Origin of the sequence: Streptomyces sp. NPDC088197 (genome assembly GCF_044741185.1) — a bacterium.
GTDB lineage: Bacteria > Actinomycetota > Actinomycetes > Streptomycetales > Streptomycetaceae > Actinacidiphila.
The window spans coordinates 2,713-233,398 of record NZ_JBIUSD010000006.1; the positions used below are offsets into that span (position 1 = coordinate 2,713).

The 230,686-nt window shown below is 72.5% G+C and carries 151 protein-coding genes and 7 tRNA genes (1 of these 158 cut by a window edge); 104 read left to right on the top strand and 54 right to left on the bottom strand.

Translation table 11 applies throughout. The features are described from left to right. Nucleotides 1-353: 353 nt before the first annotated feature. Nucleotides 354-1,622, top strand: coding sequence for a hydroxymethylglutaryl-CoA reductase, degradative (locus ACIOC1_RS16595; protein ID WP_401854924.1), 1,269 nt, complete (start codon nucleotides 354-356; stop codon nucleotides 1,620-1,622). Further along, nucleotides 1,619-2,599 carry a hydroxymethylglutaryl-CoA lyase gene (locus ACIOC1_RS16600; protein WP_401854927.1) on the top strand — a complete coding sequence of 327 codons (981 nt, stop codon included), beginning with the start codon at nucleotides 1,619-1,621 and terminating at the stop codon, nucleotides 2,597-2,599. Before ACIOC1_RS16595 ends, ACIOC1_RS16600 begins: the two co-directional genes overlap by 4 nt. A gap of 45 nt (nucleotides 2,600-2,644) precedes the next feature. Here ACIOC1_RS16600 and ACIOC1_RS16605 read toward each other — a convergent pair whose 3' ends face one another. After that, nucleotides 2,645-3,502, bottom strand: a complete 858-nt coding sequence (locus ACIOC1_RS16605; protein WP_355332800.1) for a 3-hydroxybutyryl-CoA dehydrogenase — start codon at nucleotides 3,500-3,502, stop codon at nucleotides 2,645-2,647. 117 nt (nucleotides 3,503-3,619) lie between these two features. Continuing rightward, entirely contained in the window at nucleotides 3,620-6,358 is a 2,739-nt protein-coding gene (locus tag ACIOC1_RS16610) for a cellulose binding domain-containing protein (RefSeq protein WP_401854929.1), read from the bottom strand. Between the two features lie 259 nt (nucleotides 6,359-6,617). Between ACIOC1_RS16610 and ACIOC1_RS16615 the strand changes: the two genes are divergently transcribed. Next, entirely contained in the window at nucleotides 6,618-7,886 is a 1,269-nt protein-coding gene (locus ACIOC1_RS16615; protein WP_401855312.1) for a glycoside hydrolase family 10 protein, read from the top strand. Between the two features lie 150 nt (nucleotides 7,887-8,036). On the opposite strand, the gene ACIOC1_RS16620 is transcribed toward ACIOC1_RS16615, so the two are convergent. Beyond that, nucleotides 8,037-9,884, bottom strand: coding sequence for a helix-turn-helix domain-containing protein (locus ACIOC1_RS16620; protein ID WP_401854931.1), 1,848 nt, complete (start codon nucleotides 9,882-9,884; stop codon nucleotides 8,037-8,039). A gap of 238 nt (nucleotides 9,885-10,122) precedes the next feature. Between ACIOC1_RS16620 and dnaK the strand changes: the two genes are divergently transcribed. From dnaK to ACIOC1_RS16660, 8 genes are all read left to right on the top strand, one after another. Next, nucleotides 10,123-12,024 (top strand): molecular chaperone DnaK, encoded by a 1,902-nt coding sequence (dnaK, locus tag ACIOC1_RS16625; protein ID WP_391046389.1) that lies wholly within the window; start codon nucleotides 10,123-10,125, stop codon nucleotides 12,022-12,024. A 9-nt stretch (nucleotides 12,025-12,033) separates the two neighbouring features. Beyond that, the gene (locus ACIOC1_RS16630; protein ID WP_401854934.1) at nucleotides 12,034-12,699 is read left to right on the top strand and encodes a nucleotide exchange factor GrpE; all 666 of its coding nucleotides are present in this window, start codon (nucleotides 12,034-12,036) and stop codon (nucleotides 12,697-12,699) included. A gap of 7 nt (nucleotides 12,700-12,706) precedes the next feature. Then, nucleotides 12,707-13,684 (top strand): DnaJ C-terminal domain-containing protein, encoded by a 978-nt coding sequence (locus ACIOC1_RS16635; RefSeq protein WP_401854937.1) that lies wholly within the window; start codon nucleotides 12,707-12,709, stop codon nucleotides 13,682-13,684. Further along, the gene (locus ACIOC1_RS16640) at nucleotides 13,681-14,070 is read left to right on the top strand and encodes a chaperone modulator CbpM (protein ID WP_391160944.1); all 390 of its coding nucleotides are present in this window, start codon (nucleotides 13,681-13,683) and stop codon (nucleotides 14,068-14,070) included. Before ACIOC1_RS16635 ends, ACIOC1_RS16640 begins: the two co-directional genes overlap by 4 nt. Next, nucleotides 14,061-16,685, top strand: coding sequence for an ATP-dependent chaperone ClpB (gene clpB, locus ACIOC1_RS16645; protein WP_401854940.1), 2,625 nt, complete (start codon nucleotides 14,061-14,063; stop codon nucleotides 16,683-16,685). Before ACIOC1_RS16640 ends, clpB begins: the two co-directional genes overlap by 10 nt. Continuing rightward, nucleotides 16,685-17,212, top strand: coding sequence for a thioredoxin (trxA, locus tag ACIOC1_RS16650; protein ID WP_401854943.1), 528 nt, complete (start codon nucleotides 16,685-16,687; stop codon nucleotides 17,210-17,212). The genes clpB and trxA overlap by 1 nt, the downstream gene beginning before the upstream one ends. Beyond that, nucleotides 17,212-17,475 carry a UBP-type zinc finger domain-containing protein gene (locus ACIOC1_RS16655; protein ID WP_401306912.1) on the top strand — a complete coding sequence of 88 codons (264 nt, stop codon included), beginning with the start codon at nucleotides 17,212-17,214 and terminating at the stop codon, nucleotides 17,473-17,475. Before trxA ends, ACIOC1_RS16655 begins: the two co-directional genes overlap by 1 nt. A 105-nt stretch (nucleotides 17,476-17,580) precedes the next feature. After that, nucleotides 17,581-19,257: an FAD-dependent oxidoreductase gene (locus ACIOC1_RS16660; protein WP_401854945.1), complete on the top strand. Its 1,677-nt coding sequence runs from the start codon at nucleotides 17,581-17,583 to the stop codon at nucleotides 19,255-19,257. Between the two features lie 144 nt (nucleotides 19,258-19,401). Here the strand turns inward: ACIOC1_RS16660 and ACIOC1_RS16665 are convergent, their stop codons facing one another. Further along, on the bottom strand, nucleotides 19,402-21,423 hold the full coding sequence (locus tag ACIOC1_RS16665; protein ID WP_401854948.1) for a beta-galactosidase: 2,022 nt from the start codon (nucleotides 21,421-21,423) through the stop codon (nucleotides 19,402-19,404). Nucleotides 21,424-22,131: 708 nt separating this feature from the next. On the opposite strand from ACIOC1_RS16665, the gene ACIOC1_RS16670 reads away from it, so the two are divergent. The 10 genes from ACIOC1_RS16670 (at nucleotide 22,132) to ACIOC1_RS16715 (ending at nucleotide 37,352) form a co-directional block, all read left to right on the top strand. Further along, nucleotides 22,132-23,793, top strand: coding sequence for an ABC transporter substrate-binding protein (locus tag ACIOC1_RS16670; RefSeq protein WP_401854951.1), 1,662 nt, complete (start codon nucleotides 22,132-22,134; stop codon nucleotides 23,791-23,793). Between the two features lie 5 nt (nucleotides 23,794-23,798). After that, the gene (locus ACIOC1_RS16675) at nucleotides 23,799-24,842 is read left to right on the top strand and encodes an ABC transporter permease subunit (RefSeq protein ID WP_391161381.1); all 1,044 of its coding nucleotides are present in this window, start codon (nucleotides 23,799-23,801) and stop codon (nucleotides 24,840-24,842) included. Nucleotides 24,843-24,848: 6 nt separating this feature from the next. Beyond that, nucleotides 24,849-25,748 carry an ABC transporter permease gene (locus ACIOC1_RS16680; RefSeq protein ID WP_355332771.1) on the top strand — a complete coding sequence of 300 codons (900 nt, stop codon included), beginning with the start codon at nucleotides 24,849-24,851 and terminating at the stop codon, nucleotides 25,746-25,748. Further along, a complete protein-coding gene (locus ACIOC1_RS16685; RefSeq protein ID WP_401854954.1) occupies nucleotides 25,748-26,806 on the top strand; it encodes an ABC transporter ATP-binding protein in 1,059 nt (352 codons plus the stop codon). The genes ACIOC1_RS16680 and ACIOC1_RS16685 overlap by 1 nt, the downstream gene beginning before the upstream one ends. After that, nucleotides 26,803-27,936, top strand: a complete 1,134-nt coding sequence (locus ACIOC1_RS16690; RefSeq protein ID WP_401854956.1) for an ABC transporter ATP-binding protein — start codon at nucleotides 26,803-26,805, stop codon at nucleotides 27,934-27,936. Before ACIOC1_RS16685 ends, ACIOC1_RS16690 begins: the two co-directional genes overlap by 4 nt. After that, entirely contained in the window at nucleotides 27,936-28,976 is a 1,041-nt protein-coding gene (locus ACIOC1_RS16695) for a LacI family DNA-binding transcriptional regulator (protein WP_355332764.1), read from the top strand. Before ACIOC1_RS16690 ends, ACIOC1_RS16695 begins: the two co-directional genes overlap by 1 nt. Nucleotides 28,977-29,119: 143 nt before the next feature. Then, a complete protein-coding gene (locus ACIOC1_RS16700) occupies nucleotides 29,120-30,721 on the top strand; it encodes an FAD-dependent oxidoreductase (RefSeq protein WP_401306928.1) in 1,602 nt (533 codons plus the stop codon). After that, entirely contained in the window at nucleotides 30,718-32,922 is a 2,205-nt protein-coding gene (locus tag ACIOC1_RS16705; protein ID WP_401854960.1) for a glycoside hydrolase family 3 N-terminal domain-containing protein, read from the top strand. The genes ACIOC1_RS16700 and ACIOC1_RS16705 overlap by 4 nt, the downstream gene beginning before the upstream one ends. Nucleotides 32,923-33,239: 317 nt before the next feature. Further along, nucleotides 33,240-34,931: a right-handed parallel beta-helix repeat-containing protein gene (locus tag ACIOC1_RS16710; protein ID WP_401854962.1), complete on the top strand. Its 1,692-nt coding sequence runs from the start codon at nucleotides 33,240-33,242 to the stop codon at nucleotides 34,929-34,931. A gap of 138 nt (nucleotides 34,932-35,069) precedes the next feature. Further along, complete coding sequence (locus tag ACIOC1_RS16715) at nucleotides 35,070-37,352, top strand: FAD-dependent oxidoreductase (RefSeq protein WP_401854964.1); 2,283 nt, start codon at nucleotides 35,070-35,072, stop codon at nucleotides 37,350-37,352. 24 nt (nucleotides 37,353-37,376) lie between these two features. On the opposite strand, the gene ACIOC1_RS16720 is transcribed toward ACIOC1_RS16715, so the two are convergent. Continuing rightward, nucleotides 37,377-37,598: a hypothetical protein gene (locus ACIOC1_RS16720; protein WP_355332750.1), complete on the bottom strand. Its 222-nt coding sequence runs from the start codon at nucleotides 37,596-37,598 to the stop codon at nucleotides 37,377-37,379. A 167-nt stretch (nucleotides 37,599-37,765) separates the two neighbouring features. Beyond that, complete coding sequence (locus ACIOC1_RS16725; protein ID WP_401854966.1) at nucleotides 37,766-39,397, bottom strand: FAD-dependent monooxygenase; 1,632 nt, start codon at nucleotides 39,395-39,397, stop codon at nucleotides 37,766-37,768. A gap of 303 nt (nucleotides 39,398-39,700) precedes the next feature. On the opposite strand from ACIOC1_RS16725, the gene ACIOC1_RS16730 reads away from it, so the two are divergent. The 3 genes from ACIOC1_RS16730 (at nucleotide 39,701) to ccrA (ending at nucleotide 44,897) form a co-directional block, all read left to right on the top strand. Beyond that, nucleotides 39,701-40,462 carry an alpha/beta fold hydrolase gene (locus ACIOC1_RS16730; protein WP_391046433.1) on the top strand — a complete coding sequence of 254 codons (762 nt, stop codon included), beginning with the start codon at nucleotides 39,701-39,703 and terminating at the stop codon, nucleotides 40,460-40,462. A 252-nt stretch (nucleotides 40,463-40,714) separates the two neighbouring features. Next, on the top strand, nucleotides 40,715-43,528 hold the full coding sequence (locus ACIOC1_RS16735) for an AAA family ATPase (protein ID WP_401854967.1): 2,814 nt from the start codon (nucleotides 40,715-40,717) through the stop codon (nucleotides 43,526-43,528). Between the two features lie 28 nt (nucleotides 43,529-43,556). Then, nucleotides 43,557-44,897 carry a crotonyl-CoA carboxylase/reductase gene (ccrA, locus tag ACIOC1_RS16740; protein WP_355332739.1) on the top strand — a complete coding sequence of 447 codons (1,341 nt, stop codon included), beginning with the start codon at nucleotides 43,557-43,559 and terminating at the stop codon, nucleotides 44,895-44,897. Nucleotides 44,898-45,142: 245 nt separating this feature from the next. Here ccrA and ACIOC1_RS16745 read toward each other — a convergent pair whose 3' ends face one another. Continuing rightward, complete coding sequence (locus ACIOC1_RS16745; protein WP_401306948.1) at nucleotides 45,143-45,595, bottom strand: nuclear transport factor 2 family protein; 453 nt, start codon at nucleotides 45,593-45,595, stop codon at nucleotides 45,143-45,145. Nucleotides 45,596-45,765: 170 nt separating this feature from the next. After that, entirely contained in the window at nucleotides 45,766-46,956 is a 1,191-nt protein-coding gene (locus ACIOC1_RS16750) for a cytochrome P450 (RefSeq protein WP_401854970.1), read from the bottom strand. Between the two features lie 423 nt (nucleotides 46,957-47,379). Between ACIOC1_RS16750 and ACIOC1_RS16755 the strand changes: the two genes are divergently transcribed. From ACIOC1_RS16755 to ACIOC1_RS16805, 11 genes are all read left to right on the top strand, one after another. Next, nucleotides 47,380-62,832, top strand: a complete 15,453-nt coding sequence (locus ACIOC1_RS16755) for an SDR family NAD(P)-dependent oxidoreductase (protein WP_401854972.1) — start codon at nucleotides 47,380-47,382, stop codon at nucleotides 62,830-62,832. A 117-nt stretch (nucleotides 62,833-62,949) separates the two neighbouring features. Further along, nucleotides 62,950-79,950 (top strand): SDR family NAD(P)-dependent oxidoreductase, encoded by a 17,001-nt coding sequence (locus ACIOC1_RS16760; protein WP_401855315.1) that lies wholly within the window; start codon nucleotides 62,950-62,952, stop codon nucleotides 79,948-79,950. A gap of 21 nt (nucleotides 79,951-79,971) precedes the next feature. After that, complete coding sequence (locus tag ACIOC1_RS16765) at nucleotides 79,972-83,463, top strand: type I polyketide synthase (protein ID WP_401855318.1); 3,492 nt, start codon at nucleotides 79,972-79,974, stop codon at nucleotides 83,461-83,463. A gap of 57 nt (nucleotides 83,464-83,520) precedes the next feature. Continuing rightward, entirely contained in the window at nucleotides 83,521-88,587 is a 5,067-nt protein-coding gene (locus ACIOC1_RS16770; protein ID WP_401854974.1) for a type I polyketide synthase, read from the top strand. A gap of 61 nt (nucleotides 88,588-88,648) precedes the next feature. Continuing rightward, nucleotides 88,649-94,276: a type I polyketide synthase gene (locus tag ACIOC1_RS16775; RefSeq protein WP_401854977.1), complete on the top strand. Its 5,628-nt coding sequence runs from the start codon at nucleotides 88,649-88,651 to the stop codon at nucleotides 94,274-94,276. Nucleotides 94,277-94,336: 60 nt separating this feature from the next. Then, nucleotides 94,337-100,975: an SDR family NAD(P)-dependent oxidoreductase gene (locus ACIOC1_RS16780; RefSeq protein ID WP_401854980.1), complete on the top strand. Its 6,639-nt coding sequence runs from the start codon at nucleotides 94,337-94,339 to the stop codon at nucleotides 100,973-100,975. Nucleotides 100,976-101,275: 300 nt separating this feature from the next. Continuing rightward, nucleotides 101,276-105,388: a type I polyketide synthase gene (locus ACIOC1_RS16785; RefSeq protein WP_401855321.1), complete on the top strand. Its 4,113-nt coding sequence runs from the start codon at nucleotides 101,276-101,278 to the stop codon at nucleotides 105,386-105,388. 217 nt (nucleotides 105,389-105,605) lie between these two features. After that, a complete protein-coding gene (locus tag ACIOC1_RS16790; protein ID WP_401854982.1) occupies nucleotides 105,606-106,379 on the top strand; it encodes a thioesterase II family protein in 774 nt (257 codons plus the stop codon). Between the two features lie 187 nt (nucleotides 106,380-106,566). Then, nucleotides 106,567-108,030, top strand: coding sequence for an FAD-dependent oxidoreductase (locus tag ACIOC1_RS16795; RefSeq protein WP_401854985.1), 1,464 nt, complete (start codon nucleotides 106,567-106,569; stop codon nucleotides 108,028-108,030). 59 nt (nucleotides 108,031-108,089) lie between these two features. Continuing rightward, nucleotides 108,090-108,641, top strand: coding sequence for a transcriptional regulator (locus ACIOC1_RS16800; RefSeq protein WP_355332707.1), 552 nt, complete (start codon nucleotides 108,090-108,092; stop codon nucleotides 108,639-108,641). 10 nt (nucleotides 108,642-108,651) lie between these two features. Then, the gene (locus tag ACIOC1_RS16805) at nucleotides 108,652-110,244 is read left to right on the top strand and encodes a DHA2 family efflux MFS transporter permease subunit (RefSeq protein ID WP_391129175.1); all 1,593 of its coding nucleotides are present in this window, start codon (nucleotides 108,652-108,654) and stop codon (nucleotides 110,242-110,244) included. Nucleotides 110,245-110,363: 119 nt separating this feature from the next. Here ACIOC1_RS16805 and ACIOC1_RS16810 read toward each other — a convergent pair whose 3' ends face one another. After that, nucleotides 110,364-111,170, bottom strand: coding sequence for a M15 family metallopeptidase (locus ACIOC1_RS16810; RefSeq protein WP_401854989.1), 807 nt, complete (start codon nucleotides 111,168-111,170; stop codon nucleotides 110,364-110,366). Nucleotides 111,171-111,292: 122 nt separating this feature from the next. On the opposite strand from ACIOC1_RS16810, the gene ACIOC1_RS16815 reads away from it, so the two are divergent. Then, nucleotides 111,293-111,862: a dihydrofolate reductase family protein gene (locus tag ACIOC1_RS16815; RefSeq protein ID WP_355332699.1), complete on the top strand. Its 570-nt coding sequence runs from the start codon at nucleotides 111,293-111,295 to the stop codon at nucleotides 111,860-111,862. 34 nt (nucleotides 111,863-111,896) lie between these two features. Here the strand turns inward: ACIOC1_RS16815 and ACIOC1_RS16820 are convergent, their stop codons facing one another. The 8 genes from ACIOC1_RS16820 to ACIOC1_RS16855 all read right to left on the bottom strand — a co-directional run bounded on the left by ACIOC1_RS16820 (nucleotide 111,897) and on the right by ACIOC1_RS16855 (nucleotide 121,231). Next, nucleotides 111,897-112,478, bottom strand: coding sequence for a hypothetical protein (locus ACIOC1_RS16820; RefSeq protein WP_401854992.1), 582 nt, complete (start codon nucleotides 112,476-112,478; stop codon nucleotides 111,897-111,899). Next, nucleotides 112,475-113,341: a hypothetical protein gene (locus ACIOC1_RS16825; protein ID WP_355332693.1), complete on the bottom strand. Its 867-nt coding sequence runs from the start codon at nucleotides 113,339-113,341 to the stop codon at nucleotides 112,475-112,477. The genes ACIOC1_RS16820 and ACIOC1_RS16825 overlap by 4 nt, the downstream gene beginning before the upstream one ends. Then, the gene (locus ACIOC1_RS16830; protein WP_401854994.1) at nucleotides 113,338-114,945 is read right to left on the bottom strand and encodes an AMP-binding protein; all 1,608 of its coding nucleotides are present in this window, start codon (nucleotides 114,943-114,945) and stop codon (nucleotides 113,338-113,340) included. The genes ACIOC1_RS16825 and ACIOC1_RS16830 overlap by 4 nt, the downstream gene beginning before the upstream one ends. A gap of 11 nt (nucleotides 114,946-114,956) precedes the next feature. After that, nucleotides 114,957-115,316, bottom strand: coding sequence for a DoxX family protein (locus ACIOC1_RS16835; RefSeq protein WP_188280096.1), 360 nt, complete (start codon nucleotides 115,314-115,316; stop codon nucleotides 114,957-114,959). Nucleotides 115,317-115,517: 201 nt separating this feature from the next. Beyond that, the gene (locus tag ACIOC1_RS16840) at nucleotides 115,518-115,832 is read right to left on the bottom strand and encodes an acyl carrier protein (protein ID WP_188280097.1); all 315 of its coding nucleotides are present in this window, start codon (nucleotides 115,830-115,832) and stop codon (nucleotides 115,518-115,520) included. A 51-nt stretch (nucleotides 115,833-115,883) separates the two neighbouring features. Beyond that, on the bottom strand, nucleotides 115,884-117,611 hold the full coding sequence (locus ACIOC1_RS16845; protein WP_401854998.1) for an acyl-CoA dehydrogenase: 1,728 nt from the start codon (nucleotides 117,609-117,611) through the stop codon (nucleotides 115,884-115,886). Next, complete coding sequence (locus tag ACIOC1_RS16850; RefSeq protein ID WP_401855000.1) at nucleotides 117,608-119,488, bottom strand: acyl-CoA dehydrogenase family protein; 1,881 nt, start codon at nucleotides 119,486-119,488, stop codon at nucleotides 117,608-117,610. The genes ACIOC1_RS16845 and ACIOC1_RS16850 overlap by 4 nt, the downstream gene beginning before the upstream one ends. Before the next feature lie 3 nt (nucleotides 119,489-119,491). Continuing rightward, the gene (locus ACIOC1_RS16855) at nucleotides 119,492-121,231 is read right to left on the bottom strand and encodes a fatty acyl-AMP ligase (RefSeq protein WP_401855003.1); all 1,740 of its coding nucleotides are present in this window, start codon (nucleotides 121,229-121,231) and stop codon (nucleotides 119,492-119,494) included. A gap of 500 nt (nucleotides 121,232-121,731) precedes the next feature. Between ACIOC1_RS16855 and ACIOC1_RS16860 the strand changes: the two genes are divergently transcribed. From ACIOC1_RS16860 to ACIOC1_RS16870, 3 genes are all read left to right on the top strand, one after another. Beyond that, on the top strand, nucleotides 121,732-122,466 hold the full coding sequence (locus ACIOC1_RS16860; RefSeq protein WP_355332681.1) for a hypothetical protein: 735 nt from the start codon (nucleotides 121,732-121,734) through the stop codon (nucleotides 122,464-122,466). A 589-nt stretch (nucleotides 122,467-123,055) separates the two neighbouring features. Then, a complete protein-coding gene (locus ACIOC1_RS16865) occupies nucleotides 123,056-124,363 on the top strand; it encodes a methyltransferase (RefSeq protein ID WP_401855005.1) in 1,308 nt (435 codons plus the stop codon). A 43-nt stretch (nucleotides 124,364-124,406) separates the two neighbouring features. Further along, the gene (locus tag ACIOC1_RS16870; RefSeq protein ID WP_391046482.1) at nucleotides 124,407-124,550 is read left to right on the top strand and encodes a hypothetical protein; all 144 of its coding nucleotides are present in this window, start codon (nucleotides 124,407-124,409) and stop codon (nucleotides 124,548-124,550) included. 194 nt (nucleotides 124,551-124,744) lie between these two features. Here the strand turns inward: ACIOC1_RS16870 and ACIOC1_RS16875 are convergent, their stop codons facing one another. The 6 genes from ACIOC1_RS16875 to ACIOC1_RS16900 form a co-directional block, all read right to left on the bottom strand. Then, nucleotides 124,745-124,951 (bottom strand): hypothetical protein, encoded by a 207-nt coding sequence (locus ACIOC1_RS16875; RefSeq protein WP_401855008.1) that lies wholly within the window; start codon nucleotides 124,949-124,951, stop codon nucleotides 124,745-124,747. A gap of 189 nt (nucleotides 124,952-125,140) precedes the next feature. Then, the gene (locus tag ACIOC1_RS16880) at nucleotides 125,141-126,898 is read right to left on the bottom strand and encodes a thiamine pyrophosphate-dependent enzyme (RefSeq protein ID WP_355332673.1); all 1,758 of its coding nucleotides are present in this window, start codon (nucleotides 126,896-126,898) and stop codon (nucleotides 125,141-125,143) included. Nucleotides 126,899-127,016: 118 nt separating this feature from the next. Next, nucleotides 127,017-128,597 (bottom strand): FMN-binding glutamate synthase family protein, encoded by a 1,581-nt coding sequence (locus ACIOC1_RS16885; protein ID WP_401721382.1) that lies wholly within the window; start codon nucleotides 128,595-128,597, stop codon nucleotides 127,017-127,019. A gap of 105 nt (nucleotides 128,598-128,702) precedes the next feature. Next, nucleotides 128,703-129,839 (bottom strand): glutathione-independent formaldehyde dehydrogenase, encoded by a 1,137-nt coding sequence (locus tag ACIOC1_RS16890; RefSeq protein WP_401855010.1) that lies wholly within the window; start codon nucleotides 129,837-129,839, stop codon nucleotides 128,703-128,705. Between the two features lie 172 nt (nucleotides 129,840-130,011). Then, entirely contained in the window at nucleotides 130,012-130,719 is a 708-nt protein-coding gene (locus ACIOC1_RS16895; RefSeq protein WP_401855013.1) for an HAD family hydrolase, read from the bottom strand. A 45-nt stretch (nucleotides 130,720-130,764) separates the two neighbouring features. After that, nucleotides 130,765-131,271: a DUF6328 family protein gene (locus ACIOC1_RS16900; RefSeq protein ID WP_355332664.1), complete on the bottom strand. Its 507-nt coding sequence runs from the start codon at nucleotides 131,269-131,271 to the stop codon at nucleotides 130,765-130,767. A 147-nt stretch (nucleotides 131,272-131,418) separates the two neighbouring features. Between ACIOC1_RS16900 and ACIOC1_RS16905 the strand changes: the two genes are divergently transcribed. After that, the gene (locus ACIOC1_RS16905; RefSeq protein ID WP_401721391.1) at nucleotides 131,419-132,384 is read left to right on the top strand and encodes an LLM class F420-dependent oxidoreductase; all 966 of its coding nucleotides are present in this window, start codon (nucleotides 131,419-131,421) and stop codon (nucleotides 132,382-132,384) included. A 57-nt stretch (nucleotides 132,385-132,441) separates the two neighbouring features. Here the strand turns inward: ACIOC1_RS16905 and ACIOC1_RS16910 are convergent, their stop codons facing one another. Then, a complete protein-coding gene (locus tag ACIOC1_RS16910) occupies nucleotides 132,442-132,981 on the bottom strand; it encodes a GNAT family N-acetyltransferase (RefSeq protein WP_401855018.1) in 540 nt (179 codons plus the stop codon). A gap of 104 nt (nucleotides 132,982-133,085) precedes the next feature. On the opposite strand from ACIOC1_RS16910, the gene argC reads away from it, so the two are divergent. The 7 genes from argC to argH all read left to right on the top strand — a co-directional run bounded on the left by argC (nucleotide 133,086) and on the right by argH (nucleotide 140,977). Further along, nucleotides 133,086-134,114: an N-acetyl-gamma-glutamyl-phosphate reductase gene (argC, locus tag ACIOC1_RS16915; RefSeq protein ID WP_391046499.1), complete on the top strand. Its 1,029-nt coding sequence runs from the start codon at nucleotides 133,086-133,088 to the stop codon at nucleotides 134,112-134,114. Between the two features lie 174 nt (nucleotides 134,115-134,288). Then, a complete protein-coding gene (argJ, locus tag ACIOC1_RS16920) occupies nucleotides 134,289-135,449 on the top strand; it encodes a bifunctional glutamate N-acetyltransferase/amino-acid acetyltransferase ArgJ (protein ID WP_391160883.1) in 1,161 nt (386 codons plus the stop codon). Further along, a complete protein-coding gene (argB, locus tag ACIOC1_RS16925) occupies nucleotides 135,446-136,444 on the top strand; it encodes an acetylglutamate kinase (protein WP_391160881.1) in 999 nt (332 codons plus the stop codon). Before argJ ends, argB begins: the two co-directional genes overlap by 4 nt. Beyond that, nucleotides 136,441-137,646: an acetylornithine transaminase gene (locus tag ACIOC1_RS16930; protein ID WP_401855022.1), complete on the top strand. Its 1,206-nt coding sequence runs from the start codon at nucleotides 136,441-136,443 to the stop codon at nucleotides 137,644-137,646. Before argB ends, ACIOC1_RS16930 begins: the two co-directional genes overlap by 4 nt. Before the next feature lie 16 nt (nucleotides 137,647-137,662). Continuing rightward, nucleotides 137,663-138,196, top strand: coding sequence for an arginine repressor (locus tag ACIOC1_RS16935; RefSeq protein ID WP_188280110.1), 534 nt, complete (start codon nucleotides 137,663-137,665; stop codon nucleotides 138,194-138,196). A gap of 115 nt (nucleotides 138,197-138,311) precedes the next feature. Next, nucleotides 138,312-139,508 carry an argininosuccinate synthase gene (locus ACIOC1_RS16940; RefSeq protein WP_355332643.1) on the top strand — a complete coding sequence of 399 codons (1,197 nt, stop codon included), beginning with the start codon at nucleotides 138,312-138,314 and terminating at the stop codon, nucleotides 139,506-139,508. After that, on the top strand, nucleotides 139,505-140,977 hold the full coding sequence (gene argH / locus ACIOC1_RS16945; RefSeq protein WP_401855026.1) for an argininosuccinate lyase: 1,473 nt from the start codon (nucleotides 139,505-139,507) through the stop codon (nucleotides 140,975-140,977). The genes ACIOC1_RS16940 and argH overlap by 4 nt, the downstream gene beginning before the upstream one ends. A gap of 262 nt (nucleotides 140,978-141,239) precedes the next feature. Here the strand turns inward: argH and ACIOC1_RS16950 are convergent, their stop codons facing one another. Then, nucleotides 141,240-141,908 carry a lysophospholipid acyltransferase family protein gene (locus ACIOC1_RS16950; protein ID WP_355332639.1) on the bottom strand — a complete coding sequence of 223 codons (669 nt, stop codon included), beginning with the start codon at nucleotides 141,906-141,908 and terminating at the stop codon, nucleotides 141,240-141,242. Between the two features lie 259 nt (nucleotides 141,909-142,167). On the opposite strand from ACIOC1_RS16950, the gene ACIOC1_RS16955 reads away from it, so the two are divergent. From ACIOC1_RS16955 to ACIOC1_RS16965, 3 genes are all read left to right on the top strand, one after another. Then, entirely contained in the window at nucleotides 142,168-143,349 is a 1,182-nt protein-coding gene (locus tag ACIOC1_RS16955; RefSeq protein ID WP_401855029.1) for a glycerophosphodiester phosphodiesterase, read from the top strand. 134 nt (nucleotides 143,350-143,483) lie between these two features. Continuing rightward, nucleotides 143,484-144,065 (top strand): sigma-70 family RNA polymerase sigma factor, encoded by a 582-nt coding sequence (locus tag ACIOC1_RS16960; protein WP_391160874.1) that lies wholly within the window; start codon nucleotides 143,484-143,486, stop codon nucleotides 144,063-144,065. A gap of 205 nt (nucleotides 144,066-144,270) precedes the next feature. Then, on the top strand, nucleotides 144,271-144,777 hold the full coding sequence (locus ACIOC1_RS16965; protein WP_355332631.1) for a GNAT family N-acetyltransferase: 507 nt from the start codon (nucleotides 144,271-144,273) through the stop codon (nucleotides 144,775-144,777). A 29-nt stretch (nucleotides 144,778-144,806) separates the two neighbouring features. Here ACIOC1_RS16965 and ACIOC1_RS16970 read toward each other — a convergent pair whose 3' ends face one another. Beyond that, nucleotides 144,807-145,355: a hypothetical protein gene (locus ACIOC1_RS16970; protein WP_401855033.1), complete on the bottom strand. Its 549-nt coding sequence runs from the start codon at nucleotides 145,353-145,355 to the stop codon at nucleotides 144,807-144,809. After that, the gene (locus tag ACIOC1_RS16975) at nucleotides 145,348-145,716 is read right to left on the bottom strand and encodes a hypothetical protein (protein ID WP_401307017.1); all 369 of its coding nucleotides are present in this window, start codon (nucleotides 145,714-145,716) and stop codon (nucleotides 145,348-145,350) included. Before ACIOC1_RS16975 ends, ACIOC1_RS16970 begins: the two co-directional genes overlap by 8 nt. 437 nt (nucleotides 145,717-146,153) lie before the next feature. Here ACIOC1_RS16975 and ACIOC1_RS16980 point away from each other — a divergent pair, with 437 nt between their 5' ends. From ACIOC1_RS16980 to ACIOC1_RS16990, 3 genes are all read left to right on the top strand, one after another. Beyond that, nucleotides 146,154-147,230, top strand: coding sequence for a methionine ABC transporter ATP-binding protein (locus ACIOC1_RS16980; RefSeq protein WP_401855036.1), 1,077 nt, complete (start codon nucleotides 146,154-146,156; stop codon nucleotides 147,228-147,230). Continuing rightward, on the top strand, nucleotides 147,227-147,937 hold the full coding sequence (locus ACIOC1_RS16985; RefSeq protein ID WP_355332624.1) for a methionine ABC transporter permease: 711 nt from the start codon (nucleotides 147,227-147,229) through the stop codon (nucleotides 147,935-147,937). The genes ACIOC1_RS16980 and ACIOC1_RS16985 overlap by 4 nt, the downstream gene beginning before the upstream one ends. A gap of 106 nt (nucleotides 147,938-148,043) precedes the next feature. Then, a complete protein-coding gene (locus tag ACIOC1_RS16990; RefSeq protein WP_391126216.1) occupies nucleotides 148,044-148,895 on the top strand; it encodes a MetQ/NlpA family ABC transporter substrate-binding protein in 852 nt (283 codons plus the stop codon). A 41-nt stretch (nucleotides 148,896-148,936) separates the two neighbouring features. Here ACIOC1_RS16990 and ACIOC1_RS16995 read toward each other — a convergent pair whose 3' ends face one another. Further along, entirely contained in the window at nucleotides 148,937-149,722 is a 786-nt protein-coding gene (locus ACIOC1_RS16995; RefSeq protein ID WP_355332619.1) for a class I SAM-dependent methyltransferase, read from the bottom strand. Nucleotides 149,723-149,907: 185 nt separating this feature from the next. Between ACIOC1_RS16995 and ACIOC1_RS17000 the strand changes: the two genes are divergently transcribed. The 5 genes from ACIOC1_RS17000 to ACIOC1_RS17020 all read left to right on the top strand — a co-directional run bounded on the left by ACIOC1_RS17000 (nucleotide 149,908) and on the right by ACIOC1_RS17020 (nucleotide 158,195). After that, nucleotides 149,908-150,564 (top strand): GNAT family N-acetyltransferase, encoded by a 657-nt coding sequence (locus ACIOC1_RS17000; RefSeq protein ID WP_355332616.1) that lies wholly within the window; start codon nucleotides 149,908-149,910, stop codon nucleotides 150,562-150,564. Between the two features lie 169 nt (nucleotides 150,565-150,733). Beyond that, complete coding sequence (cbiE, locus tag ACIOC1_RS17005; RefSeq protein ID WP_401307028.1) at nucleotides 150,734-151,957, top strand: precorrin-6y C5,15-methyltransferase (decarboxylating) subunit CbiE; 1,224 nt, start codon at nucleotides 150,734-150,736, stop codon at nucleotides 151,955-151,957. Between the two features lie 293 nt (nucleotides 151,958-152,250). Next, entirely contained in the window at nucleotides 152,251-155,667 is a 3,417-nt protein-coding gene (gene cobT, locus ACIOC1_RS17010; RefSeq protein WP_401855041.1) for a nicotinate-nucleotide--dimethylbenzimidazole phosphoribosyltransferase, read from the top strand. 410 nt (nucleotides 155,668-156,077) lie between these two features. Next, nucleotides 156,078-157,319: a uroporphyrinogen-III C-methyltransferase gene (gene cobA, locus ACIOC1_RS17015; protein WP_355332608.1), complete on the top strand. Its 1,242-nt coding sequence runs from the start codon at nucleotides 156,078-156,080 to the stop codon at nucleotides 157,317-157,319. A gap of 54 nt (nucleotides 157,320-157,373) precedes the next feature. After that, nucleotides 157,374-158,195: a TrmH family RNA methyltransferase gene (locus tag ACIOC1_RS17020; protein WP_401855044.1), complete on the top strand. Its 822-nt coding sequence runs from the start codon at nucleotides 157,374-157,376 to the stop codon at nucleotides 158,193-158,195. Nucleotides 158,196-158,271: 76 nt separating this feature from the next. Here ACIOC1_RS17020 and ACIOC1_RS17025 read toward each other — a convergent pair whose 3' ends face one another. From ACIOC1_RS17025 to ACIOC1_RS17035, 3 genes are all read right to left on the bottom strand, one after another. Continuing rightward, nucleotides 158,272-159,417: an acyl-CoA dehydrogenase family protein gene (locus ACIOC1_RS17025; protein WP_401855046.1), complete on the bottom strand. Its 1,146-nt coding sequence runs from the start codon at nucleotides 159,415-159,417 to the stop codon at nucleotides 158,272-158,274. Beyond that, entirely contained in the window at nucleotides 159,414-160,619 is a 1,206-nt protein-coding gene (locus tag ACIOC1_RS17030; protein ID WP_391160858.1) for an acyl-CoA dehydrogenase family protein, read from the bottom strand. The genes ACIOC1_RS17025 and ACIOC1_RS17030 overlap by 4 nt, the downstream gene beginning before the upstream one ends. Before the next feature lie 455 nt (nucleotides 160,620-161,074). After that, nucleotides 161,075-162,415 (bottom strand): serine/threonine-protein kinase, encoded by a 1,341-nt coding sequence (locus tag ACIOC1_RS17035; protein ID WP_355332597.1) that lies wholly within the window; start codon nucleotides 162,413-162,415, stop codon nucleotides 161,075-161,077. Between the two features lie 241 nt (nucleotides 162,416-162,656). On the opposite strand from ACIOC1_RS17035, the gene ACIOC1_RS17040 reads away from it, so the two are divergent. Both ACIOC1_RS17040 and ACIOC1_RS17045 read left to right on the top strand, forming a co-directional pair. Next, nucleotides 162,657-162,890 (top strand): hypothetical protein, encoded by a 234-nt coding sequence (locus tag ACIOC1_RS17040; protein WP_188285447.1) that lies wholly within the window; start codon nucleotides 162,657-162,659, stop codon nucleotides 162,888-162,890. A gap of 354 nt (nucleotides 162,891-163,244) precedes the next feature. Beyond that, the gene (locus ACIOC1_RS17045) at nucleotides 163,245-163,448 is read left to right on the top strand and encodes a hypothetical protein (RefSeq protein WP_355332595.1); all 204 of its coding nucleotides are present in this window, start codon (nucleotides 163,245-163,247) and stop codon (nucleotides 163,446-163,448) included. A 277-nt stretch (nucleotides 163,449-163,725) separates the two neighbouring features. On the opposite strand, the gene ACIOC1_RS17050 is transcribed toward ACIOC1_RS17045, so the two are convergent. The 5 genes from ACIOC1_RS17050 to ACIOC1_RS17070 all read right to left on the bottom strand — a co-directional run bounded on the left by ACIOC1_RS17050 (nucleotide 163,726) and on the right by ACIOC1_RS17070 (nucleotide 164,194). Further along, nucleotides 163,726-163,797: transfer RNA gene (locus tag ACIOC1_RS17050), tRNA-Val, on the bottom strand. Nucleotides 163,798-163,835: 38 nt separating this feature from the next. Then, nucleotides 163,836-163,907 (bottom strand) — tRNA-Val (locus ACIOC1_RS17055). 32 nt (nucleotides 163,908-163,939) lie between these two features. Further along, nucleotides 163,940-164,011 (bottom strand) — tRNA-Val (locus ACIOC1_RS17060). 1 nt (nucleotide 164,012) lies between these two features. Further along, nucleotides 164,013-164,086, bottom strand: a tRNA-Cys gene (locus ACIOC1_RS17065). 35 nt (nucleotides 164,087-164,121) lie between these two features. Continuing rightward, nucleotides 164,122-164,194, bottom strand: a tRNA-Gly gene (locus tag ACIOC1_RS17070). A gap of 222 nt (nucleotides 164,195-164,416) precedes the next feature. On the opposite strand from ACIOC1_RS17070, the gene ACIOC1_RS17075 reads away from it, so the two are divergent. From ACIOC1_RS17075 to ACIOC1_RS17085, 3 genes are all read left to right on the top strand, one after another. After that, entirely contained in the window at nucleotides 164,417-165,496 is a 1,080-nt protein-coding gene (locus ACIOC1_RS17075; RefSeq protein ID WP_401855051.1) for a chorismate-binding protein, read from the top strand. Beyond that, complete coding sequence (locus tag ACIOC1_RS17080) at nucleotides 165,493-166,314, top strand: aminodeoxychorismate lyase (protein WP_355332590.1); 822 nt, start codon at nucleotides 165,493-165,495, stop codon at nucleotides 166,312-166,314. The genes ACIOC1_RS17075 and ACIOC1_RS17080 overlap by 4 nt, the downstream gene beginning before the upstream one ends. Nucleotides 166,315-166,408: 94 nt before the next feature. Next, nucleotides 166,409-167,254 carry a GNAT family N-acetyltransferase gene (locus tag ACIOC1_RS17085; protein WP_401855053.1) on the top strand — a complete coding sequence of 282 codons (846 nt, stop codon included), beginning with the start codon at nucleotides 166,409-166,411 and terminating at the stop codon, nucleotides 167,252-167,254. Nucleotides 167,255-167,347: 93 nt separating this feature from the next. On the opposite strand, the gene ACIOC1_RS17090 is transcribed toward ACIOC1_RS17085, so the two are convergent. Continuing rightward, a complete protein-coding gene (locus ACIOC1_RS17090; RefSeq protein ID WP_401855055.1) occupies nucleotides 167,348-167,938 on the bottom strand; it encodes a DsbA family protein in 591 nt (196 codons plus the stop codon). Nucleotides 167,939-168,105: 167 nt separating this feature from the next. On the opposite strand from ACIOC1_RS17090, the gene ACIOC1_RS17095 reads away from it, so the two are divergent. Further along, complete coding sequence (locus ACIOC1_RS17095) at nucleotides 168,106-168,555, top strand: hypothetical protein (protein WP_391046554.1); 450 nt, start codon at nucleotides 168,106-168,108, stop codon at nucleotides 168,553-168,555. A gap of 112 nt (nucleotides 168,556-168,667) precedes the next feature. Further along, complete coding sequence (locus tag ACIOC1_RS17100; protein ID WP_355332579.1) at nucleotides 168,668-168,904, top strand: hypothetical protein; 237 nt, start codon at nucleotides 168,668-168,670, stop codon at nucleotides 168,902-168,904. A gap of 65 nt (nucleotides 168,905-168,969) precedes the next feature. Here ACIOC1_RS17100 and ACIOC1_RS17105 read toward each other — a convergent pair whose 3' ends face one another. Further along, nucleotides 168,970-169,527: a CGNR zinc finger domain-containing protein gene (locus ACIOC1_RS17105; RefSeq protein ID WP_355332576.1), complete on the bottom strand. Its 558-nt coding sequence runs from the start codon at nucleotides 169,525-169,527 to the stop codon at nucleotides 168,970-168,972. A 303-nt stretch (nucleotides 169,528-169,830) separates the two neighbouring features. Further along, nucleotides 169,831-170,244, bottom strand: coding sequence for an SsgA family sporulation/cell division regulator (locus ACIOC1_RS17110; protein ID WP_003959770.1), 414 nt, complete (start codon nucleotides 170,242-170,244; stop codon nucleotides 169,831-169,833). 189 nt (nucleotides 170,245-170,433) lie between these two features. On the opposite strand from ACIOC1_RS17110, the gene ACIOC1_RS17115 reads away from it, so the two are divergent. The 4 genes from ACIOC1_RS17115 (at nucleotide 170,434) to ACIOC1_RS17130 (ending at nucleotide 171,675) form a co-directional block, all read left to right on the top strand. Beyond that, nucleotides 170,434-170,847 (top strand): TIGR02611 family protein, encoded by a 414-nt coding sequence (locus ACIOC1_RS17115; RefSeq protein WP_355332573.1) that lies wholly within the window; start codon nucleotides 170,434-170,436, stop codon nucleotides 170,845-170,847. Nucleotides 170,848-170,925: 78 nt separating this feature from the next. Continuing rightward, nucleotides 170,926-170,997: transfer RNA gene (locus ACIOC1_RS17120), tRNA-Val, on the top strand. Between the two features lie 97 nt (nucleotides 170,998-171,094). Beyond that, nucleotides 171,095-171,565, top strand: coding sequence for an SRPBCC family protein (locus tag ACIOC1_RS17125; protein ID WP_355332571.1), 471 nt, complete (start codon nucleotides 171,095-171,097; stop codon nucleotides 171,563-171,565). 38 nt (nucleotides 171,566-171,603) lie between these two features. After that, nucleotides 171,604-171,675 (top strand) — tRNA-Val (locus ACIOC1_RS17130). Between the two features lie 105 nt (nucleotides 171,676-171,780). Here ACIOC1_RS17130 and solA read toward each other — a convergent pair. Genes solA through ACIOC1_RS17150 form a run of 4 tightly spaced genes read right to left on the bottom strand, consistent with a single transcriptional unit; the run spans nucleotide 171,781 to nucleotide 175,582 of the window. Continuing rightward, the gene (solA, locus tag ACIOC1_RS17135; RefSeq protein ID WP_401855059.1) at nucleotides 171,781-172,917 is read right to left on the bottom strand and encodes an N-methyl-L-tryptophan oxidase; all 1,137 of its coding nucleotides are present in this window, start codon (nucleotides 172,915-172,917) and stop codon (nucleotides 171,781-171,783) included. A 28-nt stretch (nucleotides 172,918-172,945) separates the two neighbouring features. Continuing rightward, a complete protein-coding gene (locus tag ACIOC1_RS17140; RefSeq protein ID WP_401855324.1) occupies nucleotides 172,946-173,701 on the bottom strand; it encodes an amino acid ABC transporter ATP-binding protein in 756 nt (251 codons plus the stop codon). A 20-nt stretch (nucleotides 173,702-173,721) separates the two neighbouring features. Next, entirely contained in the window at nucleotides 173,722-174,705 is a 984-nt protein-coding gene (locus tag ACIOC1_RS17145) for an amino acid ABC transporter permease (protein ID WP_401855062.1), read from the bottom strand. Further along, a complete protein-coding gene (locus ACIOC1_RS17150; protein WP_401307061.1) occupies nucleotides 174,692-175,582 on the bottom strand; it encodes an ABC transporter substrate-binding protein in 891 nt (296 codons plus the stop codon). Before ACIOC1_RS17150 ends, ACIOC1_RS17145 begins: the two co-directional genes overlap by 14 nt. A gap of 363 nt (nucleotides 175,583-175,945) precedes the next feature. Here ACIOC1_RS17150 and ACIOC1_RS17155 point away from each other — a divergent pair, with 363 nt between their 5' ends. Beyond that, nucleotides 175,946-177,379 carry a hypothetical protein gene (locus tag ACIOC1_RS17155; RefSeq protein ID WP_401307064.1) on the top strand — a complete coding sequence of 478 codons (1,434 nt, stop codon included), beginning with the start codon at nucleotides 175,946-175,948 and terminating at the stop codon, nucleotides 177,377-177,379. 63 nt (nucleotides 177,380-177,442) lie between these two features. Here the strand turns inward: ACIOC1_RS17155 and ACIOC1_RS17160 are convergent, their stop codons facing one another. Both ACIOC1_RS17160 and ACIOC1_RS17165 read right to left on the bottom strand, forming a co-directional pair. Further along, nucleotides 177,443-178,921 (bottom strand): amidohydrolase, encoded by a 1,479-nt coding sequence (locus ACIOC1_RS17160; protein ID WP_401855065.1) that lies wholly within the window; start codon nucleotides 178,919-178,921, stop codon nucleotides 177,443-177,445. A gap of 104 nt (nucleotides 178,922-179,025) precedes the next feature. Next, complete coding sequence (locus ACIOC1_RS17165) at nucleotides 179,026-180,711, bottom strand: PucR family transcriptional regulator (RefSeq protein WP_401855068.1); 1,686 nt, start codon at nucleotides 180,709-180,711, stop codon at nucleotides 179,026-179,028. A gap of 185 nt (nucleotides 180,712-180,896) precedes the next feature. Between ACIOC1_RS17165 and ACIOC1_RS17170 the strand changes: the two genes are divergently transcribed. From ACIOC1_RS17170 to ACIOC1_RS17180, 3 genes are all read left to right on the top strand, one after another. Continuing rightward, nucleotides 180,897-182,084: a CaiB/BaiF CoA transferase family protein gene (locus ACIOC1_RS17170; RefSeq protein WP_401855070.1), complete on the top strand. Its 1,188-nt coding sequence runs from the start codon at nucleotides 180,897-180,899 to the stop codon at nucleotides 182,082-182,084. Between the two features lie 164 nt (nucleotides 182,085-182,248). Continuing rightward, entirely contained in the window at nucleotides 182,249-184,231 is a 1,983-nt protein-coding gene (thrS, locus tag ACIOC1_RS17175; RefSeq protein WP_391160829.1) for a threonine--tRNA ligase, read from the top strand. A 70-nt stretch (nucleotides 184,232-184,301) separates the two neighbouring features. Then, nucleotides 184,302-184,859 carry an HIT domain-containing protein gene (locus ACIOC1_RS17180; protein ID WP_188285222.1) on the top strand — a complete coding sequence of 186 codons (558 nt, stop codon included), beginning with the start codon at nucleotides 184,302-184,304 and terminating at the stop codon, nucleotides 184,857-184,859. Between the two features lie 80 nt (nucleotides 184,860-184,939). On the opposite strand, the gene ACIOC1_RS17185 is transcribed toward ACIOC1_RS17180, so the two are convergent. Next, the gene (locus ACIOC1_RS17185; RefSeq protein WP_355332546.1) at nucleotides 184,940-186,625 is read right to left on the bottom strand and encodes a hypothetical protein; all 1,686 of its coding nucleotides are present in this window, start codon (nucleotides 186,623-186,625) and stop codon (nucleotides 184,940-184,942) included. A 204-nt stretch (nucleotides 186,626-186,829) separates the two neighbouring features. Continuing rightward, on the bottom strand, nucleotides 186,830-189,064 hold the full coding sequence (locus tag ACIOC1_RS17190) for an elongation factor G-like protein EF-G2 (protein ID WP_391046583.1): 2,235 nt from the start codon (nucleotides 189,062-189,064) through the stop codon (nucleotides 186,830-186,832). A gap of 286 nt (nucleotides 189,065-189,350) precedes the next feature. On the opposite strand from ACIOC1_RS17190, the gene pgsA reads away from it, so the two are divergent. The 15 genes from pgsA to ACIOC1_RS17265 all read left to right on the top strand — a co-directional run bounded on the left by pgsA (nucleotide 189,351) and on the right by ACIOC1_RS17265 (nucleotide 204,974). Next, the gene (pgsA, locus tag ACIOC1_RS17195) at nucleotides 189,351-190,019 is read left to right on the top strand and encodes a phosphatidylinositol phosphate synthase (RefSeq protein ID WP_355332539.1); all 669 of its coding nucleotides are present in this window, start codon (nucleotides 189,351-189,353) and stop codon (nucleotides 190,017-190,019) included. Further along, on the top strand, nucleotides 190,016-191,164 hold the full coding sequence (locus ACIOC1_RS17200) for a phosphatidylinositol mannoside acyltransferase (protein WP_401855074.1): 1,149 nt from the start codon (nucleotides 190,016-190,018) through the stop codon (nucleotides 191,162-191,164). Before pgsA ends, ACIOC1_RS17200 begins: the two co-directional genes overlap by 4 nt. Further along, nucleotides 191,161-192,321 carry a glycosyltransferase family 4 protein gene (locus ACIOC1_RS17205; RefSeq protein ID WP_401855077.1) on the top strand — a complete coding sequence of 387 codons (1,161 nt, stop codon included), beginning with the start codon at nucleotides 191,161-191,163 and terminating at the stop codon, nucleotides 192,319-192,321. The genes ACIOC1_RS17200 and ACIOC1_RS17205 overlap by 4 nt, the downstream gene beginning before the upstream one ends. 2 nt (nucleotides 192,322-192,323) lie before the next feature. Continuing rightward, nucleotides 192,324-192,872 carry a hypothetical protein gene (locus ACIOC1_RS17210; RefSeq protein ID WP_355332532.1) on the top strand — a complete coding sequence of 183 codons (549 nt, stop codon included), beginning with the start codon at nucleotides 192,324-192,326 and terminating at the stop codon, nucleotides 192,870-192,872. Nucleotides 192,873-193,048: 176 nt separating this feature from the next. Then, a complete protein-coding gene (gene pdxS, locus ACIOC1_RS17215; protein ID WP_355332529.1) occupies nucleotides 193,049-193,957 on the top strand; it encodes a pyridoxal 5'-phosphate synthase lyase subunit PdxS in 909 nt (302 codons plus the stop codon). A 7-nt stretch (nucleotides 193,958-193,964) separates the two neighbouring features. Beyond that, complete coding sequence (gene pdxT / locus ACIOC1_RS17220) at nucleotides 193,965-194,558, top strand: pyridoxal 5'-phosphate synthase glutaminase subunit PdxT (protein ID WP_355332527.1); 594 nt, start codon at nucleotides 193,965-193,967, stop codon at nucleotides 194,556-194,558. A gap of 66 nt (nucleotides 194,559-194,624) precedes the next feature. Further along, nucleotides 194,625-195,377: a YebC/PmpR family DNA-binding transcriptional regulator gene (locus ACIOC1_RS17225; protein ID WP_401855081.1), complete on the top strand. Its 753-nt coding sequence runs from the start codon at nucleotides 194,625-194,627 to the stop codon at nucleotides 195,375-195,377. Nucleotides 195,378-195,552: 175 nt separating this feature from the next. Further along, entirely contained in the window at nucleotides 195,553-196,092 is a 540-nt protein-coding gene (gene ruvC, locus ACIOC1_RS17230) for a crossover junction endodeoxyribonuclease RuvC (protein ID WP_401855083.1), read from the top strand. Beyond that, a complete protein-coding gene (ruvA, locus tag ACIOC1_RS17235) occupies nucleotides 196,089-196,700 on the top strand; it encodes a Holliday junction branch migration protein RuvA (RefSeq protein WP_391046594.1) in 612 nt (203 codons plus the stop codon). Before ruvC ends, ruvA begins: the two co-directional genes overlap by 4 nt. 84 nt (nucleotides 196,701-196,784) lie before the next feature. Then, nucleotides 196,785-197,849, top strand: a complete 1,065-nt coding sequence (ruvB, locus tag ACIOC1_RS17240; RefSeq protein WP_355332520.1) for a Holliday junction branch migration DNA helicase RuvB — start codon at nucleotides 196,785-196,787, stop codon at nucleotides 197,847-197,849. A 163-nt stretch (nucleotides 197,850-198,012) separates the two neighbouring features. Next, nucleotides 198,013-198,486 (top strand): preprotein translocase subunit YajC, encoded by a 474-nt coding sequence (gene yajC, locus ACIOC1_RS17245; RefSeq protein WP_355332517.1) that lies wholly within the window; start codon nucleotides 198,013-198,015, stop codon nucleotides 198,484-198,486. 78 nt (nucleotides 198,487-198,564) lie between these two features. After that, entirely contained in the window at nucleotides 198,565-200,331 is a 1,767-nt protein-coding gene (secD, locus tag ACIOC1_RS17250; RefSeq protein ID WP_355332515.1) for a protein translocase subunit SecD, read from the top strand. Beyond that, nucleotides 200,331-201,533 (top strand): protein translocase subunit SecF, encoded by a 1,203-nt coding sequence (gene secF, locus ACIOC1_RS17255; RefSeq protein WP_401855087.1) that lies wholly within the window; start codon nucleotides 200,331-200,333, stop codon nucleotides 201,531-201,533. The genes secD and secF overlap by 1 nt, the downstream gene beginning before the upstream one ends. A gap of 169 nt (nucleotides 201,534-201,702) precedes the next feature. Further along, on the top strand, nucleotides 201,703-202,263 hold the full coding sequence (locus ACIOC1_RS17260) for an adenine phosphoribosyltransferase (protein WP_355332509.1): 561 nt from the start codon (nucleotides 201,703-201,705) through the stop codon (nucleotides 202,261-202,263). Nucleotides 202,264-202,643: 380 nt separating this feature from the next. Further along, nucleotides 202,644-204,974, top strand: coding sequence for a bifunctional (p)ppGpp synthetase/guanosine-3',5'-bis(diphosphate) 3'-pyrophosphohydrolase (locus tag ACIOC1_RS17265; protein ID WP_355333552.1), 2,331 nt, complete (start codon nucleotides 202,644-202,646; stop codon nucleotides 204,972-204,974). A gap of 102 nt (nucleotides 204,975-205,076) precedes the next feature. Here the strand turns inward: ACIOC1_RS17265 and ACIOC1_RS17270 are convergent, their stop codons facing one another. Continuing rightward, nucleotides 205,077-206,306, bottom strand: coding sequence for a DUF349 domain-containing protein (locus ACIOC1_RS17270; protein WP_188285205.1), 1,230 nt, complete (start codon nucleotides 206,304-206,306; stop codon nucleotides 205,077-205,079). Nucleotides 206,307-206,449: 143 nt separating this feature from the next. Beyond that, the gene (locus ACIOC1_RS17275) at nucleotides 206,450-207,304 is read right to left on the bottom strand and encodes a peptidylprolyl isomerase (protein ID WP_355332507.1); all 855 of its coding nucleotides are present in this window, start codon (nucleotides 207,302-207,304) and stop codon (nucleotides 206,450-206,452) included. A gap of 266 nt (nucleotides 207,305-207,570) precedes the next feature. Here ACIOC1_RS17275 and ACIOC1_RS17280 point away from each other — a divergent pair, with 266 nt between their 5' ends. From ACIOC1_RS17280 to ACIOC1_RS17290, 3 genes are all read left to right on the top strand, one after another. After that, complete coding sequence (locus tag ACIOC1_RS17280) at nucleotides 207,571-208,281, top strand: MBL fold metallo-hydrolase (protein WP_391046608.1); 711 nt, start codon at nucleotides 207,571-207,573, stop codon at nucleotides 208,279-208,281. 8 nt (nucleotides 208,282-208,289) lie between these two features. After that, on the top strand, nucleotides 208,290-209,564 hold the full coding sequence (gene hisS / locus ACIOC1_RS17285; RefSeq protein ID WP_401721480.1) for a histidine--tRNA ligase: 1,275 nt from the start codon (nucleotides 208,290-208,292) through the stop codon (nucleotides 209,562-209,564). Nucleotides 209,565-209,665: 101 nt separating this feature from the next. Beyond that, nucleotides 209,666-210,316, top strand: coding sequence for a vitamin K epoxide reductase family protein (locus tag ACIOC1_RS17290; protein ID WP_355332503.1), 651 nt, complete (start codon nucleotides 209,666-209,668; stop codon nucleotides 210,314-210,316). 25 nt (nucleotides 210,317-210,341) lie between these two features. Here the strand turns inward: ACIOC1_RS17290 and ACIOC1_RS17295 are convergent, their stop codons facing one another. From ACIOC1_RS17295 to ACIOC1_RS17305, 3 genes are read right to left on the bottom strand one after another with little or no spacing between them, the layout of a single operon-like run. Next, nucleotides 210,342-211,175 carry a 3-oxoacyl-ACP reductase gene (locus ACIOC1_RS17295; RefSeq protein WP_401855091.1) on the bottom strand — a complete coding sequence of 278 codons (834 nt, stop codon included), beginning with the start codon at nucleotides 211,173-211,175 and terminating at the stop codon, nucleotides 210,342-210,344. A 6-nt stretch (nucleotides 211,176-211,181) separates the two neighbouring features. Continuing rightward, nucleotides 211,182-212,543: an aldehyde dehydrogenase family protein gene (locus tag ACIOC1_RS17300; RefSeq protein WP_401855094.1), complete on the bottom strand. Its 1,362-nt coding sequence runs from the start codon at nucleotides 212,541-212,543 to the stop codon at nucleotides 211,182-211,184. 11 nt (nucleotides 212,544-212,554) lie between these two features. Further along, on the bottom strand, nucleotides 212,555-213,928 hold the full coding sequence (locus tag ACIOC1_RS17305; protein WP_355332496.1) for a glutamine synthetase family protein: 1,374 nt from the start codon (nucleotides 213,926-213,928) through the stop codon (nucleotides 212,555-212,557). An 84-nt stretch (nucleotides 213,929-214,012) separates the two neighbouring features. Between ACIOC1_RS17305 and ACIOC1_RS17310 the strand changes: the two genes are divergently transcribed. The 3 genes from ACIOC1_RS17310 to ACIOC1_RS17320 all read left to right on the top strand — a co-directional run bounded on the left by ACIOC1_RS17310 (nucleotide 214,013) and on the right by ACIOC1_RS17320 (nucleotide 216,972). Then, nucleotides 214,013-214,807: a FadR/GntR family transcriptional regulator gene (locus ACIOC1_RS17310; protein ID WP_401855326.1), complete on the top strand. Its 795-nt coding sequence runs from the start codon at nucleotides 214,013-214,015 to the stop codon at nucleotides 214,805-214,807. Between the two features lie 71 nt (nucleotides 214,808-214,878). Then, nucleotides 214,879-215,601, top strand: coding sequence for a gamma-glutamyl-gamma-aminobutyrate hydrolase family protein (locus tag ACIOC1_RS17315; protein ID WP_391046618.1), 723 nt, complete (start codon nucleotides 214,879-214,881; stop codon nucleotides 215,599-215,601). Between the two features lie 9 nt (nucleotides 215,602-215,610). Then, nucleotides 215,611-216,972 carry a replication-associated recombination protein A gene (locus ACIOC1_RS17320; RefSeq protein ID WP_355348717.1) on the top strand — a complete coding sequence of 454 codons (1,362 nt, stop codon included), beginning with the start codon at nucleotides 215,611-215,613 and terminating at the stop codon, nucleotides 216,970-216,972. Nucleotides 216,973-216,984: 12 nt separating this feature from the next. Here the strand turns inward: ACIOC1_RS17320 and ACIOC1_RS17325 are convergent, their stop codons facing one another. Further along, complete coding sequence (locus ACIOC1_RS17325) at nucleotides 216,985-217,704, bottom strand: DUF2470 domain-containing protein (RefSeq protein WP_401855329.1); 720 nt, start codon at nucleotides 217,702-217,704, stop codon at nucleotides 216,985-216,987. Between the two features lie 133 nt (nucleotides 217,705-217,837). Between ACIOC1_RS17325 and rpsD the strand changes: the two genes are divergently transcribed. Continuing rightward, nucleotides 217,838-218,452 (top strand): 30S ribosomal protein S4, encoded by a 615-nt coding sequence (gene rpsD, locus ACIOC1_RS17330; RefSeq protein WP_188285197.1) that lies wholly within the window; start codon nucleotides 217,838-217,840, stop codon nucleotides 218,450-218,452. 179 nt (nucleotides 218,453-218,631) lie between these two features. On the opposite strand, the gene ACIOC1_RS17335 is transcribed toward rpsD, so the two are convergent. Then, a complete protein-coding gene (locus tag ACIOC1_RS17335) occupies nucleotides 218,632-220,794 on the bottom strand; it encodes an ATP-binding protein (protein WP_401855098.1) in 2,163 nt (720 codons plus the stop codon). Nucleotides 220,795-221,073: 279 nt separating this feature from the next. Between ACIOC1_RS17335 and ACIOC1_RS17340 the strand changes: the two genes are divergently transcribed. From ACIOC1_RS17340 to aroB, 9 genes are all read left to right on the top strand, one after another. Further along, nucleotides 221,074-221,550, top strand: a complete 477-nt coding sequence (locus ACIOC1_RS17340) for a DUF948 domain-containing protein (protein WP_401855101.1) — start codon at nucleotides 221,074-221,076, stop codon at nucleotides 221,548-221,550. A gap of 6 nt (nucleotides 221,551-221,556) precedes the next feature. Continuing rightward, the gene (locus tag ACIOC1_RS17345; protein ID WP_188285194.1) at nucleotides 221,557-221,862 is read left to right on the top strand and encodes a DUF6167 family protein; all 306 of its coding nucleotides are present in this window, start codon (nucleotides 221,557-221,559) and stop codon (nucleotides 221,860-221,862) included. Beyond that, nucleotides 221,862-224,531, top strand: coding sequence for an alanine--tRNA ligase (gene alaS / locus ACIOC1_RS17350; protein ID WP_401855104.1), 2,670 nt, complete (start codon nucleotides 221,862-221,864; stop codon nucleotides 224,529-224,531). The genes ACIOC1_RS17345 and alaS overlap by 1 nt, the downstream gene beginning before the upstream one ends. A 44-nt stretch (nucleotides 224,532-224,575) precedes the next feature. After that, nucleotides 224,576-225,040 (top strand): Holliday junction resolvase RuvX, encoded by a 465-nt coding sequence (gene ruvX / locus ACIOC1_RS17355; RefSeq protein ID WP_355348851.1) that lies wholly within the window; start codon nucleotides 224,576-224,578, stop codon nucleotides 225,038-225,040. Between the two features lie 102 nt (nucleotides 225,041-225,142). After that, nucleotides 225,143-227,074 (top strand): endolytic transglycosylase MltG, encoded by a 1,932-nt coding sequence (gene mltG / locus ACIOC1_RS17360; protein WP_401855105.1) that lies wholly within the window; start codon nucleotides 225,143-225,145, stop codon nucleotides 227,072-227,074. A gap of 18 nt (nucleotides 227,075-227,092) precedes the next feature. After that, nucleotides 227,093-227,941 (top strand): shikimate dehydrogenase, encoded by an 849-nt coding sequence (locus tag ACIOC1_RS17365; RefSeq protein WP_401855109.1) that lies wholly within the window; start codon nucleotides 227,093-227,095, stop codon nucleotides 227,939-227,941. Nucleotides 227,942-228,077: 136 nt separating this feature from the next. Further along, nucleotides 228,078-229,262: a chorismate synthase gene (gene aroC / locus ACIOC1_RS17370; protein WP_355348737.1), complete on the top strand. Its 1,185-nt coding sequence runs from the start codon at nucleotides 228,078-228,080 to the stop codon at nucleotides 229,260-229,262. Further along, entirely contained in the window at nucleotides 229,259-229,774 is a 516-nt protein-coding gene (locus ACIOC1_RS17375; RefSeq protein ID WP_355348740.1) for a shikimate kinase, read from the top strand. Before aroC ends, ACIOC1_RS17375 begins: the two co-directional genes overlap by 4 nt. Beyond that, a protein-coding gene (aroB, locus tag ACIOC1_RS17380) for a 3-dehydroquinate synthase (RefSeq protein WP_355348743.1) crosses the window boundary here: on the top strand, nucleotides 229,771-230,686 show its 5' portion. Its footprint extends 191 nt past the window's final position; only the first 916 of its 1,107 coding nucleotides appear in the window; the start codon lies at nucleotides 229,771-229,773; its stop codon lies beyond the right edge, outside the window. The genes ACIOC1_RS17375 and aroB overlap by 4 nt, the downstream gene beginning before the upstream one ends.

Here is a 230,686-nt window from a genome sequence, read left to right on the forward strand (position 1 = left end):
CCGTACCGCCGTCCGCCGTACCGCCGTCCGCCGTACCGCCGTCCGCCGTACCGCCGTCCGCCGTACCGCCGTCCGCCGTACCGCCGTCCGCCGTACCGCCGTCCGCCGTACTCCGGTCCGCCCGCTCGGCTCCGCTCTCCACCGCGACCGCTCCCTCCGCGCGCCGCGCCGGCCTCTGCCGTCGGCCGCTGTGCGCTGCGCACACTCAGCGTGCCGTACAGCGTGCTGATGGTCCATAGCGGGGGGTTCCGCGCCGTCATTAGCGTGACCAGCACCCGAGGGACGCGCCCCCGCGCGTCCCTCGGCACCACCGCTCCCGCCCGTGACCGCTTCCGGAGGAAGGCCATGGCATCGTGACCAGCCGTCTGTCGGGTTTCAGGAATCTCTCCGTCGACCAGCGCCGTGCCCGCGCCGCCGAGGCCATGGAGGTGCCCCCCGCCCTGTTCGACGCGCTCTCGCCGGACCGGGGCCTCTCGCTCGACCAGGCCGACCACATGGTCGAGAACGTCGTCGGCGTCCTCGGCCTCCCGGTCGGCATCGCGACCAACTTCGTGGTGAACGGCCGCGACGTCCTCGTCCCCATGGCGACCGAGGAGCCCTCGGTCGTCGCGGCGGCCTCGAACCTCGCCCGGATGACCCGCGACCACGGGGGCTTCCGTACCTCGTCCAGCGTCCCGCTCATGCAGGCGCAGGTGCAGATCCTCGACGTCGCCGACCCGGCGGGCGCGCGGGTGCGGCTGCTGTCCGCGGCCGGGGAACTGATCGCGCTCGCCAACGAACAGGACCCCGCGCTGGTCCGGTTCGGCGGCGGGGCGCGCGAGATCTCCGTGCGGCTGGTGCCCAGCAGGCGGCAGACCTACGTCGTGCTGCACCTCGTGGTCGACGTGCGCGACGCCATGGGCGCGAACGCGGTCAACACCATGGCCGAGGCCATCGCCCCCCGCGCGGCCGAGATCGCCCGCGGGCGGACCCTCCTGCGCATCCTCACCAACAAGGCCGACCTGCGCCTCACCCGTGTCTCGGCGACCTTCGACGCGGGCCTGCTCGGCGGCCCCGACGTCGTGGAGAACATGCTGGACGCGGCCGAATTCGCCGTCGCCGACCCCTACCGCGCCGCCACCCACAACAAGGGCATCATGAACGGCGTCACCGCCGTCGTCCTGGCGACCGGCAACGACACCCGCGCGGTCGAGGCGGGCGCGCACTCCCACGCGGTCGGTCCTGACGGCCGCTACACCGCGATGTCGCGCTTCGAGAAGAACGCCGACGGCGACCTGGTCGGCACGCTGGAGCTGCCCATGCCGGTCGGACTGGTCGGCGGCGCCACCAAGGTGCACCCCGTGGCGCGGGCCAACGTCACACTGCTCGGGGTGGAGACGGCGAGCGAGCTGGCCGAGATCATCGTGGCCGTCGGCCTGGCCCAGAACGCCGCGGCGGTGCGGGCGTTGGCCACCGAGGGCATCCAGCGCGGCCACATGTCGCTGCACGCGCGCAATGTGGCCGTCACCGCGGGGGCCACCGCCGCCGAGATCGACACGGTCGTCGCGCGGATGGTCGCGGACAGGTCCGTACGCGCGGACGCCGCCGAGCGAATCCTGGCCGAACTGCGGGACCGGCCGTGACCCGGTCACCGGCCGCGCTCGGACTGCCCGTCGCCCACCGGTCGCCAGGACTGCCGGACCGGGTGACGGTCTACGAGGTCGGGGCCCGCGACGGGCTCCAGGCCGAGCAGGCGCGAGTGCCCACCGCGGCCAAGGTCCGGCTGATCCGCGACCTGACCGCCGCCGGGCTGCCCGTGGTCGAGGCGACCAGCTTCGTCTCCCCGCGCTGGATCCCGCAGTTGGCGGACGCCGCCGACGTGCTCACCGCGCTGCGGGAGGCGGGCGCGGACCTGAGCAGACACCCCGTCCTGGTGCCGAACGACCGCGGTCTTGACCGCGCCCTGGACGCCGGGGCGTCGGCCGTCGCGGTCTTCGTCAGCGCGACCGAGACCTTCGCGCGCCGCAATCTGGCGATGGGCCGCTCGGAGGCGGTCGAGGTCGCGGGAAAGGTGACCGAGCGGGCACTGGCGGCGGGCGTCCGGGTCCGCGGGTACGTCTCGATGGTCTTCGGCGATCCCTGGGAGGGGCCGGTCCGCCCGGAGCGGGTCGCGGAGGTCACCCGGGCCCTGGCCGACGCCGGGTGCCACGAGGTGAGCCTCGGCGACACCATCGGCGTCGGCACACCCGGCCATGTGGGCGCGGTCCTGGCAGCCGTCGCCGAAGCGGGTGTGGCCCGCGACCGGATCGCCCTGCACTTCCACGACACCTACGGCCAGGCCCTGGCCAACGTGCACGCGGGACTGCTCGCCGGGGTCACGACCTTCGACGCCTCGGTCGGCGGCATCGGCGGCTGCCCGTACGCGGGCTCCGCCACCGGCAACCTCGCGACGGAGGACCTGCTCTGGATGCTCACCGGTCTCGGCATCGAGACCGGGGTCGACCTGGACGCGGCGATGCGCGCGGGGCTCCGCGTCACCGCGCTCCTCGGCCGGCCGTCCCCGTCACGGGTCGTCCAGGCCCTGGACCGCGACTGGCCGGACGGGGACGGGGACCACTGAGGCGCGGGCGGTCAGCGCTGGCGGACGGTCAGTACGGGCAGGCGGTCAGTACTGGTAGAAACCCGCGCCCGTCTTGCGGCCGAGGCGGCCCGCGTCGACCATCCGCTGAAGGATCGGCGGCGCCGCGTACAGCGGCTCCTTGTACTCCGAGTACATCGAGTCGGCGATGGCGGCGACGGTGTCGAGGCCGATCAGGTCCGACAGCTTGAGCGGGCCCATCGGGTGCGCGCAGCCCAGCTCCATGCCGTTGTCGATGTCCTCGCGGGTCGCGATGCCCGACTCGAACATCCGGATCGCGGAGAGCAGATACGGCACCAGGAGCGCGTTGACGACGAAGCCGGAGCGGTCCTGGGCGCGGATGGCGTGCTTGCCGAGCACGTCGGTGACCAGCGCCTCGGTCCGCTTGAGGGTGTCACTGCCGGTGGTGAGCGCCGGGATCAGCTCGACCAGGCGCTGCACCGGGGCGGGGTTGAAGAAGTGGATGCCGATGACCTGGTCGGGCCGCGAGGTCGCCACGGCCAGCTTGACCAGCGGGATCGAGGAGGTGTTGGAGGCCAGGATCGCGTCCTGCCTGCTCACCACCTGGTCGAGCACCCGGAAGATGTCGATCTTGACCTGCTCGTTCTCCACCACGGCCTCGATGACCAGGTCGCGGTCGGCGAACTCGCCCAGGTCGGTGGTGAAGGTCAGCCGGCCCAGCGTCTCGTCGCGCTCAGCCTCGGTGATCTTGCCGCGCTCCGCGGCCTTGCCGAGCGAGTTCGTCAGCCGGGTGCGGCCCAGCTCCAGGGCCTCACCGGTGGTCTCCGCGACCCGGACGTCGAGCCCGGCCTTCGCGCACACCTCCGCGATGCCCGCCCCCATCTGGCCCGCGCCGACCACTCCGACGCGCTGGATGTCACTCACTCGTCAGCCCCTGCCGCTTCCGTGCACCGCTTCCGTGTACCGGACAGACGTTACCTGTGTCCGGTACGCGCGGGACCGGCCGGGTGCCGGTCCCGCGCGCAGCCGAAGGAGCCGGGGTCAGCCCACGGAGCAGGCGGAACCGTTGAGCGAGAAGGCGGCGGGGGAGGTGTTCGTCCCCGGCGCGCTACCGGTGAAGCCGAAGGTCGCGGAGCCGCCCGCGGGCAGCACCGCCGCGTAGCTCGGCGCCGTGACCGTCACGGCCGCGCCGCTTTGCGTGTAGTTCGCGCTCCACAGCGACGTGATGGTCTGGCCGCCGCCGAAGGACCAGGTCAGCTTCCAGTTCGAGATCGCCGCCGAGCCGTTGTTCTTGACCGTGACCGACGTCTGGAAGCCGCCGGGCCAGGAATTGGTGACGTCGTACGCCACCGAGCAGGCGCCGGAGCCGGGCGGGGTGGTGGGAGGCGTGGTGGGCGGGGTCGTCGGAGGTGTGGTCGGGGGAGTCGTGGGCGGGGTCGTCGGGGGAGTGGTCGGCGCAGTCGTACCGCCGGAGCCGTCCGAGGTGTCGCCATAGATGATGCCGCGGCCGTTGGTCGCGATGTAGACGCGGCCGTAGACCCGGGGGTCGCCGGTGATCGCGGTGTTGGTCACGCCGTACTGGTGGGCGTTGTCGTTGATCCGCACCCAGTTCGCGCCCGCGTCGGTGGAGCGGAAGATGCCGCGGACGCCGCCGATCTTCGCGCTGGTGTAGAGCGCCTGGTAGGCCGCGCCGGGGGCGGCCTTGCCGAAGCCGATGGTGTCGGCCTCCTGCACGTTGGCCAGCTTGGTGAAGCTCGCGCCGGAGTTGGTGGAGTGCCACAGGCCGTACGCGCCGCCCGTGCTGCCGCCCGCCACCCACACGTCGCCCTCGGCGCCGGGCAGCGCCTTGAGCTTGCCCGCCTCCGCGGGCAGCCCGGTGGCCGCCGTCGCGGCGAAGGTCGCTCCGCCGTCGGTGCTCACGTAGAACTTGCCGCCGTAGACGCCGTAGAACTTCTTCGGGTTGACCCGGTCGGAGCCGATGGCCGCGCCGGTCGGGATGCCGGTGGAGTCGGACCAGGAACCGCCGAAGCCGACCGAGTACTTGACGCCGGTACCGGACGGGGCCCACAGGAAGCGGCTGCCGTCGGCCGCCGCGGCGACCGTACCGCCGCCGCTGACCCCGGACGGGTCGGTGCCCGCGAACCAGTTGGCGCCGTTGTCGGTGGAGAAGGCGACATGCGCGCCGCTGTCCGCGTTGCCGACCCTGACCATGGTGTTGGCGTTGGTGGCCGCGAAGTCCAGGCTCGTGGTGGTGGTGAAGTTGGGCTGGGTGAACATCATCGGGGGCACGGCGGTGAGGTCGGTGTGCCGGAAGCCGCCGATGTCACCGAGCGCGCTGATCAGCGGCGCGCCGGTCGGCGGGCTGATCAGGTCCTGGACCGACGTCTCCTCCAGGCCCTTGGCGTTGGGCTTGACGGTGAACTTCGCCCCGGTGTCCCAGTTGGTGAGGTTGTCGGTGCCGTAGACGGTGGCCCCGGTGCCGTACCACATGCGGTTGGAGTTGAACGGGTCGATCTCCAGCGACTCGGTCATCCAGCCGAGCTTGGGGGTCTCCTCCGGCGGCGACGGGTTGGCGCCCCAGCTCAGCCACGGTGACGAGGAGACGTCCATGGTGTAGCGGTCGGCGCGGTTGGGGTAACTGGTGAAGTCCCAGGCCCGCGTCCAGGTCGCGCCGCTGTCGGTGCTGCGGAAGATCTGGGTGTCGGCCCACCACGAGCTGTAGCCGGTGACCATGATCGTGCCGGGGTGCTGCCGGTCGACGGTCATACCGCTGTAGCCGAAGTACGTGTCCGCGTCCGACATCGGGCTGATGTTGGTCCACGCGCCGGTCGCGGTCGCGTACCGCCACACCTGGCCCTTGGCTCCGTCGTACGGGCCGCCGGTGTCGCTGGTGGCGAGGTAGAGGTAGCCGTTCACCGCGTCCAGCACGCCCTTGTGCGCGATGTACCCGGTGGGCTGGCCCGCCAGCCGGGACCAGGTGGCGCCGCCGTCGGTCGAGCGGTAGACGGTGTTGGCCTTGTCGGCCACACCTACGTAGACGGTCTGCGTGGTGGAGCCCTTGGTGCCGGTGCGCGGGTCGAAGGTCACCCACACATCGCCCTGGTTGTCGCTCTGGTAGCCGCTGCTGTCGGACGGATCGGCCACGTAGTTCCCGACGTTGGGGAAGGCGGTGACCTTCGCCCAGGTGACACCGGAGTCGGTACTGCGCCACAGCCCGTTGCCGCTGGGCGCGGCGAAGTACAGGACGCTGTCCTTGTTGGGGTCGATGGCCAGCCGCTCGCCCATGCCGCGGCCGGGCATGTTGCCGCCGAGCTTGAACGGCAGCGCGGTCGCCGCCCAGGTCGCGCCGCGGTCGGAAGAGCGCAGGATGGCGCCGTTGTCGGGGTCCCAGGAGTTGGTGTACATGCCGACGGCCGCGTAGACCTTGTCGGGCGCCAGCGCGTCGGTGGCGAGGCTGACCACGCCGTTCCTGTTCCAGTCGGTCCAGCCCACCGAATCCAGCAGCGGCGTCCAGGACTTGGTGGCCTCGTTCCAGCGGTAGGCGCCGCCGATGTCGGTCCGCGCGTAGGCGAGGTTCTTCTCCGACTGGTTGAAGACGATGCCGGGCACGAAGCCGCCGCCGTCGATCCTGACGTTCTTCCAGGAGTACGTGTCCGCGACGGCGGCCGGTGCGGCGGTGGCCGGGGCCGCGGTGGCCGTGGCGGTGACCGCGGCGACCGCGGAGGCGCCGCCTATCAGGGACAGGGCCGCGACGAGCGCGGCGAGTGGTCTGCGGAGCATGGAAAGGCGTCCTCTCCGTACGGACGCGGGCCGCGCCGGGCCCGCGCGTGCGGGTGGTGGGGGGATGGACGGTGGCGCTATACATAGGAGGTGTGGGAGCGCTCCCATGATGTTAGCGCCCGCGCCGACGCCCGAGAAGGGGTCGTCAACGCTCCGTCCCGGCGGGGGCCGCGCGAGGGAGTGGACCGAACGGCGGGTTGCCCCGGCGCCGGAAGTCACCCATCATCGGCGGATCATGACGGATAATCAGGAGGCACGGATGGACCGGCTCACCCGCAGGACCTTCACTGTCGCGGCGGCGGGCGCGCTGGCCGCCGTCATCCCCGGCTCGGCGGCGCGGGCGGCCGAACCCTCCCGCGCCCCCCAGGGCGCACCGGGTCCCGCGGGTCACGGCGGACCCGGTGGTCACGGCCGCGACCTGCGCGGCATGTGGATCGCCTCGGTCGCCAACACCGACTGGCCCTCGGCCCCCGGACTCCCCGCCGACCAGCAACGTCAGGAACTGCTCGACCTGTTGGACACCGCGGTCGAACGGGGGCTCAACGCGGTGGTGTTCCAGGTCCGGCCGACCGCCGACGCCTTCTGGTCGTCGGCGTACGAACCCTGGTCGCGGTACCTGACGGGCACTCAGGGGCAGGACCCCGGCTGGGACCCGCTGGGCACCGCGGTGCGCGAGGCGCACCGCCGCGGCCTGGAACTGCACGCCTGGTTCAACCCGTACCGCGTCTCGATGGACACCGACGTCACCAAGCTCGCCCCCACCCACCCGGCCCGCCTCCACCCCGAGTGGATCGTGCCCTTCGGCGGCAAGCTCTACTACAACCCCGGACTGCCCGAGGTCCGACGTTTCGTGCAGGACGCGATGCTGGACGCCGTCCGCCGCTACCCCATCGACGCCGTCCACTGGGACGACTACTTCTACCCGTACCCGGTCGCCGGCCAGGTCTTCGACGACGACGCCGCCTACGCGCGGTACGGCGCCGGATTCCCCGACCGCGACGCCTGGCGGCGGGACAACACCGACCGCCTGGTGCGCGAGACCGCCGCCAGGATCAAGCGGATCCGGCCGAGCACCCAGTTCGGCATCAGCCCCTTCGGCGTCTGGCGCAACGCCGCCACCGACCCGCTCGGCTCGGCCACCACCGCGGGCGTCCAGACCTACGACGACCTGCACGCGGACACCCGCAAGTGGGTCAGGGAGCAGTGGATCGACTACATCGTTCCGCAGGTCTACTGGAACATCGGCTTTGCGGCGGCCGACTACGCCGCCCTCGTCCCCTGGTGGTCCGACGTCGTCCGTGGCACCAACGTGCGCCTCTACATCGGCGAGGCCCTGTACAAGGTCGGGGTCGCGGGCCAGCCCGACGCCTGGCAGGACCCGGCCGAATTGACCCGCCACCTCGACTTCTGCGCCCGCTACCCGCAGGTCCGCGGCAACATCTACTTCTCCGCCTCGCAGGTCGTCGCCGACCCCTTGGGCGCGATGAGCCTGGTCGCCGCCCGCTACCACCACCGCGGACGCCGCTGACGGCGGGCGGTCGGTCCTTCCTGCCCGGCCACGTCCGTGCCGCCTGGTGTCAGCCGCCCCACGGCAGAAGGCCGGCTCAGGCGATGCGGGGCCGCGCCGCAGCGCCGGTCCGGCTCACCAGGGCCGGACCACGGCGCCGGTTTCCGCGTCTCACGGCGAGGGTGCGAGCACATTGCGTATGCGGGTGGCGATGTGCAGGTTGAGGCGCGTCTCGACGTCACCGAGGTCGTGGCCGGTGATCTCGCAGATGCGCTGGAGGCGGTAGCGGACGGTGCTGCGGTGGATGTGGAGTGCCTCGGAGGTCGCGTCGTAGCTGCCGCCGCTCTCCAGATAGCGCGAGAGTGTCGTCACCAGCCCGGTGCGGTGGCGGGAGTCGTAGTCCAGCAGGCGTCCCAGCCATTCGCGGACGAATCGGTCGGCTTCCCGTTCGCCTTCGCCGGTGCCCAGCATGCGGCACAGGCCCAGCTCCTCGAAGCCGGTGCTGCCGTACGGGTCCTGGGAACCGCGGCGGACGGCGAGGGCGCGGACGGCCTCGTCGTAGGAGCGCGGCAGATCGGCGACGACCTCGCAGCGGCCGCCGATGCCGACGGCTCCGGCCCCGGTGCCGAGCTCCTCCGAGACGGCCCTGTACAGCGCGCCTTCCGGGGCACCCCGGTCTTCCCGGGGCTCCAGGACGACCGTGGCCGAGCCACGGGAGCCGACGAGTACGTTCAGGCGCAGCCGCCGGGCCGCCCGCGCCGCCGCGTCGCCGAGCGCGGCCCTGCCGACCGTCCCGGCCCACTCCAGTACGGCGACCCTGTACGGCCGGTGCAGGTCGTGGCCGAGGACCGCCGCCCGGGCGAAGTCGTCGTCGGTCGTCTCGCCCGAAATCAGCCGGTCGACCAGGCCGTGGCGCAGCAGGGGCTCCAGCTCGGCCAGCCTGCGCTCGTGCGAGAGCGCGGGGGCCAGCACCAAGGCGGCCTGTTCGAGCGCTGAGCAGTCCGTTTCCGTCGCCCGCCGGTCAGGATCGACCAGCGCGGCCACGCCGAGCACTTCCCCGGCCATTTCGATGGGGACGAGCAGCCGGTCCCCGTCGCGGACGGCGCCGGGACGGTGGCGCGCGTCACGGATCAGGGCCTCCCGGTCCCGGTGTCCCGGGGCCGGGCGCGGCCCACTCCCGGGCCGCCCGGAGGGTTCGCCCCCGCCGTGCCCCGCCCAGGCCCGCGCGTTGCCGAAGCGGTCCTCGGTGAGGACCGCGAATCCCGTATGGTCGCGCAGGGCCTCCAGGACTCCCGACTCACCGCTGCCCGAGGCAGCGGCCCGGGAGAGCGCGTGGTCAGCGGCGAGCCGTGCGGCCAGGGCGGAGACGCTCGCGCCGGGGCCGGCAGCCGGCGAGAGGCTCTCTGCCGGCGGCGGCCCTGCGATCCCCGGCCAATGGTGTGAGCGGGCCCCGACCGGCTCTCCCCGGCGCCGGCTGAGGCGTGCCAGGGCGATCCCGGTCTGCTGCGCGAGCAGATCCGTCAGCGCGGTTTCGTCGGTCGAGGGTGCGGTCGCGCCCCCGACGACGAGATAGCCGAGGCAGTCGTCCCCGTATCGCAGCGCGACGGCCCGCGCCCACCGTCCGTCCGCCCGGTGCAGATTCCGGCTGCGGCCGTCGAGAGCGTCGATCCGCCGGTCGAGCCGATCGGCGGCCACCATCTCCGCGGCTGCCTCGGCCGGGGCCCGGCCGTTCGGCTCCGCACCGGGCTCCCGCGCCACGGTGCTCCCCGGTCGGGCGTCGGCGGAGGCAGCCTCCGGGCGTGGAGGGCAGCGCCGCGCCGCACCATGGTGCACGGCGTACGCCGCTTCGGCGACGAAGGGACCGGCGGCGGCGATCGCCGCCATGGCACCCCACAGCACCTCTCGCTCGTCGTCGCCGTCGAGCATGACCGTCACCAGCCGTAGCAGCGCGTGACGCGCGGCCCCCGGCTGCGGCACGGGGTGAGGCGGGTCGGCGGTCGGAAACGGAAGAGCGTCCATCGCAGGTCCATTCGCGGCTCGAATCAGCCCCCTCTCAACGTACGCCGCTCGGCACGGGCCCTCACCTGCGAGCCGTCGCCGCCCCCCGTCCTCGGGGACCGGAAAGGCGGCGCGGATTGGTCACCCCGGGGCGAGGAAGTCCACCGCGTACTGCGTAAGGCTCGCAGACTGTGCGGGTCCGGCGCCGTGCGCCCGGCGGCCCGCCGGCCGGTTCCGCCTCGCGACGGAGGAGATTCTTATGGCGAAGGCAGTAGGCATCGACCTCGGTACCACCAACTCGGTCATCGCCGTCTGGGAGGGCGGTGAGCCCACCGTCGTCCCGAACGCGGAGGGGGCCAGGACGACCCCGTCGGTGGTCGCCTTCTCCGATGACGGCCAGCGGCTGGTCGGACAGCTCGCGCGCCGGCAGTCGATCCTCAACCCCAAAGGCACCATCACCTCCGCGAAGCGGTTCATCGGACGTCGCTACGACGAGATCTCCGACGAGGCCAAAGCGGTCTCCTTCGACGTGGTCGAGGGGCCCGGCGGGGTGGCCCGCTTCGAGGTGAGCGGCAAGCAGTACGCGCCGGAGGAGATCAGCGCGCAGGTGCTGCGCAAGCTCGCCGACGACGCCGGGAAGTCGCTCGGCGAGAAGGTGACGGAGGCGGTCATCACCGTACCGGCGTACTTCAACGACGCCCAGCGCCAGGCCACCAAGGACGCCGGGAAGATCGCCGGCCTCGAAGTCCTGCGGATCATCAACGAACCGACAGCCGCGGCGCTGGCCTACGGGCTGGACAAGCAGGGCCACGAGACGGTCATGGTCTTCGACCTCGGCGGCGGCACGTTCGACGTGAGCCTGCTGGACGTCGGCGACGGCGTCGTGGAGGTCCGCGCCACCGCGGGCGACTCCCATCTGGGCGGCGACGACTTCGACCGCCGACTGGTGGACCACTTGGCGGACGGCTTCCAGGCGTCCGAAGGCATCGACCTGCGTAAGGACCCGCAGGCATTGCAGCGCCTGTTCGAGGCGGCCGAGAAGGCGAAGACGGAGCTGAGTTCGGTCACCCAGACCCAGGTGAGCCTGCCCTTCATCACGGCGGACGCCTCCGGGCCGAAGCACCTCACCGAGACCGTCCGCCGCTCCACCTTCGAGCAGATCACCTCGGACCTGGTGGAGCGCTGCCTGGAACCGGTCAGGACGGCGATGAGCGACGCCAAGGTCACCGACAACGACATCGACGAGGTCATCCTCGTCGGCGGCTCGACCCGCATACCGGCCGTGCAGAACCTGGTCCGCCGGCTGACCGGCGGCAGGGACCCGAACATGAGCGTCAACCCCGACGAGGTGGTGGCGCTGGGCGCCGCCGTCCAGGCAGGCGTGCTCAAGGGCGAGGTCAAGGACGTCCTGCTCCTGGACGTCACCCCCCTGTCGCTGGGCGTCGAGACGGCCGGCGGTGTGATGACCAAGATCATCGACCGGAACACCACCATCCCCGCCCGCCGGTCCGAGACCTTCTCCACCGCCGAGGACAACCAGCCGGCCGTGGACATCGTCGTGCTTCAGGGCGAACGCGAACTGGCAGCCGACAACCGCGTGCTGGGCCGCTTCCGGCTGGAGAACCTGCGGCCGGCCCGGCGTGGGGAGACCCAGATCGAGGTCACCTTCGACATCGACGCCAACGGCATCCTCAAGGTCAGCGCCAAGGACCGGGACACCGGCGCCGAGCAGTCGATCACCATCAGCGAGGGCTCCAACCTCGACCCGTCCGAGGTCGAGCGGATGATCAACGAGGCCGAGAACAACCGCACCAGCGACCAGGCCCTGCGCGAGGCCATCGACGCCCGCAACGAGCTCGACGCCGCCGCCTACCAGGTGGAGCGCCGGCTGGACGACCTCGGCGACGCCGCACCGGAGCACGAGCGCGCCCGCGCCCAACTGCTCACCGACGAGGCGCGTACCGCCGTCAAGGAGGAGGCTCCGGCGGAACGGTCCCGGAGCCTGACCTCCGAACTCCAGCAGATCCACGCGGCGCTGGCCGCCCACGCCGCTGAACCGGGCGGAGCCGGGGGCGGCGGAGCCGAGCCCGGCCAGGGGCCCGGGGGCGACTCCCCGAGGGGCGACGACGACGTCATCGACGCCGAATTCGACAAGAGCTGAGGCGGCGACATGTCGGACCAGGAACAGACGCGTCCCGCCGAGGACCGCTCCCCGCCCGAGTCCGAGCCGACGTCGCCCGAGCCGACGCCGCCCGAGTCCGAGCGGACGCCGCCCGAGTCCGAGCGGACGCCGCCCGAGCCGACGTCGCCCGAGCCGACGTCGCCCGAGCGGAGTGCCGCACCGCGGACGCCCCCGCGGGCCCCGGAAGCCAGGGAGCGGGAGGCGGAATCCACGCGCCGCGGCCCCGGTGCGGAGGAGCTGGAGGACCGGTGGCGGCGAGCCCTCGCCGACCTCGACAATCTCCGCAAGCGCTACGCCCGTGAGCTTCCCCGGGAACGGGAGGCCGAGCGGGCCAAGGTGGCCGCGGCGTTCCTCCCGGTCGTCGACAACCTGGAACTGGCCCTCGCCCACGCGGGCGCCGACGACCGCGGCGCGATCGTCAGCGGAGTCCGGGCGGTACGCGACCAGGCCGTCGAGGTGCTGCGAAGCCTCGGCTACCCCCGCTACGAGGAGACCGGCGTCCCCTTCCACCCCGAGCAGCACGAGGTGGTGTCCGTGGTGGATGAACCCGACACACCTGCGGGCACCGTCGTCCAGGTGCTGCGGCCCGGTTACGGCGACCCCGGTCACCAGCTGCGGCCGGCCGCGGTAGCGGTCAGCCGCAAGCAGGAGTGAGGCCGCCATGGCAGAGGACTACTACGAGGTGCTCGGCGTCCCGCGCGGCGCCGACGCGGCCGAGATCCAGCAGGCGTTCCGTACCCTGGCTCGCCGCTACCACCCGGACGTCAACCGCGATCCGGCCGCCGAGGAGCGCTTCAAGCAGATCAACGAGGCGTACAGCGTGCTCTCCGACCCCGGCACCCGGTCGCGCTACGACCGTTTCGGCCCGGACTTCCGGCAGATCCCGGAGGACTACGACGAGCGCGTCGCGGCCGGCCAGGGCTTCGGCGGCGGAGCCGGCGCGTACCGCGGCAGTCCCTTCGCCGGCACCCGAGGCGACGGCCGGGCAGGCACCCGGACCTGGACCGAGTCCGACTTCGACGCCTCTGGCGTGGACTTCGAGGATCTCTTCGGAGGCGTGTTCGGCGGCCGGGCGCGCGGCGCCGGGCGGGGCAGCCCGATCCCCGGCGCGGACCAGGAGGCCGAACTCACCCTCAGCGTGGAGGAGGCGTACCGCGGCGGCCGACGGAAGATCACCCTCGGCGGGCCCGGCGGGGAGCGCAGTTACGACGTCACCATCCCGGCGGGCGTCGTCGACGGGCAGCGCATCCGGCTCGCGGGGGAGGGCGGCCGGGGCCGCGGCCCGGGTTCCGCCGGGGACCTCTATCTGGTGGTCCGTATCGCCCGCCATCCCCGCTACCGGCTCGTCGGGCACGACGTCCACGTCGATCTGCCGGTCACCGCCTGGGAGGCCGCGCTGGGGGCGACGGTGCCGGTCTCCGGTCCGGGCGGGACGGTCAAGGCGCATGTGCCGCCCGGTACCTCCACCGGCCGCCGGTTGCGGCTGCGCGGCGAGGGGATGCCACGCCCCAAAGGTTCCCCGGGCCACCTCTACGCCGAAATCCAGGTGATGGTGCCGCCCTCGCCCAGCCCGCGTGAACGTGAGTTGTTCGAGGAACTGGCCGCGGTCTCCTCCTTCGACCCGAGGAAGCAGACATGAGAGCCGAACACCGTTCTCCCGCCGAAGGCGCCGGACAGCCCGGCTCCAGGGCTGCCTATCCGCTGGTGCGCGTCCACCGGACCAGTACCACCCCTTATCAGCTCTCCATGGCCGCGGTGGCCGGCCGCAGTGGACTGCCGCCCGAACTCGTCAGGCGTTTCGTGGCTCTCGGTCTTGTCGACGCCGAGCGTGACGCCCGGGGCCGGCTGTGGTTCCGGGCGAGCGCGCCGTCGGCCCTCGCCCGAGTGCAGCGGCTGCGGGACGGACTGTGTCTCAACTACGCGGCCATCGGCGTCGTCCTGGACATGCTCGACCGCATCGAACGCCTGGAAACCGCACTGCGGCGCAGCGAACGAGCCGCCAAGGAGCCCACACCATGGACATGAATCGCCTCACCCAGAAATCCCAGGAAGCGCTCCAGGAAGCACAGAGCGCCGCGGTCCGTATGGGCCACACCGAGGTCGACGGGGAGCACCTGCTGCTGGCCCTGCTCGATCAGCGCGACGGCCTGACCACCCGTCTGCTGGCCGACGCCGGTGCCGACCCGGCCGCCCTGCGGGCCGCGGTCGAGGCCGATCTCGTCAAACGCCCCCGCACGACGGGGCCGGGCGCCGCCCCCGGCCAGGTGATGGTGACCCAGCGGCTGGCCCGGCTGCTCGACAGCGCCGAGCAGGAGGCCAAGCGGCTCAAGGACGAGTACGTCTCCACCGAGCACATGGTGCTGGCCCTGGTGGACGAAGGGGCGACCAGCGCGGCCGGTCGGCGACTCGGTGAACAGGGCGTCACCAAGGACTCCTTCCTCACCGCCCTCACCACGGTGCGCGGGAACCAACGGGTCACCTCCGCCACTCCTGAGGACGCCTACGAGGCCCTGGAGAAGTACGGGCGCGACCTCGTCGTGGAGGCCCGCACCGGCCGCCTCGACCCGGTGATCGGCCGGGACGCCGAGATCCGCCGGGTGATCCAGATCCTCAGCCGCAAGAGCAAGAACAACCCCGTCCTGATCGGCGAACCGGGTGTCGGCAAGACCGCCATCGTCGAGGGTCTGGCCCAGCGGATCGTGCGCGGCGACGTGCCGGAAGGGCTGCGGGACAAGACGGTGTTCTCGCTCGACATGGGGTCGCTGGTGGCCGGGGCGAAGTACCGCGGCGAGTTCGAGGAGCGCCTCAAGGCCGTTCTGTCGGAGGTCAAAGGCGCCGAGGGCCGGATTCTGCTGTTCGTGGACGAGCTGCACACCGTCGTCGGGGCCGGCGCCGCCGAGGGCGCGATGGACGCGGGCAACATGCTCAAGCCGATGCTGGCCCGCGGCGAGCTGCACATGATCGGGGCCACCACGCTGGACGAGTACCGCAAGCACATCGAGTCCGACGCCGCCCTGGAGCGCCGCTTCCAGACCGTCCAGGTGGACGAGCCGACCGTCGAGGACGCCATTTCCATCCTGCGCGGCATCCGCGAGCGCCTGGAGATCTTCCACGGCGTCAAGATCCAGGACAACGCCCTGGTCGCCGCGGCCACCCTCAGCCACCGCTACATCAGCGACCGCTTCCTCCCGGACAAGGCCATCGACCTGGTCGACGAGGCATGCGCCCGGCTGCGGACCGAGATCGACTCCATGCCCGCCGAACTCGACGAACTCACCCGGCGGGCGACCCGACTGGAGATCGAGGAGGCCGCGCTGGACCAGGAGACCGACCCGGCCAGCCGCGCCCGCCTGGAGGACCTGCGGCGCGAACTGGCCGACCTGCGCGGTGAGGCGGACGCCAAGCACGCCCAGTGGGAGGCCGAGCGCCAGGCCATCCGCAAGGTCCAGGAACTGCGCCAGGAATTGGAACGCGCCCGGCAGGAGGCCGAGCAGGCCGAACGCGCCTACGACCTCAACCGGGCCGCCCAGCTGCGCTACGGAACCGTCAGCGAACTGGAGCGCCGGCTGACCGCCGAGGAGGAACAGCTCGCCAACAAGCAGGGCGAGAGCCGACTGCTGCGCGAGGTGGTGACCGCCGAGGAGATCGCCGAGATCGTCTCGGCGTGGACCGGTATCCCCGTCACCCGCCTTCAGGAGGGCGAACGGCAGAAGCTGCTCAAGCTGGACGAGATCCTGCGCGAGCGGGTCGTGGGCCAGGACGAGGCCGTCCAGCTCGTCGCCGACGCGGTGATACGGGCCCGCTCCGGGGTGCGCGACCCGCGGCGGCCGATCGGCTCGTTCATCTTCCTCGGCCCGACCGGTGTCGGGAAGACCGAGCTGGCCAAGACGCTGGCCGCGGCGCTGTTCGACAGCGAGAGCAACATGATCCGCCTCGACATGAGCGAGTACCAGGAACGCCACACCGTCAGCCGCCTGGTCGGCGCGCCGCCCGGATACGTGGGTTACGAGGAGGGCGGCCAGCTCACCGAGGCGGTCCGCCGCAAGCCGTACTCCGTCGTCCTGTTCGACGAGATCGAGAAGGCGCACGCCGACGTCTTCAACACCTTGCTCCAGGTGCTGGACGACGGCCGGATCACTGACGCGCAGGGACGTACCGTCGACTTCCGCAACACCGTGATCATCATGACCTCCAACCTCGGGTCGCAGTACCTGCTCCAGGACGCCACCCAGGCCGGCGAGATCAAGCCCGAGGCGCGGGCGCTGGTGATGACCGAACTCAACGGTCATTTCCGCCCCGAGTTCCTCAACCGCGTCGACGACATCGTCCTCTTCCACCCGCTCGGCATCGCGCAGATCGAGCGCATCGTCGACCTGCTCCTCGACGAACTGCGCGACCGCCTCTCCGAGCAGCGCGTCACGCTCGTCCTCACCGAGCCGGCCCGCCACCTGATCGCGGCCGAGGGCTACGACCCGGTCTACGGAGCCAGGCCGCTGCGCCGCTTCATCTCGCACGAGGTCGAGACCAGGATCGGCCGCGCGTTGCTCAGCGGCGAGGCACGCGAAGGCGTGACCATCGTGGTCGACGCCGCGGGCGGCGAACTGACCGTCTCTCTCCAGGACCAGCCGCAGGAGGCGTGATGAGCACCTCTCAGGAAGGCCGCGACGACCGCCCGGCCCGTGACGGCACCACTGGCGCGCAGACCCGGGTACGGACCGTCGTCTGCGCCAACTGCGGCCGGACCAACCGCGTACCCGCCGCGGCGGGCGGCAGTCCGCGCTGCGGAAACTGCCGGGCGCCGCTGCCGTGGATCGCCGAAGCGGGCGACGCCGACTTCGGTGAGGTCGCCGAGCAGGCGAGCCTGCCCGTGCTGGTCGACCTGTGGGCCACCTGGTGCGGCCCCTGCCGGATGGTGAGCCCGGCCCTGGAACAGGTCGCCGAGGACCTCGCCGGCCGGATCAAGCTCGTGAAGGTCGACATCGACACGTCACCGGCCCTGGCCAGACGGTTCGAGGTCCAGGCCGTCCCCACCCTGCTGATCCTCGACCACGGCAGGCCCGTCGCCCGCCAGACCGGCGCCGCGCCCGCGAACGCGCTCCGCCAGTGGGTGAACGAGTCGCTGTCGACGTCCCCCGGACCGGCCGATCCCGCGACCAGGAGGCCGTGATGACCACTCTTCCCGACCCGCACCTGTCCATGGTCCGGCCCGTGACGCCCAGGACACCGCAGGGCTGCGAGGACTGCCTGCGCATGGGGACTCCGTGGGTGCACCTGCGCCTGTGCCTGACCTGCGGCCACGTCGGATGCTGCGACTCCTCGCCGATGCGGCACGCCCGTGCCCACGCGGCAGCCGACGGGCACCCGATCGTGCGGTCGTTCCAGCCCGGCGAGGACTGGCGGTGGTGTTTCGTCCACGAGTCGATGGTCTGAGCCGGGCGGGCTCCCACGGCGCCTCCGACACCGCGTCCGCCGCTGTTCCCCTCCTCTGCCGTACGCGTCCACCGCTGTTCCTGACGAAGGAAGCGAACCGCCGTGATGCCGCCCCTGACCCCGACCGCCGACGTTCACGACGCCTACCCGCGGCTGACGGACGACCAGATCGCGCTCCTGGACCCCGCCGGACAGGTGCGGCAGGTCAGGGAGGGGGAACACCTCTTCCGGGCGGGCGAACGCACTGAACAGTTCTTCGTCGTCCTCAGCGGCACGGTGGCCGTGGTCGAAGGCCAAGGCGACCAGGAGCACGTCGTCCAGGTGCACGGTCCGCACAGCTTCCTCGGCGAACTCGGCGTGCTGGAGGGCCAGACCGCCTTCGTCAGCGCGGTGGTGAGAACACCGGGCGAGGTCCTGGCGGTGGGCTCGGCGGCCCTGCGCGATCTGCTCAGCCGCGAACCCGCGCTCGGCGACGTGATCCTCCGCGCCTACCTGCTGCGCCGTACGATGCTGGCCGGCGCGGGCACGGGCTTCCGCATCATCGGCTCCGCCTTCTCCTCCGACACCCGGCGGCTGCTGGAGTTCGCCGCCCGCAACCGCCTCCCGCACCGCTGGTTCGATCTGGAGAAGGACACCGAGGCCGAGGCGCTGCTCACGCGCCTGGGGATCGCTCCGCAGGAGACCCCGATCGTCGTCTGGAACGACCACCGGGTGCTGCGCAATCCCTCCAACGCCGCGCTCGCCCGGGTCATCGGGCTGCGCGCCGGGACCGCCGCGAAGGCCGTCTGCGACCTGGTGGTGGTCGGTGCGGGACCCGGTGGCCTGGCCGCCGCGGTGTACGGCGCCTCCGAGGGACTCTCCACCGTCGTATTGGACGCCGTGGCGACCGGCGGCCAGGCCGGCACCTCCTCCCGGATCGAGAACTACCTCGGTTTCCCCGCCGGGATCTCCGGCATGGAGCTCGCCGAACGCGCCGTCGTACAGGCCAACCGGTTCGGCGCCCGGATCGACGTCCCCGCCGAGGCCACCGGCCTCGAACAGCGCGGCGGGAACAGCGTGGTGCGGCTCGCCGACGGCGGCACGGTCACCGCCGCCAACATCGTGGTGGCCACCGGCGCGCGCTACCGGCGGCTGACCGCCCCCGGCGTCGAGCGGTTCAGAGGACTCGGGGTGCACTACGCCGCCACCGTCTGGGAGGCACGGACCTGTCGTCTCGATCCGGTGGCCGTCGTCGGCGGCGGCAACTCCGCCGGTCAGGCGGCCCTGTTCATGGCACGCGAGTCGCCCGCCGTCCACCTTCTGGTCCGCGGCGACGACCTGGAACACAGCATGTCCCGCTACTTGATCGACCGGATCGAGCGGCACTCGCGGATTCATGTCCGGCCGCATACCGAAGTCCGGGAGGTGACCGGCGAGGACCGGGTCGAATCCCTCGTCGTCGAGGACAACCGCACCCGCGAGCAGCAGACGCTGGCGGTCCGCGCCCTGTTCGTGTTCATCGGCGCGCGCCCCGCCACGTCCTGGCTCGCCGACGCCGTCACCCTGGACCGGCGCGGCTTCATTCCTACCGGGCAGGACGTGGTCCACCTGGCAGCGGACCTCTGGAATCCCCTCGCCCGCGCCCCGCTCGCCCTGGAGACGGGTCTGCCGGGCGTCTTCGCCGTCGGCGACGTCCGCAGCGGCTCGGTCAAACGGGTCGCCTCCGCCGTCGGTGAGGGCGCCATGGCCGTCCGCCTGGCGCACGACCACCTCGGTGAGGTGGGGCCACCCGCTGTCCGCTGACCTCAGCCCATGCCCGCCGCGAGAGGGTGACACGGCATGCCGGGGCCTCGACCGCCGCGGACAGCTCGGACCTGACCCGCGGCACCTCGCGGCGACTCGCGGCACCTCGCGGCACCTCGCGGCACCTCGTGGCAAGGGGACACGTCAGCGAGGACCCGTACCGCCTTCCTCCACCACCGCCACCTCGCCCGCCGGAACGGCGACGACTCCCGGCACGCGGGCGCCGGACAGGAGGTCGGTCCCCGTGGCGGCCACATGCGCGGTCGCCTCGGTGTGGTTGACGACGAAGAGCCAGGACCGCTCCCCGGAAGGCCCGCTTCTGCGGATGACCTCCACGCCGTCGCCGGACCCCCGGGGCGCGGGCGCGCAACCGGCCTGCGCGGCCCACCGGGGAAGCAGGCGCAGGAGGGACGGGACGTCGGGGCGGGTGGCGAGATAGCGGACGTTTCCGCGGCGCAGGACCGCCGGGCCACCGGCCGCGGGTCCGTCGGTGAAGCGGCACTCCACCTCGGTCCCGGCGTCCGGGACGACCCGCTCGGCCCATACGTTCCCGGTCGAGCCGTCGTCCAGGGCGACGGTGGCTCCGGCCGTGAGCGGCAGGTACTCGTCCACGGTCAGGCCGAGCAGATCGCGGAGCGCTCCGGGGTACGGCCCGGGATGGACACGGTCGTCGGGGTCCACCACGCCGCTGAAGGGACCGACGACCAGGTGGCCGCCGCCTTCGACGTACGCCTCCAGGGCGCGCGCCGTCGAAGCGGACAGCGCGTACAGCGAGGGCACGAGCAGAAGCCGGTGCGCACCGGGGGCGGGAACGATGTCGCAGCCCGGACCGGCGGTCCACAGCGCGCGGTGCCAGGTGCGGAGCGCGTCGCCGCAAGTCAGGTCCGAGCTCGGCCGGTCGGGCAGCTCCAGGGCCCACATCGCCTCGTAGTCCAGGAGCAGCGCGACCGGGGCCTGCGGGCAGGTGCTCTCGGCGACATCGGCCAGACGCGACACGGCGTTGCCGAGGGCGCTGGCCTCCCGCCGGACCCGGGTGTCCTCGCCGCCGTGCGGGAGCATCGCCGAGTGCCATTTCTCCGGGCCGTACGCGGACTGCCGCCACTGGAAGAACAGCGTTCCGTCGGCGCCTCGGGCGAGGTGCGTCAGGGTGTTGCGGGCCATCTCGCCCGGGACTTTGGCGATGTTGCGGGGCTGCCACTGCACCCCGGAGGTGGAGTGCTCCATGAGCAGCCAGGGCCGCCCGCCGGCCAGCCCGCGGGTGAGGTCGGCGGCGAACGCGAGCTCGGCGGCGCGGTGCGGATCCTCGGACCCGAGGTAGTGGTCGTTGGAGACGATGTCGACCTCCCGCGCCCAGCGCCAGTAGTCGCTCCAACGCAGCGCGCTCGCCATGAAGTTGGTGGTGACCGGACGGCCGGGGGAGTGGGCGCGCACGATGTCGCGCTCGGCCCGGAAGCAGGCCAGGTGTTCGGCGTCGCTGAACCGGTAGAAGTCCAGCCACAGGGCGGGCGGGAGGCGGCTGGTGCTGGTGCGCGGCGGGGTCACCTGGCTCCAGTCGCTGTAGGTCATGCCCCAGACGCCGGTGCCCCAGCGGTCGTTGAGGGCGTCCAGGTCGTCGCCGTACGTGGTGCGCAGCCAGGTGCGGAACGCCGTCGCGGAGGTCTCGCACCAGCAGTGCGCGTTGCCGTTGGCGTACTCGTTGTTGACGTGCCACATCACTACCGCGGGATGGTCGCCGTAGCGCTCGGCGAGGCGGCGGGTGACGATCGCGGCGCGCTCCCGGTAGAGCGGTGACGACGGGCAGTACGCCTGCCGCGAGCCGGGCGCCAGCCGCCGTCCGTCGGCGGTCACGGGCAGCGACTCCGGGTGGGCGTGCGAGAACCACAGGGGCGGAGCGGCCGTCGGCGTGGCCAGGTCGACGGCGATGCCCGACGCGTGCAGCAGCTCGACGGCCTCGTCGAGGCCGGAGAAGTCGAAGGCGTCCCGCCGGGGCTCGATCCAGGACCAGGCGAAGACGCCGAGCGAGACCAGATTGACCCCCGCCTCGCGCATCAGGCGGACGTCGTCCTTCCACGTCGCCGCGTCCCACTGCTCGGGGTTGTAGTCGGCGCCGTATGCGGGGCGCGGAACACGGCCCCAGACGGAATGCTGCCGGTCGGGTCGCGACATGCGCGGGCTCCTGAATCCTGGAATACGAAAAGGGGTGGGGAATGCGAGGACGAGTGAGGACGAGAGAAACGACGAGAACGGGGACGAGAGCGGGGACGAGAGCGAGGATGCGTGACGGCGCGCGCGGGCTCGGTGGGCGAGCGGGGCCGGTGGAGGCACCGGTCCGGCCCCGCTCGGGTCAGGGGCGTACCGGGTGTCCCGTCCCTCAGCATTGAGCGGCGAATGCGCCCGGCGGCGAGCGGACGAGGCACTTGGAAGGGAATGCGAAAGGCGCCGGGGAAAGCGTCGTGAAAACGCGCGGCGCACGTCGCGTCCGGGCGCCGAACGCGAGTGAAAGCACGGCCGGCGCTGCCTGGCCATGACGTCAGGCGCCGGTGAAGTGCGTCGGCCGGTGCGCCAACTTAGAGCGATCACCCAGGGGTGTCAACGCCCGTCGGCGGTCATCCCCGGCGCGCCCGCCGGTCGTACGGGACGGTGGCCGGGAGAGCCCCGGGTGACGTCCCGGGGAGCCGGTCCGTCGTGTCCCAGGCGCTGTTGAGGTGGCTGGAAAATCTTCCCGTCACCGTCTTGACCCCTCCCGGCAACGTGCGTACGTTTCCGGATCATACGTAGAAGCAGAGGCCATGACAGCTCAGCCACTCGTGCTCATACGTATGTGCACCCCCTTTTGTGCGCTGTATCGCCACTCACGAGGAGCAGGAGTCAGCCATGCCCACCAGAAGAGCCTTTATCGCTCGCGCCGCCGGGGCGGCCCTCGCCATACCGCTGGGGGCGAGCGCTTGCAAGAGCGGTACGGCCGCCACGGGCGGTGCGGGCAAGGGCTCGGGCGCGCTGGTCTTCGGGAAGACCGACGGCGGGACGACCTTCATCCGCAACTACAACGTCTTCGGCCCCGCCATCCAGAAGTCGCCCAACGCCGAGATGATCTATGAGCCGTTGGCGCGGGTCGACTACAGCGACGGCGCGAAGGTCAAGCCCTGGCTGGCCAAGAGCCTGGAGTTCGACCCGACGGGCACCACGCTCACCGTGAAGCTGCGCGAGGACGTGACCTTCTCCGACGGCAAGCCCATGACCGCCGACGACGTGCTCTTCTCGCTGAACCTCCCGCTGAAGGACCCCAGTTTCAACCTCGGCGGCACCACGTACGACCGCGTCGCCAAGGTGGACTCCTCGACCGTCACGGTGCACTGGCCGCACGCCGCCTTCAGCGAGCTGAGCCAACTCGCCTCCATCCAGGTCCCGGTGGTGCCCGCGCACATCTGGCAGGGCAAGAACATCAAGAGCTGGTCCAACCCGGACCCGGTCGGCACCGGCCCCTTCACCCTGGACCGGTTCGCGCCCCAGCAGATCACCCTGCGCGCGCGGACCGACTACTGGGGCGGCCGGTTCGCCGTGAAGCAGATCAAGATCATTCCGACCAACGGAGACGCCCTGCGCGCGCAGTTGGTGCGCGGCGACGTGGACTGGGCGCTGGCGGCCTGGGGCAACGGCGAGCAGGAATACACCGCCAAGGATCCCCGGCACAACCTCTACCAGAAGTACGCGACCGGCGGCGCCTACTCCCTCTTCTACAACACCGCGAAGGCGCCCTTCGACAACGTCCACGTACGGCGGGCGCTGGCGATGACGATTCCCCGCAAGGACATCGTCACCACCCTGGAGCGCCCCGGCACCGAGGCGGGCCCGACAGGGCTGGTGGACCAGATCTACGGGGACGTCATCCTGCCCGAGTACCGGGGCAAGGTGCAGCAGGTCGACGCCGAGGCGGCCAAGAGGGAACTCGCCCTCAGCGGCTACGAGGTCAAGGGCGGCAAGCTCGTCAAGGACGGCGAGTCCTACGCTCCGAAGCTCTCGTTCAACCAGGACTTCGGGTGGGACCCCTACGCGAACATGATGGTCCGCGGTTGGCAGGAGCACCTGGGGATCAAGGTCAAGTCGGTCGGCGCGCCCGGCGCCAACCTCTACGAGCAGCAGCAGACCGGCGGGTTCGACCTCACCATCAGCACCTCGGGCGGAGCGGGCGTCGCCGGTGTCTACAGCGCCCTGAGCAGCCGGGCGTCGCGGCCGCTCGGGCAGACGGCCGCCACCAACTTCGGCCGGTGGAAGGACGCGCCGACCGACGCCGCGATCACCGACCTGCTGTCGTCGGCCGACCCGGCCGTCACCAAGAGCGCGGGCGAGAAGCTGCAACGGATCGTCGCCGAGCAGGTGCCGTACAGCCCGATCTACAACAGCTACTGGTTCGTCCTGATCAACGCCAAGCGCTGGAGCGGCTGGCCCACCCCCGAGCACTTCTCCTACGTGCCCTTCCCCGGCAACGGTCCCGACGCCACCCTCACCCTGCTCAACTTGAAGCAGGCCACCGCGTGACCGCGATCGCCGCCTCCGCCGTACCGGCGGCCGGCCGGTTCCGGATTCCGCGCCGCTGGGGATTCCTGCTGCGCCGACTGGGCTTCTACCTGGCCGCCACCTGGTCGGCGATCACCCTGAACTTCTTCCTGCCCCGGATGATGCCCGGCGATCCGTCGGCCGCGATCGTCGAGAAGCTCCAGACCGTCAGCGGTCAGCAGATGTCGCCGAGCGCCATGGAGTCCATCCAGAAGGTGTTCGGCAATCCGAACGCCGGTATCGGCCGCCAATACCTGGACTACCTCAGCCAGTTGGCGCACCTCGATCTGGGCGTCTCGATCAGCAACTACCCCACCCCGGTCACCAGCCTGCTCCGGCAGGGCCTGCCCTGGACGATGCTGCTGGTCGGCGTCACCACCGTGATCGCGTTCGTCCTGGGCACCGGCATCGGCGCGATGGCGGGCTGGAAGGCGGGCAGCCGGTTCGACACGATCGTCAGTCCGCTGACCACCTTCGTCTCGGCGGTGCCCTACTTCTGGATGGCGCTGATCGGCCTGTGGCTCTTCGCCTTCCAACTGGACTGGTTCCCGCTGGCCGGCGGATACGACGCCGACCTGACGATCGGCTTCTCGCCGTCGTTCGTCCTGAGCGTGCTGCACTACGGAGTGCTCCCGGCGGCGACCATCGTCTTCTCGGCCTTCGGCGGCTGGCTGCTGGGCATGCGCAACATGACCGTCACCACGGTCCGTGAGGACTACGTCCTGCTCGCCCAGGCCAAGGGCCTGTCCGGCCGCCGGGTGATGCTCCGCTACGCCGCCCGCAACGCGGTCCTGCCGAACTTCACCGGCTTCACCCTCGCACTCGGCCACGTCGTCGGCGGCGCCCTGCTCACCGAGGTCGTCTTCAACTACCCGGGCATCGGCTATCTGCTCTACACCTCTCTCCAACAGCGCGACTACCCGGTGATGCAGGGCGTGTTCTTCCTCATCACCCTCACCGTGCTGCTGGCCAATCTCCTGGCGGACTCCGTGTACGTGCTGCTCGACCCGCGCATCAGAGAAGGGGGGTGACCGGCCGTGCGTACCCTCTTCCTCCGCGGCTGGAAAGTCCGCATCGGCCTGGGCATCCTCGTCCTCTTCCTCCTGCTCGCCGTGTTCGGCCCCTGGCTGACGCACAGCCTGCTCGGCCTGGACCCGCGCGCCAACGACACCACCGCCATCTCCCGGTCGCCCGGCGGCGGACATCCGCTGGGCACCAACCAGTACGGGCAGGACATGCTCGCCCAGGTCGTGGCCGGTGCCCGCGGCTCGATGTACGTCGGCGTGCTCGGCGCGGTGGTCGGCACGGCGATCGCGATCTTGGTCGGCGTACCGGCCGGGTTCTACGGCGGCAAGATCGACGGCGCCCTGAACTTCCTGACGAATCTCTTCCTCGTCATGCCGACGCTGCCGCTCATCATGATCGTGGCCGGTTACCTCCAGGGCACAGGGCTCACCACGATCGCCCTGATCATCGGCTTCTTCGGCTGGTCGGGCGGCGCGCGCACGCTGCGCGCCCAGGCCATGAGCATCGCCAACCGCGACTTCGTACGCGCCATGCGGATGCTCGGCGAGCGCGGTCGCCGACTGGTCTTCGCCGAAGTGCTGCCGCATCTGACCGGCCTCATCGCGTCGATGTTCCTGCACGCGATGATCGGCGCCGTCATGGCCGAGGCGGGACTGGCCTTCCTCGGCATCTCCGACTCCTCGTCGATCAGTTGGGGGACGATGATCCAAGGAGCGCAGCAGCAGAGCGCGGTCCTGCGCGGCCTGTGGTGGTGGTTCGTGCCGCCCGGCCTGTGCATCGCCCTGATCGGCACCGCGGCGGCGCTGGTCAACTTCGGCATCGACGAACTGGCCAACCCCAAACTGCGCGTCGCCCGCCCGGTGTCCGCCCGGCGCACCAGGCAACTGGCGCGGACGGGAGGCGCGGCCTGATGACCGTCCACACAGAGCCGAAGCACCGGCCGCTGATCCCCGCGAGACAGACCGTCCTCGAAGTCCGCGGCCTGACCGTCGAATACGCCACCGGTGCCGATCCGGTGCGCGCCTGCTCCGACATCTCCTTCACCCTGCGCCGAGGGGAGATCCTCGGCGTCGCCGGAGAGTCCGGCTCGGGAAAATCCACGCTGATCACCGCCCTGACCCGGCTCCAGCGCCCGCCGGCCGTCACCACCGCGGGCGAGATCCTCTTCCACGGCAGGGACGGCGCGCCGCCGGTCGACCTCGCCGCGCTCGACGGCAAGCGGATGCGCCGCTACCGGTGGACGGCCCTGTCCATCGTGCTCCAGTCCGCGATGGACGCGCTGAACCCGGTGATGCGCATCGGCGCCCAGTTCGCCGACGTCCTGCGCGCCCACGACCGCGCGCTGAACAAGCGGGCCGCCTGGGCGCGGGCGGCCGAACTGCTCGGCCTGGTCGGCATCTCCGAGGACCGGATCCGCGACTACCCGCACCAGTTGTCCGGCGGAATGCGTCAGCGGGCCGCCATCGCCCTGGCCCTGGCCTGCGGGCCGGAGCTGGTGGTGATGGACGAGCCCACGACCGCCGTCGACGTGGTCATGCAGCGGCAGATCCTCGCCCAAGTGCTGCGCCTGCGCAAGGAATTGGGCTTCGCCGTCGTCTTCGTCACCCACGACCTGTCGCTGCTGCTGGAGCTGGCCGACCGTATCGCCGTGATGTACGCGGGCCGCATCGTCGAGGTGGGCGAGGCCGCGGCCATCTACGGGGCGCCCAAGCACCCCTACACCCAGGGGCTGCGCGACTCCTTCCCGCCGCTGCACGCCCCGCTGCGCGATCTGCACGGCATCCCCGGCACACCCTCCGACCTGCGCCGACTGCCGTCGGGCTGCCCGTTCCACCCGCGCTGCGCGCGGCGGACGGACGGGTGCGACGAGCGGCTGCCGCTGCTGCTGCCGGTGGGCCCCGGGCCGGGACACGAAGCGGCGTGCCTGCTCAACGAGACCGACGGCGACAACGGAGGCGAGACCCGATGAGCAAGCACATGACCGAGGCCGTGTCCGCTGCGGACGAAGAGGCCCGCACGCCCGACGCGGCGCACGAAGCGCCGCCGTATGTACTGGAGGCGCTGGACGTCTCCAAGCACTTCACCGCCCGCGGCGCGCTCGGCCGTACCTCCGTCGTCCGCGCGGTCGAGGACGCCACGGTCCGGCTGAAGCCCGGTCAGATCCTGGCGCTGGTGGGGGAGAGCGGCAGCGGGAAGACCACGCTCGCGCGGATGCTGGCCCGCTTCCACGAACCGACGCGGGGCGAGATCCTGCTGCGCGGCGAGCCGGTGAGCCGCAGCAGGCGGGGGCGGCGCGCCTACCACTCCGAGGTCCAGATGATCTTCCAGGACCCCTTCGGCTCCCTGAACCCGATGCACCGGGTCCGCTACAACCTCGACCGGGCGCTGCGGCTGCACCACCCGCACCTGTCCGCGGCCGAACGCGAGCAGCGGATGACGCTGCTGCTGGAGAAGGTCAGCCTCACCCCGGCCGCCGAATTCGCCGCGAAGTTCCCGCACGAGCTGTCCGGGGGCCAGCGCCAGCGCGTCGTCATCGCCCGCGCGCTCGCCGTGGAACCCAAGGTGCTGCTCGGGGACGAGCCGATCTCCATGCTCGACGTCTCCATCCGGCTGGAGATGCTCAATCTGCTCCAGCGGCTGCGCGCCGAGGACGGCCTGGCGCTGCTGTACATCACGCACGACATCGCCAGCGCCCGCTACCTGTGCGACGAGATCGCCGTGATGTACGCAGGGCAGATGGTGGAGTCGGGACCGAAGGAGGACGTCATCGCGTCCCCCCAGCACCCGTACACCAAGCTGCTCATCGAGTCCTCGCCCGACCCCGAGCGCGGTGTCGGCGACCGCGAGGCGTTCTTCGCGGGCGCCGACGAACTGGGCGAGCCGCCCAGCCTGATCGACCCGCCCGCGGGCTGCCGCTTCCACCCCCGCTGCCCGTTCGCGATGAAGGAGTGCGCCGAGCAGGCCCCACCGGTCACCGACCTGGGCGACGGCCACTGGGCGAAGTGCTGGCTGCACGCCAAGGGCCGGGCCGGGGTGATGGCCGACACGACACACGCCGCGGCGACCACCGCCCGGCGGGAAGCACTCCAGGGGGCGTGATGACAGGACAACGACGCGGCAGGGCGCCCAACCAGGCGGACGTGGCACGGCTCGCCGGAGTGTCCCAGTCGGCGGTGTCCCGGGTGATCAGCGGTGACGCGGCGACCGCGCGGATCTCGGAGGAGACCCGGCGGCGGGTCTTCGACGCCGTGAAGGAGTTGGGCTACGTCGCCAACCCCGCCGCCCGGGCGATGCGCAATCAGCGCAACAACCTGCTGGGCGTGCACACCTTCGAGCGGGTCTTCCCGCACGCGCGCGAGGACTTCTACTTCGAGTTCCTGCTCGGCATCGAGGAACGCGCGGAGGAGACCGGCTTCGACCTGGTGCTGTTCACCTCCACCGGAGCCGGCGGCGACGGCGAGCGCAAGATCTACCGGGGCGGCACGAACCGGCTGAATCTGGCCGACGGCAGCATCCTGCTCGGTGTGGCGACCGACCGCGGCGAGCTGGCCCGGCTCTGGTACGAGGGGTACACCTTCGTGCACATCGGCCGCCGCGAGGTGCCCGGCGCGGAGATCCCGCAGATCATCCCCGACTACCGGTCGGCCAGCGGACAGATCGTCGAGCGCCTCGCGGACCACGGCCACCGGCGGTTCGGCTACGTGCGCGACTGGCTGGAACTGGAACCGTACGCCGACCGCCGCACCGGCTACGCCGAGGCCATCGCGCGGCTCGGACTGACGGACACCTCCCCCGGCCACCTCGGCGCGGCCGACCTCGACCAGGCGTGGCTGGACGAGGTGGCGGACGGCGGCGCGACCGCCATCGTGGTGGAGAGCGTACGGCTCGCGGAATCGCTGCGTGACGGCCTCGCGAGCCGGGGCCGCAAGATCCCCGAGGACGTCTCGGTCGCCGTACTGGAAGGGGCTTCCGCGGACCTCGCCGGTCAGTGGGCCTCGCTGGAGATCCCCCGCAAGGAGATCGGCCGGATCGCCGTGGACCAGCTGCACGCGATGCTCGACGACCCCGGCAAGCGGGCCGAGAGCGTCCTCGTGCCGTGCCCGCTGGTCCCCGGCGCCACCATCGCGGCGGTGAGCTGACAGGAGCGGCCGCACAGCACGCATCTCACGACAGCGGGCGGCGTCCGTCGATCACGGCTGCCCTGAAGACACCCGGCACGACCACCGAGCCGGAACCGACCGTTCCGACCGGCAGAGACCGGTGACAAGGAGTTCTTGGGCACATGGCAGAGATACGAACAGAGATCCTCGTGGTCGGCGGTGGGCTGGGCGGCGTCGCGGCCGCGCTCACGGCGGCGCGGCTCGGCCGTACGGTGGTGCTCACCGAGCCCACCGACTGGCTCGGCGGGCAGCTCACCGCCCAGGCCGTGCCACCCGACGAGCACCCCTGGATCGAAGGCCCCGCCTGCCCACCCGGCTACGCCGACCTGCGCAGACGCGTGCGCGACTACTACCGCCGCAACTACCCGCTCACGCCCGGGGCGGCGCGGGACCCCCGACTCGATCCGGGTCTCGGCATCGTCAGCCGGATGTGTCACGAACCGCGGGTGGGCGCGGCCGTCATCGAGGAGATGCTGGCCCCCTGGCGGGCCTCCGGCGCGATCACCGTGCTGACCGGGTACGAGCCCGTCGCCGCGCACACCGAGGGCGACCGCGTCGAGGCGGTCACGCTGGCCGGACGGCACGACGACCGCCGGATCACCGTCCACGCCTCCTACGTCGCGGACGCCACCGAACTCGGCGACCTGCTGGAACTGGCCGGTGTGGAACACGTCATCGGCGCCGAGGGCCGCGACGAGACCGGCGAGCCCCACGCGCCCGACACCGCCGACCCCCTCGACCAGCAGGCCGTGTCCTGGTGCTTCGCCCTGGAACACCGGCCGGGCGAGGACCACGTCATCGACCGGCCCGACACCTACGACCACTGGCTCACCACCACCGCGCCCTTCTGGCCGGGACCGCAGCTCTCCCTCACCGACGTCGTTCCGATCACCCTCGAAGAGCGCACCTGGACGCTGATGGGCGCCGACCAGAGCGCGGGGGAGCACTTCGACCTGTGGCAGTTCCGGCGCGTCCTGGCCCGCGAGCAGTTCGCGCCCGGAGCCTTCGCCTCGGACCTCACCGTCGTCAACTGGCCCCAGATCGACTACTGGGAGGCGCCGCTGCTCGGTGTGAGCGCCGAGGCCCGGCAGGCGGCCCTCGCCGCCAGCCGCGACCTGTCGCTGTCCTTCCTGCACTGGCTCCAGACCGAGGCCCCGCGCCCCGACGGCGGCACCGGCTACCCCGGCCTGCGCCCGCGCCCCGATGTCACCGGCACCGCGGACGGCCTGGCCAAGACGCCGTACATCCGCGAATCCCGCCGTATCAAGGCGGAGTTCACCGTCCTCGAACAGCACGTCGGAGTCCAGGCGCGGCCCGAGGGCGCGGGCAGCGAGGTCTTCCACGACAGCGTCGGCCTCGGCAGCTACCGCATCGACCTGCACCCCTCCACCACCGGCCGGACCTACATCGACATCGACTCCTACCCGTTCCAGATCCCGCTGGGCGCGCTGATCCCGGTCCGGGTCGACAATCTGCTGCCCGCCAACAAGAACATCGGCACCACCCACATCACCAACGGCTGCTACCGCCTGCACCCTGTGGAGTGGGCCATCGGCGAGGCCGTCGGCGCTCTGGCCGGATTCTGCCTGGACCGGGCGCTGCCGCCGCGCAAGGTCCGGTCCGACCAGGCGCAACTGGCCGACTACCAAAGGCTGCTGAGCCGTACCCTCGGCATTTCGCTGGCCTGGCCCGAGGCGGTCAGGACCCGGACGGAGGACCGATGAACCAGGGAGAGCCCACGATGCCGAACCCGGCGCGCGCCGACGACCACGAGACCCGTATCGCCGACCTGCTCGGCCGGATGACCGTCGAGGAGAAGTTCGGACAGTTGCAGCAGCTCGCCTGGGCCTGGAACACCGGTCCCGGCGGGGGCAGTACCGGCGCGGTCGAGGCCGCGGCGCGCAAGGGCCTGCTCGGCTCGGTGCTCAACGTGGTCGGCGCCGCGAACAGCAACGCCGTTCAGCGCATCGCGGTGGAGGAGTCCCGGCTCGGCATTCCGCTGGTCTTCGGCCTGGACGTGATCCACGGATTCCACACCACGTTCCCCATTCCGCTGGCCCAGGCGGCGGCCTTCGACCCGGCCGTGACGCGGACCGACGGCGAGGTCTCGGCGGCCGAGGCCCGGTCCAACGGCGTCCACTGGACGTTCTCGCCGATGGTGGACGTCACCCACGAGCCCCGGTGGGGCAGGATCGCCGAGAGCCCCGGCGAGGACCCGTATCTGGCCGCGCGCTACGCGGTGGCCAAGGTGCGCGGGTACCAGGGGGACGACCTGTCCGCGCCGGACCGGGTGGCCGCCTGCGCCAAGCACTTCGTGGCGTACGGCGGCGCCGAGGGCGGGCGCGACTACAACACCGTGGACGTCTCCGAGCAGCGGCTGCGCAACCTCTACCTGCCGCCGTTCGAGGCCGCCGTCGCGGCGGGAGCGGCCACCGTCATGGCCGCCTTCAACACCGTCAGCGGCGTTCCCGCGCACGCCGACCCCCGTACGCTGACCGGCGTTCTGAAGGACGGCTGGGGGTTCGACGGGGTCGTGGTCAGCGACTGGACGGGGGTCCAGGAGCTGATCGCGCACGGCAGCGCGGCCGACGAGGCCGACGCCGGGCGGCTGGCGCTGTCGGCGGGTGTGGACCTGGAGATGGTGTCCACCACCTTCGTCGACCACGGCCCGGCCCTGCTGGAGCGCGGCGAGTTGAGCCAGGAGCGGCTGGACGACGCCGTGGCCCGCGTCCTGCGGCTGAAGCTGCGGCTCGGTCTGTTCGAGCGGCCGTACGTCGAGGAGTCCGCCGAGATCACCGCCCCGACCGCCGCCGCACGGGCCGCCGCCCGCGAGGTGGCGGGCCGCTGCGTGGTGCTGCTGAAGAACGACGGCGGAGCGCTGCCGCTGGACGGGACCGCCATCGGGACGCTCGCCGTCCTCGGCCCGTTCGCGGACAGCGGCGATCTGCTGGGCACGTGGGCGCTGCCCGGAGCGCCCGAGGCCGTCCCGGTCCTGCGGAGCCTGCGCGAAGCCCTGCCGCACGCGGTTGTCACCCACGCCCCCGGCGTTCCCGCGGACGGCTCCGACGTCTCCGGCCTTCCGGAGGCCGTCGCGACGGCCGCGGCCGCCGACGCCGTCGTCCTGGTGGTGGGTGAGCCCTCCGAGATCAGCGGAGAGGCGGCGGTCCGCAGCGACCTGGGACTTCCCGGCCGCCAGGAGGAGTTGATCAGGGCGGTCGCCGCGACGGGCACGCCGTGCGTGGTGGTGCTCGTGGGCGGGCGGCCGTTGACGATCGGGGACTGGGCGGACCAGGTGCAGGCGGTCGTCATGGCCTGGCACCCCGGCATCGAGGCGGGCCCGGCCATCGCCGACGTGCTCACCGGGGCTGTCGTCCCGGGCGGCAAGCTCCCCGTGACCTTTCCGCGGACGGTGGGCCAGGTCCCGCTGTACTACAACCACGAGCGCACCGGCCGCCCGTACGACCCGGCCGTGCCGGAGGAGAAGTACGTCTCGAAGTACCTCGACGTCCAGGACGGCCCGCGATTCCCCTTCGGCCACGGCCTGAGCTACACCGACTTCGCCCTCGACGAGCCGACGCTCAGCCGCGAGCGGATCACGGTGCGCGAACTCCTGGCGGGCGAGACGGTCGAGGTCACCGTCCGCGTCCGCAACACCGGCGAGCGCGAAGGGGAGGAGGTCGTCCAGCTCTACGTCCAGGACCCCGTGGCCGCCATCGCCCAGCCGGTCCGCCGCCTGCGGGGCTTCGACCGGGTCCGGTTGGCCGCGGGGGAGGAGCGGACGGTCCGCTTCACGCTCGGGGCCGACGACGTCGGCTTCTGGACGAACGACCCGGCCGGGGTCTTCACCGTGGAGCCGGGCGAGATCCACGTCCACACCGGCAACAGCTCGCGCACCCAAGCGCGCCGGACCTTCCGGATCACCTGACCAAAGCGATACCCGACCATCCCGATACCCGGCCTTCCGGCCCGCCTGACCATCGGGATACCTGACCAGAGCCTCCGCGCAGAGGCGTACCGCCCGCGCGGGCACATCATCTCGACCCACGGAAAGGAGCGCGCACGAGGTCCCGTGGAGCCGGATCCGGGGTCCGCGACGCCGTGAACGTCGCGGCCCGGAAGCGCACACGGACTGCCCGGCACCGCGCCGGTACACGCCGGACGCGGTTGGCCGAGGCATGCCCCCACCACGATTCATCGACTGCGTGCCTGTGCGTCGACATACGCACGCAGTGAGGGAGAACCATGAGAGCAAAGGCGCTCACACTCGCGATCGTACCTGTCGTCCTCGGCTGTCTGCCCGCCACAACGGTCGCGGCACACGCCGCGACGGCGACGTACTACGTCTCGCCGAGCGGCAGCGACAGCAACACCGGACTGTCACCCGCCCAGGCGTGGAAGACCGTCGCGAAGGTCAACGGCTCCACCTTCCCCCAGGGAAGCTCCGTCTCCTTCGAAGGCGGGCAGACCTTCACCGGCTGCCTGGTCTTCAACTCCGTCAACGTGCCCTCGTCGTCCGCGTCCACGCCGTTCGTGGTGAACTCCTACGGCACCGGGCAGGCCACCCTCACCTCGAACTGCACCGGCGACTACTCGGCGGCCGTGACGGCCGACAACGTCAGCGGCTTCCAGTTGACCGGACTGAAAGTGGTCAACGGCTCCACGACCGCGGCCGGCGTCCTGCTGGAGAACCAGAACGGCACGGCCGCCACCCAGGGGCTGGCGGTGTCCGGCTCCGACATCTCCGGATTCTCCACACCCGCCGGAAGCAGCAGCTCGTTCGGCGGGGAGATCATGATCCTCGGCTACGCGGTCAACGGGCACAGCGGGCCCCTGAACGACGTCCAGATCCGTCACAACAAGCTGCACGGCGCGAGCGTGACCTCACCGGACGGCCCCGGCATCTACGGCTGGGGCTCCGGGGAGAACATCACCGACGTCACGGTCGAGGGCAACACGGTCTACAACCTCGGCATGCCCGCGAAGGATACGGGTGCGGGCATCACCGGCAACGGCTGGGACGGCGCGGTGATCCAGCACAACGTGATCCACGACGTGGGCGCGAACGTGACCTCCTGCGGCGGCGCGAGCGGCATCGAGACGTACACCTCGAACAACGTCACCATCAGGTACAACGAGGTCTACAACGTGCAGCCGTACCCGGCGTTCACGGCCGGGTGCGACTGGGACGGCATCGACCTCGACGGCGGCACGACGAACTCGGTGGTCGAGTACAACTACACCCACCACAACGCCGGCAGCGGCCTGCTCGCCTACACCTCGACCGTCGACTCCAAGGTGTGGGGTCCCAACACCTACCGCTACAACATCTCCGAGAACGACGACTGGGCCAAGATCCAGGGCGGCCTGATGACCGTCGTGCCCAACGCGCCGAAGAACGCGCTGTCGGTCTACGGGAACACCTTCTTCACCAACGTCGCCCAGAGCACCAAGTCCACGGCCAGCGCCTGCTTCAACTTCGGCTACAGCGCGGGCACCTGGGCCGGCGGCTCACTGATCGCGGACAACATCTGCGACATGGGCAACAGGGACCAGTACGGTCACCCCGGCCAGTTCTACTACAACGCCTACGGCCAGACCGGCATGACCCTGTCGCACAACCTGTACTCCGCGGCCAGCTCCCCGGCCTGGCGCTGGGGCGGCACCACCTACAGCACCTTCGCCGCGTGGCAGGCCGCGGGAGTGGAGACCGGACCGGTCTTCGGCGACCCGCTGTTCACCTCGCCCGGCACCGGCGGCACCTGCGCCTGGACGCCGTCCTCCGGCGCGGGACCGCAGCCGTGCCCGCAGGCGTACACGCTCGCCTCCGGTTCCCCGGCCGCGGGTTCGGGAGTCGCCGTCTCCGGCAACGGGGGCGTGGACTACTACCAGAACGCCATCCCCGGCGCCCCCAACATCGGCGCCGACGCCGGTTAGCACCCTGCCCCCGCACCTGCCGGGGCGGCCCGTCGCACGCGATGAGCGGCGGGCCGCCCCGGCGCGGCGAAGTGACCATCGCACGGCCCGAACTGACGCCACCTCAACCAGCAGATTCCTAAGGAGCGCTGAAACGGCATGACCGCACCGCGCACTCTCCTCACCACCGAACCCGCCCGCGACAGCCGGGACTTCCGCACCGAGCGGCTCAGCGCCGACCTGGTGATCGTCGGCGGCGGAATGGCCGGTACGTGTGCGGCCGTGACCGCCGCGCGGGCCGGGGCGCGGGTCGTCCTGGTCCAGGACCGGCCCGTGCTGGGCGGCAACGCCTCCAGCGAGATACGGCTCTGGGTGCTGGGCGCCACCGCGCACATGTTCAACAACAACCGCTGGTCGCGCGAGGGCGGCGTGCTCGACGAGATCCTCGTGGAGAACATGTTCCGCAACCCCGAGGGCAACGCCGTGCTGTTCGACACCGTGCTGCTGGAGAAGGCGGTCGCCGAGCCGGGCATCACCCTCCTGCTGAACACGGCGGCGACGGCGGTGTCCAAGGACGGCGACCGGATCGCCTCGGTGAGCGCCTTCTGCGCCCAGAACTCCACGCGCTACGAGCTGACGGCCCCGGTGTTCTGCGACGCGTCGGGTGACGGCGTCCTCGGCTACCTGGCCGGCGCCGCCTACCGGATGGGCGCGGAGTCCACCGAGGAGTTCGGCGAACTGTTCGCGCCCGAGGAGTCGTACGGCGGCCTGCTCGGCCAGTCGATCTACTTCTACAGCAAGGACGTCGGACGGCCGGTGACCTTCGTGCCGCCCGGCTACGCGCTCGACGACATCACCGAGATCCCCCGCTGGCGCAGCTTCGACACCACGGTCCAGGGCTGCCGGCTGTGGTGGATCGAGTACGGCGGCCGTCTCGACACCGTGCACGACACGGAGGAGATCAAGTGGGAGCTCTGGAAGGTGGTCTACGGCGTCTGGAACCACCTGAAGAACTCCGGTGACTTCCCCGAGGCGAAGACCCTGACGCTGGAGTGGGCCGGGCTGATTCCCGGTAAGCGGGAGAGCCGCCGGTTCGAGGGCCTGTACATGCTCCGCCAGCAGGACATCGTCGACCAGCGCCCCCACGCCGACGCCGTCGCCTCCGGCGGATGGTCCCTCGACCTGCACCCGGCCGACGGCGTGTTCAGCGAGCACGCCGGGAGCAACCACCTGCACGCGCGCGGGGTCTACCAGGTGCCCTACCGCTGCCTGGTCAGCCGTGACGTGAGCAATCTGCTGCTGGCGGGCCGGATCATCAGCGTCTCGCACGTCGCGTTCGCCTCGACCAGGGTGATGGCCACCTGCGCCCAGATCGGACAGGCCGCCGGGATGGCCGCCGCCGTGTGCGCGCGTGACGGCGTACTCCCGGCGGAGCTGACGAAACCCGACCGGATGCCCGCCCTTCAGCGTGAACTCCTGCGTGCCGGGCAGCACATCCCCGACCTGCGGCTCGACGATCCGGACGACCTCGCCGGGCAGGCCGCGCTCACCGCGTCGAGCGAGCTGACCGTGGGGTCGCTCCCCGGCGACGGTCCCGCGGCGCCGCTCGACCACTCGCGCGCCCAACTGCTGCCGCTGGACGCGGGAAAGCTGCCGAGGATGACGCTGACCGTCGACGTGGCCGCGCCCACCACCTTGCGGGTGGAGCTCCGTACCGGCAACCGGCCGGAGGACTACACCCCCGATGTGGTGCTGGCCGCGCGGGAGTTCAGTCTCGATGCCGGCGCCGGGCAGCGGATCGAGGTCGACGTCGAGGCGACGGTCGACCGGCCGCGGTACGTCTTCCTGACGCTGATCCGCAACGACGACGTGTCGGTGCGGACCACCACCCGGCGCGTCACCGGCCTGCTCTCGGTCCGGCACACGGGCACCCAGGAGGCGGACGACGCCGTCGGCAAGCCGCGCGTGGAGTTCTGGACCCCCGAACGGCGCCCCGGCGGACACAACTTCGCCCTGACGATCGACCCTCCGCTCAGGGCGTGGAGCGTGGAGGGCGTCCGCAACGGCCACCACCGGCCCACGGCGCGGCCCAACGCGTGGGCCGCCGCGTACGAGGACCGCCGTCCCACTGTCCGCCTGCGCTGGCCGGAACCCCGACGCATCGGCCGGCTCCACCTGACCTTCGACACCGACGCCGACCACGCCATGGAGTCCGTCCTGTGGGACCACCAGGAGCGCGCGGTGCCGTTCTGCGTATGCGATTACGTCGTCCGCGCCGGGGACCGCGTGGTCGCAGAACGCGCCGACAACCACCAGACCCACAACGTCCTCACCTTCGACACCCCCCTCGAAACGGACGAGCTGTCCGTCGAGGTGGTGTCCACCCACGGCGCCGCCCCCGCCGCGCTCTTCGCCGTCCGCTGCTACGCGGCACCGTCGTGACGCCACCGCGGGGTGGACGACGTTCTACCGCGCGCGGTGCCGCAGGACGCGGAGCTGGGACATCAGCAGGCGGATCAGCGGCGTGCGGTTGCGGTGGCTGTTCTCGTAGCGCAGCACCGTTTCCAGTTCTTCGCGCTGGAGTGAGGGGACGATCCCCTCGATCGTGAGCTTGGGCAGATGTTTGTAGTCCGCGATCGGCAGTGCGCCGGTGGGCGGCGAGCCGGTCTCGTCATCGAATATGTCCAACGAAGTCACCTCTTGGGTCACGTATGCGCGTGCCCGGAGGAGGACCGGGGAAACGGGTGTTCGAGTGGGGATCGTCACAAGGGCGTCTCCTCGGCGTGCGCGGGACCTCGCCCGCCCGCCGTCCGGGGCCGCGCGGCCCCGGACGGCGGAGGCGCCGTCGCTCCCGGTCAGCGTGCGAGGGCGGCCAGCCGGTCCCGTACTCCGGACATGTCCCAGCCCTGGGAGCGGTGGGAGATGAAGCGGTCGGGCCGGAGCAGGCACAGGCCGGGGCCGGTGGCCGCGAACGCCTGGTGGCAGGCGCCGTGCCGGTCGCCGAGCAGCGACCGGTCGGGGTCGCCCTTCCCGCGGGTCCGGCTCACCGCGACGACGGTGCCGAAGTCCCCGAGCGCCTCGCGGCCCGCCCGCGTCACCTCCGCGATCCGCCGCTCGTCGTCCTCGTACCCGAGGAACACCAGCAGGGCGTGTTCGCTGCCGCGCAGCCGGTGCCGCAGCGTGGTGAAGCCCGTGCCGTCGTGGACGAACGCGTCGGGGGAGAGGTCGCCGGGGCCGGGGCCGCCCGCGCCGGACCTGCGGGCGCGGTCGACCTGCGGGCTGTGCTCGTAGTCGACGAAGAGCTCGGTGACGCCGAGGGCCAGCCGATGCCGTACGGGAGGGGTCCTGCTGATCAGCCGCAGTGCCTGCGCTCGCAGCGTACGGGCGACCGGGGCGTGCGTCGTGGCCACCTTCGTGGCGCGGGTCGTGGCGTGCAGCACCCGGTCCGCCACCGGACGGCGCTCCTGCTCATAGGAGTCCAGCAGCCCCGCGCCCGCCCGCCCCTGCACGACCAGCGCGAGCTTCCAGGCCAGATTGTGCGCGTCCTGGAGGCCGACGTTCATGCCCTGTCCGCCGACCGGGCTGTGGGTGTGCGCCGCGTCCCCCGCCAGCAGGATGCGCCCCTGCCGGTAGTGCTCGGCCAGCGACTCGCGCACCTCGAAACCGCTCAGCCAGTCCACACGGGAGATCGCGCTGCCGCCGTCGGCGCCGGAGAGCGGGGTGCGCTCGGCGAGCAGCCGGTTGAGCATGTCCTCGTCCGGTTCCGGCGCGTCGGAGCCGGACGGGACATCGGCGATGACACGCCAGTGGCCGGGCTTGGGGAGCGGAAGCAGGACGAGGATGCCGTGGCCGCCCAGCCAGGGATGCAGCCGGTCCTGGGGAAGGTCCCAGTCGGCCGCGACATCGGCGAGCAGGAAGGCGCGGTGCAGATCCCGGTGGTCGCCGGCGATCCCGGCCGTCCGCCGTACGGTGCTGTGCGCCCCGTCGCAGGCGATCAGCCAGTCGGCGCGAACCGTGCGCTCCGCGCCGTCGGGCATCCGCAGGGTCGCGGTGACGCCGTCCGCGTCCTGACGGCACGTGGTCAGTTCGGTGCCGCGCTCGGCGACCGCGCCCTGCCGCCGCGCGGCCGTCTCCAGTAAATCCGCCACCTCCGGCTGCGGGAGGGAGAGCGCGAAGGGGAACGGCGAGCGGATGCCGTCCAGTTCGAGCGGGATGACGTCGTCCGGGCCGGGATGGACGTCGATACGGCGCAGGATCCGGCCGCGGTCGACCGCCTCCTCGGCGATCCCGAGGTCGTCGAGCACCTCCAGGGTGCGGGCTCCCACCACCAACGCCCTGCTCTGCGTGTTCTCCTCGGTGGACCGCTCGATCAGCCGGACCCGCACACCGCGCCGGACCAGCTCCTCGGCGACCAACAGCCCGGTGGGCCCCGCACCGACCACCAGAACCTGGCAACTCGCGCCGCCGTCAACGGTGTTCGCTTCCATCGATCCTCCGCGAGACCTCATGCGTGTCCTGCCGACACGGCCTGGCCCTCGCCTACCCCGTCCCGCCCTCCGCCCGCGCGGCAAATTCGGCCGGGGCCCGACGCGCCACCGCCGCCGGGCGGGCAGCCGGTCGAGCGGTCCTCGCGGATTGCCGGTTTCGGCCACCCCTGCCTCGCCATTTTCCGTTCATAGGGGTGGCGCTCGCCGGATTAGGGGTTACTGGCGAGTGCGGAGCCGAACTAGTTTCGAAACCGCATGCATGGCACTCCTTGGGCACGTTGGGCGGATTTGTACGAATTGGAGATGTGTGTGAACCGCGAGGCATGGTTCAGCCGCTATCACCCAGCTCCGCCCGGAAGTGAACCCCGCAGACTCGTCTGTTTTCCGCACGCCGGAGGCTCGGCAAGTTTTTACCTCCCCGTTTCCAGCGCGCTGCAACCGGATGTCGAAGTCATCGGGGTGCAGTATCCGGGACGGCAGGAACGCAGGACCGAGCAACCGGTCCAGGACCTGCACGACCTGGCCGACCTGGCCGCCGAGGCGCTGGCCCCCATGGTCGACCGGAGGACCGCGTTCTTCGGCCACAGTATGGGCGCGGTCGTCGCCTACGAAGTGGCCCTGCGGCTGAAACGGAACCATGGGGTGGAGCCGACCCGGCTCTTCGTCTCCGGACGCCGCGCGCCCTCCGCCCACCGTCCGCTGCCCGATCCGGTCCACCGGCGGGACGACGCCGGCATCGTCGCCGAACTGCGCCGACTCGCCGGTACCCACGCCGATCTGCTCGCCGACGACGAGATCGTGCGCATGATCATGCCCGCGGTCCGCGGTGACTACCGGGCCATCGAGACCTACGCGCCGCGCCCGGCGCCGCCGCTGGAATGCCCGGTCACCGCGTTCGTCGGCGACCGCGACCCGCAGGTGGAGATCGCGGAAGCGGAGGCGTGGGCGGGGCACACCGCGGGCCCGTTCGACATCGAGGTCTTCCCCGGCGGCCACTTCTACCTGGTGGCCGAGGGGCCGGCGGTGATCGCCGGGTTACGCGACCGGCTCGGCGTGCCGGTGTGACCGATCCGGCGGTGACCGGGTTGGCGGTGACCGGGCCGGCCGTGGCCGGCCCGGATGCGGCCGAGTCGGAGATGGCCGACTTCTTCCGCTTCCTTAACGCGCCGGGGTTGCCCGATCTTCGGAAAGCCGCGATAGAGTCGAATCGGCTTTCGGATACGGTGGGAGTTGGCTGTTTGGGATAGATGAGGATCATCTGTGCCACGGGGTTCACACCCGCAGGCGCTTTGTTGCGTTCCCGGTGTCTTTTGGGTAATGCGAATTGAACGGTTTGAACGGGGGCTGTTCACTGTCGTGGAATTTATTCAGCGTGAAGCGCAGTTAGAGTTTTTGAGCAATTCCTTGCGGGATGTCATGTCCGGCAGCGGGAGAACGGTTCTGGTCGAGGGCGCGATCGCCTGCGGCAAGAGCCAGACCCTGGAATGGGTCATCGACGAGGCGACCAGGTCCGGGGTCACCCTGCTGTGCGCGGCGGGGTCGCCCGCCGAGGCCGGCACACCCCTGGGCGCCGTCTCCCAACTGATGGACGGCGTGCCGCCGTCGACCGCGCCACCGGTACCGCCCGACGGGGCCACCGACCAGGGAACCGGCCGGTTCGCCCGGCAACTCGCCGCGGCCGTGAAGGACATGGCCGAGCAGGCACCGGTGGTCATCGCCGTCGACGACCTCCAGCACGTCGACGCCGAGTCGCTGCGGTGTCTGCTCCAGCTCGCCCGGCTGACCCGGCGCGGACGTGTCCTGATGGTGCTCACCCAGCCGCTGCACGGCGGACCGCGGGACCCGCAGTTCGCCGTCGAGCTGCTGCGTCAGCCCGAGGTGCACCGGCTGCGGCTGCTGCCCCTGGACCAGGACGGTGTGGCCCAGATCCTCGCCGCGTATACCGATCTGCCCGCCGGAGCGGTCAACGCCGCGGAGCTGTACCGGCTGACCGGCGGCAATCCGCTGCTGCTGCGGGCGTGTCTCGAGGACTGCCACCGCGCGGTGGCCCACTGGCCGCCGGGCATCGCCCCGCCGCTCGCCGGGGAGCTGTTCGGACAGGCGCTGCTGACCTGCCTGCGCCGCGGAGGCGAGGACACCTGGGAGGTGGCCGCCGCCGTCGCGGTGCTGGGCGAGGCGGCCGACACCGAGTCCGTCGGGCGCGTCTCCGAGGCCACCTCCTGGAGCGTCGACGAGGCGTTGCAGGCACTGGAGTCCGCGGGCATCGTGGACGGCCCGCGCTTCCGCGACCCGGTGGCGCGGTCCGTGGTCCGCGACAGCCTGGACGCGGCCGAGAGCGGCCGGTTGCACCGCGAGGTCGCCGGTCTGCTCAGGGACCAGGGCGCCCGCCCCTCGGCGGTGGCCGCGCACCTGCTCGCGGGGGGCGAGGTGCCCGGCTCCTGGGGAGCGGCCGTACTGCGGGAGGCCGCGGAGGCCGCGCTGCACGAGGACGACGCCCCGCTCGCCATCGACTACCTGGAGCTGGCCTGCGCCGGGTGCGACGACGAGCGGGTGCGTACGGACATCAGGCTGCGGCTGGCCGCCGTGCTGTGGCGGATCAACCCCGCCGCGGCCGAGGCCAGGCACCTGCCGGAACTGGTCGCCTCCGCGGCCACCACCCGGCTGCCCGCGCACACCGCCGCCGGTCTCGCCGACCTGCTGATCAGCCACGGCCGCTTCGAGGAGGCCCGCGCCATCCTCGGCGGCCTCAAGGCGAGGGCGTCGTCCGGCCAGTGGGGCGCGGCGCAGGCAGCGCTCGGTCAACTGACACCCCTGGCCGGGCAGTGGTGCGGCGAGGGCGGCGACCCCGGGTTGCAGGACCACCCGATATCCGCGGACGCGGTGGCGCATCCGTCCCCCGACGGGTCGCTGCGCTGCCCGGTCCTGTCGCCCGACACCGGCGTGGAGACCTCGGCCGAACGCTTTCTGCGGGTGTCCCCGCTGATGGACGTGACGCTGACGCCGATCGTCAACGCCGTGGTGTCGCTGTACTTCGGCGACCGGCTGGAAGCCGCCGACGACGCCTGCCGCAGATTCCAGGAGGAGGCCGACCGGCGGCGGGCGCCGGGCTGGCGGGCGGTGTTCGCCGGCCTGCGGGCCGACATCGCGTTGCGCGGTGGGCGGCTGGAGGCCGCCGCGCAGTACGCGCAGGAGTCGCTGAACAGCGTCTCCGCCCACAACGGGAGCTTCTTCGTCGGCGGTCCGCTGGCCGTGCTGATCCTCACGCACACGGCCGCGGGCGACTACACGGCCGCGGCCCGGCGGCTCAACCAGCCGATTCCCGACGCGTTGCTCAAGAGCGTCTACGGTCTCGGATACCTGCGGGCACGCGGCCACTTCTACCTGGCCACCGGCCAACCCGAGGCCGCGCTCACCGACTTCAAGACCGCGGGCCGCTTCGCCGTCCGCTGGGGCGTCGACCGACCGGTGCTGCTGCCCTGGCGCACCGACGCCGCGCAGGCCCTGTGCCGTCTCGAACAGCCCGACCGCGCCGAGCGGTTGATCGTGGACCAGCTGCGGATGCCGGACGCGGTGCACCCGCGGGTGCGCGGCGTCACGCTGCGGCTGCGCGCGCAGAGCGTCGACCTCAAGCTCCGGCCGTCGCTGCTGGCCCGGGCGGTCGAGGACCTGCACCGGTCGGGCGACCGGCTCGAACTGGCCCGCACCGTGGGCGTGCTGGGCGAGACGTACCGCGAACTGGGAGAGACCACACGGTCGATCGCCGTCACCCGCCGGGCCCTGCACCTGGCCCGCGAGTGCGGCGCGGAACCGCTGTGCGCGGAGTCCGGGCAGCGGCTGCGGGAGGGCGAGCGGGAACGGGCCCAGGATCTCGCCCCGGCCGCCGCCGCGCTCGCCGAACCGGTCGCCGCCGACGCGCTGGGCGCGGAGGCCGAGGCGAAGCTCAGCGATTCCGAGAAGCGGGTCGCGGCCCTGGCGGCCTGCGGATACACCAACCGGGAGATCTCGGCGAAGCTGTTCGTGACGATCAGCACCGTCGAGCAGCACCTGACCCGGGTCTACCGCAAGCTCAACATCACCAGGCGGCACCAACTCCCGCTGGAAGTGCACATGCCGACCAACGAGATCGCCTGACCGCCGGGTCACAACGGGAGGACCGCTCATGCAGCAGATCATCGACGCCGTGCGCGCGGGTGCCGGAGCCGAGGACTTCCTCGCGCTCCCGGTGCCGGAGAGCTACCGCGGCGCGGCCGTGCTCCGCGAGGAGACCGACATGTTCGAGGGGCTGGAGACCCGCGAGAAGGACCCCGCCAAGTCCCTGCACACCATCGACGTCGCCACCCCGGAACCCGGCCCCGGTGAGGTGCTGATCGCCGTGATGGCCAGCGCGATCAACTACAACACGGTCTGGAGCGCGATCTTCGAACCGCTGCCCACGTTCACCTTCCTCGACCGGTACGCGCGCAGCAGCCCCGAGGCGGCGCGCCACGCGCAGCCGTACCACGTCCTCGGCTCCGACGTCGCCGGGGTGGTCCTGCGCACGGGGCCCGGTGTGCGCAACTGGAAGCCGGGTGACCGGGTGGTCGCGCACTGCCTGAGCGTGGAGCTGGAGTCGGCCGACGGGCACGACGACACGATGCTCGACCCCGAGCAGCGGATCTGGGGCTTCGAGACGAACTTCGGCGGCCTCGCGGAGCTGACGCTCGTCAAGTCCAACCAGTTGATGCCCAAACCCGCGCACCTGACGTGGGAGGAGGCCGCGTCGTCCGGGCTGGTCAACTCCACGGCCTACCGCCAGCTCGTCTCGCGCAACGGCGCCTCGCTCAAGCAGGGCGACGTGGTCCTGATCTGGGGCGCGGGCGGCGGCCTCGGCTCGTACGCCACCCAACTGGCCCTGAACGGCGGGGCGGTGCCGGTGTGCGTGGTCTCCGACCCGCGCAAGGCCGAGCTGGTGCGGGCCATGGGCGCGGAGCTGGTCATCGACCGGGCCGCGGAGGGCTACCGGTTCTGGAAGGACCCGCAGACGCCCGACCCGCGCGAGTGGAAGCGGTTCGGCGGCCGGATACGGGAGTTGACCGGCGGCGAGGACCCGGACATCGTGCTGGAGCACCCCGGCCGGGAGACCTTCGGCGCCAGTGTCTTCGTCACCCGCCGCGGCGGCACCGTCGTCACGTGCGCGTCCACCTCCGGATTCCGGCACGAGTACGACAACCGGTACCTGTGGATGTCGCTGAAGCGGATCGTCGGCTCGCACTTCGCCAACTACCGCGAGGCGTGGGAGGCCAACCGCCTCATCACCAAGGCGATGGTGCACCCGACGCTGTCCACGGTCTACCCGCTGGAGGCCACCGGGGAGGCGACCCGCGCCGTCCACCGCAACGAGCACAGCGGGAAGGTGGGCGTGCTGTGCCTGGCGCCCCAGGAGGGGCTCGGCGTGACCGACCCCGAGACACGTGAACGGCACCTGCCGGAGATCAACCGGTTCCGTACCCCGGTGGGCTGACAACGGCGGCGGGGGGGCCCCCCCCCGCGGGGGGGCCCCCCCGGGGGCCCCCCCCCCCCCGGGGGGGGGGGGGGGCGGCGCCCCACGGCGGGGGGCGGCTACCCCCCCCCCGTGACTGCTCACGCCCACCGGCGGGCGATCACCGGGGTGGGGGCCGGGGGGGGGGGGCGCGGGGGGGGGCGCCCCCCGGGGGGGGGGCCCCGCCACCGTGTCGCTCCGCCCGGCCGGGGGCGGTCAGCGGTCCGTCACTTCCGGTCGATGAGGGTGACGTCGGAGCTGCCGTACAGCGCCATCATCCGGTCGACCAGGCCGACTTCGTTGACGTGGATCGTCATCACGATGTTCACCCGGATCATCTTCTCCTCCGGGTCCTTGGGCGGGACCGGCGGCAGCAGGCCCGACTCGGTCATCGCGGGACCCGCCAGCGGCAGGTAGTTGAAGGTCGAGACCATCGGCACCGACGCCCACTGGCCGTCCTTGGACGCCACCGGCATGGCCGCGTCCTCGAAGGCGCCGGAGAAGACGGCGGCGGCGGCGCGCTGGCTGAGCGCGTGCAGGCCGTGCTGCTCGCCGTTGCCCACCGGGTCCTCGAAGGTGCAGTCCTCGGCGTAGAGCTGGAGCAGGCCCTCCACATTGCCGTCGTTGATCATCCGACAGTGTTCGAGAATGAGCCACTTGGCCCGTTTCTCGTCGGTCATCGTGGCTGCTCCGATGGTCGGGAGGGCGGTGGGACGGGCGGTCGGGGAAGGGGTGGGACGGGAAGTCGGGAGAGGGATGGGACGGGAGTTCGGGAGAGGGGTCGGGAAGGCGTTCGGTCGGCCGGGCGCAGGGCGAGGGCCGTCGGGACCTGAAGGGGAGGCCACGGCGGTCACGTGTGGACGACCGACACCGGCAGCGACTTCACACCGAAGAAGTTCCGGTCGTAGAACTCCAGCGGCTCGCTGCGGTCGAGCCGCACGTCCTGGTAATGGTCGAGGAGGAGATTGAGGGCCACGCGCCCCTCGAGCCGGGCCAGCGGCGCACCGATGCAGAAGTGGATGCCCTTGCCGAACGCGACGTGCGCGTTGGGCGTACGGGTGATGTCGAACCGGTCCGGGTCCTCGAACTGCCGCTCGTCGCGGTTGGCCGACGCCAGCCACGGGATGACGATCGACCGCTCGGGGATGACCACACCGCCGATCGGCACGTCCCGGGTGGTGTACCGGCCGGTGATGGTGAACGGCGGCCGGTAGCGCATCACTTCCTCCAGCGCGGCCGGGATCAGCGAGCGGTCGGCGCGCAGCGCGGCGGCTGCCTCCGGGTGCTCCTCGAAGCACAGGATCGCGCTGCTCAGCATCATCGTCGTGGTGATGTGCCCGGCGATCAGCAGCAGCCGGGCGAAGTTGACGGCCTCCTCCGACGACAGCGGCTCGCCGTCCACCTCGCTGGTGGCCATCTTGCTGAGCAGGTCGTCACCGGGACGGGACCGCCGCTCCTCCAGCATGCCGTCGAGGTAGTAGTCCATCTCCTCGATCGCGGTCCGCAGGCGCTCGTAGTTCTCCGGCAGGTCGATGCCGACGATCTTGGCGGCGATGATGCGGTCCGCCCAGTGCCGGAAGATCGGCCGGTCCTCGGCCGGTACTCCCAGCAGCTCGGCGATCACGATCACCGGCAGCGGATGGGTCAGATGCCGCACCAGGTCGAAACGGTCCATGCCGTCGGTGGCGCCGAGCAGTTCCCGGCCGATCTCGGCGATCCGCGGCTCCAGTTCGGCCACGGTGCGGGGCGTGAACACCCGGCTGATCCCGCGCCGCAGATGGTGGTGCTCGGGCGGGTCGATCTGGGCCAGGTCACCGCGGGCGATCTCCGCCGCTTTCGGTGACACCGGGGTCGGGTCGGAGGAGAAGTCCTTCTGGTCCGACAGCACCCGCTGCACGTCCGCGTACCGCAGGACGTGCCAACTGCCGCTCTCGTCGCGGAACACCGGATGGTCGTCGCGCATGCGGCGCAGCCACGCGAACAGTTCAGCGCCGCCGTCGGCGGCAGACGGCGGGCTCAGCGACACAGCGGAATCGGTCACGCGAGACTCCCAGCGTATGACGCGCGGCGTGCGGATGCGGCCGTGGCCGGACACTTGTTTCACGCCGCGAATGAGGAATTATTCCGAATTTCATCGCCCGTGGACGGTAACAGCGTGCGGCAGTGGCTCAAACCCCGGAATGGGTATAGGGGGTGGGGGCCGTGTTTTAGGGGGTACCCCCGCGGGGGCAGGGGTCGTGCGGTCAATGACCCCGGTTGACTGGCCAGTTGAACGCTGATGGGATCGATTACCGGTCCACGTCCGTCCTGTCCGCAACCACGGATGACGGCGCGGAGGGCGACAATTCCGAGGCGATCGGGACGCGCACTCCGCATTCCACCGAGGCGGTGGAAAGTCTGGCGTTTTCGTGCGACCTGTATCACCCCCCGGGTCGTGGGATTCCGAAGGAGCTCTGACGTACTGGTGGCGGACACAAATGCCGACCGGAATTCGCTGAACGGACACGGCGGCGACCCCGCCGGGCCGGGCGAACCCATCGCCGTCATCGGGGTCTCCTGCCGACTGCCGGGAGCGGACGACCCGACGGCGTTCTGGGACCTGCTGCGCGGCGGCGCGGACGCCGTGACCGAACTCGCCGCCCCCCGTTGGCCCGTGGAGGGCGACGTGGACGCCGAGCCGGACGTCGAATCGGACGTCGATTCGGACATCGGGAAGGGCGGTCCGGGCGGTCCGGGAGATCCGGGCGGTCCGGGCGCGGCCGGTCCGCAGCGCGGCGGCTTCCTGGACGCCGAGCGGATCGAGGGCTTCGACGCGGAGTTCTTCGGCGTCACGCCCCGCGAGGCCGCCCAGATGGACCCCCAGCAGCGGCTCGCGCTCGAACTGGGCTGGGAGGCACTGGAGGACGCGGGCCTCGCCGCCCTGCACCCCGCCTCCAGGACCGGGACCCCCGAGGCCGCCTCGGCGGCGCACCGGCGGAAGGCCGCTCGACGGCCCGTCGCCTACGGGGTGTTCCTCGGCGTCATCGCCGACGACTACGCGACCCTCAGCGCCCGGTCAGGACCGGCCACCGCCCACACCCTCACCGGCCTGCACCGCAGCCTCGTCGCCAACCGCATCTCCTACGCGCTGGGCCTCAACGGCCCGAGCCTGACCGTCGACGCCGGGCAGTCCTCCTCGCTGGTCTCGGTCCACCTCGCCTGCGAGAGCCTGCGCTCCGGCGAGTCGGCGGTCGCCCTGGCCGGCGGCGTGAACCTCAACCTCGTCCCGGAGACAACCGAGCGGATCACCGCCTTCGGCGCGCTCTCTCCCGACGGCCGCTGCTACACCTTCGACGAGCGCGCCAACGGCTACGTCCGCGGCGAGGGCGGCGCGGTCCTGGTCCTCAAGCGGCTGAGCGACGCCGTCGCCGACGGCGACCCGATCCGCTGCGTGCTGCTCGGCAGCGCCGTCAACAACGACGGCGGCGGCCCCGGCCTCACCAGCCCGCACCAGGCGGCGCAGGAAGACCTGCTGCGCAGCGCCTACCGGCAGGCCGGGGTCGCGCCGGACGAGGTGCAGTACGTCGAACTGCACGGCACCGGCACCCGCGTCGGCGACCCGGTCGAGGCCCGCGCGCTCGGTACGGTGCTCGGCGCCGGCCGCGACCCGCGAGCGCCGCTGGCCGTCGGCTCGGTCAAGACGAACGTCGGCCACCTGGAAGGCGCCGCGGGCGTGACCGGCCTGCTCAAGCTGATCCTCAGCGTCCAGCACCGGGCACTGCCGCCGAGCCTCAACTACCGCCGCCCGAACCCGGAGATCGCGCTGGCGGACCTCCGCCTGCGGGTGCAGACCGGCGACGGGGCGACCGCCTGGCCCGACGCCGACCGGCCGCTGCTGGGCGGTGTCTCCTCCTTCGGCATGGGAGGCACCAACTGCCATGTGGTGGTGGGCGAATGGGCCGCGGCCTCGGCCTCCGTCGTCCCCGAAGCGGTTGCCCCGGGCGCCGCCCCCGCGACCCGGTCACCGCTCGGTGAACTCGACCTTGTGCCCTGGCCGGTGTCCGCGCGGTCCGCCGCCGCACTGCGAGGCCAGGCCGAACGCCTGCTCGCCGTCGCCGAATCCGCCGATGCCGATGCCGATGCTCATGCCGGCTCCGACTCCGACTCCGGCTCCGGTTTCGCCTCCGCCGACGGCGGCGGCCCGTCGAGCCTGCGCCCGGTAGGCCGGGCCCTCGCCCTCTCCCGGGCGGCGTTCGAGCACCGCGCTGTCGTCCTCGCGGCCGGACCCGCGGACGCCCGTAACGCCGTCGGCATGCTCGCCACCGGCATGCCCGCGGCCGGCCTCGTGAGCGGCGCGGTGCGCGCCGGAGGCAGCCGGGTGGCCCTGGTGTTCCCGGGCCAGGGCTCGCAGTGGGCGGGCATGGCGATGCAACTGCTTGCCACCTCACCGGTGTTCGCGGCCCGGATGGGGGAGTGCGACACGGCGCTGGCGCCGTATCTCGGCAGCTCGGTGGTCGAGGCGATCCGGGAGGGCGCCCTGGACGACGTGGTCGTCGTCCAGTCGGCGCTGTGGGCGGTGATGGTGTCGCTGGCCGAGGTGTGGCGCGCCGCCGGTGTCGAACCCGGCGCCGTCATCGGGCACAGCCAGGGCGAGATCGCCGCCGCCTGCGTCGCGGGCGCGCTGTCCGTCGAGGACGGGGCGAAGACGGTCGCGCTGCGGGCGAAGGTGATCGGCGCGTCGCTGTCGGGCCGCGGAGGGATGCTCTCGGTCGGGCTGCCCGTCGGCGCGGTCCTCGAACGCCTCAAGCGCTGGGGCGACCGGCTGTGCGTCGGATCGGTCAACGGGCCTTCTTCCACCGTGGTGTCGGGCGAGCTGGACGCGCTCGCCGAACTGCGCGCCGTCTGCGACGCCGAGGGCATCCGCGCCCGGCGCGTCGACATCGACTACGCGTCGCACTCGGTCCAGGTCGACGCGATCCGGGAGGAGGTGCTGGACGCCCTCGCCGGCATCACCCCGGTGGCGTCCGACGTGCTCTTCTACTCCACGGTCACCGGCGGCCGGCTCGACACCCGGGAGCTGGACGCCGCGTACTGGCTCGCCAACCTCCGCGGGCAGGTGCGGTTCGACGAGACCGTACGCGCGCTGCTGGCGGACGGGTTCGGCTACTTCGTGGAGGCCAGCGCGCACCCCGTGCTGGCGGTGGGCCTGGCCGAGACGTTCGAGGACGCCGGGTTCGACGCGGTGGCGCTCGGCACGCTGCGCAGGAACCAGGGCGGCCAGGAACGCTTCCTGACCTCGCTGGCCGAGGGCTGGGTACGCGGCCTGCCGGTCGACTGGCAGGCCGTGTTCGCCGACACGCCCCCGGCCCAAGTGGCCCTGCCCACCTACGCGTTCCAGCGCCGCCGCCACTGGCTGGACACCGCGACCGGCCGCCGTCGCCGACGCGCGGGAACCGCCGCCGTACCGGCCCACCGCACCGTCCGGGACGCCGAGCACGGCGAGGACCGGGACTCCGGCGCCGAACCGGCCGCCGCCTCCTCGTTCGCCGCCCGACTGGCCGCGCTGCGCCCGGCCGAGCGGGATTCGACGCTGCTGCGCTTCGTTCTGGCGCACGCGGCGGCGGTCGCGGGACAGCCGTCGCCGGACGCGCTCGACCCCGAACAGACCTTCAAGAACCTCGGGTTCGACTCGCACCTGTCGGTCCAGCTCCGCAACCGGATCGCCGAGCAGGCCGAGGTGGCGATGCCCGCCACCGTCCTCTTCGACCAGCCCACGCCGTCCGCGCTCGCCCGCCACCTGCGCGCCGCCCTGCTCGACGCGGGACCCGCGGCGAACGACACCGCGGCGCCCCCCGCTGACCACCCGGACGCCGACGACTCCCCGATCGCCATCGTCGCCATGGCCTGCCGACTGCCCGGCGGCGTCGACTCGCCCGAGGCGCTGTGGGACGTCGTCGCGGACGGCCGGGACGTCATCGGCGACTTCCCCGACAACCGCGGCTGGGACATCGAGCGCCTCTACGACCCGCAGGCGCGGCGCGCGGCCACCAGCTACGTCCGGCACGGCGGATTCCTCGACGGCGCACCGGACTTCGACGCCGGGCTGTTCGGGATCTCGCCGCGCGAGGCCCTGGCCATGGACCCGCAGCAGCGCCTGCTGCTGGAGACCTCGTGGGAGGCGGTGGAGCGCGCCGGGATGGACCCGCTGTCCTTGCGCGGCACCCGCACAGGCGTCTTCTTCGGCGCGATGTTCCAGGAGTACGGGCCGCAGCTCCAGTACGGCGCGGACGGCGTCGAGGGCCACCGGCTCACCGGCACCCTCACCAGCGTCGCCTCGGGACGGCTGGCCTACACGCTGGGCCTCGAGGGCCCGGCCGTCACCCTGGACACGGCCTGCTCGTCGTCCCTGGTCGCACTGCACTGGGCGGTACGGTCGCTGCGGTCGGGCGAGTGCACGATGGCGATCGCGGGCGGCGTCACGATCATGTCCACGCCCGGCATGTTCGTGGAGCTGAGCCGACAGGGGGCGCTGTCCCCCGACGGCCGCTGCAAGGCGTTCTCCGCCGCCGCGGACGGCACCGGCTGGTCCGAGGGCGTCGGCGTCCTCGTGGTCGAGCGGCTCTCCGACGCGCGCCGCAACGGCCACCAGGTGCTGGCCCTGATCCGCGGCTCCGCCACCAACCAGGACGGCGCGAGCAACGGCCTGACCGCGCCGCACGGCCCCTCGCAGGAGCGGGTGATCCGTGACGCGCTCGCCGACGCGCAGGTCGCCGCCGCCGACGTGGACGTGGTCGAGGCGCACGGCACCGGCACGACGCTCGGCGACCCGATCGAGGCGCAGGCGCTGCTGGCCACCTACGGGCGGAGCCGCCCCGAGGACCGGCCGCTCCGGCTCGGCTCGGTCAAGTCCAACATCGGGCACACCCAGGCCGCGGCGGGCATCGCGGGCGTGATCAAGATCGTGCAGGCCCTGCACCACGAGGAGCTGCCCCGCACTCTGCACGCGGACGTTCCCTCGCCGCACGTCGACTGGTCCGGCGCCGTCACGCTCCTCACCGAACCGGTGGCGTGGAAGCGCGGGGACCGGCCGCGGCGCGCGGGCGTCTCGTCGTTCGGCATCAGCGGCACGAACGCGCACCTGATCCTGGAGGAGGCGGAGGCTCCCGTAAGCGCTCCGGCCGCGCCCGGCGCGTCCGAGGCCGAGATGGAGGCCAAGTCCGTATCCGCTTCGGCATCCGTATCCGTATCCGCTTCCGCTTCCGAGGGCGGGGCCCGGGACCCGCGGGCGCTCCCGATCCTCACCGGAGCCCCCGCACCGTGGCCCGTGTCAGGACAGTCGGCCGCCGCGCTGCGCGCCCAGGCCGCCCGTATCCGCGACTGGACGGGCGAGGCCGGGGGAGACGGCCCCGCGAGCACGGGTGACGGCCGGGCCGCCACCGGCCATGCCCTGGCCACCGCCCGCGCCGTACTCGAACACCGGTCCGTCGTGCTCGCCGCCGACCCCGACGGGACCCGTGACGCGCTGACCGCCGTCGCCGTCGGCGCGCCCACCCCCCACGCCGTCGTCGGCGCGGCCGACCTGCGCGGCCGGACGGTGTTCGTCTTCCCCGGCCAGGGCTCCCAGTGGCGCGGCATGGCCGCCGAACTCCTCGACACCTCACCGGTGTTCGCCCGCCGCTTCGCCGAGTGCGAGCGGGAGGCGGCCGCCTACGTCGACTGGTCCGCCACCGCTGTGCTGCGCGCCGCCCCGGACGCGCCGCCGCTCGACCGGATCGACGTACTCCAACCGGTGCTGTTCGCCGTCAACGTGTCCCTGGCCGCGATGTGGCGCGCCGCGGGCGTCGAGCCGGCCGCCGTCGTCGGCAGCAGCCAGGGCGAGATCGCCGCGGCCTGCGTCGCGGGCGCCCTCACCCTCGCCGACGCCGTCCGTATCGTCGTCCTGCGCAGCGCGCTCTTCGGCGAGGAACTCGTCGGCAACGGCGCCGTCGCGTCGGTCGCGCTGAGCGCGCAGGCGCTGGAAGAGCGGCTGGCCGCGTGGGACGGCCGCCTCACCGCGGCCGGACGCAACGGACCCACCGCGCAGACCGTCGCCGGGGACGAGACGTCGCTCGCCGAATTCGTCGCCGCCTGCAAGGACGAGGGGATCAGGGCCCGCGTCATCGGCTCCACCGTCGCCTCGCACTGCGCCCAGGTCGACCCGCTGCGCGACCGCATCACGCAGATGTTCGCCGACGTCACGCCCGCCGCGGGCGACGTCCCGTTCTACTCGACCGTCACCGGCGGCGCGCTCGACGGAGACGGGCTCGACGCCGACTACTGGTTCGAGAACGCCCGCAGGCCGGTCGACTTCGAGACCGCCGTCCACACGCTCCTCGACGACGGCTTCCGGTTCTTCGTCGAGATCAGCGCCCACCCCGTACTCACCCCCGCCATGCAGGAGACGTTCGAGTACGCCGGGACCGACGCCCTCGCCCTCGGCACGCTCCGCCGCGACGAAGGCGGCGCCGACCGCTTCCTCACCTCCGTCGCCGAAGGCTGGGTCCGCGGCCTGCCCGGCGTCGACTGGACCCGCCTGCTGCCCGCGACCGACGGGCGCCGCGTCCACCTGCCCACCTACGCCTTCCAACGGGCGCGGTACTGGCTGGAGTCGGCGGCGGGCGCGGGCGCGGGAACGGACGGCCTCGGCCTGTCCGCCACCGGGCACCCGATGCTGGGCGCGGCCGTACAACTCGCCGACACCGACACCCTGTTGCTCACCGGCCGGATCTCGCTGCGCACCCATCCGTGGCTGGCGGACCACGCCGCTCTCGACACGGTGCTGCTGCCCGGCTCGGCGTTCGCCGAACTGGCCCTGCACGCCGCTGAGTTGACCGGATGCGCCCAGGTCGAGGAACTCACCCTCGAAGCACCGCTGGTCCTCACGGGCCAGGACGGCGTGCACCTCCAGCTCACCGTCGGCGCACCGGACACCACCGGCCGCCGCGAACTGCGAATCCACTCACGACCCGACCGTGCCGACGCGCACGACGACTCCGGAAGCGTCGACACCGGCCCCTGGGTCCGGCACGCCGCGGGCGTCCTCGCCTCCGAGGCGCCCGCCGCTCCCGAACCCCTGACCGCCTGGCCCCCGGCCGACGCCCGGCCGGTGCCCGTCGAGGAGTTCTACGCGGACCTGGACGCGACCGGTTACGGCTACGGTCCGGCCTTCCGCCGCGTCCGCGCCGCCTGGCGGTCGGGCCAGCACCTCTACGCCGACGTCGCCCTCGCCGACGAGCAGGCCACCGACGCCGGATCGTACGGCGTCCATCCCGCCCTGCTGGACGCCGCGTTGCACATTTCCCTGGCCCATGTCGACGGCCTGCGGCTGCCGTTCGCCTGGCGCGGGCTCGCCCTGCACGCCGTCCACGCCTCGGCGGTCCGCGTCCGCGTCACTCCCGACGGCCCGGACACCGTCGCCCTGACGCTCGCGGACGCCACCGGCGCGCCCGTCGCGTCCATCGAGGCGCTCACCCTGCTGCCCGTCGGCGAGGCGCAGTTGAGCCCCGCTGGGCGCCCCGCGAACACCCCCGCGGACCAGGCGCTCTTCCGGCTCGACTGGCAGCCCGCCGCGACCGCGGAGCCCGCCGCCGAATGGCTGGCCGTCGGTCCCGGCACGGGCGACGACGGCGTGCCCGACATCGCGGAACTGCTCGCCCGCATCGACGCGGGCACCATCGAGGCGCCGCCGACGGCACTGGTACGGCTCGGCGGGTGGGGGCACGAGGAGCCGGGCGGCGCGAAGGGTGCGCCGGGCGACGGCGACCGCTACGGGAGCGAGGCGTCGGGCTACGACAGCGGGCAGCTTGTCGGCGCGAACGGTGTCCTCGGCGACGGGAGTGGGACGGCGGCCCACGAGGGCGGGACGCCGGGCCGTACGCCGGTCGACGCGGCACTGCCCGCCCGCGCCCACGCAGCGACGGCCGAGGCGCTGGCCCTGCTCAAGACCTGGCTCGGCGACGAGCGGCTGAGCACGTCGCGCCTGGTCGTGCTGACGCGCGGGGCGGTGGCGGCGGGACCCGACGAGGCCGTCGCCGATCTGGCGACGGCACCCGTCTGGGGCCTGATCCGCAGCGCCCAGTCCGAGCACCCCGGCCGCCTCGTCCTGGTCGACACGGACGACACACCGGCGTCCCGGGACGCACTGGCCACGGCCGTCGCCACCGCCGTCGCGCGGGACGAGGCGCAGATCGCCTTGCGCGCGGGCGAGACACGGCTGCCCCGGCTGGTCCGCGCCACCCCCGGCGCCGCGTCCGAGACGCCCGGCACCCAGAGCGACCCACACCCCGCCGAGGCCGACCCGCACGGCACGGTCCTGATCACAGGCGGGACCGGCGCCCTCGGCTCGCTGCTGGCCGGTCACCTGGTCACCGAACACGGCGTCCGGCACCTCGTCCTGACCAGCCGCCGCGGACCCGACACGGACGGCGCCGCCGACCTCAGGGCCCGGCTCCGCGCCGACGGCGCGGAGACCGTCGACATCGTCGCCTGCGACGCGGCCGACCGAACGGCGCTGGCCGCCCTGCTGGACTCCGTTCCCTCCGACCGGCCGCTGACCGGCTTGGTGCACGCGGCCGGTGTGCTCGACGACGGACTCGTGCTGTCCCTCACCGACGACCAACTGTCCCGCGTGCTCACGCCGAAGGTGGACGCGGCGGTCCATCTGCACGAGCTGACCCGGCACTTGGACCTGTCGCTGTTCGTGCTGTTCTCCTCCATCGCCGCGACCTTCGGCAACCCCGGCCAGGCCGACTACGCCGCCGCCAACGCCTTCCTCGACGCCCTCGCCGCGCGCCGCCGCGCCGAGGGCCTGCCCGCGCACTCCCTCGCCTGGGGCCTGTGGGAAGAAGTCGGCAGCATGCGCGCCCACTTGGACGACGGCGACCTCGCCTGGCTGCGCGCCTCCGGCGTCCGGCCGCTGGCCGCCGACCTCGGCCTGGCCCTGTTCGACGCGGCCACGGCCACCGACACGTCCTGCCTCGTCCCCGTCTCGCTCGACCTGTCCGCCCTGCGCACCGAGGCCGCCCGCGGCTCCCTGCGGCCCGCCTTCCGCAGCCTGGTCCGCGCACGGCGCACCGCCGCCGCTTCCGCACCGGCCGACAGCGCCAGCGACCTGCGGCACCGCCTCACCGGCCTCGACCCGCAGGAACAGGACCGGCTCCTGCTCGATCTGATCCGTGAACAGGCCGCAGCCGTCCTCGCGTTGCCGACACCGGACACGATTTCCGCGCGCCGCAGTTTCAAGGAGTTCGGCTTCGACTCGCTGACCGCCCTGCAACTCCGCAACGCCCTCGCCACGTCCACCGGCCTCCGGCTCCCCGCCACCCTCGTCTTCGACTACCCGACGCCCCAGGCGCTCACCGGCTTCCTCCGCACCCTCGTGCTGGGCGCCGACCGGCCGGGCCAGCCGGCGGCAACGGCCCCGGCCGACACGGCAGTCCGGGCGTCCGCTCCGGACAGTGACACCGACCCGGTGGTGATTGTGGGGATGGCGTGCCGGTATCCGGGTGGTGTGGGTTCGCCTGAGGAGTTGTGGTCGCTGGTTGCTTCGGGTGGGGATGCGGTGTCGGGGTTCCCGGTGGACCGGGGGTGGGATGTTGAGGGGTTGTTTGATCCGAATCCTGGTGTGGCGGGGCGGAGTTATGCGCGTGAGGGCGGGTTCCTCTATGGCGCGGGGGAGTTCGATGCGGGGTTCTTCGGGGTGTCTCCGCGTGAGGCGTTGTCGATGGATCCCCAGCAGCGGTTGCTGCTGGAGGCGTCGTGGGAGGTGTTGGAGCGGGCGGGTATTGATCCCGGTTCGCTGAAGGGCAGTTCGACGGGTGTCTTCACCGGAGTCATGCACCACGACTACGGCTCCACCGGCGACCGCCCCGAAGAACTGGAGGGCTACGCCGTCACCAGCACGCAGGGCAGCGTCGCCTCCGGCCGGGTCTCGTACACCTTCGGGTTCGAGGGTCCGGCGATGACGGTGGACACGGCGTGCTCGTCGTCGCTGGTCGCGATGCACCTGGCGGCGCAGGCGCTGCGGTCGGGGGAGTGCTCGCTCGCCCTGGCCGGCGGCGTCACCGTCATGGCGACCCCGTGGGTCTTCGTGGAGTTCAGCCGCCAGCGGGGCATGGCGCCCGACGGCCGCAGCAAGGCGTTCTCGGCAGCGGCGGACGGTGCCGGGTGGGGCGAGGGCGTCGGTGTCCTGCTGCTGGAGCGGCTGTCGGACGCCCGGCGCAACGGCCACCGGGTGCTGGCGGTGATGCGGGGCTCCGCGGTGAACCAGGACGGTGCGTCGAACGGGCTGACCGCGCCCAACGGGCCTTCCCAGGAGCGGGTGATCCGGGCCGCCCTGGACAGTGCCGGTCTGACGGCCGCCGATATCGACGCCGTCGAGGCGCACGGGACCGGCACGGCACTGGGCGACCCCATCGAGGCGCAGGCGCTGCTCGCGACGTACGGGCAGGAGCGGGCCGGTGAACTGCCCCTCTGGCTGGGCTCGGTGAAGTCGAACATCGGCCACACGCAAGCCGCCGCCGGGGTCGCGGGCGTCATCAAGATGGTCCAGGCGATGCGCCACGGTGTGCTGCCGCGCACGCTCCACGTGGATGAGCCGACGCCGCACGTCGACTGGTCGAGCGGCGCCGTCGAGTTGCTGACCGACTCCCAGGACTGGTCCCCGGGCGACCGCCCGCGCCGGGCCGCCGTTTCGTCGTTCGGCATCAGCGGGACGAACGCGCACGTGATCCTGGAGGAGGCTGAGCCGTCGCGGACCTACGAGCCCGAAGTCGGTTCGGAGACAGGCCCGTTGGGATCGCTGACGGTGGTGCCGTGGGTGGTGTCCGCGCGGTCGGCGGACGCGCTGCGCGGCCAGGCCGGACGCCTGGCGTCCTTCGTCGAGGCGGGCGGCGCGGAGAACTCCCCGGCGGACGTCGGCCTCTCCCTCGCGACGTCCCGCACCGCCCTGGAGCACCGGAGCGTGGTGCTGGCCCCCGACATCGCCGAGGCCGTCTCGGGGCTCGGCGCCCTGGCCGACGACACCCCGGCCGCCCGCGTGGTGTCGGGCACGACGGTGCGGGACCCCGGCCGGGTGGTGTTCGTGTTCCCGGGTCAGGGGTCGCAGTGGGCGGGGATGGCGTTGGGGTTGTTGGATTCCTCGCCGGTGTTCGGGGCGCGGTTGGCGGAGTGTGATGCGGCGCTGCGTCCTTATGCGGGGTCGTCGGTGGTGGAGGCGATTCGCGAGGGCGTCCTGGATGACGTGGTGGTGGTTCAGGGGGCGTTGTGGGCGGTGATGGTGTCGCTGGCGGCGGTGTGGCGGTCGGTGGGCGTTGAGCCGGGTGCGGTGATTGGTCACAGTCAGGGTGAGATCGCAGCGGCGTGCGTCGCTGGCGCGCTTTCCGTGGAGGATGCGGCGCGCGTGGTGGCGTTGCGAGCGAAGGCGATTCGCGGGTCGTTGTCGGGCAACGGTGGGATGGTGTCGGTCGCGCTCCCGGCGGATGCGGTACGGGAGCGGATCGCGCGGTGGGACGGCCGGATCGGTGTGGCTTCGGTCAACGGGCCTTCCTCCACGGTCGTTTCGGGCGAACCTCAAGCGCTCGCTGAGCTGCTGACGGTGTGTGAGGCCGAGGGTGTACGGGCGCGTCGTATCGATGTGGACTACGCGTCGCACTCGGCACAGGTGGACGCGATCCGTGACGAGGTCGTGCAGGCTCTGTCCGGCATCGAGCCGCGATCGTCGCAGGTGCCGTTCTACTCGACGGTGACCGGCGGCCGTATCGACACGAGCACGCTGGACGCTGCGTACTGGGTGACCAACCTCCGTCAGGAAGTCCGTTTCGACGAGACCGTCCGGGCCCTACTGGCGGACGGGTTCGGCTACTTCGTGGAGTCCAGCCCGCACCCGGTCCTGGCTGTCGGTCTGGCCGAGACGTTCGAGGACGCGGGCTCCGACGCCGTCGCCCTGGGCACCCTCCGCCGCGAAGAGGGCGGCCAGGAACGCTTCCTCACCTCCCTCGCCGAAGGCTGGGTACGGGGCCTGCCCGTCGACTGGCGGTCCGTCTTCGCCGGAACCCCCGCCCACCACGTCGACCTGCCCACGTACGCCTTCCAGCACGAGCGCTACTGGCTGACCGGTGAGGGCGGCCGCAGTGGCGATCCCAGCGGGCTCGGGCAGGAGGCCGTCGATCACCCGCTGTTGGGTGCGGTGGTGTGCCTGGCGGATTCGGATCAGGTCGTGTTCACGGGCCGGTTGTCGCTGGCGTCGCACGCGTGGCTGGGCGATCACCGGGTGGAGGGGACCGTCCTGGTGCCGGGCGCGGCCCTGGCCGAATGGGCGTTGCGCGCGGCGGACGAGGTCGGGGCCGGGCGGGTCGAGGAGTTGACGCTCCAGGTGCCGTTGGTGGTGCCGGAGGGCAGCGGCGTACAGGTGCAGGTCTCCGTCGGCGCGCCCGACGCGGACGGACGGCGCGAACTCGGCATCCACTCCCGCGCGGAGAGCGCCGCGCCGGGCGACCGGCCCTGGACGCGCAACGCCGCCGGCACGCTGCTCGACGGCAGCCCTGAGACCCCGGACACGCTCACCGCGTGGCCGCCGCCGGGCGCCGAGCCGGTGCCGGTCGACGGCTTCTACGAGCGGGCTGCGGCGGCCGGTTACGGCTACGGCCCTGCCTTCCAGGGCCTGCGGGCCGCATGGCGCGACGGCGACGAGCTGTACGCGGAAGTGGCGTTGCCGGAGGCCGCAACCAAGGACGCGGCCCGGTTCGGCATCCATCCCGCCCTGCTCGACGCCGCGATCCAGGCCGTACTGCTGGAGCACCCTCACGGCTCGCCGGTCCGGCTGCCGTTCGTCTGGTCCGATGTCGTGCTGGGCGCGGTCGGCGCGACCTCCGTACGCGTACGGCTGCGGGCCTCGGGACCTGACACGGTGTCAGTGACGGTGGCCGACACCGCAGGCGCCCTGGTTCTGTCGGTGACGTCCCTCGTGCTGCGCGCGGTGTCGGGCGACCAGCTCCGCGGTACCGGCGCGGACACGGTCGACGGCCTGTTCCGGGTGGACTGGGTCCGCGCGACGCCTACGGAGGCCGACGCGGCGACGGCCGACTGCTTCCTCGTGCCGGGGGCAGCGGGCCTCGCGGCACTGGCCGCCGCCTCAGAGTCGGTTCCGCCGCTGGTCGGCGTGGTCCTGCCCCCGGCCTCAGTCTCCGATGGCGTGCCGGGTGCGGTGGCGGACGCGGTGACCGGCGTGCTGGGTCTGGTCCAGGAGTGGCTGGCCGAGGAGCGGTTCGCTGGTTCGCGGTTGGTTCTCGTCACCCGTGGTGCGGTGTCCACTCACAGCGGTGAGCCTGTCGCTGATCTGGTCCACGCCCCGGTGTGGGGCCTGGTGCGCAGCGCGCTCGCCGAGAACCCCGGGCGCCTGCTGCTGGTCGACACCGACCACGACGTGGAGACGGCCGCGGATCTCGGTGCGGTGCTCGGTGTCGCGGTGGCGGCGGGTGAGCCGCAGGTGGCGGTGCGCGGTGGTGAGGTGCTGGTGCCGAGGCTGGTGCGGGCGCCTGCCGGTGGCGGGGGTTTGGTGCCGCCCGCCGAGGGCGCGTGGCGACTGGTCGCCTCCGAAGGGACGCTCGACGGGCTCGCCCTGGCCCCCCACCCCGCTGCCGACGCGCCGCTCGCCCCCGGCCAGATCCGGGTCGGTATCCGCGCGGCCGGTGTCAACTTCCGTGACGTCGTGGTCAGTCTGGGCATGGTCGGCACTGAGGAGTCGCTCGGCTGCGAGGGTGCGGGTGTCGTGGTCGAGGTCGGTCCTGGCGTCGCGGGTGTCGTGGTGGGTGACCGGGTGATGGGTCTGCTGCCGGAGTCGTTCGGGCCGTTGGCGGTGGTGGACGAGCGGTTGGTCGTGCGGGTGCCGGAGGGCTGGAGCTTCGAGCAGGCCGCCGCCGTCCCCGCGGTGTTCCTCACGGCGTGGATCGGTCTCGCCGACCTCGGCGAACTGCGTTCCGGGCAACGGGTGTTGATCCACGCGGCGACCGGCGGTGTGGGCATGGCGGCCACGCAGCTGGCTCGCCACTGGGGTGCCGAGGTCTTCGGGACCGCCAGCGAGGGCAAGTGGGACACCCTCCGGGACATGGGCTTTGACGCCGAGCACATCGCGTCCTCCCGGACCCTGGCCTTCGAGGACGCCTTCATGACCGCCACCGGGGGCGACGGAGTCGATGTCGTACTGGACTGCCTGGCGCGGGAGTTCGTGGACGCGTCGTTGCGGTTGCTGCCGCGTGGCGGCCGGTTCCTGGAGATGGGCAAGACCGACATCCGCGACCCGGAGGCTGTCGCCGCCGAGCACCCCGGTGTGACCTACCGGGCCTACGACCTGGCGAAGGCGGACCCGCAGCGAGTCGGCGAGATCCTGCGGGAGTTGGCGGGGTTGTTCGCGGAGGGTGTGCTAGAGCCGTTGCCGGTGCGGGTGTGGGACGTACGGCGGGCGGACGAGGCGTTGCGGTTCATGTCGCAGGCGCGGCATGTCGGCAAGGTCGTGCTGCGTCTTCCGCGTGCGGTGGATGCCGCGAGTGCGGTGGTGATCACGGGTGGTACGGGTCTGCTGGGCGGGCTGGTGGCCCGGCATCTGGTGGCCTCGTACGGGGTGCGCGATGTCGTACTGGCGGGTCGGCGTGGTGCGAACGCGCCTGGTGCGGATGCGCTGGTGGCGGAGTTGGGGGCGGCCGGTGCGCGGGTCGAGGTCGTGGCGTGTGATGTCGCGGTCCGGGACGATGCGGCCGGGCTGCTCGCGCGCTTCGGCGGGGACCGGCCGTTGGGTGGTGTGGTGCACTGCGCGGGCGCGCTGGACGACGGTCTGGTGCCGGACCTGGACGCGGAACGTATCCGGAGTGTGCTGGGCGCGAAGGTGGATGCGGCGTGGCATCTGCATGAGCTGACCCGGGACCTGGACCTGTCGTTGTTCGTGCTGTTCTCGTCCCTCGCGGGCGTGGTGGGCACGGCGGGGCAGGGCAATTACGCGGCGGCGAACACGTTCCTGGACGCTCTGGCGGGCGTGCGCCGTACGAGCGGCGCTGCGGCTGTGTCGATGGCATGGGGACACTGGGCCACCGACTCCGAGTTGACCGGTTCGCTCGATGAGGTTGACCGGGCACGTCTGGCCCGTAGCGGCGTGGTGCCGATGAGCGTCGAGCAGGGGATCGGGCTGTTCGACGCGGCCGTCGGCTGGGACACGCCGCTCGCCGTCACCGCCCGCCTCGCGCCCGAGACGGCGGACGAGCAGACCGCGGGAGAAGCCTTCCGCGCTCTCGCGCGCGGCCTGACGAGCCGTGCCCCGCAGCGCCGTACCGCAAAAGCCGCTGTCCCTGCGGAGCGTTCGGGCGGCGCGGACCTGGCCGCGCGCCTCGCCGCGCTCGGCGCCGCCGAGCGCAGCGCCGTACTCGTCGACATGGTGCGCACCAACGTCGCGGCGGTGCTCGGCCACGGATCGTCGGCCGCCGTCGATCCGGCGCGCGCGTTCAAGGAGCTGGGCTTCGACTCGCTCACCGGAGTTGAGCTGCGCAACCGCCTCGGCACCGCCACGGGACAGCGGCTCGCGGCAACCGTGGTCTTCGACCACCCCACCCCCGACGCCCTCGCCGCGCACCTGCTCGGCACGCTGCTGCCCGACGAACGACCGCCAGGTGCCGATGAACTCCTGGCCGAACTGGCGGCGTTGGAGACCCAGCTCGCCACCGTCGCGGCCGAGGAGGTGGACGCGGACCAGCGCGCCGCGGTCGGCCGCCGACTGGAGACACTGCTCGCTTTCTGGCGCGACTCCGGCACCGAAACCGGCTCAGGCACACGCGAGACCGGTGCCGCCGACCGGCTGAAGTCGGCATCCGCCGACGAGGTGCTGGATTTCATCAACAACGAGCTCGGGATCTCCTGAGCGGCCTCGCCCGGCGCGGCGCGCGAGCGCCGGGCGGGCCACACGACGCAGGACATCCCGTAACCGCTCGGAGGAGGAACGCCTCGGATGACGAACGACGACAAGCTGGTCGACTACCTGAAGCGCGTCGCGGCCGACCTGCACCAGACCCGGCAGGAGTTGCAGGAGGTCAAGGACCGGGAGAGCGAGCCGATCGCGATCGTCGGCATGGCCTGCCGGTTCCCCGGTCACGTCGGCACCCCCGAGGACTTCTGGCGGCTGCTCGACACCGGCGGCGACGCCATCGCCGACTTCCCGTCCGACCGGGGCTGGGACACCGAGGCCCTTTACGACGCGGACCCCGACGCGCCCGGCAAGACGTACCTCCTCAAGGGCGGATTCCTCGACGGGGCAGGGGACTTCGACGCCGAGCTGTTCGGCGTCTCGCCGCGTGAGGCCCTGGGCATGGACCCGCAGCAGCGGCTCGTCCTGGAGTCGTCGTGGGAGGTGCTGGAGCGCGCCGGTATCGACCCCAGCTCGCTCAAGGGCACCAAGACCGGCGTGTTCGTCGGCGCCGCGGGGACCGGCTACCTCACCAACATGCAGCAGGTGCCCGAAGGCGTCGAGGGCTACACCGGCACCGGCTCCTTCATCAGCGTCATCTCCGGCCGCGTCTCGTACTCCCTGGGCCTCGAAGGCCCCGCGCTGACCGTCGACACCGCGTGCTCGTCGTCGCTCGTCGCCCTGCACCTGGCCGTGCAGTCCCTGCGCAACGGCGAGTCCACGCTCGCGCTCGTCGGCGGTGTGGCCGTGATGCCCACGCCGTGGGTCTTCGTCGACTTCAGCCGACAGCGCGGTCTCGCGCCCGACGGCCGCTGCAAGGCGTTCGCCGCCGGGGCCGACGGCACCGCTTGGTCCGAGGGCGTCGGCATGCTCCTTGTCGAACGGCTCTCCGACGCACGCCGCAACGGCCACAACGTCCTTGCGGTGGTGCGCGGTTCAGCCCTCAACCAGGACGGCGCGAGCAACGGCCTCACCGCGCCGAACGGCCCCTCCCAGCAGCGCGTCATCCGCGCGGCCCTCGCCAACGCCGGTCTGACCGGCGACGAGGTCGACGCGGTCGAGGCGCACGGTACGGGCACGACGCTCGGCGATCCGATCGAGGCGCAGGCGCTGCTCGCCACGTACGGCAAGGGCCGCACGGGAGGCCGCCCGCTGTGGCTCGGGTCGGTCAAGTCGAACCTGGGCCACACCGCGCACACCGCAGGCATGGCCGGCGTCATCAAGATGGTGCTGGCCCTCCAGGAGGGGAAGCTGCCTCGGACCCTGCACATCGACGCGCCCACCTCGAACGTCGACTGGTCCGCGGGCGCGGTCCGTCTGCTGGAACAGCCGGTCGGCTGGAAGCGCGGGGACCGCCCGCGCCGGGCCGCCGTGTCCTCGTTCGGCATCAGCGGGACGAACGCTCACGTGATCCTGGAAGACGCACCCCAGGCCGACGAACCCGCGTTCGTGGACGAAACACCCTCGGTTCAGGGCCCGTTGGGCGAGCTGGCAGCGGTGCCGTGGGTGGTGTCCGGGCGGTCCGCCGCCGCGCTGCGCGGCCAGACCGCGAGGCTCGCCGCCTTTGCGGCCGACTCGAACGAGCTGCCCGCCCCGGCGCACATCGGGCGCGCACTTGCCGTCTCCCGCGCGGCACTTGAGCACCGCGCGGTGACCCTCGCCGACGACGTCAAGGCAATGGTGCCGGGGCTGGCGGCCCTGTCGGAGGGCGTTGCGGCCTCGGGTGTGGTGTCCGGTGTGGTGCGTCCGGGCGCGGGTCGGGTGGTGTTCGTGTTCCCGGGTCAGGGGTCGCAGTGGGCGGGGATGGCGTTGGGGTTGTTGGACTCCTCGCCGGTTTTCGGGGCGCGGTTGGCGGAGTGTGATGCGGCGTTGCGTCCTTATGTGGGGTTGTCGGTGGTGGAGGCGATTCGTAGCGGGGCTCTGGACGATGTGGTCGTTGTTCAGGGTGCGTTGTGGGCGGTGATGGTGTCGCTGGCTGCGGTGTGGCGGTCGGTGGGCGTTGAGCCGGGTGCGGTGATTGGTCACAGTCAGGGTGAGATCGCGGCGGCGTGTGTGGCGGGTGCGTTGTCGGTGGAGGATGCGGCGCGCGTGGTGGCGTTGCGGGCGAAGGCGATTCGCGGGTCGTTGTCGGGGCGTGGTGGGATGGTGTCGGTCGCGCTGCCCGCGCAGGACGTACGGGAGCGGATCGCGCGCTGGGACGGTCGTATTTCTGTCGCGTCGGTGAACGGGCCTTCGTCCACGGTTGTTTCGGGTGAACCTCAAGCGCTCGCTGAGCTGCTGACGGTGTGTGAGGCCGAGGGCGTACGGGCGCGTCGTATCGATGTGGACTACGCGTCGCACTCGGTGCAGGTGGACGCGATCCGGGACGAGGTTGTTGAGGCTCTGTCGGGCATCGAGCCGCAGTCCTCGCAGGTGCCGTTCTACTCGACGGTGACCGGCGGCCGTATCGACACGAGCACGCTGGACGCTGCGTACTGGGTGACCAACCTCCGCCAGGAAGTCCGCTTCGACGAGACCGTCCGGGCCCTCCTCGCCGACGACTTCACGTACTTCGTGGAGTCCAGCCCGCACCCCGTCCTCGCGGTCGGTCTGGCCGAGACGTTCGAGGACGCGGGCTCCGACGCCGTCGCCCTGGGCACCCTCCGCCGTGACGAAGGCGGCCAGGAAAGGTTCCTGACGTCTCTCGCGGAGGGTTGGGTACGCGGCCTGCCCGTCGAATGGCGGTCCGTCTTCGCGGGAACCGCCGCCCACCACGTCGACCTGCCCACGTACGCCTTCCAGCATCAGCGCTACTGGCTGGAGTCCGGCTCGCTCGGCAGCGCGGACGCCTCGTCGCTGGGACTCGGGGCGGCCGACCATCCGCTGCTGGGCGCGGCCGTACAACTCGCCGACGAGAACGCCCTGTTGCTGACCGGCCGGATCTCCCTGCGTACGCACGCGTGGCTGGCCGACCACGCCGTGAACGACACCGTACTGCTGCCCGGCGCGGCCTTCGTGGAACTCGCCTTGCGTGCCGGTGAGGAGATCCGCGCCGAGCAGATCGACGAGCTGATCCTTGAGGCGCCGCTGGCGATCCCCGAGGGCGGTGCCGTCCAGCTCCAGGTGGCGGTGGGCGGCCCGGACGCCGACGGACGCCGCGAGATCACGATTCACTCGCGCGGCGAGGACGGCAGCGCGGACGACGAACCGTGGACACGGCACGCCGTCGGCGTCCTCAGTACGGAACGGTCCGCTGAAAGCGCCGGGTTGACCGACTGGCCGCCCGCCGGTTCCCGGCCGGTCCCGGTCGAGGACTTCTACGCCCGGGTGGCGGCGGCGGGTTACGGCTACGGTCCGGCGTTCCGGGGCCTGCGCGCCGCGTGGCGGCAGAGCGACGACGTGTACGCCGAGGTCACGCTGCCCGACGCGGCGGCCAAGGACGCCGAACGCTTCGCCCTCCACCCCGCCCTGCTCGACGCGGTCCTGCACGCCGTGTCCCTGCTCGACGGCGGTACGCCGGAGTCGGCGCCGCTGCGGCTGCCCTACGCGTGGGAAGGCGTGGCGCTGTCCGCCGTCGGCGCGAGTCGGCTGCGGCTGCGGGTCCGCCCGCTGGACGGCGGTGCCGTCGCGCTGACGCTCGCCGACGCGGCAGGGGCCCCGGTCGCGGAGGTGCAGTCCGTCGTCCTGCGTGAGACCACCCCCGAGCAGCTCCGGCAGGCCGACGGCACGGCCGGCCGGGACGGCCTCTTCGCCCTGGACTGGACACCGCTGCCCGTTTCCGCCGGGGCCGCCGTCCCCGCGCCGGGACCGGTCCTCACTCTGGGCGGTGGCCAGGACGTCACGGATGTCGCCGCGCTGCTGGCGGGCCTGGACGCGGGCACCCTGGAACCCCCCGCCCATGTGATCACCCGGCTGGGTCCCGGGAACACCCGGTCGGAGGTCGACAGCGAGCTGCCGTCGCGGGTGCGCACCGCCGTCACCGACGCGCTCGCCCTCGTCCAGGCGTGGCTCTCCGACGAGCGGCTGAACGCCTCGCGGCTGGTCGTCGTCACCACCCGTGCGGTCTCCACCGGGCCGGACGACGAGGTGGCGGACCTCGTGCACGCACCCGTGTGGGGGCTGCTGCGGACCGCCCAGTCCGAGGCGCCGGACCGCTTCCTCCTGGTCGACACCGACGGCACCGCTGGCACCGACGACACCGCTGGCACTGACGGCACCCGTGGCACCAATGCCGCTTCCGGCACCCTGGCCGCCGCTGTCGCCTCCGCCGTCGACCTCGGCGAACCGCAGATCGCGATACGCGACGGCGTGCTCCTCGCGCCCCGTTTCGCCCGCGTCGCCCCGGCCGGGCCCGCGCCGGTGCCGCTGCGCGACGACGGGACCGTGCTTATCACCGGCGGAACCGGCACCCTCGGACGGCTCCTCGCCGAGCATCTGGTCTCGGCGCACGGGGTGCGGCATCTGCTGCTGGCCGGCCGCCGGGGCCGGGCGGCCACGGGCGCACCGGAGTTGGAGCGGCGCTTGCTGGACGCGGGCGCGTCGAGCGTCGAGGTCGCGGCGTGTGACGTGGCCGACCGGGCGTCGTTGGCCGCGCTGTTGGAGGCGATTCCCTCCGACCGGCCGCTGACGGGTGTGGTGCACGCGGCCGGTGTGCTCGATGACGGAGTGGTGTCGGCACTGACGCCCGATCAGGTGGCCCGAGTCCTCGCGCCGAAGGTGGACGCGGCGGTGCATCTGCACGAGCTGACACGGCACTTGGACCTGTCGCTGTTCGCGCTGTTCTCCTCGATCGCCGGTGTGCTCGGCAACCCGGGCCAGGCCGGTTACGCGGCGGCCAACGTCTTCCTGGACGCCCTCGCCACGCGCCGCCGCGCCGAGGGACTGCCGGTCACCGACCTGATCTGGGGCTACTGGGCAGAGGCCAGCGAGCTGACGGCCCACCTCGGCGACGCCGACGTGGCCCGCTACCTGCGAATGGGCGTCACGCGGATGTCGCCCGAGCAGGGCCTGGCGCTCTTCGACGCCGCCGCGTCCGCCGACGGCGGCTCCGGGGTCCACGTCGTCAGCCGCCTCGACCTGCGCGCCCTGCGCAGCGCGGCCCGCGCGGGCGAACCCGTCCTCCCGCTCTACCGGGGCCTGGTCCGCGGCCGACCGCGCCGCGCCACCGACGTCGGCGGCGACTCCGGCAGCCTTTTGCGCGCCCTCACCGGCCTGACCGAGGAGGACCAACTCCGCTATCTGCTCGACCTGGTCCGAGGCCGCGCCGCGACAGTCCTCGGATACGCCGACCCGTCCGCCGTCGAACCCGCCCGCAGCTTCAAGGAGTTCGGCTTCGACTCGCTGACCGGCCTGCAACTGCGCAACGCGCTCGCGGGAGCGACGGGCCTGCGGCTCCCCGCCACCCTCGTCTTCGACTATCCGACGCCACGGGCGTTGGCCGGTTTCCTCCGCACGCTGGTGTTCGGTGACGAGCGCACCGGTCAGGTCGCCGCCCGTAGGGGTACGGCGGATCCCCTGTCGGCGCGTGAGGCGGCCGATCCGGTGGTGATTGTGGGGATGGCGTGCCGGTATCCGGGTGGTGTGGGTTCGCCTGAGGAGTTGTGGTCGCTGGTTGCTTCGGGTGGGGATGCGGTGTCGGGGTTCCCGGTGGACCGGGGGTGGGATGTTGAGGGGCTGTTTGATCCGAATCCTGGTGTGGCGGGGCGGAGTTATGCGCGTGAGGGCGGGTTCCTCTATGGCGCGGGTGAGTTTGACGCGGGGTTCTTCGGGGTGTCTCCGCGTGAGGCGTTGTCGATGGATCCCCAGCAGCGGTTGCTGCTGGAGGCGTCGTGGGAGGTGTTGGAGCGGGCGGGTATTGATCCCGGTTCGCTGAAGGGCAGTTCGACGGGCGTCTTCACCGGAGTCATGCACCACGACTACGCCGTTGGCGCCGATGCCACGGCCAACGACACCGAGGGCTACGCCCTGATGGGCTCGTCCCCGGCCGCCGTGTCCGGCCGCGTGTCGTACACCTTCGGGTTCGAGGGTCCGGCGATGACGGTGGACACGGCGTGCTCGTCGTCGCTGGTCGCGATGCATCTGGCGGCGCAGGCCCTGCGGTCGGGGGAGTGCTCCCTCGCCCTGGCCGGCGGCGTCACGGTGATGTCCACGCCCACCCTTTTTGTGGAGTTCAGCCGTCAGCGGGGCATGGCGCCCGACGGCCGCAGCAAGGCGTTCTCGGCAGCGGCGGACGGTGCCGGGTGGGGCGAGGGCGTCGGTGTCCTGCTGCTGGAGCGGCTGTCGGACGCGCGGCGCAACGGTCACCGGGTGCTGGCGGTGATGCGGGGCTCCGCGGTGAACCAGGACGGTGCGTCGAACGGGCTGACCGCCCCGAACGGGCCCTCCCAGGAGCGGGTGATCCGGGCCGCGTTGGACAGCGCGGGGCTGACGGCCGCAGATGTCGATGTGGTCGAGGCGCACGGTACGGGGACCACGCTCGGGGACCCGATCGAGGCGCAGGCGCTGCTGGCCACCTATGGCCAAGAGCGTGGCGGCGAGGACCCGTTGTGGCTGGGCTCGGTGAAGTCGAACATCGGCCACACGCAGGCCGCCGCCGGGGTCGCGGGCGTCATCAAGATGGTCGAGGCGATGCGCCACGAGGTGCTGCCCAAGAGCCTTTACGCGGACGAGCCGACGCCGCACGTCGACTGGACGAGCGGCGCGGTCGAATTGCTCGCCGAGGCGATGCCGTGGACCGCCGACACCCACCCGCGCCGCGCGGGGATCTCGGCCTTCGGGGCGAGCGGGACGAACGTGCACGTGATCCTGGAGGAGCCAGGGGGCGACGCTGGGGCCGACACCTCTTCGGAGCCAGAGCGCGAGCCCGAAGTCGGCTCGGAGGCAGGCCCGTTGGGGGCGCTGACGGTGGTGCCGTGGGTGGTGTCCGCGCGGTCGGCGGACGCACTGCGCGGCCAGGCCGGACGCCTGGCGTCCTTCACAGGGACGGACGACGCACCTGCCCTCACCACGGTCGGCCGCGAACTGGCCCTCTCCCGAGCGGCGTTGCCCCACCGCAGCGTGGTCCTGGCCGCCGACGCCGAACACGCCCAGGACGTCCTCGGCGCGCTCGCCGAAGGAGCCCCGGCCGCCCGACTCGTCACCGGCGCGACGCGCTCGGGCGAAGGCCGGGTGGCGTTCGTGTTCCCTGGCCAGGGGTCGCAGTGGGCGGGGATGGCGATGGAGTTGCTTGCTTCGTCCCCGGCGTTCGCGGAGCGGTTGGCGGAGTGTGACGCGGCCCTGTTGCCTTACGTCGGCTCGTCGGTGGTGGAGGCGATCCGCGACGGCGCTCTGGATCACGTGGTGGTCGTTCAGGGCGCGTTGTGGGCGGTGATGGTGTCCCTGGCCGAGGTGTGGCGGTCGGTGGGCGTGCGGCCCGGTGCGGTGATCGGTCACAGTCAGGGTGAGATCGCGGCGGCGTGTGTCGCTGGCGCTCTTTCCGTGGAGGATGCGGCGCGGGTCGTGGCGTTGCGGGCGAAGGCCATTCGCGGGACCTTGTCCGGCAACGGTGGGATGGTGTCGGTCGCCCTCCCGGCGGAGGCGGTACGGGAGCGGATCGCGCGCTGGGACGGCCGGATCGGTGTGGCTTCGGTCAACGGGCCTTCCTCCACGGTCGTTTCGGGCGAACCTCAAGCCTTGGTTGAGCTGCTGACGGTGTGTGAGGCCGAGGGTGTACGGGCCCGTCGTATCGATGTGGACTACGCCTCGCACTCGGCACAGGTCGACGCGATCCGGGACGAGGTCGTCCAGGCCCTGTCCGGGATCACACCGACCTCGTCCGAGGTGCCGTTCTACTCGACGGTGACCGGCGCCCGTATCGACACGAGCACGCTGGACGCCGACTACTGGGTGACCAACCTCCGCCAGGAAGTCCGTTTCGACGAGACCGTCCGGGCTCTGCTCTCCGACGGCTTCGGCTACTTCGTGGAGTCCAGCCCGCACCCGGTTCTCGCAGTCGGTCTCGCGGAGACCTTCGAGGACGCCGGGTCCGACGCCGTCGCGCTCGGCACCCTCCGCCGTGATGAAGGCGGCCAGGAAAGGTTCCTGACCTCTCTCGCGGAGGGCTGGGTACGCGGCCTGCCCGTCGACTGGCGGTCCGTCTTCGCCGGTACGCCGGATTCGACGGGTGCCGGGCAACTCGCCCTGCCGACGTACGCTTTCCAGCACGAGCACTACTGGCTGACTGCCGACGCCGCGCGCGCCGGGGATCCGAGCGGGCTCGGGCAGGCCGCTGCGGACCACCCCCTGCTCGGCGCGGTGGTGCGGCTGGCCGGTTCGGATCAGGTGGTGCTCACGGGCCGGTTGTCGCTGGCGTCGCACGCGTGGCTGGGCGATCACCGGGTGGAGGGGACCGTCCTGGTCCCCGGTGCCGCGCTGGCGGAGTGGGCGCTGCGGGCCGCTGACGAGGTCGGGGCCGGGTGCGTAGAGGAGCTGACGCTTCAGGCACCGCTCGTCGTTCCGGAGAGCGGCGGCGTGCAGGTGCAGGTCTCCGTCGGCGCGCCCGACGCGGACGGACGGCGCGAACTCGGCATCCACTCACGGCCCGAAGGGACGGGGGAGTCGGCGCCCTGGGCACTGCACGCGGTCGGCACTCTCGCGGTCGCGTCCGACACCGCAGAGGCGACCGAGGACTTGACCGCGTGGCCGCCGCCCGGCGCCGTGCCGGTGCCGGTCGAGGACTTCTACGCCGAGGTGGGCGCGTCCGGTTACGGCTACGGTCCGGCGTTCCAGGGGCTGCGCGCCGCGTGGCGGCACGGCGACGACGTCTACGCCGAGGCCGCGCTGCCGGACGAACTCCACCAGGACGCGGCCAAGTTCGGCATCCACCCGGCCCTGCTCGACGCGGCCCTGCACGGGATCGTCCTGCTGCGCGGCGGCTCGCCCGCCGAACTCACCGCCCTGCGGCTGCCGTTCGCCTGGACCGACATGGTGCTGGGCGCGGTCGGCGCGACCTCCGTACGCGTACGGCTGCGGCCTGCGGGCGAGGACGCCGCCTCGGTGCTCCTGGCCGATGCCGAGGGGGCTCCCGTGGTATCGGTGGCATCGCTCGCGCTGCGCACGGCGACCGCCGACCAGATCCGCGTCGCCGCCGCGAGTGCGGCAGGCACGGCCGACGGCCTGTACCGCGTGGACTGGGTGCCGGCCGCGCTGTCCGCCGACAGCGGCGCGCCCGATGGATGCGTGTTCCTGGAACGGCTTTCCGACATCGACGCGGCGCAACCGGTTCCGCCGCTGGTCGGCCTGGTGCTGCCCCCGGCTTCAGTCTCCGGCGATGTGCCGGGTGCGGTGGCGGACGCGGTGACCGGCGTGCTGGGTCTGGTCCAGGAGTGGCTGGTAGAGGAGCGGTTCGCAGATTCTCGGTTGGTTCTCGTCACCCGTGGGGCCGTGTCCACTCACAGCGGTGAGCCTGTCGCCGATCTCGTCCATGCCCCGGTGTGGGGCCTGGTGCGCAGCGCGCTCGCCGAGAATCCCGGGCGTTTCCTGCTGATCGACTCAGACGCCGACGTCGATGTCGACGTCCACCTCGCGTCGGGACAGGCCGCGGTGCGAGACACGCTCGCCTACGCGGTCGGTGTCGCGGTGGCGGCGGGTGAGCCGCAGGTGGCGGTGCGCGGTGGTGAGGTGCTGGTGCCGAGGCTGGTGCGGGCGCCTGCCGGTGGCGGGGGTTTGGTGCCGCCCGCCGAGGGCGCGTGGCGGCTGGTCGCCTCCGGCGACGGCACGCTCGACGGACTGTCCGTCGAGCCGGACCCGGCCGCCGAGGCGCCGCTCGTCGCCGGTCAGGTGAGGGTCGACGTCTGTGCCGCGGGAGTCAACTTCCGCGATGTGCTGATCAATCTGGGGATGTACCCCGACCCGGACGCGTACCTCGGAACCGAGGGTGCGGGTGTCGTGGTCGAGGTCGGTCCTGGCGTCGCGGGTGTCGTGGTGGGTGACCGGGTGATGGGTCTGCTGCCGGAGTCGTTCGGGCCGTTGGCGGTGGTGGACGAGCGGCTGGTCGTCCGGGTGCCGGAGGGCTGGAGCTTCGAGCAGGCCGCCGCCGTCCCCGTCGTCTTCATGACCGCCTGGTTCGGCCTTGCCGATCTCGGCGAACTCCGGTCCGGACAAAGGGTGTTGATTCACGCCGCTGCCGGTGGTGTGGGGATGGCGGCCACGCAGTTGGCCCGGCACTGGGGTGCCGAGGTCTTCGGGACGGCCAGTGAGGGCAAGTGGGACACGCTCCGGCTGGCGGGTCTCGCCGAGGACCACATCGCCTCGTCCCGCACCCTCGGCTTCGAGGACGCGTTCCGGCAGGCCACCGATGGCCACGGCATGGACGTCGTTCTCAACTCGTTGGCGCGGGAGTTCGTGGACGCGTCGTTGCGGTTGCTGCCGCGTGGCGGCCGGTTCCTGGAGATGGGCAAGACCGACATCCGCGACCCGCAGGCCGTCGCCGCCGAGCACCCCGGCGTCACGTACCACCCGTACGCCCTCACCGACATCTCTCCGGACCGACTCGGCGAAATCCTGGGGGAGTTGGCGGGGTTGTTCGCGGAGGGTGTGCTGGAGCCGTTGCCGGTGCGGGTGTGGGATGTGCGTCGCGCCGGCGAGGCGTTGCGGTTCATGTCGCAGGCGCGGCATGTCGGCAAGGTCGTGCTGAGCCTTCCCCGCCGGGTGGATGCCGCGAGTGCGGTGGTGATCACGGGTGGTACGGGTCTGCTGGGCGGGCTGGTGGCCCGGCATCTGGTGGCCTCGTACGGTGTGCGCGATGTCGTGCTGGCGGGTCGGCGTGGTGCGAACGCGCCTGGTGCGGATGCGCTGGTGGCGGAGTTGGGGGCGGCCGGTGCGCGGGTCGAGGTCGTGGCGTGTGATGTCGCGGTCCGGGACGAGGTGGCCGGGCTGCTCGCGCGCTTCGGCGGGGACCGGCCGTTGGGTGGTGTGGTGCACTGCGCGGGCGCGCTGGACGACGGTCTGGTGCCGGACCTGGACGCGGAACGTATCCGGAGTGTGCTGGGCGCGAAGGTGGATGCGGCGTGGCATCTGCATGAGCTGACCCGGGACCTGGACCTGTCGTTGTTCGTGCTGTTCTCGTCCCTCGCGGGCGTGGTGGGCACGGCGGGGCAGGGCAATTACGCGGCGGCGAACACGTTCCTGGACGCTCTTGCGGGTGTGCGCCGTACGAGTGGCGCTGCGGCTGTGTCGATGGCATGGGGACACTGGGCCACCGACTCGGAGCTGACGGGCTCCCTCAGCGAAGTGGACCGGGCACGCCTGGCCCGTAGCGGCGTGGTGCCGATGAGCGTCGAGCAGGGGATCGGGCTGTTCGACGCGGCTGTCGGCTGGGACACGCCGCTCGCCGTCACCGCGCGTCTGACGCCCGGCGACGCCCAGAGCACCGGGGAAGCCTTCCACGCCCTCACCCGTGAACTGACCACCGCGTCCGTCCGCAAGTCCCGTGCCGTGGCGACCAGTTCGGCCCGTGCCGACTCCTCGGCCCTGGTCCGGCGGCTCTCCGCGCTGTCGGCCGCCGAACGGACCGAGGCCCTGCGCGACGTCGTACGCACGCACGTCGCGGCGGTGCTCGGCCACGGGTCGCCGGCCGCCGTCGACCCCGAGCGCGCGTTCAAGGAGCTGGGCTTCGACTCGCTGACCGGTGTCGAGCTGCGCAACCGCCTCGGTGCCGCGATCGGGCATCGGCTCGCGGCCACGGTGGTCTTCGACCACCCGACCCCCGACGCCCTCGCCGCGCATCTGGAGGACGAACTGGGCCTCGGCGCCGCGACCGCCGACGACCGTGCCCCGGCCGGAGCCCTTCCGACGGCGGCCGGGCTCGACGACGATCCCGTCGCCGTCGTCGCCATGACCTGCCGCTTCCCGGGCGGCGCCGATTCGCCCGAGCAGTTGTGGGACCTCGTGGCGTCGGGCACCGACGCGATCTCCGGGTTCCCCACCGACCGGGGCTGGGACCTCGCGGACCTGTACGACCCGGATCCGGCCAGGTCGGGCAAGAGCTACGCCCAGCAGGGCGGTTTCGTGCGCGGCGCGACGGACTTCGACGCCGAGCTGTTCGGCATCTCGCCGCGCGAGGCGCTGGCCATGGACCCGCAGCAGCGGCTTGTACTCGAGGCGGCCTGGGAGGCCGTGGAACGCGCCGGGATCGACGTGGCCACGCTGCGCGGCAGCCGTACCGGTGTGTTCATCGGCGCGGTCGGCACCGGCTACGGCCAGGACCCCGACCTTCAGCAGCGCGTCGAGGGGTACTCGGTCACCGGGAACGTGCTGAGCGTCATCTCCGGCCGCGTCTCGTACGTCCTCGGCCTCGAAGGACCGGCGATGACGGTGGACACGGCCTGCTCGTCGTCGCTGGTCGCCCTGCACCTGGCGGCTCAGGCGCTACGGGCGGGGGAGTGCTCGCTGGCCCTGGTCGGCGGCGTGACGGTGATGCCGAGCCCGTTCGGCTTCGTGGAGTTCAGCCGCCAGCGCGTGCTGTCGCCCGATGGCCGGTGCAGGGCGTTCGCCGCGGACGCCGACGGCACCGGCTTCTCGGAGGGCGTCGGCATGCTGGTGGTCGAGCGGTTGTCGGAGGCCCGCCGCAAGGGCCACCGCGTCCTCGCCGTCATGCGCGGCTCCGCCGTCAACCAGGACGGCGCGAGCAACGGCCTCACCGCGCCGAACGGCCCCTCCCAGCAGCGCGTCATCCGCGCGGCTCTCGCCAACGCCGGTCTGACCGGCGACGAGGTCGACGCGGTCGAGGCGCACGGCACCGGCACCAACCTCGGGGACCCGATCGAGGCGCAGGCGCTGCTCGCCACCTACGGCAGGGACCACGCGCGGGACCAGCCGCTGTGGCTGGGCTCCATCAAGTCCAACATCGGCCACACGCAGGCCGCGGCCGGTGTCGCGGGTCTGATCAAGATGGTCATGGCGATGGGCCACGGCACGCTGCCCAGCACTCTGCACGCCGAGGAGCCCTCGCCCGAGGTGGACTGGTCCTCCGGCAGGCTCCGGCTGCTCAACGCGGCGACGCCGTGGCCCGACCGGGGCCGCCCGCGCCGCGCCGCGGTCTCCTCGTTCGGCATCAGCGGAACGAACGCGCACGTGATCCTGGAAGAGCCGCCCGCGGAGCCGGTCGAGGCGGTCGAACTGGCCGATCCTGGCTCCGAGTTCGGCGAGAGGGCCGAACCTGGTACGTCCGACGCGCCCGCCGTACCCGCCGCCCCGGCCGCCGTCGTGGGCGACCCGCCCGGCACCGTCGTCCCCTGGGTGCTCTCCGCCAAGTCCGCGGCGGCGCTGCGCGCGCAGGCCGGACGCCTCGCGGCCTTCGTGGCCGACCGGCCCGACACCACGGACGCCGAGATCGGGCACGCGCTGGCGACCACCAGGACCGTCCTGGAACAGCGGGCCGTCGTCCTGGCGGGTGACCGCGCGCAGGCCGCCGCCGCGCTCGGCGGGCTCGCCGACGGTACGCCGACCGCAGGGGCGGTCACCGGCGCCGCCGACGTACGCGGCAGAGTGGCCTTCGTCTTCCCCGGACAGGGCTCGCAGTGGAAGGGCATGGGCGCCGAACTCCTCGACACCTCAGCGGTGTTCGCCGAGCGGTTCGCCCAGTGCGACGCGGCGCTCCGCGTCCACCTGGACTGGTCGGTCACCGACGTCGTGCGCGGAATGCCCGGCGCGCCCTCGCCGGACCTCATCGAGGTTCTGCAACCCGTGCTGTTCGCCGTCAACGTCTCCCTGGTCGAACTGTGGCGGTCGGTCGGTGTCGAACCCGCCGCCGTCGTCGGCAGCAGCCAAGGCGAGATAGCCGCCGCGCTGGTGGCGGGCGCGCTCACGATGGAGGACGCCGCCGAGATCATCGCGCTGCGCAGCGCCCTGTTCGCCGCCGAACTCGTCGGCAACGGCGCGGTCGCGTCGGTGGCGCTGCCCGTCGCCGAGGTCGAGGCGCGAACAGCCGCGTGGGGCGGACGACTTGACATCGCCGGACGCAACGGCCCGACCGCCGTCACCGTGGCTGGTGACACCGAGGCGCTGACGGAATTCGTCGCGGCCTGCGAGGCCGACGGCGTCCGAGCCCGCGTCGTCGGGTCGACCGTGGCCTCCCACTGCGCCCAGGTCGAGCCGCTGCGCGAGCGGATCATGGAACTGTTCGCGCACATCACACCGCGCCGCGCCACCGTCCCGTTCTACTCGACCGTCACCGGCGGCCTCGTCGACACGACGACCCTCGACAACGCGTACTGGTACCTCAACGCCCGCCGCCCGGTGGACTTCCAGGCCGCGGTGCTGGCCATGGAGAGCGACGGCTTCCGGTTCTTCGTCGAGGCCAGCGCGCACCCGGTGCTCACCACCGCCATGGCCGCGACCTTCGAGGACGCCGAGCGCGACGGCGTCGCGGTCGGCACGCTGCGCCGTGACGAAGGCGGCATGGCGCGCTTCACCACCTCCGTGGCCGAGGGCTTCGTCCGCGGCCTGCCCGGCGTCGACTGGCGGCCCCTGGCGCCCGGTTCGGGCGGCACGCCGCTGGCCCTGCCGACGTACGCCTTCCAGCGCCGCCGCTTCTGGCTGGACGACCTGCGGGACCGAACCGAGCCCACCACCAGCGGCGCCGGCGACCTCGCCGACGCCGGATTCTGGGCCGCCGTCGAACGCGGCGACCTGGAGCACCTGGCCGGGGAACTCGAACTCGACGCCGGAGAGGACGAGTTGGCGACAGTCCTGCCAGCGCTGTCGTCCTGGCGCCGCCGCAGCCTGGACCGTACGGCCCTGGACCGCTGGCGTTACGGCATCGCCTGGCGCGCCCTGGACACCGCGAACGCCCGTGCGCCGCGCGGGCGGTGGACGATCCTCAGCTTCCCGGACGAGCCGTGGGCCGCCGCGGCGGGCGACGCGCTCGCCGCCGCGGGCACCACGGTCACCCACATCGAGATCCCCGCCGACCGGACCGACCGGGCGGCCCTCGCCGAACTCCTCCGGACGGTCGAGGCCGACGGGGTGCTGTCCCTGCTCGCCCTCGGGGACTCCGAGACCGGCGGTCAGGGGGCGGACGGGTCCGAGACGGGTGTGCCGAAGGCGGGCGGTTCCGAGTCGGTTGGCGCCACCAATGGCGGTGCCGAGGAGGCTGCCGCGCACGAGGTGCCCGGAGCGTCCGCCGTCGACGGCACCGGCCCTGCGGTCTCCGACGCCAGCGCGCCCGGCCACGCCCCCGCTGGCTCCGGGACGACCAGTCATGCCCCCGTCAGCTCCACCGCGCTCCGGGGCCACGACCCGGCACCGGCTGCCGCCGGTCTCTCCCCGGCCGCCCGCGTCACCCTCGCCCTCGCCCAGGCCGCCGCCGACGCCGAACTGACCGGGCGGCTGTGGGCGGCCACCGCGGAGGGCGTCAGGACGGCACCGGGCGACGCGGGGCCCCGCTCCGGCCAGGCCGAGGTCTGGGGCCTGGGCCGGGCCATCGCGCTGGAGCAGCCCCGCCAGTGGGGCGGCCTGGTCGACCTGCCGCCCGTGCCCGACGCGTCCGCCGCCGTCCGGCTCGCCGCCGTCCTCGGCGGACTGCCCGGCCCTGACGGGACCGCCGACCCGGCAGCCGCCGACGCCCTGGCCGTGGACCCAGCGTCCGGCGGCTCCGCGTCCGCCGTCGAGGACCAGGTCGCCGTACGGGCCTCCGGAGTCCACGGGCGGCGGCTCATCCGTACGCCTCTCGGGTCCGCGCACTCCGCACGAGCCGCCGCGTGGCGGCCCGACGGCACCGTTCTGATCACCGGGGGAACGGGCGGGATCGGCGCGCGCGTCGCCCGCAGACTCGCCGCCGAAGGCGCCCCGCACCTGCTGCTCGCGGGCCGCCGCGGCCCCGACGCGCCCGGCGCGGCCGAACTGCGCGCGGAGTTGGAGGCGGCGGGCGCCGCCGTCACGTTCGCCGCGTGCGACGTCGCCGACCGGTCCGAGGTGGCCGCGCTCCTCGCGGGCGTCCCCGCCGACCGGCCGCTGAGCGCGGTCTTCCACGCGGCCGGCGCCCCGCAGACCTACCTGGCCGCCACCGACACCACCGACGAGGACATCACCCGCATCGCCTCGGCCAAGATCGCCGGAGCCCGCCACCTGGACGACCTCCTCGGCGGCACACCGCTCGACGCCTTCGTGCTCTTCTCCTCCAACGCCGGGGTCTGGGGCAGCGGAGGGCAGGCCGTCTACGCCGCCGCCAACGCGCACCTCGACGCGCTCGCCGAGCGGCGCCGCGCTCTCGGTCGTACCGCGATCTCACTGGCCTGGGGCGCCTGGGACGGCGGCGGCATGATGGAGGCCGAGGGCGCCGCCGCCTACATGGAGAGCCGCGGCGTACTGGCCATGGATCCCGAACGAGCCGCCACCGCACTGCTCCAGGCCGTCGCGCACGACGAGACGTTCGTGGCCGTCGCCGATGTCGACTGGGAACGGTTCGTCCTCGGCTTCACCGCGCTGCGCCCCAGCCCGCTGCTCGCCGAACTCCCCGAGGTACAAGCGGCGTTGCGCACCGAGACCGATCAGGCCGACTCCGCCGCCCCGACCACCGCGGGCGCCGAATTCGCCGCCCAGTTGGCGACGCTCTCCGAGCCCGACCAGCTCAAGAACGTCCTCGACCTGGTACGTGACCAAGCAGCCAGCGTCCTTCAGCACGCCGACAACTCCTCGGTACGGGCGGGCCGCACGTTCAAGGATCTCGGCTTCGACTCGCTGACCGCCGTCGAACTGCGCAACCGCCTGTCCACCGCGACCGGCCTGAAGCTGCCCGCGAGCCTGGTGTTCGACCACCCCACGCCCACCGCGCTCGCCCAGCACCTGCGGACCCGCTTCACCACCGGCGCCGCGTCCGCGGCGACCGGTCCCGTGAGCACCGGCGGGCCCGGCACCGGATCCGTCCTGGACGAGCTGGACGCCCTCGCGGGCGCGGTCGCCGCTCTGCCCGCGGACGGTGAGGAGACCGCCGAAGTCGTCGGCCGCCTGGAGGAACTGCTGTGGCAGGTACGGCAACGACGCGACGGCCGGGGCGAGATCGAGTCGGCCACCGCGGAGGAGATGTTCGACCTGCTGGACCGCGAACTCGGCAACCCCTGATCCGCCGCACGCGGACGGGACATTCCTGAACCGGAGAGCCTGGAGTCGAAAAGGATGGCAATGGCGGAGAACGAGGCGAAACTGCTCGCGTACCTGAAGCGGGTGACCGGCGACCTGCGCGAGTCCCAGCAGCGGCTCCGCGACGCCACCGCCGCCAGGAACGAGCCGATCGCGGTCGTCGGCATGGCCTGCCGCTACCCGGGCGGCGTCGAAACCCCCGACGACCTCTGGCAGTTGGTCGCCGAGGGCGGCGACGCCATCACCCCGTTCCCCAAGGACCGGGGCTGGGACATCGACGACCGCTACGACGAGGACGCCGCGCGGCCCGGCAGCAACTACGTGCGGGGCGGCGGATTCCTCACCGGAGCAACCGAATTCGACGCGTCGTTCTTCGGCATCTCCCCCCGCGAAGCCCTCGGCATGGACCCGCAGCAACGGCTCCTCCTGCCCTGCACATGGGAACTCTTCGAACGGGCAGGCATCGACCCGCTGTCCGTCAAGGGCAGCCCCACCGGCACGTTCATCGGCTTCAGCTCCGCCGACTACGGCTGGGAACTCCCCGCCATCCCCGAGGAGGTCGAGGGCTACTACGCGACGGGCAACTTCGCCAGCGTGATGTCCGGCCGCGTCGCCTACACCTTCGGGCTCGAAGGCCCGGCGATCAGCGTCGACACCGCCTGCTCGTCGTCGCTGGTCGCCATGCACCTGGCCGCCGGGGCACTGCGCAGCCGCGAATGCTCCCTGGCCGTCGCCGGCGGAGTGACCGTCATGTCCACCGCCATCGGCTACCCCGAGTTCAGCCGCCAGCGCGCCCTGTCCCCTGACGGCCGCTGCCGCGCCTTCGCGGCCTCCGCCGACGGCTTCGGCCCCGCCGAGGGCCTGGGCCTGCTCCTGCTGGAACGGCTGTCCGACGCCCGGCGCAACGGCCACCGCGTCCTGGCCCTGATCCGCGGCTCCGCGGTCAACCAGGACGGTGCGAGCAACGGCCTCACCGCCCCCAACGGCCCCTCCCAGGAACGCGTCATCCGCGCCGCGCTGCGCAGCGCCAGGATCGCCGCCACCGACGTGGACGTGGTCGAGGCGCACGGCACCGGCACCTCCCTGGGCGACCCGATCGAGGCGACCGCCCTGCTCAACACCTACGGCGCGGGACGCGACGGCCAACGGCCGCTGTGGCTCGGCTCGGTGAAGTCCAACATCGGCCACACCTCCGCCGCGGCGGGCGTGGCGGGCGTGATCAAGATGGTGCAGGCCATGCGGCACGGAGTCCTGCCGAGGACCCTGCATGTCGACGAGCCGACGCCGCACGTGGACTGGTCCGGCGGCGGGGTGCAACTGCTGACCGAGGAGCGGGAGTGGGTCAGGAGTGACGGACGTGCGCGGCGGGCGGGCGTGTCGGCCTTCGGCATCAGCGGGACGAACGCGCACCTGATCCTGGAGGAGGCCGGTGAGCCGACGGACGACGCGGGCGGCGTCGGCGGTGCGGCCGGCTCGGCGGACGCGCGCGATCCGGAAGGCCCGGGCGATCGGGCCGGTACGCCGGAGGCCCGGTCGGAACCCGCGAACGGGCCGCTCGGGCCGCTGGGGTCCACTGTTCCGTGGCCGGTGTCCGCGCGGTCCGCCGCCGCACTGCGCGACCAAGCCGAGCGGCTGCTGGAGTACACGTTGGCCGGCCACGGCCCGGCCGCGCCGGAAATCGGCCTCGCCTTGGCGACGACCCGGGCCGCGTGGGAGCACCGCGCGGTCGTGCTGGACCCGGACCACCCCTCGGCCCTCGGCGCCCTCGCCTCAGGCACCCCCACAGGTGCCACCGTCACGGGCCTGGCCACGGTGGACGACACCGACGGCCGACCGGCCGACCACGTGGTCTTCGTCTTTCCTGGTCAGGGGTCGCAGTGGGCGGGGATGGCGACTGAGCTTCTGGGGTCGTCTCCGGTGTTCGGGGCGCGGTTGGCGGAGTGTGATGCGGCGCTGCGTCCTTATGTGGGGTCGTCGGTGGTGGAGGCGATTCGTAGCGGGGCTCTGGACGATGTGGTCGTTGTTCAGGGGGCGTTGTGGGCGGTGATGGTGTCGCTGGCTGCGGTGTGGCGGTCGGTGGGTGTCGAGCCGGGTGCGGTGATCGGTCACAGTCAGGGTGAGATCGCGGCGGCGTGTGTGGCGGGTGCGTTGTCGGTGGAGGATGCGGCGCGCGTGGTGGCTCTGCGGGCGAAGGCGATTCGCGGGTCTCTGTCGGGGCGTGGCGGGATGGTGTCGGTCGCGCTGCCCGCGCAGGACGTACGGGAGCGGATCGCGCGCTGGGACGGTCGTATTTCTGTCGCGTCGGTGAACGGGCCTTCGTCCACGGTTGTTTCGGGTGAGCCCGGCGCGTTGGCTGAGCTGCTGACGGTGTGTGAGGCCGAGGGTGTACGGGCGCGTCGTATCGATGTGGACTACGCGTCGCACTCGGCACAGGTGGACGCCATACGCGACGAAGTTGTTGAGGCTCTGTCGGGCATCGAGCCGCAGTCGTCGCAGGTGCCGTTCTACTCGACGGTGACCGGCGGCCGTATCGACACAAGCACGCTGGACGCCGACTACTGGGTGACCAACCTCCGCCAGGAAGTCCGCTTCGACGAGACCGTCCGGGCCCTCCTCGCCGACGACTTCACGTACTTCGTGGAGTCCAGCCCGCACCCCGTTCTCGCAGTCGGGCTCGCCGAGACGTTCGAGGACGCGGGCTCGGACGCCGTCGCCCTGGGCACCCTCCGCCGTGACGAGGGCGGCCAGGAACGCTTCCTGACTTCCCTCGCCGAGGGCTGGGTACGCGGCCTCCCCGTCGACTGGCGATCCGTCTTCGCCGGAACCCCCGCCCACCACGTCGACCTGCCCACGTACGCCTTCCAACCGCGCCGCTACTGGCTGGACATCGACCGCTCCGGCCCCGCCGTCCGCACGACGGCGCGGACCGAGGTGCTGGACGACGGTCCCGACGTCGACCCTGACGCGCTGACCGTGCGGCTGGCGGGACTCGACCGCGAGGAGCGGGAGCGCGTACTGCTCGACCTGCTGCGCGTGGAGGTGGCGACGGTGCTGCGGCACGCCACTCCGGACGACGTCGCGGCCGAACGGGCCTTCAAGGAACTGGGCTTCGACTCGCTGACCGCAGTCGAACTGCGCAAGCGGCTGAGCGCGGCCACCGGATTGAAGCTCCCGGCGACTGTCGTCTTCTCCTACCCGACGCCGATCAGCCTGGTCCGCTTCTTGCTGGACGAGATGGAAAGTGCGCCGGTCGACGGTGAACACGCCGAGGTCTTGAACGAGTTGGACGGGATCGCCACGCGGCTCGGCGGTATATCGCCGGACGGCGAGACGCGTGAGCGGATCACCCGGCGTCTGGAGTCGCTGCTCTGGGCGTGGCGCGGAGACGCGGCGACCGGTGCGGAGGCGGGCGCCGACACCGGCGCAATCGCGCTGGACACCGCGTCGGACGACGAGATGTTCGCGCTGATCGACAAACAGTTGGGCACAGGCTGAGCCGCTCCGGTCACCGCTGTCGGACAAACGTCGCAGATCGTCGAAGGAGCGAGGGGAATGGCCACCGGTAACACGGAGGAGAGGCTTCGGGAGTACCTGAAGCGGGTGATGGCCGACTTGGGCGTCACGAAGCAGCGGCTGCGGGAGGCCGAGGCCGCCGCCCAGGAGCCGATCGCGATCGTCGGCATGGCCTGCCGCTACCCGGGCGGTGTGCGATCGCCCGAGGATCTGTGGCGGTTGGTGGACGGCGAGCGTGACGCCATCGGCCCGTTCCCCGACGACCGCGGCTGGGACCTGGCCGGACTCTTCGACCCCGACCCGGAGAGCCGTGGCACCAGTTACGTCACCGAGGGCGGATTCCTCGACGGAGCGGCCGACTTCGACCCCGCGTTCTTCGGCATCACCCCGCGCGAGGCGCTCGGCATGGACCCGCAGCAGCGGCTCATGCTGGAGATCTCCTGGGAGGCGTTCGAGCGTGCGGGCATCGACCCGCGCGCCGTGCGCGAGGAACGGGTCGGCGTCTACACCGGAATCGTCGCCAACGGATACGTCTCGCGGCTGCGGCGCACGCCCGAGCCGGTCGAGGGCTACGTCATCACCGGCACCATGTCGAGCGTCGCCGCCGGGCGGATCGCGTACACGTTCGGTCTCCAAGGGCCCGCGCTCAGCGTCGAGACGGCGTGCTCGTCGTCGCTGGTGGCCCTGCACCTGGCCGTGCAGGCGCTGCGTTCCGGCGACTGCACGATGGCGCTCGCGGGCGGCATCGCGGTCATGCCGACTCCGGACGCCTTCGTGGAGTTCAGCCGCCAGCGCGGCCTGGCGCCCGACGGCCGGATCAAGGCGTTCGCCGCCGCCGCTGACGGCACCAACTGGGCCGAAGGCGCGGGCGCGTTGCTCGTCGAGCGGCTGTCGGACGCGCGCCGCAAAGGCCACCGTGTACTGGCCGTCGTCCGTGGCACCGCGCTCAACCAGGACGGCGCCAGCAACGGACTGTCCGCCCCCAACAACCTCGCTCAGGAACGGGTGATACGCGACGCGCTCGCCGACGCCCGCCTCAGCGCCGCGGACGTGGACGTGGTCGAGGCGCACGGCACCGGCACGACGCTCGGCGACCCCATCGAGGCGCAGGCGCTGCTCGCGACGTACGGGCGGGAGCGGACCGGCGAACGGCCTTTGTGGCTGGGCTCGGTGAAGTCCAACATCGGGCACTCGGGACCCGCGGCGGGCGTGGCGGGTGTGATCAAGATGGTGCAGGCCATGCGGCACGGAGTCCTGCCGAGGACCCTGCATGTCGATGAGCCGACGCCGCACGTGGAGTGGTCCGGCGGCGGGGTGGAGCTGCTGGCGGAGGCGCGCGAGTGGGTCCGGGGCGAGGGGCGTACGCGGCGGGCGGGAGTGTCGGCCTTCGGGATCAGCGGGACGAACGCGCACGTGATCCTTGAGGAGCCGCAGGCCGCAAGCGAGGACATCGCCGAACCCGGCCCGGCCGAGGGCCCGTTGGGATCGCTCAACGTCGTTCCGTGGCCGGTGTCCGCACGGTCGACCGCAGGGCTGCGCGGGCAGGCGGACCGGTTGGCCGCCGACCTGGCCGCTACCGCCGCAGCCGCGGACATCGGCCTCTCGCTGGCCACCACCCGCTCCGCGATGGAGCACCGCGCGGTGGTCCTGGCCGCGAGCAGCACACAGGCCCTGGACGTACTCGGCGCGCTCGCGGCGGACACGCCCGCCCCCGGCCTGGTGAGCGGAGCGGTTCGCTCCGACGCGGGTCGGGTGGTGTTCGTGTTCCCTGGTCAGGGGTCGCAGTGGGCGGGGATGGCGTTGGGGTTGTTGGACTCCTCGTCGGTGTTCGGGGCGCGGTTGGCGGAGTGTGACGCGGCGCTGCGTCCTTACGTGGGGTTGTCGGTGGTGGAGGCGATTCGTAGCGGGGCTCTGGATGACGTGGTGGTTGTTCAGGGGGCGTTGTGGGCGGTGATGGTGTCGCTGGCTGCGGTGTGGCGGTCGGTGGGCGTTGAGCCGGGTGCGGTGATCGGTCACAGTCAGGGTGAGATCGCGGCAGCGTGTGTGGCGGGTGCCCTTTCCGTGGAGGATGCGGCGCGGGTCGTGGCTCTGCGGGCGAAGGCGATTCGCGGGACCTTGTCGGGGCGTGGCGGGATGGTGTCCGTCGCCCTCCCGGCGGCAGACGTACGGGAGCGGATCGCGCGGTGGGACGGTCGTATCTCCGTCGCGTCGGTGAACGGGCCCTCGTCCACGGTCGTTTCGGGTGAGCCCGGCGCGTTGGATGAGTTGCTGACCTCATGCGAGGCCGGGGGCGTACGGGCCCGTCGTATCGATGTGGACTACGCCTCGCACTCGGCACAGGTGGACGCCATACGCGACGAGGTCATTGAGGCCCTGTCGGGTATCGAGCCGCAGTCCTCGCAGGTGCCGTTCTACTCCACGGTGACCGGCGGCAAGCTCGACACCACCGCGCTGGATGCGGCGTATTGGGTGACCAACCTCCGCCAGGAAGTCCGTTTCGACGAGACCGGCCGGGCCCTACTGGCGGACGGCTTCGGGTACTTCATCGAGTCCAGCCCCCACCCGGTTCTCGCAGTCGGTCTCGCGGAGACCTTCGAGGACGCCGGGTCCGACGCCGTCGCCCTCGGCACCCTCCGCCGCGAAGAGGGCGGCCAGGAAAGGTTCCTGACGTCTCTCGCGGAGGGTTGGGTACGCGGCCTGCCCGTCGACTGGCGGTCCGTCTTCGCCGGAACTCTCGCCCACCGCGTGGACCTCCCCACCTACGCCTTCCAGCGGCAGCGCTACTGGCTGGAGGACGACGATCCTGAGCGGGCAGCGGCGGGCGGCGCGGCGAACGCCGGGGTGCCCGATGCCGTGGAGGAGGCGTTCTGGGCGGCCGTGGACGGCGGAGACGCCGACACGGTGGCCGGTGAGCTGGGCGTCGTCACCGATCTGCCGCTGCGCGAGGCGCTGCCCGCGCTGTCCACGTGGCGCAGGCGCCGCCGTGAGGCGTCGGCGGTCGACGGCTGGCGGTACCGGATCGGCTGGCGGCCGGTCGTGTCCCCGGCGCGGGTACGGCTCACCGGCCGCTGGCTGCTGGTGCTGCCCCCGGCCGACCGGTGTCCCGCCGAATGGGCCGACCTCGCGGACGCGGCCCTGACCGGCCACGGCGCCCAGGTCGAACGGCTGCACCTCGACGCGACCACCACAGCGGGAAGCGCCGACGCCCTCGCCGCGGAGCTGCGGTCCCGCACCGACGGCGACACGACCGAGCGGACCACCCCCCTCACCGGCGTCCTGTCCCTGCTCGCGCTGGACGAGACGCCCGATCCCGAGCGGCCGGCGGTCACGGAGGGCCTGGCCGCCACCGTTTCCCTGGTCCAGGCCCTGGTGGCGGTGGCCGAGGAGTCCGGGACGCAGCCGACGCTGTGGTGCGCCACCCGTGGCGCGGTGTCGGTGGCGGCGGGGGACAGGACGGTCTCGGCGGCGCAGGCGCAGATCTGGGGCCTCGGCCGGGTGGTGGCGCTGGAGCACCCCTTGCTGTGGGGCGGGCTGCTGGATCTTCCGGCCACGCCGCTCGCGGAGCTGTCCGATGAGGCGACGGTCCGGGCCGGTCGTACCCTCGCCGCCGCCCTCGCCGGGATCGCCGACGAGGACCATGTGGCGCTGCGCCCGGACCTCGGCGGGCTGCTGGGCCGTCGCCTGCTGCGGGCCCCGGCCGCCGACTCGGCCGCCGTCCGCACATGGCTGCCCGAGGGCACCGTGCTGGTCACGGGCGGTACCGGCGGGATCGGCGCGCACATCGCCCGCTGGCTGGCCGCCGGGGGAGCGCCGCACCTGGTGCTGGTCAGCCGTCGCGGGGCGGACGCGCCGGGCGCCGCCGCCCTGGAGAAGGAGCTGGTGCAGGCCGGCGCACGGGTCACCTTCGCCGCCTGCGATGTCGCGGACCGCGACGCGCTCGCCGCCGTACTCGCCGCGATCCCGGCGGAGGAACCGCTGTCGGCCGTGTTCCACGCCGCGGCCGTTCTGGACGACAGCGTGGTGGCACATCTGACCCGTGATCAGATGGAACGGGTGCTGCGCGTCAAGGCCGGTGCGGCGGTGCATCTGCACGAGCTGACGCGGGACATGAACGTGTCGGCGTTCGTGCTCTGTTCGTCGTTCGGAGCGACCTTCGGCATGCCGGGACTCGGCAACTACGCGCCAGGCAACGCGTTCCTGGACGCGCTGGCCGAGCGCCGCCGCGCCGAGGGACTTCCCGCCACCTCCGTGGCATGGGGTACGTGGGCCGGTACCGGTATGGCCGCGGGGGACGTCGGTGCCCGGGGCCGCCTGGAGGGCATCCACGAGATGGCGCCCGCGCTGGCCGTGACCGCCCTCCAACAGGCGCTCGACCGCGACGAGACCGCCCCGGTGGTCATCGACCTGCGCTGGGAGCGGTTCGCGCCCGTCTTCCACGCCAAGCGCCCGACCGCGCTGTTCGCGGAGATCCCCGAGGCGGTCGCCGCACTGCGGTCCGGTGCCGCGGGCGACACGGAAGCCGCGGGGACCGGTGCGGCCACGGCGGGGGAACTGCGGTCCCGGCTGGCGGGCCGCCCGGCGGCGGAACAGGAGCGCGAGCTGGTCGAGTTGGTGCGCGGGCACGCCGCCGCGGTCACCAGCCACGTGACCCTCGACGGCGCCACGGGGGAATCCGTCGACCAGGACCGGCCGTTCCGCGAGCTGGGCTTCGACTCCCTCATGGCGGTCGAACTGCGCAACCGGATCGGTACGGCGACCGGCCTGGCCCTGCCGTCGACGCTCGTCTTCGACTATCCGACGGTCGCGGTCCTCGCCCGCCACCTGCGCGAGGAACTGGGCCTCGGCGGCGAGGACACCGCCGGGACGCCGGGCCTGGCCGAACTCGACCGACTGGAAAGCGCGTTGGCGGCCGGACTGCCCGAGGGACCGGCCCGCGCGAAATTCGTCAAGCGCCTTGAGCGCCTGCTGTGGAAGGTCGGCGACGACGAGGCCGCGGACGACGAGGCACCCGAAGGCCACGGCGGGAGCGCGACGGACGAGGACGCGCTGGGCGCCGCGAGCAACGAGGAGATCTTCGCCCTGATCGACCGTGAGCTGGGCACGTGATGACCCGCTCGTTCTCTGGAAACCCCGCCCGCAGGTCCCCACGATCCCCGGAGTGCACGCGATGACGAACCAGGCCCCGTCCACCGACGAGAAGAAGCTCCGCGACTACCTCAACAAGGTCATGACCGACCTGAGGCGCACGCAGCGGCGGCTCCGGACGGTCGAGGCGCAGAGCCACGAACCCGTCGCGGTCATCGGCATGGCCTGCCGCTATCCCGGCGGTGTCACCTCCCCCGAGGACCTGTGGGACCTCGTCGCGGGGGAGGGGGACGCGATGACCGGCTTCCCCGGTGACCGCGGCTGGGAGACCGACGACCTGAGGCTGTTCGACCCCGAGGGCGTCGAACTCGCCTGCGAGGGCGGCTTCGTGGACGGCGCGGCCGACTTCGACGCCGAGCTGTTCGGCATCTCGCCGCGCGAGGCGCTGGCCATGGACCCGCAGCAGCGGCTGGTCCTGGAGTCCGCGTACGAGGCGTTCGAGCGGGCCGGTATCGCGCCCGCCGACCTGCGCGGCAGCCGTACCGGCGTGTTCGTCGGCGCGTCCTACACCGGGTACGGCGCCGATGTCGCGCGGATACCCGAGGGCCTTGAGGGCTACACGATGACCGGGTCGGCCAACAGCGTGGTCTCCGGCCGTGTGTCCTACGCCTTCGGCCTGGAGGGCCCGGCGCTGACGGTGGACACCGCGTGCTCGTCGTCGTTGGTCGCCCTGCACCTGGCCGTGCGGTCGCTGCGCGACGGCGAGTCCGAACTCGCCCTGGCCGGGGGCGCGATGGTGATGCCGAGCCCGATGGAGTTCATCGAGTTCAGCCGCCAGCAGATGCTCGCGCCCAACGCCCGGTGCAAGGCGTTCGCCGCCGCCGCGGACGGCACCAGCTTCTCCGAGGGCGCGGGCCTGGTGCTGCTGGAGCGGCTGTCGGACGCCCGGCGCAACGGCCACCGCGTGCTGGCCGTGGTCCGCGGCACCGCGGTCAACCAGGACGGCGCGAGCAACGGCCTGACCGCCCCCAACGGCCCCTCGCAGCGCCGGGTGATCGAGGCCGCGCTCGCCGACGCCCGGCTGACCGGTGACGAGGTGGACGCGGTCGAGGCGCACGGTACGGGTACGACGCTCGGCGACCCGATCGAGGCGCAGGCACTGCTCGCCACCTACGGCAAGGACCGCCCCGCCGACCGGCCGCTGTGGCTCGGTTCGGTCAAGTCGAACATCGGGCACGCGCAGGCCGCCGCGGGTGTCGCGGGTGTGATCAAGATGGTGCAGGCCATGCGGTACGGACTGCTCCCGCGCACCCTGCACGTGGACGCGCCGACCCCCCAGGTCGACTGGTCCAGCGGTACCGTCGAGCTGCTGACCGAGGCCAGGCAGTGGCCGACCGCCGATGACCGGCCGCGCCGCGCGGGCGTCTCCGCCTTCGGCATCAGCGGCACCAACGCGCATGTCGTCCTGGAAGCCGCCACCGACTTCGCCGAGCCCGACGAGGCCGAATCCGCGGTGGACGAAGGCCCGTTGGGCCCGCTGAACGCCGTCCCGTGGCCCGTGTCGGGCCGGTCCGCCGCCGCCCTGCGCGCACAGGCCCGCCGACTGAGCGGATACGCGGGCGACTCCGACGCCCCGGACTTCGCCTCCATCGGCCGGGCGCTCGCCCTCACCCGCGCCGAGCACGAGCACCGCGCCGTCACCGTCGCCACCGACACCAAGTCGGCGCTCAGCGCGCTCGGTTCGCTGTCGGAGGGCGTCCCGGCGCCGGGTCTGGTGTCCGGTGTGGTGCGTCCGGGCTCCGGCCGGGTGGTTTTCGTCTTTCCCGGTCAGGGGTCGCAGTGGTCGGGGATGGCTACGGAGTTGCTTGCTTCGTCTCCGGTGTTCGCGGAGCGGTTGGCGGAGTGTGACGCGGCGCTACGTCCTCACGTCGGCTCGTCGGTGGTGGAGGCGATCCGCGACGGCGCTCTGGATGATGTGGTCGTTGTTCAGGGGGCGTTGTGGGCGGTGATGGTGTCGCTCGCCGAGGTGTGGCGTGCTGCCGGTGTCGAGCCGGGTGCGGTGATCGGTCACAGCCAGGGTGAGATTGCCGCCGCGTGCGTCGCGGGTGCTCTTTCCGTGGAGGACGCGGCGAAGGTCGTGGCGCTGCGGGCGAAGGCCATTCGCGGGACTTTGTCGGGCAACGGTGGGATGGTGTCGGTCGCGTTGCCCGCGCAGGACGTACGGGAGCTGATCGCGCGCTGGGACGGCCGGATCGGTGTGGCTTCGGTCAACGGGCCTTCGTCCACGGTGGTCTCGGGCGAGCCGGAGACGCTGGACGACGTTCTCGCCGCATGCGAGGCCGGGGGCGTACGGGCGCGTCGTATCGATGTCGACTACGCCTCGCACTCGGCACAGGTCGACGCCATCCGTGACGAGGTCGTCCAGGCCCTGTCAGGCATCGAGCCGCGATCGTCGCAGGTGCCGTTCTACTCCACGGTCACCGGTGCCAAGCTCGACACCACCGCGCTCGATGCGGCGTATTGGGTGACCAACCTCCGCCAGGAGGTCCGTTTCGACGAGACCGTCCGGGCTCTGCTCTCCGACGGCTTCGGGTACTTCATCGAGTCCAGCCCCCACCCGGTTCTCGCAGTCGGTCTCGCGGAGACCTTCGAGGACGCGGCATCGGACGCCGTCGCCCTGGGCACCCTCCGCCGCGAAGAGGGCGGCCAGGAACGCTTCCTGACCTCCCTCGCCGAAGGCTGGGTACGCGGCCTGCCCGTCGACTGGCGGTCCGTCTTCGCCGGAACCCCGGCCCACCCCGTGGACCTGCCGACCTACGCCTTCCAGCACCAGCGCTACTGGCTGGAGGGTGACGCCGCGCGCGCCGGGGACCCGAGCGGGCTCGGGCAGGAGTCCGTCGATCACCCGCTGCTGTCGGCCGCGGTCCGCGTCGCCGACGAGGACCGGATCGTGCTGACGGGCCGCCTCTCGCTGCGCACCCACCCGTGGCTGGCCGACCACAGTCTGCACGACCGTCCCGTGCTGCCCGGCGCTGTCTTCGCTGAACTCGCCCTCTACGCGGGCGAGATGGCGGGCTGCGGCCGGATCGAGACGCTGGAGCTGACCGTGCCGCTCGCGCTGCGGGGAAAGGCCGCGGTGCACGTCCAGGTGTCCGTCGGCGCGCCCGACGAGGACGGTGGCCGCCCGCTGGCCGTGCACGCCCGCGCCGAGGACGCCGAGCCGGACGCGCCGTGGGTCAGGCACGCCACCGGCGTCCTCGTACCCGAGGAACCGGACGCGTCCGGCCCGGCCGACGAACTCGAAGGCTCCGTCTGGCCGCCCAGCGGCGCGCAGCCCGTCAGCCTCGCCTACTTCCACCGCCGGATGGCCGACCTGGGCCAGGTGTACGGCCCGGCGTTCGAGGGCCTGCGCAAGCTGTGGCGGGTCGGCCGCGAGTACTACGCCGAGATCCGGCTGCCCGAGGAACACGCCCGCGACGCGGCGCGGTTCTGCCTTCACCCGGCTCTGCTGGACGCGGCACTGCAACCCGCCCTGGTCAACCGGAACCAGAACGCTCAGTGGACGCGGTGGTCCGGCTTCTCGCTGCGCGCCGCCGGGGCGACCGCGCTCCGCGCCCACCTGCGTCCGACCGGCCAGCCCGACGAGTTCACCGCGACGTTCACCGATCCCGACGGCGGCCCGGTCGCCGTCCTGGACGCCGGGCTGCCGCAGCCGGTGACCGCCGACGAGGTGAACCACTCGGCCGCCGGCCGGCCGGACAGCCTCCACCGCGTGGAGTGGGCGCCGGTTCCCGTCTCCGGCCAGAGCGCCGACTGGCTGCTGCTCGGCCCGGTCGACGACCGGCTCACCGAAGCCCTGGAGGAGTCCGGGGCGTACCCGCAGGCGTACGACGATCTCGGCGCGCTCACCGAAGCTCTCGACGCGGGGCTTCCCGCGCCCGAACTCGTCGCCGTCAGCCACGGGTTCGCTCCGCACGAGCGGGACGACGCCTCGGCCGCCCGTGCCGCCACCGTCGACCTCCTCGCCACGGTCCAGAGCTGGCTCGCCGAGGACCGGCTGGCACCGTCCCGGCTGGTCGTCTTCACCCGGCACGCGGTCGCCGCCCGCGCCGAGGACCGGATCGGCGACCTCGTCGGCGCCGCGCTGTGGGGTCTGATCCGTTCGGCGCAGGCCGCGCACCCCGGCCGGTTCGTCCTGGTCGATGTGGACGACGACCCGGGCTCGCTGGCGCTCTTCCCCACCTCCGTACCCGCCGCTGTCGGCTCCGGCGAACCCCAACTCGCCCTGCGCGCGGGCACGGTCATGGTGCCCCGGCTCGCCCGTGCCACGTCGTCGGCGGCAGGCGGCACCCCGTGGCGGCCCGACGGCACCGTCCTGATCACCGGCGGCACCGGCGCCCTCGGCGGCCTGATCGCTCGTCACTTGGTCCAGCGGCACGGCGTACGTCATCTGCTGCTGGTCGGCCGCCGTGGCGAAGAGGCCCCCGGTGCGGCCGAATTGCGGGATGAGTTGACCGGGTCGGGTGCAGCGACCGTCACCGTCGCCGCGTGCGACGCCGCGGACCGCGACGCGCTCGCCGCCCTTCTCGCGGCCGTCCCCGAGGAACACCCGCTGACCGCCGTCCTGCACTGCGCGGGCGTGCTGTCCGACGCCTCGCTGGAACGGCTCACCGCGCAGGACATCGACCGGGTCTTCGCGCCCAAGGCCGCCGCCGCTCTCCATCTGCACGATCTGACGCGCGACGCCGACCTGTCCGCGTTCGTGCTGTTCTCCTCCGCCTCCGGCGTCCTCGGCAGCATCGCCCAGGCCAACTACGCCGCCGCGAACGCCTTCGTCGACGCCCTCGCCCGGCAGCGCCGCGACCTCGGGCTGCCGGGTCAGTCACTCGCCTGGGGCCTGTGGGCGCAGAGCAGCGCGATGGGCGCCGACGCCGACGCGGCCAAGGTCGCGCGGGCCGGGGTCCTGCCGCTGTCCGCGCGCCAGGGCACCGACCTGTTCGACGCGGCCGTCACCGATGGCGAGAGCCTGCTCGTCCCCATCCGGCTCGACACCGACGCGCTGCGCGTACGGGCCGCGTCCGGCACGCTCCCCGACCTCCTGCGCGGCCTCGTCCAGGCCGTCGCACCGGCCAGGCGCAAGGTGGAGGCACCGCGCGCGGAGACCGCGGCGGCCGACTGGTCGGCCCGGCTCGCCGGGCTGTCGCAGGCCGAACAACTGCACAGGCTGGAGGAGTTGATCCGCGGCCACGTCGCCTCGGTGCTCGGCCACGGCTCACCCGAGGCCATCGAGACCGACCGGGCCTTCAAGGAGCTGGGCTTCGACTCCCTGACCGCGCTGGAGCTGCGCAACCGGCTCCAGGCGTCCATCGGTGTCCAGTTGCCCGCCAGCATCGCCTTCGACCACCCGACCATGACCGCCGCGGCCCGCTTCATCCGCGGCCAACTCGCCCCGGGCGAAGCCGCCGAGACCGTCCCGGCCCTCGCCGAACTGGACCGCCTGGAATCGGTGCTGCTGGACCTGCCGGCCGCCGACGACGAGCTGCGGCGGAAGGTCACCGCGCGGCTGCACGCCCTGGCCTCCAAATTGCAGGACGCGCAGGACCCCGGCGCCGCCCGGTCCGCCGGCAACGCCGCCGACGACCTCGATCTCGAAGCGGCCACCGATTCCGAACTGCTCGCCATGCTCGACGACGAACTCGACACCCCGTGACGGCGCCCACCGTACGGCTGTGACCTCACCGAACCCGAACACGAATAGGTGTGACTCCTGATGGACACCACGGTCAGCAGCGCCGGCGCCGGCCAGGTCGGCGAGGACAAGCTCCGCGAGTACCTCAAGCGCGCCACCGCCGACCTGCGCAAGGCGCGGCGCCGGGTCCGCGAGCTGGAGGACCCGCAGCCCATCGCGATCGTGGCGATGGCCTGCCGCTACCCGGGCGGCGTCGAAACCCCCGACGACCTGTGGCAGTTGGTCGCCGAGGACGGCGACGCCATCACCCCGTTCCCCGTCAACCGCGGCTGGGACCTGGACAGCCTCTACGACGCCGACCCCGACGCCGAGGGCAAGAACTACGTGCGCGAGGGCGGATTCCTGCACGACGCGGACCAGTTCGACGCCGACTTCTTCAGCGTCAACGCCCGCGAGGCCCTGATCATGGACCCGCAGCAGCGGCTCATGCTGGAGATCTCCTGGGAGGTGCTGGAGCGCGCGGGCATCGACCCGCTGTCCGTCAAGGGCAGCCGCGGCGGGGTGTTCGTCGGCGCCGCCACCGTCGACTACGTCACCGGCAACCACAAGGTGCCCGAGGGCCTTGAGGGCTACATCGGGGTCGGCTCCTTCGCCAGCGTCGTCTCCGGTCGCGTCTCCTACAGCCTCGGCCTGGAGGGCCCCGCGCTCACCGTCGACACCGCGTGCTCGTCGTCACTGGTCGCGATGCACCTGGCGGTGCAGGCGCTGCGGTCGGGAGAGTGCTCCTTCGCCCTCGCCGGCGGTGTCGCGGTGATGCCGACACCGCAGGGCTTCATCGCCTTCAGCAGGCAGCGCGCCCTCGCGCCCGACGGCCGCTGCAAGTCCTTCGCCGGGGCGGCCGACGGCTTCGGCCCGTCCGAGGGCGCGGGGGTGCTGCTGCTGGAGCGGCTGTCGGACGCGCGGCGCCAGGGCCACCACGTGCTCGCCGTGCTCCGCGGCTCCGCCCTCAACCAGGACGGCGCCAGCAACGGGCTCACCGCCCCCAACGGCCCGTCCCAGGAGCGCGTCATCCGCGACGCCCTCGCCGACGCACGCCTGTCCGCCGACCAAGTGGACGCGGTCGAGGCCCACGGCACGGGCACCCGGCTCGGCGACCCCATCGAGGCCCAGGCCCTGCTCGCGACCTACGGGCGGAACCGCGCCGACAGCGACACCCTCAAGCTCGGCTCCATCAAGTCCAACATCGGCCACACCGCCCACGCGGCGGGCGTGGCGGGCGTCATCAAGATGGTCCAGGCGATGCGCAACGGACTGCTGCCGCGCACCCTCCACGTCGACGAGCCGTCCCCCTTCATCGACTGGTCCGGCGGCGGAGTCGAACTTCTCACCGAACCACTCGAATGGAAGCGCGCCGACCGGCCGCGCCGGGCCGCCGTGTCCTCCTTCGGGATCAGCGGGACGAACGCGCACGTGATCCTGGAGGAGCCGGAGGACGACGGTGCGCAGGCCGTTGCGGAACCCGAAGTCGGCCCGGACAGGAGCCCGTTGGGGCCGCTGACGGTCGTCCCGTGGCTCGTGTCCGGGCGGTCGGCGGACGCGCTGCGCGGCCAGGCCGAACGGCTCGCGCACCACGTCGGCGACAGCTCCCGCCCGGCCGACGTCGGGCTGTCGCTCGCCACGTCACGGGCCGCCCTGGAGCACCGCGGCGTGGCGCTCGCCACGGAGGCGCACCAGGCGCGGGGCCTGCTGGGGTCTGTCGCGGAGGGTGTCGCGGCCTCGGGCGTGGTGTCCGGTGTGGTGCGTCCGGGCTCCGGCCGGGTGGTTTTCGTCTTCCCTGGTCAGGGGTCGCAGTGGGCGGGGATGGCTACGGAGTTGCTTGCCTCGTCTCCGGTGTTCGCGGCGCGGTTGGCGGAGTGTGACGCGGCGCTGCGTCCTTACGTGGGGTCGTCGGTGGTGGAGGCGATCCGCGAGGGCGTCCTGGATGACGTGGTGGTCGTTCAGGGGGCGTTGTGGGCGGTGATGGTGTCGCTCGCCGAGGTGTGGCGTGCTGCGGGTGTCGAGCCGGGTGCGGTGATCGGTCACAGCCAGGGGGAGATTGCCGCCGCGTGCGTCGCGGGCGCGCTGTCGGTGGAGGACGCGGCGAAGGTCGTGGCATTGCGGGCGAAGGCCATTCGCGGGTCGTTGTCGGGGCGTGGCGGGATGGTCTCCGTCGCCCTCCCGGCGGAAGCGGTGCGGGAGCAGATCGCGCGCTTCGACGGGCGGATATCCGTCGCCTCAGTGAACGGCCCGTCGTCCACGGTCGTCTCCGGTGAGCCGGAGGCGTTGGACGACCTCCTCGCCGGATGCGAGGCCGGGGGCGTACGGGCGCGTCGTATCGATGTCGACTACGCCTCGCACTCGGCACAGGTCGATGCCATACGCGACGAGGTAGTTGAAGTCCTGTCGGGCATCGAGCCCCGGTCGTCGCAGGTGCCGTTCTACTCCACGGTGACCGGCGGCAAGCTCGACACGACCGCGCTGGACGCCGACTACTGGGTGACCAACCTCCGTCAGGAAGTCCGTTTCGACGAGACCGTTCGGGCCCTGCTCTCGGACGGCTTCGGGTACTTCATCGAGTCCAGCCCCCACCCGGTTCTCGCAGTCGGTCTCGCGGAGACCTTCGAGGACGCGGCATCGGACGCCGTCGCCCTGGGCACCCTCCGCCGCGAAGAGGGCGGCCAGGAACGCTTCCTGACCTCCCTCGCCGAAGGCTGGGTACGCGGCCTCCCCGTCGACTGGCGGTCCGTCTTCGCCGCAACCCCCGCCCGCCCCGTGGACCTGCCCACCTACGCCTTCCAGCACCAGCACTACTGGCTCGCCGAGGGCTACAAGAACTCCGGCGACGCCTCCGACCTCGGGCTCGAAGCCGCCGGACACCCCTTGCTGGGCGCCGCGTTGCCGGTCGCGGGCGCGGACCGGCTGCTGCTGACCGGGCGGCTGTCGACCGCCACCCACCCCTGGCTGGCCGACCACCGGGTGGGCGGCCGGCTGCTGCTGCCCGGTACCGCTTTCGTGGAGCTGGCGCTGCACGCCGCCGACCTCGCGGGCTGCGGCACGGTGGCGGAACTGACCCTCGGCAGCCCGCTGGTGCTGCCCGAACGGGGCAACGTCCAGGTGCAGTTGTCCGTCGCCGCGCCCGACGCGCGGGGCCGCCGCGAGTTGGAGGTGCACGCCCGGCCCGAGGGCGGTGAGACCCCCGCGGAGTGGACGCGGCACGCCACCGCCACGCTCGCGCCCGCCGCCGACGCGGCGGACGGCGGTGCCGACGCCGCGCTGGGCGGGACCGCGTGGCCGCCGCCGGGCGCCGTGGCCGCCGACACCGAGGGGATGTACGAGCGGGCGCAGGAGACCGTCTACGCCTTCGGCCCGGCCTTCCAGGGGCTGCGGTCCGCTTGGCGGCTCGGCAACGTCGTCTACGCCGAGGCCGCGCTGCCGGTCGAACTCCACCAGGACGCGGGCAGGTTCGGCGTCCACCCGGCACTGCTGGACGCGGCGCTGCACGCCACCGGCTTCGGCGACTTCCTCGATTCCTCGGCCACCTATCTGCCGTTCGCCTGGCGTGACGTGACGCTGCACGCGGTCGGTGCCGGGGCTGTACGGGTGCGGGTCACGGCGGCCGAGGGGCAGGACAGTCTGCGGCTGACGCTCGCCGACGCGGACGGCGCCCCGGTGCTCTCCGTCGGCTCGCTGGTGATGCGGCCGGTCAGCGCGGCTCAGTTGGACGCGGCGGGTCCGGACGCCGACGCGGACATCAAGGACGCGCTGTTCCAACTCGACTGGCAGCGGCTCCCGTTGGACGCGGGCGCGCCGACCGGCGCGGGCTGGGCCGTACTCGGCGACGACGTCCACGGTCTGCTGCCCGCGCTGCGCGCGGTGGACGCCGTGGCCGAAGTCCGCACCGGCCCAGTCGAATTGGCCGCCGCGATCGCCGAGGGCGCGCCCGCGCCCGGCCTGGCCCTGCTGTCGTTCGGTACGCCGAAGCCCGGCGGCGACCTCGCGGCCACCACCCGTGACGTCGTCACCGACGCGCTCGCCCTGCTCCAGGAGTGGCTGGCCGACGACCGGCTGCGGGGCACCCGCCTGGCGCTGGTGACCCGGCGGGCGGTCGCCGCGGCCGAGGACGAGGACGTCGAGGACCTGGCGCACGCCGCGCTCTGGGGGCTGCTGCGGTCGGCGCAGGCCGAGAACCCGGGCCGGTTCCTGCTGCTCGACCTCGACGGCCGCGACGAGTCCCGGCTGCGCGTCGGCGCCGCCCTCAACAGCGCGATCGCCGCCGACGAGCAGCAGATCGCGCTGCGCGTCGGGGTGGCCACCGTGCCGCGCCTCGCCCCGGCCGACACCACCCGCCTGCTGCGCCCGCCGGCCGGCGCCGCGGCCTGGCGGCTCGACACCACCGCGCCCGGCACCCTGGACGCACTCGCGCTGATTCCGCACCCCGAGGCGCTGGCACCGCTGGAGGAGGGGCAGGTACGCGTATCGGTCCGCGCGGCCGGTGTGAACTTCCGTGACGTGCTGGTGAGCCTCGGCATGGTGCCGGGCCAGGCCCGGCTCGGCAGCGAGGGCGCGGGTCTGATCACCGAGGTCGGGCCCGGCGTTGCCGGGTTGGCCGTCGGAGACCGGGTGATGGGCCTGCTGCACGACCCGTTCGGACCGTACTCGGTCACCGACCAGCGGCTGGTGGCTCGGATACCGCGCGGCCTGTCCTTCGAGCAGGCGGCGGGCGTGCCCGCGGTGTTCCTGACCGCCTGGTTCGGGCTCGCGGACCTCGCGGGCCTCGCCGAGGGACAGCGGCTGCTGGTGCACGCCGCGACCGGCGGCGTCGGCATGGCCGCAGCCCAACTCGCCCGCTACTGGGGCGCGGAGGTCTTCGCCACGGCCAGCGAGGGCAAGTGGGACACGCTCCACCGGATGGGCTTCGAGGAGTCCCGGATCGCCTCCAGCCGCACCCTGGAGTTCGAGGAGAAGTTCCTCGCGGCCACCCACGGGCACGGCATGGACGTCGTACTCAACTCGCTGGCGCAGGAGTTCATCGACGCCTCACTGCGGCTGCTGCCCGAGGGCGGCACATTCCTGGAACTGGGCAAGACCGATCCGCGCGACGCGGACACGGTCGCCGCCGACCACCCCGGGGTGGCGTACCGCCGCTACGACCTGATCGACGCGGGCGCCGACCGGATCGCGGAGATCCTCGGCAAGCTCGTCGCGCTCTTCGAACGCCGTATCCTGCGCCCGCTGCCCGTCCGCACCTGGGACGTGCGCCGCGCGCCCGAGGCGTTCCGGCTGATGAGCCAGGCCAAGCACACCGGCAAGCTGGTGCTGACCGTGCCCAAGCCGCTCGACCCGGACGGCACGGTGCTGGTCACCGGAGGCACCGGCACTCTCGGCTCGATCGCCGCCCGGCACCTGGTCACCGCATGGGGCGTACGGCACCTGCTGCTGACCAGCCGACGCGGTCCCGACGCCCCCGGCGCCGTACAACTGCGCGCGGAACTCCTGGAGTCGGGCGCCGAGAGCGTCACCGTCACCGCGTGCGACGCGGCGGACCGCGACGCGCTCGCCGCCGTACTGAACGCCGTCCCGGCCGACCGCCCGCTGACCGCCGTCGTGCACACCGCCGGTGTCCTGGACGACGGGATGGTCGGCTCGCTGACCTCCGAACAGGTCGACCGGGTGCTGCGGCCCAAGGTGGACGCGGTGGTCAACCTCGCCGACCTGACAAGGGAGTCGGACCTGGCCGAGGTCGTGCTGTACTCGGCGGGCGCCGGTGTGCTCGGCAACCCCGGACAGGCCAACTACGCCGCCGCGAACGCGTTCCTGGACGCGTACGCGCACCATCGCCGCGCCCACGGTCAGCCCGCGCTCTCCCTGGCCTGGGGTTACTGGTCGGAGGTCAGCGAGCTGACCGGACGGCTGGACGAGCAGCAGGTCGCCCGGATGACCGGCTCCGGTGTGCTGCCGATCGACGCCCGGCGCGGCATGGCCCTGCTCGACGCGGCGCGCGGTACGGGCACGGCCCTGGCCGTCCCGACCCGGCTGCACCTGCCGACGCTGCGCGACCAGGCCGGGCAGGCGCCGGTGCCCGGCATGCTGCGCGCACTGGTCGCGGGCGGCAGGCCCGCGGGACGCCGGGCCGCCGCCCGCTCCACCGCCCCGGTGGAAGCGCGCTCGCTCGCCGCGAAACTGGCCGGACGGCCCGCGGCCGAGCAGCGCGAGCACCTGCTCGATCTGGTCCGCTCGCACGCCTCCGCGGTGCTCGGGCTCAGCGGCACCGACCCGGTCGGGCCGTCGCGGGCCTTCAAGGACCTGGGCGTCGACTCGCTCACCGCGGTGGAGCTGCGCAACCGGCTCAACGCCGCGACCGGCCTGACACTCCCCAGCACCCTGGTCTTCGACTGCCCGTCCCCGTCCGCGCTCGCCGCCCGGCTCCACGAAGAGCTGGTGGAGGGCTCCGCCGATGTCGCGGGACCCCCTTCGGCCGACTCCGAGGAGGCCAGGATCCGCGGACTGCTGGCCACCGTCCCCTTCGCCCGGCTCCGCGCCGCCGGCGTCCTGGACACGCTGCTGCGGCTGGCCGACACACCCGACGCGCCCGAGGAACCCGAGGCGCGGGAGGAGCGGCGCGAGGCCATCGCCGACATGGACGTCGACGACCTGGTGCGCGCCGCGCTGGGCGAGCGGTGACGGCGTGCGCCCGGTACGTACGGCAGCGGTCGGCACGGCAGCGGTTCGTACAGCAGCGGTCGGTACGGCACCGGACCGCACGGACCGGCCTCGCCCCTCGACCCGCGGTACGGAGCCGGACCGCGAGCCACCGGGGGCCGTGGCAGGAGCGGTACCGGTTCTGAACGCCCGAGCAGCCGCCCGGAGGCGGCCGACGCGAGAGCCGAGCCCGGGGCCCCGGCCCACCGGAGATCACGACACGCGGCGCGAGCGGCGCCGGGCCCCACGGAAGTCCCAGCAGAAACGGAGTCACTGATGGCCATGGAGACCGGACGCATCGTCGAGGCGCTGCGCGCGGCCCTCACCGAGACGGAACGGCTGCGCGAGGAGAACCAGCGGCTGCTGTCGGCGGCCACCGAGCCCCTGGCCGTCGTCGGGATGGCCTGTCGCTTCCCCGGCGGCGCGGACACCCCGGAGAAGCTGTGGGAGGCGCTGGAGTCCGGCCGGGACATGATGACCGACATCCCGGACGACCGCGGGTGGGACCTGGGCATGCTGCTGGGCGACGGCGACACCCCCGGCGCCTCGATCGCCCGCCAGGGCGGCTTCCTCACCGACCTGCCGCGCTTCGATGCCGAGTTCTTCGGCATCTCGCCGCGCGAGGCGCTGGCCATGGACCCGCAGCAGCGGCTCGCCCTGGAGGTGTCCTGGGCGGCGGTCGAGAACGCCAGGATCGACCCGCACTCCCTGAAGGGCAGTGCGACCGGCGTCTTCCTCGGCGTCTCCTACGCGGGCTACGGCACCGACGCCGAGGAGCTGCCGCCGCAGATCATGGGCTACCAGCTCACCGGCAACGCCAGCAGCGTGGCGTCCGGCCGGATCGCGTACGTCATGGGCCTGGAGGGGCCCGCGGTCTCCATCGACACCGCCTGCTCCTCGTCGCTGGTCGCGCTGCACCAGGCGTCGCAGGCGCTGCGCTCGGGCGACTGCGCCATGGCCCTGGTCGGCGGCGCGAGCGTGATGCCCACCCCCACCCTCTTCATCGAGTTCACCCACCAGCGCGGACTCGCCGCCGACGGCCGCATCAAGGCGTTCGCCGCCGCCGCCGACGGATTCGCCTGGGCCGAGGGCGCCGGCGCGATCGTCGTGGAACGCCTGTCGGACGCGCGCCGCAACGGCCACCGGGTGCACGCGGTGATCCGCGGCTCCGCGATCAACCAGGACGGTGCCAGCAACGGCCTGGCCGCGCCCAGTAGCCGCGCGCAGGCCAAGGTGATCCGCGCCGCGCTGCGCAACGCCGGGCTGTCCGCGCACGAGGTCGACATCGTGGAGGCGCACGGCTCCGGCACGACGCTCGGCGACCCCATCGAGGCCAGCGCGCTGCTGGCCACGTACGGTCAGGAGCGGCCCGCCGACCAGCCGCTGCGGCTCGGTTCCATCAAGTCCAACTTCGGGCACACCGGGGCCGCCGCGGGCATCGCCGGGGTGCTCAAGATGGTGCTGGCGATCAGCAACGGCGCGATGCCGAAGTCCCTGCACATCGACGCCCCGACGCCCGCCGTCGACTGGGACTCCGGTGCGGTGCGGCTGCTCACCGAGACCATCGCGTGGCCCGAGGCCAAGCCCGCCGACGAGTCGGGGCACCAGCCGCGACCGCGCCGCGGCGCCGTGTCCGGCTTCGGCATCAGCGGCACCAATGTGCACGCGATCTTCGAACAGGCCCCCGCGGAACTCGCGGATCCGGCCCCGCCGACCGGCGTACGCGCTCCTGCGGCGGCCGGTGAAGGGACCGTCGGAGCAGGGGCCGCCGATGCCGACGCCGTAGCCGCCCCCGCCGTGCCCGTCCTGCTGCCCGTCTCGGGCGACGGCAGCCGCGCGCTGCGCGCCCAGGCCGCCCGGCTCGCGGACCACCTCGCCGCCCGGCCCGAGCTCGCGGTGGCCGACGTCGGCTACTCCCTCGCCACCACCCGCGCGGAACTCACCGCCCGCGGCACGGTCCTGGCCGCCGACCGCGAGGAGGCGCTGCGCGGACTGCGGGCGCTCGCCGACGGCGTGCCCGACCCGGACGCGGCCGTCGGGCCGCCGTCCGCGAGCGGTCGCCCGGCCTTCCTCTTCACCGGCCAGGGCGCACAGCGCGCGGGCGCGGGACAGGAGCTGTACGCCACCTTCCCGGCGTACGCGGCGGCCTTCGACGGCGCCTGCGCGGCGCTGGACCCGCACCTCGAACGCCCCTTGCGCGAGCTGGCGTTCGCGGCGCCCGGATCACCGGACGCGGCCCTGCTGGACGAGACCCGGTACACCCAGCCGGTGACCTTCGCCGTCCAGGTCGCGCTGTACCGGCTGCTGGAATCGTGGGGCGTGCGGCCCGGCCACCTCATCGGCCACTCGGTCGGCGAGCTGTCCGCCGCGCACCTGGCCGGGGTGCTGTCGCTGCCCGACGCGGCCGAACTGGTCGCCGCGCGCGGGCGGTTGATGGGCGACCTGCCGCCCGGCGGCGCGATGGCCGCGATCCAGGCGTCCGAGGCCGAACTGGCGCCGATGCTCGCCGGACGCGACCACGAGGTGTCGCTCGGCGCGGTCAACGGCCCCCGGGCCGTGGTCGTCTCCGGGGACGAGGCCGCGGTGGACGAACTCGTCGCGCACTGGGCCGAGCGGGGCCGCAAGACCCGGCGGCTGGCGATCAGCATCGCCTCCCACTCCACGCGGATGGACCCGATCCTGGACCCCTTCAGGGACCTGGCCGCGACGATGACCTTCGCCGAACCGGAGATCCCCGTGCTCTCCAACGTCACCGGCACGATCGCCGGGCCCGGCGAGCTGACCTCACCCGACTACTGGGCCCGCCACATCCGTTCGGCCGTCCGGTTCCTCGACGGCATGCGGACGATGGCGGCCGCCGGTGTGACCACCTACGTCGAGCTGGGCCCCGACTCCGCGCTCAGCTCCATGGCGCGCGACAGCCTGGGGGAGGCCGCCGCGGGCGCCGTCGTCGTCCCGGCGCTGCGCCGCGACCGGCCGGAGGCCCGCACGCTGCTCGCCGCGGTCGCCGCGGTGCAGACCCGCGGCGTCCGGCCCGACTGGGAGGCGGTGTTCGCGGGCACCGGCGCCCGCGTCGTCGACCTGCCCACCTACGCGTTCCAAGGCGCCGGTTACTGGCTCGGCGCTACGGGCGCTACGGGCGCGACGCGCCGGACCGCCACCTTCCCGGCCCCTTCCGTCAGCCCCGCGCCCGCCGCGGAACCGGCGGCGCCGCAGGAGTCCGGCACCTTCCGGGAACGGCTCGCCGGGCTCGGCCCCGACGAGCGGCCGGCCGAACTGCTGGGCGTGGTACGCCTCCAGGTCGCCCGAGTGCTCGGTCACCCGTCGGGCGAGCACGTCGACCCGGACCGCGAACTGTCCACCCTCGGCTTCGACTCGCTGTCCGCCGTCGAACTGTCCACCACGCTCAGCGCCGTCACCGGCATCGCGCTGCCCAGCACCCTGGTCTTCGACCACGCCAGCGTTGACGCGCTCGCCGCCCACCTCGACCGCGAACTCGGCGACGCCGCCACGGGATCCGCCGCCCCGGCGGCGCCCGCCGTGCGCTCGGCCGAGGGCCTGAGCGGCCTGTTCGAACGCGCCGTGGAACTCGGCCGGGGCGAGGAGGCGCACGACCTGCTCGCCCGGTTCGCCGACTACCGCGCCCAGTTCACCACCACCGCCGAACTGACCCGCCCCCTGCGGACGGTGAAACTCGCCGACGGCCCGGACGAGCCGCTGCTGATCTGCTTCCCGACCTTCATCTGGCGGCAGAACTTCCACCAGTACGCGCGGTTCGCCGCCGGCCTCGGCGGACGGCGCGCCACCACCGTCGTGGGCCTGCCCGGCTTCGTGTCCGGCGAGGAACTGCCCTTCTCCGTCGACTCGTTGACCGAGGCGCTGGCACAGGCGGCCCAACAGGCCGCCGGGGGACGGCGGTTCGCGGTCCTCGGCTACTCCGGCGGCGGCAACATCGCCGCCGTCACCGCGGCCCGACTGGCGGCGGACGGACACGCCCCGGCCGGACTCGTACTCATCGACACGCCGACCTGGGGCGGCGGGCACGGGCTCGGCGCCGACTGGACGGACACCTTGCAGAATTCGCTGCGCGAGCGCCGGGAGGTCGTGGAGACCTCCGCCGACGACGCGGGCGAGGCATGGCTCACCGCCCGCGCCCGCTACGCCGGGTTCGACTACGGCCTCGACGCCCTCACCGCGCCCACTCTGCTGGTACGGGCGAGCGAACCGATCGGCGGCCACCAGGGCGGTGCGGCCGAGGGCTGGCGGGTCGACTGGGCGCTGCCGCACGACACCGTCGACGTGCCGGGCGACCACTTCTCGATGATCGAGGCCGAGCACGCCGCGGCCACCGCGGCGGCCGTGGACGGCTGGCTGTCCGCCCTCGACCCCGACTGACGCGCCCGCGGCGCCGGCCGGAAGGACCTCCGGCCGACGCCGCGCCCGGACCCCGATCCGGCGCGGCGGCCCCGCGCGGGCGCGACGGCAGCCCCGGCATCCCGTGGCCCCGCGCGGGCGCCACAGGAGACCTGGCCGCCACCGGCATCCACCCCCCGTACGCCCACCGCTCCATCCGCCGTCGCCGAACCGGCCCGGCGGCGCTGAGGAGGAAACCATGACCGCCTGGGACCTGAAGACCGGTCCGTGGATCACCCGTTACACGCCCGCGGCGCCCGGTCCCGGCGCGGTGCAGCTCGTCTGCCTGCCGCACGCCGGGGGATCGGCGACCTTCTTCAAGCCGCTGAGCGCGCACATACCGCCCGGCGTGGAGGTGCTGGCCGCCCAGTACCCCGGTCGGCAGGAACGGCGCAACGAGCCCTGCACCGAGGACATCGGACGCCTCGCCGACGCCGTCGCCGACGCGCTCGGGCACCTGCCCGACACCGCTCCGCTGGCGCTCTTCGGACACAGCATGGGAGCCCTGGTCGGCTGGGAGGTGGCACGCCGCCTGGAGGCGGGCGGCAGGACCCGCCCCGTGGCGCTGATCGCCTCCGGGCGGGGAGCGCCCGCCGTGCACCGCAACGCGCACCTGGGCCGCCGCAGCGACGCCGAACTCGTCGCCGACCTCACCGCGTTGAGCGGCACCGCGGGCGCGCTGCTCGCGGACCCGGGCATCCTCGCCATGGTCCTGCCGGTGCTGCGCGGCGACTACCGCGCGCTGGACGCCTTCGCCTACCGTCCCGGCGTGCCGCTGCGCTGCCCGATCAGCGTGTTCCTCGGCGAGGACGACCCCTGGGCGCGCGGTGCGGACGCCGAGGGATGGCGCCGGGAGACCACGGGCGGGACGTCCTTCCGGCGCTTCCCCGGCGGCCACTTCTACCTGGCCGAGCAGTGGCCCGCCGTGGCCACGGCCGTCGCCGCCTGCCTCGGCCGGGTCCCCGCGTCATGAGCCGGCCGTCTGCCGGGAGACGCCGGGCCGCCCAGGACCCGCCGCCGGGCCCGGTTACGGACCGCGACCGCCGCCCGTACGCGCGACGACCGGCCGAGGCCTAAGCCCCGGCGTGAGTCCCGGCCGAGGTCCCCGCCCCGAGGCGCACCCCAGGGCATCCATCAGGAAAGGAACGTGAGAGGACACCATGGTCGGAACATCCACGGGGCCCACGGGACCCACCGGACCCGTCGCCGGAGGCCGCGCCGTCGTGCTCGGCGCGGGCATGGCCGGAATGCTGGCGGCCGTCGCGCTGCTGCGCCACGTCGACACCGTCACGGTCCTTGACCGGGACCGGCTGCCCGACGGGCCCGACCCGCGCCGCGGAGTCCCGCAAGCCAAGCACACGCACGTCCTGTGGTCCGGCGGCGCGCGACTCATGGAATCGCTGCTGCCCGGCACCGTCGACCGGCTGCTCGCCGACGGCGCCCACCGGATCCGGCTGCCCGAGGACCTCGTCTCGCTCACCGCCTACGGCTGGCAACAGCGCATGCCCGAGACGCAGTTCATGATCGCGGCCAGTCGGCCGCTGCTCGACTGGACCGTGCGGGACCAGGCGCTGCGCGACAAGCGGATCACCGTGCTCGCCGACACCGACATCATCGGCCTGCGCGGCGACGCCGACCGGATCACCGGCGTCACCTACAAGCCCCGTACGGGCGGCGGGATGTCGGTCGTCGAGGCGGACATCGTCGTGGACGCTACCGGCCGCGGCTCCCCGATGAAGCGCTGGCTCGGCGTGCTGGGCCTGCCGCCCGTCCAGGAGGACGTCATCGACTCGGGCATGGCCTACGCCACCCGGATCTTCGCCGCACCCGAGGGCGCCCGCGGTCCTTTCCCGCTCGTCAGCGTCTACGCCGACCACCGCGCCGGGGTGCCGGGCCGCAACGGCATCCTGCTGCCGATCGAGCGGGGACGCTGGATGGTCACCCTCTCCGGGACCCGCGGCGCAGAACCGCCCGGCGACGAGGACGGGTTCCGCGACTACCTGGACTCCCTGCGCCACCCGCTGATCTCGCAACTGCTGCGCCACGCAGAGCCGTTGACCCCCGTGCAGGCATCCCGCTCGACGGCCAACCGCCGGCTCTTCTACGAGCGCCTGGTGCGCTGGCCCGACGGGCTCGCGGTCGTCGGCGACGCCGTCGCCGCCTTCAACCCGGTCTACGGACACGGCATGAGCAGCGCCGCGCTGGCCGCCGCCGCCCTCGACCGGACGCTGTCCGAGTGCGGCGGCCTGGTCCCCGGCGCGGCGCAGGCCGTGCAGCGCGCGGTCGGCGCGGTCGTCGACACGCCCTGGATCCTCGCCACGTCGCAGGACGTCTGCTACCCCGACGTGCAGACCAGGTCCGAGGACCCGCGGCTGACCCGCTACGCCGCCGAACGCCGCCGCCAGGCCGACACGATCGGCGAGGCGGCGCTGCTCGACCCCGTCGTCTGCTCCGCCGCGCTGCTGGTCAACACGCTGTCGGGCGAGGCCGACGCGCTCGGCGCACCGGACGTCCAGGCCGCGCTCGCCGCCGTCGCCGGCACGGTCGCGCCCGCGGAACCCACCCTGACCGCCGCCGAGTGGCGCGCCGTGACCGCCGACGACCGTGCGGAAGCCGTATCTTGACGTTACATTGATGACTGAAACGAGTAGCGGGTACAGCAACAACGAGAAGGTTCCGTACGATGGCAGACATGACCGGTCCGGGTCCTGACCCCACACCCCAACCCCTCGGCCAGGGCGGGGAGTCGAGGCCGGGCCCGGACGTCGAGGCGTGGATGGAGCGCGTCACGTCCTGGTTCATGAGCCAGGCCGGGTGGCCGCCGATCATGGGGCGGACGGTGGCCTGGCTCATGGTCAGCGAGCCGCCGGCCCAGACCCCCGCGCAGATCGCGCAGGCGGTCCAGGCCAGCCGGGCGTCCCTGACCACCACGCTGAAACTGCTGACCGAGGCGCGGATGGTGCAGGCCGTCACCCGGGCAGGTCAGCGCTCGACCTACTACCAGATCACCGAGGACGCGTGGTCGGGCGTGCTCAAACGACGGCTGGAGAGTCTGACGTCCTTCGTGGACATCACCGGCGAGGGGCTGGCGCTGTTCCCGGAGGACTCGGAACGGGCCGGGCGCGTGCGGGCGGCCCACCGGCTGTTCGCCTGGCTCGACTCCGAGGCCGACCCCATGTGGAAGCGCTGGGACGCGGTGAACACCGACGGCCCGGCCGATCTCCCCGAGACCTAGGAGCGGCGGAATGAGCAGCACGGAGACCAGGAAATGGTGGGCACTCGGAGCGATCGGGTTAAGCCTGCTGGCCGTCGGCGTCGACTCGACCATCCTCAACGTCGCCGTCCCCACGATCAGCAGTGACCTCGGCGCCTCGACCAGCCAACTCCAGTGGATCGTCGACAGTTTCACGCTGGTCCTGGCCGCGGTCCTGCTGCCCGCGGGCCTGATGGGCGACAAATACGGCCGCAAGAAATTCCTGCTCGCCTCGCTGATCCTGTTCGGCGTGGCCTCGCTCGCCTGCGCCTACTCCAACACGGCGACCGAACTGATCGCCTCCCGCGCGCTGTTGGGCCTGGCGGGCGCCTTCCTCGTGCCGCTGAGCACATCGGTGCTGCTCAACATCTTCGAGAGCGAGGAGGAGCGCACCAAGGCCATCACGGTCGTGGCGATCTCCACAATGCTCGGCCTGCCGCTCGGCCCGATCGTCGGCGGCGCGCTGCTCAACCACTTCTGGTGGGGCTCGGTCTTCCTGGTCAACGTGCCGCTCGTGGCGCTCGGCAGCTTCGCGGTCGCGAAGCTGGTCCCCGAGTCCCGCGGCAGCGCGGGCATCGGCATCGACTACGTCGGCGTCCTCATCTCCAGCCTCGGCCTGACCGCGATCACGTACGGCACGATCGAGGCCGGTGTGCGCGGCTGGGGCGACACCGTGGTGGTGCTGGCGATCGTCGGCGGCGCGCTGGCCCTGGTGCTGTTCACCTTCTGGGAGCGCCGGGTCACCGCCGCGGGCGGCAGCCCGCTGGTGGATCTCGAACTGTTCCGCAGCCGCGGCTTCGTGTGGGGCTCGGTCCTCGCCACCGTCGTCAGCTTCGCGATGTTCGGCCTGATCTTCGCCCTCCCGCAGTACTACCAGGCGGTGCTCGGGACCGACGCGCTCGGCACCGGCCTGCGGCTGCTGCCGCTGATCGGCGGCCTGCTGGTCGGCGCCAGCGTCGTCAACAAGCTCCCCGCGCAGCTCGGTCCGCGCGCCGTACCGGCGCTCGGGTTCGTGCTGATGGGCGTCGGCCTGTTCATCGGCATGGCCACCTCGACCACCTCGGGCTACGGGTTCATCGCCATCTGGCTCACGATCATCGGCGCCGGACTCGGCATGTCCCTGACCCGGACGATGGCGGCGGCCCTCAACTCGCTGTCCAAGGAACGCAGCGGCGTCGGGTCGGCGTTCACCCAGGCGGTACGGCAGGTCGGCGGTGCGATCGGCGTGGCCGTGCTCGGCTCCGCGGCCAACTCCACGTACCGCGGCCACCTGGACCTCGGGCAGTCGCCCCAGCAGATCCAGGACGCCGCCGGTCGCAGCCCCGCGGCGGGCGTCGCCGTGGCGGCCAAGCTCAAGAGCCAGGCTGTTCTCGACGCCGTCCGCGACGCGTTCGTCGTCGCGATGCACACCGTGCTGCTGGCCTGCGGCGTCATCGTCGTCGTCGCGGCCGTCCTGGCCCTGGTGTTCCTGCCCAAGCGCGCCGCCCTGCCGCAGGACAGCGACGACACGGCGGCGTCCGCCGCCTCCGAGGGCGGAGACCCGGGCGGCCCGCCGCCCGGCCGCGCCTCCGGCTCCCTCGCCTGACGCCTGACGCCTGACGCCTGACGCCCGATGCCTGACACCTGACGCCCGTCGTCCGTCGCCCGCCGGAACGGCCCGCCGCCGAGCCCTCAAGGGGCGGCGGCCGGGCCCCGGCTCCGGGGTCAGTTCAGCGACGACCGCGCGACGGGGAAGTCGAAGTAGGTGTCCGGGTAGGGCTCGTGGTCGAGGGTGTAGTGCCACCACTCGACCGGCAGGTTGGTGAAACCGGCGGCGTCCATCGCGTTCTTGAGGGTCAGCCGGTTGGCCAGTTGGACGCCGGTGATCCGCGGGTCCAGCGTGTTCGCGAGGGTGTCGAAGCAGTCGAAGCCGGTCCCCATGTCGATCGAGTTGTCGGGAAAGCGGTCGGCGCGGGCGCCGTAGCACGGGGTCAGCGGCTCGCCGGGGACGTAGGCGCGGGTCTTGGCGGCCGGAAGTCTGACGATGGTGAGGTCCATCGTGCTGCCCCGGCTGTGGCCGGACTTCGCCGCGATGTAGCCGTCGGTGAACAGATCGGCCTTGTTCTCGTCCGGGTAGAACTCGCCTTTCATCTTCTGGTCGTTCAGATCCTCCGCCCAGCGGACGAAGTGGTCGACGGCGCGCTGGGGGCGGTAGCAGTCGTAGACCTTCAGCGAATACCCGGTCTTCAGCAGTGCGCGCTGCACCTTGTGGAGTGCCAGTGCCGCCGGGCGGGTGAGGAGGCACATCGGCTGGACGTAACCGTCCACCGGCGCTCCGACGAAGTCGTGCGCAGTGGCGTAACGCATTTCCTGGATGATCGAGCGGTCGACCGAACCGAGGGCGACGAATCCGGGCGGTGCCTTCACGTCGTCCGCGACCGCCGCGGGTGCGGAGAGGGCCAGGGTCGACGCTAAGCTGACCAGCGCGAGGAAAAGCGCGCGCGGCGTCATGGAATGCGCTGTGCGTGACATGCGTGCAGGTATACCAGCCTGGATACGAGCCGATCAACGATGCGAGATTCTCCGGCAATTGCGTGGGGTATGTCGAAATATCGGGTCGTGACTTTCGCATTCGTCACGGAGGAGGACTTCTCATGCGCAAGGTGACCTATTCGATGAACGTCTCACTCGACGGTTACATCGTCGGGCCGGACGGCGACTTCAACTGGACGGAGCCGGACCCGGACGTCTTTCGCTCCTGGATCGACGAGATCCGGCAGATCGACGTCCATCTGCTGGGGCGGCGACTGTACGAGACGATGCTGTACTGGGAGACCGCCGACCACGATCCGCCGATGGACGCCGCCCAACTCGAATGGGCCGCGCTCTGGAAGCCGCTGCCCAAGGTGGTGTTCTCCACCACGCTGTCGGAGGTGGAGGGTCACGCCCGGCTGGCCTCCGGCGACCTGGCCGGGGAGATCGAGCGGCTGCGGGCCGAGCCGGGGGACGGGGACATCGCGATCGGCGGCGCGACGCTCGCCGCCCAGGCCGCCGCCGCGGGCCTGATCGACGAGTACCGGGCACGCGTCTACCCGGTACTCGTCGGCGGCGGCGTCCCGTTCTTCCCCCGGGACGAGCACCGGGTGGACCTCGACCTCGTCGAGACCCGCGCGTTCAGCTCCAGCGTGCTCTACCTGCGCTACCGGGTGGCGCGCCGGGCGTGAGCCGCGTCCCGCGTGCGGGAGCGCACCGCGCGGCTCAGCGAGCGGCGTCCCCGGCGAGGGCGCGGTCCGCACCGTGACCCCGCTCCGGTAGCGGCACGCTCATGTCCCGCAGTCCGTCCAGGAGTCCCGCGAGCGCGTCCAGGTCACGCGCGACCCACGACGACACCGACATCACCGCGAGGTTGTCGACCAGCGAGGTCACCGCCACGACCGGCACACCGGCCGAGAACGCGGCCTGCATCTCCATGGCGGTGCCCATGCTGAGCGTGCGGCCCGGCAGGAAGGCGATGCACAGGTCGCAGTCGGCCGCCTCCCGGGTCATCTCGTTGAACGTGGCCCGCAGCGCGGCCAGTTCCGCGGGCAGCGACCCGAGGTCGAGCACCGGGGGAACGTCGCCGATCAGCTTGCCGATCACCGACATCGTCGTCGGGTCGGCGAGCTGACGGGTGACCCCGGTGCTCGGGTCGAAGCACTCCGCCTCGGGGAAACGCGCCCGCACCAGAGCCGCGATCTGCTCGCGATAGCCCTGGTCGTCGATCCGCAGATCGGCGTTGGCCCCCTGGATCGTGCCGGCGATGAAAACGCGCCGAAGCTCCATGCGCTCCCGATTCGTCATGCGTCCTGCAAGGAGTAGCCCGGCAGGTCCGTCCGGTGATCGGCGATCTTCTGATACACCTGCGCGGCCGACACCAGATGCTCCTCGATGTCCGCGCGCCCCAGGCCCGTACTGCGCTCCAGGTCCGCCCAGACCGCCGAGGCGTGCGCGCCGTCGCCGTTGCGGGACGCCACGCCCTGGCCGGACCGCAGCCAGATGTCGGCGGCCGAGAACTCGCGGTCGGCGAAGCCCTTGAGCGGGATGATCGCCTCGGCGGTCACCTCCGCCCCGGCCACCAGCGCCCGGATCGACACGCTGTTCTGCTCGGGATGGGTGAGCAGCCCCAGCATGTCGGACGAGAAGTCGGCGTACACGAACTCGTTCTCCGAGCGCAGCGTGAAGTGCCTGCTCAGGATGTACGTGTCCTTCTCCACGCTGTACTTGGAGTAGCTCAGCCGGATCCGGTAGCCGTGGTCGGAGGACCGGTACACCGCCGCGAGCCGGCCGGGGTGCCGCCCGCCCCGGGCGTCCAGCCTGACCGGCGCGGCGTCGACCTCGACCGACGAGTGCCCGGCCGCGACCTCCCGCGCGGGGAACCGGATCGGCGTCAGGTGCAGGAGGTACGGGTCGAGCACCACGACGTCGCCGCCGGTCTCGAAGACCGCCGCTATGTGCCGGAGATCCTGGAGGATCTTCGCCTCGGGCGCGCCGAGCGCCGTCGCGCGCTCCGCCACGTAGAGCGTCTGGTAGATGCACGCCAGCCCGTGCCGCGGATCGGGCGCGCTCTTGTGGTACCAGTGCAGGTATTCCGTCCCGCTGTTGTACGGGACGGTCCGCAGCACCGACTCCAGGGCGGTGCCGTACGGATCGCGCGTCGCTGTCACGTGAATCGCTCCTCCAATACGGTGTCGTCGGCGCTTTCCTCGAACACCATCGAGCGCAGTTCCTTACGGCGCACCTTCCACGTGGACGTCCGCGGAAGGCGGTCCCAGGGGATGAACACCGGGGCCGCGAGCGGTGCCAGACCGCGCGTCACCTCGGCCCACTCCTCGGCGGTGAGGTCCGGTCCGTCGAGGCTGACGACGGGGACGGGACTCTGGTCGCCGCGGGTCAGGACGATCACCTCGACGGCGTTGTCGATCCGGTCCAGCAGCTCGCTCTCCAGCTCCGTGGCGCTCCCGCCCGGAATGGCGTCCACCGCGCGGTCCACGAAGTGGATCCGGCCGAGGGCGTCCCGGTGGCCGACGTCACCGGTGTTCCACCAGGCGCCCTTCCACTTCTCCGCGTAACGGTCGGACTCGCCGACGTAGTCGACGCAGATCGACTTGGCCTTGGCGAACAGCACGCCGACCTCGCCGCGCTTGACCGGCTCGCCGGTCTCGGGGTCCGCGGCCTTGACGCTCACCAGCCCCGGCCAGGGGTTGCCCATCATGTTCATGTTCCCGCCGGAGGCCGCACGGCGGTTGATCTGACCGCGGGTGTAGCCGAAGCCGGCCATCGGGCCGACCTCGCTCTGGCCCCAACTGTGCCCCCACAGCACGAACCGGCGCTCGGAGGCGTTCACGAACGGCCGGGCGATGGACGGGTGCATCAGGTCGAAGGTGTTCATGTAGTAGCGGACCCGCGCGAACAGCTCCGGCCTGCGCCGTACCAGCGGCACCCAGCGCTGGAAGACGTTCGGGGTGGCCTCGATCGTCGTCGGCCGGGCCCGGTCGAGCACCCGCTCGACGTCGTCGGCCTCGTGGCTGCTGGCGATGACCAGCGCTTTCGGTGCCCACCGGAGCTGCGCCATGGCCCAGGCGTAGGCGCGCGAGTGCGCGAACGATATGGAGCTGAGCGCGATGTCCTTCTGGCCGTTGACGGCGAGCGGCATCGGCAGCAGCTCCAGGCGGGTGCCGGCCCGGCAGGAGTCCGCGGTGTGCGCGACGAGCTTCGGCGTGTTCGTGGTGCCCGAGGTGTGCGTGATCATCATCGGCTCGCTGTCGGCCCGTAGATCGAGGGCCGGGACGGCGCTGCCCCGCAGCCCGTCGATCGTGAGCAGACCGGCTCCCGCGTCGGCGCCGTCGATCAGCACGGTGGTGCCGAACGACCGCAGGTCCACCCCGACGCGGTCGGCCGCCTCCAGCACGTACGAGGAGATCACGGTGACCGAGGGGTCGAGCCGCTTGAGCATCACCGCCAGGTGCTCGGGGTAGTTGGCCCCCGAGATCGTCGCCGCGGTGGCGCCGATCCGCGCGGCCGCGGCGGCCAGCAGGATCATGTCGAAGTGATTGCGCTTGACGACGGCGATCCGGTCGCCCTTGCGCGCGCCGGCCTCGTACAGCCAGGCCGACGCCTCCCGCACCAGTTCGGCCAGCGCGGCGGCGTCGTAGTCCGCGCCGCAGTCGGGGGCGATGTCGAACGGCCGGTCCAGGATCAGCTCGGTGGTGCGGGACTGCTCGACGTGCCAGTCGAACAGCAGCCCCAGGTTCTTCGGCGGCTTCTTCATCCGACGCCTCCTCAGACCGCGAACGAGACGATGAAGGCGGCGACGGCGATGGCCAGGAACCCGAGGCAGTTGACCCAGAACTCCTGCTTCAGGAAGCGCGCCCGGATGTGCGCGAACGACGCGCACAGGAAGTAGACGATCACGCCGACGTTCGCGGCGAAGCCGATGCCGTCGTGCTTGATGCCCACCAACAGGCCCACGATGGCGAGGGTCTTGACGACGATCAGCACCCACCACCAGTCCCGCGGCAGGTTGACTCCGTCGAGGCAGACCTGGATGAACTTCGGCGGGCGCAGCGACATCAGGACATCGGAGGCCAGCAGTACCGCGAGCACGATCTGCGGCCACGACGGGCTGGGGCTGAGGTGCATTCTCGTTTTCCTTTGGTTCGGTCGGCATCTGCGGGGGAGGGGGGACCCTCCGGGCCGGAGCGTCCGGCGGTCGGAAGGCGGGGGTTCGAGCGGATGACGGCTGGTGTGCGGGCGGACGACGGCTGGTGCGGGCCGACGGCCGCCGGGGCGGGGCGGAAGGTCGACCGCCGGGTTCGCGTGGGCGGCGGCCGGTGTGTTCCGTCAGGCCGGTTCCGACCGCGGCCCGAGCGCGTCGAGCAGGTACGCCACGAGCGCGTCCACGGTCCTGTGGTCCCACGCCACCGTGGGCTCGACGACCAGGTCGAACTCGTCCTCGATGTCACCGCAGAGGCTGAGCGCCGCCACGGAGTCGAGGCCGTAGTCGGTCAGCGGCGCCGTCGGATCGATCTCGTCGGCGGACAGCCGGGTGTAGGCGGCGACGTGGCCGACCAGCCACCCGGCCAGCGACTCGGCCGTGTGCGGCCGCGGTGTGCTGTCGGGGCGGGGCGCCGAACTGCCGGTAGTCGTGTCGGTCACGGGTTCCTCCAGATCCGAGTAGGGGTTCTTGGTACGGGGCGGCGGGCGCCGTCAACCGGCCAGGGCGGTGTCGTAGAGATCGAAACCGCGGCGCTCGGTGTGGCGGCGCAGCAACTCCTCCCACACCCGCCCGGCGCAGTCGGGGGGCAGCCCGGCGGGACGGCGGCCCAGTCGCCGGACGAGGCGGTCCAGGGCCGCGGCGGCCCACGCCGGGTCGGCGAGGAAGGAATCCCCGCCCCGCGCCCGTGCCCGGCGCCACACGCCGAGCACCGCGGCACCCGCCAGCACCACCGCGTAGCGGTCCGACAGCGCGAAACTCGCGGGCGAGGCCAGCGCCGTACGGTCCAGCGGCACGAGCGCGAGGCTCTCCGCCTGGATCAGGCGCAGTTCGTCGGTGAGGTGAAGCGCCAGCGCGCGCACGGCCGCCTCGTGCGGGGTGCCGTCCGGCGCCGTGTCCGCAGCGGCGACCAGCGACGCGCTCAGGCCGTCCCGGTCGCCGGTCAGGGCGAGTCGGTCGAACGGAATCCCCGGCAGATCGGCGCGCGGGTCGAACAGGGCGTCGGGGGCAGGTTCCGTCCTGAACCAGGAACGCCGGGCCAGCCGCGGCAACTGCGGGATGATCGTCGCCTGGCACGCCGCCGCGCCCGCGTGGCCCAGGCTGAGCACCGGCAGGTCCCTCAGGTGCTTCTGGAAGACGCCGAACTCCCCGTCGCGCAGGTAGAACCGGGCGCCCAGCACGACCGAGAGACCGTGGACGGCCTCGCCCAGCAGTGTCGGCACCAGATACTTCACCGCCGAGGCGTAGACGCTCGCCTCGTCCGGCAGCAGGTGCACGGCGCGGGTCCCGACCAGGCAGAGGCAGTCGCTGATGAGCAGGTCCAGGAACGCGCCGCCGAGCGTGGCCCGCGCCTGCGGTATCTCGGCCACCGTCCGCTTGTAGAGGTGCCGTCCCCGCGCGAAGGACACCACCGTGCGCAGCGCCGTGTCCGCCGCGCCCAGCGCCATTCCCGGCAGCGCGCCGCGGGTGAGCTGGAAGGAGCGCAGGGCCACGTCGGCGCCGTGCCCCAACTGCCCGACGAGCGCGTGCTCCGGGACCGGTGCCCGGTCGAAGTCCAGGCCGGACAGCAGGCAGCCGCGTACGCCGACGGTGCCGTAGCGGGGCAGTACGGTCAGCCGCTCGGGCGCCACCTCGGCGCGCTCGACCATCAGCACCGAGTGGCTGCGCGGCCCCGGCGCCGGGTCGGTGCGGCTGAACAGCAGCCATGCCTGGGCCCGTTCGGCGTTGTTGATGACCTGCTTGGCGCCGTGCAGGACGAACGAGCCGTCGGGCCGCACCCGCGCCTCGAACTCGTTGCGCAGGAAGTCGTTGCCGTGCGCGAGTTCGTGGTACGCCACGGAGACCCGGCCGCCGCCCAGCAGGATCTCCGCCAGCCGGGCCCGCTGCCGTGCGTCGCCCTCGGTCCACACGTTGACCGCGGCCATGAACGACGTGACGCCGTAGCCGAGTCCGAGCGCCACGTCCCGCCGGAACACCTCGCGCAGGACGCGTGCCAGCGAGTCGATCCGCTCCAGCCGGCCGCCGAGCGCCGTGGGCACGAACTCGGCGTTGAGGCCGAACGCGTCCAGCAGCTTCTCGCCGTCCGCGGACAGCTCACCGGCCTCGTCGGCCGCCAACAGCCTTGCGTTGCCGACCGGGTTGGCCGGGTCGGCGGGATCGCCGAAGGCGGCGTTGAGTTCGGCGACCCGGGCCGCCACGCGCGCTTCCTGACCGTCCGTCATGTCGCGCTCCCCGCTGCCGCCGCCGAAGGGGGTGCCGGTGTCGGCGCGTGGCCGGTCGCGGCGGTCCGGTCGGCCTCCCGCGCGGGGCCGTCCGGGCGCAGCGACAGCGGCAGCAGCGAGACCAGCCGTCCCCGCGCGTGCAGGGCGCCCGCCGCGTCGAGCACGTCGTCCAGCGCCTCGGGGTCCGCCGCGTCGGGCACGCCGAGCGCGGTGAGCAGCCGGGCGAGGGCGGCCCGCAGCCACAGGGCGTCCCGCCACAGGGGCGCCGTCGCGCCCGTCTCCGCCTCGACGTGGCTGTGGGTCCACAGGCCGACGCAGGCCGCCGCGGCGAAGCACAGCGCGAAGCGGCGGGCGGCCTCGAAGGCCGCCGGCGGCGTCTCGGTCTGCGCGTCCTGGAACCCGGCCATCTCCGCGTGCACCTCGTCCACGACGGTCAGCAGCCGCCGCGCGGCGCGCAGGGCGGGCTCGACCGCGCGATCGCGCGCGGCGAGGCCGCGCAACTCCTCGACGCAGTCGGGCAGCGCGGCCAGGACACCGCTGCCGTGGCGGGCGATCAGCGAGAGCCGGTCGACGGCGACGGCGGGCAGCGGCGCGGACAGGCGGAAAGCGGTGACCGCTCCCGGCACGTCCCCGGTACCGCGCTCGTGGGCCCGCACCAGCAAACGGAACTGACTGATCAGCGAGTTCAGGTTGACCAGGGTGTTGCCGTCGAAGAGGCCGACGATCCGGTGGTCCCTGTCCACCTTCTGGAACCGGCCGCCCGCGTAGACGTCCTTGAGGAAGGCGCGGGCGCCGAGCAGCCGGGTCAGCGCGGTGACGACCGCCTCGGTACGGGTCGGCACCAGGTACTTGGTGACCGCCGAGACGACCGAGAGTTCCGCCGGGAGGGTCTGCACCGCGCGGGCCACGACCAGCGTCAGCGCCTCGTCGGCCAGCACGTCGGCGGCGCTCTCCGCCAGGGTCCTGCGCGCCTGCGGCAGTTCGATCAACGACCGGCCGTACAGGCCGCGTTCGGCGGCGAAGTCGAGACCGAGCGCGAGCGCGTGGTCGGCGGCGCCCAGGGAGAGCGCCGCGCACATGGTGCGCGTCAGCTGAAGCGCCTTGAGCACCGTCTCCAGGCCGCCCCCCACCTCGCCGACCACGGCGTCGGCGGGGACCCGGGCCCGGTCGAAGGCGATCCCGGAGATGTCCGCGCCGCGGATGCCGTGCGTACGCACCTTGTCCAGGTGCCGGTAGGCGTCGGCGGGCATGTCGCGCTTGTCCACCAGCAGGACGGAGTAGCCACGGGGGCCGCCCGCCGGATCGGTACGGCAGAGCACGGACAGCAGGGCGCCGCGCGTGGCGTTGTTGATCAGCCACTTCTCGCCGCTGAGCAAATAGCCCGCGGCAGGCGCCCCGGTGGGCGAACCGGTGGGCGCGGTAACGGCGGCCGGTGTCCCGGTGGACGGCTCCGCGACGACCTCGCCCGCCAGCAGGTCACTGCCGTGGGCGCGCTCGGTCAGCGCGAGAGCGACCGGCAGCCGGGAGGCGATGGCCGCACCGAGGCGACGGGACTGCTCCGCCGAGCCGTTCACCCAGACGCACACCGCGCCCAGATACGTCTTGCCGTGCGCGATCGCCACCGTCAGGTCGCGGCGCGCCACCGTGCGCATGAGCTGCACCAACTGCTCGTAGTCCGTCAGCCGGCCGCCGTGGGCGGCGGGGACGTAGAACTCGTGCAGGCCGAGCCCGTCCAGGAGGTCGCAGAGCGCGGCGGGGAACTCCTCGCGCTCGTCCAGCTCCAGGCTGCGGGCATGGCTGAAGAGCGTGCCCGGCTCCCTCGGATCGCCGAGATCCCATTCCAGCCGCTCGGCGAGGCAGTGAGGTGTGTGGTCCACGGCTCAGCCCGCCGAGGTGACCAGTGGCCCGGCCACGAGGTTGGCCACCTGTTTGTCGAGATCCTGGTGGACCGCGTCCAGCCGGTCCTCCAGCAGCAGCGACCGCATCAAAGTGCGCTGGATCTTGCCGCTGGTGGTCTTGCGCACCGTGGCCGGGCGGACCAGCAGCACACTGCAACTGGCCTGGAATTCGCGGCGGACGTGGGCGCGTACCTCGGCGCACAGCTCCGCCGGGTCCTGCGCGGCGCCGCGGCGGAACTCCTGCACCAGCACGAGGTGTTCCTCGCCGTCGTCCACCGAGAACGCCGCTCCGGCGCCGCCGCGGAAGGCCGGGTGCAGGGACTGCACCTCGCGCTCGACGTCGTGCGGGTAGATGTTCCGCCCGTTGATCAGGATCATTTCCTTCAGACGGCCGGTCACGTAGAGCTGCCCCGCGTCCAGGACGCCGAGGTCGCCGGTGCGCAGCCAGCCCGGGTCCGAGCCCGCCGCCGACACGATCGCGGCGTCGAAGATCTCGGCGTTGGTGTCGGGACGCTTCCAGTACCCGGAGGACACGCTGGCGCCCTTGACCCAGATCTCGCCGACGCCGCCCTCGGGCTGCTCGCAGCGCTCGTCCGGATCGACGATCTTCACACTGAAGTCGGCCGGGTCGACCACGCCGCTGCCGACCAGGTCGCGGGTGCCGCCGCCCCGCGGCGCGTCGCGCAGCCGCCCCTGCTCCAGGGCCGCCGCGTCCACGGTACGGAAGACGGGGTTCTGGTCCGCCCGCACGCCGGAGATCAGCAGTGTGGTCTCGGCCATGCCGTAGCAGGGGCTGACGGACTCGGGCCGGAAGCCCGCGGGCGCGAAGCGCTCGGTGAACGCGCGCACCGTCTCCGCCCTGATCGGCTCGGCCCCGTTGGAGGCGTGCTGCCACTTGCTCAGGTCCAAGGTGGCCAACTGCTCGTCGGTGACCCGGCGCAGGCACAGGTCGTAGCCGAAGTTGGGGCTGCCGCTCACGGCGACGCCGTACTCGCTGATCATCTGCAACCAGCGCACCGGCCGCATGAGGAAGGAGACCGGGGACATCAGCGCGGTCGAGCCGCCGACGTACAGCGAGTGGAGTATGTGCCCGATCAGGCCCATGTCGTGGTAAGCGGGCAGCCAGCACCCCATGCGGCTGTCCTGGTGGGTGCCGAGGACGTGCTGGATGGCGAGTTGATTGGCCATCAGGTTCCCGTGGGAGACCATCACACCCTTGGGCTCGCTGGTGGAGCCGGAGGTGTACTGGAGGAACGCCAGCGAATCGGCGGTGAGTTGCGGACTGGTCCACGCCCGCGCGTCGCCCTGGGCGGGGTCGTCACTGGCCAGGACGGCGACGCCGGTCACGCCCGACTCGCGCAGCCAGGCGCTGACGGCGGGTTCGTTGGCGGAGTCGGTGAGCACCGCGCGGACCTCGGCGTCGCGCACAATGCCGGTGAGCCGGGCGGCCTGGTTGCCCTGGTCGCCGGGAAGCGGCGCCGGTACAGCGACCGAACCCGCGTAGAGGCAGCCGACGAAGGCCGCGACGAAGTCCAGGCCCGAGGGGTAGAGCAGGAGCACCTGTCCTGCGACGGCGCCGTGTTCCTGTAACCAGGAGGCGATCCGCTTGGCCTCGGCGTCCAGCGCCGCGTAGGTCAGCCGCTGAGCCTCGGCGCCCGGCGCGCTGCCGGGCAGGAAGAAGTACGCGTCCTTGTCCGGCAGCTCAGCGGCATGACGCAGCACAAGCTCGGTGAAATGATTCGGCCTTCGCAAGATCGCCCCCGATCTCAATCTCGCCCACGGCTGAACCTCCAGCCGGCAGCGACCAATAGACGTTGTCGCGATCGGACGGCGCACCCCCGTATTCGGGCGCGGTCGATCGCGGCAACGACACTCAAAAATCTATTGCGAATTCACATCGCTCGGCCCGTGGATCCCCGGGAAGCACTGCGCCGAGCTCTGATTCCTACCCCGTGTCATCAGTCAGATCCGTCGTTGAAGACCGACCTATGGCTGACTGGCGGTCGTGACAGTACCAGACGCCCGAGGCGTGCGCGCCGGTAACGACCAAGCTCTCAACGGGACTTCGTCCATAATGTGCGGTTACCTGCGGGGGAGTCGGCGTCGGGTCGCGGCGGAAGTGAGGCGTGGGGTTCCGGAGTCGGCGGCCGGGCGGGACATTCGAAGCCCGGCACCGCGAAAACCGGTCGAACGCGTGGTCGGCGCGCTGTTACGGTCTGTGTGTGGCGAAACTCAATCAGATCATCGCAGTCGAGAAGGGCGTCAAGTCCAAGGCGCAGCAGGAGCTGACGACCGCTCATCACGACTTGCAGAAGCCCGCGTTGCTTTCCGGGATCTCGCGGAGCTATCAGCCGAAGGACGAGGAGGGCGAGCAATTGCCGCCCGAGTCCACCCGGGTGCAGGTCAAGGCCGAGAATGTGCTGCGGGACACCGCCGCGGCGCTCACCCGGCTCTTCGACGTGACCGCCACCAAGGACTGGGCCAACTGCGAGGCGCGCGCCGATGTCACGGTCGACGGCCGCACCGTCGTCAGCGACGTGCCCGTGTCGTATCTGCTCTTCCTGGAGAAGCAGCTCACCGACCTCAACACCTTCGTGCGCAAGCTGCCGGTGCTGGACGCGGCCGAGGGCTGGAATCTGGACGCCTCCACGGACGCCTGGAAGACCGAGCCGGTACGGACGATCCGCACCAAGAAGGTCCCGCGCAACCACGTGAAGGCCGAGGCCACCGAGAAGCACCCGGCCCAGGTCGAGGTGTACTACGAGGACGTGGCGGTCGGTTACTGGACCACGGTGAAGTTCTCCGGCGCGCTCCCCGCCCGCCGGGTGAACGAACTGCTGGACCGGGTCGAGAAGTTGCAGCAGGCGGTGAAGTTCGCCCGCGAGGAGGCCAACGGCACGGAGGTCACCGACCGGCGCGTCGGCGAGGCCGTGTTCGGGTTCCTGTTCGCGCAGTGACCCCCCTAGATCCCCTCCGCCGGAGCGCGGAGGGTGCGCCAGGAGCGCAAAGCTGAAGCTGAAGTTTGTCGTGAACGACGCGGTTCCAGTGGGGGTTCGAGTCCCTCGCCCCGCACCACTCGCGGGGGTAGCCCAAATGGCAGAGGCAGACCGCGATCAATCTCAGACTCTCGCTCCAGACTCAGCAGTCGCCGCCGATCACCGGATCGATCGGCCGCGGGCAAGGTCGTCAGGTGCAGGTTCGAATCCTGTCTGGTCCTCTTTCACGGGCCGGTAGTTCAACGGTAGAACGAGTCGACATCAGATTGACCCGCGGCCTCAAGTGCGCCGGTGTGTGCACGGGGCGGCACTTCGAGGGGCCCGGGGGCTGGACATGCCTCCGGGTCCCGCTCCTTGCCCGCGTGGAGCCCAGCGCCCGGCCCGCGGCGGTGAAGGAGCCGCGCCCCGCCAGCTCGGTGAAACCCCCGCGGAAGCGGCTCCGAGGGGGGCCTGAAGGGGGTCCTGAGGGGGGTGGCCCGACCCCCGTCCGACGCCTCACGGCCACCGGCCGACCGCTCAGTGGTGGCGTAGCGGTTAGCCTGTGAGCACCATGATCCGATTCACGACGCCCTGGGGTGACCTCGACCTCACTCGCTTCCCGCAGGACCCGCGCGACCAACTGCGGGCCTGGGACGCCGCCGACGCGTACGCGCTCCGGCATCTCGCGGACACCCGAGCCGACACGAGAGCCGACGCTCGGGCGGACCCGCGGGCCGACGCGCGAGGCGACACCCGCACCGGTCAGCGGGCCGATCCGCCGGGCGACGCCCGCGCCGGTTCCCGTTCCGCCGCGCAGGCGGCCGGCGCGGCCGGCGGGCGTACGGCGGCCGGGTCCGTGGACCTGTCGGGGACCGTCGTCGTGGTCGGTGACCGCTGGGGCGCGCTGACCACCGCGCTGGCCGCGCACCGCCCCACCCAGATCTCGGACTCCTTCCTGGCCCAGGAGGCGACCCGCGCGAATCTGCTGCGCAACGCCCCGGAGGAGGCCGACGGCGTCCGGCTGCTGTCCACCCGCGACACCCCGCCGGACCGCGTCGACGTCCTGCTGATCAGGGTCCCCAAGAGCCTCGCGCTGCTGGAGGACCAGCTCCACCGCCTCGCGCCCGCCGTGCACGAGGGCACCGTCGTGGTCGGCACCGGCATGACCACCGAGATCCACACCTCGACGCTCAACCTCTTCGAGCGGATCCTCGGACCGACGCGTACGTCACTGGCCGAGAAGAAGGCGCGGCTGATCTTCTGCGCCCCGGCCGCGGGCCGGACCCGTACCGCCAGCCCCTGGCCGATCACCTACGCGCTGCCGGACGGCATCGGCGCGGTCTCCGGCCGTACGGTCACCAACCACGCGGGCATCTTCTGCGCGGAACGGCTCGACATCGGCACCCGCTTCCTGCTCCAGCACCTCCCCGTCCGGCACGGCCCGGACCGCGTGGTCGACCTCGGCTGCGGCAACGGCGTCGTCGGGACGGCCGCCGCGCTCGCCAACCCCGAGTCCGCCGTGCTGTTCGCCGACGAGTCGCACCAGGCGGTGGCCTCGGCCGAGGCCACCTTCCGCGCCAACGCCGACCCCGCGACCAAGGCGGAGTTCCTGGTCGCCGACGGCCTGACCGGGGTCCCGGCCGAGAGCGCCGACCTCGTCCTTCTCAACCCGCCCTTCCACTCCCACCAGGCCACCACCGACATCACGGCCCGCCGGATGTTCACCGCCGCCCGTACCGTCCTGCGCCCCGGCGGTGAACTCTGGGTGATCGGCAACCGCCACCTCGGCTACCACCTCCGCCTGCGCCGCCTCTTCGGCACCTGCGACATCGTCGCCTCCGACCCCAAATTCGTGATCCTCCGCGCCACCAAGTCCTGACCGCGCCGCGCTCAGAACGGCTCGAAGGCGGAAGGGGTACGGGATGTGCTCGGTGTCGCCGTCGCTCACGGCGCTGTCCCGCCGCGCGGTGAACATCGCGTTCGTCCTGCGCGTGCGGTCCAGCAACGGGCTCGATCCACGGGGGTGGAAGACGACGAGTTCGCCGGAGACGACTCCGCTGCCGTAGGCGTCGAGGAACCCGGTGAAGTCGCCGGGCAGCGCGGAGCCCACGTACTGCTCGACGTCGCGCCAGCCCTCCGGATCCGGCCGCCGGTACGGGGGTTCGCCCAGCAGGGACCACAACTCGTCCAACGACGACATGCGCTGCTCCAAGGCCGGTGCGGCGGTGAGGTGACGCCGCCAACCCAGCGGCGACCGCCGTCAGTCGCTGCCGCTGCCGGACCGGTTCAGGCGTCGGCGCTCCCGCTGTCGCCGGTTGCGCTCGGAGCCGCGCACCAGTTCACCGGCGGCGAGGGTCACCGACGCCACCGCGCGCACCCAGCGGGGCCCGCCGCGACTCGCCCACACCACGCACGCGCACCCGCCGACGACGACCACCAGCACGCCGACCAGCACCAGAGCGATCATGTTCCCCCATCTCCACGTCGGCCGGCCGGAGTCGGCCGGGCGACACCTCAAAGATCTCACGCGGGAGGCTACTTGAAACGACGGCACGAGGGCACGACGGCGCTTACGGCACACGGTTCGACGGTCTGACGGTTCGATGCCCCGATGCCCCGATGCCCCGATGACCCCGACCGCGCAACGCCGGTGCCCTCAGTGCGAGTTGTCGCCGGAGCTCCGGACGATCTCCTTCATCTTGGCGACGGCGAAGCCCCAGCCCTGCTCGACGGTGGGCTTGGCGGGAACGGCGATCTCGTCCGGGTTGGTGAGGACGTCCAGGAGCACCGGGCCCGGCGCGGCCAGCGCGGTGCGGACGGCGTCGTCCAACTCGTCGGGGTCGGTGACCCGGATACCCGTCAGGCCCAAGGCGGTCGCGACCGCCGCGAAGTCGGGGTTGTCCAGGACGGTGCCGAACTCCGGCAGGCCCGACTGCTCCTGCTCCAGTTTGACCATGCCGAGCCGGCGGTTGTCGAAGACGACGAGGGTGACCGGCAGGTCGTACGTCTTGAGCGTCATGAGGTCGCCGAGCAGCATGCTCAGGCCGCCGTCGCCGCAGAACGCCACGACCTGCCTGCCCCGGTCCAGCATCTGCGCGCCCAGCGCGTGCGGCATGGCGTTGGCCATCGAGCCGAGGTTGTACGAGCCCAGGAGGCGGCGGTCGCCGCGCATCTCCACGAAACGCGACAGCCACACGGTGGCCATGCCCGTATCGGAGGTGAACACCGCGTCGTCGGCGGCGTGGCGGTCGACCGCCGCCGCGAGCGCCTCGGGACGGATGCCGTGCTCGCGGTTGTCCAGGGCGGAGCGGACGCGGCCGATCAGTCCCTTGTCGTGGTCGGGGGCCGCCAGCCGGGCCTGCCCCTCCCGCCAGGACGCGAAGCGCTCCACGGCCTGGTCCAGGTGCTTGCGGTCACGGGCCTTCGCCGACGCGGACGGTGCGGCGTCCAACTGGACCAGCAGGTCCCGTACGGTCGCGCCGACCTCGCCGACGAGGCCGATCTCGACCGGGACGCGGCGGCCGATGTGGGTGGGCTCGGTGTCGACCTGGACCACGGTGCGGCCCTCGGGATACCAGTCGCGGTAAGGGAAGTCGGTGCCCAGCAGAAGAAGGGTGTCGGCGTCCTGGAGTGCGGAGGCCGCCGCGGGGTTGCCGATCAGACCGGTCTGTCCGACCTGGAACGGGTTGTCGCCCTCGAAGCCCTCCTTGGCCTTCAACGTGAGCACCATCGGCGCCGCCAGCCGGTCGGCGAGGGCCATGACCTGGTCGCGGGCGCCCCGGGCGCCGCGGCCGACCAGCAGGGTGACGCGCTCGGCCCGGTCCAGCAGATCGGCGGCGGCGCGGACGGCGTCCTCGTCCGGCCGGGTGCTCGGCGTGGTGAGCGAGAAACGGGCCGGCCGGTCCGTGGACAGTTCCTTCTCCCCGATGTCGCCGGGGACCGACAGCACGGCGACGCCCTTGCGTCCCAGGGCGGTGCGGACCGCGGTCTCCAGCAGCAGCGGCATCTGCTCCGGCGAGGTGACGGTGGCCCGGAAGACCGCCACATCGCTGAAGAGCGCGTCGTTGTCGACTTCCTGGAAGTAGTCGCTGCCCAGCTCGGACAGCGGCACTTGACCGGCGATGGCCAGCACCGGGGTGTGGCTCTTGGCCGCGTCGTACAGGCCGTTGAGCAGGTGCACTGAGCCGGGGCCGACCGTGCCCATGCAGACGCCGAGGCCGCCGGTGAGCTGGGACTGCGCGCTCGCGGCGAAGGCCGCCGCCTCCTCGTGCCGACAGCCCACCCACTCCACGCCCTCGGTGGTGCGGATCGCGTCGGTCAGGGGGTTGAGGGCGTCGCCGACGACGCCGAAGACCTGGCGTACGTTCAGTTCGGCCAGGGCGTCCACGATGACGCGGGCAACGGTACGGGCCATGATTCCTCCAGCTCAGGCGGTGGGACGGTGGGGCGGTGTGGCGGTGGGGCGGTGTGGCGGTGCGCGCTTCGGGGTGCGGCGCGGTGCGCGGGGCAGCCGGTGCGCACAGCGGTACGGCTCAGACGGTGAAGCGGTCGGGGTCGGCGGCGGCCCAGTCGGCGGCCCACGAGGCGGGCGGTTCGGCGAGCAGCTGACCGGGAGCCAGCCACTCGTACAGTTCGTCATAGGAGCGGACGGTGTAGGGGTCGACACGCTGGCGCAGCATGTGCGGGCGCAGCTGCGACGGATCGGTGACGCCCATCGACGCCATGATCTGAAGAGCGCTGGCGACGGTGGATTCCTGGAGCCTGCGCACCCGGACGGACTTGTCGCCGACGTCCAGCGCGCGGGCCCGCCGCGGGTCCTGGGTCGTGACGCCGACGGGGCAGGTGTTGGTGTGGCAGCGCTGCGCCTGGATGCACCCGACGGCGAACATCATGGCGCGGGCGGCGTTGCCGTAGTCCGCGCCCTGGACCATGCGCTTGACGAGGTCGCTGCCGGTGGCGATCTTGCCGCTCGCGCCGATCCTGACCCGGTCCCGCAGACCGGCGCCGACCAGCGCGTTGTGCACGGTGGTCAGGCCCTCGGTGAGCGGGGTGCCGACGTGGTCGGCGAATTCCAGCGGCGCCGCGCCGGTACCGCCCTCGGCGCCGTCCACGATGATGAAGTCCGGCGCGGTGCCCTCCTCGACCATCGCCTTGCAGACGGCCAGGAACTGGCGGCGCGAACCGACGCACAGCTTGAAGCCCGCGGGCTTGCCGCCCGACAGCTCCCGCATCCGGGCGATGAACCGGATCAGCTCACGGGGCGTGTCGAAGACCCGGTGGTACGGCGGGGACACGACGGTCTCGCCCTGCGGGACGTCCCGCACCCGGGCGATCTCGGCGTTGACCTTGGCCCCTGGCAGGACGCCGCCGATACCGGGCTTGGCGCCCTGGGACAGCTTCAGCGACACGCACTTGACGCTGTCGTGGGCGGCCTTGTCGGCGAACTCCCCGGCGTCGAAGTCGCCGTCGTCGGTGCGGCAGCCGAAGTAGCCGGTGCCGATCTCCCAGACCAGGTCGCCGCCGTGCCGCAAGTGGTACTCCGACAGGCCCCCTTCACCGGTGTCGTGCGCGAAACCACCGTCCGCCGCGCCCTTGTTGAGCGCCAGGACCGCCTGGGCCGACAGCGAGCCGAAACTCATCGCCGACACGTTCAGCAGCGCCATGTCGTACGGCTTGGCGCAGTCGGGACCGCCGATCCGCACCCGCGGCGGATCGTCCGGTACGGGCCGCGGCGCCATCGACGGCACCAGGAACTCGTGACCCGAGCGGTAGACGTCGAGTTCGGTGCCGTACGGCTCCTCGGCCGCGGTGCCCTTGGCGCGTTCGTAGACGATGCTGCGGGTGTCGCGGTCGAAGGGGCGGCCGTCGAAATTCCGCTCGACGAAGTACTGCTGGAGCTCCGGGCGGATCTTCTCCAGCAGGTAGCGGGCATGGCCGATCACCGGGTAGTTGCGCAGCACCGAGTGGCGGCGCTGCGTCAGGTCGTACAGGCCGAGCAGCCCCAGCAGGGCCAGGACGGCGGCGGCCGTCCACCACCAGGGGCCGACCGCCACGGCGGCGACCGCCGCCGCGACGGCCACGAGCAGGGTCAGGGCCACGGCACCGGTTCTCATCACGTCGGGCTCCTTGCCCGCCCCGATCCCCCCATGCTGCCCGCCGGGTCAAGCTCCGGTCATCCCCGGCCCATGGTCGCGTCGGGCCGCCTTCGCGGCCTTGCGTCAGGGGCGGAGCAGGACCTTCGTCCAGCCGTCGTCGCGCTTGTCGAAGTGCCGGTAGGCGTCGGGGGCTTCGTCCAGCGGGAGTTCGTGGGAGACCAGGAAGGACGGGTCGGCCCGGCCGGTGACGATCAGATCGCGCAGGGCGCGGTTGTAGCGCAGGACGGGGCACTGGCCGGTGCCCATGTGCTGACCCTTGGTGAAGAAGGTGCCGTAGTCGAAGGCGATCCGGCCGTGCTTGGCGCCCTCCTCGGCGGCTTCCGGGTCCTCGGGCATGTAGACGCCGACCACACCGATGCCGCCGGTGGTACGGACGGCCTTGACCAGGTTGTCCAGGACGAGTTCCGGGTGCTCCTGGCCGGACGGGTCGTGCGCCTGGTAGCCGACGGCTTCTACGCCGCAGTCCGTGCCGCGCCCGTCGGTGGCGTCCAGGATCTGCTCCACGGGGTCGGCCTCGGAGAAGTCGACGGGGGTGGCGCCGATGGACTCGGCCAGGGCGAGGCGGTCGGCCTGCCGGTCGACGACGAAGACCTGGGACGCGCCGCGGATCAGGGCGCTGTGCGCGGCGAGCAGTCCGACGGGTCCCGCGCCGAAGACGGCGACGCTGTCCCCGGCGCGCTGGCCGGCGAGTTCGGTGCCGTGCCAGCCGGTGGGGAAGATGTCGGAGAGCATCGTGAACTTGGCCTCGTGCTCGTCACCCGCGGGCAGTTCGAGCAGGTTGAAGTCGGCGTACGGCACGCGGAGCAGTTCGGCCTGGCCGCCGTCGTAGGGGCCCATGTTGGCGTAGCCGTACGCGGCGCCGTTCATGCCCTCGGTGGGGTTGACGCGCTGACAGAAGGCGGTCCAGCCGTTCACGCAGTTGCGACAGCTTCCGCAGGCGATGTTGAACGGCACCGACACCCGGTCGCCGGGCTTGATCCGGGTCACCGCGGGCCCGGTGTCCTCGACGATGCCCATGTTCTCGTGGCCGAGGATCTTGCCCCGCTCGACGGTCGTGCGGCCCTCGTACATGTGCAGGTCGGAGCCGCAGATGTTGGTGGTGGTGATCCGGACCAGCGCGTCGTTGGGCTGCTCGATCCGCGCGTCCGGCGCATCCTCGACGGAGACGTCGTAAGGGCCGTTGTAGACCAGCGCTTTCATGTCGTCGTTCCTTTCGGGAGCGGTCGAAACGGAACAATCACCTACAGAAGTGACAATTCCCTACTGTCCGCGTACCCGCGTCACGTGATTGACACGTGTGACGGGGGCCCGAGAGCGGGAAACTTTCCGCGACGGCGTCGTGACGCCACGCGTACGCCGGCCCGGCGGCCGGTCATCGGGGTGGCGTGGCGAGGACGCTGTCGTCCAGGTGGGTGAGCAGGTCCGCGACGGATTCGTAGACGGTTTCGGCTCCCGCTTCGCTCAGCTCCTGGCGCGTCCAGCCGCCGGTGAGCACGCCGAGGCAGCGCACGCCCGCCTTGGAGGCCGCCTGCGCGTCCCAGGCGGCGTCGCCGACGAAGACCGCGCGCCCGGCCGGGACCCCCGCCTTCTCCAGCGCCTGCCGTACGAGGTCGGGGGCGGGTTTGCTGGAGGACACGTCGTCGGAGGTGGTCACGGCGGTGATCGCCTCATCGGCGTCGAGGGCGCGGAGCATCACGTCGGCCTCCTCGCCGTTCGCCGACGAGGCGAGCACGACCTGCCAGCCGCGCGCCGCGCAGGCCCTGAGCAGGTCGGAAGCCCCGGGCAGCGGCACCAGCCGGGACCAGTACTGGGCGTAGAGGCTGTCGTGAGCGGCGCTGATCGTGTCGTCCTCGCCGTGGTCGCGGTCCTCGCCGAGCAGCGCGTCCAGCAGATGGTCACTGCCCATCCCGATCAGCCGGTGGATCCGGGCCGTGCCGACCCGGTGGCCGTGCTGGCTCAGGGCCTCCCACCAGGCGACGGTGTGCAGATAGACGGTGTCCATCAGGGTGCCGTCGACGTCGAACAGCACCGCTCCGTCGGCGCGCCGCGTCTCACTGCCGGTGGGCTCTGACTCTGTCATGTCTCGCTTCTTTCCGTGTCCTGCTCCCCTGCGGGAACGTCGAGGTCAGTCGGACCCGTCCGCCGACAGGGCGCGGTGTCGCGCCACCGCGGGGAGGACGAGCCAGGCGAGGCCGAACCATACGACCATTCCCGCCACTATCGGGATCGCGACCGTCGCGCCACCGGCGACACGCAGGACGAGGAGCAGGGCCGTGGCCATGGTGCACACGAGCAGGACGAGACCCACCACGGTCAGACGCGACGCCCACGCGACCGTCTCGGGCTTCAGCCGCTGTCCCGTCAGCATCCGGTGCAGCGAGACGGGCCCCACCAGGGCGCCCGTCGTCGCCGCGCCCAGCATCACCGTCACGATGTACAGCGTGCGCTCGCCGTCGGACAGGTGCGCGAAGCGCTGCTGGAACGGGACCGTCAGCAGGAAGCCGAAGAGGATCTGCACACCGGTCTGGACGACCCGCAGTTCCTGGAGCAGCTCGCCCCACTGCCGGTCGGCGCGCTGCTCCGGTGTCTCGTCCCTGCCGGGTGCGGCACTGCCGCCGGTCCCGCTTGTCATCCTGAAGCCACCTGCCCGTGTGTGATCGCGACGTGTCCTGACCGGGGGACCGGTCCCCCTCCTGCCCGTCCGTTACGCCTACCCCCGCACCGCCCCCTCAGCCGAGCGGGAGGTTTCCCGGCCGGGAAGATCGGCTAAACGCCTCGCATGGTGCAATTCGGATACACGATGATGACGGAGCAGGCGGGCCCCCGCGCGCTCGTGGACCATGTGGTCGGCGCCGAGCGGGCCGGATTCGACTTCTCCGTGACCTCGGACCACTACTTCCCCTGGCTCGATTCCCAGGGGCACTCCCCGTACGCCTGGAGCGTGCTGGGAGCCGCGGCCCAGGCCACGTACCGCATCCCGCTCATGACCTACGTGACCTGCCCGACCAAGCGGTACCACCCGGCGGTGATCGCGCAGAAGGCCGCGACGATGCAGTTGCTGTCCGAGGGGCGCTTCCGGCTCGGGCTGGGCTCGGGTGAGCAGCTCAACGAGCACGTGGTCGGCGGTGGCTGGCCCTCCGCGCGGACCAGGGTCGAGATGCTGGAAGAGGCGGTCGGGATCATCCGCGCCCTGCTCGCGGGCGATGTCGTGAACCACCGGGGCGCCCACTTCGAGGTGGACAACGCCAAGCTGTGGGACCTCCCGGACACCCCGCCGCCCCTCGGCATCGCGGTCTCGGGCGAGCGCTCCTGCTCGCTCGCGGGCCGGCTGGCCGATCTGGTGATCGCCACGGAGCCGAAGAGTGAACTGCTCGACGCCTTCGACGCGCACGGCGGTACGGGAAAGCCGAGGGTCGGCCAGCTCCCGGTCTGCTACGACCCGGACACCGACGCCGCCGTCGCCCGGGCGCACGAGCAGTTCCGCTGGTCCGTGGGGCCCTGGCCGGTGAATGCGGAACTGCCGAATCCGGCGGCCTTCGCCGGAGCCAACGAGCACGTGCGCCCCGAGGACATCGCCGAGGCCATTCCCTGCGGCAGCGACCCCGACGTGTTCGCCGAAGCGGTCGCGTCCTACATCGAGGCGGGCTTCACCGAGATCGCCCTGATCCAGATCGGCGGCGACCACCAGGAGCCCTTCCTCGACTGGTCGCAGAAGACGCTCCTGCCCGCCCTGCGCGCCCTCTGACTCCGCCGAGGGCCGCGCCGACGTACGGCTCGGCCGCTGCGACCGGGGCCCTCGGTCCTACGCGGATGCCGGGCGCGGCGGGCGCAGGCCCAGCCACTGCTCGGCGTCCCAGGCGTGGAACCGCTCCACCTCGGTGAACCCGAGCTTGGCCGCGAGGCGCATCGAGGCGAGGTTGGCGCTCTGGGTGGCCAGGATCACCGGCTCGCCGGGCAGGACGCCGTCGAACCAGTCGAGCGCCGCCGCGCACGCCTCGGCGGCGTACCCGAGGCCCCACGCCCGCGGCAGGAACAGATAGCCGAGATCGGCCTTCCCCCGGGCGGCCGGGCGGTGGCTCTCCGCCGCTCGCCTGAGCAGGAGCTGGCCGATCATCGCGCCGTCCAGCTCCACGACGAAGCTTCCCGGCCACTGCTCGGGCACCTCGGGCAGCTCGCGCTCCAGCTCGGCACGCGGCCGGGGGCCGCCGAGGTAGGTATGCACCTCCGGCGACGCCAGCAGCTCGATGAACGCCGCCCGGTCACGCGCCTCGGACCCGCGCAGTACGAGCCTCGCGGTCCTGATCGGCTCGGGCGGCCAGACGACGGGCCCCAGGTGCGGCATGCGCGCAGCTTAGCAACGGGGGCAGTGCCGGTAGGCGGGGTGACGGGACCTTTGCATAATACTGCGTTGAAACGTATAGTCATGCCATCGACGAGGAGGGTTCGATGGTGGTGCGGGCAGCGGTGGCCGGGGGCAGCGGGTACGCGGGCGGGGAGGTGCTGCGCCTGCTCGCGGGGCACCCCGAGGTCGAGATCGGGGCGGTGACCGGGAACTCCAACGCCGGGCAGCGGCTCGGCGCGCTTCAGCCGCACCTGCTGCCGCTGGCCGGACGGGTGCTGGAGCCGACCACGGCGGAGGTGCTGGCGGGACACGACGTGGTCTTCCTCGCGCTGCCGCACGGCCAGTCCGCCGCGGTCGCGGCGCAGCTCGGCGACGAGGTGCTGATCGTCGACATGGGCGCCGACTTCCGGCTGGCCGACGCCGCCGACTGGGAGAGGTTCTACGGCAGCCCGCACGCCGGGACCTGGCCGTACGGGCTGCCTGAACTGCCGGGCGCCCGCGCCGCGTTGGAGGGGTCCAAGCGCGTCGCGGTGCCCGGCTGCTACCCGACGGCGGTCTCGCTCGCGCTGTTCCCCGCGTACGCCGCCGCGCTGGTCGAGCCGGAGGCCGTCATCACCGCGGCCTCCGGCACCTCGGGCGCGGGCAAGGCGGCCAAGCCGCATTTGCTCGGCTCCGAGGTGATGGGCTCGATGAGCCCGTACGGAGTCGGCGGCGGCCACCGGCACACGCCGGAGATGATCCAGAACCTCAGCGCGGCGGCCGGCGAGCGGGTCAGTGTGTCCTTCACGCCCACCCTCGCCCCCATGCCGCGCGGCATCCTCGCCACGTGCAGCGCCAAGGCCCGCCCCGGCGTCACCGGCCACGATCTGCGGGCGGCGTACGAGAAGGCCCTCGCCGACGAGCCGTTCGTGCATCTGCTCCCCGAGGGGCAGTGGCCCGCGACCGCCGCCGTCTACGGCTCGAACGCCGTCCAGATCCAGATCGCGTACGACGAGAGCACCCACCGCCTGATCGCGATCAGCGCCATCGACAACCTGACCAAGGGCACCGCCGGCGGCGCGGTGCAGAGCATGAACATCGCCCTGGGACTCCCCGAGGCGACAGGACTCTCCACCATCGGAGTCGCACCGTGACGCACTGGGCCGCGGAGTGGTGGACGGCGACGATCGGCGCGGCTCTGTGCCGGGCGGGCGGAGAAGGGAACGAGGAGAACCGGTGACCGACGCACGCGAGGCCGCCGGGCGGCAGGCAACGACGATCGGCGCGGGTTCGTGCCGGGCGGGCGGAGAAGGGAACGAGGAGAAGCAGTGAGTGTCACGGCAGCCAAGGGATTCACGGCGGCGGGGATCGCCGCCGGGATCAAGGAGAACGGCAACCCGGACCTGGCCCTCGTGGTCAACACCGGACCGCGCCGCGCCGCCGCGGGCGTCTTCACCTCCAACCGCGTGAAGGCCGCGCCGGTGCTCTGGTCGGAGCAGGTCGTCAAGGGCGGCTCCGTCGCCGCCGTGGTCCTCAACTCCGGTGGCGCCAACGCCTGTACGGGCCCGCAGGGCTTCCAGGACACGCACGCGACCGCGGAGAAGGTCGCCGAGGTCCTCGGCGCCGACGACCACGGCGCGGGCGAGATCGCGGTCGCCTCGACCGGCCTGATCGGTCTGCCGCTCCCGATGGACAAGCTGCTGCCGGGAGTCGAGAAGGCCGCGGCCGAACTGTCCGAGTACGGCGGCGAGAAGGCCGCCATCGCCATCAAGACCACCGACACCGTGCACAAGACGGCCGTCGCGGGCGGCGCGGGCTGGACCGTCGGCGGCATGGCCAAGGGCGCGGGCATGCTCGCGCCGGGCCTGGCCACCATGCTGGTCGTCCTCACCACGGACGCCGACGTGGAAGCCCCCGCCCTGGACACGGCGCTGCGCGCCGCCACCCGGCTGACCTTCGACCGGATCGACTCCGACGGCTGCATGTCGACCAACGACACCGTGCTGCTGCTGGCCTCGGGGGCGTCCGGAATCGCCCCGGAGCACGAGGAGTTCGCCGAGGCGGTCCGCGCGGTCTGCGGCGACCTCGCCCGCCAGCTCATCGGCGACGCCGAGGGCGCCTCGAAGGACATCAGGATCGAGGTCGTCAACGCGGCCTCCGAGGACGACGCCGTCGAGGTGGGCCGCTCCATCGCCCGTAACAACCTCCTCAAGTGCGCGATCCACGGCGAGGACCCCAACTGGGGCCGTGTGCTGTCCGCGATCGGCACGACCTCGGCCGCCTTCGAGCCCGACCGGCTCAATGTCGCCATCAACGGCGTGTGGGTGTGCAGGAACGGCTCGGTCGGCGAGGACCGCGACCTGGTCGACATGCGGTTCCGCGAGGTGGTCGTCACGGCGGACCTCGCGGCCGGTACGGAGTCCGCGGTGATCTGGGCGAACGACCTCACCGCCGACTACGTCCACGAGAACAGCGCGTACAGCTCATGACCGACGATCGGAACCCCGGAGCCGCGAAGCCGGAGGGCCGGCCCACCGCGCGCAAGCACACGGCGCTGCCCAAGGCCCAGATCCTCATCGAGGCGCTGCCGTGGCTGACCCGCCACAACGGCAGGGTCGTCGTCATCAAATTCGGCGGAAACGCCATGGTGGACGAGGAGTTGAAGGCCGCCTTCGCGCAGGACGTGGTCTTTCTGCGGCAGGCGGGCCTCAAGCCGGTCGTCGTGCACGGCGGCGGCCCGCAGATCAACGCGCAGCTCGACCGGCACGGCCTGGTCAGCGAGTTCAAGGCCGGTCTGCGGGTGACCACGCCCGAGGCGATGGACGTGGTCCGGATGGTGCTGGCGGGCCAGGTCCAGCGCGAGCTGGTCGGACTGCTCAACCAGCACGGCCCGTTGGCCGTCGGCATGACCGGCGAGGACGCCCACACCATCACCGCCACCCGCCACCGCCCGCGTATCGACGGCGAGTTGGTCGACATCGGCCGGGTCGGCGAGATCACCGCCATCGACACCGGCGCGATCGAGGCGCTGCTGGCCGACGGCCGTATCCCGGTCGTCTCCTCCATCGCGCGCTCCGCCGACGACCACCACGTCTACAACGTCAACGCCGACACGGCCGCCGCCGCCCTGGCCGCCGCGCTGGGCGCCGAGACGCTGATGGTCCTCACCGACGTCGAGGGCCTGTACGAGGACTGGCCGAACAGCGACGACGTCATCAGCCGCCTGACCGCGACGGAGCTGGAGAAGCTGCTGCCCGACCTGTCCAGCGGCATGGTCCCCAAGATGCGGGGCTGCCTGTTCGCCGTGCGCAACGGCGTGAACACCGCCCGCGTCATCGACGGCCGGGTCCAGCACTCGATCCTGCTGGAGATCTTCACCGACGAGGGCATCGGCACGATGGTCGTGCCGGACGACGTCACCGACGCGGCCGGCGCACCGGCTGCGGGCACCGTATCCGACCAGGGAGAAGGAGAAGCGCGGTGAGCGGCAACGAGGGACTGACCCAGCGCTGGCAGGGCTCGCTCATGGACAACTACGGCACCCCGCGCATCCCGCTGGTCCGCGGCGCGGGCGCCAGATTCTGGGACGCCGACGGCAAGGAGTACGTCGACTTCCTCGGCGGCATCGCGGTCAACTCCCTCGGCACCGCGCACCCCGCGGTCGTCGAGGCGGTGACCCGGCAGATCTCCTCGCTCGGCCATGTGTCCAACCTCTTCGTCGCCGAACCGCCCGTCGCGCTCGCCGAGCGGCTGCTCCAGCTCTCCGGCCGCCCCGGCCGGGTCTTCTTCGCCAACTCCGGCGCCGAGGCCAACGAAGCGGCCTTCAAGATCGGCCGGTTGACGGGGCGTCAGCACATGGTCGCCACGAACGGCGCCTTCCACGGCCGCACGATGGGCTCGCTCGCGCTGACCGGCCAGCCCAAGAAGCGCGAGGCGTTCGAGCCGCTGCCCGGCGACGTCACGCACGTGCCGTACGGCGACGCGGACGCGCTGCGGGCGGCCGTCACCACCGACACCGCGCTGGTGATCATCGAGCCGATCCAGGGCGAGAACGGTGTGGTCGTGCCGCCGCCCGGCTACCTCGCCGCCGCCCGCGAGATCACCGCGGCCACCGGCACGCTGCTGGTGCTCGACGAGGTGCAGACCGGCATCGGCAGGACCGGCCACTGGTTCGAGTGCCAGGCACAGGGTGTCGAGCCGGACGTGGTGACCCTGGCCAAGGGCCTCGGCGCGGGCCTGCCGATCGGCGCCGCCCTCGCCTTCGGCCCGGCCGCGGAGCTGATGACGCCCGGCGCCCACGGCACCACCTTCGGCGGCAATCCGGTCGCCTGCGCCGCCGCGCTCGCCGTCCTCGACACGATCGCGGCCGACGGCCTGCTCGACCACGTCAAGCGGCAGGGCGAGAAGCTGCGGCAGGGCGTCGAGGCGCTGCGACACCCGTTGGTCGATCATGTGCGCGGTTCGGGCCTGCTGCTGGGTATCGTGCTCACCGAGCCGCTCTCAGCGCAGATCCAGAAGGCGGCTCAGGATGCCGGGTTCCTGGTCAACGCCGCCGTGCCCGACACGGTACGGCTCGCGCCCCCGCTGATCGTCGGCGACGACGACACGGACGCGTTCCTCCAGGCGCTGCCCGGCGTCCTCGACCAGGTGCACCGGGCCTCCGGGGCGAGCGGAGCCGGAGAATGACGGAGTTGACACGACGATGACCGAGGCGCAGCAGCACAACGGCAGCCAGGCCGTACCGCAGACCCGTACCGCGCGGCACCGCAGGATCGTGGACATCCTCGGCCGCCAGCCGGTCAGGTCGCAGAGCCAGCTCGCCAAGCTGCTCGCCGACGACGGGCTGAGCGTCACCCAGGCGACGCTCAGCCGCGACCTCGACGAACTCGGCGCGGTCAAGATCCGCACCAACGACGGCGAACTCATCTACGCCGTCCCCTCCGAGGGCGGCTTCCGCACCCCGCAGGCCCCGCTCGGCGAGTCCGTCAAGGAAGAGCGCATGCGGCGCCTGGCCGCCGAACTCCTCATCTCCGCCGAGGCGTCCGCCAACCTCGTCGTCGTCCGCACCCCGCCCGGCGCCGCCCAGTTCCTCGCCTCCGCCATGGACCAGGCCGAGGTCTACGACATCCTCGGCACCATCGCGGGCGACGACACCGTCGTCCTGATCAGCCGCGACCCGGCCGGCGGCCAGAAACTCGCCGACCACCTGCTCCGCCTCGCCCAGGGCGAGGCATAGCTCCGGTCCGGCCGGTTATACGGTCTCACACCCCCCTCTGACCTGCCGCGTTGACGAAGCATACGGTCGAGTGCATACTTATACCAGTCAGCGTATGCATCGTAAGGAGAGCCCCGTGACCGAGCGCGTCGTACTCGCCTACTCCGGCGGTCTGGACACGTCCGTCGCCATCGGCTGGATCGCCGAGGAGACCGGCGCCGAAGTCATCGCGGTCGCGGTGGACGTCGGCCAGGGCGGCGAGGACCTGGACGTCATCCGCAAGCGGGCGCTCGCCTGCGGGGCGGTCGAGGCCGAGGTCGCGGACGCCAAGGACGAGTTCGCCGACGAGTACTGCCTCCCGGCGATCAAGGCCAACGCCCTCTACATGGACCGGTATCCGCTGGTGTCCGCGCTGTCGCGGCCGGCCATCGTGAAGCACCTGGTGGCCGCAGCCAACAAGCACGGCGCCACCACCGTCGCGCACGGCTGCACCGGCAAGGGCAACGACCAGGTGCGGTTCGAGGCGGGCATCTCCTCGCTGGCGCCCGACCTGAGGTGCATCGCGCCGGTCCGCGACTACGCGATGACCCGCGACAAGGCCATCGCCTTCTGCGAGGAGAAGAACCTCCCGATCGCGACCACCAAGAAGTCGCCGTACTCCATCGACCAGAACGTCTTCGGGCGGGCCGTCGAGACCGGCTTCCTGGAGGACATCTGGAACGCGCCGATCGAGGACGTGTACGAGTACACGCAGAATCCGGCCGAGCCGCGCGAGGCCGACGAGGTGGTCATCACCTTCAAGCAGGGCGTCCCGGTGGCCATCGACGGCAAGCCGGTCAGCGTGCTCGAAGCCATCCAGCAGCTCAATGTGCGGGCCGGGGCCCAGGGCATCGGCCGGATCGACATCGTCGAGGACCGGCTGGTCGGCATCAAGTCCCGTGAGATCTACGAGGCGCCGGGCGCCATCGCGCTGATCACCGCGCACCAGGAGCTGGAGAACGTCACCGTCGAGCGCGAACTGGCCCGGTACAAGCGGCAGGTCGAGCAGCGCTGGGGCGAACTGGTCTACGACGGCCTGTGGTTCTCCCCGCTCAAGCGGGCGCTCGACGGCTTCATCGCCGAGGCCAACGAGCACGTCTCCGGCGACATCCGGATGACCATGCACGGCGGCCGGGCCGTCGTCACCGGCCGGAAGTCCGGCGAGTCGCTGTACGACTTCAACCTGGCGACGTACGACACCGGCGACACCTTCGACCAGTCGCTGTCCAAGGGCTTCATCGAGATCTTCGGCATGTCCAGCAAGATCGCCGCGAAGCGGGACCTGACGAAGTGACGGACACGAACACCGGCGGCTCCGGCGGCGGCGACGACAACCTGCGGCTGTGGGGCGGCCGGTTCGCCGACGGCCCCGCCGAGGCGCTGGCCAAGCTCTCCGCCTCCGTGCACTTCGACTTCCGGCTCGCGCCGTACGACATCGCGGGCTCCCGCGCGCACGCCCGGGTGCTGCACAAGGCGGGGCTGCTGACCGCCGACGAGCTGGACCGGATGATCGCCGGACTCGACGCGCTCGAAGCGGACGTGGCCTCCGGCGACTTCGCCGGCACCATCGCCGACGAGGACGTGCACACCGCGCTGGAACGCGGCCTGCTGGAGCGGGTCGGCGCCGACCTCGGCGGCAAGCTGCGGGCCGGACGCTCGCGCAACGACCAGGTCGCCACGCTCTTCCGGATGTACCTGCGCGACCACGCGCGGACCATCGGCGGGCTCATCGCCGACCTCCAGAGCGCGCTGGTCGGCCTCGCCGAGGCGCACCCGGACACCGCGATGCCCGGCCGCACCCACCTCCAGCACGCCCAGCCCGTGCTCTTCGCACACCACGTGCTCGCCCACGTACAGGCGCTGTCACGGGACGCGGAGCGGCTGCGGCAGTGGGACGACCGCACGGCCGTCTCCCCGTACGGGTCCGGCGCGCTCGCCGGGTCCTCGCTCGGCCTGGACCCGGAGGCCGTCGCCAAGGAACTCGGCTTCCAGCACGGCTCGGTGGGCAACTCCATCGACGGCACGGCGTCCCGCGACTTCGCCGCCGAATTCGCCTTCGTCACCGCGATGATCGGTGTCAACCTCTCCCGGATCGCCGAAGAGGTCATCCTGTGGAACACGAAGGAATTCTCCTTCGTGACCCTGCACGACGCCTTCTCCACCGGCTCGTCGATCATGCCGCAGAAGAAGAACCCCGACATCGCGGAGCTGGCGCGCGGCAAGTCCGGACGGCTCATCGGCAACCTCACCGGACTGATGGCCACGCTCAAGGCGCTGCCGCTCGCGTACAACCGCGACCTCCAGGAGGACAAGGAGCCGCTGTTCGACTCCTGCGACCAACTGGAGGTGCTGCTCCCGGCGTTCACCGGCATGATGGCCACGCTCACCGTCCACCGGGAGCGGATGGAGACCCTGGCACCGGCCGGTTTCTCGCTCGCCACCGACATCGCCGAGTGGCTGGTCAAGCAGGGCGTGCCCTTCCGGGTCGCGCACGAGGTCGCGGGGGAGTGCGTCAAGGTCTGCGAGGCCGAGGGCATCGAACTCGACCAGCTCACCGACGAGCAGTTCGCGAAGATCTCCGCGCATCTGACGCCCGAGGTACGCCATGTCCTCGACGTCCCCGGCGCGTTGGCCTCCCGCAACGGACGCGGCGGCACGGCGCCTTCCGCCGTCGCCGTACAACTCGCCGAGATCAAGGCGGATCTGACGGTGCAGCACACCTGGGCGCACGCCTGGGACGGGGCGGACGGCGACGCCGTCTAATCGCGGTACTGGGCGGCTCGGTGAAACGCGGGCCGATCGGTTTGGTGTTGGGGTCCCGCGCGGCCAGTCCGTTCAGGATGGTGTCGTCGGTCGAGGCCGAGTCGACATGGCCGGGCTGCATCAGCATCAGGCAGTCCGTCCAGTCGTCGACGCCCGCGATCAGCCGTCCGCGGCGAGCCGCCGAACGGCCACCGCCAGCCGCGTAACCGGCCCCCGTGAACCCGCCATGTCACGGCGGGCGCCGGGCGCGGCCCCCGCCCTATCAGGCGGCCTTGGCCTTCGTCGCGTAGATGTCCACGTACTCCTGGCCGCCGAGCCGCATGACCTCGCTCATGACCTCGTCGGTCAGGGCGCGCAGCACATAGCGGTCGCGGTCCATGCCCTCGTAACGGGAGAAGGTCAGCGGGGAGCCGAAGCGGATGGTGACCGGGGCGATCCGGGGCATCCCCTTGCCGCCGGGCTGCACCTTGTCGGTGCCGACCATCGCGAAGGGCACCACCGGGGCGCCGGTCATCAGGGCCAACCGGGCGATTCCGGTCCGGCCGCGGTACAGACGGCCATCGGGGGAACGCGTGCCCTCGGGGTAGATGCCGAAGATCTTGCCCTCGTCCAGCACGCGGCGGCCGGTCATCAGCGCCGCGACACCGCCGTGGCCGCCGTCCCGGTCCACCGGGATCATGCCGCAGGTGGTGAAGAACCAGGCCATCAGCCGGCCCTTGACGCCCTTGCCCGTCACGTACTCGTCCTTGCCGATGAAGTACACCTGCCGGTCCACCACCAGCGACAGGAACATCGAGTCGACGAAGGTGACGTGATTCCCGGCCAAGATCACCGGACCGTCACCGGGGATGCCGTCCACGCCCTCGACCACGGGGCGGTACAGGACGCGCATGAGCACTCCGAGAATCGCCTTGAGCAAGCTGCGGGACATGCGGGACAACGGATCCTCCGGTTCGGACACGCCTGGGCGGGACGGACGGCGGCGGTGCTGCGATGTCGCGGTACGACGGCAGCCTGACCGCAGGACCGGCGGGACCGCGGGACGCCGCACCGTACACAAGGACGATACTTCCGCGCGGGGCCCCGCCGCACGCCGGGTTCACACGTCCGCTACGCAGTGTTGACACGCGTTAGGTGTGTGTTACGGCTGATGTCGACGGGGCGACAGACTTTCACGGCACGATGCGCGCATGACGGATGACCAGCACAAGACCGGCCTCGGCAGGCGCGCTGTCCTGTCCGCGGCGGCACTCGGCGCGGGCGGCGCGGTACTCGGCACGGCCGGTACGGCGCAGGCCCGGGAACAGTCCACCGCCCGGCCCCGGCACGGCGCCCCCGGCCACGGCGGCACGCCCAAGCTGCCGGTCCCGACCATCGTCGGGCACCGCGGCAGCGCCGGATACCGGCCCGAGCACACCTTCGGCTCCTACGAGTACGCGCTGGAGATCGGCGCGGACGTCGTCGAGCAGGATGTCGTACCCACCAGGGACGGCCACCTCGTCTGCCGCCACGAGCCGGAGATCGGCGGCACCACCGACGTCGCCGACCACCCGGAGTTCGCCGGCCGCAAAACCACCAAGACCATCGACGGCACCCCCACCACCGGCTGGTTCACCGAGGACTTCACCCTCGCCGAACTCAAGCGGCTGCGCGCCGTCGAACGGCTGCCCGCCGTCCGCCAGCGCAACACCGTCTACAACGGCCGCTGGGCGATCCCCACCTTCGAGGAGGTGCTGGCCTGGGCCGACCGCGAGGGCCGCAAGCGCGGCAAGCCGGTCTGGCTGCACACCGAGACCAAGCACCCCACGTACTTCCGCGGCATCGGCCTGCCGCTGGAGGAGCGGCTGATCAAGCTGCTCAAGCAGTACGGCAGGCACCGCGCCGACGCCCCGCAGTTCCTCCAGTCCTTCGAGGCGCAGAGCCTCCAGCGGCTCGGCGCGCTCGGCGGCGCCGCGCCCAAGATCTTCCTGCTCAACGGCCTCACCTCGCGGCCCTGGGACTTCGTCGTCTCCGGCGACAAGCGGACCGTGGCCGACCTCGTCACCCCGGCCGGGCTGCGCTGGATCGCCGGATTCGCCCAGGGCATCGGCCCGACCACCGACGTGATCATCCCGCGCGACGCCTCGGGCAGGCTGCTCCGGCCCACCGCCGTCGTCAAGGACGCGCACAAGGCCGGTCTGGTGCTGCACCCCTTCACCGCGCGCAACGAGAACCAGTTCCTGCCCGCCGACTTCCAGGTCGGCACCGACCCCAACGCGTACGGCGACCCGCTGGCCGCCTTCAAGACGTGGTTCGCGACCGGCATCGACGGCCTGTTCACCGACAACGCCGACACCGCCGTACTGGCCCGCGAGGACTTCTGGACGTCCTGAACCCGGACGTCCTGAACCCGGACGTCCTGAACCCGGACGTCCTGAACCGCCACCGCCACTCCATGTGGTGAAAACGGCCGCGCCGGGCAACCGCCCGGCGCGGCCGTCTCGTGCCAGCGGATATGCAGATCCCCATGGACCACCCCGACCTGTCCGCGGCCCCGCACGCCGACGACCGCGCCCGCCGTCCCGCGGACACCCCCGCGGACCCCTACGCGCCGCTCGGGCCGCTGCTGGCCGCCGAGGCCGCGGCCGAGGCGCTGCCCGGCGGCGGTGTCGAGGCCGCCGACCTCGAACAGGCCGTCTGGCTGCGGCTGCTGGAACTGGGCGGCCCGCCGCCCGAGCCGGACCGCTGGGTGCGCCGCGCGGTCCGCGCCGAGGCCCGCGCCCACGCCCGCCGCATCCGCAGCGAACGCCCGTACGGGGACCCGGACGCCGCGGGGCCGCCCGCGCAGCTGCGCGGGGTCGAGGAGTTGGTGCTGGCGGCGGAGCAACACCGTACGGTCCAGGCGGCGGTACGGCGGCTGCCCGGCCGCTGCCCGCAGGTCGTCACGGCCCTGATGTCCCGTTCCGACCCCACTTACCGGGAAATCTCCCGCGAGTTGGGAATCTCACAGGGCAGCATCGGACCGCTGAGGTCGCGCTGCCTCGGCTGTCTTCGGACGATCCTGAATTCGAGGGTTGGATCCCCGGTGAGACGGGGTAATGCACGGTAAACAGTCGGCGGCAGTGGGCACCCTTGGCGCGCCCGTACGAGACTGAACTGGGTGGGGCGCAGGCGGTACCCCGCCGAAGGGTTTGTGCGATCATCGGCGCCACGGAGGCGGCGCATATCCGCACCAACTCCGTTCAGGCACTCGTTCCGGGCGCATACCTCACCCTCAAACTGCCCGGACGGATTCGAAGGGGAGGCCTGCGCGCATGGGCATGAGCGTGACCATCTCTACGGCGGAGCACTCGGACGCCGAGAAGATCCTCAAACTCCAGTACCTCTGCTACCAGAGCGAGGCGGAGCTGTACGGCGACTACAGCATCGAACCTCTCACCCAGACCCTGGACGAGCTGCGTGCCGAACTCGCCGGGGGGTGCGTCCTGGTGGCGCGCCTGGGCGACGAGGTCGTCGGCTCGGTACGCGGAGTCGTCGACGACGACGGCACCGCGCGGATCGGGAAACTGATCGTCCACCCGCGACTTCAACGACACGGCCTCGGCGGGCGGCTGCTCAACGCCGTCGAGGAGCGACTGGCGGCCGAGGAGGAGGCCAAGCGCTACCGGCTCTTCACCGGCCACCGCAGCCAGGTCAATCTGCGGATGTACCGCAAGCTCGGTTACGAGCAGGTGGGCGCCGCGGAGCCGGTCAGCCGTCGGCTGAGCCTGGTGACCATGGAGAAGGCCGCCGCCACGGCGGGCTACGCGGCCACCGCCTGAGCCGCGTTCCACGGCGCCTCGCGTACGGATCAGGCCCCGGACCCGGTCTGCTGTTCCTGTGGCCGCCCCGCCTCGCGGGCGGCACGGCGCAGCCACAGCAGACCGGCCACGGGGAGGGCCAGCGGCAGGAAGAGGTAGCCGATCCCGAAGTCCGACCAGACGGTCGCGTCGGGGAAGGCCGAGGAGTCCACGACCGTCAGGGTGCCCACCGCGATCACACCGGCCAGCTCGGCCGAGCAGCACACCAGCGCCACCTTGCGGGCCGCCTCGCCGCCCTTCCACAGCGCGACGGTGATCACCGCGTAGACCACGCCCGCGACGCCTGACAGGACGTACGCCAGCGGTGCCTCGTGGTACTTGGTCGCGATCTGCACGATCGACCGGGACAGCGCCGCGACGGTGAAGACCGCGTAGAGCGAGAGCAGCAGCCGGCCGGGGCCCTGGCCGATCCGCGTCCCCGGCGCGTCCTCGGCCGCCTCGGCCGCGGTGCCGTCCCCCGTGTCCTTCATGCCGTCCGTGCCCTTCGTCAGCGTCTTCGTCCGTGCCCGTGCGCGTGTCGCGCGTGTGCCGTCAGCCATGGCCGGCTCCCCAGATCTCGTTGAGCCGCAGTTCGAGCACGGCCAGCACCACACCGCCGGCCGCCACGATCGCCGAGCCCCAACGCGTCCGCTCGGCAAGGGACATGAAGGCCGCCGCCGGGATCGTCACGGCCGCGCCCAGCAGATACGGGAGGAAGACCGCCATCCCGTGCTGCGGCCGGTCGCCGCGGGCGAGCTGCACGATCGCGATCACGAGCTGCACCAGCGCGGCCGCGGTGACCACGGCCATCGCGATGAAGTGCCAGTCGTTGGTCGGCTGGTCACGGTACGCGGCGAAACCGCACCACGCCGCGAGCAGCAGCGCCGTGACCGAGACCGTGATGAGGACCGCGTCGAGCATGCGGCGACTCTATTACGGGGCGTGACGCCCGGATCTCCCACCCCTGCCCGCCCGGATCTCCCGTCCCCGCCCGCCCGGGGCGGCCCCGTGAGTGTGTCCGCATAATGAACAATCGGACCGGATTTCGGAACGCGGCCACCCGTCTGGTTTACTGGAACGCATGACCACGACGAACAGCCGCAGCCGCGCGACCGAGGCGATCACGCCCGGTGTTCGTTGTGCGTGTCGAATGTGTGACTGACCGAGGGCCCACCTCCACGCCTCGCGCCCCGAAGCGAGTGCCCCGCGTCACGCACCGGCGCAGCGCCCAGAGCGCCGCCGAAATCCTTTGAGGCCCGCCGCCCTTTCCGGTGTGCCGCCGCGTGCCGCGTCCCGAGAAGAACGCCCCCGTGTGCGGTGGTACGTCCGCCGCGCGCTCGACCCCGATGGACGCTCCTGTGATCACCACCACCGACCTGAGAAAGGTCTACCGCTCGCGCGACCGTGAGGTCACCGCCCTGGACGGGGTGGACCTGCGGGTACGCGAAGGCGAGGTCTACGGCGTCGTCGGCCGCAGCGGCGCGGGCAAGAGCACCCTGATCCGCTGCGTGAACCTGCTGGAGCGCCCCACCTCCGGCACCGTCGAGGTGGCGGGCCGCGACCTGACCGCGCTGGCCGGACGCTCCGACCGCGCCCCCGCCGCCCTGCGCGCCGCCCGCGCCGGGATCGGCATGGTCTTCCAGCACTTCAATCTGCTCTCCTCGCGCACCGTGCAGGACAACGTCGAACTCCCGCTGGAGATCCTGGGGATCTCCGGCCGCCAGCGGGCCCGCAAGGCCGGTGAACTCCTTGACCTGGTCGGCTTGTCCGACAAGGCCCGCGCCTACCCCGCGCAGCTGTCCGGCGGCCAGAAGCAGCGCGTCGGCATCGCCCGCGCCCTGGCGGGCGACCCCAAGGTGCTGCTCTCCGACGAGGCCACCTCGGCGCTCGACCCGGAGACCACCCGGTCCGTGCTGCGACTGCTGCGCGACCTCAACCGGCAGCTCGGCCTGACCGTCCTGCTGATCACCCACGAGATGGACGTCGTCAAGCAGGTCTGCGACTCGGCGGCACTCATGAAAGGCGGACGCGTAGTGGAGTCAGGCACCGTGGCCGAACTGCTGGCCACCCCCGGTTCCGAACTGGCCGACGAGCTGTTCCCCGTGGACGGCGACGCGTCGGGCCCCGACCGTACGGTGGTCGACCTCACCTTCCACGGCGACAGCGCGACCCGGCCGGTGATCTCCCGGCTGGCGCGCACGTACAACGTGGACATCTCCATCCTCGGCGCGGCCATGGAGACCTACGACGGGCGGCAGATCGGCCGGATGCGGATCGAGCTGCCGGGCCGCTTCGAGGACAACGTGGTGCCGATCGGCTACCTGCGCGAGCAGGGCCTGGACGTCGCCGTCGTCGCCGCCAAGGCCGAGCCGGTCGCGGCAGGAGACACGGCGGGGGAGAAGGCCGGGAACACGGTCGGGGAGACGGCGAAGTGACCTGGTCCGAGATGCACCCGCTGCTCACGCAGGCGGGTGGCGAGACGCTGCGCATGGTCGCCTGGGCCACGGTCATATCGGTGGCCGCGGGGCTGCCGATCGGTGTCCTGCTGGTCCTCACCGACCGGGGCGGCCTGCTGCGCTGTCTGCCCGTCAACCGCGTCCTCGGCGTCGTCGTGAACATCGGCAGGTCGCTGCCGTTCGTGATCCTGATGATCGCCCTGATGTCCTTCACCCGGGCGATCGTCGGCACCACCATCGGCTGGGAGGCGGCCGTCGTCCCGCTGGCCGTCGGCGCGATCCCGTTCTTCGCCCGGCTGGTCGAGACGGCGGTCCGCGAGGTGGACCACGGCCTGGTGGAGGCCGTCCAGGCGATGGGCGGCAGTACGTGGACGGTGGTCCGCAAGGTGCTGCTGCCGGAGTCGCTCGCCTCACTGATCGCCAGCGCCACCACCACCGTCATCGCGCTGATCGGCTACTCCGCGATGGCCGGGGTGGTCGGCGGCGGCGGCCTCGGCGACCTCGCGCTGCGCTACGGCTACCAGCGCTTCGAGACCGGCTTCATGTGGGTGATCGTCGCCGTGCTCGTCGTCGTGGTCACCCTCGTCCAGCTCGTCGGGGACTTCGCCGCCCGCACCGTCGCCCGCCGCGGCCGGTCCGGCGCGGCCCCCCGGCTGCGCCTGCTGCGCCCGGCGACAGCCTCCTGACCGCCCGACTCTCCCGTCCCGACCCGCTTCTGTCCCCCTGGCACCGCAGCGTCGCGGCGCCGTACCACCCAGCACGACCCGGATAAACCAGAAAGAGGCACTTTTCGTGCGAAAGAACACCACCATCACTGCCGCCGTCCTCGCCGCCGCCGCGCTCTCGCTCGGCCTCACCGCCTGCGGCTCCGACTCCGACTCCAAGGCGAGCGCCAAGGACACCAGCGGCCCGCTCGTGGTCGCGGCCAGCCCCACCCCGCACGCGCAGATCCTCGACTACGTCAAGGACCACCTGGCGAAGAAGGCCGGACTCGACCTCCAGGTCAAGGAGTTCTCCGACTACGTGCTGCCCAACACCGCCACCGAGCAGGGCGAGGTCGGCGCGAACTTCTTCCAGCACAAGCCCTACCTGGACGACTTCAACAAGAAGAACGGCACCCACATCGTGCCCGTCGTCAACGTCGAGCTGGAGCCGCTGGGCCTGTACTCCCACAAGATCACGTCGATCGGCGCGCTCAAGGACGGCGCGAGCGTCGCCGTACCGAACGACACGACCAACGAGGCACGCGCGCTCAAGCTGCTCGCCGACAACGGCCTGATCACCCTCAAGGCGGGCACCGACCAGACCGCGACCCCCGCCGACGTCACGGCCAACCCGAAGCACCTGAAGTTCAAGGAGCTGGAGGCCGCCCAGCTCCCGCGCTCCCTGGACGACGTGGACGCGGGCGTGATCAACGGCAACTACGCGATCCAGGCCGACCTCAGCCCGGCCAAGGACGCGCTGGCGCTGGAGAAGGCGGACGGGAACCCGTACGCCAACTTCCTGGCCGTCAAGAAGGGCAACGAGAACGACCCGCGCGTGAAGAAGCTCGCCGAACTGCTCAACTCGCCCGAGGTGAAGCAGTACATCGAGACGACCTTCAAGGGCTCGGTGATACCGGCCTTCGGCGCCCCGGCGGCCTGACCGCCGCGCACGGGCCCCGCTCCCCCCGAGGGCGCGGGGCCTCAGCCGTGCCGCACCCAGTACACGTCCGTCACGTACGGCATCTCGATCGCGCCGCTGCTGCGCGTCGCGTGGTGCGCCCCCAGCACCGCCTCCAACTCCGCGCGCACCCGCCCCTGGGCGGTCGCGTCGAGGACGGCGATATGGCTGGACGACATCATCCGGTCGACGATGTCCGCGACCGTCGTGGAGTGCGGATTGGGCCAGTGCCGCTCCTCGATCGCCCCCCAGCCGGGCCGCGACTCGAACGGCTTGCGCCAGCCCGCGTCGCCGAGGCCGGAGGACAGCGGCGGGCGGGGCAGATCGCGCGGCGCCAGCCGGAAGTAGATGTCCTGGAAGTCGCGCATCCACGGCTCCGAGGTGTCGAAGGTGTTCCACACCAGCGCCAGCGCGCCGCCCGGCCGCAGCAGCCGCTCCACCTCGGTCAGCGCGGCCGGCTCCTCGAACCAGTGCCAGGACTGCGCCGCCACCACGGCGTCCGCGCAGCCGTCGGGCAGCCCCGTCGTCTCCGCCGTCCCCGCGTTCACCGCGACCGCGGGCAGCAGCTCGGCGAGCCGCTCCCGCATCTCCTTCACCGGCTCCACCGCGAGCACCTCGGCCCCGGTCAGTGCCAGCAGACGGGTGAACTTGCCGGTGCCCGCGCCGAGATCGACCACGGTACGGCCCGCTTCCAGGGGCAACGCGTCCGCCAGCGCGGCGAGCGCGGCGAGCGGATAGGAGGGCCGGGAGCTCTCGTAGACCTCCGCTGCCCGTTGATAGCCGACTCCTGCTGCGTGGTGCACTGTCACGCGGGCTGACGGTAGCAGGATCGGATGACGTTCACGGATACCCGCCCTGACCGGCATTCGCCCTACTCTGGAAGGGCGTTCGCCGCCGCGCACCCCACTCCCGCCCCGGCGACCCTGCCCGGCCCATGCCGTGCGGGATGCTGCATGCTGTGCAATCCACACATGCCCTGGTTACGGAGCAGCGAATGACGCCCACCTTTCCGGACATCTCCATCAGTACGGAGCGGCTGGTGCTGCGCGCGTACGAGGAGGCCGACATCCCCGCCCTGGCGGAGATGATGAACGACGAGCTGATCATCGCGTGGACCGGCGTACCGCAGCCGTATTCGCAGGACGACGCCCGCGCGTTCGTCACCAGGACCGCGCCGGCCGAGCGCGAGTCCGGCCGCGGCATCGTCCTGGCCGTCACCGAATTCCTCACCCAGCGGCTGGTCGGCACCGTCCACCTGCACAACACCGACTGGCGGATCCGCGGCAGCGAGGTGGGCTACCTCACCGCCGCCTGGGCGCGCGGCGAGGGATACGCCAGCGAATCGGTGCAGGCCGTCTGCCACTGGCTCTTCACCGACCAGCGCTTCGAACGGCTGGAGCTGCGCACCGCGGCCGACAACACCGCCTCCCAACAGGTCGCGCAGAAGATCGGCTGCGTCAGCGAGGGCGTACTGCGCAACGCGGGCATCGTCCGCAGCCAGACCGAGGACGGCCGCTGGGCCGAGATCCGCACCGACCTGCTGGTGTGGAGCGTGCTGCCCGAGGACCTGGACGACGGTCCGGGCCAGGCTTCCGGCGACGGCGGATACGACGCCCACGCCGACTTCAGCGCGTACGCCGACTGGCGCTGAGCCCTCCGGCCCACCGGCTCCGAGGACGCCGTGGCGGATACCTGCCCCCTCGCCTCGTCCCCGGGCACCCGGGCCCGGATAGTGTTCTCCCCCCGGGACCGGGGCGCGCCACGCCGCCGTGCCGTGACCTGGTCCGCAGCGATCCGCACAGCCATGGAGGCAGACGACGATGGCCGACCGGGTCACCGTGATCGGATGGGACGGCTCACCTCCGTCCGACGCGGCCCGCGCCGCACTGAACGCCGCCACCCTGGTCGCGGGCACCAAACACCATCTCGCGCTGTCGCACGTCCCCGAGCACGCCGAGCGGATCGTGCTGGGCAGCATCGAGATCGCCGCCCGCAGGATCGCCAAGCACCGCGGCAGCGCCGTCGTACTCGCCGACGGCGACCCCGGCTTCTTCGGCGTCGTCCGCGCGCTGCGGGCGCCGGAACACGGCCTGGAGATCGAGGTCATCCCCGGCGTCTCCGCCGTCGCCACCGCCTTCGCCCGCGCCGGAATGCCCTGGGACGACGCCCGCGTGGTCGTCGCGCACGGCCGCTCCCTGCGCCGCGCGGTCAACGTCTGCCGCGCTTACCCGAAGGTCGCCGTGCTCACCGCGCCCGGCGCGGGCCCGGTCGAACTCTCCCTGCTGCTCACCGGAGTCCACCGCACCTTCGTCATCTGCGAAGCGCTCGGCACCGAGCAGGAACAGGTGACAGTTCTCACCTCCGACAACGTCGCCGACCACATCTGGCGCGATCCGAACGTCGTCCTGGTCGTCGGCGGCACCACCTCCGCCGGTTCGGGAGCGGCCGGTCTCGGCGTACCGTCGGCGGAGCGCGGCGGCTGGATCGCCGGGCGCGACCCCGGATTTCCCGGCCCGGTCCGCGGCTGGGCGCTGCCCTCGTCCGAATACGGCGGCGACACCTCGGCGCATCTGCGCGCCTTCCAACTCGCCCGGCTCGGCCCGCGCACCGGCGACCTCGTGTGGGACATCGGCTCCGCGGACGGCGCCGTCGCCGTCGAGGCCGCGCGCTTCGGCGCCGCCGTCATCGCCGTCGACCGGGACGCCGACGCGTGCGACTGGATCACCGCCACCGGCCGCAGGGCCGGGGTCCAACTCCAGGTCGTACACGGCCCGGCGCCCCAAGTGCTGGACGACCTTCCGGAGCCCGACGCGGTACGGATCGGGTGCGTCGACGCCGAGGTGACGGCCGCCTGCGCGGCCCGCCGCCCGGAGCGGATCGTGACCGGCGCGACCACCCGCGACGAGGCCGAAGCGGTCAGCAGGGCACTGGAGGAAGGCGGTTACGAGGTGGAACGCGCTCTCCTGCAATCCGTCGAACTGGATTCCGAGTGGGCCGAGCGGGAACGCTCAGTGACCTTTGCCCTCTGCGGCACGCGCCGCTGATCTGTGCATGATCAAAAACGCCTGCACAGAAGGCGTTTGCGCCGGTCGCGGACGTGTGTCGGGGCATCGTACGCGGGGCGTCCCGAGGTGCGGACCACCGGACGGGCCGCCGCGCCGAGCGGGGTAGGCTGGCGGATCGTTGTGCCGTCGTCGTGCGTTGACGGGTCGTCGAGAACCGCGGCGTCCGGCGCTCACGTGCCCGCTGCTCCGCACGCTCGTTCTCTTGCGTGAGGGGGTCGGGCCGCGCGCGGTGCAGCGCTGGAAGGAGCGAAACCGATGGGCGAGGGGCACGCATGACGGACACCGGTCGGATCCCCGGCGAGGGGCTGCCGGAGAACGCAGTCGGGGAAGCGGTTCGCCAGCCGCACTCCGAGCTTCCCGGCACTGCCGTACCGCAGCCGTCCGTCCCCGGCTGGGGCGCGGAACCGCTTCCCGACGAACAGGGCGCACCCGCGTACACCTACCTCGACCAGCCCGCCGCTCCCGGCGCGGGCATCGACGACGAGGACGACGTGCTGCTCATGCCGGGCCCGCAGGGGTCCTGGAGCGACCCGCAGCCGGTGCCGCCGCAGCCCGTACCGGCCCACGCCGACGCGCACGAGGCGGGCGGCCGGGACTCCGGCTCCATCGACTACGCGGCGGTGCTCGCGCCGCAGCCGCTCCCGCAGGGCCTGCCCCAGGACGTCCAGCAGGCCGCCCAGCAGGGCGGCGATGCGCTGCCCCCGGCCGTGCCGCCCGTGGCCGAGGCCGCGACACCCGCCGCGGGGAATCCGGCGCCCGGCTACGGCTTCGACACCGGTACCGAGCACGCGGCCCCGGCCGCCGAGTTCGCCGGCCCCGGCGACACGGGCGCGGTCCCGATGCCGTCTGCCGGTGTGCCGCAGCCGGCCGGCGCCCAGACCGCCCAGACCGCCGCGCCGCGCCGCCCGCTGCACATGGGCCCGCCGATGCCCGACAGCATCGGCGGGGGCGTCTCCGTACGCTCCCTGGCCGACCGCGGTCCCGCGCACGCCCAGGCACCGGCGCAGACCCCGGTACGGGCCTCGGGCCCGCCGACCTCCGGCCCCGAATACCTCGACGTGCCGCAGGACGACACCTCCGGCATCCCGGCCCAGCAGACCGGCGAGGCCGCGGACCGGACTCCCGCCTCCGGTACGGCGGGCGCCGAGCAGGTCGGCGGCTGGCCCGCCGCCCCCGCCGCCTCCCAGCCGTCGCTGATCCCGCACGCCGACAGCGTCGTCCCGCCGCGGCCCGCCGACCCGTTGCGCGCGTTCCTCGCGCCCGACGACGCGCCGGAGGAGACCGCGGCTCCGGCCGCCGCCGCCCCGGTCGCCGCCGTCCCGGCCCAGGCCCCGGCGCCGGTGGCCGTCCCCGAACCCGCCGCGCAGCCCGAACCCACCGCGCAGCCTGAGGCCGTGGCGCAGCCCGTGGCCGTCGAGCCGGTCCGGCCCGTGCCGCCCGCTCAGCCCCCCGCAGCCGAGTACGCGCCCGCTCCCGAGCAGGCCGCGCCCGCGGCCCCGGCCGAGCAGGAGGCGCCGCACGTCGCGCCCGAGGAGCAGCCGTCGGCGGCCGTACAGGCTCCGGCGCCGCTGCCCGAGGCCGTACCGGTGGAAGCGGCACCGGCCGAGGCCGCGCCCGTGGAAGCCGTACCCGTGGAGGCCGTCCAGCAGACGCCCGCCGAGGGGACGCCCGCGCCCGCCGCGGCCGAGCCGGTCGCCGTGCCGGTACCGGCGGACGTACCGGAACAGGCCGCTGCTCCGGCGCAGTCGGCCGAGACCGCGCCCGAGGCGACTCCCGAAGCCGAGGCCGCGCCCGTGGAGGCCGTACCCGAGGCCGCCCCCGAGGCCGTCGTCGCGGAGCCGGTCGTCGCGGAGCCCGTCGCCCCCGAGCCCGTCGCACCCGAGCCGGTCGCCGCCGCTGTCGCCGAGGCCGAAGAGGCCCAGCCGCTGCCGGTCGCGGTCGCCCCGCAGCAGGGGCCCGCGGCGGAGGCGTACGAGCCCGCCGTCCGGGACGCCGTGCACCGGGTGATCCGCGAACGGCGAGACATCCGCAACGGCTTCCGGTCCGACCCGATCCCGCACGACGTGCTGCTGCGCGTCCTGGAGGCGGCGCACACCGCGCCCAGCGTCGGGCACTCGCAGCCGTGGGACTTCGTCGTCATCAGGTCGGCGAAGACCCGCGAGAAGATGCACGAACTGGCCATGCAGCAGCGGGAGGCGTACGCCAAGTCGCTCCCCAAGGGCCGGGCGCGGCAGTTCCGCGAGCTGAAGATCGAGGCGATCCTCGACACCCCGGTCAACATCGTGGTGACCGCCGACCCCACCCGCGGCGGCCGGCACACCCTCGGCCGCCACACGCAGCCGCAGATGGCGCCGTACTCCTCCGCGCTCGCCGTGGAGAACCTGTGGCTCGCCGCCCGCGCGGAAGGACTCGGCGTCGGCTGGGTCTCCTTCTTCGACGAGCGCCAGATGGTCACCGAGCTCGGCCTGCCCGAGCACCTGGAGGTCGTCGCCTACCTGTGCGTCGGGTACGTCGACGAATTCCCCGACGAGCCCGAGCTGATGCAGGCCGGGTGGTCGCAGCGCCGCCCGCTGTCGTGGGTCGTGCACGACGAGGAGTACGGCAACCGCGCGCTGCCCGGCGAGGAGCCGCACGACCTGCTGGAAGAGACGCTGCGCGGCATCCGCCCGCTGGACGCCAAGGCGCTCGGCGAGGCGTGGGAGCGGCAGAAGCGGATGACGAAACCGGCGGGCGCGCTGGGCATGCTGGAGATCATCTCCGCGCAGCTCAGCGGGCTTTCGCGGCAGTGCCCGCCGCCGATCCCCGAGCCCGCGGCCGTGGCGATCTTCGCCGGTGACCACGGGGTGCACGCCCAGGGCGTCACCGCGTGGCCGCAGGAGGTCACCGCGCAGATGGTGGCCAACTTCCTCGGCGGCGGCGCCGTCTGCAACGCCTTCGCCAACCAGGTCGGCGCCGAGGTCTGCGTCGTGGACGTCGGCGTCGCCTCCGAACTGCCCAGCACCCCGGGGCTGTTGCCGCGCAAGGTCCGCGCGGGCACCGCCGACTTCACCGCGGGGCCCGCCATGACCCGCGAAGAGGCGCTGCGCGCCATCGAGGTCGGCATCGAGACCGCCCGCGACCTCGTCGCCGCGGGCAACAAGGCGCTGCTCACCGGCGAGATGGGCATCGCGAACACCACGACGTCCGCCGCCCTCATCGCCGTCTACACCGGCGTCGACCCCGCCGAGGTCACCGGGCGCGGCACCGGCATCAACGACGAGATGCACGCCCGCAAGGTCGAGGTCGTCCGGCGCGCTCTCGACCTGCACCGGCCCGACCCCGGCGACCCCATCGGCGTCCTCACCGCCATCGGCGGTCTCGAACACGCCGCCATGGTCGGGCTCCTGCTCGGCGCCGCGGCCCTCCGTACCCCCGTCATCCTCGACGGCGTCAGCGCCGGTGCCGCCGCCCTGGTCGCTCGCGCCATCGCCCCCGAGGTGCTCGCCGCCTGCATCGCCGGGCACCGCAGCGCCGAGCCCGGGCATGTCGCCGCGCTCACCACGCTGGGGCTGCGGCCCCTCGTCGACCTCGACCTCCGCCTCGGCGAAGGCACCGGGGCCTTGCTCGCGCTGCCCCTCGTCCAGAGCGCGGCGCGCGTCATGCACGAAGTCGCCACCTTCGACGCGGCGGGCGTCACCGAGAAGGGGTAGCCCCCGCACGGGGTGCCCCCGCTTGAAGCTCAGGCCCTCCCCGGGCCCTGTTCCTCCTCCCCGCAGGGGGCGCCGCTGACGGCTGCATGCACCCCGGCGGCGCGGTCGTGGCCCCAGGGGGTGCCGCCTGCTGTGGTGTGCGCAGTGGCGGTGCGTCCTGGCCGAGTGCGCAATTCCCCGCGCCCCCAGGAGGTGCCGCCTGCTGTGGTGTGCACAGTCGCGGTGTGTCGTGGTCGGCCGCGCGGTTCCCCGCGCCCCCAAGAAGGACCGCTCACCCTTCTGCGGAAGAGGACGCGTCCCGGAGGGGCGGGGGGAAGCGCGCGGCCGGGCACGGTGGGGCCGACCGGGGCCGGGGCCGAAACGTAGGATCGCCGCACGCAGTGGAAACCGTTGAGAAGGAGCCGGACCGCATGGATCGCAAGGACGCCCCGGCGTACCCCGTAGGGCTGCGCCTCGCCGGACGGCGCGTCGTGGTGGTCGGCGGTGGCCAGGTGGCGCAGCGGCGGCTTCCGGCGCTGGTGTCGGCGGGGGCGGACATCGTGGTGGTGTCGCCGACGGCGACGCCGTCGGTGGAGGCGATGGCCGACGCGGGCGAGCTGCGCTGGGAGCGGCGGCCGTACGAGGACGGGGACCTGGAGGGCGCCTGGTACGCCCTGGTGGCGAGCACAGACGCGGCGGCGAACGCGGCGGCGTCCGCGGAGGCGGAGGCCCGCCGGGTGTGGTGCGTGCGCAGCGACGACGCGGAGGCGGCCACGGCGTGGACGCCCGCGACGGGCCGTTCGGAGGGCGTGACGGTGGCGGTGCTGACCGGCAGGGACCCCCGGCGGTCGGCGGCGGTACGGGACGCGGTCGTCGAGGGGCTGCGGGACGGCACGCTGGTGGCGCCGCACCACCGGACGCGGACGGCGGGCGTGGCGCTGGTCGGCGGCGGCCCCGGCGACCCGGACCTGATCACGGTGCGCGGACGCCGCCTCCTGGCGGAGGCGGACGTGGTGATCGCCGACCGGCTCGGCCCGCGCGACCTGCTGGACGAACTGCCGCCGCACGTCGAGGTGATCGACGCGGCGAAGATCCCGTACGGCCGGGCGATGGCCCAGGAGGCCATCAACAGCGCGCTGATCGAGCACGCCAGGGCGGGCAAGGCCGTGGTCCGGCTCAAGGGCGGCGACCCGTACGTCTTCGGGCGCGGTATGGAGGAGGCCGAGGCGCTGGCCGCCGCCGGTGTCCCGGTCACCGTCGTACCCGGCATCTCCAGCTCCATCAGCGTGCCGGGCGCGGCCGGTATCCCGGTCACGCACCGGGGTGTGGCCCACGAGTTCACGGTGGTCAGCGGCCATGTCGCGCCCGACGACGCGCGCTCGCTGGTCGACTGGACGGCGCTGGCCCGGCTGCGCGGCACCCTCGTGCTGCTGATGGCGGTCGAGCGGATCGGCCCGATCGCGGCGACGCTGGTGGCGGGCGGCCGGTCCGCCGACACACCCGTGGCCGTGGTGCAGGAGGGCACGACGGCCGCGCAGCGCCGGGTGGACGCCACGCTGGCGACCGTCGCGGACGTCGTGGAAGCGGAAGGCGTACGTCCCCCCGCCGTGATCGTGATCGGCGACGTGGTCACCGTGGGCGGCGGCGTCGCACAGGGCCGTACCGGCCGGTGAACGGCTTGTGGATGCGCCGTTGGCAGGTGCCGGAGGACAGGGCAGTATCAGGCTGTGGCTGAGCTCATCACGATCGACGACCCCGACGACCCGCGCCTGCACGACTACACGTCGCTGACCGACGTGGACCTGCGCCGCCGCCGCGAACCCGCCGAAGGTCTCTTCATCGCCGAGGGCGAGAAGGTCATCAGGCGGGCCCGGCACGCCGGTTACCGCATGCGCTCGATGCTGCTGTCCGCCAAGTGGGTGGACGTCATGCGCGATGTCATCGACGAGGTGCCCGCTCCCGTCTACGCCGTCAGCCCCGACCTCGCGGAGCAGGTCACCGGCTACCACGTGCACCGGGGCGCCCTCGCCTCCATGCAGCGCAAGCCGCTGCCGACGGCCGAGGACCTGCTCGCCGCCGCCCCCGCCCAGGGCGCCGGACGCCGCGTCGCGATCTTCGAGGACATCGTCGACCACGCCAACCTCGGCGCCGCCTTCCGCAGCGCCGCCGCCCTCGGCGTGGACGCCGTCTTCCTCTCCCCGCGCTGCGCCGACCCCCTCTACCGGCGCGCCGTCAAGGTCTCCATGGGCGCAGTCCTCCAAGTCCCCTGGACCCGCCTGAGTTCCTGGCCCAAGGACATCGAACGCTTCCGCCAGCAGGGCTTCGTCACCGCGGCGCTCTGCCTCGCCGACAAGTCGATCACCATCAACGAGTTGGCCGCCCGCCGCTACCCCAAACTCGCCCTCATGCTCGGCACCGAGGGCGACGGCCTCTCCGTGGACGCCCTGCGCGCCGCCGACGAGTGGGTCAGCATCCCGATGGCCCCCGGCGTCGACTCCCTCAACGTCGCCGCCGCGTCGGCCGTCGCCTTCTACGCCACGAGGCGGTAGCCGCGCGGGGCGGCAGCCGGGGCCAGGTCGTCAGGCGCGCTGGGGGCACCCCCAGCGCGCCCACGGGCCCGCGTCCTCACGGGCGGGGCGGGAGCCCCACCAAAGAGGCCAGCGCCGCGCGGTGGTACCCCGGCGTGCCGAGGGCGATCTCGTCCGCCTTGGCGCGCTTGAGGTAGAGGTGGAGCGGATGCTCCCACGTCATGCCGATGCCGCCGTGCAGTTGAAGGGCCTCTTCCGCGGCGTGGACGGCCGTGGCGGCGACGTACGACTGCGCGACGGACACGGCGACGGCGGTGTCGGGCGCGCCGGTGGCCAGGGCGTCGGCGGCTGAGCGGGCGGCGGCGCGGGCCGAGACGACCTCGAGCCAGAGGTCGGCGAGCCGGTGCTTGAGCGACTGGAAGGACCCCACCACGCGCCCGAACTGGTGGCGCTCACCGAGGTAGCGGACGGTCTCGTCCAGGCACCACTGGGCGATGCCGAGCTGTTCCGAGGCGAGCAGCCCGGCGCCGGTGAGCAGGGCGCGGTCCAGCGCGGCGGCCGGGTCTGCGGCGGGCAGGAGACGCCCGGCGGCGCCGGAGAGCTCCAGATCGGCGAGCGGCCGGGTGAGGTCGAGGGAGACCGGCCGTACGGTACGGACGTCGGCCGCCGCGACCTCGTAGAGCCCCGGGCCTTCCGGGCCGACGGCGGGGACGACGAGCACGTCCGCGACGAGGGCTTCCACGACGCTGGTGACACGGCCGGTCAGCAGACCGCCCGCGTCGGCGCGTACCGCTGTGGGGAAGGCGCCGCCGGGAGCGGCGGACAGCGGGACGGCCAGCGCCGCCGTGGCCGTGCCTGCGGCGAGGCGGCCGAGCAGCGCCGCCGTCCCCGCGTCCTCGGTGTCGCAGCCGAGCAGCGCGGTGGTGGCGAGGACGGCGCTGCCGAGGAAGGGCGTGGGCGCGGCGCCGCCGCCCAGGACTTCGAGGGCGACGGCGGCCTCCCGCGCGGTGGCGCCCTGGCCGCCGAGCTTCTCCGGCACCAGCAGCCCAGCGAGGCCGAGTTCGGCGGCGAGCACCCGCCACAGCGCCGGGTCGTACGGTGTGTCGGTCTCGATCGCGGCCAGCACGGCCGTCGGCGGGCAGCGGTCGGCGAGGACGTCGCGCACGGCGGCCCGCAGGTCGTCCTCGACCTCGGAGTAGAGGAGGTCGGCGGGGCCGGGGGAGGGGGCGGAGGCGGCGGTCATCGGGGGAGGTCCTTCCAGGCGGCGTCCTTGTCGGTGCGGGGCTCGGAGGGCAGGCCGAGGACCCGCTCGGCGACGATGTTGCGCAGGATCTCGGAGGTGCCGCCCTCGATCGAGTTCCCCTTGGCCCGCAGATAGCGGTAGCCCGCGTCGCGGCCGTAGAAGTCGACACTGCGCGGCCTGACCATCGTCCAGTCGCCGTAGCGCAGACCGTCCTCGCCGAGGAGTTCCACCTCAAGGCCGCTGATCTGCTGGTTGAGCCGGGCGAAGGCCAGCTTGAGCCCGGAGCCCTCGGGGCCCGGCGCGCCGGACACGAGCTGCTGGCGGACCCGCTCGGCGGTGAGCCGCGCGACCTCCGCGTCCACCCACAGCCGCATCAGCCGGTCGTGCAGCTCCGGCGTCCGCAGCTCGGGCCGCTCGCGCCAGGTCGCGGCGACGGGGCCCATCATGCCGCCCTCACGCGGCAGGCTCTGTCCGCCGATCGCCACCCGCTCGTTCATGAGCGTGGTCTGCGCGACCCGCCAGCCGTCGCCGACCTCGCCGAGCCGGTGCGCGTCGGGAATCCGCACCCCGCTGAGGAACACCTCGTTGAACTCGGCCTCACCGGTGATCTGCCGCAGCGGACGCACCTCGACGCCGGGGTCGGTCATGTCGCACACGAAGTACGTGATCCCTCGGTGCTTGGGCACATCCGGGTCGGTACGGGCGATGAGGATCGCCCAGCGCGCGGTGTGGGCACTCGACGTCCAGACCTTCTGGCCGTCCACGACCCACTCGTCGCCGTCGCGGACCGCCCGCGTGCGCAGCCCGGCCAGGTCCGAGCCCGCGCCCGGTTCGCTGAAGAGCTGGCACCACACCTCCTCGCCGGTCCACAGCGGTCGCAGAAAGCGGGACTTCTGCTCCTCGGTGCCGTACCGCAGGATGGTCGGCGCCGCCATGCCGAGCCCGATGCCGATCCGCCGGGGATCGTTGTCCGGCGCCCCGGCCGCCGTCAGCTCCGCGTCCACCGCCGCCTGCGCCGCCCTCGGCGCGCCCAGGCCCCCGAGGCCCTCGGGGAAGTGCACCCACGCCAGCCCCGCGTCGAACCGCGCCCGCAGAAACTCCAGCGGCTCCGTCCGCCCCGGCTCCCACGCCGCCAGCAGCGCCCTGGCCCGTCGGCGCAGCTCCTCCTCGCCGAGGCCGTCCTTCGCGGTGGTGGTCGTCATGCGCCGCGTCCTTCCGATCGCCCGAGCCTACTAAGCAAGCGCTTGGAAACCTAGCCGAAGTCCGCCCACCCACGCCAGCCCCCCTGCGGGGGAGGCTTCACGAGTACGGACGCCCGCGCGAGTGCCACATCCCGTCGCGGAGCCAGCCCCGCCCCGCCGTGGCCGCCCGCGCCCCGGTGGGGGCCGGTCGCGCAGTTCCCCGCGCCCCTCAAAAGCCCGCCCCACCCGGCGTCCGCACTGGGGCCCCGTAGGGGCGCGGGGAACTGCGCGGGCAAGCGCAGCGGGCCGGTGCTGTTCGCGCGGCGGAATGTGGCACCCACCTGGGGGCGCGGGGAACTGCGCGACGAGCCACGGCTGGCCGGGACTGTCCGCACGGTCGAAAGTGGCACCCCACCCGGGGGAACGGCGCGATCGGCCGTGACGGAAGCCGACATCGGGCCGCCCGGGCGGCAGCCCTAGGGGCCTGAATCCCCGGCGGAAGCCGAGACGGTGACCGTGGGCGGGACGCCCAGTCCACGGGAGAGCCGGTGGCACCCCTGGGCGGCGGCGATGATGACGGCCGCGAGAAGGGTGACGATGACGAAGACGAAGACGCGCTGGCGCAACAGGCGCCGCTTCGGGCTGGCACCGGGACGCCGCCCGGTCGGCGTCCGGGCGGCGGGGGTGCGGGTCCCGGAGGACCGGGGGCCGGGCGGCCGAGGCGGCGGCGTACGCGACCCGGAGCGCCCCCCGGACGTGCCGGCGCCGCCCTGCCCCCCGGCACCGGCCCCGGTACCGTGCGGCCCCTGGCCACCGCCCGTACGGCTGCCGCGGCCGGGCGCGGTACCGGGACCCGTACGCCCGTTGGTCGGCCCGCCGGCCGGCCGCCGTTCGGTGTGCTGCTGCGCGTACTCCTCGGCCCTGCGGCCGGTCGGCCGCTCCGGGCGCGGCCCGGCCGCCTTCGGCAGCCCCTCGCGGCGCGGCGCGCCGATCCCGCGGGCCTCGCGGGCGGCGATCTCGGCGAGCCGTTCCGAGAGCTGCACGGTGCTCGGCCGCTCCTCGGGGTCCTTGGCCAGGCACGCGTAGACCAGCGGCGCGAGCGCGTCGGGCACGCCGGTCAGATCCGGCTCCTCGTGCACCACGCGGTACAGCATGACCTCGGAACTGCCCTGCCCGAAGGGCGAGTCGGCGGTCGCCGCGTACGCCAGGGTGGCGCCGAAGGCGAAGACGTCGGTGGCCGGGGTGACCGCGGCGCCGCGCACCTGCTCGGGCGCGAGGAAGCCGGGCGAGCCGACCGCCGTACCGACGTGCGTCAACGTGCTGGCCCCGGTCGCCCAGGCGATGCCGAAGTCGATGATCCGCGGGCCCTTGGGGGACAGCAGGATGTTCGACGGCTTGAGGTCGCGGTGCACGACCCCGGCCTCGTGCACGGCGACCAGCCCCTCGGCGAGGGCCGCGCCGATCGTGGCGACCTCGGCGGCGGGCAGGGTGCCGCCCTCGGCGACCTTGTCGTGCAGGGACGGCCCCGGCACGTACTGCGTGGCGAACCACGGGCGTTCGGCCTCGAGGTCGGCCGCCACCAGCCGGGCCGTGCAGCCGCCGCGGATCCGCCGGGCGGCGGACACCTCACGGGCGAACCGCGAGCGGAACTCCTGATCCTCCGCCAGCTCGGGCCTGATGACCTTCAGCGCGACGCGCTGCCCGCGCTTGTCCGCGCCGAGGTAGACCACGCCCATGCCGCCCGCCCCGAGCCGCCGGTGCAACCGGAACGCGCCGACGACCCGCGGATCCTCGCGCCGGAGCCGCATCATCGCCATGTCCGTCCGTCCCCTGCCTCCGGTGGGGGAGGCCCCACTCCACTGAACTGACCGGCCGCTGGGCCGGCCGCCCACAGCTTACGGACTCAAGTCCCCCCGCGCGCTGATGCCCCGCAGGCGCGCGGGCGCTAATTGTCAGTGCCCGGTGGGATCCTTGAGAGGTGGGAGCGCGCCCGACCGACGGGTGGTCAGCACCGCGCCCGCTTCGCCAACGGACCGTCTGCCAAGGGGGAATGACGCCGTGAAAGGTGATCGTGTGGAGATAGTCGTCGACGCGGGGGACACCACCCGCACCTATGAGGTCATCGCCACCCGGGCGGGCCGCAGAGTGGAGACGGCGGTGCGCCGAGGTGTCGTGGAAGTGAGTGAAGTCACCCGCAATGGGACGGTGGTGCGCACCGCCCGCTTCATGTCCACCAGGGTTCTCGCCCTGGTGGAGCAGCCGGTACCGCGCGAGGTCGAGCAGGCGGGCTGAGCGCCGCCCCGTCACCGCACCGTCGTCCGACCCCGCCACCGCCCTGTCACCCGCCCCGCTACCGACTCCGTCCCGGACCCCTCTTCAGGAAAGCCGCCCCTCCGGCCGGGTGTCCCCTCCGGGATACCCCTGGTGACCTAGGTCGCCTCCTCCACCCAGGGGAGTATCCGGGCCGCTCGCCGTCATCCTCCGGGAGGCCGGTAAAGGGGTACGAGGGCATGACGACCGGCCGCCGTCGCGCCCCTAATGTTGAGGTCAAGCGGCGGGCGAAGCACTCGTCCCCCGAGGTCAAACGTCCGCCGCCCCAAATCTGACAACAGAAGATCTGACCACACCACACCTCTGGAGAGGGCCATGGCGAACACGGTGGAACGCACCGCGCGTGCCGTGCGCGGCGGCAGGGCGCTGATCGTCGGCGCCCGTCCGACCGGCACCCGGCATCCGCTGGTGGCGGCGGCCATGGTGCTGCCGCTGGCAGCGCTGCTCGCCTACTTCTTCGGTGGAGTGGACGCGGTGGTCACACAAGCGTCGTCCGTAGCCGGCCTGATGGGGCGCTGACACAACGCCCCAGGCCCGGAAGAGCGGTCCGGGCCGGGGACATACCGGTGAACCCCGTGGGGACGGGGGTACGGCGGACGACTGCGTTTGCCCGGGTATCGCGAGATACCCGGGCATTGCGCTTTTCCGGGGCCAGTTGACCCCGATCCCGACGACGGAGGCGGTCCTCCCGCGACCGAGGGGACCCGCACAGCCGAGGGGACCCGCAACGGCCGAGTGGACCCGCACGACCGAGGGCCGGAAGCTCGATCGCTTCCGGCCCTCGGTGTCCTGCGCGTGGACGATACTGGGATTGAACCAGTGACCCCTTCCGTGTCAGGGAAGTGCTCTCCCGCTGAGCTAATCGTCCTCGGTCGTGCGGGTGACGCGGATGGTGCTGATGACGCGTGCGCGATACTGGGATTGAACCAGTGACCTCTTCCGTGTCAGGGAAGCGCTCTCCCGCTGAGCTAATCGCGCGGGATCTTTCTCCAGGACCCTGTGGGGTCCAGTGGACGATACTGGGATTGAACCAGTGACCTCTTCCGTGTCAGGGAAGTGCTCTCCCGCTGAGCTAATCGTCCTTGGAGGTGGAGACGGGATTTGAACCCGTGTAGACGGCTTTGCAGGCCGTTGCCTCGCCTCTCGGCCACTCCACCAACACAGCGGGGGTTCGGGAAGATCCCCCACGTCGAGCGGACGACGAGATTCGAACTCGCGACCCTCACCTTGGCAAGGTGATGCTCTACCAACTGAGCCACGTCCGCAGGCGCCGTAGCTCCGGGGCACTCTCGTGTCCCGGCGACGTGGTGAACTCTAGCGGATTCCCGGTCAAGCTCAAAAACTGGTTTCCGCAGCGTGCCGGGCCAATGACGGGCGCATGACCGGCGGAGCACCGCGACGGCGCCCCGCCTAGACTCGGCTCCACCTGCCGCCGAGCACCGGTTCGGCCCTCTCGTCGTCCACTCGCCGTCCACCAGGGAAGCCCCGTGCGTGACCTCGCCCCCATGGCCCGCTTCGGCGGCCTCGTCGCCTCCGACCTGCGGGATGTCACCGCGGACCTGAGCGCGCTCGACTCCACGGGCTTCTGGGCGGTCGCCGCCGACTTCGAGGGCCGTACGGTCTGCGCCCGCTTCGGCGACGTACGCCGCGACCCCGCCCCCTCCACACCCCGGACCCGCCCCTGGCGCGGCCCCGACCCCGCCGCGTGGACCTCCTCGCTGGACCGCCCGGCCTATGTGGCCGGGGTGCGCGCGATCCGCGAGCGCATCGCGGCCGGCGAGGTCTACCAGGTCAACCTCTGCCGGGTCCTGACCGCGCCGCTGCCCGAGGCGGAGAGCCGGGGCGGGTACGGCGGCCCGGACATCGACGCGCTGTCCGCGGTCCTGGCCCGCGGCAACCCGGCCCCGTATGCCGGAACGATTCGGCTGCCCGCGCACGGCGTCGAGATCGCCACCGCCTCGCCCGAGTTGTTCCTGCGGCGCGACGGCGCGACGGTCGAGTCGGGGCCGATCAAGGGCACCGCGCGGACCGCGGACGAGCTGCTGCCCAAGGACCACGCGGAGAACGTCATGATCGTCGACCTGGTGCGCAACGACCTCGGCCAGGTCTGCGCCACCGGCTCGGTGACCGTGCCCGCGCTGTGCGCGATCGAGCCGCACCCCGGCCTGGTGCACCTGGTCTCCACCGTCCGCGGCGAGCTGCGCCCCGACGCCGGATGGCCGGAGCTGTTCGCCGCCGCCTTCCCGCCCGGCTCGGTCACCGGCGCGCCCAAGTCGAGCGCGCTGCGGGTGCTCGGTGAGCTGGAGACCGCCCCGCGCGGCCCGTACTGCGGCGGGATCGGCTGGGTCGACGCCGACCGGCGGACCGGTGAACTGGCCGTCGGCATCCGGACGTTCTGGATCGACAGGACGGGCCCCGGCGCCCCCCTGCTGCGCTTCGGCACCGGCGCCGGGATCACCTGGGGTTCGGATCCGGAAGGCGAGTGGGCCGAGACCGAATTGAAGGCGGCCAGGCTGCTGGCGGTAGCGTCGGGAGTCCAGGAGACAAGCGGAGGGATGCTTCGGTGAAGATCTGGGTGGACGGCGGACTGCGGGACACCGCGGACGCCACCGTGTCGGTGTTCGACCACGGACTGACGGTCGGCGACGGCGTGTTCGAGACGCTCAAGGCCGTGGAGGGCCGGCCCTTCGCGGTCACCCGCCACCTGGAGCGGCTCGCCAGGTCCGCCCGCGGCCTCGGCCTGCCGGAGCCCGACCAGGACGAGGTGCGCCGCGCCTGCGACGCCGTGCTCGCCGCGAACCCGATGCCGCTCGGACGGCTGCGGATCACGTACACCGGCGGCCCGTCACCGCTCGGCTCCGACCGCGGCGACGCGGGCACCACCCTGGTCGTGGCGCTCGGCGAGGCGTCCGTACGCCCCGACACCACCGCCGTCGTCACCGTCCCGTGGGCGCGCAACGAGAAGGGCGCGCTGTCCGGGCTCAAGACCACCTCCTACGGGGAGAACGTCGTCGCTCTCGCGCGGGCGCACGAACACGGCGCCAGCGAGGCGCTGTTCGCCAACACCCGGGGCAGGCTCTGCGAGGGCACCGGGTCCAATGTCTTCGTCGTCCTCGACGGCCGGCTGCTGACCCCGCCGCTGGCGTCCGGCTGCCTGGCCGGGATCACCCGCGAGCTGGTGATCGACTGGACCGGCGCGCAGGAGACCGATCTGCCGCTCGACGTCCTCGACCGGGCGGAGGAGATCTTCCTGACCTCGTCGCTGCGCGATGTGCAGGGCGTGCACCGGACGGACGACCGTCGGCTGTCCGCCGCTCCGGGGCCCGTCACGGCCAAGGCCATGCGGATCTTCGCCGAGCGCGCGGCGGCCGATCCGAACCCGTAGGTCCCCCAAGTCCCGGCACGGCGGCGGCCGGGCGCGGTAGAACGTCACCCGGCACCCCATGCGATCGGTACGGCGACATCCCGGGAGCGCGACCATGACGACGACCCTCAGACCCGCGGGCCCGGAGCGGCGCGCGCCCGACGGCGGTCGCGCCCGCGCCTTCACCGTCTGCGTCAACGGCCGCCCGGTTGGCGGTGTCGAGCTGAGCGCGGAACCGGGGCTCGGCCCCGGCACCGGGCGGATCGCGGCGCTGGCCGTCGACGAGCCGGACCGGCGGCGCGGGCGCGGCACCGTGGCCGCGCTGGCCGCCGAGGAGGTGCTGCGGCTGTGGGGCTGCGCGCGGGCGGAGGTCTCTGTCCCGGCCGCGGCCGAGTACGGGCTGCGGCTGGCCACCGCGCTCGGCTACGTCGAACGCGCCCGCGGCATGCTCAAGTCACTGCGCGAGCCCGCCCGGCCGCACCCGCTGCCGCCCGGCAGCCGCACGCGCCCGCTGACCGCCGCCGAGTACGGGCCGTGGCGGGCGCACAGCGCGGAGGAGTTCATCGCCTCGCTGGTCGACCGCGGCATGCCGCGCGAGCAGGCGGCGGCCCGCGAGGCCGCCGCCTTCGACCACGTGCTGCCGCGCGGCCGGGACACTCCGGGCGCCGCGCTGTACGCCCTCGCGCACGACGGTGTGACCGTCGGCCGCGTGGCGCTGCGGCTGTACGACGAGGCCGACCGCGCCGCGCCCGCGTGGGTGCTGGCCGTCGAGGTCGACACCGCGCACCGGGGCCGCGGACACGGCCGTACGCTCATGCTCGCCGCCGAGAACGCCTGCCGCGAGGCCGGGGCCCCCGCCGTCGCCCTCGACGTCTTCGCGGGCAACGCACCGGCGCTGCGGCTGTACGAGTCGCTGGGCTACGGCACGACGGTGCGGCACCTGTCGAAGCCGCTGCTGTAGCCCGACCCCGAGCCCGGACCGTGCCCGCGTCTGAGCCCGGACCCGTGCCCGCTGCCCGCGTCTGATCCCGACCCCGATGGGCCCGGCGCCGGTCTAGTCGCGGCCGGGGATCCGGCAGACCTGCGCGTCGTCGCCGGTGGCCGGGCCGGGGCCGGGGACGGCCGAGCCCGCCTCGGCCAGCAGGCGGTCGGCGATGGCGGTGATCCGCTCGCGCAGCCCGTCCTGGCTCTTGCCGCCGTCCAGACGCTCGCCGCCGATCACATACGTGGGCGTGCCGGTGACGCCGATGGCCTTGCCCTCCGCCTCGTCGGAGTCGACGACCAGCAGGTGGCGGCCGTCGATCAGCGCGGTGTCCACCTCGTCGGCGTCCAGGCCGAGATCGCGCGCCACCTCGACCAGCACCGCCTCACCGCGGCTGTCCAGTTCCTCCACCCTGGCCAGCACGGCCTCCGCGTACGGCCAGCCGCTGCCCTGCTCGTACGCCTCCTCGTACGCCTGCGCGGCGGCCAGGGCGTGCGCGTGCTTGGGCAGCGGGAAGTGCCTGAGCTGGATGTCGAGCGTGTCGCCGTACCGCTCGCGCAGCGCGCGGACGTCGTCCAGGGCGGTGCGGCAGTCCGGGCACTGGAGCTCGCACCAGACCTCGAGTACGGGGGGACGCGACACGGCGGGGGAGGGTTGATCCATGGTCCAAGTCTCCCACTCGGGGAGGAGGCACCCCCGAGATCCCCCTGAACCCGGCCCCCGCCGTGGCCTCGCGCGCCCGTGTCGAGGCAGGATGGGAGGACGCGACCTCGTGCGGGCCCTTGGCCGGACCTCACGGGGCCATCCGCAACTGCCGCAGGAGCCTCGGGATGCTGACCACCGCCCTATGCGCCGTCCTGTCCGCCGCGGGCCTGGCCATCGCCGTGCAGACCGCCTACCGCCGACGCTATCTGCGGGCCACCCGCATCGCCGCCGTGTCCCTGCTGCCGGTCGGCCTGGCCATGGCGGGGCTCGTGACCCTCGGCCGCAAGATCGGCACCGCCACCGGCGACTGGGCGGCCGACCTGATCTTCAAGCCCACCGTCTGGCTCGGCTTCGGCGTCATCGGCGTCTCCGTGCTGCTGTACGGCGTCACCCGGCTGATCGCCGCGCGCGTCGGACCCGAGGAGGGGCAGCAGCCCCCGGCGGCCGTGCCCGGCGCCTCCAGCCCCGCGCTGCCCGCCTCCTCCCGCCCGAGCACGAAACGGCGCGCCTCGGCGGACAGCGGTCTGTCCGACTTCGCCGACGTCGAGGAGATCCTCAAGCGGCGCGGTATCTGACCGGAAGGCGTGCGCCGCACGGACCTCTTCGAACGGGTGTGGGGGTCCGAAACACCCCTGGGAGTTGGCGTGTTGGGAGACGAGTGATCGTTCTCTGCGCGATCATCGGCCTGTGCTGCCCACCTCCGGGGATCGTCTCTCCCCTCCGCGGCCGGACCGTGCCGAATCCACTGTCGAGAACGTCGTTCCAGGCCCGCGCGCCGAGGGTCGTGAACCCGCCGCGAGGGCGGGGGAGGGAGAGCCGCAGGGGTGCCTGTACGCCCTTTCGCAGCCCCCGCTGATGCTGTTCCTGTGCGTGATCGGAGGGCTGCTCGGGGCAGGCGCGATCTACGACCTGCTGCTGCTCTGACGCCGCGGGCCAGGGGGCGGACGCCCGCGGCGGCGTCCGCGGTCGGCTGTTCGTGCCGCCCGCGCTCAGGCGCTCGCCTCGCGCTGGCGGGCCCGGTAGGCCGCCACATGGAGCCGGTTGCCGCAGGTGCGGCTGTCGCAGTAGCGGCGTGAGCGGTTGCGGGACAGGTCGACGAAGGCCCGGCGGCAGTCGGGCGCGTCGCACCGCCGCAGCCGGTCGCGTTCCCCGGCGACGATGAGGAAGGCCAGCGCCATGCCGCAGTCCGCGGCGAGGTGGTCGGCCAGCGAGGCGCCCGGCGCGAAGTAGTGCACGTGCCAGTCGTAGCCGTCGTGGTCGGTCAGCCGCGGCGTGGTGCCCGCCTCGGCGACCATCGCGTTGAGCATGGTGGCGGCCGTCGCGTTGTCGGCGGCGCCGAAGACGGCGGTGAAGCGGGCGCGTACGGCGTGGACGGCGGTGAGGTCGCGCTCGTCGAGCCGTCCGACCTCGCTGACCTGGTTGCGCTCCACGAAGCCGCGGAGGTCCGCGACGTCCGCGAGCGATTCCCGGCCCTCGATCTGCGGCGCGGTGTTGACGAGGTCGACGACGCTGTCGAGCGCGCACCTGGTGTCATGGTTGATCAGCACGGAACTGCTCCCTGCCGGCGTGATCGGTCGGCTGCGTTCCGGTGACTCTAGCGCGCGAAAGCCGCCGCCGTGGGGGTGCAGGCCCCACGGAGACGGCTGTCGTGCGTGTCTCGTACGCGACGGGTGACGGTGTCGTGCGTGTCGCGGCGAGCGACGTCACGAGCGATGTCATGAGCGAAATCGCGTGCGAAGTCGTGTCGAGATGACAGGCGGCCGGGCCGGGCGCGAGCGTCCGGCTCCGCTGGTCGGGTCCGGGCGTCCCCCCGAGTAGGACGGCCGCGGACTGCGGTGACGGGCTGGGTCTCAGCTCTCCGCGAGGATGTGGGAGAGCTCGGTGTCGAGGTCGAAGTGACGATGCTCGGTGCCCGGCGGAACCGCGGCGTCCGTCCGCTTCAGGAAGGACTCCAGGGCCCGCGCCGGTGCTTCCAGCAGCGCTTCGCCCTCGGGGGAGCTGAGGGCGATGCAGACGACGCCCTGACCGTGGCTGCGGGACGGCCAGACTCTGACGTCTCCGGTGCCGGTGGGGCGGTGCAGCCCCTCGGCGAGCAGGTCGCGGGCGAACACCCATTCGACCGTCTCTTCGGCTCCGGTGTGGAAGGTGGCGTGCACGGCATACGGATCGGCCGTGTCGTACCGCAAGCCCGCGGGTACAGGCAGTGAGGATTCGCTCGACACAACGAGGCGCAGGTGCAGCTCGCAGCTGACCGTGGTGTTCATAAGCGCCAGGGCCTTTCGCTCAGTGTGCGCTCGGGGATTCGCACGTCGGCGAAATCGACATGCCACCTGCGAGGACGTTGTAAACCCCTCTGAGGGGTTTGTGAGGCTTCTGGTACCTCGTCCGGCCTAGTCCCGAGACGGGCCGATCAGCCATTTCGGTGACGAACGCCGGTCGGGTAAATTGTCGGTATGACTGCGGAGAGTGACGAGTCCGGCGGAGCCGTGGCCAAGGATTCGCGGCTGGGGTCACGGGCCCCCGGCTTCATCAGGAAGTCACGGCTGCTGCACCAGTCCTGGCGGGTCGGCGTCTTCCTCGTCGGCCTCGCCGTCGTCGCGGGCGGAGTCGTCCTGCTCCCGCTGCCCGGCCCCGGCTGGGTGGTGATCTTCGGCGGCATGGCGATCTGGGCCACCGAGTTCGCCTGGGCCCAGCGCGTCCTGCGCTGGACCCGCCGCAAGGTCGCCGACGCCGCCAGGGCCGCCCTGGACCCCCGCGTACGGCGGCGCAATCTGCTGCTCACCACCGCCGCCGTGCTCGCCCTGGCCGGACTCGCCGGGTGCTACCTGTGGCAGTTCGGCCTCGACACGCCCTGGGCCGACAGCTAGGCCCCGCGCGCCCGTCGCGGGCCCTCGGGAGCCTGGTCCGAGGCCCCTCCCACGTGCGGTAAAGTTGTCCACGCGTCCGGGCGATTAGCTCAGCGGGAGAGCACTTCGTTCACACCGAAGGGGTCACTGGTTCGATCCCAGTATCGCCCACCGGATTCGAGGATCCCGGGGACCGGTTTCCACACCGCTCCCCGGGATCCTTTGCGTTCCCGCGCCGTACGCGGATTCGATCGCGCACACTTGCGGTATGGACTGGAGTCACTACCGATTCCGTAGGACGTGGCAGCTCGACGCGGACCCCGACGCCGTCTACCGGGTGCTGGAACGGCCCGACGACTACCCCGTCTGGTGGCCCCAGATCCGCGAGGTGCGGCAGACCGGCGACACCACCGGCATGCTGCGCTTCCGCTCCCTCCTCCCGTACGACCTCGTCGTCAGCGCCAGATCCGTCCGGCACGACCCGAGTACGCGGGTCCTGGAAGCCGCGATGACCGGCGACCTGGAGGGCTGGTTCCGCTGGACGATCACGCCGGGCGGCCTCCCGGGGACCCGCACCCGGCTGCTCTACGAACAGGAAGTCGTCGTCCGCAAGCCGTTGATGCGGCTGCTCGCCGTCCCCTGCCGCCCGCTCTTCCTCGCCAACCACGCGCTGATGATGCGCGGCGGACGCCACGGGCTGCTCGCGCGGCTCGCCGCCGACGCCGCGCATGTGGTTTGAACGGCGGGCCCGTCGCGCTGTATGGTTCGAGGCGTCCCGGGCGATTAGCTCAGCGGGAGAGCACTTCGTTCACACCGAAGGGGTCACTGGTTCGATCCCAGTATCGCCCACCGAGGCCCACCGGCCTCGAAGTACCGTGACGGTCCGCCGGCATCAGTCGGCGGGCCGTTGTGCGTTCCGCGGCGGCCGTCGCGGAACGCCGGCCTGTGAGACCGTCAGGCGGCACTGCCGGGCGCGGCGAACGCCGAGATGTCGTCGGTGGATTCACCGTCCAGCGCCAATTCGGCGAGGATGCGGCCGATGGCCGGGGTGAACTTGAAGGCGTGGCCCGCGCCGAGGGCGACGATGATGTCGGGGTACCGCGCGAGCGGGCTCAGCACGAATTCCCGGTCGGGCGTGATCGCGTACTGGCAGGTGACGGTGCGCAGCACGTGGCCGCTGGCGGGGATCGTGGCGCCCATGAACGCCGAGAGCTGGTCGAGCAGTTCGGCGGACGGCTCGAAGGTCCGGTCCTCGGGCGTCATCAGGTTGTTCGACACGTCGCGGGCGGCTTTGACGGTGGGTTCGCCGTAGGCGGGGAATCCGTAGAAGCAGTCGGTGTCCTCCCAGATCCACACCGGGAAGCGGTCGGGGTCGAACGCCTCGGCGTCGGCGGGCTTGAAGTACGTGACCTGCTCCTGCATCGTCTCCAGCGGTATCGCGGCGTCCAGTGGGGCGAGCAGCCGGTTCGTCCACGCGTCGGCCGCCAGGACCACCTTCCTCGCCCGCACGGGACCGGCCGCCGTCTCCAGTACGGTGCCCGCGCCGCCCGGCCTCAGCGCCGTCACGGGCGTGCGCGCCCGCAACTCGGCGCCGTGGGCCCGCGCCTGCATCTGGAGCGCGGCCACCGTACGGGAGGCGTTCACGATCCCGGTGTCGGGCGTGTAGACGGTCTCGACGTTCTCGGGGATGTCGAACTGCGGCCACCGCGCCCGGACCTGGTCCGGGTCCAGCAGCTCGTAGGGGACGCCGACCTCGGTCAGGCTGCCGGTGAAGTCACCGGCGCTGTAGGGGCCGTCGGCGGGCAGGAAGATCACCCCGCCGGTCACCGTGACCAGCCGCTCGCCCGCGACCTTCTCGAAGTCCGCCCAGTCCTGGTACGCGGACGTGGCGAGCCGGACGTATCTGGTCGCGCCGTAGGACGTCCTGATGATGCGTGAGGTGTCGTGCGACGCGCCCCGTACATGTCCGAGGTCGAACTGCTCGAACGCGACGGTGCGGACTCCGCGCTTGGCCAGGTGGTACGCGGCGGCGCTGCCGAGGGCGCCCAGGCCGACGACGGCCACGTCGAAGGTCTCCAGCGGGTTGCTCACGGTGCTTCCTTCCGGATTCGATGAGTTGTCATGACAGGACCTTCGCCAGGAAGGAACGGGTGCGTTCGTGCCGCGGACTGCCCAGCACCCGCTCGGGAGGGCCGCTCTCGACGACCACGCCGTCGTCGAGGAAGGCCACGGTGTGGGCGACCTCGCGGGCGAAGCCGATCTCGTGGGTGACCACGATCATGCTCATGCCGTCCGCGGCGAGACCCCGCATCACGTCGAGCACCTCGCCGACCAGCTCCGGGTCGAGCGCGGAGGTGGGCTCGTCGAACAGCATCAGCTTGGGGCGCATGGCGAGCGCCCGTGCGATCGCGACCCGCTGCTGCTGCCCGCCGGACAGCGCCCGCGGGTACGCGTCCGCCCTGTCGGCGAGTCCGACGCGGGTGAGCAGCGCCCGCGCGTGTTCGACGGCCGCCCCGCGCTTCTCCCGGCGGACCCGGAGCGGGGCCTCGATCAGGTTCTCCAGCACCGTCATGTGTGGGAAGAGGTTGAAGTGCTGGAAGACCATGCCGATCTCGCTGCGGCGCTTGGCGGTCTCCGCGTCGCGCAGTTCGTGCAGCCACCCGTTGTGCTCGCGGTAGCCGACCAGGTCGCCGGCGACGCTGATGCTGCCCGCGTCGATCTTCTCCAGATGGTTGACGCAGCGCAGGAACGTGCTCTTGCCCGACCCCGACGGGCCGATGAGACACAGCACCTCGCCCTCCGCGACCGTCAGGTCGATCCCCTTGACGACGCGATTGCCGCCGTAGGACTTGTGCACGCCCACGGCCTCGACCATCGGCCGGGTGGAGACGGCGGTCATGCGCGGCCTCCCTCGGTGCCGGCCGGGCCCGTCGGCGCGGCGGCCCTCGCCCTGCGCGGGACGATCCCGGCCCGCAGCGCCGCCAGCAGCGACGGCTCGGGGGAGTGGGTGTCACCGCGCTTGAAATGCCGTTCGAGGTAGAACTGGCCCGTGCTCAGCACGGTGGTCACTACGAGGTACCAGAGGCTGACGGTGATCAGCAGCGGGATCACCTCGTACGTCCGCGAGTAGATCTCCTGCACCCGGAAGAGGATCTCCGGGATCGCGATGACGCTGACCAGCGACGTCGTCTTGAGCATCGAGATCGTCTGGTTCCCCGTGGGCGGGATGATGACCCGCATGGCCTGGGGGAGCACGACGCGCCGGAAGATCTGGCCCCTGCGCATGCCCAGCGCCTGCGCGGCCTGCGTCTGGCCGGGGTCGACCGACTGGAGCCCGGCCCTGACGATCTCGGACATGTAGGCGCCCTCGTTCAGCCCGAGGCCGAGGATCGCCGCGACATACGGCGTGATCAGCGTGTTCGCCTCACCCGACACCAGCGTCGGGCCGAACGGGACGCCGATCGACAGCACCGGGTACAGGGCGGCCAGGTTGAACCAGAAGATCAACTGCACCAGCAGCGGCGTGCCGCGGAAGAATCCGGCGTAGGCCAGCGCCGCGGCGGCGACGGACCGGTTCCTGGAATCACGGCAGACCGCGACCAGGACGCCGATGACGATTCCGACGACCATGGCGACGACGGTCAGGACGATCGTCGTGACAAGTCCGTGCACCACCTGCACATCGCGGAAATAGCTGAATACGACGTCCCACTGATAGCGGGGATTCGTGATCAGCGAATTGACGACGAGGGCCGCCAGGGAAATGATGACGAAGGTCGCGATCCACTGACCGTAATGCCGGGTGCGCGCGACCTTGAGCACGCCGCCGTCCGGGCCGCCGGTTCTTTGCGCGAGCGAGGGCATTTCAGCGTTGGCCATCGGTGTGCACCTCTGACTTCGCGATCTCGCCCTGGTTCACTTTCCACTTGGCCAGGATCTTGCCGTACGTGCCGTCGGATATCAGATTGTTCATCGCGGCGGCGACCGCGGGCGCCAGGGCGGAGCCCTTCGGGAGCGCGTAGCCCCATGTGGTCGGCAGGTAGTTGGCGTTCAGCACGTCGAGCCGGCCGTTGGACTGCCCCGCGATGTAGGACAGCGGGCCGTAGTCGGACATGCTGGCGTCCGCGCGGCGGCTGCTGACCGCGAGCGTGGCGTCGGCCTGGGCGGGGAACACCGAGACGGTGATGGCGGGCTTGCCCGCCCGCACGCAGTCCCGGTCGAACGTCGGCATGTAGTTCTCGGCGTAGATGCTGCCCTTCATGACGGCGATGGTGTGTCCGCACATCGTGGCGAGGGTCAGCTTCTCGGGGTTGCCCGCCTCCACGATCAGCGAGGTGCCGCCGGAGTACTCGCTGACGAAGTCGACCTGCTTCAGCCGGGCGGGCGTGATGCTGAGCGCCGCGGCGACCATGTCGTAGCGCTTGGTCTGGAGGCCGGGGATCATCGCGTCGAACTTGACGTCGGCGAACCTCACCTTCAGCCCCAGCACGTCGGCGACGGCCCGCAGAAGCTCGGGTTCCGCGCCTGCCAGGGTCTTGCCGTCCTCGGCGAGCAGCAAGAACGGCGGATAGCCGGGCCCGCTCGCCACGTCGATCCCGCCCTTTCCCGCGATGTCCGAAGGAACCAGTCGCGCGACGCTCTTGTCGTACGTCCCCCGGATGAAATCCTCGCCCACGGAATCGGCGGTCGCGGTGGCATGCGAGGTGCAACCGGCGAGGACGCCGACGGTCAAGGCGAATCCGGCCACTGCTGTCACGGCTGTCGCCGGTCTACCAGTAAGGTGTTTGCTGAACACGTGAGTCGGGCTCCTTGCGGCAGTCGGGAACAACATGCGAGGACCGATACGCCGTTTCCGTTCTGTGGAAAAGGGAAATCCGGCGGTGCTCAAAACGAGTTGGCTCACTATAAGCACCGCGGAAGTGCTGTCACGCCGCACGATGCGTTTCCGGCAAATCGCGGCACGGCGAATTGACGGTTCTGCGCGAACGCCCTGGCCGGGCGGTCGCCGCGGCGGCGCACCACCGGGCGCGCGGGCGGGCCACTGCTACGGTGCGGGGAACGCACGTCGCCCCGGCCACGACGGAAGGCCCACGCGACACGGATCGTCGAGGACCCGGTGATGACGACACATGTGTTGTCGGGACTGAACGCGGTGCAGCAGGTCGGCAATCGTCCCGACCCCACCCTGCCGATGCCGGTCGGGGAGATCGCCGGACGGTTGGGCACGGTGCTGAGCAGCGCTTCCCGGCTCTGTGGTGAACTGGCGGAACTCGAACTGCTGGAGCGCGGGAGCGCGTACGGGACCTACCGCATCGGACGGCGGGCCATCGAGCTCTCCGGCCGCGCGGCGGCCCCGTTCGCCAGGTCCGTCCGGTCGGCGCTGACGCTCGTCGCGACGCTCACCGGCGAGACCGCGTGCCTGGCCGCACCGACGGCGCAGGGCATGCGGGTGGTCGCCTCGGTCGAGTCGGTGTGGCCCCTGCGCGCGCACGCCAAGGTGGGCGAGTCGGTCGACGACGCCCGGCGCGCGATCGTGCGCGCGGCACGCCTCGAAGACACCGACGGCCCGTCGCGGGCGCTCCGCGCCGAGTCGACCATCGGCATGGGCGTGGAGATCGCCGTGCCGGTCATGAGCCCCGTCGGCGAATGCGTCGCCGTACTGGCGGCCCGGCTGCCGGTCAGCCGCGCCGCCAAGGTCGTACCGCGGGCGCGCCGTGTGCTCGACGAGGCGCGGCGGCTGCTCGAACGCACGGTGGACGACGAACTGGACCGGCCGAACATCGCGGCCGGAGGTCCGCTCGGCCGCGACGGCAGCCCGCTGGGCCTTGAGGCGGCACTGCGGATCGTGTGGCATCTGTCCGCGGGTCGCGACTCGTTGGCCGGTATCGCGACCGGGACGGGGCTGCGGCCCGACCGGGTCCGCCGCCTGCTGGAGTCGTGCGGCCGGGCGGGAGTCGTCCGCAGGAGCAAGGACGGCGCGCGGTTCGAGGCGAGCTGGGCGGTGCACGGCTGGCATCGCGCCGCGACCCTGCCGATGATCCTCGAAAAGGGCCGGCCGCTCGTGGCCGAAGCGGCGGCGACGACCGGGGTGTGCGCGTTCATCACCGTGCTGAACGGGATGCACAGCCTCACGCTCGTCGAAGAACTCCAGAGCGTCGGCGAGGGGTTGAGCATGACGCCGTGGCTCGGGCGCCTCGCCCCCATCATCGGCTCCGACGGCGGACCGACCCTGGCATCGGACTTCGAGGCCGACGAGCTGCGCCGGGTCCTGCCGAACAGGCACCCGCCGGAGCAGGTCGAGAAGTTCCTGCGGCGCTTCGCCCGCGCCGGGCGCGACGGCGTGCTGTCGATGAAGTCCATCGACGAACTGGGGATCATCTCCATCTCCGCGCCGGTACGCGACTCCAGCAACTCGGTCGCCGCCGCGGCCTGCCTGGTCGGCTCGACCGACAGCATCAGGCCGCGGACACGGGAACTGGAGGGCGTCGCACGGCGGTTGGGCGCCCGCGTGTCGCGGCTGATCGGCGCCCCCGAGGACGCGCCCGGCCCGTAGGCAAGCCGTCGCCGGGGGCGGCACCCGACCGGGGCCGGGCGGGTCCGACGCGGGGGCGGCCCCTCAGACCGACCGGTGCGTGAGCGTGCCGCCGACCATCGTGGTCAGCACCGGCATGGTCCGCAGCGCGGCGCGGTCGAACGCGCGCGGGTCCCCGCCGATGACCACGAGGTCGGCGACGTCGCCGACGGACACCGGGCCCCGGCCCGCGCCGGCCGCCGCGAACGCCACCTCCAGCGGGACGCTCTGCTCGGGGTGCCACGCGGGCCGGTCGTCGTCGGTGCGGAAGACCGCGTCGGCGATGGCCAGCCTCGGGTCCAGCGGGCTGACCGGCGCGTCGGAGCCCAGCTCAAGCCGGGCACCGGCGGCGTGCAGGGAGCGGAAGGCGTAGGCCCGGTCGGTGCGGCCCGGCCAGTGCAGATCGGCGACGTCCCGGTCGGTCACGGCGTGCTGGGGCTGGACCGACGCGACCACGCCGAGCCGGGCGAAGCGCGGCATGTCCCGCTCGCTCACCAGTTGGGCGTGCTCGATCCTGCCGGGGCACCCGACCCGCTCGAACGCGTCGAGCACCGCGGAGTTCGCCCGGTCGCCGATCGCGTGCACCGCGGGTTCGAGCCCGGCCGCCCACGCCCTGCCCATCAGCTCGACCAGCTCGTCGAGCGGTACCAGCGACAGCCCGCACGCGTCACCGGCCCCGGCCGGGTGCGGATACGGATCGACGCACCACGCCGTCCTCGTGTTGAGCGACCCGTCGCTGACGATCTTGTACGGCCCGACCCGCACCCGCCCGTGGGTTCCCGCGACGACCTGCCCCGTACGGAACCCCGCGGCGATGGCGCCGTCCAGCCACGGCGTCCAGATGCCGGCCAGCACCCTGACCGGCACCGCGCCGGGCCGGGACCGGCGGCGCCACGCCTCGACGTTGTCCGCGTAGGCGAGGTCGGTCAGGCCGGTGACGCCCAGCGCGGGCAGCGCGGCGACGGACTCCCCTACCCAGGCGTCGAGTTCCTCGGGCGGCACCATCGCCGCCAGCCGCGCCTTGGTCTCGATCGACGCCGTCTCCCGCAGCACCCCCGTGGGGTGCCCGCGCAGGCCGACCAGGTCGAGCGCGGCGCTGCTCAGCCACGTGGTGTGCAGGTCGATGGTGCTGACGGCCACCGCCGCGTCGCCCACCAGCTCGTCCAGGACACGCTTGTGCGGAGCCTCCTCCCACAGCGCGGGCACAATGCCCTGACCCCAGACGATCCCGGTACGGTGCGCCGCGCGCATGCCGTCCCGCATCATGACCGCGGCCTCGCGCGGGCTCCCTGCGGCGCCGAGATCGACGGCGCGCAGATTCCGTACCCACTGCTCGATGTGCACATGGCCGTCGACGAAACCGGGGACGAGGGTGGCGTCGGCGAACGCGATCACCTCGGTGTCCGGCTCGGGCGGGACGCCGCCGACGGCGCCGATCGCCGTGACGCGCCCGTCGCGGACCAGGACGTCGCGAGGTGGGCCGCCGAGGCCGACGCGGACGTGGGCGAGCAGGGTTGATGTCATCTGATTCCTCCGTTCCGCCCCGAACGGTAGAAGGCGCGGGCGCCCCCGCCGTTGTCGTCAGGCCACGGGCCCGACCCCGCGACTTGTCGGTCCCGACAAGGGCCTCAGCCGCGTGCGCCCCGGGGGCCGCGCACGGCGTTGCGCAGTTGGAGCCACGTCACGAGCGTGTCGTCGCCCGCGTCCAGGGCGACCCCGAACATCTCGGTCAGCCTGCGGACCCGGTAGCGGGCGGTGTTCTCGTGGACGCCGAGGGCACGGGCGGTCGCGGCGACGCTCCCGGCGGACCCCAGATACGCCAGCAGCGTCCCGGCGTAGTCGGTGCCCTGGTCCGCGTCGTGGCGCAGGACGGCGCGCACGGCGGGCAGCCGCAGCACGTCCTCGTCGATCGGCGCCCCGGACCGCAGACAGGCGAGGACGACCTGAGGGCGCACGTCGTGCAGGGTGGCGACACCGCCGTGGGGCGGGTCGGCGCGCGGGTCGAGCAGCGTGTCCACGACCCGCCGGGCGAGCGGCCGGGACCCGGCGACGGCAGCGAGGCCGTCGACGACGGCGCCGAAGCCGACGACCAGTTCCACCCCGGCGGACCTGCGGGCCGCCGTCACCAGGTCCGTGCCCAGCCTGCGCAGCCGCGCGGCCAGCCGCGCCTGGCCCCGGTCGTCCGAGGGCGGGTCGAGCACGGGCAGCAGCAGGACGACGTCGCCCGCCTCCAGCACGGCCGCCGACTCCGGGTGCCAGTGCTCACCGTGCAGCGTGATCAGGTCGCGGACGCGGGCGGCGTCGGCGGCCCGCAGCTCACTGGCGACCGGTCGTACCGTCGCGAGGACGAACGAGGCACGCGCGGGCAGCGCCAGCGCCGCGGCGGCGCTCGCCGCGTCCAGCGAGGAGGCCAGCAGACCGCGGAGCGCGTCGCCGCGCCGGTCCCGCTCGGGGCTGACCGCCTCCCGCGACCGCAGCAGGTGCAAGGCGACGCTGCGGGCGGCGTCCAGCAGCGCGCGTTCCGCGTCGTCCACCAGCTTCGGCCGGTCCGCCAGGACGAAGATCACGCCGAGCACCTGGTGCCCCGCCCGTACGGCGACGGCCATCCGGTCGGCGTACTCCGGACCCGAACTGGCGAACCGCACCGGGCCCTGCGCGGCGATCACGGCCTGGTACTTCGCCGCGTCGCCAGGCCGTTCCGGTGTCCGGCGGCCGAGGATCGCCAACCGCCGGATCTCGTCGATCTCCTGGTCCGGCAGGTTGGAGTACGCCAGGATCCGGCCGTCGACCTCCTCGATCGTGACCGGCCCGCCCAGCGACGCCGCGATCGCGTTGGCCAGGCCGAACAGGTCGCCGATGCCGCCCGCCTCCCCGGGGACGGCGGCCCGAGCGGCACCGGCCGCGGTGACGAACGCGTCCAGGCGCCGCCAGGCCATCTCGTCGGGCGTGCACAGCAGGGCGATGTCCGCCTCGCGGGCGGCCTCGACGGCCCGGCCCAGGTCCCTGCCCCACGCCTTCACCACGACCGCGCTCGCGCCCGCGGCGGCGGCCTGCCGTATCCGGTCGGTCACCTCGGCGGGATCGGACCTGCCCCCGGTGAGCAGTACGACAGCCCCCGCCACGTCGTGGATCGGCTCGTCGGGACCGTGGACCACGGGCTCGCCCGCGGGCCGGGCCAACCGCGCCCGGTCACCGCCGACGAGCCGCAGCGTGTGCGGTCCCAGGCTCTCCAGCAGGTCGCGCAGCGTGCCCACGGCCGCCGAGGACGCGGCGGCGGGGGTCACCGACCGCGCGACGCCCTCGCCAGTGTCCATCGCCCCAGGCTATCGGCGCCCTTTGTGGCTGAGCACAAGTCGGCGCCGCCGAGTGCGTGGGCAACTCCAGGGCGGCACCGGGGCCGTCCTGGAGACGATGCCACCGCGCCCCCGGCGCACAAGTGGCCCGGTTCCGGGGCCGAGACCGACGTCTTCGAGGAGACCGCGTGCCGACAGGAGATCGCGTGCCGACAGAAGATTCCGTGCCGACGCGATACGCGGCCCCGCGCGGCGGTCCGCTGGCGGGCACCGTCGTGATCGACTGCACGTCGGTGGTGATGGGGCCGTACGCGACCTCGCTGCTGGCCGACCTCGGCGCCGAGGTCGTCAAGGTCGAGCCGCCGGGCGGCGACATCGGGCGCCGGATCGGGCCGGCTGCGGCCGACGGTCTCTCGGCCCTGTCGCTCCGGCTGCTGCGCAACAAGACCTCCGTGGTGCTCGACCTGGCGACGGGGGAGGACCGACGCCGCTTCACCGACCTGGTGGCCGGGGCCGACGCGGTGGTGACCAACATCCTGCCGAGCGCACGCGAACGGCTCGGCCTCGACTACGACGCGCTCGCGCGGGTCCGTCCCGACATCGTGCTCTGCACCGGACAGGCGTACAGCTCCCGCTCCGGCCTGCGCGACGTCACCGGCTACGACGACACGGTCCAGGCGCTGTCCGGCATGGCCGACAGCTACCGCCTGCGCGGCGGCGAACCGGCGTACTCGCCGTCGATCACGGCCGACAAGACCTGCGGCCTCCTGATGGCGCTCGCGACGGTCTCGGCCCTGTACAGCCGCCTGCGCGACGGCCACGGCCAGTGGGTGGACGTGCCGATGGTCGACAACATGGCCGCGTTCAACCTCGTCGAGCACCTCGCGGGCCACACCTTCGACCCGCCGCGCGGCGACATCGGGTGGGCGCGGTCGCTGGCACCCGCCCGGCGCCCGCATCCGGCCCGCGACGGCTGGGTCTGCGTCATGCCGTACACCGACGCCGACTGGCGGCGCTTCCTCGTGCTCGCCGGGCGTGACGACCTGCTGGACGACCCCCGGTTCGCCACCGCGGGACAGCGCGGCGGCCGGTCGGACGAGGTCCAGGCGGTCATCGCGGACTACGTGTCCGGCCGCACCGTCGCGCGGATCGTGTCGGCGTGCCGGAGCGCGAGGATCGCCTGCGCGCCCGTACGCACCCTGGAGTCCCTGGCCGACGACGACTATCTGCGCGAGCGGCGCACCGTGGAGACCCTGGAGCATCCGGCGGTCGGCCGCTACCGGAACGTGCGGCTGCCGCTGGACTTCAGCCGGACACCGCTCGGTGACGACGCCCCGGCACCGCCGCTCGGCGGCCGTCCCCAGGGTCGTCCTCAGGACCGGCCCCAGGGATGAGGACCGCGATGCGGCCGGTCGTCGGGGCTCACGGCACCTCGCGCCGCCACCCCCGCGGGTTATCGCTTCGCGGGCAGCCCTCGCGGCTCGGTACGATTCAGCGGTGCGGCGCCCGCCGCCGCCGAGTCACCACAGCCAGCAGGACCTGAGTCAGGAGCAGACCGGTGTCAGATGTCCGTGTGATCATCAAACGCGATTCCGTTGAGCTGGAAGAGCGGACGGTCACGACGGGCACGACCGCGGCCGAACTGTTCCCCGGCGAGCGGTCCGTGATCGCCGCCCGCGTCGGCGGCGAGCTGAAGGACCTCGCGTACGCCCTCGCCGACGGCGACGAGGTCGAGCCGGTGGACATCACCAGCCAGGACGGCCTCAACATCCTGCGGCACTCCACCGCGCACGTGATGGCGCAGGCCGTACAGGAGCTGCACCCCGAGGCCAAGCTCGGCATCGGGCCGCCGGTCAAGGACGGCTTCTACTACGACTTCGACGTCGAGAAGCCGTTCACCCCCGACGACCTCAAGGCCGTCGAGAAGAAGATGCAGGAGATCCAGAAGCGCGGCCAGCGCTTCTCGCGCCGGGTCGTGACCGACGAGGCCGCCCGCGAGGAGCTGGCCGACGAGCCGTACAAGCTGGAGCTGATCGGCCTCAAGGGCGGCGCCGCGTCCTCGGACGACGGCGCGGACGTCGAGGTCGGCGCCGGCGAGCTGACCATCTACGACAACCTGGACGCGAAGACCGGCGAGCTGTGCTGGAAGGACCTCTGCCGGGGCCCGCACCTGCCCAGCACCCGCAACATCCCGGCGTTCAAGCTGATGCGCAACGCGGCGGCGTACTGGCGCGGCAGCGAGAAGAACCCGATGCTCCAGCGGATCTACGGCACCGCCTGGCCCACCAAGGAAGAGCTGAAGGCGCATCTGGACTTCCTGGAGGAGGCCGCCAAGCGCGACCACCGCAAGCTGGGCAATGAGCTGGACCTCTTCTCCATCCCCGAGCAGATCGGCTCGGGCCTCGCGGTCTTCCATCCCAAGGGCGGCATCATCCGCCGCACCATGGAGGACTACTCGCGCAGGCGGCACGAGGAGGAGGGGTACGAGTTCGTCTACACCCCGCACGCCACCAAGGGCACCCTGTTCGAGACCTCGGGCCACCTGGACTGGTACGCCGACGGCATGTACCCGCCCATGCAGCTCGACGAGGGCACGGACTACTACCTCAAGCCCATGAACTGCCCGATGCACAATCTGATCTTCGACGCCCGCGGCCGGTCCTACCGCGAACTCCCGCTGCGGCTCTTCGAGTTCGGCACCGTGTACCGGTACGAGAAGTCCGGCGTCGTCCACGGTCTGACCCGGGCCCGCGGCTTCACCCAGGACGACGCGCACATCTACTGCACCAAGGAGCAGATGGCCGACGAGCTGGACACCACGCTCACCTTCGTGCTGAATCTGCTGCGCGACTACGGACTGACCGACTTCTACCTGGAGCTGTCCACCAAGGACCCGGAGAAGTTCGTCGGCTCCGACGAGGTCTGGGAGGAGGCCACCGAGACGCTGCGCAAGGTGGCCGAGAAGCAGGGGCTGCCGCTGGTCCCCGACCCGGGCGGCGCCGCCTTCTACGGGCCGAAGATCTCCGTGCAGTGCAAGGACGCCATCGGCCGCACCTGGCAGATGTCGACCGTGCAGCTCGACTTCAACCTGCCCGAGCGGTTCAACCTGGAGTACACCGGCCCCGACGGGACCAAGCACCGCCCGGTGATGATCCACCGCGCGCTGTTCGGCTCGATCGAGCGGTTCTTCGCCGTGCTGCTCGAGCACTACGCGGGCGCCTTCCCGGCCTGGCTCGCCCCGGTGCAGGCGGTCGGCATCCCGATCGGCGACGCGCACGTGCCGTACCTCCAGGAGTTCGCGGCGGAGGCCAGGCGCAAGGGCCTGCGGGTCGACGTGGACGCGTCCTCCGACCGCATGCAGAAGAAGATCCGCAACCAGCAGAAGCTGAAGGTGCCGTACATGGTCATCGTCGGCGACGAGGACATGTCCGGCGGCACGGTCTCCTTCCGCTACCGCGACGGCTCGCAGAAGAACGGCATTCCGCGCGACGAGGCCATCGCCGAGATGGTGGACGCCGTGGAGCGCCGCATCCAGGTCTGACGGCGCCGACGTCCGCCGCCCGTGAGATCCGGGACTTCCCCCGCAGCACGCGTGCTCCGGGGGAAGTCCTATGCTGAACGGCATGACGAGTGAGCCGGAACAGCAGATCGGAGCGGGGGTGCCGGACGCGTTCCAGCGCCTGTGGACCCCGCACCGGATGGCGTACATCCAGGGCGAGAACAAGCCCACCGGCCCCGGTGCCGGTGACGGATGTCCGTTCTGCGCGGTCCCGGCCGAGTCCGACGAGGACGGCCTCGTCATCGCGCGCGGCGAGCACGTGTACGCGGTGCTCAACCTGTACCCGTACAACAGCGGGCACCTCATGGTGGTGCCCTACCGGCACGTCGCGGACTACACCGAGCTGGACGGCGCCGAGACGGCGGAACTGGCCGTGCTGACCAAGCAGGCGATGACCGCCCTGCGGTCCGCCTCCGGCGCGCAGGGCTTCAACATCGGGATGAACCAGGGCGATGTGGCGGGCGCCGGGATCGCCGCGCACCTGCACCAGCACGTGGTGCCGCGCTGGGGCGGCGACGTCAACTTCATGCCGGTCGTCGGACACACGAAGGTGCTGCCGCAGCTCCTCGCCGACACCCGCAAGATGCTCGCGGACGTCTGGCCCTCCTGACGGACGTCCCGTCGCCCTGAAACGTCCCGTCGCCCTGAACCCCGCATGAGCGGGAGCCGGAGCCGGAGCCCGGACAGGCCCTAGGCGTCGTACGCGTCGGCCTTCCTGGGCTCCACGCTCTGCGACAGACCGCTCAGCATCATCGAGCGGCTGGTGAAGTGCGAGGTGTCCACGCCGTTCTCGCTCATCACCTGGATCGCGGCGGCGTGCACCGCCCGCAGCACCGGAGTGGCCGCGCGCAGCGCGTCGTCGGCCATGAACCGGTGCTTCCACGGCTTGTCGGCCCACGTGTGCCGCAGCCCGAACGGCTCGGGCAGCTTCAGCGTGCCGCCGAGGTAGTCCAGCACGGCGGGGAAGCGGGTCAGCGGCGCGCGGGCGGCCAGCCGTACCACCTCGTCCGACTCGATCAGCGGGAGCTGTACGGTCCTGGTCTCCCAGAACTTCACCGGCTTGGTGATCGTCTTCTCCTTCGCGGGCGGCCCGGAGGTGAAGATCCCGTGGATCGGGCCGAGCGCGTGCCCGGTGACCTCGATCCGCAGAGTGTGCGCCAGCACCGTCACCGTCGTCATCAGCGTGATGACGAGATTGCCGTCCCAGAGGGTGAACTGGATGCCCAGATAGTGCCGGTTGCCCTTGCCGAACTGCTGCGTGTTGCAGATCCGCTGGATCTCGAAGTCCTTGACCGAGAACGAGTCGACCTCAGGCCCGGTGGGCCGGGAGATCTTGCCCGCGCCCTCGCCGACCGGCACCACGACCCAGTGCTTTATCGACGGCTTGGGGAAGCCGCCGGTGTGCAGCGGGCCGCGCTCGATCATCCGTAGCTGGTCGTGGATGGCGCGGATGACGTCCCAGCTCCGGAACGGGTGGATCTCGGCCAGCCCCTCGCGCGGGATCAGCTCCTCGGCCATCTGCCAGTTCGCCCACCGGCTGCCCATGCCGAGTATGCCCTTGGGCCCCGCGTAGAAGACGACATTGCTGTTCTGCTCCGCGGACAGCTTGGCCAGGCTCTGCCGCAGCAGCTCCGCGCGGGTCTGGTTGGGGTTGCGCGGCACCGCCTCGGGGATCTTCGCGCCGACCGCGGTGCCCGCGACCAGGCCCGCCCAGCGGCTGCGCAGATCCTTCGCGGTGGCCTCGCAGATCCGCTTCGCCCAGAACCAGCCGATGATCGGCGCGATCATCAGGACGCGGAAATACTGCTGCCAGAAACCGCTGAACGGCGGCCGTACCGCGAGCAGCACGGTGAAGGCGGCGGCCACGGCCAGCACGACGGCCCCGAAGGCCCCCGACTTGTTGCCCCGCGCCTTCAGCGACCCGAGCGACTTGCGCAACTGGAAGGCGCCGAGCCAGAGCAGCACGCCGGGCAGGAACAGCACCCCGCACACGCCCATCACCACGGTCAGCCGGTTGTCGCGCTCCTGCCGGATCCGGTTGGCGGCCAGCGCGTGCTCCACCACGGTCTGCGGCACCACACCGAAGGACTGCACCAGTTCACTGCGCGCCGCGCCCAGCATCCTGACCTGGATGGCGCGGGAGAACGCCTCGCCCAGATTCGGCGCGAACAGCGACAGCCGCGGCGCCTTGACGCTCGCCTCGCTGTTGGCGTCGACCAGCGTCGTCACCGGAGTGTCGCGGTACGCGGCGGACGCCAGCGCCTGGGTCGCACCGGTCTCACCGTCGCTGCCGGTCAGCGGAATCTGCGCACCTGGGCTGAAATCGAACCCGATACCGTCCGTCACCACAGGCCCCCAGTCGCCAGTCCCGTACATCCACCGGTTCACCGGTCCATACGGCTCCGACCGGCCCATTCCCCGCACGGGTGAACGTCACACGTTCGGAGCAGTCTCCAGATTAGCGGCGCGACGGCCCGCGGCGTGGCCGCGAGCCGCCGATTGGCCAGCGGACATGTCCACTTGGCGACTTAGCGGCGCTGTTCCGGCGTCCGCCGGCGCTGATTCTCCGTCGCGCGCCCGTCATCTGCCGTGCGCGGTCGCCTCGTCCTTCTCCTCCTGCCGGCGCAGTCTCGTGGCCAGTTGGGCGGGCATCGGCTCGTGCCGCGCGTAGTGCCGGCTGAACCGGCCGGTGCCGTGCGACAGCGACCGCAGATCGACGGCGTAGCGGCCGATCTCGATCTCCGGGACCTCGGCGCGCACCACCGACCGCCCGTCTGCGGCCGGTTCGGTGCCCAGCACCCGGCCGCGCCGCCCCGACAGATCGCTCATCACCGAACCGACGTACGCGTCCGGCACCAGCACGCCGACCTCGCAGACCGGTTCCAGCAGATGGATGGGCGCGCCCGCGGCGGCCTCGCGCAGGGCGAGCGCGCCCGCGGTCTGGAAGGCGGCGTCGGAGGAGTCCACCGAGTGCGCCTTGCCGTCGGTGAGGGTGACCCGGATGTCGACCACCGAGAAGCCGAGCGCGACCCCGCGGGCGGCCTGGGTGCGGACGCCCTTCTCCACCGACGGGATGAACTGCCGCGGCACCGCCCCGCCGATCACCTTGTCCACGAACTCGATGCCGGAGCCGACCGGCAGCGGCTCCACCTGGATGTCGCAGATCGCGAACTGCCCGTGCCCGCCGGACTGTTTGACGTGCCGCCCGCGGGCCGTCACCGGCTCGCCGAAGGTCTCCCGCAGCGACACCTTGTGCGGCACCGCGTCGACCTGCACCCCGTACCGGTTGCGCAGCCGCTCCAGGGCGACGTCGGCGTGCGCCTCGCCCAGGCACCACAGGACGACCTGCCGGGTGTCCGGATTCTGTTCGAGACGCATCGTCGGGTCCTCGGCGACCAGCCGCGCCAGGCCCTGGGAGAGCTTGTCCTCGTCGGCCTTGCTGTGCGCCTCGATGGCGATCGGCAGCAGCGGGTCCGGCATCACCCACGGCTCCATCAGCAGCGGCCCGTCCTTGGCCGAGAGCGTGTCGCCGGTCTCGGCGCGGGTCAGCTTGGCCACGCACACCAGATCGCCCGCGCCCGCCGAGGGCACCGGCCGCTGGTGCTTGCCGAAGGGCGACGACAGCGCCCCGACCCGCTCGTCCACGTCGTGATCCTCGTGCCCGCGGTCCTCCATGCCGTGGCCCGACACGTGCACCGTCTCGTCCGGCCGCAGGGTGCCGGAGAAGACCCGCACCAGACTGATCCGGCCCACGTACGGGTCCGAGGACGTCTTGACCACCTCGGCGGCCAGCGGCCCCTCCGGGTCGCAGACCAGCGCGGGGCGCCCGCCGCCGTCCGGCGTCGTGACCGGCGGCGCCTCCCGCTCCAGCGGGGTCGGGAAACCGCCGGTGATCAGCTCCAGCAGCTCCACGGTGCCCAGGCCCTGCCGGGCGCCGTCCGCGGCGGGCGCGGCGGCCAGCACCGGGTGGAAGGAGCCGCGCGCCACCGCCCGCTCCAGGTCGTCGACGAGCGTCTTGACGTCCAGTTCCTCGCCGCCGAGGTAGCGGTCCATCAAGGTCTCGTCCTCGCTCTCGGCGATGATCCCCTCGATGAGCCGGTTGCGCGCCTGCTCCACCAGCGGCGCCAGCGCCGCGTCCGGCTCGGCCTCGGCCCGCTCGCCGGACGCGTAGTCGTACACCCGCTGCGAGAGCAGCCCCGCCAGGCCCGTCACCGGGGCGTGGCCGTCGGGGCCCGCGGGCCCGTGCACCGGCAGATACAGCGGCAGCACCGAATCGGGGGAGTCGCCGCCCAGCTCCGCCGCGCACTGCGCCGCCATCTCCTCGAAACCGGCCCGCACCGACTCCAAGTGCGTCACCACGACCGCCCGCGGCATCCCGACGGCCGCGCACTCCTCCCACACCATCCGGGTCGCGCCGCCGATGCCCTCGCCGTCCTGCGCGGCCGACACGACGAACAGGGCCGCGTCCGCGGCGCGCAGACCGGCCCTCAACTCCCCGACGAAATCGGCGTAGCCGGGGGTGTCCAGCAAATTGACCTTGATCCCGCCCCACTCCACGGGGACGAGCGAGAGCTGTACGGAGCGCTGCTGCCGCTGCTCGATCTCGTCGTGGTCGGACACCGAGCCGCCGTCCTCGACCCGGCCCGCCCGGTTCACCGCGCCGGTGGTCAGCGCCAGCGCCTCCACCAATGTCGTCTTGCCCGATCCGCAATGGCCGACCAGCACCACATTGCGCACGTTCTCGGGGCGGTCGGCCGCCGGTGCCCTTCCGGCGGCTCCTGGCTGTGCGTCTCTCCTGTCCGCTGCACCACCCACGCGTTCTCGCCTCCCGGTCCTCACTGCACGGACCGCGCCCTCGGTGGGGGGCGCGTCACAGGGGCGCCACGGGAGACCGCTCAACGCACAGGCGGCCTCGACGACGCCCGCGGTCTTTCGACCTTCCCACGGCCGTCCGGGTGCGTCCATACGTCGTACGCCGGGCCGCCGCCCCCGCCGCTCCGGCACGGCCTGGGACATCCGGTGCGCGCGGGCTGGCTACGATGGGCCATCCGGCTGCCGCTCCGGCCGCCGTGACACCATCCTCCGACCTGTCGGGAAGGCCATGCTGAACAAGTACGCGCGTGCGTTCTTCACGCGTGTTCTCACGCCGTTCGCCGCATTTCTGCTCCGCAAGGGGGTCAGCCCCGACGCGGTGACCCTGCTCGGCACCGCGGGTGTCATGGCGGGCGCACTGGCCTTCTATCCCAGGGGCGAGTTCTTCTGGGGCACCGTGGTGATCACGCTCTTCGTCTTCTCCGACCTGGTGGACGGCAACATGGCCCGCCAGGCCGGGGTCTCCAGCCGCTGGGGCGCCTTCCTCGACTCGACCCTCGACCGGGTCGCCGACGCGGGCATCTTCGGCGGACTCGCCATGTGGTACGCGGGCCGCGGCGACGACCTCGTGCTGTGCGCGGTGACGATCTTCTGCCTGGCCAGCGGCCAGGTGGTGTCCTACACCAAGGCGCGCGGCGAGGCGATCGGCCTGCCGGTGAACGTCAACGGACTGGTCGAGCGCGCCGAGCGCCTGGTGATCACGCTGACCCTGTGCGGCTTCGCCGGCCTGCACAAGTTCGGCGTCCCCGGCATCCAGTACCTGCTGCCGATCGCCCTGTGGGCGGTCGCCGCGGGCAGCCTGGTCACCCTCGTCCAGCGGGTCGTCACCGTACGCCGCGAGTCCGCGGAGGCCGACGCCGCAGCCGCCGCCACCTCGGGGCAGGGGAGCAGCGCGTGAGCGAGGACGCCTCCCGGGCCGCGCGGCTCAGGGGGAGCCTCGCCGACGGGCTCTACGGGCTCGGCTGGAGCGCGGTCAAGACGCTGCCGGAACCGGCCGCCCGAGCGCTCGGCCGCGCCATCGCGGACGTCACGTGGCGGCAGCGCGGCAAGGGCGTCCGACGCCTCGAGGCCAACCTGGTCCGGGTCGTGCCGGACGCCGACGAGGCACGGCTGCGCGCGCTGTCGCGCTCGGTCATGCGGTCCTACCTGCGCTACTGGATGGAGTCCTTCCGGCTCCCGGCCTGGAGCAAGGACCGCATCCGCGGCGGCTTCGACCCCGCCGACGTCCACTACCTGACCGACGGCCTCGCCGCCGGGCGCGGCGTCATCCTGGCGCTGCCGCACATGGCCAACTACGACCTGGCCGGCGCCTGGGTGACCACCGCGCTCGACACCCCCTTCACCACCGTCGCCGAGCGCCTGAAGCCCGAGACGCTGTACGACCGCTTCGTCGCCTACCGCGAGAGCCTGGGCATGGAGGTGCTGCCGCACACCGGCGGCGCCGCTTTCGGCACCCTGGCCCGGCGGCTGCGGTCCGGCGGCCTGGTCTGCCTGGTCGCCGACCGGGACCTGTCGGCCAGCGGCGTCGAGGTCGACTTCTTCGGCGAGCGCACCCGGCTGCCCGCGGGCCCGGCCATGCTCGCCCAGCAGACCGGAGCGCTGCTGCTCCCCGTCACCCTCTGGTACGACGAGTCGCCCGTCATGCGCGGCCGCGTCCACCCGCCGGTCGAGGTCCCCGCGACCGGCGACCGTACGTCGAAGACGGCCGCGATGACACAGCGACTGGCCGACGCGTACGCCTCCGGCATCGCCGAGCACCCCGAGGACTGGCACATGCTGCAACGCCTGTGGCTGTCCGACCTCGAACCCCGCCCCGAACCCCCGGCTGGCGGCGCCGACACGGCCGGGGAGAGCGCGGGAGCAACGGCGGAGGGCACGTCCGGCGTCTCCCCGCGGGGCGGCCCGGGCACGGCCGCGGCCGAAGGCGCCGGTGGGGCCGACGGCACGGACGGCGCCCACAGCACGGCCGGCACGGACGGCCCGTCGGGCGCGGGCGGTACGGCCGGCGGCCCACCTGACCACTCCGGAACGGAGAAAACGTGAGGATCGGGATCGTCTGCCCGTACTCCTGGGACGTCCCCGGCGGCGTCCAGTTCCACATCCGCGACCTCGCCGAGCACCTGATCGGCCTCGGCCACGAGGTCTCCGTGCTCGCCCCCGCCGACGACGAGACACCGCTGCCGCCGTACGTGGTGTCGGCGGGCCGCGCCGTGCCGGTCCCGTACAACGGCTCGGTCGCCCGGCTCAACTTCGGCTTCCTGTCCGCCGCCCGGGTCCGCCGCTGGCTGCACGACGGCAACTTCGACGTCATCCACATCCACGAACCCGCCTCGCCCTCGCTCGGCCTGCTGGCCTGCTGGGCGGCGCAGGGCCCGATCGTGGCCACCTTCCACACCTCCAACCCGCGGTCGCGCGCGATGATCGCCGCGTACCCGATCCTGCAACCCGCGCTGGAGAAGATCAGAGCCCGGATCGCGGTCAGCGAGTACGCCCGCCGCACCCTGGTCGAGCACCTGGGCGGCGACGCGGTCGTCATCCCCAACGGCGTCGACGTGGACTTCTTCGCGCGGGCCGAGCCCAAGAAGGAGTGGCAGGGCGGCACGATCGGCTTCATCGGGCGGATCGACGAGCCGCGCAAGGGCCTGCCCGTGCTGATCCGGGCAGTGCCGAAGATCCTCGCCGAGCTGCCCGGCACCCGGCTGCTGGTCGCGGGCCGCGGCGACGAGGAGGAGGCCGTCGAGTCGCTGCCCGAGGCGATGCGCGACCGGGTCGAATTCCTCGGCATGGTCAGCGACGAGGACAAGGCGCGGCTGCTGCGCAGCGTCGACGTCTACGTGGCGCCCAACACCGGCGGCGAGTCGTTCGGGATCATCCTGGTCGAGGCGATGTCGGCGGGCGCCGCCGTGCTCGCCAGCGACCTCGACGCCTTCGCGCAGGTCCTCGACCAGGGCGCGGCGGGCGAACTCTTCGCCAACGAGGACGCCGACGCGCTCGCCGCCGCCGCCCTGCGGCTGCTCGGCGACCCCGCCCGCCGTACCGAACTGCGCACCCGCGGCAGCGCCCATGTGCGGCGTTTCGACTGGTCGGTGGTCGGCGGTGACATCCTGTCCGTCTACGAGACCGTCACCGACGGCGCCGCGCATGTCGCCGCGGACGAACGCACCAGCCTTCGGGCGAGATTCGGCCTGGCAAGGGACTGACAGTGACCACCATCATCTGGGTCGCGGTCGCGATCGTCGCGATCGGCCTCTACCTGAGCTGGACGGCCGGGCGCCTCGACCGTCTGCACGCCCGGATCGACGCGGCGCGCGCCGCCCTGGACGCGCAACTGCTGCGCCGCGCCTCGGTGGCCCAGGAACTGGCCACGGCCGGTGTGCTGGACCCGGCCGCGTCGATCGTGCTGTACGAGTCCGCGCACGCCGCCCGGCAGGCCGAGCCGGAGCAGCGGGAGGTCGCCGAGAGCGAGCTGAGCCAGGCGCTGCGCGCGGTCTTCTCCGAGCCGGGCGCGGTCGCCGAGATCGGGGAGGCGCCGGGCGGCACCGAGGCGATCAAGGAGCTGACCCAGTCGGTACGGCGGGTGCCGATGGCCCGGCGCTTCCACAACGACGCGGTACGCGCCGCGCGGGCGGTCCGCAGACACCGCGTGGTGCGCTGGTTCCGGCTCGCGGGCCACGCCCCCTTCCCGCTGGCCTTCGAGATGGACGACGAGCCGCCGGTGCCGCTCACGGCGGACGGCGCCGGGTCGCACTGAACGCCCCGGCACCACGGAGCGCAGCGGCACCCGCCGGACACACCGATCCGCGCGGGCCACACGGCCACCCGCCGGCCCGCAGGGAGCCACCGCGGCGGAATTGGCCCTTTCCCGCCCCCGGCGACCGGCCGGACCATGGAGAAAAGCCACCGATTTCGTCAGCGAGTGAGGTCACCGTGTCCACCAGCCCCTCCGCCACCACCCCCGAGACCGGCACCGCACGCGTCAAGCGCGGTATGGCCGAGCAGCTCAAGGGCGGCGTGATCATGGATGTCGTCACCCCGGAGCAGGCGAAGATCGCCGAGGACGCGGGCGCCGTCGCCGTCATGGCACTGGAGCGGGTTCCGGCCGACATCCGCGCGCAGGGCGGCGTGGCCCGGATGTCCGACCCGGACATGATCGAGGGCATCATCAACGCGGTGTCCATCCCCGTGATGGCCAAGTCCCGGATCGGCCACTTCGTCGAGGCCCAGGTCCTCCAGGCGCTCGGCGTCGACTACATCGACGAGTCCGAGGTGCTGACCCCCGCCGACGAGGTCAACCACTCCGACAAGTGGGCCTACACCACCCCCTTCGTCTGCGGCGCCACCAACCTCGGCGAGGCCCTGCGCCGGATCGCCGAGGGCGCGGCCATGATCCGCTCCAAGGGCGAGGCCGGCACCGGCAACGTGGTCGAGGCCGTCCGCCACCTGCGCCAGATCAAGGGCGAGATCTCCCGCCTCAAGGGCCTGGACAACAACGAGCTGTACGCCGCCGCCAAGGACCTGCGCGCCCCGTACGAGCTGGTCAAGGAGGTGTCGGTGCTGGGCAAGCTGCCCGTCGTGCTGTTCTCCGCGGGCGGTGTGGCCACCCCGGCCGACGCCGCCCTGATGCGCCAGCTCGGCGCCGAGGGCGTCTTCGTCGGCTCCGGCATCTTCAAGTCCGGCGACCCGGCCAAGCGCGCCGCCGCGATCGTCCGCGCCACCACCTTCTTCGACGACCCGAAGGTCATCGCGGACGCCTCCCGCAACCTCGGCGAGGCCATGGTCGGCATCAACATCGACACCCTCCCGGAGTCCGAGCACTACGCCAACCGCGGCTGGTAAGGCGACGATGACCAGCTCTCCCACCATCGGCGTCCTGGCACTCCAGGGCGACGTCCGGGAGCATCTGACGGCACTGGCCGCGGCGGACGCCGCGGCCGGTCCCGTCCGGCGCCCGGAGGAACTGGCCGGAATCGACGGCCTGGTGATACCCGGCGGCGAGTCCACCACCATCTCCAAGCTCGCCGTGCTCTTCGGCCTGATGGAACCGCTGCGCGAGGCGATCCGCGGCGGCCTGCCGGTCTACGGCACCTGCGCGGGACTGATCATGCTCGCCGACAAGATCCTCGACCCCAGGTCCGGCCAGGAGACCTTCGGCGGCATCGACATGATCGTCCGTCGCAACGCCTTCGGCAGGCAGAACGAGTCCTTCGAAGCGGTCGTCGACGTCACGGGCGTCGAGGGCGGCCCGGTCGAGGGCGTCTTCATCCGCGCGCCGTGGGTCGAGTCGGTGGGTGCGGACGTGGAGGTGCTCGCCGAGTACGGTGGCCACATCGTCGCCGTCCGTCAGCGCAATGTGCTCGCCACGTCGTTCCACCCCGAACTGACCGGCGACCACCGGGTCCATGAATTCTTCGTGGACACTGTGCGCGCGGCGGGCTGACCGGATCCCGGTAGGATCGACGGCGCGACGAAAGACAGCATTTGGTGACGCGAAGGAGACAGTCGGATGTCCGGCCACTCTAAATGGGCTACGACCAAGCACAAGAAGGCCGTGATCGATGCCAAGCGCGGCAAGCTCTTCGCGAAGCTGATCAAGAACATCGAGGTCGCGGCGCGGACCGGTGGCGCCGACCCGGACGGCAACCCGACGCTGTTCGACGCCATCCAGAAGGCGAAGAAGAGCTCGGTACCGAACAAGAACATCGACAGCGCGGTCAAGCGCGGCGCCGGTCTCGAAGCCGGTGGCGCCGACTACCAGACGATCATGTACGAGGGCTACGGTCCCAACGGTGTCGCGGTGCTCATCGAGTGCCTGACCGACAACCGCAACCGCGCCGCGTCCGACGTGCGGGTGGCCATGACCCGCAACGGCGGCTCGATGGCCGATCCGGGCTCGGTGTCGTACCTGTTCAACCGCAAGGGCGTGGTGATCGTCCCCAAGGCTGAGCTGGGCGAGGACGACGTGCTGGACGCGGTGCTCGACGCGGGCGCCGAGGAGGTCAACGACCTCGGTGAGTCCTTCGAGGTGATCAGCGAGGCCACCGACCTGGTGCCGGTCCGCAAGGCGCTCCAGGAGGCCGGGATCGACTACGACTCGGCCGACGTCAACTTCCTGCCCACCATGCAGGTGGAGCTGGACGAGGACGGCGCGCGCAAGATCTTCAAGCTCATCGACGCGCTGGAGGACAGCGACGACGTGCAGAACGTCTTCGCCAACTTCGACGTCTCCGACGAGGTCATGGAGAAGGTCGACGCCTGAGCCGCGCTCAGGCGGTGACGCCGGGGCCGCGCGCGAGCGGACCCTGACGGACGGTCAGCCGGAGGGGCCGACGGGACACACCCCGTCGGCCCCTCCGCTGTTTGTCGGCCCCAACCGATAACCTGCACGAACAGGTTGGCGAAGACGGCGGCTGACGGGCGCGGAAGGGGGCGGCATGCGAGTGCTCGGCGTGGACCCGGGTCTGACCCGGTGCGGCATCGGAGTGGTGGACGGCGTTCCCGGACGCCCGCTGACGATGGTCGGCGTCGGCGTCGTACGCACCCCGGCCGACGCGGAGATCGGCGACCGGCTCGTCCTGATCGAGCGCGGCATCGAGGAGTGGCTCGACGAACACCGCCCGGAGGCGGTCGCCGTGGAGCGGGTCTTCAGCCAGCACAATGTGCGCACCGTGATGGGCACCGCCCAGGCGAGCGCGGTCGCCATGCTGTGCGCCGCCCGCCGCGGCCTGCCCGTCCACCTGCACACCCCCAGCGAGGTCAAGGCCGCCGTCACCGGCAGCGGCCGGGCCGACAAGGCGCAGGTCGGCGCGATGGTGACCCGGCTGCTGCGGCTCGACGCCCCGCCGAAACCGGCCGACGCCGCCGACGCGCTGGCACTGGCCATCTGTCACATCTGGCGCGGCGCGGCCACCAACCGCCTCCAGCAGGCCATCGCCGCCCACCGCCCCGTACGAGCCCAGGAGTCCGCCAAGTGATCGCCTTCGTCAGCGGCCAGGTCGCCGCGCTCGCCCCCGACACCGCGGTCATCGAGGTCGGCGGCGTGGGTATGGCCGTCCAGTGCGCCCCGAACACCCTGGCCGCGCTGCGGATCGGCCAGCCCGCCAAGCTCGCCACCTCCCTGGTGGTCCGCGAGGACTCGCTCACCCTCTACGGCTTCGCGGACGAGGACGAGCGGCAGGTCTTCGAACTGCTCCAGACCGTCAGCGGAGTCGGCCCCAGGCTCGCCCAGACGATGCTCGCCGTGCACACCCCGGACGCGTTGCGCTCCGCGGTCGCGGTCGGCGACGAGAAGGCGCTGACCGCGGTGCCCGGCATCGGCAAGAAGGGAGCGCAGCGGCTGCTCCTGGAGCTGAAGGACCGGCTGGGCGAACCGGTCGGCTCCGGCGCGGACCGGGGAATCGGCAGCCCGGTCGGCGACTCCTGGCGCGAGCAGCTGCACGCCGCGCTGCTCAGCCTCGGCTACGCCACCCGCGAGGCCGACGAGGCGGTCGCCGCCGTCACCCCGCAGGCCGAGGCCGAGCGGGAGCCGAACGTCGGCGTGCTGCTGCGCGCGGCCCTCCAGACCCTCAACCGCACCCGCTGACCGCCCTGTTGACGCCGCCGGCCGCACCCGTACCGGTGACGCCGGTCCGTACCGCCGACCCCACACCGACCCGAGAGACCAACCATGAACTGGGACGACGCCACCGACGAGCGGCCGGAGCGACTGGTCGGCGCCACCGCCGACCATGAGGACCAGGCGGTCGAGGCGGCGCTGCGCCCCAAGGACTTGGGGGAGTTTATCGGGCAGGAGCGCGTACGGCAGCAGCTCGACCTGGTGCTCAGGGCCGCCCGCCAGCGCCAGGGCACCGCGGACCACGTCCTGCTCTCCGGCGCCCCCGGCCTCGGCAAGACGACGCTGTCGATGATCATCGCGGCCGAGATGGGCGTGCCCATCCGGATCACCTCGGGACCCGCCATCCAGCACGCGGGCGACCTCGCCGCGATCCTGTCCTCGCTCCAGGAGGGCGAGGTGCTCTTCCTCGACGAGATCCACCGGATGTCACGGCCCGCCGAGGAAATGCTCTACATGGCGATGGAGGACTACCGGGTCGACGTGATCGTCGGCAAGGGCCCCGGCGCGACCGCGATCCCGCTGGAACTGCCGCCCTTCACCCTGGTCGGCGCCACCACCAGGGCCGGACTGCTGCCGCCGCCGCTGCGCGACCGCTTCGGCTTCACCGGCCACATGGAGTTCTACGCCCCCGCCGAGCTGGAGAAGGTCATCCGCCGCTCCTCCGGGCTGCTGGACGTCGAGGTCGCCGACGACGGCGCCGCCGAGATCGCCGGACGCTCCCGCGGCACCCCCCGGATCGCCAACCGGCTGCTGCGCCGGGTCCGCGACTACGCCCAGGTCAGGGCGGACGGTGTGATCAGCCGGGAGATCGCCGCCAAGGCGCTGGAGGTCTACGAGGTGGACGAGCGCGGGCTCGACCGGCTGGACCGGGCCGTGCTCCAGGCGCTGCTGAAGCTCTTCGGCGGCGGGCCCGTCGGCCTGTCCACGCTCGCCGTCGCGGTCGGCGAGGAGCGCGAGACCGTCGAGGAGGTCGCCGAGCCGTTCCTCGTCAGGGAGGGCCTGCTGGCCCGGACACCGCGCGGCCGGGTGGCCACGCCCGCGGCCTGGACGCACCTCGGTCTGGTACCGCCGCACAATCCCGCCGGACCCGGACAGAGCGGGTTGTTCGGACCCTGACCGCCGATAGACTCGCCCCTTCAGGAACCCCAGTGCCATGCTTGGCGTTGTTCAGGCGGCGAGCCAGCGCTTAGACTCCGCCGACGCCCTTCCTCCGGATCGGCACCCACATCCCGAAACCCAGGCCAGCCCCACGTTGGCCGTGCGAAGGAACGTCCAGACCGTGAGTATCGTCACTCTCCTCCCCTTGGTCCTGATTGTTGGCGTCATGTTCATGATGACGCGCTCGGCCAAGAACAAGCAGCGCCAGGCACTGACCATGCGGAACCAGATGGAGCCCGGATCGGGCGTCCGCACGATCGGTGGCATGTACGCCGTGGTCAAGGAAGTGAACGAGGAGACGGTCCTCCTTGAGCTGACGGACGGGGTGCACGCACACTTCGCGAAGAACGCCATCGGCGCCGTGCTGGCCGAAGAGGAGTTCAACCGGATCGTGCACGGCATCGAGCCGGAGGAGATCGAGCACGACGACACCGAGGACACCGAAGGCGACGTCACCGCCGACGCGGCTTCCGGGGATGCCGCTGCGACGGACGACGTCAAGAAGGACGCCAAGGACTCGGGCGAGCACCGCATCGATCTGAGCAAGACCGAGGACGCGCCGGGGCAGGACGGCCCCGACTCCACGTCCAAGTAAGGGTCCGGCTCTCACAACTTCGTGGCCACCCCATGAGCGTGCAGGCTCAGGGGCGGTAGGACAGGGAGAATCAAGAAGGTGGCAGCAGCCAACAAGGGCCGCAGGCCGTCCCCGGGGAGTCAGGGATACCCCGGGCGCGCTCTGGCCGTGATCGTGATCGCCCTGGTGGCGCTGACCGGAGGAATGTTCCTCTCCGGCAACACCACTCCCCGACTGGGCATCGACCTGGCCGGCGGTGTCAGCATCACGCTGACCGCCAAGGCGGACCAGGGGAACGCGGTCACCAAGTCCAATATGAACACGGCGGTCAGCATCATCAACCGCCGTGTCAACGGACTCGGTGTCTCCGAGGCGGAGGTGCAGACCCAGGGATCGAACAACATCATCGTCAACATCCCCAAGGGCACCAACGCCGCCCAGGCCGAGCAGCAGGTGGGCACCACCGCGCAGCTCGCCTTCCGTCAGGTGCTGACCGCCGCGGACGGCAACCCGGCCACGGCCGCGCCCAAGCCCTCGGCCAGCCCCTCGGCCTCCGGCGGTACGACGCCGAAGCCGAGCGGCACGCCCAGCGCGACGGGCACCCCGAAGGCCACCGGGAGCACCACGTCCAGTCCGCAGGGCCGCGCCGTCACCGACGCGCTGAAGTCGAGTGTGAACAAGGCGCCGACACCGACGCCCACCGCGACGCCCAGCAACCCGGCGACCACGCCCGGCACGGGCGCCGCCGACCTGTCGATCCCCGCCGACCTCCAGGCGAAGCTCGACAAGCTCGACTGCACCGACCCCACGCAGCGCACCGCGGCCAGCAAGGGCACCAAGCCCGGTGACAAGGTCGTCGCCTGCGGTCAGCAGGGCAACCAGTGGATCAAGTACGCGCTCGGCCCGACGCTGATCGACGGCAAGCGCGTCTCCGGCGCCAGCGCGAACTTCGACTCGCAGCAGGGCAACGGCTGGGTCGTCAACCTGACGTTCGACTCCAAGGGCGCCAGCCAGTTCACCAAGGTCACCGGTGACCTCGCCTCCCAGGCCCAGCCGAACAACCAGTTCGCGATCGACCTGGACGGCAACGTCGTCTCGGCCCCGTCGGTCTCCCAGGCCCTGCCCGGCGGCAGCGCCCAGATCTCCGGCAGCTTCACCCAGAAGTCCGCCGAGGACCTGGCGAACGTGCTGAAGTACGGCTCGCTGCCCCTGGCGTTCTCCATCCAGGACACGACCACGGTCTCTCCCGCCCTCGGCGGCGAGCAGCTCCGCGGCGGTCTGATCGCCGGCGCCGTCGGCCTCGTCCTGGTCGTGCTCTACATGTTCGCCTACTACCGCGGACTGAGCCTGGTGGCGCTCGCGAGCCTCGTGGTCTCGGGCGCGCTCACCTACACGATCATGTGTCTGCTCGGTGAGGCGATCGGCTTCGCCCTGAACCTGCCCGCGGTCTGTGGTGCCATCGTCGCCATCGGTATCACCGCCGACTCGTTCATCGTCTTCTTCGAACGGATCAGGGACGAGCTCCGTGAGGGCCGCTCGCTGCAACCCGCGGTCGCCCGCGGCTGGCCGCGCGCCCGGCGCACCATCCTGGTGTCGGACTTCGTGTCCTTCCTCGCCGCCGCCGTGCTGTTCACCGTGACGGTCGGCAAGGTCCAGGGCTTCGCGTTCACGCTCGGTCTCACCACCGTGCTCGACGTCGTCGTGGTGTTCCTGTTCACCAAGCCGCTGATGACGATCCTCGCCCGTCGCCCGTTCTTCGCTCAGGGCCACAGGTGGTCCGGTCTCGATCCCAAGGCGCTCGGCGTGAAGGCGCCGCTGCGTCGGAGCGTCCGCCACAACCGGCCCACCGAGACGAAGGAAGCCTGATGTCCAAGCTCAGCAATCTCGGTCACCGGCTGCACCGCGGCGAGATCGCGTACGACTTCGTCGGCCACCGCAAGATCTGGTACGGCGTATCGATCCTGATCACCGTCGTCGCCGCGGTCGGCCTGGTGGTCAACGGCCTCAAGCTCGGCATCGAGTTCTCCGGCGGCGCGGACTTCACCACGGCCAAGACCTCCATCTCGGTCGCGGACGCGCAGAGCAAGATCGAGGGCCACACCGCCGGCCACGACGCGACGATCCAGAAGCTGGGCAGCGGAAAGCTCCGCATCCAGGTCAGCGACATCTCCACCGAGGCGTCCAAGTCCGTCCAGCAGAACATCTCCAAGGAACTGGGCATCCCGCTCAAGGACATCGACGCGCAGATCGTCGGTCCGAGCTGGGGCAAGGAGATCTCCCACAAGGCCCTTCAGGGTCTGATCATCTTCCTGGTGCTGGTGGTCGCCTATCTGGCCATCGCCTTCGAATGGCGCAAGGCCGTCGCGGCACTGATCGCCCTGCTCCACGACCTCACGATCACGGTCGGTGTCTACGCCATCGTGGGCTTCGAGGTCACACCGGGCACGGTGATCGGTCTGCTCACCATCCTCGGTTACTCCCTCTACGACACCGTCGTCGTCTTCGACGGTCTGAAGGAGTCCACCAAGGACATCACCAAGCAGAACAGGTACACCTACAGCGAGATCGCCAACCGCAGCCTCAACGGCACCCTGGTGCGGTCGATCAACACCACGGTCGTCGCCCTGCTGCCGGTCGGCGCGCTGCTCTTCATCGGTGGCGGCATCCTCGGCGCGGGCATGCTCAACGACATCGCGCTCGCGCTGTTCGTCGGCCTCACCGCCGGTGCGTACTCCTCGATCTTCATCGCGACCCCGATCGTCGCGGACCTCAAGGAGCGCGACCCGGCGATGAAGCAGGTCCGCAAGCGGGTGCTCGCCCGCCGGGCCTCCGACGCCACGAAGGCCGCCGAGGCGGCCGCCCGCGGCGAGGAGCCCGCCGACCCCGACCCCGAGGACGGGGACGGGGACGACGACGACCAGGCGGAAGCCGCAGCGGCCGGCGCCGGTGTGGTGGGCCCGCGGGCCCAGGGCACCGCCCCGGGCAGCCGTTCCGGCGGCACCCGCGGCGCGTCCGCCAACCGCGGCACCCGTGGTGGCCGCAACCGCCCCTCGGGCAAGCGGCGCTGACCGTGAATCGCCGCCGCCCGGTCGACACCGACCGGGCGGCGGCGATTTTCCGTTTCCCGAACCACATCGACCGACCCTCGTCGACCGACGAGCGCTCCACGGCCCGAAGCGCCGTGGAACGACAAGCACGTCATGGACCGACGCGACATGAACCGACGAAAGTAGCGCGATGACCACCACGGACGCAGCCTCCGCCGAGCTCAGGGAACTGCTGCTCGGCCGCATCCGCGACGTACCGGACTACCCCCAGCCCGGCGTGATCTTCAAGGACATCACCCCGCTGCTGGCCGACCCCGTCGCCTTCAGCGCCCTGGTGGACGCGCTCGCCGCCCTGTGCGCGCGGCACGGCGCCACCAAGGTCGTCGGCCTCGAAGCCCGCGGCTTCATCCTCGCCGCCCCGGCCGCCGCCCGCGCGGGCCTCGGCTTCGTCCCGGTCCGCAAGGCGGGCAAACTGCCCGGAAAGACCCTGGCGCAGTCGTACGACCTGGAGTATGGCACCGCCGAGATCGAGGTGCAGGTCGACGCCTTCGCCGAGGGCGACCGCGTCCTGGTGATCGATGACGTCCTGGCCACCGGCGGCACCGCGGAAGCCTCGCTGGAGCTGATCCGGCGGACCGGCGCGACCGTCGCGGGCGTGGCCGTCCTGCTGGAGCTGGGCTTCCTCGGCGGCCGGGCGCGGCTGGCCCGGGTCCTGGGAGACGCCCCCCTGGACACCCTCGTCGCGATCTGACGCGCTCCGGACCGCGTACGGGCTCTCGGGCCGCGTACGGGCTCTCGTACGCCATTCGGGTCCGCGGGGCCCGGTTACGGCCTCCTACGAGCGTCCTGCGGCCCCGTACGGCGTACGCGGGGCCCGTACGGGTCCCTGAGGCGGGCGCCCGGCGGGCTCGGGCGCCCGCCTCTCGCCGCAGGTCGATACCATGGAACTTCTACCCCGCGTGAGGAGTGCTCTTGCCAGACCAGGCCCAGCCACTCGACGCCGCGGGCGGGAAGGAACCGGCCGCGGGTGGGACGGGGACGTCCGCCGACAGCCGGACCGCCGCACCCACCCCCGCTCCCGCTCCCGCCAAGCCCGCCGCGCCCGAACCGGCCGCGCCCGCCGTACGCCCGGTGCGTACGCCCGGCAGCGTCGCGCCGACGCGTCCCGGGGCCTCCTCCAGCCGCGTCCGCGCCCGCCTCGCCCGGCTCGGCGTCCAGCGCTCCAGCCCGTACAACCCGGTGCTCGAACCGCTGCTGCGCGTGGTGCGGGGCAACGACCCGAAGGGCGACAGCGCCCAGCTCCGGCAGATCGAGCGGGCCTACCAGGTCGCCGAGCGCTGGCACCGCGGCCAGAAGCGCAAGAGCGGCGACCCGTACATCACGCACCCGCTGGCCGTCACCACGATCCTCGCCGAACTGGGCATGGACCCCGCCACCTTGATGGCCGGGCTGCTGCACGACACCGTCGAGGACACCGAGTACGGCCTGGACGCGCTGCGCCGCGACTTCGGCGACCAGGTGGCGCTGCTGGTCGACGGCGTCACCAAGCTCGACAAGGTCAAATTCGGTGAGGCCGCGCAGGCCGAGACCGTGCGCAAGATGGTCGTCGCGATGGCCAAGGACCCCCGCGTCCTGGTGATCAAGCTCGCCGACCGGCTGCACAATATGCGCACGATGCGCTATCTCAAGCGCGAGAAGCAGGAGAAGAAGGCCCGCGAGACGCTGGAGATCTACGCCCCGCTGGCGCACCGGCTGGGCATGAACACCATCAAGTGGGAACTGGAGGACCTCGCCTTCGCGATCCTCTACCCCAAGATGTACGACGAGATCGTCCGGCTGGTCGCCGAGCGCGCCCCCAAGCGCGACGAATACCTCGCCGTGGTCACCGACCAGGTCCAGCAGGACCTGCGCGCCGCCCGGATCAAGGCCACCGTCACCGGCCGCCCGAAGCACTACTACAGCGTCTACCAGAAGATGATCGTCCGCGGCCGGGACTTCGCGGAGATCTACGACCTGGTGGGCATCCGCGTCCTGGTCGACACCGTCCGCGACTGCTACGCGGCGCTCGGCACCATCCACGCGCGATGGAATCCGGTCCCCGGCCGGTTCAAGGACTACATCGCGATGCCCAAGTTCAACATGTACCAGTCGCTGCACACGACGGTCATCGGGCCCAGCGGCAAGCCCGTCGAACTGCAGATCCGTACCTTCGACATGCACCGCCGCGCCGAGTACGGCATCGCCGCGCACTGGAAGTACAAGCAGGAGGCGGTGGCGGGCGCCTCCAAGGTGCGCACCGACAGCCCGCGGTCCGACAAGAAGGACGACGCGGTCAACGACATGGCGTGGCTGCGCCAGCTCCTGGACTGGCAGAAGGAGACCGAGGACCCCGGCGAGTTCCTGGAGTCGCTGCGCTTCGACCTCTCGCAGAGCGAGGTCTTCGTCTTCACGCCCAAGGGCGACGTGATAGCGCTGCCCGCGGGCGCCACCCCGGTGGACTTCGCGTACGCCGTGCACACCGAGGTCGGCCACCGGACCATAGGCGCCCGTGTCAACGGCCGCCTCGTACCGCTGGAGTCGACGCTCGACAACGGCGACACCGTCGAGGTCTTCACCTCCAAGGCCGCCGGGGCGGGGCCGTCCCGCGACTGGCTGGGCTTCGTCAAGTCGCCGCGGGCGCGCAACAAGATCCGCGCCTGGTTCTCCAAGGAGCGCCGCGAGGAAGCGGTCGAGCAGGGCAAGGAAGCCATCGCCCGCGCGATGCGCAAGCAGAATCTGCCGATCCAGCGGGTGCTCACCGGCGACTCGCTGGTCACCCTCGCGCACGAGATGCGCTACCCCGACATCTCCGCGCTCTACGCGGCGATCGGCGAGGGGCACATCACCGCGCAGTCCGTCGTGCAGAAGCTGGTCGACGCGCTCGGCGGCGAAGAGGGCGCCACCGAGGACATCGCGGAGATCACCACCCCCACACAGGGGCGCACCAAGCGGCGGGCCAACGCCGACCCCGGTGTCATCGTCAAGGGCGCCAGCGACGTCTGGGTCAAGCTCTCCCGCTGCTGCACCCCGGTGCCGGGCGACCCGATCATCGGCTTCGTCACCCGCGGCAACGGCGTCTCGGTGCACCGCGCCGACTGCGTCAACGTGGACTCGCTCTCGCAGCAGCCCGAGCGGATGATCGAGGTCGAGTGGGCGCCCACCCAGTCGTCGGTCTTCCTGGTCGCCATCCAGGTCGAGGCCCTCGACCGGTCCCGGCTGCTCTCGGACGTCACCCGCGTGCTGTCCGACCAGCACGTCAACATCCTGTCCGCGGCCGTCCAGACCTCCCGCGACCGCGTCGCCACCTCCCGCTTCACCTTCGAGATGGGCGACCCGAAGCACCTGGGCCACGTCCTGAAGGCGGTACGCGGCGTGGAGGGTGTCTACGACGTCTACCGGGTGACCTCGGGCCGCCAGAGGTAAGCGAGGCCGCGGGCGGGCGGGCACGACCCACCGGCCCGCGGACGCCCGACGGCCCCGGCACTCACCATGAGCGCCGGGGCCGTCGGGCGTGCCAGCGGCCGGTCAGCCGCCGAACTCGCCCATGCCCTTCAGGGCCGCGTCCAGCAGCGCCTGACGCCCGTCAAGCTCCGACTGGAGCTTGTCCGCCTTCGCGGTGTTCCCCGCGGAGCGCGCCGCGTCGATCTGCTTCTGGAGCTTCTCGACCGCCGCCTGGAGCTGACCGGTCAGACCGGCCGCCCGCGCCCGGACCTCGGGGTTGGTGCGCCGCCACTCGGCTTCCTCGGACTCGGCCAGCGCACGCTCCACCGCGTGCATGCGGGCCTCGATCCGCGGCCGCGCGTCCCGCGGCACGTGCCCGATGGCCTCCCAGCGCTCGTTGAGCGAGCGGAAGGCGGCACGCGCCGACTTCAGCTCGGTCACCGGGAGCAGCTTCTCGGCCTCGACGACCAGCTCCTCCTTGAGCGCGAGGTTGTCGCGCTGCTCGGTGTCCCGCTCGGCGAACACCTCGGAGCGGGCGGCGAAGAAGACGTCCTGGGCGCCGCGGAAGCGGTTCCACAGATCGTCCTCGGCCTCGCGCTGCGCACGCCCGGCCGCCTTCCACTCCGTCATCAGCTCGCGGTAGCGGGCCGCGGTGGGCCCCCAGTCCGTCGAGTTCGACAGCGACTGCGCCTCGGTGACCAGCTTCTCCTTCGTCCGCCTGGCCTCCTCGCGCTGCGCGTCGAGCGACGCGAAGTGCGCCTTGCGGCGCTTGGAGAACACCGAACGGGCGTGGCTGAAGCGGTGCCACAGCTCGTCGTCCGCCTTGCGGTCGAGTCGCGGCAGGCCCTTCCAGGTGTCGACCAGGGCGCGCAGCCGCTCGCCCGCGGTCCGCCACTGCTCGCTCTCGGCGAGCTGCTCGGCCTCCGCGACAAGCTGCTCCTTGGCGACCTTCGCCTCTTCGCTCTGCTTCGCCCTGGCCGCCTTGCGCTCCTCGCGCCGGGAGTCCACCAGCGCGACCAGCGCGTCGAGCCGTTCGCCCAGCGCCGCCAGATCGCCCACCGCGTGCGCCTCGGTCACCGAGACGCGCAGGTGCTCGATCGCGGCCAGCGCGTCCTTGGGCGCGAGATCGGTGGTCCGCACCCGTCGTTCGAGGAGGCCGATCTCCACGACGAGTCCTTCGTACTTGCGCTCGAAGTAGGCGAGCGCCTCCTCAGGAGAACCCGCCTGCCACGAACCGACCTCCTTCTCCCCGTCGGCCGTACGCACGTACACGGTCCCCGTCTCATCGACGCGGCCCCACGGGTCGCTGCTCACAGCGCCTCCTCCACGTGATGCCCGGCCGGCTCACGGCCGGACATCTTCCACAGAATTTCACCGGTTGGGCCGCACGCCCTGACCGGTCCAACGCCAACATAGGCGACCAGCACCCCGGCTGTCCGCATCCGATGCGGGCCCAATCAGGATTTGCTGACGGTCGCCTTGTTGATCACCACGGTCGCGTTCGGCGCGGTGTTGCCCGTCGTCTGGTCGGCGGGCTGGGCGCCCGCGGCGGCGATTTTGTCGAGCACCTTCATACCGGCGGCGTCGATCGTGCCGAACGGCGTGTAGCTCGGAGCCAGCGGGCTGTCCTTGTAGACCAGGAAGAACTGGCTGCCGCCGGTGTGCGCCTGGCCGGTGTTGGCCATGGCCACGGTGCCCGCCGGGTACGTCACGGTCTTCTGCGCGTCGGCCTTGCCGAACGCCGTCAGATTCTCGTCCGGGATCGTGTAGCCGGGGCCGCCGTTGCCCTGCGCGGTCGGGTCGCCGCACTGGAGGACGAAGATGCCCTCGGTGGTCAGCCGGTGGCACTTGGTGTGGTCGAAGAAGCCCTTGTCCGCGAGGAACTTGAAGGAGTTCGTGGTGTCGGGGGCCTTCGCCGCGTCCAGCGCGATCGGGATCGAGCCGCAGGTCGTCTGGAGCGTGAAGGTGTACTTCGCGCTCTTGTCGATCGCCATCTTCGGCTCGGTCTTCCACTGCTCCGTGCCCGGCGCGCCCGCGTCCGCCTTGCCGCACGGGTCCGGCGCCTTCGAGGGGGTCGCCGACGGCGACGCGCTGGCGTTGGCCGCCGCGTCGTCCGTGGACTTCTTCTTGCCGCTGCTGTCGAAGGCGCCCAGGCCCCAGGCGGAACCGCCGCCGATGACGACCACGGCGAGCACGGCGGCGATCACCGAATTGCGCGTCCGCGACTTGCGGCGCATCTGCACCCGCCGCTGCTGCTGCCGCTCGAACTTCTCCCGGGCGAGCTGCCGCCGCCGCTGATCCTTGGTGACCACTTCGCCGTCTCCCGGTCGTGTCTCGTGAGTGCTGTGCGATGACTGTGTTTCCGCTGTCCACGACCTGTTGGCAGGCCGTGTGCCGCGGTGCGCTCGAACGCGAATACGCGTGCCGCAGATCTTCGCGGCATGCGCGTCCCCCGTCCAGTCCGCACGCGGTCCGATGAGGGCACAATACGAGTTCGCTGCGGCGGTACGGCGGCCGGTAGGCTCGTGAACGGCCGATATCTCCCGCGGCCGACACCGCGGACGACAGAAGGACGAACGTGCTCATTGCCGGGTTCCCCGCCGGGGCCTGGGGCACCAATTGTTATGTGGTCGCCCCCGCCGCGGGTGAGGAGTGCGTGATCGTCGACCCGGGCCACCTCGCGGTCCAGGGCGTCGAGGACACCCTCGCCAAGCACCGACTGAAGCCCGTCGCCGTCATCCTCAGCCACGGCCACATCGACCATGTCGCCTCCGTCGTACCGGTCTGCGGCGCGCACGACGTGCCCGCCTGGATCCACCCCGAGGACCGGTACATGCTCAGCGACCCCGAGAAGGCGCTCGGCCGCGCCATCGGGCAGCCGCTGATGGGGGAGCTGACCATCGGCGAGCCCGACGACGTCAAGGAACTGGCCGACGGCGCCGCGCTGACGGTGGCGGGTCTGGAGTTCTCCGTCGCGCACGCGCCCGGCCATACCAGGGGGTCGGTGACGTTCAGGCTGCCCGAGACCGCCGACATCCCGTCGGTGCTGTTCTCCGGCGACCTGCTCTTCGCCGGCTCCGTCGGACGCACCGACCTGCCCGGCGGCTCCATGGCCGAGCTGTACGAGTCGCTGGCGCGTGTGTGCCTGCCGCTCGACGACTCGACCGTGGTGCTCTCCGGCCACGGCCCCCAGACGACCATCGGCCGCGAGCGCGCCGCCAACCCCTACCTGGGTGAGGTGGCCCGCGGCCCAGGAGCCGGAGACCCGGCTCCGCGACGAGGATTGTGACGGATTCAGTGAGTTCCGCCGTACGCGCCTTCCAGGCCCCCAAGGGCACCTACGACCTGCTGCCGCCCGACTCCGCGGTGTTCCTCGCGGTGCGCGAGGCCATCGCCGCGCCCGCCCGCCGGGCCGGTTACGGCTATGTCGAGACCCCCGGTTTCGAGAACGTCGAACTGTTCTCCCGCGGTGTCGGGGAGTCCACCGACATCGTGACCAAGGAGATGTACACCCTCACCACCAAGGGCGGCAGCGAACTCGCGCTGCGCCCCGAGGGCACCGCCTCCGTCCTGCGCGCGGCCCTCCAGGCCAACCTGCACAAGACGGGGAATCTGCCGGTCAAGCTCTGGTACTCCGGCTCCTACTACCGCTACGAGCGCCCGCAGGCGGGCCGCTACCGGCACTTCTCGCAGGTCGGCGCGGAGGCGATCGGCGCCGAGGACCCGCTGCTCGACGCGGAGCTGATCATCCTGGCGGTGGACGCGTACACCGACCTCGGGCTGCGCGACTTCCGGCTGCTGCTCAACTCGCTCGGCGACCGCGAGTGCCGTCCGGTCTACCGGGCCGCCCTCCAGGACTACCTGCGCGGCCTGGACCTGGACGAGGAGACCCGCGCCCGGATCGAGATCAATCCGCTGCGGGTGCTCGACGACAAGCGCGACTCCGTACAGAAGCAGCTCGCCGACGCGCCGCTGATCCGCGACCACCTGTGCGAGGCGTGCAAGGCGTACCACGAGGAGGTGCGCGCGCTGCTGACCGAGGCGGGCGTGGCCTTCGAGGACGACCCCCGGCTGGTGCGCGGCCTGGACTACTACACCCGCACCACCTTCGAATTCGTCCACGACGGGCTCGGCTCGCAGTCCGCGGTCGGCGGCGGCGGGCGCTACGACGGGCTCTCCGAGATGATCGGCGGCCCCGCGCTGCCGTCGGTCGGCTGGGCGCTGGGCGTGGACCGTACGGTGCTCGCGCTGCGCTCGGAGGGCGTGGAACTGGCCCTTCCCGCGGTCACCGACGTCTACGCCGTACCGCTCGGCGACGAGGCGCGGCGGGCGCTGTTCGGCACGGTCACCGCGCTGCGCAGGGCCGGGATCGCCGCGGACTTCGCCTTCGGCGGCAAGGGCATGAAGAACGCGATGAAGTCCGCGAACCGCTCCGGCGCCCGATTCGCGCTCGTCGCGGGGGAGCGGGACCTCGCCGAGGGCGTCGTCCAGCTCAAGGACCTGGGCAGCGGCGAGCAGACGGCGGTCCCGCTCGCCGAGGTGGTCGCGAGCGTCAAGGCGCGGCTCGTTTGACCCTCTTCCGTGTACCAGGGCGTGCAGGACTTATCCAGTCCTGACCGCCCTGGTGCACAATGTTGGGTGCCCGCTCCCCACGACCTAAGAGATCGGCGATCATGACGACTTCCGCGTTGGACGAGACGCGTACGGACGGCGGCGCCGAGGACGAGCGGCGGCCGGCCGACGGCATCGGAGCAGGGCGCGCGTACACCTGGCTGCTGCTGATCTGCGGCCTGCTCGGCACGGTCGCCGCGTTCGTGATCACCGATGACAAGTTCAAGCTGCTGGAAGACCCGAATTACACCCCCGCGTGCAGCCTGAACCCGATCATCTCCTGCGGCAACATCATGAAGAGCGAGCAGGCCCACGCGTTCGGCTTCCCGAACCCGATGATCGGCATGATCGCCTACCCGGTCATGATCTGCGTCGCGATGGGCATTCTGGCCGGCGCCCGCTACCGTCCCTGGTTCTGGCTCGGCCTCCAGGCGGGCACCCTGTTCGGTGTCGGATTCTGCACCTGGCTCCAGTACCAGTCGCTGTACAGCATCGGCTCGCTCTGCCTGTGGTGCAGCCTCGCCTGGGTCGTGACCATCGCCGCGTTCTGGTACACGGCGGTGCACAACGTCAAGCACCGGATCATCAAGGTGCCCGAGGGCGCGCGCACCGCCGTGCTGGAGTTCCACTGGGTCGTGCCGGTGCTCTGGTACGGGGTGCTCATCCTGCTGATCCTGACCCGCTGGTGGTCGTACTGGAAGACGCTGGTCTGAGCGGTTCCGCCGAGCGGCCCGCCCGCTACAGCGGCGTGACGTAGGCGCCGGAGATGCCGCCGTCCACCAGGAACTCGGCGGCGGTGATGAATCCGGCGTCGTCGCTGGCCAGGAACGCCACGGCGGCGGCGATCTCCTCGGCCGCCGCGAACCGCCCCAGCGGAATGTGCACCAGCCGCCGCGCCGCCCGCTCCGGGTCCTTCGCGAACAGCTCGCGCAGCAGCGGGGTGTCCACGGGCCCGGGGCACAGCGCGTTCACCCGGATCCCCTCGCGGGCGAACTGCACGCCCAGCTCCCGCGTCATCGCCAGCACCCCGCCCTTGGACGCGGTGTACGAGATCTGCGAGGTCGCCGCGCCCATCACCGCCACGAACGACGCGGTGTTGATGATCGCCCCCTTGCCCTGCCGCCGCATGTACGGCAGCGCGGCCTTGCAGCACAGGTAGACCGACGTCAGATTGACCTCCTGCACCCGGCGCCACGCGTCCAGCCCGGTGGTGAGGATCGAGTCGTCGTCGGGCGGTGAGATCCCCGCGTTGTTGAAGGCGATGTCGACCGAGCCGTAGGTGTCGTGGGCGGCCTTGAACAGCGACTCGACCCGCTCCGGGTCGGTCACGTCGGTGGCGACGAAGAGCCCGCCGGTCTCCTCGGCCGCCGCCCGCCCGCTGTCCTGGTCGATGTCGGCGACCACGACCCTGGCCCCTTCCGCGGCGAACCGCCGCGCCGTGGCCAGGCCGATGCCGCTGCCGCCGCCGGTGATGACGGCGGTACGGCCGACGAGGCGGCGGCAGACCGGCTGCTCCGTCCCGGCGGCGGCAGCCGTGCCGGTCACGTCTGTGCTGTCTGTGGTCTCGGACATACCCTGCTACTCCTCGGTGCCGATGAAGACGTTCTTGGTCTCGGTGAACGCGGTGAGCGCGTCGGGTCCCAGCTCGCGGCCGAGCCCCGACTGCTTGAAGCCGCCGAAGGGCGTCCAATAGCGCACACTGCTGTGCGAGTTGACGGACAGATTCCCCGCCGCGACACCGCGCGCGAGCCGCAGCGCGCGGCCCAGGTCGCGGGTCCACAGCGAGCCGGACAGGCCGTACGGTGTCGCGTTCGCCAGCCGCAGCGCGTCCGCCTCGTCGTCGAAGGGCAGCACGACCGCCACCGGGCCGAAGATCTCCTCGGTGGCCGCTGGCGCGCCGGGGTCGGCCGGGGCGAGCACCGTCGGCGGGTACCAGAAACCGGGGCCCTCGGGCGCGGATCCCCGTGCCACGACTGGCAGTTCGGGCGTGACGTAGCCGCGGACCCGCTCGCGCTGGGCCGCCGAGATCAGCGGGCCCATCGCGGTCGCCGGGTCCGCCGGGTCGCCGACCCGCACCGCCCGCACGCCGGAGGCCAGCAGGTCGAGGAAGCGGTCGTAGACCTCGCGCTGCACCAGCAGCCGGGTGCGGGCGCAGCAGTCCTGGCCCGCGTTGTCCAGGAACGCCATCGGGTCCGCGGCGCGCTCCAGATCGGCGTCCGCGAAGACGACGTTGGGGCTCTTGCCGCCCAACTCCAGTGTGAGCCGCTTGACTTGGGCCGCGCACCGCTCCATGATCCGCTTGCCGACCGCCGTGGAGCCGGTGAAGACGATCTTCCGCACGTCGGGGTGGTCGACCAGCCGCGTCCCGGTGACGGGACCCGCGCCGGGCACCACCTGGAACAGGCCCTCGGGCAGCCCGGCGGCCAGGGCGAGTTCGGCCAGCCGCAGGGCGGTCAGCGGGGTGGTCTCCGCGGGCTTGAGCACGACGGCGTTGCCCGCGGCCAGCGCGGGGGCGAAGCCCCAGGCGGCGATCGGCATCGGGAAGTTCCACGGCACGATGACGCCGACCACGCCGAGCGGTTCGTGGAAGGTCAGGTCGAGGCCGCCCGCCACCGGGATCTGACGGCCGCTCAGGCGCTCGACGCCGCCCGCCGCGTACTCCAGCAGGTCCCGGACGTTGCCCGCCTCCCAGCGGGCGTTGCCCACGGTGTGGCCCGCCTCGCGCACCTCCAGCGCGGCCAGTTCCTCCAGGCGCGCGTCGACCTCGGCGGCGAACCGCCGCAGCAGCCGGGCGCGTTCACCCGGCCCGAGCGCCGCCCAGCCCCGCTGGGCCCGCACCGCGGCGGCGACCGCCGCGTCCACACCCTCCGGGGAGGTCGCCGCGACCGTCGCGACGACCTCCTCGGTGGCGGGGTTGAGTACGTCGTGGCTCTCCTGCATCCCGTCCGCCCTTACATCCGCTCGAAGGAGCGGAACCGCTCCCAGTCCGTGACCGCGGTGTCGAACTGCCGCTGCTCGATCCGCGCCATGTTCGCGTAGTGCGCGACGACCTCGGGGCCGAACACCTCACGGGCCAGGTCGCTGCCCGACCACAGCTCGGCGGCCTCCCGCAGCGAGCCGGGCACCCGCTCGTACGACTCCGTGTACGCGTTGCCCGTACACGGCTCCGGCAGCTCCAACTCCCGCTCGACGCCGTGCAGTCCGGCCGCGACCATCGCGGCGACCGCCAGATACGGGTTCACGTCGCCGCCCGGCACCCGGTTCTCCAGCCGCAGCGACGGGCCGTGGCCGACCACGCGCAGCGCGCAGGTGCGGTTGTCCCGGCCCCAGGCGACCGCGGTGGGCGCGAAGGAGCCGGGGCGGAACCGCTTGTAGGAGTTGATGTTCGGCGCGAAGAACAGCGAGAACTCCCGCAGGGCGGCGAGCTGTCCGGCCAGGAAGTGCCGCATCAGCGGGGACATCGCGGTGGGGGAGTGGTCCTCGGGGTCGGCCATCGCCGGGGCGCCGTCCGCGTCCCGCAGCGACAGGTGGATATGGCAGGAGTTGCCCTCGCGCTCGTTGAACTTCGCCATGAAGGTGACCGCCATGCCCTCCTGCGAGGCGATCTCCTTGGCGCCGGTCTTGTAGACGCTGTGCTGGTCGCAGGTGGTCAGCGCCTCGTCGTAACGGAACACCACCTCGTGCTGGCCGAGGTTGCACTCGCCCTTCGCGGACTCCGGGACGAGCCCGGCGCCCGCCATCTCGTTGCGGATGCGGCGCAGCAGCGGCTCGACCCGGGCGGTGGCCAGCACCGAGTAGTCGGCGTTGTACTGGTTGGCCGGGGTCAGCCCGCGGTAGCCGCTGTCCCATGCCCGCTCGTAGGTGTCGCGGAAGACCAGGAACTCCAGCTCGGTGCCCGCGTGCGCGGTCAGGCCGTGCCCGGCGAGCCGGTCGAGCTGCTGCCGCAGGATCTGCCGCGGCGAGGCACTGACCGGGCTGCCGTCCTCCCACGTCAGATCGGCCAGCAGCAGCGCGGTGCCGTCCTGCCAGGGGACGCGGCGCAGCGTCGAGGGATCGGGGCGCATCGCGAAGTCGCCGTAGCCCCGCTCCCAGGACGACATCGCGTAGCCGTCCACCGTATTGAGGTCGATGTCGACGGCGAGCAGGTAATTGCACCCCTCCGAGCCGTGCGGCAGCACCTCCTCCAGGAAGAACGGAGCCGCGAACCGCTTGCCCTGGAGCCGCCCCTGCATATCGGTGAAGGCCAGGACGACGGTGTGGATCTCGCCCGCCGCCACCAGCGAGCGGAGCGCGCCGACGGACAGGGCTGGAGTGTGTTCTGCCACAGCGGAACCTCTCGGATCGGTCGGAAGACTTAAGGTATGGCTGTGAACCATTGAAGGGAAGGGGGCCTCGCCATGACGGAGCGGATGACGGAACCGATGGCCGATTCGACGGCCGAGCCGGCGGCCGGGTCAGCGGCCGGGCGGTCGGCGGAGCCCCCGGCGCAGGCCGCCGATCCGCTCGACACGGTGCTGCGCCCGGTGCGCGGCGGCAACGGCTTCGAGGAGGCCGTGGAACGGCTGCTCCAAGTGGTCCGGCTCGGCCTGGTCCCCGCGGGCGGACGGCTGCCACCGGAACGGGAACTCGCAGGGCGGCTGGCGATCAGCCGGGTCACCCTGCGCGAGGCGCTGCGCGTGCTGCACGAGCAGGGCCTGGTCGAGAGCCGCCGCGGTCGCCAGGGCGGCACCTTCGTCCGGCCGAGGCCGCCCGGCGCGGACGGCCCGCCCCTGGACGCGGCGGGCCTGGGCGCGGCGGCCCTGGACGACGTGCTCCGCTTCCGCGAGGTGCTGGAGGTGGGCGCCGCCGGGCTCTGCGCCCGCGCGCGCCTCACCGGAGCGGACGCCGACCTGCTGCGGGCCCGGCTGCGCGCCACCGGGGACGCCTCCATCGAGGACTACCGGCGCGCCGACACGCTCCTGCACCTCGCGATAGCCGAGCTGTCCGGCTCCCCCTCGCTGGCCCGCCAGTACGCCGCCGTCCGCGCCCGGGTCAACCAACTCCTGGACGGCATCCCCATGCTGGTCCGCAACATCGAGCACTCCCAGGGCCAGCACGCCGCCCTGGTCGCCGCCGTCCTGGCCGCCGACGAAACGCGGGCGCGGCAGACGATGCGGCAGCACCTCGCGGGCACGGCGTCACTGCTGCGGGGCTTTCTGTCCTAGCGCTGGAGCGGAAGATCGCGCCGGTTAAGGTACGAGTCCGGACCATTGGCCGACGCGGGAGGACGGGGACGGTGCCGAGGACGCTGCTGGTGGGGGTCACCACCTATCTGGAGCGGGCGCGCTGGGGGCTGTGGGACACCTCGGCCGTCCTGCTGCCCGCCGTCTACCCGCGCCTGGTGCAGGCCGCGGGCGCCGTCGCCGTCCTGCTGCCGCCCGACGCGGCCGAGCGCGCACCGGCGGCCGTCGCGCGGATGGACGCGGTGATCGTGGCGGGCGGCCCCGACATCGCGCCCGAGCACTACGGCGCACCACGGCACCCGCGCACCGGCCCGCCCGCACCGGAGCGCGACGGCTGGGAGTCGGCCGTCCTGCGCGCCGCCCTGGACGCGGCCGTCCCCGTCCTCGGGATCTGCCGCGGCATGCAGCTCATGAACGTGCTGTACGGCGGCACGCTCCTCCAGCACCTGCCGGACCGCGTCGGCCACGACGCCCACGCCCCCGCGCCCGGCGTCTTCGGCGAGCACCGCGTCACGCCCGTGCCCGGCACCCTGCTGGCCCGCGTACTGCCGGGCCCCCAGGACGTGCCCACCTACCACCACCAGGCCGTCGACCGCCTCGGCGACGGTCTCACCGCCGCCGCGCACGCCGACGACGGCACCGTCGAGGCCGTCGAGGCGCCCGGCGAGCGCTTCGCCCTCGGCGTGCAGTGGCACCCCGAGAACGGCACCGACCCGCGCCTGGTCCACGCCCTGCTCGCCGCCGCCGCCGACCGGGCTGTCACACCCAGCGCATAGGCTGCCGGAGTGGAGCCAGATCTGTTCACCGCAGCCGCAGAGGACCGTCACGAGCGGGATCCGGGCAGCAGCCCGCTCGCCGTACGGATGCGGCCCCGTACCCTCGACGAGGTCGTCGGCCAGCAGCACCTGCTGCGCCCCGGCTCCCCGCTGCGCCGCCTGGTGGCCGACGGCGGGGGACCGGCGGGCGCGTCCTCGGTGATCCTGTGGGGGCCGCCGGGCACCGGGAAGACCACGCTGGCGTACGTGGTCAGCAAGGCCACCGACAAGCGCTTCGTCGAACTCTCGGCGATCACCGCGGGCGTCAAGGAGGTCCGCGCGGTCATCGAGAGCGCCAAGCGCCAGGCGGGCGGGTACCAGCGCGAGACCGTGCTGTTCCTGGACGAGATCCACCGCTTCAGCAAGGCCCAGCAGGACTCCCTGCTGCCCGCCGTCGAGAACCGCTGGGTCACCCTGATCGCGGCCACCACGGAGAACCCGTACTTCTCGATCATCTCGCCGCTGCTGTCCCGCTCCCTGCTGCTCACCCTCGAACCGCTCACCGACGACGACCTGCGCGGTGTGCTGCGCCGCGCGGTGACCGACGAGCGCGGTCTGGGCGGCGCGGTGACGCTGCCGGACGACGCGGAGGAGCACCTGCTGCGGATCGCCGGCGGCGACGCGCGGCGCGCCCTGACCGCCCTGGAGGCGGGCGCGGGCTCCGCCCTGGACAAGGGCGAGGACACGCTCACCCTGGCCACCCTCGAAGAGTCCGTCGACCGGGCCGCCGTGCGCTACGACCGCGACGGCGACCAGCACTACGACGTGGCCAGCGCCCTCATCAAGTCCATCCGCGGCTCCGACGTGGACGCCGCCCTGCACTACCTCGCCCGCATGATCGACGCGGGCGAGGACCCGCGTTTCATCGCGCGGCGCCTGATGATCTCCGCCAGCGAGGACATCGGCCTCGCCGACCCCACCGCCCTGCCCACCGCCGTCGCCGCCGCCCAGGCCGTCGCCATGATCGGCTTCCCCGAGGCCGCGCTGACCCTCAGCCACGCCACCATCGCGCTGGCGCTCGCGCCGAAGTCCAACGCGGCCACCACCGCGATCGGCGCGGCGCTGGCGGACGTACGGGCGGGCAAGGCGGGACCCGTGCCCGCGCACCTGCGCGACGGCCACTACAAGGGCGCCGCCAAGCTCGGCCACGCCCAGGGGTACGTCTACCCGCACGACGTGCCCGGCGGCATCGCCGCGCAGCAGTACGCGCCGGACGAACTGCGCGACCGCCGCTACTACGAGCCGACCCGGCACGGCACGGAGGCCCGTTACGCGGACGTCCTGGACCGGGTCCGCGCCCGGCTCGCGGGCGAGGCCCCGGCCTCGGACTGACACACCCCCGGATCAGCAGTCGCGGGCCGCGTCGAAGAGGGCGTGCATCGAGCGGCGCAGCCCGTCGCGGTCGCGGACGGGTTCGGGGAAGTCGAAGCGGGCGTCGAAGACGCTGTTGTCGCCGGTGAAGCGCACGCGCAGCCCGAAGCGGTCGAGCGCCAGCGGCACGGCGCTCAGCGTCGGGCGCGAGCCCGCGAAGGCGTCGTCGCAGGACGCCTCGCGGCGGCCGACGAGGGCGCACAGCAGACCCACCTGGGCGCTGTGGGCGGCGGCGAGGTGCTGGAGCAGTTCGCTCTCGTACTCGGCGAGCGGGTCGGCGGCGGCGTCGGCGAACTCGTCGGGCTCGACCAGGGCGGCGCCCCACAGGTCGTCCAGTGAGATCTCGCCGGTCTCCAGGCGGAGCAGCGTCGTACCGGACTCCATCGCGCCGCCCGGGACGGGTGTCAGCCAGCCCGCGACCCAGGCCCTGCCGCGGATCCGGTGCGGCACCGCGACCGGCGCCACATCCGTGATCTCCAGCACAGCCTCGATCTCCTCGCCGCCCGCGGCCCGCACCACGCGCACGGCGGGGGATTCGTCGGGGAACAGCAGGAACACGTCGCCGGTGGGCCCCACGGAGCGGCGCACCGGGGTCATGACGTCGGATCCGGCCGTGGCCAGGCCGGGAATCGTCACGACGGCGGACGAGTTATTCTCGACGAGAGTTCGCGCGCGTTCGGCTGCCGAGGGCAGCCGGGGCGCTTCTTCCACTTCGGGACGCGGCTGACCATGTGCTGGTACGCCAGGCATGGGGTTCCCGGGTCGAAACATGCGTTCTCCTCAGCTAAGGTAAGCCTTACCTAATTTACACGGAGGTTCCACGCACGTGAATCAGTCGCGTCCCAAGGTCAAGAAGTCCCGGGCGCTGGGCATCGCGCTCACCCCCAAGGCGGTCAAGTACTTCGAGGCCCGCCCCTACCCGCCCGGTGAGCACGGTCGCGGTCGCAAGCAGAACAGCGACTATAAGACCCGGCTGCTGGAGAAGCAGCGGCTGCGCGCGCAGTACGACATCAGCGAGCGGCAGATGCAGCGCGCGTACGACCGCGCCAAGAAGGTCTCCGGCAAGCGGACCGGCGAGGCCCTGATCATCGAGCTGGAGCGGCGTCTGGACGCCCTCGTGCTCCGTGCCGGTCTGGCCCGGACGATCTACCAGTCCCGCCAGATGGTCGTGCACGGCCACATCGAGGTCAATGGCCGCAAGGTCGACAAGCCGTCCTTCCGGGTCAGCCCGGACGACGTCGTGACCGTCCGCGAGCGCTCCCGCGAGAAGACGCCGTTCATCGTCGCCCGCGAAGGCGGCTGGGCCGGTGAGGGCGAGGCCCCTCGCTACCTCCAGACCAACCTCCAGGCCCTCGCCTTCCGCCTGGACCGGGACCCCAACCGCAACGAGATCCCCGTCATCTGCGACGAGCAGCTCGTCGTCGAGTACTACGCCCGCTGACCCCCTCCGGGGAGGTCGCCGAGGTGGGGCACCGCGCTCCGTACGGGAGGCGGTCGCCCCCCCGGGGCGCGGTCAACCGGCCGGTGGCAAGCGGCCCCCGGGGCCGGCGGTGACGCCGCCGTCGTGGTCGGTCGTGTAGCGCGTCCCTCAGCCGCCGCTGGGAAGTACCCGCGTCCCCCTCACTCGGGCGCGACCACCTCCGCGGGGGCCGCGCTCCTGGCGGGGGCCTTCCGGGCGGGACGCTCGCGGGTGGCGGCGGCGGGCGACGGGCGGTGGAGGGCGCGGTGGACCGCCGCGTCCAGCCCGAACCGCTCGCCTTCGCTCAGGGCGGCGGCGTAGGCGTCGTCACCCAGCGCCGCCCGCACGCGCGCCTCGCACAGCACGTGCGGGGCGTTGAAGAAGCGGGAGCCGAACAGGCGCAGGCCGACCGAGGCCCACAGGCGCCCCGCGGCGCCCTGGAGGACCGCGGCCTCGTGCGGGGCGCCCTCGTCCTCGGTGATGAGGGCCAGCAGCTCCAGGGCGAGCACCGCGCCGACCAGGTCGCGGAAGGCGTGGTCGATGGCCAGCGCCTCCTCGGCCAGCCGCCGCGCCTCCGCGCGGTCGCCGCCGAGCCAGGCGGCGTAACCGAGGACGTAGAGCGCGTAGGCCAGCGTCCAGCGCTCCCCGTGGTCGTGGCAGATGTCGCGGGCCTCCGCGGCGAGGGTCACCGCCTGGTCCAGGTCGCCCTGGAAGGCCACCGCCATCGCCAACTCGACCTGCGCCATGAGGACGTTGCTGTTGAGTTCGCCGATCCGGCGGTAGCGCAGCAGCGCGTCCCCGATGAACCGCTCGGCCCGCGGCATGTCGTCGGAGACCAGCGCGAGGCAGCCCAGCCGGTGGACCGCGTACGCCATCGCCGTGCCGTTGTCGGCCGCCTCGGCCTCGCTGCGGCACTGCTGGAGCACGTCGAGCGCGGTGACCGAGTCGCCCTGGAGCAGCGTCACATAGCCGTACACCCACATCGCCTTGGCGCGCGCCTCCGAGCGCCCCGCGGCGAGGTCGAGGGCCCGCTCCAGCCAGTGCCTGCCCTCCGCGAGCCGCCCGCAGCCGACCCAGCAGAACCACAAGGTGCCCGCCAGGTACTGGCCGACGGCCGGGTCCTCCGGCGGCCGGTCCGCGGCGCCGTCCAGACTGAACTCCAACGCCAGCCGGAGATTGGGCAGTTCGGCCTCGACCCGCGCGGCCACCTCCGACTGCCGGGGGCTGAACCAGTCCAGCTCGCACCAGGTGGCCAGACCCAGGTACCAGTCGCGGTGCCGCCGCCGCATCCGTACGTCGTCGCCGAGCGCGGCCAGCCAGCCCGCGCCGTACTCGCGGACCGTGTCCAGCATCCGGTAGCGCACCAGGCCGTCGGCGCCCTCCTCGCGGCTGAGCACCGACTGGTCGACCAGCGCGGACACCGTCTCCACGATGTCCTCCTCGGCCAGGTCGGGACCCGCGCACACGTACTCCACCGCGTCCAGGTCGAACCGTCCGGCGAAGACCGACAGCCGCGCCCACAGCAGCCGCTGGCCCGGCGTGCACAATTCGTGGCTCCAGCCGATCGCCGTACGCAGCGCGCGGTGCCGGGCGGGCGCGGTGGGGTCGCCGCCGGTCAGCAGCCGGAAGCGGTCGTCGAGCCGTTCGAGCACCTGCTCCACCGACAGCGCCCGCAGCCGGACCGCCGCCAGTTCGAGGGCGAGCGGAAGGCCGTCGAGCCGGGCGCACAGCTCCAGGACGGGACCGCTGTTGGCCGCCGTCACGGTGAAGCCCGGCAGCACGGCCGCGGCGCGCTCGGCGAACAGCCGCACGGCGTCGCTGCGGGCGTCCGGCGCGGGCAGCGGCGCCAGCGGCAGCAGCCGCTCCCCGGTGATGCCCAGCGGCCTGCGGCCGGCCGCCAGCACCCGCAGCCCCGGCGCGCGGCGCAGCAACTCCGCGGCGAGGGAGGCCACTTCGGCGTGCACCCGGTCGTAGCCGTCGAAGACCAGCAGCAGCTCGCGGCCGGCCAGCCCCTCGGTCAGCACCGAACGCGTCGAGCGGGTGGTGTGGTCCGCCAGCCGCAGCGCCTCCGCGACCGCGTGGTCCAGCAGCGACGCGTCGCCGAGCCCGGACAGGTCGACCAGCCAGACGCCGCCGAGGAAACGGTCCTGCGCGTGCCTGGCGGCCCGCAGCGCCAGCCGCGTCTTGCCCACCCCGCCGACCCCGGTCACGGTGCTCAGCCGGGACTCCGCCGCCGGCGACAACAGCGCGTCGAGCGCCGCGAGTTCGGACGTCCTGCCGACGAAGCCGGTCAGCTCGGCGGGGAGGTTACCCACAGTCTCCATGGTGTACGGAGCGTACTTGACTGTGCGCGGACCGTACAATCCCGTCGCCGAGTAGTGGTATAACGCCCGCGCTTGCCCGGTTGTGGGACAGCCCCGGCGCGCGCGTAATGCGGTACGGACGCGCAGGCCCGGCGCGATAGGGTCGGAGGCCGATGTCGTGGTGAAAACCAGCCGCGGACCGCGGTCGTGAGAAGCGGTCGCGGGAAGCAGCCGTGAGAAGCGGCCGAAACAGCGCGGCGAAGTGTCCGTGAGATGCCGACGGTGAGGGAGCGGAGCAACGTGTCCGGTGCAGAGGTGGCTGGCCTCATCGTGGCGGTCTTCTGGGCGATCCTGGTGTCGTTCCTGGCCGTCGCGCTGGTCAGGCTCGCCCAGACGCTCAAGCGGACCAGCGAACTCGTGGCAGGCATCACCGAGCAGGCCGTACCGCTGCTCGGCGACGCCTCCGACGCGCTGCGCACCGCCCACAGCCAGCTCGACCGGGTCGACACCATCACCGCGGAGGTCGCCGAGGTGACGGCCAACGCCTCCGCGCTCTCCTCCACCGTCGCGTCGGCCTTCGGCGGACCCCTGGTGAAGGTCGCCGCCTTCAGCTACGGCGTACGGCGCGCGGTCGGCCTGCGGACCTCCGGCGGAGCGGGCGCGGGCACGGCCAACGGCGCGGCGGGCACCGACCGCTCCCGTGCCAGGACCGTCAAGGCAGGCAAGGTGCTCCCCGCCGCCCGGCGCGGCGGCCGTCGCAACCGCTCGAAGGACTGAGGCCACATGTTCCGCCGTATGTTCTGGTTCGTCACCGGCGCCGCCACCGGCGTCTGGGCCACCACCAAGGTCAACCGGGCGCTGCGCCGCCTCACGCCGGAGAGCCTCGCGGCGACCGCGGCCGACCGCGCGCTGGAGACCGGCGCGCGGCTGCGGGTGTTCGCCCAGGACGTACGGGCGGGCATGACGCAGCGCGAGAGCGAGCTCCAGGACGCGCTCGGCCTCACCGGCAGCGCCCCGCAATCCGAAATCCCGTCCGAACTCCCGGCACCGCGCCGGAGCATTGCGTACAACCGGAAGGACGAACACTGATGGAGTCGGCAGAAATCCGCCGCCGCTGGCTGCGCTTCTTCGAGGAGCGCGGGCACACCGTTGTCCCTTCGGCGTCGCTCATCGCGGACGACCCGACTCTTCTGCTGGTCCCGGCGGGCATGGTCCCGTTCAAGCCGTACTTCCTCGGTGAGGTCAAGCCGCCCTTCGACCGCGCCACCAGCGTGCAGAAGTGCGTCCGCACCCCGGACATCGAAGAGGTCGGCAAGACCACCAGGCACGGCACGTTCTTCCAGATGTGCGGCAACTTCTCCTTCGGCGACTACTTCAAGGAAGGCGCCATCAAGTACGCCTGGGAGCTGCTCACCGGCTCCCTGGAGGACGGTGGCTACGGCCTGGAGGCCGACCGGCTCTGGATCACCGTCTACCAGGAGGACGACGAGGCCGAGCAGATCTGGCGCGACGTCATCGGCGTCCCCGCCGAGCGCATCCAGCGCCTCGGCATGGGCCCCAACTTCTGGTCCATGGGCGTCCCCGGACCCTGCGGCCCCTGCTCCGAGATCAACTACGACCGCGGCCCCGAGTTCGGCGTCGAGGGCGGCCCCGCCGTCAACGACGAGCGGTACGTGGAGATCTGGAACCTGGTCTTCATGCAGTACGTGCGCGGCGCCGGTGAGGGCAAGGAGAGCTTCCCGATCCTCGGCGACCTGCCCAGCAAGAACATCGACACCGGCCTCGGCCTCGAACGCCTCGCGATGATCCTGCAGGGCGTGCAGAACATGTACGAGACCGACACCCTGCGCGTCGTCATGGACCGCGCCACCGAACTGACCGGCGTGCGCTACGGCCAGGCCCACGACACCGACGTGTCGCTGCGCGTGGTCGCCGACCACATCCGCACCTCCGTGATGCTGATCGGCGACGGCGTCACCCCCGGCAACGAGGGCCGGGGCTACGTCCTGCGCCGCATCATGCGCCGCGCCATCCGCAATATGCGGCTGATGGGCGCCACCGGACCGGTCGTCGCCGAACTGGCCGACGTCGTCATCAAGACCATGGGCGAGCAGTACCCGGAGCTGATCTCGGACCGCAAGCGGATCGAGACGGTCGCCATCGCCGAGGAGACCGCCTTCCTCAAGGCCCTCAGCGGCGGCACCAACATCCTCGACACCGCCATCACCGAGACCAAGTCGGCCGGCGGCAGCGTGCTCCCCGGCGACAAGGCGTTCCTGCTCCACGACACCTGGGGCTTCCCGATCGACCTCACCCTCGAAATGGCCTCGGAACAGGGCCTGTCGGTGGACGAGGAGGGCTTCCGCCGCCTGATGAAGGAGCAGCGGGACCGCGCCAAGGCCGACGCCCGCGCCAAGAAGACCGGCCACGCCGACCTGTCCGCCTACCGCGAGGTCGCCGACCGCTCCGGCAGCACCGAATTCACCGGCTACACCCAGAACCACAACGAGGCCACCGTCGTCGGCCTGCTGGTCGACGGCGTCCCGTCGCCCGCCGCCACCGAGGGCGACGAGATCGAAGTGGTGCTCGACCGCACCCCGTTCTACGCCGAGGGCGGCGGCCAGCTCGCCGACACCGGCCGCATCCGCGCCGACAACGGCGCGGTGATCGAGATCCGCGACGTCCAGCAGCCGGTGCCCGGCGTCAGCGTGCACAAGGGCGTCGTCCAGGTCGGCGAGGTCACCGTCGGGGCCGGGGTGCTGGCCCAGATCGACCTCGTACGCCGCCGCGCCATCGCCCGCGCCCACAGCGCCACCCACCTGACCCACCAGGCGCTGCGCGACGCCCTCGGCCCGACGGCCGCCCAGGCCGGTTCCGAGAACGCCCCCGGCCGCTTCCGCTTCGACTTCGGCTCCCCGGCCGCCGTCCCCGGCACCGTCCTCACCGACGTCGAGCAGAAGATCAACGAGGTGCTGGCCCGCGAACTGGACGTCACCGCCGAGGTCCTGCCGATCGCCGAGGCCAAGAGGCAGGGCGCCATCGCCGAATTCGGCGAGAAGTACGGCGAGCGGGTCCGGGTCGTCACCATCGGCGACTTCTCCAAGGAGCTGTGCGGCGGCACCCATGTGCACAACACCGCGCAGCTCGGCCTGGTGAAACTGCTCGGCGAGTCCTCGATCGGCTCCGGCGTGCGCCGGGTCGAAGCCCTCGTCGGCGTGGACGCCTACCACTTCCTCGCCCGCGAGCACACGGTCGTCGCCCAGCTCACCGAACTGGTCAAGGGCCGCCCCGAGGAGCTGCCCGACAAGATCTCCGGGATGCTCGCCAAGCTCAAGGACGCCGAGAAGGAGATCGAGCGCTTCCGCGCGGAGAAGGTCCTCCAGGCCGCCGCCGGGCTCGCCGAGAGCGCCGCCGACATCAAGGGCGTCGCCCTGGTCGCCGGTACGGTCCCCGAGGGCACCGGCGCCGACGACCTGCGCAAGCTCGTCCTCGACGTCCGCCAGCGGATCGGCGGCGGACGCCCCGGCGTCGTCGCCCTCTTCACCGTCGCCAACGGCCGCCCGCTGACCGTCATCGCCACCAACGAGGCCGCCCGCGACCGCGGCATCAAGGCCGGCGAGCTGGTCCGCACCGCCGCCAAGACCCTCGGCGGCGGAGGCGGCGGCAAGGACGACGTGGCCCAGGGCGGCGGCCAGAACCCGGCCGCGGTCCAGGACGCCGTCGAGGCCGTCCAGCGCCTGGTGGGCGAGAAGGCGTGACGGACGGTTCGCCGGATCCGAGCCGCACGGGGCGGGAAAGCGGCATGAGGAGGGGCCGGAGGATCGCGGTGGACGTCGGGGACGCCCGCATCGGGGTCGCCTCGTGCGACCCCGACGGAATCCTCGCCACGCCGGTCGAGACGGTGCCCGGCCGGGACGTGCCCGCGGCGCTGCGGCGGCTCGCCGCGATCGTGGCGGAGTACGAGCCGATCGAGGTCGTCGTCGGGCTGCCGCGCTCCCTCAACGGGGGCGAGGGCCCGGCGGCGGCCAAGGTCCGCGGCTTCGCCCAGCATGTGGCGAAAGTCATCTCGCCGGTTCCGGTGCGCCTGGTGGACGAACGCATGAGTACGGTCACGGCCACGCAAGGGCTCCGCGCCTCCGGAGTGAAGGCGAAAAAGGGACGCTCCGTAGTGGATCAGGCTGCCGCGGTCATTATTTTGCAAAGTGCGCTGGAGACCGAACGAGTGTCGGGTAAAGCTCCGGGCGAGAGCGTCGAAGTGGTCATCTGATCGCGATACGGTAACGTCTCGCGCGACACGGCGGCGCCCCTCGGGCGCCGCCCGTTTCACAGGGTCGGCAAGCCGGTTGCAGACCGCGTACCAAGGGGACCGATGACTGACTATGGCCGGGGCGCCGGCTCCGAACCGTGGCATCCCGAGGACCCGCTCTTCGGTGACGGCTACGACCAGGCGCAGCAGCCCTACCCGCCGCAGCAGCAGGTGCAGTACCCGCAGGCGGAGTACGACCCCTACGCCACCGGTCAGCACCAGCAGCAGTACCCGCAGCAGCAGGGCGGCCAGCAGTACCCCCAGACCCCGCAGCAGTACGAGCAGCAGGGGTACCCGCAGCAGCAGCCGCAGCACCCGCAGGGGCAGTACCAGCCCCAGCAGCACCCCCAGCAGCACCCTCAACAGCAGCAGTACCCGCAGGCGCAGTACGACGGCTACGACACCGGCTCCCACTCGGTCGGCGGATACGGCCACCAGGACCCGTATGGCGGGCACCAGCCGCAGGATCCGTACGCGGGCGGCCCGCAGCCCGACTTCTACGGGCAGAACGGCTACCCGCCGCCGCAGCAGCCCCAGTACCGGCAGCAGCCGCAGGCGCCGTTCCAGGGCCAGGGGCCCGGGCAGGGGCCGGGCGGTCCGGGACAGGGCGGTCTGAGTCAGGGCGCTCCGGGGCAGGGTCAGCCGCAGGCGCCGCTGCACGGCCAGGGCCAGCCACAGGGCCAGGGCCCGGCGCAGGGCACGCAAGGCGTCCAGGGGGCGCAGGACGGTCACCCGCAGGAGCCGGGCGCGCGCCCGCTGCGGACGGCTCCGGGCAACACCGGCGACTGGGACGCGGGGGAGGACGACGACCCGCGCGAGCACGCCTTCTTCTCCGGCCGTGACGACGACGATGACGACGCCCCCGCGACCACCACCACGAGCGGCGGCGGCCGGCGCGCGGGCAAGTCGGCCCCCGCCAAGGGCGGCAAGAAGCGCCGCAGCGGCTGCGCGTGCCTGGTCGTCCTGGTCGTCCTGGGCGGCGGCCTCGGCGGCGTCGGTTACTTCGGCTACAACTTCTACCAGGACCGCTTCGGCCCGGCCCCCGACTACTCGGGCAACGGCGCGGGCGAGGTCCAGGTCGAGATCCCCAAGGGCTCGACGATCACCACCATGGGCAACATCCTCAAGTCCGACGGTGTGGTCAAGAGCGTCGACGCCTTCACCGCCGCAGCCCGCAAGAACCCCAAGGGCCAGTTCATCCAGGCGGGCGTCTACGTCCTCAACAAGCAGATGTCGGCGGCCTCGGCCGTCACGATGATGCTCGACCCCAAGTCCCAGAACGCGATGATCATCGCCGAGGGCATGCGCGACGCGCAGATCTACGACGCCATCGACAAGCGTCTCGGCCTCTCCGCGGGCAGTACGAAGAAGGTCGCGCACGACCAGGCCAAGAACCTCGGACTGCCGGACTGGGCGGACACCAGCTCCAAGGTGAAGGACCCGCTGGAAGGTTTCCTCTTCCCGTCCCGCTACGGCGTCGCCAAGGGCATGAAGCCCGAAGCGCTGCTGCGCGAGATGGTCGGCGAGGCGAAGAAGCAGTACGCCCAGTTCGACATGGTCGCCGAGGCGAAGAAGCAGAATCTCAGCTCGCCGCTGCAACTGCTCACCGTCGCCAGCCTGGTGCAGGCCGAGGGCAAGACCGACGACGACTTCCGCAAGATGGCCAAGGTCGTCTACAACCGGATGGTCCCCACCAACAAGGAGACCTTCGGACTGCTCCAGTTCGACTCGACGTACAACTACATCAAGAACACCAGCGCCACGAACATCAGCCTCGCCAAGATCAAGTCCCTGGACGACCCGTACAACACGTACAAGTACAAGGGCCTGCCGCCGGGGCCGATCGGCAACCCGGGCGTCGACGCGCTGAAGGCGGCGATGAACCCCGACAGCGGGAACTGGTACTACTTCATCTCGCTGGACGGCAAGACGACCAAGTTCACCTCGACGCACGCCGAGTTCCAGAAGCTCTACGACCAGTACAACAGCCAGTAGGACCGGGGCACTTCTTCCGTGGACACGACCGGACACCCGGGCACCCGCCGTGCGGCGGTGCTCGGGTCACCCATCGCGCACTCGCTCTCCCCGGTGCTGCACCGGGCCGCGTTCGAGGCGATGGGCCTCGCCGACGAGTGGCGCTACGACCGCTTCGAGGTCGACGAGGCCGCGCTGCCCGGCTTCATCGGCGCCCTCGACCCCGCCGTCTGGCGCGGTCTGTCGCTGACGATGCCGCTCAAGCGGGCCGTGATCCCGCTGCTGGACGAGATCACCGAGACGGCCGCGTCCGTGGAGGCCGTCAACACGGTCGTGCTCGGCCCCGACGGCCGCCGCAGGGGCGACAACACCGATATCCCCGGCATGCTCGCCGCCCTGCGGGAGCGCGGCATCACCTCCGCGCCGTCCGCGGCGGTCCTCGGCGCCGGGGCCACCGCCTCCTCCGCGCTGGCCGCGCTCGCGCGGCTCGGCACGGCCGAGGTCACCGCGTACGTGCGCGGCCCGGCGCGCGCCGCCGAGATGCGGCAGTGGGGCGACCGCCTCGGTGTCGCCGTGCGCGTCGCCGACTGGGCCGACGCCGCCAAGGCCCTCGACGAGCCGCTGGTCATCGCCACCACCCCGGCCGGCGCCGCCGACCACCTCGCCGCCGTCGTCCCGCCCGCCCCCGGCGCCCTCTTCGACGTCCTCTACGACCCCTGGCCCACCCCGCTGGCCGCCGCCTGGTCCCGCCGCGACGCCCCGGTCGTCGGCGGCCTCGACCTCCTGGTCCACCAGGCCGTCCTCCAGATCGAGCAGTACACCGGCCACGCCCCCGCCCCCCTCGCGGCCATGCGCGCGGCGGGCGAGGCCGCGCTGCCGCGGGGGTGACGGTTCCGGCCGGTCGCTGTCCGCACGGTGGACCGTGTCGGGGCACGGCACGTCGGCGTGGGAGGATCGGGGGACAGGACGGCACGCCGTTGCTCGGGGGCGGCCGGACCGGGACGCGCACATCGAGGGAGCACCGTTGAGCAGGTTGCGCTGGCTGACCGCGGGGGAGTCGCACGGACCCGCACTCGTCGCGACGTTGGAGGGGCTGCCGTCCGGGGTGCCGGTCACCACGGAGTTGGTGGCGGACGCGCTGGCGCGGCGGCGGCTGGGATACGGGCGCGGGGCGCGGATGAAGTTCGAGCGCGACGAGGTGACCTTCCTGGGCGGCGTACGCCACGGCCTCACCATGGGCAGCCCGGTGGCCGTGATGGTGGGCAACACCGAGTGGCCCAAGTGGGAACAGGTCATGTCGGCCGACCCGGTGGACCCGGAGATCCTGGCGGGCCTGGCGCGCAACGCGCCGCTGACCCGGCCGCGACCCGGCCACGCGGACCTGGCGGGGATGCAGAAGTACGACCTGGACGAGGCACGGCCGGTGCTGGAGCGGGCCAGCGCGCGGGAGACCGCGGCGCGGGTGGCGCTGGGCGCGGTCGCGCGGTCCTACCTGAAGGAGACCGCGGGCATCGAGATCGTCTCGCACGTGGTGGAACTGGCCGGGGCGAAGGCGCCCTACGGCGTGGTGCCGGTGCCCGGCGACGAGGAGCGGCTGGACGCGGACCCGGTGCGCTGCCTGGACGCGGACGCGAGCAAGGCGATGGTCGCGGAGATCGACCAGGCCCACAAGGACGGCGACACGCTCGGCGGCGTCGTGGAAGTGCTGGCGTACGGAGTGCCGGTCGGCCTCGGTTCGCACGTGCACTGGGACCGCAGGCTCGACGCACGGCTGGCCGCCGCGCTGATGGGCATCCAGGCGATCAAGGGCGTCGAGGTCGGCGACGGCTTCGACCTGGCCCGGGTGCCCGGCTCCAAGGCGCACGACGAGATCGTGCCGGGCCCCGACGGCGTCCGGCGCGCTTCCGGCAGGTCGGGCGGCACCGAGGGCGGCATGAGCACCGGAGAGGTGCTGCGGGTCCGCGCCGCGATGAAGCCGATCGCCACCGTGCCCCGCGCGCTCGCCACCATCGACGTCACCACCGGCGAGGTCGCCCAGGCCCACCACCAGCGCTCCGACGTGTGCGCGGTGCCCGCGGCGGGCATCGTCGCCGAGGCGATGGTCGCCCTGGTGCTGGCCGACGCGGTCGCCGAGAAGTTCGGCGGCGACTCGGTCGTACAGACCCGGCGCAGCGTCCGCGGCTTCCTCGACAACCTGGCGATCAAGTGACCGGCCCGGCGATCGTCCTCGTCGGCCCGCCCGGAGCGGGCAAGACCACCGTCGGCCGCGCGCTCGCCGACCGGCTGGGCACCACGTACCGCGACACCGACGCCGATGTGGAGGCCGTCGCGGGCAAGCCGATCCCCGAGATCTTCATCGACGACGGCGAGCCGCGCTTCCGCGAGCTGGAGCGCGCCGCGGTCCGCACCGCCGTCGCCGAGCACGAGGGAGTGCTGTCGCTGGGCGGCGGCGCCGTCATGGACGGCCCCACCCGCGACCTGCTGGCCGGTCTGCCGGTGGTCTTCCTCGACGTCGGCCTGCACCAGGCCGTCCGCCGCGTCGGCCTGGACGCGCCGCGCCCGCTGCTCGCGGTCAACCCGCGCCAGCAGTGGCGCGAGCTGATGGACGTACGCCGCCCGCTGTACACGGAGATCGCCCGCGCCGTGGTCAGCACCGACGACCGCACCCCCGAGGACGTGGCCGAGGCCGTCCTCGACGCACTCCAACTGAAGGACGCATGAGCGAGAACGACGCGGTGGCGCCCCCCACCCGTATCCAGGTCGGTGCCACGGCGGGCACCGAGGCGTACGAGGTGCTGGTCGGTCACCAGCTCCTCGGCGAACTGCCGGGACTGATCGGGCCCAAGGCGCGCCGGGTGGCCGTCCTGCACCCCGAGGCGCTGGCCGGGACCGGCGAGGCGATCCGTGAGGACCTCGCGGAGCAGGGCTTCGAGGCCATCGCCATCCAGCTCCCGAACGCCGAGGAGGCCAAGACCGCCGAGGTCGCCGCCTACTGCTGGAAGGCGCTCGGCCAGACCGGCTTCACCCGCACCGACGTGATCGTCGGCGTCGGCGGCGGCGCCACCACCGACCTGGCCGGTTTCGTGGCCGCGACCTGGCTGCGCGGAGTGCGCTGGATCGCCGTGCCCACCACCGTGCTCGGCATGGTCGACGCGGCCGTCGGCGGCAAGACCGGCATCAACACCGCGGAGGGCAAGAATCTTGTCGGCGCCTTCCACCCGCCCGCCGGAGTCCTCTGCGACCTCGCCGCGCTCGCCTCGCTGCCGGTCAACGACTACGTCAGCGGCCTCGCCGAGATCATCAAGGCCGGGTTCATCGCCGACCCCGGCATCCTCGACCTGATCGAGTCCGACCCGGCCGCCGCCCGCGGCCCGGAGGGCCCGCACACCGGCGAGCTGATCGAACGCGCCATCCGGGTCAAGGCCGAGGTCGTCTCCGCCGACCTCAAGGAGTCCGGCCTCCGCGAGATCCTCAACTACGGCCACACGCTGGCGCACGCGATCGAGAAGAACGAGCGCTACAACTGGCGGCACGGCGCCGCCGTCTCCGTCGGCATGGTCTTCGCCGCCGAACTCGGCCGCCTGGCCGGGCGGTTGGACGACGCGACCGCCGACCGGCACCGCGCCGTCCTGG

Coding starts and splice junctions, on each gene's coding strand:
- ACIOC1_RS16655 (WP_401306912.1), top strand. CDS start 17,212: ATGACCACTCTTCCCGACCCGCACCTGTCCATGGTCCGGCCCGTGACG.
- ACIOC1_RS17115 (WP_355332573.1), top strand. CDS start 170,434: ATGACTGCGGAGAGTGACGAGTCCGGCGGAGCCGTGGCCAAGGATTCG.
- argC (WP_391046499.1), top strand. CDS start 133,086: ATGGTGGTGCGGGCAGCGGTGGCCGGGGGCAGCGGGTACGCGGGCGGG.
- ACIOC1_RS16845 (WP_401854998.1), bottom strand. CDS start 117,611: ATGACGGACGGTCAGGAAGCGCGCGTGGCGGCCCGGGTCGCCGAACTC.
- ACIOC1_RS16660 (WP_401854945.1), top strand. CDS start 17,581: ATGCCGCCCCTGACCCCGACCGCCGACGTTCACGACGCCTACCCGCGG.
- ACIOC1_RS16805 (WP_391129175.1), top strand. CDS start 108,652: ATGAGCAGCACGGAGACCAGGAAATGGTGGGCACTCGGAGCGATCGGG.
- ACIOC1_RS17345 (WP_188285194.1), top strand. CDS start 221,557: ATGTTCCGCCGTATGTTCTGGTTCGTCACCGGCGCCGCCACCGGCGTC.
- ACIOC1_RS16810 (WP_401854989.1), bottom strand. CDS start 111,170: ATGTCACGCACAGCGCATTCCATGACGCCGCGCGCGCTTTTCCTCGCG.
- ACIOC1_RS16780 (WP_401854980.1), top strand. CDS start 94,337: ATGGACACCACGGTCAGCAGCGCCGGCGCCGGCCAGGTCGGCGAGGAC.
- ACIOC1_RS16875 (WP_401855008.1), bottom strand. CDS start 124,951: ATGATCGCTCTGGTGCTGGTCGGCGTGCTGGTGGTCGTCGTCGGCGGG.
- pgsA (WP_355332539.1), top strand. CDS start 189,351: ATGCTGAACAAGTACGCGCGTGCGTTCTTCACGCGTGTTCTCACGCCG.
- ACIOC1_RS16975 (WP_401307017.1), bottom strand. CDS start 145,716: ATGCTCGACGCGGTCCTCATCACGGTCTCGGTCACGGCGCTGCTGCTC.
- ACIOC1_RS16730 (WP_391046433.1), top strand. CDS start 39,701: ATGTGTGTGAACCGCGAGGCATGGTTCAGCCGCTATCACCCAGCTCCG.
- ACIOC1_RS16665 (WP_401854948.1), bottom strand. CDS start 21,423: ATGTCGCGACCCGACCGGCAGCATTCCGTCTGGGGCCGTGTTCCGCGC.
- ACIOC1_RS16735 (WP_401854967.1), top strand. CDS start 40,715: ATGCGAATTGAACGGTTTGAACGGGGGCTGTTCACTGTCGTGGAATTT.
- ACIOC1_RS17155 (WP_401307064.1), top strand. CDS start 175,946: ATGACGACACATGTGTTGTCGGGACTGAACGCGGTGCAGCAGGTCGGC.
- ACIOC1_RS16885 (WP_401721382.1), bottom strand. CDS start 128,597: ATGAGAACCGGTGCCGTGGCCCTGACCCTGCTCGTGGCCGTCGCGGCG.
- ACIOC1_RS17045 (WP_355332595.1), top strand. CDS start 163,245: ATGGCGAACACGGTGGAACGCACCGCGCGTGCCGTGCGCGGCGGCAGG.
- mltG (WP_401855105.1), top strand. CDS start 225,143: ATGACTGACTATGGCCGGGGCGCCGGCTCCGAACCGTGGCATCCCGAG.
- ACIOC1_RS17035 (WP_355332597.1), bottom strand. CDS start 162,415: ATGGCGATGATGCGGCTCCGGCGCGAGGATCCGCGGGTCGTCGGCGCG.
- ACIOC1_RS17025 (WP_401855046.1), bottom strand. CDS start 159,417: ATGACCGCCGCCTCCGCCCCCTCCCCCGGCCCCGCCGACCTCCTCTAC.
- ACIOC1_RS16795 (WP_401854985.1), top strand. CDS start 106,567: ATGGTCGGAACATCCACGGGGCCCACGGGACCCACCGGACCCGTCGCC.
- ACIOC1_RS16670 (WP_401854951.1), top strand. CDS start 22,132: ATGCCCACCAGAAGAGCCTTTATCGCTCGCGCCGCCGGGGCGGCCCTC.
- ACIOC1_RS17160 (WP_401855065.1), bottom strand. CDS start 178,921: ATGACATCAACCCTGCTCGCCCACGTCCGCGTCGGCCTCGGCGGCCCA.
- ACIOC1_RS17295 (WP_401855091.1), bottom strand. CDS start 211,175: ATGTCCGAGACCACAGACAGCACAGACGTGACCGGCACGGCTGCCGCC.
- ACIOC1_RS16785 (WP_401855321.1), top strand. CDS start 101,276: ATGGAGACCGGACGCATCGTCGAGGCGCTGCGCGCGGCCCTCACCGAG.
- ACIOC1_RS16685 (WP_401854954.1), top strand. CDS start 25,748: ATGACCGTCCACACAGAGCCGAAGCACCGGCCGCTGATCCCCGCGAGA.
- ACIOC1_RS16955 (WP_401855029.1), top strand. CDS start 142,168: ATGACGGATGACCAGCACAAGACCGGCCTCGGCAGGCGCGCTGTCCTG.
- ACIOC1_RS17030 (WP_391160858.1), bottom strand. CDS start 160,619: ATGACGACCACCACCGCGAAGGACGGCCTCGGCGAGGAGGAGCTGCGC.
- ACIOC1_RS16900 (WP_355332664.1), bottom strand. CDS start 131,271: ATGACAAGCGGGACCGGCGGCAGTGCCGCACCCGGCAGGGACGAGACA.
- ruvB (WP_355332520.1), top strand. CDS start 196,785: ATGAACTGGGACGACGCCACCGACGAGCGGCCGGAGCGACTGGTCGGC.
- ACIOC1_RS16690 (WP_401854956.1), top strand. CDS start 26,803: ATGAGCAAGCACATGACCGAGGCCGTGTCCGCTGCGGACGAAGAGGCC.
- ACIOC1_RS16800 (WP_355332707.1), top strand. CDS start 108,090: ATGGCAGACATGACCGGTCCGGGTCCTGACCCCACACCCCAACCCCTC.
- ACIOC1_RS17140 (WP_401855324.1), bottom strand. CDS start 173,701: ATGGTCGAGGCCGTGGGCGTGCACAAGTCCTACGGCGGCAATCGCGTC.
- cobA (WP_355332608.1), top strand. CDS start 156,078: ATGGATCGCAAGGACGCCCCGGCGTACCCCGTAGGGCTGCGCCTCGCC.
- ACIOC1_RS16630 (WP_401854934.1), top strand. CDS start 12,034: ATGTCGGACCAGGAACAGACGCGTCCCGCCGAGGACCGCTCCCCGCCC.
- ACIOC1_RS16775 (WP_401854977.1), top strand. CDS start 88,649: ATGACGAACCAGGCCCCGTCCACCGACGAGAAGAAGCTCCGCGACTAC.
- ACIOC1_RS16905 (WP_401721391.1), top strand. CDS start 131,419: ATGGTGCAATTCGGATACACGATGATGACGGAGCAGGCGGGCCCCCGC.
- secF (WP_401855087.1), top strand. CDS start 200,331: ATGTCCAAGCTCAGCAATCTCGGTCACCGGCTGCACCGCGGCGAGATC.
- cbiE (WP_401307028.1), top strand. CDS start 150,734: ATGGCCGACCGGGTCACCGTGATCGGATGGGACGGCTCACCTCCGTCC.
- ACIOC1_RS16710 (WP_401854962.1), top strand. CDS start 33,240: ATGAGAGCAAAGGCGCTCACACTCGCGATCGTACCTGTCGTCCTCGGC.
- cobT (WP_401855041.1), top strand. CDS start 152,251: ATGACGGACACCGGTCGGATCCCCGGCGAGGGGCTGCCGGAGAACGCA.
- ACIOC1_RS16815 (WP_355332699.1), top strand. CDS start 111,293: ATGCGCAAGGTGACCTATTCGATGAACGTCTCACTCGACGGTTACATC.
- ACIOC1_RS16640 (WP_391160944.1), top strand. CDS start 13,681: ATGAGAGCCGAACACCGTTCTCCCGCCGAAGGCGCCGGACAGCCCGGC.
- ACIOC1_RS17260 (WP_355332509.1), top strand. CDS start 201,703: ATGACCACCACGGACGCAGCCTCCGCCGAGCTCAGGGAACTGCTGCTC.
- ACIOC1_RS17000 (WP_355332616.1), top strand. CDS start 149,908: ATGACGCCCACCTTTCCGGACATCTCCATCAGTACGGAGCGGCTGGTG.
- clpB (WP_401854940.1), top strand. CDS start 14,061: ATGGACATGAATCGCCTCACCCAGAAATCCCAGGAAGCGCTCCAGGAA.
- ACIOC1_RS17090 (WP_401855055.1), bottom strand. CDS start 167,938: ATGGATCAACCCTCCCCCGCCGTGTCGCGTCCCCCCGTACTCGAGGTC.
- ACIOC1_RS16865 (WP_401855005.1), top strand. CDS start 123,056: ATGATCCGATTCACGACGCCCTGGGGTGACCTCGACCTCACTCGCTTC.
- ACIOC1_RS17165 (WP_401855068.1), bottom strand. CDS start 180,711: ATGGACACTGGCGAGGGCGTCGCGCGGTCGGTGACCCCCGCCGCCGCG.
- alaS (WP_401855104.1), top strand. CDS start 221,862: ATGGAGTCGGCAGAAATCCGCCGCCGCTGGCTGCGCTTCTTCGAGGAG.
- ACIOC1_RS16610 (WP_401854929.1), bottom strand. CDS start 6,358: ATGCTCCGCAGACCACTCGCCGCGCTCGTCGCGGCCCTGTCCCTGATA.
- ACIOC1_RS16965 (WP_355332631.1), top strand. CDS start 144,271: ATGGGCATGAGCGTGACCATCTCTACGGCGGAGCACTCGGACGCCGAG.
- ACIOC1_RS16715 (WP_401854964.1), top strand. CDS start 35,070: ATGACCGCACCGCGCACTCTCCTCACCACCGAACCCGCCCGCGACAGC.
- ACIOC1_RS16770 (WP_401854974.1), top strand. CDS start 83,521: ATGGCCACCGGTAACACGGAGGAGAGGCTTCGGGAGTACCTGAAGCGG.
- argB (WP_391160881.1), top strand. CDS start 135,446: ATGACCGACGATCGGAACCCCGGAGCCGCGAAGCCGGAGGGCCGGCCC.
- trxA (WP_401854943.1), top strand. CDS start 16,685: ATGAGCACCTCTCAGGAAGGCCGCGACGACCGCCCGGCCCGTGACGGC.
- ACIOC1_RS16870 (WP_391046482.1), top strand. CDS start 124,407: ATGTGCTCGGTGTCGCCGTCGCTCACGGCGCTGTCCCGCCGCGCGGTG.
- ACIOC1_RS16615 (WP_401855312.1), top strand. CDS start 6,618: ATGGACCGGCTCACCCGCAGGACCTTCACTGTCGCGGCGGCGGGCGCG.
- dnaK (WP_391046389.1), top strand. CDS start 10,123: ATGGCGAAGGCAGTAGGCATCGACCTCGGTACCACCAACTCGGTCATC.
- ACIOC1_RS16950 (WP_355332639.1), bottom strand. CDS start 141,908: ATGTCCCGCAGCTTGCTCAAGGCGATTCTCGGAGTGCTCATGCGCGTC.
- ACIOC1_RS16705 (WP_401854960.1), top strand. CDS start 30,718: ATGAACCAGGGAGAGCCCACGATGCCGAACCCGGCGCGCGCCGACGAC.
- ACIOC1_RS17095 (WP_391046554.1), top strand. CDS start 168,106: ATGCTGACCACCGCCCTATGCGCCGTCCTGTCCGCCGCGGGCCTGGCC.
- ruvC (WP_401855083.1), top strand. CDS start 195,553: ATGCGAGTGCTCGGCGTGGACCCGGGTCTGACCCGGTGCGGCATCGGA.
- ACIOC1_RS16635 (WP_401854937.1), top strand. CDS start 12,707: ATGGCAGAGGACTACTACGAGGTGCTCGGCGTCCCGCGCGGCGCCGAC.
- ACIOC1_RS16970 (WP_401855033.1), bottom strand. CDS start 145,355: ATGGCTGACGGCACACGCGCGACACGCGCACGGGCACGGACGAAGACG.
- ACIOC1_RS17310 (WP_401855326.1), top strand. CDS start 214,013: ATGACGGAACCGATGGCCGATTCGACGGCCGAGCCGGCGGCCGGGTCA.
- ACIOC1_RS17125 (WP_355332571.1), top strand. CDS start 171,095: ATGGACTGGAGTCACTACCGATTCCGTAGGACGTGGCAGCTCGACGCG.
- pdxT (WP_355332527.1), top strand. CDS start 193,965: ATGACCAGCTCTCCCACCATCGGCGTCCTGGCACTCCAGGGCGACGTC.
- ACIOC1_RS17300 (WP_401855094.1), bottom strand. CDS start 212,543: ATGCAGGAGAGCCACGACGTACTCAACCCCGCCACCGAGGAGGTCGTC.
- ACIOC1_RS17110 (WP_003959770.1), bottom strand. CDS start 170,244: ATGAACACCACGGTCAGCTGCGAGCTGCACCTGCGCCTCGTTGTGTCG.
- ACIOC1_RS17085 (WP_401855053.1), top strand. CDS start 166,409: ATGACGACGACCCTCAGACCCGCGGGCCCGGAGCGGCGCGCGCCCGAC.
- ACIOC1_RS17225 (WP_401855081.1), top strand. CDS start 194,625: ATGTCCGGCCACTCTAAATGGGCTACGACCAAGCACAAGAAGGCCGTG.
- ACIOC1_RS16830 (WP_401854994.1), bottom strand. CDS start 114,945: ATGAAGAAGCCGCCGAAGAACCTGGGGCTGCTGTTCGACTGGCACGTC.
- ACIOC1_RS16820 (WP_401854992.1), bottom strand. CDS start 112,478: ATGACGAATCGGGAGCGCATGGAGCTTCGGCGCGTTTTCATCGCCGGC.
- ACIOC1_RS16910 (WP_401855018.1), bottom strand. CDS start 132,981: ATGCCGCACCTGGGGCCCGTCGTCTGGCCGCCCGAGCCGATCAGGACC.
- ACIOC1_RS16725 (WP_401854966.1), bottom strand. CDS start 39,397: ATGGAAGCGAACACCGTTGACGGCGGCGCGAGTTGCCAGGTTCTGGTG.
- ccrA (WP_355332739.1), top strand. CDS start 43,557: ATGCAGCAGATCATCGACGCCGTGCGCGCGGGTGCCGGAGCCGAGGAC.
- ACIOC1_RS16620 (WP_401854931.1), bottom strand. CDS start 9,884: ATGGACGCTCTTCCGTTTCCGACCGCCGACCCGCCTCACCCCGTGCCG.
- ruvX (WP_355348851.1), top strand. CDS start 224,576: ATGAGGAGGGGCCGGAGGATCGCGGTGGACGTCGGGGACGCCCGCATC.
- ACIOC1_RS17145 (WP_401855062.1), bottom strand. CDS start 174,705: ATGGCCAACGCTGAAATGCCCTCGCTCGCGCAAAGAACCGGCGGCCCG.
- ACIOC1_RS16880 (WP_355332673.1), bottom strand. CDS start 126,898: ATGGCCCGTACCGTTGCCCGCGTCATCGTGGACGCCCTGGCCGAACTG.
- ACIOC1_RS16960 (WP_391160874.1), top strand. CDS start 143,484: ATGGACCACCCCGACCTGTCCGCGGCCCCGCACGCCGACGACCGCGCC.
- ACIOC1_RS16895 (WP_401855013.1), bottom strand. CDS start 130,719: ATGACAGAGTCAGAGCCCACCGGCAGTGAGACGCGGCGCGCCGACGGA.
- ACIOC1_RS17180 (WP_188285222.1), top strand. CDS start 184,302: ATGCTGAACGGCATGACGAGTGAGCCGGAACAGCAGATCGGAGCGGGG.
- ACIOC1_RS16695 (WP_355332764.1), top strand. CDS start 27,936: ATGACAGGACAACGACGCGGCAGGGCGCCCAACCAGGCGGACGTGGCA.
- ACIOC1_RS17290 (WP_355332503.1), top strand. CDS start 209,666: ATGACGACTTCCGCGTTGGACGAGACGCGTACGGACGGCGGCGCCGAG.
- ACIOC1_RS16790 (WP_401854982.1), top strand. CDS start 105,606: ATGACCGCCTGGGACCTGAAGACCGGTCCGTGGATCACCCGTTACACG.
- ACIOC1_RS16835 (WP_188280096.1), bottom strand. CDS start 115,316: ATGCACCTCAGCCCCAGCCCGTCGTGGCCGCAGATCGTGCTCGCGGTA.
- ACIOC1_RS16745 (WP_401306948.1), bottom strand. CDS start 45,595: ATGACCGACGAGAAACGGGCCAAGTGGCTCATTCTCGAACACTGTCGG.
- ACIOC1_RS17185 (WP_355332546.1), bottom strand. CDS start 186,625: ATGTACGGGACTGGCGACTGGGGGCCTGTGGTGACGGACGGTATCGGG.
- ACIOC1_RS16890 (WP_401855010.1), bottom strand. CDS start 129,839: ATGAAAGCGCTGGTCTACAACGGCCCTTACGACGTCTCCGTCGAGGAT.
- ACIOC1_RS16700 (WP_401306928.1), top strand. CDS start 29,120: ATGGCAGAGATACGAACAGAGATCCTCGTGGTCGGCGGTGGGCTGGGC.
- ACIOC1_RS16935 (WP_188280110.1), top strand. CDS start 137,663: ATGACCGAGGCGCAGCAGCACAACGGCAGCCAGGCCGTACCGCAGACC.
- ACIOC1_RS17335 (WP_401855098.1), bottom strand. CDS start 220,794: ATGGAGACTGTGGGTAACCTCCCCGCCGAGCTGACCGGCTTCGTCGGC.